The sequence below is a fragment of the Patescibacteria group bacterium genome, from assembly GCA_026415775.1.
GTDB lineage: Bacteria > Patescibacteriota > Minisyncoccia > UBA6257 > JAAZHW01 > SKW32.
In genome coordinates, this window is the sequence record JAOAGL010000001.1 from 230,687 (window position 1) to 461,372 (window position 230,686).

General features: G+C 32.8%; 225 protein-coding genes, 13 tRNA genes, 2 rRNA genes and 1 riboswitch (2 of these 241 cut by a window edge). Of the genes, 174 read left to right on the plus strand and 66 right to left on the minus strand.

All coding sequences use genetic code 11. The features are described 5' to 3' along the window. Positions 1–533, minus strand: the 5' portion of a protein-coding gene (locus N2692_01280) for a magnesium transporter CorA family protein (protein ID MCX8015919.1). Its footprint begins 373 nt before the window's first position; only the first 533 of its 906 coding nucleotides appear in the window; the start codon lies at positions 531–533; its stop codon lies off the left edge, out of view. Positions 534–623: 90 nt separating this feature from the next. Here N2692_01280 and rpsL point away from each other — a divergent pair, with 90 nt between their 5' ends. The 15 genes from rpsL (at position 624) to N2692_01355 (ending at position 21,421) form a co-directional block, all read left to right on the plus strand. After that, positions 624–1,034 (plus strand): 30S ribosomal protein S12, encoded by a 411-nt coding sequence (gene rpsL / locus N2692_01285; protein ID MCX8015920.1) that lies wholly within the window; start codon positions 624–626, stop codon positions 1,032–1,034. Positions 1,035–1,040: 6 nt separating this feature from the next. After that, on the plus strand, positions 1,041–1,508 hold the full coding sequence (gene rpsG, locus N2692_01290; GenBank protein MCX8015921.1) for a 30S ribosomal protein S7: 468 nt from the start codon (positions 1,041–1,043) through the stop codon (positions 1,506–1,508). A 69-nt stretch (positions 1,509–1,577) separates the two neighbouring features. Then, on the plus strand, positions 1,578–3,683 hold the full coding sequence (gene fusA, locus N2692_01295; protein ID MCX8015922.1) for an elongation factor G: 2,106 nt from the start codon (positions 1,578–1,580) through the stop codon (positions 3,681–3,683). Positions 3,684–3,797: 114 nt separating this feature from the next. Beyond that, the gene (gene ileS / locus N2692_01300) at positions 3,798–6,668 is read left to right on the plus strand and encodes an isoleucine--tRNA ligase (GenBank protein ID MCX8015923.1); all 2,871 of its coding nucleotides are present in this window, start codon (positions 3,798–3,800) and stop codon (positions 6,666–6,668) included. Next, a complete protein-coding gene (truB, locus tag N2692_01305; protein MCX8015924.1) occupies positions 6,668–7,324 on the plus strand; it encodes a tRNA pseudouridine(55) synthase TruB in 657 nt (218 codons plus the stop codon). Before ileS ends, truB begins: the two co-directional genes overlap by 1 nt. A 45-nt stretch (positions 7,325–7,369) precedes the next feature. Continuing rightward, positions 7,370–8,782 carry a cysteine--tRNA ligase gene (gene cysS, locus N2692_01310; GenBank protein ID MCX8015925.1) on the plus strand — a complete coding sequence of 471 codons (1,413 nt, stop codon included), beginning with the start codon at positions 7,370–7,372 and terminating at the stop codon, positions 8,780–8,782. Between the two features lie 269 nt (positions 8,783–9,051). After that, on the plus strand, positions 9,052–10,749 hold the full coding sequence (locus tag N2692_01315) for an ATP-binding cassette domain-containing protein (GenBank protein ID MCX8015926.1): 1,698 nt from the start codon (positions 9,052–9,054) through the stop codon (positions 10,747–10,749). Positions 10,750–10,789: 40 nt separating this feature from the next. Continuing rightward, positions 10,790–12,040, plus strand: coding sequence for a radical SAM protein (locus tag N2692_01320; protein MCX8015927.1), 1,251 nt, complete (start codon positions 10,790–10,792; stop codon positions 12,038–12,040). Between the two features lie 389 nt (positions 12,041–12,429). After that, complete coding sequence (locus N2692_01325) at positions 12,430–12,987, plus strand: class I SAM-dependent methyltransferase (protein ID MCX8015928.1); 558 nt, start codon at positions 12,430–12,432, stop codon at positions 12,985–12,987. A 160-nt stretch (positions 12,988–13,147) separates the two neighbouring features. Then, positions 13,148–14,089, plus strand: coding sequence for a hypothetical protein (locus tag N2692_01330; GenBank protein MCX8015929.1), 942 nt, complete (start codon positions 13,148–13,150; stop codon positions 14,087–14,089). Positions 14,090–14,208: 119 nt separating this feature from the next. Next, positions 14,209–17,727 (plus strand): hypothetical protein, encoded by a 3,519-nt coding sequence (locus tag N2692_01335; GenBank protein MCX8015930.1) that lies wholly within the window; start codon positions 14,209–14,211, stop codon positions 17,725–17,727. Between the two features lie 15 nt (positions 17,728–17,742). Then, a complete protein-coding gene (locus N2692_01340) occupies positions 17,743–18,990 on the plus strand; it encodes a hypothetical protein (protein ID MCX8015931.1) in 1,248 nt (415 codons plus the stop codon). Then, the gene (locus tag N2692_01345) at positions 18,987–19,244 is read left to right on the plus strand and encodes a hypothetical protein (protein MCX8015932.1); all 258 of its coding nucleotides are present in this window, start codon (positions 18,987–18,989) and stop codon (positions 19,242–19,244) included. Before N2692_01340 ends, N2692_01345 begins: the two co-directional genes overlap by 4 nt. Before the next feature lie 48 nt (positions 19,245–19,292). Then, entirely contained in the window at positions 19,293–19,949 is a 657-nt protein-coding gene (locus N2692_01350) for a 50S ribosomal protein L25 (GenBank protein MCX8015933.1), read from the plus strand. 5 nt (positions 19,950–19,954) lie between these two features. Next, positions 19,955–21,421 carry a lytic murein transglycosylase gene (locus N2692_01355; protein MCX8015934.1) on the plus strand — a complete coding sequence of 489 codons (1,467 nt, stop codon included), beginning with the start codon at positions 19,955–19,957 and terminating at the stop codon, positions 21,419–21,421. A gap of 21 nt (positions 21,422–21,442) precedes the next feature. Here N2692_01355 and N2692_01360 read toward each other — a convergent pair whose 3' ends face one another. Together N2692_01360 and rpmE are read right to left on the minus strand one after the other, a co-directional pair. Then, positions 21,443–22,177: a PCRF domain-containing protein gene (locus tag N2692_01360; protein MCX8015935.1), complete on the minus strand. Its 735-nt coding sequence runs from the start codon at positions 22,175–22,177 to the stop codon at positions 21,443–21,445. 6 nt (positions 22,178–22,183) lie between these two features. After that, positions 22,184–22,471, minus strand: coding sequence for a 50S ribosomal protein L31 (gene rpmE / locus N2692_01365; protein ID MCX8015936.1), 288 nt, complete (start codon positions 22,469–22,471; stop codon positions 22,184–22,186). 94 nt (positions 22,472–22,565) lie between these two features. On the opposite strand from rpmE, the gene rpsB reads away from it, so the two are divergent. From rpsB to N2692_01440, 15 genes are all read left to right on the plus strand, one after another. Further along, the gene (gene rpsB / locus N2692_01370) at positions 22,566–23,270 is read left to right on the plus strand and encodes a 30S ribosomal protein S2 (GenBank protein MCX8015937.1); all 705 of its coding nucleotides are present in this window, start codon (positions 22,566–22,568) and stop codon (positions 23,268–23,270) included. Positions 23,271–23,327: 57 nt separating this feature from the next. Further along, positions 23,328–23,909, plus strand: a complete 582-nt coding sequence (locus N2692_01375; GenBank protein ID MCX8015938.1) for an elongation factor Ts — start codon at positions 23,328–23,330, stop codon at positions 23,907–23,909. Between the two features lie 3 nt (positions 23,910–23,912). Further along, the gene (locus N2692_01380; GenBank protein ID MCX8015939.1) at positions 23,913–24,449 is read left to right on the plus strand and encodes a hypothetical protein; all 537 of its coding nucleotides are present in this window, start codon (positions 23,913–23,915) and stop codon (positions 24,447–24,449) included. Between the two features lie 25 nt (positions 24,450–24,474). Next, positions 24,475–24,546: transfer RNA gene (locus tag N2692_01385), tRNA-Thr, on the plus strand. A gap of 14 nt (positions 24,547–24,560) precedes the next feature. Next, positions 24,561–24,644: transfer RNA gene (locus tag N2692_01390), tRNA-Tyr, on the plus strand. 51 nt (positions 24,645–24,695) lie between these two features. Then, positions 24,696–24,767, plus strand: a tRNA-Thr gene (locus tag N2692_01395). A 32-nt stretch (positions 24,768–24,799) separates the two neighbouring features. Further along, positions 24,800–24,958 (plus strand): 50S ribosomal protein L33, encoded by a 159-nt coding sequence (rpmG, locus tag N2692_01400; GenBank protein MCX8015940.1) that lies wholly within the window; start codon positions 24,800–24,802, stop codon positions 24,956–24,958. A 22-nt stretch (positions 24,959–24,980) separates the two neighbouring features. Continuing rightward, a tRNA-Trp gene (locus N2692_01405) sits at positions 24,981–25,052 on the plus strand. Positions 25,053–25,072: 20 nt separating this feature from the next. Further along, complete coding sequence (locus N2692_01410) at positions 25,073–25,669, plus strand: GtrA family protein (protein MCX8015941.1); 597 nt, start codon at positions 25,073–25,075, stop codon at positions 25,667–25,669. A 40-nt stretch (positions 25,670–25,709) separates the two neighbouring features. Then, a complete protein-coding gene (locus N2692_01415) occupies positions 25,710–26,063 on the plus strand; it encodes a phage holin family protein (GenBank protein ID MCX8015942.1) in 354 nt (117 codons plus the stop codon). After that, positions 26,063–26,287: a preprotein translocase subunit SecG gene (gene secG / locus N2692_01420; protein MCX8015943.1), complete on the plus strand. Its 225-nt coding sequence runs from the start codon at positions 26,063–26,065 to the stop codon at positions 26,285–26,287. Before N2692_01415 ends, secG begins: the two co-directional genes overlap by 1 nt. A gap of 3 nt (positions 26,288–26,290) precedes the next feature. Then, entirely contained in the window at positions 26,291–28,018 is a 1,728-nt protein-coding gene (locus N2692_01425) for an ABC transporter substrate-binding protein (GenBank protein MCX8015944.1), read from the plus strand. Between the two features lie 2 nt (positions 28,019–28,020). After that, positions 28,021–28,653: a hypothetical protein gene (locus tag N2692_01430; GenBank protein MCX8015945.1), complete on the plus strand. Its 633-nt coding sequence runs from the start codon at positions 28,021–28,023 to the stop codon at positions 28,651–28,653. A 5-nt stretch (positions 28,654–28,658) separates the two neighbouring features. Next, a tRNA-Leu gene (locus tag N2692_01435) sits at positions 28,659–28,744 on the plus strand. Between the two features lie 86 nt (positions 28,745–28,830). Continuing rightward, entirely contained in the window at positions 28,831–30,543 is a 1,713-nt protein-coding gene (locus N2692_01440) for a ribonuclease J (protein ID MCX8015946.1), read from the plus strand. Here N2692_01440 and N2692_01445 read toward each other — a convergent pair. Then, positions 30,527–31,264, minus strand: coding sequence for a class I SAM-dependent methyltransferase (locus N2692_01445; GenBank protein ID MCX8015947.1), 738 nt, complete (start codon positions 31,262–31,264; stop codon positions 30,527–30,529). The genes N2692_01440 and N2692_01445 overlap by 17 nt on opposite strands. On the opposite strand from N2692_01445, the gene N2692_01450 reads away from it, so the two are divergent. Together N2692_01450 and N2692_01455 are read left to right on the plus strand one after the other, a co-directional pair. Then, a complete protein-coding gene (locus N2692_01450) occupies positions 31,263–32,849 on the plus strand; it encodes a tRNA uridine(34) 5-carboxymethylaminomethyl modification radical SAM/GNAT enzyme Elp3 (protein ID MCX8015948.1) in 1,587 nt (528 codons plus the stop codon). The genes N2692_01445 and N2692_01450 overlap by 2 nt on opposite strands. Positions 32,850–32,907: 58 nt before the next feature. Beyond that, positions 32,908–33,306: a cupin domain-containing protein gene (locus N2692_01455; protein MCX8015949.1), complete on the plus strand. Its 399-nt coding sequence runs from the start codon at positions 32,908–32,910 to the stop codon at positions 33,304–33,306. Positions 33,307–33,322: 16 nt separating this feature from the next. On the opposite strand, the gene N2692_01460 is transcribed toward N2692_01455, so the two are convergent. The 3 genes from N2692_01460 to uvrB are packed head-to-tail and all read right to left on the minus strand — an operon-like array spanning position 33,323 to position 38,821. Beyond that, positions 33,323–34,486 carry a GIY-YIG nuclease family protein gene (locus tag N2692_01460; GenBank protein ID MCX8015950.1) on the minus strand — a complete coding sequence of 388 codons (1,164 nt, stop codon included), beginning with the start codon at positions 34,484–34,486 and terminating at the stop codon, positions 33,323–33,325. A gap of 5 nt (positions 34,487–34,491) precedes the next feature. After that, positions 34,492–36,990 (minus strand): excinuclease ABC subunit UvrA, encoded by a 2,499-nt coding sequence (gene uvrA, locus N2692_01465; GenBank protein ID MCX8015951.1) that lies wholly within the window; start codon positions 36,988–36,990, stop codon positions 34,492–34,494. A gap of 1 nt (position 36,991) precedes the next feature. Next, positions 36,992–38,821, minus strand: a complete 1,830-nt coding sequence (gene uvrB, locus N2692_01470) for an excinuclease ABC subunit UvrB (protein ID MCX8015952.1) — start codon at positions 38,819–38,821, stop codon at positions 36,992–36,994. Positions 38,822–38,988: 167 nt separating this feature from the next. Here uvrB and N2692_01475 point away from each other — a divergent pair, with 167 nt between their 5' ends. Further along, complete coding sequence (locus tag N2692_01475; GenBank protein ID MCX8015953.1) at positions 38,989–39,171, plus strand: hypothetical protein; 183 nt, start codon at positions 38,989–38,991, stop codon at positions 39,169–39,171. 11 nt (positions 39,172–39,182) lie between these two features. Here the strand turns inward: N2692_01475 and N2692_01480 are convergent, their stop codons facing one another. Further along, positions 39,183–39,746, minus strand: coding sequence for a L,D-transpeptidase (locus N2692_01480; GenBank protein ID MCX8015954.1), 564 nt, complete (start codon positions 39,744–39,746; stop codon positions 39,183–39,185). Positions 39,747–39,861: 115 nt separating this feature from the next. Between N2692_01480 and trpS the strand changes: the two genes are divergently transcribed. From trpS to N2692_01560, 16 genes are all read left to right on the plus strand, one after another. Further along, positions 39,862–40,920, plus strand: coding sequence for a tryptophan--tRNA ligase (trpS, locus tag N2692_01485; protein ID MCX8015955.1), 1,059 nt, complete (start codon positions 39,862–39,864; stop codon positions 40,918–40,920). An 83-nt stretch (positions 40,921–41,003) separates the two neighbouring features. After that, positions 41,004–41,234 carry a 50S ribosomal protein L32 gene (gene rpmF / locus N2692_01490; protein MCX8015956.1) on the plus strand — a complete coding sequence of 77 codons (231 nt, stop codon included), beginning with the start codon at positions 41,004–41,006 and terminating at the stop codon, positions 41,232–41,234. Between the two features lie 14 nt (positions 41,235–41,248). After that, entirely contained in the window at positions 41,249–41,737 is a 489-nt protein-coding gene (gene nusB / locus N2692_01495) for a transcription antitermination factor NusB (GenBank protein MCX8015957.1), read from the plus strand. A gap of 19 nt (positions 41,738–41,756) precedes the next feature. Then, the gene (gene rnc / locus N2692_01500) at positions 41,757–42,485 is read left to right on the plus strand and encodes a ribonuclease III (protein ID MCX8015958.1); all 729 of its coding nucleotides are present in this window, start codon (positions 41,757–41,759) and stop codon (positions 42,483–42,485) included. 4 nt (positions 42,486–42,489) lie between these two features. Beyond that, the gene (locus N2692_01505; GenBank protein MCX8015959.1) at positions 42,490–44,748 is read left to right on the plus strand and encodes an AAA family ATPase; all 2,259 of its coding nucleotides are present in this window, start codon (positions 42,490–42,492) and stop codon (positions 44,746–44,748) included. A gap of 203 nt (positions 44,749–44,951) precedes the next feature. Continuing rightward, positions 44,952–45,533: a helix-turn-helix transcriptional regulator gene (locus tag N2692_01510; GenBank protein MCX8015960.1), complete on the plus strand. Its 582-nt coding sequence runs from the start codon at positions 44,952–44,954 to the stop codon at positions 45,531–45,533. Positions 45,534–45,759: 226 nt separating this feature from the next. Beyond that, positions 45,760–46,107, plus strand: coding sequence for a 30S ribosomal protein S16 (rpsP, locus tag N2692_01515; protein ID MCX8015961.1), 348 nt, complete (start codon positions 45,760–45,762; stop codon positions 46,105–46,107). Between the two features lie 28 nt (positions 46,108–46,135). Continuing rightward, on the plus strand, positions 46,136–46,666 hold the full coding sequence (locus N2692_01520; protein ID MCX8015962.1) for a DJ-1/PfpI family protein: 531 nt from the start codon (positions 46,136–46,138) through the stop codon (positions 46,664–46,666). 204 nt (positions 46,667–46,870) lie between these two features. Beyond that, positions 46,871–52,882 (plus strand): prepilin-type N-terminal cleavage/methylation domain-containing protein, encoded by a 6,012-nt coding sequence (locus N2692_01525; GenBank protein ID MCX8015963.1) that lies wholly within the window; start codon positions 46,871–46,873, stop codon positions 52,880–52,882. An 89-nt stretch (positions 52,883–52,971) separates the two neighbouring features. After that, a complete protein-coding gene (locus N2692_01530; protein ID MCX8015964.1) occupies positions 52,972–53,499 on the plus strand; it encodes a hypothetical protein in 528 nt (175 codons plus the stop codon). Positions 53,500–53,582: 83 nt separating this feature from the next. Next, positions 53,583–54,002 (plus strand): hypothetical protein, encoded by a 420-nt coding sequence (locus N2692_01535; protein MCX8015965.1) that lies wholly within the window; start codon positions 53,583–53,585, stop codon positions 54,000–54,002. Between the two features lie 74 nt (positions 54,003–54,076). Continuing rightward, entirely contained in the window at positions 54,077–54,661 is a 585-nt protein-coding gene (locus N2692_01540; protein MCX8015966.1) for a GGDEF domain-containing protein, read from the plus strand. A gap of 27 nt (positions 54,662–54,688) precedes the next feature. Then, positions 54,689–56,140, plus strand: coding sequence for a hypothetical protein (locus N2692_01545; protein ID MCX8015967.1), 1,452 nt, complete (start codon positions 54,689–54,691; stop codon positions 56,138–56,140). 46 nt (positions 56,141–56,186) lie between these two features. Next, complete coding sequence (locus N2692_01550) at positions 56,187–57,866, plus strand: GspE/PulE family protein (GenBank protein MCX8015968.1); 1,680 nt, start codon at positions 56,187–56,189, stop codon at positions 57,864–57,866. A gap of 482 nt (positions 57,867–58,348) precedes the next feature. Then, a complete protein-coding gene (ruvB, locus tag N2692_01555; protein MCX8015969.1) occupies positions 58,349–59,362 on the plus strand; it encodes a Holliday junction branch migration DNA helicase RuvB in 1,014 nt (337 codons plus the stop codon). Positions 59,363–59,376: 14 nt separating this feature from the next. Next, positions 59,377–60,705: a lamin tail domain-containing protein gene (locus tag N2692_01560; GenBank protein ID MCX8015970.1), complete on the plus strand. Its 1,329-nt coding sequence runs from the start codon at positions 59,377–59,379 to the stop codon at positions 60,703–60,705. Between the two features lies 1 nt (position 60,706). On the opposite strand, the gene polA is transcribed toward N2692_01560, so the two are convergent. Continuing rightward, on the minus strand, positions 60,707–63,289 hold the full coding sequence (gene polA / locus N2692_01565; protein MCX8015971.1) for a DNA polymerase I: 2,583 nt from the start codon (positions 63,287–63,289) through the stop codon (positions 60,707–60,709). Between the two features lie 9 nt (positions 63,290–63,298). Then, entirely contained in the window at positions 63,299–63,754 is a 456-nt protein-coding gene (gene tsaE / locus N2692_01570) for a tRNA (adenosine(37)-N6)-threonylcarbamoyltransferase complex ATPase subunit type 1 TsaE (GenBank protein MCX8015972.1), read from the minus strand. A gap of 68 nt (positions 63,755–63,822) precedes the next feature. Between tsaE and murA the strand changes: the two genes are divergently transcribed. The 14 genes from murA to N2692_01640 are packed head-to-tail and all read left to right on the plus strand — an operon-like array spanning position 63,823 to position 78,212. After that, positions 63,823–65,100, plus strand: coding sequence for a UDP-N-acetylglucosamine 1-carboxyvinyltransferase (gene murA, locus N2692_01575; GenBank protein ID MCX8015973.1), 1,278 nt, complete (start codon positions 63,823–63,825; stop codon positions 65,098–65,100). 11 nt (positions 65,101–65,111) lie between these two features. Next, the gene (locus N2692_01580; GenBank protein ID MCX8015974.1) at positions 65,112–66,119 is read left to right on the plus strand and encodes a rod shape-determining protein; all 1,008 of its coding nucleotides are present in this window, start codon (positions 65,112–65,114) and stop codon (positions 66,117–66,119) included. Between the two features lies 1 nt (position 66,120). Then, positions 66,121–66,879 (plus strand): hypothetical protein, encoded by a 759-nt coding sequence (locus N2692_01585; protein ID MCX8015975.1) that lies wholly within the window; start codon positions 66,121–66,123, stop codon positions 66,877–66,879. A 57-nt stretch (positions 66,880–66,936) separates the two neighbouring features. Beyond that, on the plus strand, positions 66,937–67,500 hold the full coding sequence (frr, locus tag N2692_01590; GenBank protein ID MCX8015976.1) for a ribosome recycling factor: 564 nt from the start codon (positions 66,937–66,939) through the stop codon (positions 67,498–67,500). A gap of 16 nt (positions 67,501–67,516) precedes the next feature. Then, complete coding sequence (gene rseP / locus N2692_01595) at positions 67,517–68,596, plus strand: RIP metalloprotease RseP (GenBank protein ID MCX8015977.1); 1,080 nt, start codon at positions 67,517–67,519, stop codon at positions 68,594–68,596. Positions 68,597–68,643: 47 nt separating this feature from the next. Further along, positions 68,644–69,915 carry a His/Gly/Thr/Pro-type tRNA ligase C-terminal domain-containing protein gene (locus N2692_01600; protein ID MCX8015978.1) on the plus strand — a complete coding sequence of 424 codons (1,272 nt, stop codon included), beginning with the start codon at positions 68,644–68,646 and terminating at the stop codon, positions 69,913–69,915. Position 69,916: 1 nt separating this feature from the next. After that, the gene (locus N2692_01605) at positions 69,917–70,969 is read left to right on the plus strand and encodes a rod shape-determining protein (protein MCX8015979.1); all 1,053 of its coding nucleotides are present in this window, start codon (positions 69,917–69,919) and stop codon (positions 70,967–70,969) included. Continuing rightward, a complete protein-coding gene (mreC, locus tag N2692_01610; GenBank protein ID MCX8015980.1) occupies positions 70,947–71,726 on the plus strand; it encodes a rod shape-determining protein MreC in 780 nt (259 codons plus the stop codon). The genes N2692_01605 and mreC overlap by 23 nt, the downstream gene beginning before the upstream one ends. 4 nt (positions 71,727–71,730) lie before the next feature. Next, positions 71,731–72,249 (plus strand): hypothetical protein, encoded by a 519-nt coding sequence (locus tag N2692_01615; protein ID MCX8015981.1) that lies wholly within the window; start codon positions 71,731–71,733, stop codon positions 72,247–72,249. Position 72,250: 1 nt separating this feature from the next. Continuing rightward, positions 72,251–74,179 carry a penicillin-binding protein 2 gene (gene mrdA / locus N2692_01620; protein ID MCX8015982.1) on the plus strand — a complete coding sequence of 643 codons (1,929 nt, stop codon included), beginning with the start codon at positions 72,251–72,253 and terminating at the stop codon, positions 74,177–74,179. Positions 74,180–74,225: 46 nt separating this feature from the next. Next, positions 74,226–74,693, plus strand: coding sequence for a transcription elongation factor GreA (gene greA / locus N2692_01625; protein MCX8015983.1), 468 nt, complete (start codon positions 74,226–74,228; stop codon positions 74,691–74,693). Between the two features lie 2 nt (positions 74,694–74,695). Next, positions 74,696–76,174 (plus strand): lysine--tRNA ligase, encoded by a 1,479-nt coding sequence (gene lysS, locus N2692_01630; protein MCX8015984.1) that lies wholly within the window; start codon positions 74,696–74,698, stop codon positions 76,172–76,174. Between the two features lies 1 nt (position 76,175). Continuing rightward, on the plus strand, positions 76,176–77,414 hold the full coding sequence (gene serS / locus N2692_01635; GenBank protein ID MCX8015985.1) for a serine--tRNA ligase: 1,239 nt from the start codon (positions 76,176–76,178) through the stop codon (positions 77,412–77,414). Positions 77,415–77,429: 15 nt separating this feature from the next. Next, the gene (locus tag N2692_01640; GenBank protein ID MCX8015986.1) at positions 77,430–78,212 is read left to right on the plus strand and encodes a hypothetical protein; all 783 of its coding nucleotides are present in this window, start codon (positions 77,430–77,432) and stop codon (positions 78,210–78,212) included. 3 nt (positions 78,213–78,215) lie between these two features. Here N2692_01640 and N2692_01645 read toward each other — a convergent pair whose 3' ends face one another. Next, the gene (locus N2692_01645; protein MCX8015987.1) at positions 78,216–78,944 is read right to left on the minus strand and encodes a ComF family protein; all 729 of its coding nucleotides are present in this window, start codon (positions 78,942–78,944) and stop codon (positions 78,216–78,218) included. 69 nt (positions 78,945–79,013) lie between these two features. Here N2692_01645 and pilM point away from each other — a divergent pair, with 69 nt between their 5' ends. The 57 genes from pilM to rrf all read left to right on the plus strand — a co-directional run bounded on the left by pilM (position 79,014) and on the right by rrf (position 120,022). Further along, a complete protein-coding gene (gene pilM, locus N2692_01650; GenBank protein ID MCX8015988.1) occupies positions 79,014–80,054 on the plus strand; it encodes a type IV pilus assembly protein PilM in 1,041 nt (346 codons plus the stop codon). Positions 80,055–80,082: 28 nt separating this feature from the next. Continuing rightward, a complete protein-coding gene (locus N2692_01655; GenBank protein MCX8015989.1) occupies positions 80,083–80,616 on the plus strand; it encodes a hypothetical protein in 534 nt (177 codons plus the stop codon). Positions 80,617–80,623: 7 nt separating this feature from the next. Next, the gene (locus N2692_01660; GenBank protein ID MCX8015990.1) at positions 80,624–81,226 is read left to right on the plus strand and encodes a hypothetical protein; all 603 of its coding nucleotides are present in this window, start codon (positions 80,624–80,626) and stop codon (positions 81,224–81,226) included. Between the two features lies 1 nt (position 81,227). Next, positions 81,228–81,590 (plus strand): hypothetical protein, encoded by a 363-nt coding sequence (locus N2692_01665; protein MCX8015991.1) that lies wholly within the window; start codon positions 81,228–81,230, stop codon positions 81,588–81,590. Between the two features lie 7 nt (positions 81,591–81,597). Beyond that, entirely contained in the window at positions 81,598–83,358 is a 1,761-nt protein-coding gene (locus N2692_01670; GenBank protein ID MCX8015992.1) for a GspE/PulE family protein, read from the plus strand. A 36-nt stretch (positions 83,359–83,394) separates the two neighbouring features. Next, positions 83,395–84,468: a type IV pilus twitching motility protein PilT gene (locus tag N2692_01675; GenBank protein MCX8015993.1), complete on the plus strand. Its 1,074-nt coding sequence runs from the start codon at positions 83,395–83,397 to the stop codon at positions 84,466–84,468. A 3-nt stretch (positions 84,469–84,471) separates the two neighbouring features. Then, positions 84,472–85,683, plus strand: coding sequence for a type II secretion system F family protein (locus N2692_01680; protein MCX8015994.1), 1,212 nt, complete (start codon positions 84,472–84,474; stop codon positions 85,681–85,683). A 58-nt stretch (positions 85,684–85,741) separates the two neighbouring features. Then, positions 85,742–86,203 carry a type II secretion system GspH family protein gene (locus N2692_01685; protein ID MCX8015995.1) on the plus strand — a complete coding sequence of 154 codons (462 nt, stop codon included), beginning with the start codon at positions 85,742–85,744 and terminating at the stop codon, positions 86,201–86,203. Positions 86,204–86,208: 5 nt separating this feature from the next. Then, positions 86,209–87,120 (plus strand): prepilin peptidase, encoded by a 912-nt coding sequence (locus tag N2692_01690; GenBank protein ID MCX8015996.1) that lies wholly within the window; start codon positions 86,209–86,211, stop codon positions 87,118–87,120. Positions 87,121–87,125: 5 nt separating this feature from the next. Then, positions 87,126–87,593 carry a hypothetical protein gene (locus N2692_01695; protein ID MCX8015997.1) on the plus strand — a complete coding sequence of 156 codons (468 nt, stop codon included), beginning with the start codon at positions 87,126–87,128 and terminating at the stop codon, positions 87,591–87,593. A gap of 5 nt (positions 87,594–87,598) precedes the next feature. Then, positions 87,599–88,420, plus strand: coding sequence for a bifunctional 5,10-methylenetetrahydrofolate dehydrogenase/5,10-methenyltetrahydrofolate cyclohydrolase (locus N2692_01700; protein ID MCX8015998.1), 822 nt, complete (start codon positions 87,599–87,601; stop codon positions 88,418–88,420). A 45-nt stretch (positions 88,421–88,465) separates the two neighbouring features. After that, on the plus strand, positions 88,466–90,067 hold the full coding sequence (gene murJ / locus N2692_01705) for a murein biosynthesis integral membrane protein MurJ (GenBank protein ID MCX8015999.1): 1,602 nt from the start codon (positions 88,466–88,468) through the stop codon (positions 90,065–90,067). Further along, positions 90,051–91,871, plus strand: coding sequence for a translation elongation factor 4 (gene lepA / locus N2692_01710; GenBank protein ID MCX8016000.1), 1,821 nt, complete (start codon positions 90,051–90,053; stop codon positions 91,869–91,871). The genes murJ and lepA overlap by 17 nt, the downstream gene beginning before the upstream one ends. A gap of 39 nt (positions 91,872–91,910) precedes the next feature. After that, positions 91,911–92,291, plus strand: a complete 381-nt coding sequence (locus N2692_01715; GenBank protein ID MCX8016001.1) for a septum formation initiator family protein — start codon at positions 91,911–91,913, stop codon at positions 92,289–92,291. A 1-nt stretch (position 92,292) separates the two neighbouring features. After that, positions 92,293–92,364: transfer RNA gene (locus tag N2692_01720), tRNA-Gly, on the plus strand. Positions 92,365–92,393: 29 nt separating this feature from the next. Beyond that, a tRNA-Thr gene (locus N2692_01725) sits at positions 92,394–92,465 on the plus strand. Positions 92,466–92,503: 38 nt separating this feature from the next. Further along, complete coding sequence (prfB, locus tag N2692_01730) at positions 92,504–93,622, plus strand: peptide chain release factor 2 (protein MCX8016002.1); 1,119 nt, start codon at positions 92,504–92,506, stop codon at positions 93,620–93,622. A 52-nt stretch (positions 93,623–93,674) separates the two neighbouring features. Continuing rightward, complete coding sequence (gene ftsE / locus N2692_01735) at positions 93,675–94,355, plus strand: cell division ATP-binding protein FtsE (GenBank protein MCX8016003.1); 681 nt, start codon at positions 93,675–93,677, stop codon at positions 94,353–94,355. A gap of 5 nt (positions 94,356–94,360) precedes the next feature. Next, positions 94,361–95,269 carry an ABC transporter permease gene (locus tag N2692_01740; GenBank protein MCX8016004.1) on the plus strand — a complete coding sequence of 303 codons (909 nt, stop codon included), beginning with the start codon at positions 94,361–94,363 and terminating at the stop codon, positions 95,267–95,269. A gap of 39 nt (positions 95,270–95,308) precedes the next feature. Beyond that, positions 95,309–95,379, plus strand: a tRNA-Gln gene (locus N2692_01745). Between the two features lie 104 nt (positions 95,380–95,483). Then, a complete protein-coding gene (locus N2692_01750) occupies positions 95,484–96,191 on the plus strand; it encodes a hypothetical protein (protein MCX8016005.1) in 708 nt (235 codons plus the stop codon). Positions 96,192–96,254: 63 nt separating this feature from the next. Continuing rightward, on the plus strand, positions 96,255–96,494 hold the full coding sequence (locus N2692_01755; GenBank protein ID MCX8016006.1) for a hypothetical protein: 240 nt from the start codon (positions 96,255–96,257) through the stop codon (positions 96,492–96,494). Positions 96,495–96,548: 54 nt separating this feature from the next. Beyond that, complete coding sequence (locus tag N2692_01760; protein MCX8016007.1) at positions 96,549–97,112, plus strand: DedA family protein; 564 nt, start codon at positions 96,549–96,551, stop codon at positions 97,110–97,112. A 60-nt stretch (positions 97,113–97,172) separates the two neighbouring features. Beyond that, positions 97,173–97,934 (plus strand): hypothetical protein, encoded by a 762-nt coding sequence (locus N2692_01765; protein MCX8016008.1) that lies wholly within the window; start codon positions 97,173–97,175, stop codon positions 97,932–97,934. Positions 97,935–98,037: 103 nt separating this feature from the next. Continuing rightward, on the plus strand, positions 98,038–99,237 hold the full coding sequence (tuf, locus tag N2692_01770; protein ID MCX8016009.1) for an elongation factor Tu: 1,200 nt from the start codon (positions 98,038–98,040) through the stop codon (positions 99,235–99,237). 28 nt (positions 99,238–99,265) lie between these two features. After that, complete coding sequence (gene rpsJ, locus N2692_01775) at positions 99,266–99,589, plus strand: 30S ribosomal protein S10 (protein ID MCX8016010.1); 324 nt, start codon at positions 99,266–99,268, stop codon at positions 99,587–99,589. Between the two features lie 119 nt (positions 99,590–99,708). Next, positions 99,709–100,317 carry a 50S ribosomal protein L3 gene (rplC, locus tag N2692_01780; GenBank protein ID MCX8016011.1) on the plus strand — a complete coding sequence of 203 codons (609 nt, stop codon included), beginning with the start codon at positions 99,709–99,711 and terminating at the stop codon, positions 100,315–100,317. Between the two features lie 4 nt (positions 100,318–100,321). Beyond that, positions 100,322–100,954 carry a 50S ribosomal protein L4 gene (gene rplD, locus N2692_01785; GenBank protein MCX8016012.1) on the plus strand — a complete coding sequence of 211 codons (633 nt, stop codon included), beginning with the start codon at positions 100,322–100,324 and terminating at the stop codon, positions 100,952–100,954. A 111-nt stretch (positions 100,955–101,065) separates the two neighbouring features. Next, the gene (gene rplW / locus N2692_01790; protein ID MCX8016013.1) at positions 101,066–101,335 is read left to right on the plus strand and encodes a 50S ribosomal protein L23; all 270 of its coding nucleotides are present in this window, start codon (positions 101,066–101,068) and stop codon (positions 101,333–101,335) included. A 9-nt stretch (positions 101,336–101,344) separates the two neighbouring features. Continuing rightward, entirely contained in the window at positions 101,345–102,169 is an 825-nt protein-coding gene (rplB, locus tag N2692_01795) for a 50S ribosomal protein L2 (protein MCX8016014.1), read from the plus strand. 3 nt (positions 102,170–102,172) lie between these two features. Then, the gene (gene rpsS / locus N2692_01800; GenBank protein ID MCX8016015.1) at positions 102,173–102,475 is read left to right on the plus strand and encodes a 30S ribosomal protein S19; all 303 of its coding nucleotides are present in this window, start codon (positions 102,173–102,175) and stop codon (positions 102,473–102,475) included. Positions 102,476–102,483: 8 nt separating this feature from the next. Next, positions 102,484–103,002, plus strand: coding sequence for a 50S ribosomal protein L22 (rplV, locus tag N2692_01805; protein ID MCX8016016.1), 519 nt, complete (start codon positions 102,484–102,486; stop codon positions 103,000–103,002). A gap of 1 nt (position 103,003) precedes the next feature. Further along, complete coding sequence (gene rpsC, locus N2692_01810; protein MCX8016017.1) at positions 103,004–103,723, plus strand: 30S ribosomal protein S3; 720 nt, start codon at positions 103,004–103,006, stop codon at positions 103,721–103,723. 5 nt (positions 103,724–103,728) lie between these two features. After that, entirely contained in the window at positions 103,729–104,142 is a 414-nt protein-coding gene (gene rplP, locus N2692_01815) for a 50S ribosomal protein L16 (GenBank protein ID MCX8016018.1), read from the plus strand. Between the two features lie 15 nt (positions 104,143–104,157). Further along, positions 104,158–104,358, plus strand: coding sequence for a 50S ribosomal protein L29 (rpmC, locus tag N2692_01820; protein MCX8016019.1), 201 nt, complete (start codon positions 104,158–104,160; stop codon positions 104,356–104,358). Further along, positions 104,342–104,683 carry a 30S ribosomal protein S17 gene (rpsQ, locus tag N2692_01825; GenBank protein ID MCX8016020.1) on the plus strand — a complete coding sequence of 114 codons (342 nt, stop codon included), beginning with the start codon at positions 104,342–104,344 and terminating at the stop codon, positions 104,681–104,683. The genes rpmC and rpsQ overlap by 17 nt, the downstream gene beginning before the upstream one ends. Positions 104,684–104,688: 5 nt before the next feature. Then, the gene (gene rplN / locus N2692_01830; protein MCX8016021.1) at positions 104,689–105,057 is read left to right on the plus strand and encodes a 50S ribosomal protein L14; all 369 of its coding nucleotides are present in this window, start codon (positions 104,689–104,691) and stop codon (positions 105,055–105,057) included. Between the two features lies 1 nt (position 105,058). Further along, entirely contained in the window at positions 105,059–105,391 is a 333-nt protein-coding gene (rplX, locus tag N2692_01835; protein MCX8016022.1) for a 50S ribosomal protein L24, read from the plus strand. Further along, on the plus strand, positions 105,373–105,936 hold the full coding sequence (rplE, locus tag N2692_01840; GenBank protein ID MCX8016023.1) for a 50S ribosomal protein L5: 564 nt from the start codon (positions 105,373–105,375) through the stop codon (positions 105,934–105,936). Before rplX ends, rplE begins: the two co-directional genes overlap by 19 nt. A 1-nt stretch (position 105,937) precedes the next feature. Further along, the gene (locus N2692_01845) at positions 105,938–106,123 is read left to right on the plus strand and encodes a type Z 30S ribosomal protein S14 (protein ID MCX8016024.1); all 186 of its coding nucleotides are present in this window, start codon (positions 105,938–105,940) and stop codon (positions 106,121–106,123) included. A gap of 12 nt (positions 106,124–106,135) precedes the next feature. Further along, positions 106,136–106,525, plus strand: a complete 390-nt coding sequence (rpsH, locus tag N2692_01850; GenBank protein ID MCX8016025.1) for a 30S ribosomal protein S8 — start codon at positions 106,136–106,138, stop codon at positions 106,523–106,525. Positions 106,526–106,534: 9 nt separating this feature from the next. Continuing rightward, positions 106,535–107,083: a 50S ribosomal protein L6 gene (gene rplF, locus N2692_01855; protein ID MCX8016026.1), complete on the plus strand. Its 549-nt coding sequence runs from the start codon at positions 106,535–106,537 to the stop codon at positions 107,081–107,083. An 11-nt stretch (positions 107,084–107,094) separates the two neighbouring features. Beyond that, a complete protein-coding gene (gene rplR / locus N2692_01860) occupies positions 107,095–107,454 on the plus strand; it encodes a 50S ribosomal protein L18 (GenBank protein ID MCX8016027.1) in 360 nt (119 codons plus the stop codon). Between the two features lie 2 nt (positions 107,455–107,456). Beyond that, complete coding sequence (gene rpsE / locus N2692_01865) at positions 107,457–108,014, plus strand: 30S ribosomal protein S5 (protein ID MCX8016028.1); 558 nt, start codon at positions 107,457–107,459, stop codon at positions 108,012–108,014. A gap of 2 nt (positions 108,015–108,016) precedes the next feature. Next, entirely contained in the window at positions 108,017–108,436 is a 420-nt protein-coding gene (locus N2692_01870) for an uL15 family ribosomal protein (protein ID MCX8016029.1), read from the plus strand. 2 nt (positions 108,437–108,438) lie between these two features. Beyond that, positions 108,439–109,722: a preprotein translocase subunit SecY gene (secY, locus tag N2692_01875; protein MCX8016030.1), complete on the plus strand. Its 1,284-nt coding sequence runs from the start codon at positions 108,439–108,441 to the stop codon at positions 109,720–109,722. A gap of 8 nt (positions 109,723–109,730) precedes the next feature. After that, complete coding sequence (locus N2692_01880) at positions 109,731–110,429, plus strand: nucleoside monophosphate kinase (GenBank protein MCX8016031.1); 699 nt, start codon at positions 109,731–109,733, stop codon at positions 110,427–110,429. Further along, positions 110,422–111,180, plus strand: coding sequence for a type I methionyl aminopeptidase (map, locus tag N2692_01885; GenBank protein ID MCX8016032.1), 759 nt, complete (start codon positions 110,422–110,424; stop codon positions 111,178–111,180). The genes N2692_01880 and map overlap by 8 nt, the downstream gene beginning before the upstream one ends. Before the next feature lie 3 nt (positions 111,181–111,183). Next, a complete protein-coding gene (gene ruvX / locus N2692_01890) occupies positions 111,184–111,618 on the plus strand; it encodes a Holliday junction resolvase RuvX (GenBank protein ID MCX8016033.1) in 435 nt (144 codons plus the stop codon). Between the two features lie 47 nt (positions 111,619–111,665). After that, the gene (locus N2692_01895) at positions 111,666–112,118 is read left to right on the plus strand and encodes a hypothetical protein (GenBank protein ID MCX8016034.1); all 453 of its coding nucleotides are present in this window, start codon (positions 111,666–111,668) and stop codon (positions 112,116–112,118) included. A gap of 107 nt (positions 112,119–112,225) precedes the next feature. Then, entirely contained in the window at positions 112,226–112,957 is a 732-nt protein-coding gene (locus tag N2692_01900) for a glycosyltransferase family 2 protein (protein ID MCX8016035.1), read from the plus strand. Positions 112,958–112,960: 3 nt separating this feature from the next. After that, on the plus strand, positions 112,961–113,989 hold the full coding sequence (locus N2692_01905; GenBank protein MCX8016036.1) for a DUF4921 family protein: 1,029 nt from the start codon (positions 112,961–112,963) through the stop codon (positions 113,987–113,989). Positions 113,990–113,991: 2 nt separating this feature from the next. After that, on the plus strand, positions 113,992–114,639 hold the full coding sequence (locus tag N2692_01910) for a DedA family protein (protein ID MCX8016037.1): 648 nt from the start codon (positions 113,992–113,994) through the stop codon (positions 114,637–114,639). Beyond that, complete coding sequence (locus tag N2692_01915) at positions 114,636–115,604, plus strand: D-glycerate dehydrogenase (GenBank protein ID MCX8016038.1); 969 nt, start codon at positions 114,636–114,638, stop codon at positions 115,602–115,604. Before N2692_01910 ends, N2692_01915 begins: the two co-directional genes overlap by 4 nt. A 98-nt stretch (positions 115,605–115,702) precedes the next feature. Beyond that, on the plus strand, positions 115,703–116,386 hold the full coding sequence (locus tag N2692_01920; GenBank protein MCX8016039.1) for a hypothetical protein: 684 nt from the start codon (positions 115,703–115,705) through the stop codon (positions 116,384–116,386). 340 nt (positions 116,387–116,726) lie between these two features. Then, positions 116,727–119,867: ribosomal RNA gene (locus N2692_01925) — 23S ribosomal RNA — on the plus strand. 40 nt (positions 119,868–119,907) lie between these two features. Continuing rightward, a 5S ribosomal RNA gene (gene rrf / locus N2692_01930) occupies positions 119,908–120,022 on the plus strand. A 30-nt stretch (positions 120,023–120,052) separates the two neighbouring features. Here the strand turns inward: rrf and N2692_01935 are convergent. The 3 genes from N2692_01935 to N2692_01945 all read right to left on the minus strand — a co-directional run bounded on the left by N2692_01935 (position 120,053) and on the right by N2692_01945 (position 121,878). Next, positions 120,053–120,703 (minus strand): Fic family protein, encoded by a 651-nt coding sequence (locus N2692_01935; protein MCX8016040.1) that lies wholly within the window; start codon positions 120,701–120,703, stop codon positions 120,053–120,055. Between the two features lie 76 nt (positions 120,704–120,779). Then, positions 120,780–121,760 carry a hypothetical protein gene (locus N2692_01940; protein MCX8016041.1) on the minus strand — a complete coding sequence of 327 codons (981 nt, stop codon included), beginning with the start codon at positions 121,758–121,760 and terminating at the stop codon, positions 120,780–120,782. A 31-nt stretch (positions 121,761–121,791) separates the two neighbouring features. After that, positions 121,792–121,878, minus strand: a tRNA-Ser gene (locus N2692_01945). 81 nt (positions 121,879–121,959) lie between these two features. Between N2692_01945 and recO the strand changes: the two genes are divergently transcribed. From recO to ftsZ, 14 genes are all read left to right on the plus strand, one after another. Further along, on the plus strand, positions 121,960–122,595 hold the full coding sequence (gene recO / locus N2692_01950) for a DNA repair protein RecO (GenBank protein MCX8016042.1): 636 nt from the start codon (positions 121,960–121,962) through the stop codon (positions 122,593–122,595). Between the two features lies 1 nt (position 122,596). Next, a complete protein-coding gene (locus N2692_01955; GenBank protein MCX8016043.1) occupies positions 122,597–124,507 on the plus strand; it encodes a hypothetical protein in 1,911 nt (636 codons plus the stop codon). Positions 124,508–124,524: 17 nt separating this feature from the next. Further along, complete coding sequence (locus N2692_01960) at positions 124,525–125,754, plus strand: prepilin-type N-terminal cleavage/methylation domain-containing protein (GenBank protein ID MCX8016044.1); 1,230 nt, start codon at positions 124,525–124,527, stop codon at positions 125,752–125,754. 42 nt (positions 125,755–125,796) lie between these two features. Continuing rightward, positions 125,797–127,149, plus strand: a complete 1,353-nt coding sequence (locus N2692_01965; protein ID MCX8016045.1) for a glycine--tRNA ligase — start codon at positions 125,797–125,799, stop codon at positions 127,147–127,149. Positions 127,150–127,177: 28 nt separating this feature from the next. Continuing rightward, on the plus strand, positions 127,178–127,384 hold the full coding sequence (locus N2692_01970) for a dodecin family protein (protein MCX8016046.1): 207 nt from the start codon (positions 127,178–127,180) through the stop codon (positions 127,382–127,384). Then, on the plus strand, positions 127,369–128,670 hold the full coding sequence (locus tag N2692_01975) for an insulinase family protein (GenBank protein ID MCX8016047.1): 1,302 nt from the start codon (positions 127,369–127,371) through the stop codon (positions 128,668–128,670). The genes N2692_01970 and N2692_01975 overlap by 16 nt, the downstream gene beginning before the upstream one ends. A 17-nt stretch (positions 128,671–128,687) precedes the next feature. Then, the gene (gene pcm / locus N2692_01980; GenBank protein ID MCX8016048.1) at positions 128,688–129,326 is read left to right on the plus strand and encodes a protein-L-isoaspartate O-methyltransferase; all 639 of its coding nucleotides are present in this window, start codon (positions 128,688–128,690) and stop codon (positions 129,324–129,326) included. 130 nt (positions 129,327–129,456) lie between these two features. After that, a complete protein-coding gene (locus N2692_01985) occupies positions 129,457–132,297 on the plus strand; it encodes a hypothetical protein (GenBank protein MCX8016049.1) in 2,841 nt (946 codons plus the stop codon). 95 nt (positions 132,298–132,392) lie between these two features. Beyond that, on the plus strand, positions 132,393–132,944 hold the full coding sequence (lepB, locus tag N2692_01990; protein ID MCX8016050.1) for a signal peptidase I: 552 nt from the start codon (positions 132,393–132,395) through the stop codon (positions 132,942–132,944). Positions 132,945–132,951: 7 nt separating this feature from the next. Then, the gene (gene hisS / locus N2692_01995; GenBank protein ID MCX8016051.1) at positions 132,952–134,283 is read left to right on the plus strand and encodes a histidine--tRNA ligase; all 1,332 of its coding nucleotides are present in this window, start codon (positions 132,952–132,954) and stop codon (positions 134,281–134,283) included. Positions 134,284–134,288: 5 nt separating this feature from the next. Continuing rightward, positions 134,289–134,636, plus strand: a complete 348-nt coding sequence (locus N2692_02000) for a histidine triad nucleotide-binding protein (GenBank protein ID MCX8016052.1) — start codon at positions 134,289–134,291, stop codon at positions 134,634–134,636. 11 nt (positions 134,637–134,647) lie between these two features. Next, complete coding sequence (rpsU, locus tag N2692_02005; protein ID MCX8016053.1) at positions 134,648–134,938, plus strand: 30S ribosomal protein S21; 291 nt, start codon at positions 134,648–134,650, stop codon at positions 134,936–134,938. Continuing rightward, a complete protein-coding gene (gene ftsA, locus N2692_02010) occupies positions 134,938–136,188 on the plus strand; it encodes a cell division protein FtsA (GenBank protein ID MCX8016054.1) in 1,251 nt (416 codons plus the stop codon). Before rpsU ends, ftsA begins: the two co-directional genes overlap by 1 nt. A 6-nt stretch (positions 136,189–136,194) precedes the next feature. Continuing rightward, the gene (gene ftsZ, locus N2692_02015) at positions 136,195–137,505 is read left to right on the plus strand and encodes a cell division protein FtsZ (GenBank protein MCX8016055.1); all 1,311 of its coding nucleotides are present in this window, start codon (positions 136,195–136,197) and stop codon (positions 137,503–137,505) included. 5 nt (positions 137,506–137,510) lie between these two features. Here the strand turns inward: ftsZ and topA are convergent, their stop codons facing one another. Both topA and dprA read right to left on the minus strand, forming a co-directional pair. Next, positions 137,511–139,541: a type I DNA topoisomerase gene (gene topA, locus N2692_02020; GenBank protein MCX8016056.1), complete on the minus strand. Its 2,031-nt coding sequence runs from the start codon at positions 139,539–139,541 to the stop codon at positions 137,511–137,513. A gap of 9 nt (positions 139,542–139,550) precedes the next feature. Further along, complete coding sequence (gene dprA / locus N2692_02025) at positions 139,551–140,669, minus strand: DNA-processing protein DprA (protein ID MCX8016057.1); 1,119 nt, start codon at positions 140,667–140,669, stop codon at positions 139,551–139,553. Positions 140,670–140,752: 83 nt separating this feature from the next. Between dprA and N2692_02030 the strand changes: the two genes are divergently transcribed. The 25 genes from N2692_02030 (at position 140,753) to rpmA (ending at position 164,116) form a co-directional block, all read left to right on the plus strand. Further along, positions 140,753–141,346: a hypothetical protein gene (locus N2692_02030; GenBank protein ID MCX8016058.1), complete on the plus strand. Its 594-nt coding sequence runs from the start codon at positions 140,753–140,755 to the stop codon at positions 141,344–141,346. 6 nt (positions 141,347–141,352) lie between these two features. Beyond that, the gene (locus N2692_02035; GenBank protein MCX8016059.1) at positions 141,353–141,829 is read left to right on the plus strand and encodes a hypothetical protein; all 477 of its coding nucleotides are present in this window, start codon (positions 141,353–141,355) and stop codon (positions 141,827–141,829) included. A gap of 3 nt (positions 141,830–141,832) precedes the next feature. Continuing rightward, positions 141,833–141,907 (plus strand) — tRNA-Ile (locus N2692_02040). Between the two features lie 190 nt (positions 141,908–142,097). Further along, positions 142,098–142,481 (plus strand): hypothetical protein, encoded by a 384-nt coding sequence (locus N2692_02045; GenBank protein MCX8016060.1) that lies wholly within the window; start codon positions 142,098–142,100, stop codon positions 142,479–142,481. Between the two features lie 141 nt (positions 142,482–142,622). Continuing rightward, entirely contained in the window at positions 142,623–143,576 is a 954-nt protein-coding gene (gene murB / locus N2692_02050; protein ID MCX8016061.1) for a UDP-N-acetylmuramate dehydrogenase, read from the plus strand. 29 nt (positions 143,577–143,605) lie between these two features. Continuing rightward, entirely contained in the window at positions 143,606–143,983 is a 378-nt protein-coding gene (gene raiA, locus N2692_02055; protein MCX8016062.1) for a ribosome-associated translation inhibitor RaiA, read from the plus strand. Between the two features lie 86 nt (positions 143,984–144,069). Then, positions 144,070–144,357, plus strand: coding sequence for a co-chaperone GroES (locus N2692_02060; GenBank protein MCX8016063.1), 288 nt, complete (start codon positions 144,070–144,072; stop codon positions 144,355–144,357). A gap of 54 nt (positions 144,358–144,411) precedes the next feature. Continuing rightward, positions 144,412–146,061: a chaperonin GroEL gene (gene groL, locus N2692_02065; protein ID MCX8016064.1), complete on the plus strand. Its 1,650-nt coding sequence runs from the start codon at positions 144,412–144,414 to the stop codon at positions 146,059–146,061. 60 nt (positions 146,062–146,121) lie between these two features. Continuing rightward, positions 146,122–146,610 carry a TrmH family RNA methyltransferase gene (locus tag N2692_02070; GenBank protein ID MCX8016065.1) on the plus strand — a complete coding sequence of 163 codons (489 nt, stop codon included), beginning with the start codon at positions 146,122–146,124 and terminating at the stop codon, positions 146,608–146,610. Positions 146,611–146,664: 54 nt separating this feature from the next. Then, on the plus strand, positions 146,665–147,705 hold the full coding sequence (locus N2692_02075) for a type I glyceraldehyde-3-phosphate dehydrogenase (GenBank protein ID MCX8016066.1): 1,041 nt from the start codon (positions 146,665–146,667) through the stop codon (positions 147,703–147,705). Positions 147,706–147,707: 2 nt separating this feature from the next. Further along, positions 147,708–149,351, plus strand: coding sequence for a hypothetical protein (locus N2692_02080; GenBank protein ID MCX8016067.1), 1,644 nt, complete (start codon positions 147,708–147,710; stop codon positions 149,349–149,351). 16 nt (positions 149,352–149,367) lie between these two features. Beyond that, positions 149,368–149,823 carry an RpiB/LacA/LacB family sugar-phosphate isomerase gene (locus N2692_02085; protein MCX8016068.1) on the plus strand — a complete coding sequence of 152 codons (456 nt, stop codon included), beginning with the start codon at positions 149,368–149,370 and terminating at the stop codon, positions 149,821–149,823. Continuing rightward, positions 149,786–150,439, plus strand: coding sequence for a hypothetical protein (locus N2692_02090; GenBank protein MCX8016069.1), 654 nt, complete (start codon positions 149,786–149,788; stop codon positions 150,437–150,439). Before N2692_02085 ends, N2692_02090 begins: the two co-directional genes overlap by 38 nt. A gap of 1 nt (position 150,440) precedes the next feature. Beyond that, on the plus strand, positions 150,441–151,301 hold the full coding sequence (locus tag N2692_02095; GenBank protein ID MCX8016070.1) for a transketolase: 861 nt from the start codon (positions 150,441–150,443) through the stop codon (positions 151,299–151,301). Positions 151,302–151,304: 3 nt separating this feature from the next. Next, the gene (locus N2692_02100) at positions 151,305–152,294 is read left to right on the plus strand and encodes a transketolase family protein (GenBank protein ID MCX8016071.1); all 990 of its coding nucleotides are present in this window, start codon (positions 151,305–151,307) and stop codon (positions 152,292–152,294) included. Further along, positions 152,295–153,569: a prepilin-type N-terminal cleavage/methylation domain-containing protein gene (locus N2692_02105; GenBank protein MCX8016072.1), complete on the plus strand. Its 1,275-nt coding sequence runs from the start codon at positions 152,295–152,297 to the stop codon at positions 153,567–153,569. Between the two features lie 30 nt (positions 153,570–153,599). Continuing rightward, positions 153,600–154,634 (plus strand): carbohydrate kinase family protein, encoded by a 1,035-nt coding sequence (locus N2692_02110; protein ID MCX8016073.1) that lies wholly within the window; start codon positions 153,600–153,602, stop codon positions 154,632–154,634. Positions 154,635–155,044: 410 nt separating this feature from the next. Continuing rightward, the gene (locus N2692_02115; protein ID MCX8016074.1) at positions 155,045–156,622 is read left to right on the plus strand and encodes an amidohydrolase family protein; all 1,578 of its coding nucleotides are present in this window, start codon (positions 155,045–155,047) and stop codon (positions 156,620–156,622) included. A gap of 15 nt (positions 156,623–156,637) precedes the next feature. Beyond that, positions 156,638–157,774, plus strand: coding sequence for an FtsW/RodA/SpoVE family cell cycle protein (locus N2692_02120; GenBank protein ID MCX8016075.1), 1,137 nt, complete (start codon positions 156,638–156,640; stop codon positions 157,772–157,774). Positions 157,775–157,787: 13 nt separating this feature from the next. Further along, on the plus strand, positions 157,788–158,966 hold the full coding sequence (locus N2692_02125) for a UDP-N-acetylglucosamine--N-acetylmuramyl-(pentapeptide) pyrophosphoryl-undecaprenol N-acetylglucosamine transferase (GenBank protein MCX8016076.1): 1,179 nt from the start codon (positions 157,788–157,790) through the stop codon (positions 158,964–158,966). 2 nt (positions 158,967–158,968) lie between these two features. After that, positions 158,969–160,465 carry a glutamate--tRNA ligase gene (gltX, locus tag N2692_02130; GenBank protein MCX8016077.1) on the plus strand — a complete coding sequence of 499 codons (1,497 nt, stop codon included), beginning with the start codon at positions 158,969–158,971 and terminating at the stop codon, positions 160,463–160,465. Continuing rightward, positions 160,466–161,737 carry a peptidoglycan DD-metalloendopeptidase family protein gene (locus N2692_02135; protein ID MCX8016078.1) on the plus strand — a complete coding sequence of 424 codons (1,272 nt, stop codon included), beginning with the start codon at positions 160,466–160,468 and terminating at the stop codon, positions 161,735–161,737. It abuts the gene before it with no gap. Between the two features lie 34 nt (positions 161,738–161,771). Next, entirely contained in the window at positions 161,772–162,221 is a 450-nt protein-coding gene (locus N2692_02140) for a hypothetical protein (GenBank protein MCX8016079.1), read from the plus strand. 207 nt (positions 162,222–162,428) lie between these two features. Beyond that, positions 162,429–163,604 carry a PD-(D/E)XK nuclease family protein gene (locus tag N2692_02145; GenBank protein ID MCX8016080.1) on the plus strand — a complete coding sequence of 392 codons (1,176 nt, stop codon included), beginning with the start codon at positions 162,429–162,431 and terminating at the stop codon, positions 163,602–163,604. A gap of 239 nt (positions 163,605–163,843) precedes the next feature. Then, positions 163,844–164,116 carry a 50S ribosomal protein L27 gene (gene rpmA, locus N2692_02150; protein ID MCX8016081.1) on the plus strand — a complete coding sequence of 91 codons (273 nt, stop codon included), beginning with the start codon at positions 163,844–163,846 and terminating at the stop codon, positions 164,114–164,116. On the opposite strand, the gene rplI is transcribed toward rpmA, so the two are convergent. The 3 genes from rplI to thpR are packed head-to-tail and all read right to left on the minus strand — an operon-like array spanning position 164,113 to position 166,420. Then, positions 164,113–164,559, minus strand: a complete 447-nt coding sequence (gene rplI, locus N2692_02155) for a 50S ribosomal protein L9 (protein MCX8016082.1) — start codon at positions 164,557–164,559, stop codon at positions 164,113–164,115. The genes rpmA and rplI overlap by 4 nt on opposite strands. Position 164,560: 1 nt before the next feature. Further along, complete coding sequence (locus N2692_02160) at positions 164,561–165,838, minus strand: S41 family peptidase (GenBank protein ID MCX8016083.1); 1,278 nt, start codon at positions 165,836–165,838, stop codon at positions 164,561–164,563. A gap of 39 nt (positions 165,839–165,877) precedes the next feature. Continuing rightward, positions 165,878–166,420 (minus strand): RNA 2',3'-cyclic phosphodiesterase, encoded by a 543-nt coding sequence (gene thpR, locus N2692_02165; GenBank protein MCX8016084.1) that lies wholly within the window; start codon positions 166,418–166,420, stop codon positions 165,878–165,880. A 60-nt stretch (positions 166,421–166,480) separates the two neighbouring features. Between thpR and priA the strand changes: the two genes are divergently transcribed. From priA to fmt, 3 genes are read left to right on the plus strand one after another with little or no spacing between them, the layout of a single operon-like run. Next, entirely contained in the window at positions 166,481–168,385 is a 1,905-nt protein-coding gene (gene priA, locus N2692_02170) for a primosomal protein N' (protein MCX8016085.1), read from the plus strand. A 20-nt stretch (positions 168,386–168,405) separates the two neighbouring features. Continuing rightward, positions 168,406–168,888, plus strand: a complete 483-nt coding sequence (gene def, locus N2692_02175) for a peptide deformylase (GenBank protein ID MCX8016086.1) — start codon at positions 168,406–168,408, stop codon at positions 168,886–168,888. Continuing rightward, on the plus strand, positions 168,875–169,819 hold the full coding sequence (fmt, locus tag N2692_02180; protein MCX8016087.1) for a methionyl-tRNA formyltransferase: 945 nt from the start codon (positions 168,875–168,877) through the stop codon (positions 169,817–169,819). Before def ends, fmt begins: the two co-directional genes overlap by 14 nt. Positions 169,820–169,865: 46 nt before the next feature. On the opposite strand, the gene N2692_02185 is transcribed toward fmt, so the two are convergent. From N2692_02185 to N2692_02210, 6 genes are all read right to left on the minus strand, one after another. Then, complete coding sequence (locus N2692_02185) at positions 169,866–170,078, minus strand: hypothetical protein (protein ID MCX8016088.1); 213 nt, start codon at positions 170,076–170,078, stop codon at positions 169,866–169,868. Continuing rightward, positions 170,059–170,286 (minus strand): hypothetical protein, encoded by a 228-nt coding sequence (locus N2692_02190; GenBank protein ID MCX8016089.1) that lies wholly within the window; start codon positions 170,284–170,286, stop codon positions 170,059–170,061. Before N2692_02190 ends, N2692_02185 begins: the two co-directional genes overlap by 20 nt. 87 nt (positions 170,287–170,373) lie before the next feature. Beyond that, entirely contained in the window at positions 170,374–171,426 is a 1,053-nt protein-coding gene (gene mraY, locus N2692_02195) for a phospho-N-acetylmuramoyl-pentapeptide-transferase (GenBank protein ID MCX8016090.1), read from the minus strand. A 1-nt stretch (position 171,427) separates the two neighbouring features. Next, positions 171,428–172,393 (minus strand): serine hydrolase, encoded by a 966-nt coding sequence (locus N2692_02200; protein ID MCX8016091.1) that lies wholly within the window; start codon positions 172,391–172,393, stop codon positions 171,428–171,430. After that, positions 172,390–172,902 carry an SMC-Scp complex subunit ScpB gene (gene scpB / locus N2692_02205; protein ID MCX8016092.1) on the minus strand — a complete coding sequence of 171 codons (513 nt, stop codon included), beginning with the start codon at positions 172,900–172,902 and terminating at the stop codon, positions 172,390–172,392. The genes N2692_02200 and scpB overlap by 4 nt, the downstream gene beginning before the upstream one ends. Next, positions 172,899–173,642, minus strand: coding sequence for a segregation/condensation protein A (locus N2692_02210; protein ID MCX8016093.1), 744 nt, complete (start codon positions 173,640–173,642; stop codon positions 172,899–172,901). The genes scpB and N2692_02210 overlap by 4 nt, the downstream gene beginning before the upstream one ends. 101 nt (positions 173,643–173,743) lie before the next feature. On the opposite strand from N2692_02210, the gene N2692_02215 reads away from it, so the two are divergent. Then, entirely contained in the window at positions 173,744–173,965 is a 222-nt protein-coding gene (locus N2692_02215) for a hypothetical protein (protein ID MCX8016094.1), read from the plus strand. Between the two features lie 48 nt (positions 173,966–174,013). On the opposite strand, the gene N2692_02220 is transcribed toward N2692_02215, so the two are convergent. Both N2692_02220 and secA read right to left on the minus strand, forming a co-directional pair. Continuing rightward, complete coding sequence (locus N2692_02220) at positions 174,014–174,208, minus strand: hypothetical protein (GenBank protein ID MCX8016095.1); 195 nt, start codon at positions 174,206–174,208, stop codon at positions 174,014–174,016. Next, complete coding sequence (gene secA, locus N2692_02225; protein ID MCX8016096.1) at positions 174,205–176,775, minus strand: preprotein translocase subunit SecA; 2,571 nt, start codon at positions 176,773–176,775, stop codon at positions 174,205–174,207. Before secA ends, N2692_02220 begins: the two co-directional genes overlap by 4 nt. Before the next feature lie 67 nt (positions 176,776–176,842). Between secA and N2692_02230 the strand changes: the two genes are divergently transcribed. Further along, on the plus strand, positions 176,843–177,424 hold the full coding sequence (locus tag N2692_02230; protein MCX8016097.1) for a phosphoglycerate mutase family protein: 582 nt from the start codon (positions 176,843–176,845) through the stop codon (positions 177,422–177,424). On the opposite strand, the gene N2692_02235 is transcribed toward N2692_02230, so the two are convergent. Further along, complete coding sequence (locus N2692_02235; GenBank protein ID MCX8016098.1) at positions 177,414–177,773, minus strand: hypothetical protein; 360 nt, start codon at positions 177,771–177,773, stop codon at positions 177,414–177,416. The two genes, N2692_02230 and N2692_02235, sit on opposite strands and share 11 nt — an antisense overlap. 7 nt (positions 177,774–177,780) lie before the next feature. Next, positions 177,781–177,852 (minus strand) — tRNA-Glu (locus tag N2692_02240). Positions 177,853–177,961: 109 nt separating this feature from the next. Here N2692_02240 and N2692_02245 point away from each other — a divergent pair. Next, positions 177,962–178,552 (plus strand): hypothetical protein, encoded by a 591-nt coding sequence (locus tag N2692_02245; protein MCX8016099.1) that lies wholly within the window; start codon positions 177,962–177,964, stop codon positions 178,550–178,552. A 65-nt stretch (positions 178,553–178,617) separates the two neighbouring features. Here the strand turns inward: N2692_02245 and N2692_02250 are convergent, their stop codons facing one another. From N2692_02250 to N2692_02280, 7 genes are all read right to left on the minus strand, one after another. Continuing rightward, entirely contained in the window at positions 178,618–179,865 is a 1,248-nt protein-coding gene (locus N2692_02250; protein ID MCX8016100.1) for a UDP-N-acetylmuramoyl-tripeptide--D-alanyl-D-alanine ligase, read from the minus strand. Then, entirely contained in the window at positions 179,843–181,549 is a 1,707-nt protein-coding gene (locus N2692_02255; protein ID MCX8016101.1) for a penicillin-binding protein 2, read from the minus strand. The genes N2692_02250 and N2692_02255 overlap by 23 nt, the downstream gene beginning before the upstream one ends. A gap of 14 nt (positions 181,550–181,563) precedes the next feature. Then, the gene (locus N2692_02260; protein MCX8016102.1) at positions 181,564–181,959 is read right to left on the minus strand and encodes a hypothetical protein; all 396 of its coding nucleotides are present in this window, start codon (positions 181,957–181,959) and stop codon (positions 181,564–181,566) included. A gap of 13 nt (positions 181,960–181,972) precedes the next feature. Continuing rightward, positions 181,973–182,845, minus strand: a complete 873-nt coding sequence (gene rsmH / locus N2692_02265; protein MCX8016103.1) for a 16S rRNA (cytosine(1402)-N(4))-methyltransferase RsmH — start codon at positions 182,843–182,845, stop codon at positions 181,973–181,975. A 3-nt stretch (positions 182,846–182,848) separates the two neighbouring features. After that, positions 182,849–183,280 (minus strand): division/cell wall cluster transcriptional repressor MraZ, encoded by a 432-nt coding sequence (gene mraZ, locus N2692_02270; protein MCX8016104.1) that lies wholly within the window; start codon positions 183,278–183,280, stop codon positions 182,849–182,851. Between the two features lie 237 nt (positions 183,281–183,517). Then, positions 183,518–183,895 (minus strand): hypothetical protein, encoded by a 378-nt coding sequence (locus tag N2692_02275; protein ID MCX8016105.1) that lies wholly within the window; start codon positions 183,893–183,895, stop codon positions 183,518–183,520. 2 nt (positions 183,896–183,897) lie between these two features. Then, positions 183,898–185,055 (minus strand): DUF763 domain-containing protein, encoded by a 1,158-nt coding sequence (locus tag N2692_02280; GenBank protein MCX8016106.1) that lies wholly within the window; start codon positions 185,053–185,055, stop codon positions 183,898–183,900. Between the two features lie 71 nt (positions 185,056–185,126). Here N2692_02280 and N2692_02285 point away from each other — a divergent pair. Then, positions 185,127–185,200, plus strand: a tRNA-Val gene (locus N2692_02285). Positions 185,201–185,256: 56 nt separating this feature from the next. Here N2692_02285 and rplL read toward each other — a convergent pair. Together rplL and rplJ are read right to left on the minus strand one after the other, a co-directional pair. Further along, positions 185,257–185,652 (minus strand): 50S ribosomal protein L7/L12, encoded by a 396-nt coding sequence (gene rplL, locus N2692_02290; protein ID MCX8016107.1) that lies wholly within the window; start codon positions 185,650–185,652, stop codon positions 185,257–185,259. Positions 185,653–185,655: 3 nt separating this feature from the next. Continuing rightward, positions 185,656–186,180, minus strand: coding sequence for a 50S ribosomal protein L10 (gene rplJ, locus N2692_02295; GenBank protein MCX8016108.1), 525 nt, complete (start codon positions 186,178–186,180; stop codon positions 185,656–185,658). A 189-nt stretch (positions 186,181–186,369) separates the two neighbouring features. Here rplJ and N2692_02300 point away from each other — a divergent pair, with 189 nt between their 5' ends. Further along, positions 186,370–186,837 (plus strand): C40 family peptidase, encoded by a 468-nt coding sequence (locus tag N2692_02300; protein MCX8016109.1) that lies wholly within the window; start codon positions 186,370–186,372, stop codon positions 186,835–186,837. Between the two features lie 90 nt (positions 186,838–186,927). On the opposite strand, the gene N2692_02305 is transcribed toward N2692_02300, so the two are convergent. From N2692_02305 to N2692_02340, 8 genes are all read right to left on the minus strand, one after another. Then, positions 186,928–188,115, minus strand: a complete 1,188-nt coding sequence (locus tag N2692_02305; protein ID MCX8016110.1) for a sigma-70 family RNA polymerase sigma factor — start codon at positions 188,113–188,115, stop codon at positions 186,928–186,930. A gap of 2 nt (positions 188,116–188,117) precedes the next feature. After that, a complete protein-coding gene (gene dnaG / locus N2692_02310; GenBank protein ID MCX8016111.1) occupies positions 188,118–189,854 on the minus strand; it encodes a DNA primase in 1,737 nt (578 codons plus the stop codon). Between the two features lie 110 nt (positions 189,855–189,964). Next, a complete protein-coding gene (locus N2692_02315) occupies positions 189,965–191,479 on the minus strand; it encodes a hypothetical protein (GenBank protein ID MCX8016112.1) in 1,515 nt (504 codons plus the stop codon). A gap of 128 nt (positions 191,480–191,607) precedes the next feature. Next, positions 191,608–192,606 carry an ATP-grasp domain-containing protein gene (locus tag N2692_02320; protein MCX8016113.1) on the minus strand — a complete coding sequence of 333 codons (999 nt, stop codon included), beginning with the start codon at positions 192,604–192,606 and terminating at the stop codon, positions 191,608–191,610. A 4-nt stretch (positions 192,607–192,610) separates the two neighbouring features. Next, positions 192,611–193,237 carry an endonuclease gene (locus N2692_02325; protein MCX8016114.1) on the minus strand — a complete coding sequence of 209 codons (627 nt, stop codon included), beginning with the start codon at positions 193,235–193,237 and terminating at the stop codon, positions 192,611–192,613. 142 nt (positions 193,238–193,379) lie between these two features. After that, positions 193,380–194,198 (minus strand): GerMN domain-containing protein, encoded by an 819-nt coding sequence (locus tag N2692_02330; GenBank protein ID MCX8016115.1) that lies wholly within the window; start codon positions 194,196–194,198, stop codon positions 193,380–193,382. Positions 194,199–194,213: 15 nt separating this feature from the next. Continuing rightward, positions 194,214–195,374 (minus strand): alanine racemase, encoded by a 1,161-nt coding sequence (gene alr / locus N2692_02335; protein MCX8016116.1) that lies wholly within the window; start codon positions 195,372–195,374, stop codon positions 194,214–194,216. Between the two features lie 79 nt (positions 195,375–195,453). Then, a complete protein-coding gene (locus N2692_02340; GenBank protein MCX8016117.1) occupies positions 195,454–196,440 on the minus strand; it encodes a hypothetical protein in 987 nt (328 codons plus the stop codon). Positions 196,441–196,553: 113 nt separating this feature from the next. On the opposite strand from N2692_02340, the gene N2692_02345 reads away from it, so the two are divergent. Next, positions 196,554–197,573, plus strand: a complete 1,020-nt coding sequence (locus tag N2692_02345) for a CAP domain-containing protein (protein ID MCX8016118.1) — start codon at positions 196,554–196,556, stop codon at positions 197,571–197,573. Here N2692_02345 and N2692_02350 read toward each other — a convergent pair. The 9 genes from N2692_02350 to N2692_02390 all read right to left on the minus strand — a co-directional run bounded on the left by N2692_02350 (position 197,570) and on the right by N2692_02390 (position 208,904). Then, the gene (locus N2692_02350) at positions 197,570–200,308 is read right to left on the minus strand and encodes an HAD-IC family P-type ATPase (protein ID MCX8016119.1); all 2,739 of its coding nucleotides are present in this window, start codon (positions 200,306–200,308) and stop codon (positions 197,570–197,572) included. The two genes, N2692_02345 and N2692_02350, sit on opposite strands and share 4 nt — an antisense overlap. A 247-nt stretch (positions 200,309–200,555) precedes the next feature. Beyond that, entirely contained in the window at positions 200,556–201,329 is a 774-nt protein-coding gene (locus N2692_02355) for a hypothetical protein (protein MCX8016120.1), read from the minus strand. Positions 201,330–201,380: 51 nt separating this feature from the next. After that, positions 201,381–201,465, minus strand: a riboswitch (cyclic di-GMP riboswitch). A gap of 50 nt (positions 201,466–201,515) precedes the next feature. Further along, a complete protein-coding gene (locus N2692_02360; GenBank protein ID MCX8016121.1) occupies positions 201,516–204,083 on the minus strand; it encodes a cation-transporting P-type ATPase in 2,568 nt (855 codons plus the stop codon). Between the two features lie 5 nt (positions 204,084–204,088). After that, positions 204,089–204,637 carry a YbhB/YbcL family Raf kinase inhibitor-like protein gene (locus tag N2692_02365; protein MCX8016122.1) on the minus strand — a complete coding sequence of 183 codons (549 nt, stop codon included), beginning with the start codon at positions 204,635–204,637 and terminating at the stop codon, positions 204,089–204,091. A 17-nt stretch (positions 204,638–204,654) separates the two neighbouring features. Further along, positions 204,655–204,942: an ATP cone domain-containing protein gene (locus N2692_02370; GenBank protein MCX8016123.1), complete on the minus strand. Its 288-nt coding sequence runs from the start codon at positions 204,940–204,942 to the stop codon at positions 204,655–204,657. Between the two features lie 161 nt (positions 204,943–205,103). Then, entirely contained in the window at positions 205,104–205,550 is a 447-nt protein-coding gene (locus tag N2692_02375) for a hypothetical protein (protein MCX8016124.1), read from the minus strand. A 402-nt stretch (positions 205,551–205,952) separates the two neighbouring features. After that, a complete protein-coding gene (locus N2692_02380; GenBank protein ID MCX8016125.1) occupies positions 205,953–208,310 on the minus strand; it encodes a hypothetical protein in 2,358 nt (785 codons plus the stop codon). 3 nt (positions 208,311–208,313) lie between these two features. Beyond that, positions 208,314–208,538 (minus strand): hypothetical protein, encoded by a 225-nt coding sequence (locus N2692_02385; GenBank protein ID MCX8016126.1) that lies wholly within the window; start codon positions 208,536–208,538, stop codon positions 208,314–208,316. 294 nt (positions 208,539–208,832) lie between these two features. Then, a tRNA-Asn gene (locus tag N2692_02390) sits at positions 208,833–208,904 on the minus strand. 90 nt (positions 208,905–208,994) lie between these two features. Here N2692_02390 and N2692_02395 point away from each other — a divergent pair. The 6 genes from N2692_02395 (at position 208,995) to miaA (ending at position 218,776) form a co-directional block, all read left to right on the plus strand. Then, on the plus strand, positions 208,995–210,545 hold the full coding sequence (locus N2692_02395; protein MCX8016127.1) for an efflux RND transporter periplasmic adaptor subunit: 1,551 nt from the start codon (positions 208,995–208,997) through the stop codon (positions 210,543–210,545). Positions 210,546–210,548: 3 nt separating this feature from the next. Next, on the plus strand, positions 210,549–211,262 hold the full coding sequence (locus N2692_02400; GenBank protein ID MCX8016128.1) for an ABC transporter ATP-binding protein: 714 nt from the start codon (positions 210,549–210,551) through the stop codon (positions 211,260–211,262). Positions 211,263–211,267: 5 nt separating this feature from the next. Continuing rightward, on the plus strand, positions 211,268–212,506 hold the full coding sequence (locus tag N2692_02405) for an ABC transporter permease (protein MCX8016129.1): 1,239 nt from the start codon (positions 211,268–211,270) through the stop codon (positions 212,504–212,506). Between the two features lie 393 nt (positions 212,507–212,899). Then, positions 212,900–216,058 carry a DNA polymerase III subunit alpha gene (locus N2692_02410; GenBank protein MCX8016130.1) on the plus strand — a complete coding sequence of 1,053 codons (3,159 nt, stop codon included), beginning with the start codon at positions 212,900–212,902 and terminating at the stop codon, positions 216,056–216,058. A gap of 4 nt (positions 216,059–216,062) precedes the next feature. Then, positions 216,063–217,823: a threonine--tRNA ligase gene (gene thrS, locus N2692_02415; GenBank protein MCX8016131.1), complete on the plus strand. Its 1,761-nt coding sequence runs from the start codon at positions 216,063–216,065 to the stop codon at positions 217,821–217,823. Between the two features lie 8 nt (positions 217,824–217,831). Beyond that, positions 217,832–218,776, plus strand: coding sequence for a tRNA (adenosine(37)-N6)-dimethylallyltransferase MiaA (miaA, locus tag N2692_02420; GenBank protein ID MCX8016132.1), 945 nt, complete (start codon positions 217,832–217,834; stop codon positions 218,774–218,776). 7 nt (positions 218,777–218,783) lie between these two features. Here miaA and N2692_02425 read toward each other — a convergent pair whose 3' ends face one another. The 11 genes from N2692_02425 to N2692_02475 form a co-directional block, all read right to left on the minus strand. Next, the gene (locus tag N2692_02425) at positions 218,784–219,155 is read right to left on the minus strand and encodes a hypothetical protein (protein ID MCX8016133.1); all 372 of its coding nucleotides are present in this window, start codon (positions 219,153–219,155) and stop codon (positions 218,784–218,786) included. 19 nt (positions 219,156–219,174) lie between these two features. After that, positions 219,175–220,668 carry an Asp-tRNA(Asn)/Glu-tRNA(Gln) amidotransferase subunit GatB gene (gene gatB, locus N2692_02430; protein MCX8016134.1) on the minus strand — a complete coding sequence of 498 codons (1,494 nt, stop codon included), beginning with the start codon at positions 220,666–220,668 and terminating at the stop codon, positions 219,175–219,177. Between the two features lie 14 nt (positions 220,669–220,682). Beyond that, entirely contained in the window at positions 220,683–221,180 is a 498-nt protein-coding gene (locus N2692_02435; protein MCX8016135.1) for a hypothetical protein, read from the minus strand. 63 nt (positions 221,181–221,243) lie between these two features. Beyond that, positions 221,244–221,663, minus strand: a complete 420-nt coding sequence (locus tag N2692_02440) for an NUDIX hydrolase (protein MCX8016136.1) — start codon at positions 221,661–221,663, stop codon at positions 221,244–221,246. After that, entirely contained in the window at positions 221,650–222,501 is an 852-nt protein-coding gene (locus N2692_02445) for a hypothetical protein (protein ID MCX8016137.1), read from the minus strand. The genes N2692_02440 and N2692_02445 overlap by 14 nt, the downstream gene beginning before the upstream one ends. Positions 222,502–222,574: 73 nt before the next feature. Beyond that, the gene (locus tag N2692_02450) at positions 222,575–224,638 is read right to left on the minus strand and encodes a cohesin domain-containing protein (protein ID MCX8016138.1); all 2,064 of its coding nucleotides are present in this window, start codon (positions 224,636–224,638) and stop codon (positions 222,575–222,577) included. Between the two features lie 10 nt (positions 224,639–224,648). Continuing rightward, on the minus strand, positions 224,649–225,536 hold the full coding sequence (locus N2692_02455; protein ID MCX8016139.1) for a cohesin domain-containing protein: 888 nt from the start codon (positions 225,534–225,536) through the stop codon (positions 224,649–224,651). A gap of 1 nt (position 225,537) precedes the next feature. Next, the gene (locus N2692_02460; protein ID MCX8016140.1) at positions 225,538–225,993 is read right to left on the minus strand and encodes a hypothetical protein; all 456 of its coding nucleotides are present in this window, start codon (positions 225,991–225,993) and stop codon (positions 225,538–225,540) included. 97 nt (positions 225,994–226,090) lie between these two features. Further along, positions 226,091–227,023 (minus strand): hypothetical protein, encoded by a 933-nt coding sequence (locus N2692_02465; protein ID MCX8016141.1) that lies wholly within the window; start codon positions 227,021–227,023, stop codon positions 226,091–226,093. Positions 227,024–227,056: 33 nt separating this feature from the next. Continuing rightward, complete coding sequence (locus tag N2692_02470; GenBank protein MCX8016142.1) at positions 227,057–227,668, minus strand: hypothetical protein; 612 nt, start codon at positions 227,666–227,668, stop codon at positions 227,057–227,059. A gap of 212 nt (positions 227,669–227,880) precedes the next feature. Then, on the minus strand, positions 227,881–230,686 hold the 3' portion of the coding sequence (locus N2692_02475; protein MCX8016143.1) for a hypothetical protein. It continues 1,796 nt past the right edge of the window; the window shows 2,806 of its 4,602 coding nt (coding positions 1,797–4,602); its start codon lies beyond the right edge, outside the window; it ends in the stop codon at positions 227,881–227,883.

The following is a 230,686-nucleotide window of genomic DNA, read 5'->3' on the forward strand; positions in this document are numbered from 1 at the left end:
TGGAGACGAGCGATAATCCGTTGATCCAAAATATCTCTTTTTACAATGGCAATTTTTTCAATTAATGACTTATGTTCTCCTCTAAACAATTCGCATTCTATTTGTTTAATCTTTTCCTGAATATGTGTTAATTGGCGAAGAGAAAAAATTAAACCATTTTCTAAAATATAATAAAGCAAGTGAGCGGGGGTTTGATTAAGATATTGATTTGATAACTCCTTTTTTAATTCGGCGAAGATTTCATCGATCGGTTCGTAGTTCTTATAGCGTACTGTTATTAAATAGTCGCGGGTTATTAGAAAATCAACTTCAACAGCTTCTGAGGTTTTTTCGTTTTCGTTGTAATTTGAAAAATAATAAACGATAAACATTAAATTATCATAAATTTCAATTTTAGAACGCGTGGAGGGTTGTTTTAATTCTTCAAGCAAAATAGGATGAAGTTTAAATTTATCTTTTAAAAATTTTAGATCTTCTTGTGATGGAGACAGAATATCAATCCAATTGATTTTAGAATTAATTTCTTGTTTCATAGTTTTATATTTTTATTATATAAAAAACAAAAAACACAAGCAAATTGCTTGACATCAAGCTTTTTATTTGTTAAAGTATTTTACATATTTATGCCAACAATCAATCAATTAATTAAAAAAGGACGAAAAAGAATTGTTTATAAAAGTAAAGCACCAGCATTAATCTGGGGTTTTAATTATAAAAAGAATAGGCCTGTGAAATATCCCTCGCCATTCAAACGCGGGGTTTGTTTGAAGGTTTTTACAACCACTCCCAAAAAACCAAATTCCGCCTTGCGTAAAGTAGCGCGTGTTAGATTAACTAATGGTATTGAAGTAACGGCTTATATTCCAGGTATTGGTCATAATTTACAAGAGCATTCGGTTGTATTGGTGCGAGGCGGCCGCGTCAAAGATTTACCAGGCGTTCGTTATCATATTGTTCGTGGTGTTTTGGATGCTACGGGAGTAGAAGGTCGTCGTCAGCAACGTTCTAAATACGGCGCAAAGAAGCCACAATAATAAATTATGCGTAAGAAAAATCCAAAAAAGAGAACATATGAACCAGATTTAGTTTTTAATCGAGTTGAGTGCACCCGATTTATTAATTATTTGATGCAGCGCGGGCAGAAAGCAACGGCTGAAAAAAATTTTTATAAAGCAATGGAATTAATAAAACAGAAGACAGGCAAGGATCCATTGGAAGTTTTTGATCTTGCTTTAAAAAACGCTTCGCCTTTAGTAGAGGTAAAATCCAAACGAATTGGTGGTGCTAATTATCAAGTACCCCAACTGGTTAAACCGGAGCGACAATTTACTTTAGCGTGTCGCTGGATAATTCAGGCAGTGCGTTCACGGCGTGGTAAATCTGCTTATGAAAAATTAGCCGAAGAAATTATTGCTGCCAGCAATAATGAGGGGGCAGCTGTAAAGAAAAAAATGGATACTCATCGTATTGCCGAAGCCAATCGCGCCTTTGCTCATTTTTCATGGTAAATTTCTTATTATAAAATCAATGAGTCGGATTTTTTAATCCATTTAAATTAAAGACACTTTTGATAATATATGCGAGAATATTCATTAGAAAAAACTAGAGATATCGGAATTATTGCTCATATTGACGCTGGGAAAACAACGGTTTCCGAGCGTATTTTATATTACACTGGTATTTCTCATAAAATTGGCGAAGTTCATGAAGGAGAAGCGATTATGGATTGGATGGAGCAAGAAAGAGAGAGGGGTATTACTATTACCGCTGCGGCAACAACTTGTTTTTGGACTCAGACTTATAAAACTCCAGAAGAGCGAGCAAAGAAAGAATTTCGCATTAATCTTATTGATACGCCTGGTCACATTGATTTTACAGTTGAAGTTCAGCGATCTCTTCGCGTTTTGGATGGGGCGGTTGTTGTTTTTGATGGAGTAGCTGGTGTCGAACCGCAATCAGAAACCGTTTGGCATCAAGCAGATAAATTTCACGTGCCTCGCATTTGTTTTGTTAATAAATTAGATAGAATGGGTGCTAGTTTTACGCGTTCTCTCCAATCTATTCGTGAACGATTGAATCCTAATGCAATGCCAGTTCAATTAAATATTGGATTGGAATCTGAATTTGAAGGAATTATTGATCTTTTAACAATGAAAGCTTTTAATTTCACCGGTGAAAAAGGCGAATTTATTAATGAGATGGAAATCCCCAAAAATTTAATAGATGAAGCTAAAAAATTAAGGGAAGAATTAGTGGAAAAAATTGTTGAAACCGATGAAGAATTGATGAATCGTTATTTAGAAGGCAAAGAAATTTCAATTGAAGAATTAAGAAAGGCGTTAAGAAAAGCGACAATTGAAAGTAAAATTGTGCCAGTTTTTTGTGGTTCGGCTTTGAGAAATAAAGGCGTTCAATTTTTACTTGATGGCGTTGTTGATTATTTGCCGTCACCTTTGGATTTGCCGCCGACGAAAGGCTTTGATCCAAAAAGCGGACAAGAAATTATTAGACAGGTTAGCGATAACGAACCTTTTACTGCTTTAGCTTTTAAAATCGCTACTGATCCATTTGTGGGAAATTTAACTTATTTTCGTGTTTATTCAGGAACTCTTAAGAGGGGCAGTTATATTTTAAATGCTACCAAAGGGCAAAAAGAACGAGCGGGAAGAATTGTTAGAATGCACGCCAATCATCGCGAGGAGGTAGAAGAAGTTTTTGCTGGAGATATTGCCGCACTCGTTGGTTTAAAATCAACCACAACTGGTGATACTTTATGCGACGAAGAACATCCTATTATATTAGAAAAAATTGAATTTCCAGAACCAGTTATTTCAATGCGTATTGAACCAAAAACTAAAGCTGATCAGGAAAAAATGAGTATTGCTTTAAGAAAATTAGCCGAAGAAGATCCTACTTTTCAGGTGGCGAGCGATCAAGAAACAGGCGAGACAATTATCAAAGGAATGGGCGAATTACACTTGGATGTTTTGGTTGATCGCATGCGTCGAGAATTTAAAGTTGAAGCTAATACCGGTCGGCCGCAAGTTGCTTATAAAGAAACTATAAAAGCGATGTCTGAGGCGGAAGGAAAATATATTCGTCAGAGTGGTGGTCGTGGTCAATATGGTCATGTTTGGTTGAGAGTGGAACCTTTAGAACGCGGAAAGAACTTTGAATTTGTAGATGAAATTAAAAGTGGTGCTATTCCGCAAGAATTTATTCCTGCTGTTGAGAAGGGCGTGAAAGAAGCAGCTCAGAAGGGTGTTTTGGCGGGTTATCCATTACAAGACATTCGTGTAACTTTATACGATGGTTCATTCCATGAGGTTGATTCTTCGGAGTTTGCCTTCAAAATTGCCGCTTCCATTGCTTTACAAGATGCTGTAAAAAAAGCAAATCCTGTTTTATTGGAGCCAATCATGAAAATTCAAGTGATTGTTCCTGCTAAATTCTTAGGTGAGGTAACAGGCGATTTGAATTCTCGTCGGGCGCGCATTGAACAAATTTCGGATCGTTTGGATAGTAAGGTAATTGACGCAAAGGTGCCTTTGGCTGAAATGTTTGGTTATGTAACAAACTTGCGTTCTTTAACTGAAGGCCGAGGATTTATTACAATGGAATTTGACCATTACGAAGAAGTGCCGAAAAACATTGCTGAACAAATTATTGCGGGCCGCAAGTAGTTCTCTCCAAGAAGGAGATGAAATTTGGGCCGCTTGGAGAGAACTCCAAGCGGCCCTTTTAAAAATTTATTTACAAAATCAGTCGAAAAAATTATAATAAGAATATTAAAAATTATGCAGTTATTTCCCGAAATAGAAAAACAAATTATTAAATTTTGGAAAGAAAATAAAATTTTTGAAAAATCTGTTGCTAAAGATGCGCCAAAAGGCGATTATATTTTTTATGATGGACCGCCTTTTGCCACAGGAACACCTCATTACGGACATTTAGTAGCTAGTTTAATGAAAGATATAGTGCCACGTTACTTTACTATGAAAGGATATCGTGTTGAAAGACGTTGGGGTTGGGATTGTCATGGCATGCCAATTGAGAATATTGTTGAAGAAGCTTTAGATTTAAAAACTAAAAAAGATATTGAAAAAATAGGTATTGATAAATTTAATGAAACGTGTCGTCAAAGCGTTTTAACATATGCCGAAGAATGGAAGAAGGTAATTGAAAGATTTGGACGCTGGGTTGATATGGAAAATCCGTATAGAACGATGGACCTTGATTATATGGAAAGTATTTGGTGGGTTTTTAAGGAATTGTGGGATAAGGGATTAATTTACGAAGATTACAAAGCAATGCATATTTGTCCTCGGTGCGAGACCACTTTATCTCAATATGAAGTTTCAGAAGGATATCTTGATGTTGAGGATTTAGCAGTAACAGTAAAATTTGAATTAAAAAACGAACCAAAAACTTATATTTTGGCATGGACGACAACGCCATGGACTTTGATTGGTAATGTAGCTTTGGCTATTGGTGAAAATATTGAATATGTTAAATTTGAGATTAAAAACCACCCTTCTTTAAATGGTATTTATATTGCCTCCAGAAACTTTTTTGAAAAATTAAAAAATAAATTTGAACAGGAAAATTCAACAATTGATTTGGAATTTATTGAAGTAGTTCCTTCTGAAAAATTAATTAATCAAAATTATATCCCCTTATTTGATTACTATCTTAATAAGCCATTAAATAATAAAGAACGTCTTTATACGATTCAATCGGCCAATTTTGTTACAGTAGAAGATGGTACTGGGGTTGTCCACATTGCGCCAGCTTTTGGTGAAGAAGATATGATGTTAGGGAAAGAAAAGCAACTGCCTTTTATTCAGCATGTTGGTTTGGATGGAAGATTTAAAGAGGAGGTAGTTGATTTTAAAGGGTTGCCAGTTAAACCAAAGGAAGCGCCAACTTCTACTGATCAGAAAGTAATTGAATTTTTACAAAAGAAAAATTTAGTTTTTGAAGTAGAAAAATACACTCATAGTTATCCTCATTGTTGGCGTTGTGATTCGCCGTTGTTGAATTATGCAACCACTTCTTTATTTGTGAAGGTAACAGAAATAAAACCACAACTTTTAAAAAATGCTGAAATTATCAATTGGGTGCCAGCACATTTGAAAGAAGGCAGGTTTGGTAAATGGTTGGAAGGCGCTAGAGATTGGGCAATTTCTCGACAAAGATATTGGGGGTCGGTCATTCCTTTGTGGGTATGTCAAAATTGCGGTGAGAAAAAAGTTGTTGGTTCAATTAAAGAATTAGAAGAGCTTTCTGGTGAAAAAGTAGAAGATCTTCATAAGCATTTCATTGATAAAATTACTTTAAAATGCGAAAAGTGTGGCGGTATTATGAAGCGCATACCTGATGTTTTAGATTGTTGGTTTGAATCTGGTTCAATGCCTTATGCTCAAATGCATTATCCATTTGAGAATAAGGAAAAATTGGAGAAGAACTTTCCTGCTGAGTTTATTGCTGAAGGCGTCGATCAAACACGCGCCTGGTTTTATTATCTTCATGTTATAGCCACCGCCTTAAAGAATAGTGCTGCTTTTAAAAACGTAATTGCTAATGGCATTGTTTTGGCTGAAGACGGAAGAAAAATGTCTAAACATCTTAAAAATTATACTGATCCTTTAGAGGTTTTAGAAAAATACAGCGCTGATGCTGTTCGGTATTATTTAACTACTTCGCAAGTAATGAAAGCTGAGGATTTATGTTTTTCAGAGAAAGAAGTTGATGAGGTTTATAAAAAGGTAATTTTGATTTTGTTGAATGTTTTGAGTTTTTATAAGCTTTATGCTGGCAAAGAAATAAATAAATTAATTCTGCCACTTGAGAATGTGTTGGATATTTGGATTGTAACGCGATTAGAGTTGCTAAAGAAAGAAATGACTGAAGCATATGATACTTATGATTTGCCAAAAGCTAATCGACCAATTGCGGAGTTTATTGATGATTTGTCAACATGGTATGTAAGGCGTTCTCGCGAGCGCTTTAAAAATGGCGATGAAAAAGCTATTGCTACCTTGCGTTATGTATTGATGGAATTGTCAAAATTAATTGCTCCAGTTATGCCATTTTTGGCCGAGCATCTTTATCAAGAATTAAAAGGTGAAAAAGAATCGGTGCATTTGGAGGATTGGCCAATAGTAAACGAACAGCTTATTGATAAAGAAGTGATTGAACGAATGAAAAAGACACGTGAGGCAGTTGAAATAGGATTAGCTTTAAGGTCTGAAGCTCAAATTAAAATTCGCCAACCATTAAAACAAATTCAGTTTGCTGATGAGGAGTTGTTTAATCAATTATACGAAGATTTAGTTAAAGATGAGCTGAATGTAAAGGAAATTGCGTTGGGTCCCAAAAATTGGTTAGACACAGAAATTCCAGCCGACTTAGAAGAAGAAGGTATATTGCGAGAGTTAATACGTCGCATTAATCAATTAAGAAAAGAAAAAGGTTTAAGTGTTGATGATAAAGATGTGGTTTTGGAGTTTAAAATAGACAATGAAAAATTGAGGAGCGTTGTTGAAAAATTTAGCGAGGAAATTAAGAAAAAATGTTTGAGTTCAGAGATAAAATTCGGCGAAGCATTAGATGGCAAGGAATTTGAAATTAATGACGAAAAAATCAAAATTGCTTTATTGAAATAATGTTTGAAGATTTAAAAGGAAAAATTTTTGCGGTATATAAACCAAAAGGCATTACTTCCGCAGCTGTTGTTGAAATTATTAAAAGAAAAACAAAAGAGAAGGTAGGACATGCTGGCACTTTAGATCCTTTAGCAAAAGGCGTTTTAGTTGTTGGAGTTGGTCGTTCTGCTACTAAAAATTTAAATGAAGAATTAAAAAAAGAAAAAGAGTATTTGGCTTTAATTAAATTAGGCGAATTTAGTTCAACTGATGATGATGAGGGTGAAAAAATTAAAATAGAGATTAGTAAAAAACCGAGCAAAGGAGAAATTTTAGATATACTTAAAAAATTTACTGGTAAATTTTGGCAAAAACCCCCTCTTTTTAGTGCTATTAAAGTTAAAGGCAAAGAAGCTTATAAATATGCACGAATGGGTAAAAAAATTTCTTTACCAGAGCGATTGGTTGAGGTAAAAAAAATTGATTTAATTTATTACCGCTGGCCTTATTTGAAAATTAAAATTGTTTGCGGGCCTGGTTTTTATGTGCGTTCTTTGGCGCGAGATATTGGAGAAACACTTAGAACTGGCGCTTATCTTAAAGATTTGGAACGTATTCGGGTAGGTGATTTTAAGAAAGAAAATTGTTTAACTTTAGGATTTTTCTTCCAGAAATAAATTTGGAAAGAATGTATTTTTTTGATAAAATAACAGTAATATTTTATGCTGAAATTTTTTAATAATCTGACGCACAAACTGCAAATATTTAAACCTTTAAAAGATAAAAAGGTTGGTTTGTATACTTGCGGTCCAACAGTTTATTCTTATGCCCATATTGGTAATTTACGCACTTATATTTTCGAGGATGTATTAAAACGCGTTTTGAGATATAACAATTATAAAGTTAAACACGTGATGAATATTACTGATGTTGGACATTTAACTTCGCAGGCTGATAGCGGCGAGGATAAAATCGAATTAGCAGCAAAAAAAGAAGGACAAAATGCTTGGCAGATAGCCAAATTTTATACCGAAGCTTTTAAAAAAGATATTCAAGCGCTTAACATTTTAGAACCAGATATTTGGGTGAAAGCAACTGATACCATCAAAGATCAAATAAAATTAATTCAGATTTTGGAGAAGAAAGGTTATATTTATCGCATTACCGATGGAATTTATTTTGATACTTCAAAACTAAAAAATTATGGCCGTTTATGGCCGAAAAAACTAAAAAAGAAAATCAAAGAAATTGATTTAGAAAAATATGCACGCATTGAAAAAATTGAAGGAAAGAAAAATTTAACTGATTTTGCTTTATGGAAATTTACGCCACTTGGCGTTAAAAGACAAATGGAGTGGGATTCGCCATGGGGCAGGGGTTTTCCTGGTTGGCATACGGAGTGTGTGGTGATGGCTTCGAAATTTTTGGGCATTCCTTTTGATATTCATTGCGGCGGGATAGACCATATTCTAATTCATCATACAAATGAAATTGCTCAAGCCGAGGCGGCTTATGGTAAAATTTTGGCTAATTATTGGCTGCATGGCGAGTTTTTAATTTTAGATAAAGGAAAAATGTCAAAATCCGAAGGCAATTTTATTACTTTGAATGATTTAATAGCTAAAAATTTTAATCCTTTGGCTTATCGATATTTTTGTTTTACAACTCATTATCGGCAAAAATTAACTTTTTCATGGGAAGGATTAGCTGCTGCCCAAGCTGCTCTTAATCGGTTGTATGAAAAAGTTAAAGAGTTTAAAAAACAAGTGTCAAAGACTCAATTAAATTTGGGACAAAAAGCTAAAAAGTATCAGAAAAAATTTAATTATTTTATTAGTGAGGATTTAAAAATTCCTCAAGCATTGGCTTTGATGTGGCAGATGATAAAAGATAAAAATATCAGTGCTTCTGAAAAATATTATTTACTTTTGGATTTTGATAAAGTTTTGGGTTTAAAATTAGCAGAATTAAAAGAAGAAAAAATTCCTTCTAAAATTTTGAAATTGGTTAATGAACGAGAGATGTACCGCCAGCAAAAAAATTATCAAAAAGCTGATGAATTAAGAGAAAAAATTAAAAACCTCGGCTATTTAATTGAGGATACCCCTTCGGGCCCGGTGGTGCGGAAAAGATAGGAGTTGTTGACAAAATAGAAATTTTAATTTATTTTAAATTTAGTCGATTAATTTTTTGCAAACATGCAAAAAGTTATACTACCGAAAGTAATTACTAAAAATAAAAGCAAAATTATTAGAGAAAGTGGTTGTTGTTTTCGAAGTTGTGGTGGGGTACCTTGTGTTTCAATTTATAATAATTCGGAAAATTTTAAAAAGTTAAAATTAACAAAAAGAATAAAGAAAATTAAATAAAGGTTCTTTAAAAAATAAAAAAATGGAGGTGAAATATGCATATCAATATAAAAGATATTTGGAAAAGTTACGGGAATAAAAATGTTCTTAGGGGTATATCTTTTTCTCTAGCGCCCGGCGAAAAGGTAGCGTTAGTCGGGCATAATGGCGTTGGCAAAAGCACGCTTCTTAAAATTATTGCCGGTTTAGAGGCATTTGATAAAGGAGAGGTGTTTTTGCCGCGTAATGCGTGTATTGGATATTTGCCGCAGGAATTTGTTTTTCGAGAAGATGAAACTGTGAAGAATTGTTTTTGGCGTATAGTCGGAATTGCCGAATTAAAATTTCATATGGAAGAATTATTAAATAATCTAGATGACGAGGAAAAAATAAAAACGTTTACTGAGCTTCAAGAAAAATATCAAAAGTTGGGGGGAGAAAATTTTGATTATAAGATTAAAATTATTCTGGCTGGATTGGGATTGGCAAAAATAGAATTACATCAAAAATTAAAAGAATTGAGCGCTGGTGAAAAAACAAAAATTATTTTGGGAGCTATTTTGCTTAAAGGAGCAGATCTTTTATTATTGGATGAGCCAACTAATAATTTAGATATTCCAGCTTTAATTTGGTTAGAAGAATTTTTAAAAGCGACATCAGCTACTTGTTTGGTAGTTTCTCATGATAAAAAATTTTTAGATAATATTACTTCGCGAGTTTTAGAAATTGATTGGGAAACTAGAAAAGTAAACATATTTCGAGGGAAATATTCTGAATATTTGGATTTTAAGATAAAACAACTAAATCGATTAAAAGAAGAGTTCCGCCGTCAACAAGAAAAAATCAATAGTTTAAAAAAAGTTGCTGAAAAAAATAAAGATTGGGCTCGAAAAGGTAATTATCAATTGCCACCGGACAATGATAAATATTGTCGAGGAATGCGAAGAGATAGATCTGCTAAATTAGGAAGAAAAGCTGCGGTAATACAAAAGAAATTAGAAAGAATAAAAAAAATTGATTTACCAATTGAACGAGAACCACTAACTATTGATTTAAATGCGCAGTTAATTGCTTCAAAACCAAAAATTATTTTAAAAGAGGTAATGGTTGGCTACAAAGATAGTTTTCAATTGAGACCGATTAATTTAGAAATTGCATATGGAGATAGGATAGGAATTCTTGGTTTAAATGGGGTAGGTAAATCCACTTTATTAAAAGTGCTTAGTGGAAGAATGTTGCCTTTAAAAGGAGAAATAAAAATAGGGGAATCATTGATTATTGGAGATTTAATTCAAGAGGAAAATAATTTACCGCTTGATAAGACCTGTTTGGATTTTATTGAAGAAAAGACTGGTTGGCAAAAAGAAAAGGCTATCAATTTAATTCATAAATTTAATTTTTCTTTTGATGAAGCAACCCAAACGATTAAAACTTTAAGTTCTGGTCAGCGTACTCGCTTATTGTTGGCATATTTTTCTGCAATCTCTGCGAACGTATTAATTTTGGACGAACCAACTAATCATTTAGACCTTGAAGCTATAGAAGCATTAAAAGAAGTTTTAAAAACGTACAAAGGAACACTCATTGTAGTTTCGCATGATAGGGATTTTATAGAACAAATTAAATTGACAAACTTCTATGTTATAGAAGACGGAAAGTTAAAACAATTGTCGAGTTACAGCGATTATCTTGCTAAAAGTGTTTTAATTGCTAAAAGAATTATTCGCCAATTAAATTTAGAGCGTCGTTATTAAAAAGAAAAAACGACGCTCTATTTTTAATTGTAGTTTTATTATGAAACAGAAAATACAACAATTAGTAAAAATTAGAAGAGAAAAGCGCTATTTTCTTGCTTATTTTATAGAATATAGAAAAATTTTATTGGTTAATGAAATTGGAGCAAGGATATTGGAATTATTTTTTAATGAAAATAAATCTATTTTAGAAATTGCTGAATTTTTTATGAGGGGAGGAAAAAAATATAAAAAATCAGATATAAAAAATAATATTAGAAAATTTTTAAAAAAAGTTGCAAAAGAATTAGATAAAAGAGATTCGGGTGAATGGCCAATAATAGAAGGAGATTTTTTAGAAACCCCCATAGGAGTAGAACTTCAAATAAATACAACTTGTAATTTAAGATGTAAACATTGTTTTCAAAGTAATTATAGTCGCATAATGCCATTTTCTCGCATAAAAAATATTCTATCGCTTTTATATAAAAATAATATATTTGAAATTAATTTAGTAGGCGGCGAACCATTTTTACATCCTAATATTTTCGAGATAATAGAAATGTGTTGTAAAAAATACAATTTTGCTGTAAATGTGATCACCAATGGTACATTATTAACAAGCAAAATTATTAATTTACTTTCTAAACATAGAGACAAAATAGCATTATTAATAAGCCTCGAAGGAGTGAAGGATACAAACGATTTAATTAGAGGAAGAGGAACATTTAAAAAAGTTGAGAGGACAATAAAAAAATTAAAGAAAAAAAGGATATATTTTGAATTCTCTTTTACTTTGAACGCATTGAATATTAAATACTGGAAACAATTTTTGTTATACGCTCATAAATTAAAAGCCCCTTGCAATTTTAATTTATTCAAACCATTTTCCAATAAGCAGAAATATTTAGTTATTCACCCATTTGATTATTTCGAATTTATTAATGAGTTATTTATTTTTAAAAAAATAAAAAAAATAGAAACCGGTATTACAGATGCTGCTATATGGTCGTATGTGAATAAATTAATGCCACGCAATCAATGCAAAGCAACTTTAACAGGTTTAAATATTAATGCAAAAGGAGAAATGGTTCCTTGTGCTTTTTTTGATGAAGTTGGTTATTATAAAAACTTGCCAACGATAGATAAAAATTTTTTAAAAAATTGGAAATATAATTATTGGTTTAAGGATTTCAGAAAATATAATTTAAGAGAATGTCAATTTTGTTCTTATATTTTTAATAAATCTCGCGCTGCTTTTAATCCGTATGGTTTAAGCGCTTTTAAAAAATGGCAAAGAATTCGTCAATAAAAAAGAAATTTTTTTGATATTTAGCCATTTTAATTTAATAGATAAATATTACAAATTTTTACTTTGTTTTCACTATAATTTTTATCGATTGATTTTTTGTTTCTTAATGTAAACAGTGTACATTGGAAAAATTGCCGAACTAGATATTTAATAAATAAAATGACGCACATTATTAATTCATGATTTTTTGAAAAATGCTCCACTGATTCATAAATGCTTTCCAAATTATTAATTAAGCGGTGCATTAATTGAAAATCAGAAACTTTTTGCATTAAATAATCGTATGACACTCGGTTTTCAATAATGGTTTCATTAATAATGTTTGCAGTTGAAAAAGGGTTTTGAGGAATGCGGGTCGGTAGTTTATATTTTTTAGCGCTTTCTTATATATGTTTTTTATTATTTTATTAATTATTATCTTTATTTTGTTCACGCATATTTATGCGGGTATTATTGCTGCTCCATTTGTATCCACACCTAAAAATTATATAAGAAAAGCATTAGAAATATGCCAACTTAAAGAGGGAGAAAAGATTTATGATTTGGGTTCAGGTGATGGTCGTGTTTTAATTATAGCAGCCAAGGAATTTAATGCCGAGGCTTTGGGTTTTGAGCTTTCTTATTTTTTATATCTTATTTCAAAAATTAATATTTTTTTGCGTGGTCTTTCAAAAAAAGCCAAGGTGAAATGGTCTAATTTTTATGAAGAAGATTTAAGTCTGGCAGATGTGATATTTTGCTGGTTAACACCAAAAGCTTTCCCCAAATTGGTCAATAAATTTAATCAAGAATTAAAGATTGGAACCCGCGTTATTACTTATTCTTCGCCTCTTGGTTTTTGGCAGCCAGAAAGAGAGGTTGAACTTCAGAGCGAAGGAATAAAATTTTTTGGAAAAACTTTAATCAAGCCAGCCAAAGTCAAAATATTTTTTTATTGTAAAAAATAGACAGCATTTTATTTAAAAAATCTACATTTTTACAGATTTACTTCTTCAAAATTCAAAGAACCTTTATTTTTGAGAATTTTTTAATTAAAAACTCATTTATTAGGAAATCTTGACACAATTCAAAAAATATCCTAAATTAAAATCAGAACTTTAAAAATATATGTCTTGGATTCTGCGGGAAATCCGCGGAAAATCTCAACCAAGACAGAAAAAGGGGAGGTGTGAGGTGAAAAAGATTTTATTTTTTATTTTTGTTTTAATTTTTCTGGTAATGGTGGTTGTTCCCACTGAAGCCCAGCAGCAGAAAAAAAGGGATAGGTGGGAGTTAGAACTGAGCTACGGGCAGTTTTGGGTAGTGAAACACGATCTGCCATCTAATCTTATATTTGTGAGAGAAAAAAATCCAGATTTTCAGCTGGCCCTGAGGTTGAGGATTTGGCGAGGGTGGTATGTAGGGATACTTGCGGGAATGAAAAAAGAAACTCAAAATGAATACTTTACAGATGAGATTTATACCAACTATTGGTGGCTAGAAGATAGGTTCGGAAACTTTCTGGCTAAGAATTATATAGAAAGAGACATCAGTGTTTTTAAAACAGCTCCTTATATTGGGGCAGAAACAAAATTAAATCTACTCACAATTAAATTTTCAAAATCCATAGGGTTAACTCCCTATGGGAGGGCAGGGATAAAGAGGTGGTTTGCACAAACTGAAGGATTTTTTCACACAAAGGACTACATTCTTTACGATCTAGATAAAAGTACAAGTACTCCTTACATGATTTATAATTATACTGCTACTCCTGTAGGAGTAGGAAGATACCATGGAAAGGTAACAATTTGGTTGGCCAACCCCGACGGTACGAAAGGCCCTGTAGTATATGAGGATGAGTGGCAGAATTATATGTCAAATATGAGGGCGGGTGGTATCTTTTTTTATGGTGGAGGAATGTCTTTGCGGATAGGAAAAGTTGGGTTAAATGCAGAATGGATTTTTGAAAGGCGGAAGGATAATATTTTTGATGGAGAGAATAAAAAGTTTATTGGAAGTAGAAAATTCCAACACGCCATGTGGCGGGTTGGGCTGGGATATAGATTTTAAAATATATATAGAGAGGCTTTTATGCCTCTCTTTTTTATCCACAAAAAAGGTTGATTGTATTTAAATTTGGAGTGAGTTATAATTATAGTGAAAGGGGCGTTTATTTAAAATAAACTTTTATGAATCACATATTATCAAAATACAAGCTTTTCTTATTAATCGGTCTATCTATTTTTCTTCAATTATTAGTCACCTATAACTTTACAAACATTAGCCAAGCAGCAATATCAAGGGGTTGCGCAACCTATGATGAATGTACGACAAGGCAGGATTGTGAAGCAATCGGTGGAGTGTGGATTGTTACTGGGCCAGGTGGTATGGTTCAACCTGGTGTAATTATTGAAGAAGAGGGTTATTGTGTGCCACCAGGCGGAACTTCTCCCACACCAACATCAACAAAAACTCCAACACCAACAGCAACTCCTACTTCCACTTTAACGCCAACCCCAACTTCAACTACAACTCAGACTCCGACGCCAACTTCCACTCCCACCCCCACTCCAACTCCAACAGGATGCGGAAGTTATACGACCATGGGGGATTGTGAGGCGGATGAAAATTGCGAATGGGTATTTTTATATGCAGATCCAAACGGATTAGAAGGTTATTGTAAAGATGCGGAACCGCCTCCGCCGGGATGTCTGCCAAGTTCTTTAACTTATTCTAATTATAATGCCAATTTTACTTATCGCAGTGAATGTTACAATGTTATTAATCAAATTGGGAGCTCCAATATAATTAAAAGTTTTACTACCTCTCCAGAGTTTTTGAATTTTTATTCTTCTGGCTTGCCTGCTTTTAAAACAGGTGATTGTCCAGGTTCAAGCTTAAAAACTCAAGTTTGTTTTTATCCTGACCCAGATAATTCTGCTTTTCGGCCAGCTTGGTTTTTTAAAAAAGCTTCTTCTTATACTTTTCAGAATAGTTGTGTGAATTGTACGATGGGAGGTGTAATGTCTGATAAAAATATAAGCGTGTATAATACTTCTTTATACAATGTACCTTGTGGCCCTTCTTATTCTACAGCCCCAGCCATTTCTTTAACTGCGACTGAAAATACTGCTTCGGCACAATACAGACATTCGGTAAGCATCAATAAAGGCAAATGGGAAGGATATTCTATTAATGATGCGAAAAAGACTTTGATTTATGATTTTTCAATAGATAAAACCAAAATTTCTCTTGGCGATTCAGTGACTTTACATTGGAAAATAATAAATGGACCGGGTTATAGTTCAACTGGTGGTGGTTCAACTGGTGGAGGTGGATCCTTTCCTCCTGGCGAACCTCGTACACGACAAGAAGACCCTAATGCGCCGCCACCGGGTTGGGATGGAGGCGGAGGATTCCTTTATCCATTGAAACAATTCAGTTTGGAGACGGTTAAAAATACTATTGCTCAATTATTTGGTATTTCTAAAAAAGCCGAAGCTTTAGAAAATTATCCTACCGAAGCAGAATGTTTGGCTCATGGTTGTGATTGGGTTTATGGCGCTTATAATCCGTGGGATCCTAATGCCCCAGCAGGTTGTATTTGTCCTTTAAATACTCAAATTGTGGTTCCGTCGCCTTCTACTCCTCCTTTGATTGCTTTGTTTATCGGCAATGCCACTTGTCAAAAAACTCCCCAGGAATCAGTTAATTGTCCTTTTCAGCCAAATCAAATTTATCCCTTAGTTACTTCTGTAAGCAATATTGAACCGACTAATTCTTTTTCGGTTAAAAATATCTTTCAAAAACTTTTTGGTTTAATTTCTCCAACTCAAGCGCAAACTGTTAGCGTCTTTGAAAAAACTTATGAAGGAACCCTAACTCTTTATCCTCAATCGCCAACCAATTTTTATTTGATTACTTATGGAATTATTGGGGAGGGTCCGGGATATATTTTATCCGAGCCAGTTCAAGTTGATATTGCCACTTATAATCCTTGGGTTGATTTGAAAGTTCAGAAATCACCAGGTCATGAATTTGTTGATGGTCCGGTCTGGATTAATAGTGGCGATGATGTTGTTCTCAAATGGAGTTCTAACGATGTTGATAGTTGTACAGCCAGCGCTAGCCCAACCAACAATCAATGGAAAGGAAACGTTTTATTACAAAACGAGGGATTGACTATCTCTGATATTGTTACCTCAACTACCTTTATGATTTCATGCCATGGTTTGAATGGTTCAACAGTAAATGATTCAATAACGGTGACAATTGGGAAAACCGCATGGGTTAATTTAAGCGCTGATATAAATGGTTCTTTGAATGATGGACCCGTGACTATTACTCAAGGGAAAAATTTAACTTTAACTTGGACTTCTGCTAACGTCACGAGTTGTTCTGCGAGCAGCGCACCTTTAAATTCTAGTTGGAATGGAAATGTGGCTACATCTGGTACTAAATTAATTACAAATCTTCAAGAATCAACAGATTTTATAATCACTTGCGACAAAGGAGCTTCGGACCATGTGATGGTCAATGTGGTTCCACAGACAGCAACGGTTAACATAGTGGTGAGATTAAATGGAGAGGCGCTTAATAATGCTGCTGTAAATTATGTATTAACCGGTCCAACAACCATTCAAGGAAGTAAATCAGGAGCTTTCAACATTGCTATTTCTTCTGCTTTGGGCGATTCCTATACCTTAACTTATCTTTCTGGTGGTCCAGAAGGTGCTAGTTTTGTTGGTTCAGAATCTCAATCTAGAATCATAAAACCGGGCGATGAGGTAACGTTCTATTTTGATTTTTCAACGCAAGATTTGTGTCATATTGATGTTTCGGCCTTGTATAACGGACAGCCATGGAGTGGTAAATTATCCTACCTCTTAATAGGCCCGACTATTTTGACAGGTAATACAGTGCCTTATACATTCCCTGCTGTACCGCCGGGTGTTTACTATATCTCTTATATTAGTGGTGGACCCGATAATTTTTTGGGTGTGGAATTAAAAAATGCTTTAACTTGCCCAGCGAAAGGTTCAATTACTTTTGGTTTGAAATTCGGAACTTCGCCGACGCCAACGCCGATTATACCGCCAGCTGAAATAGGCGATAACCCACCAACGGCCAAAATCGGCTGCGTGGCTGATGATATGATTAATTGTAGCGGTACCATTGATGGTGATTCTAATACTCCAACTATTACTTTGTACAATGCTTCCATTGATCCAGACGGAGATATAAAAACTTGTCAATGGGCAGTAGCAGAAAATCCGTCCTTAAACAAAACCAGTTGTTCGCCGTTAATAATTGGTGATACGATTGGCAATTATAGTGTAACGTTGACGGTTATTGATTCCAAAGGACATTCTAGTCAGACATCAATTGTTGCCAAAGTGAAAGATGTGACGGAGTTAACGCCAAAATTTGTTTGGGATCCTTATGTTCCGATTGTTAACAAGGAAACAAGATTTTTTGACAGGTCATTAACGCCGAAGGGCACATCATTGAAGACATGGAATTGGAGTTTTGAAGGGGCAAATATTGCTACTTCAACAGAGCCCAATCCAACCGTTATCTTTACAAGCATTGGTCCGAAAAAGGTTACTTTAACTGTTAAAAATTCAGCTAACGAAACAAAAACAATTACTCAAACAATCGATGTCCGAGCGGCAGCGCCAGAGTGGAAAGAGGTAATTCCTAGATAAAAAATTCATTAAATTATGTCTAATTATCAGGAAGAAATTGCTAAAATTCTTCGTTGTTCTCCTAATGTCATTTTTGATTTGGAGGGTAGAATGAATGATTGTGCAGGTAAAAGTGGTATTTTGGAAGAGCTATGGAGAGAAAATAATCAAATAATAGAGAATAGGATTAAACGATTAGGCATCAATAATTTAAGCGCGGAAAAGATTTTTACATCGTTGATTAACAAAATTTCTAAAGCTGATAAAATTTTTGTTCAGCGATTGGGAAATATATCATTAACACAGGTTGCTGATTGTCAGCGAGTTTTAGATTTTCTTTATACGCATCTCCCGCCGCTGAAGGGATTTTTTATTAAAAAAGAAAAAGCGAAGGAGTTACTAATAAAAGAACCACCCCAAAAAATTTTATCCTATTTGGGCTATAACGATGTTAAAGAGATGATAGACAAAGAGGATTTAGATGAAATTTTTGCTGCATTGCGTTTTGTTGAGGACAACCAGTGGCTTAATCAAGTGTTTTTTAAACAATATGAGGATTTAAAATCCGAGGATTTTGAGAGTAGAGAAGTAAAATTAAAAGCTTTGTCTATTAAATGGAAGGGAGCGGCAGAAAAATTTGTAATTAAAAAATATCATAATATCAGTCATCTTAAAGAATTTGGTGTAGTTTTTGTTATCCCAGTGGTCTTGAATATTCCAGGCGAAGTTTTGCGAATGATTTCTTTGATTTTACACTATTATTACGAAGTAAAATTTTATTCTGATATTTTTCGTCAATATAGTAAAGATAATGATTTTGCGCAAAAGTTAATAACAATTTTGAAGGGGGATTTGGGCGGGCAACTGGATAGAAGGGCAAAATGTCAGTGGTTAATTATTCAGCAATATTTGGCAAAAGACAATGAAAATGACCCACGACTTTTTGTTCCGCATGTTAATCCTGAAGCCGTTCATTGGTATAAAGCCGAAAATGATATGGCAAAATTTGGACAATGGCTTGAGGGCATTGAGGAGGATTTTAGTTTTTGGGAAGGGATTAGTTGGGTTGGGAAATATTTTTTAAATCAGGAAGGAAAAGAAGAATTGGTAAGTTTTGATTTGATTGATAACACCATGTCGTTAGTTAAAGAAAAAGAAAGAATAAAGTATTTGTATCATCAGCAGGAGGCATTGTGGAACGAAATTTTTGCCCGTTATTTTAGTCACGAAGAATTAGAGAAAAAAATTAAAGAAAATTTAATTAAAGGCACCATTGATTTATGAATAATATTTTTAAAAATTTTTATCAGCCGATGACGTGCAAACAAGCACTAAAAACATTTTTGGCTTATATTGCGCTTTTATTAGCCCAGTTTTTGATTGAATATTGTTTTATGATTTTGGCTATTTTTTATTCGCCGAGGTTAAGTTATTGGTTTGCGAGTAAATTTAATCTAAAAATATTTTTATTTTTTAGCGGCATAATTAGTTTGCTATTAGTTTTTGAAGCATTAAAAGAGGGAAGAAGAGAAAGATAAAATTATTTTATTGACGAAAACGATTTTTTTTGTTAAAATGCTACCACTATGCAATTAAAAGCAATACTTCGAAACGTCAAAAAAAGCCCAAAATATTATTTAAAAAACGGTTTTGTGCCGGCTGTTTTATATGGTAAGGGAATTGAAAATGTTCACTTGGCCGTTCCCAAGGGAGAATTTGAAGATGTATTTAATGAAGCTGGGGAAACAGATATTGTTGATTTAATTATTGAAGATGACAAGAAAAAGCATCCAGTCTTAATTTATGATGTTCAATATCATTATATTAATCATCAGCCCATTCATATAGATTTTTATCAGATTCGTCGCGATCAAAAAATTAAGACGCATATCCCAGTTGAATATATTGGTGAGTCGCCAGCCGTAAAGAATTTTGGCGGTATTTTGGTTAAAAATGTAAATGAAATTGAAGTAGAGGCATTGCCCCAAGATTTACCGCATAATATTCCAGTGGATGTTTCTAAGTTAGAAACTATTGATTCCAAAATTTTAATAAAAGACTTGATGGTTTCGGAAAAGGTAAAAATATTAGCTGCGCCAGATACAGTAGTGGCGGCAGTGGTGGCGCCAAAAGAAGAAGAAGTTGTGGCCGCGCCTTCAATAACAGAAATTAAGATTGAAACCGAAGAGAAAAAAGCAGAACGTGTTCAAGCAGAAAAGCAATCTGATGAAAAATCAGAATAAATTTAATGAGTAAAAACCTAGACAAACCAAAAATCGTAGTCGATGTTTTGACCAAGGGGAAAAATTCTGTTTTTGATAAATTACCTGATCCCTTAGGAAGATCATTTTCTCGGCTTTACCGTTTACCCAAAATTATTCGGCATTTTTTTATTGCTGGATTAATTATTTTAGTTTTTTCCATTAATACCATTCCAACTCTAATAGCTCCAATCGCTTTATCTTACGAGGATATTAGTGAAAGACAAGCATTAGAAAAACAACTTCAGGAGCTTGAAGCGCAAATTGATGAATATCAAGGAAACATTGCTGTTCTTCAAAAACAAGCAAATAGTTTAAGTCAAACAATTAAACTATTGGACGCTCAAATTAATAAATTAAACCTTCAAATTAAAGCCACTAATTTGCAGTTGCAAAAATTAGATAGTGAAATCGGCACCATCAAAGTTAATGTTACAAAAACACAGAAAGATATTGATGAGACTCAAGATATGCTCGTATATGCTTTAAAAAGAATTTATGAAGAAGGCCAGAAAACTTTATTGGTAGTTTTTTTGAGTGAAAACACTTTATCCGATGCCTTCACGGCTGTCAATGATTTAACCAGTTTACAAACTCAGATTAAAAACAATCTGGAACAACTGGTAAATTTAAAAACGGCGCTAGTGGAACAAAAAGAGAATTTAACTAATGAAAGAGAGGAGGTTTTAAGATTAAAATCATTACAAGAAGTGCAAAAAAGACAATTAGAAGCAACTAAAAAAGAGAAAGATGATTTGATGAGGATAACCAAAGGCCAAGAAAGCAGATATCAGGAATTGTTGAAAAAAACTCAACAAACCGCTTCACAAATCAGAAGCAGGATTTTTAGTTTGTTAGGCGGAGGTGAATTAAGTTTTGAAGATGCTTATAAATTAGCAAAATTTGCTGGCGATCAAACGAGGGTGCGACCAGCTCTGCTTTTAGCCGTTTTGGATAGAGAATCAGCTTTTGGTAGAAATGTTGGACGTTGCAATTGGAAAACAGCAATGCACCCAACAAGAGATCAACCAATTTTTCTTCAAATTGTTCAGGAATTGGGCATTAGTCCTGATAGTGTTTATGTTTCGTGCGCTAATTCTGATGGTGCTTATGGAGGAGCAATGGGACCAGCGCAATTCATTCCTTCCACTTGGTGGCAATACAAAAATAGAATAGCAGCGATAACAGGAAATAATCCACCGTCTCCATGGAGAAATGTAGACGCATTTGTGGCGATGGCCTTGCTTCTTAAAGATTTAGGAGCAGACAAACAAACTTATGCTGCGGAACGAGAAGCCGCTGCTCGTTATTATGCTGGTAGTCGTTGGAGAAGTTTTCTTTACAGTTATGGTCAATGGGTAGTGGAAAAAGCCCAAAAATATGAGGCAGATATTCGTAATTCTAATTTGGGAATTTTTAAACTAGATAAAGAATTAGCAATGATAAGAAATTAAAAAAGCTCGTTGAAGAGCTTTTTAATTATTTTTTTCCTGATAAATTTTGAAAATATTATCTAATTCACCATCCATAATTTTTTCCAAATTATGGAAATTTTTCTTATAGCGATGATCTGTCAAACGATCTTGCGGGAAATTATAAGTTTTGATTTTTTCAGAACGATCAGCACGGCCAATTTGTTGGCGTCTTTCTTCGGAAAGTTTTCCTTGGTCAGCCGTCCATTTAGCCTCATATAATTTTGTTTTCAACATCTCAATAGCTTTTTCTCTATTTTTGAATTGAGACCTTTCGCTTTGACAGGAAACAATTACTCCGCTTGGTTTATGTAGAATACGGACAGCGGTTTCAACTTTATTAACATTTTGTCCGCCTGGCCCTGATGATCGGAAAAAACTAATTTCTAAATCTTCTGGTTTAATATCAACTTTTACATCTTTTGGTTTATATAAAACTGCTACAGAGGCGGTAGAAGTATGAACGCGGCCGGATTTTTCTGTTTCGGGAATGCGTTGAACGCGATGAACACCAGCTTCGTTTTTAAATATTTCCACTCCTTCACCAGTAATTTCCAAAACCGCCTCCTTAATTCCTTTTAACGAACTATAACTGATATCCAAAAGAGTTGTTTGCCAGTTTTTTTTCTGGGCATATTTTTGATACATTCTTAATAATTCAGCAGCAAAAAGAGCGGCTTCTTCGCCGCCAACACCAGCTCTTATTTCTAAAATTATAGAATTAACCTCTTGAGACATAAAAAATTATTTTTCGGATTTTTCTTTTCGTTTGCTCTCTTTTTTTACTCTTTTGGTTTTTTTAACGCCTTTCCCTTCTTTTTCTAATATGGTTTTCTTTTCCAAGCGTTTCTTAAATTTATCAACGCGGCCGGCTGTATCAATAATTTTTTCTTTGCCAGTGTAAAAGGGGTGGCATTTTGAACAGATTTCTACTTCGATTTCTGGAACTGTGGCGCCGATTTCAAATGTATTTCCGCAAACACATTTGACTTTAGCATTAGGATAATATTTTGGATGAATTTCTTTTTTCATATATAGCTATTTTATAAGAAAAAAACAAAAAAGCAAGTGTTTTAATAATTCTAAAACTTGCATTTTCTAAAAATTTCAATAGAATGTTATTATTATGATTACGACCGTTCAAAATCATTTAAACCAACAAGATTTGGAAAAAGAAAGAATTTTGAAAGAAATGGCTGAGGCAAAAGTTTGTTTTGGGCACAGCGCTTCGCGTTTGCATCCGCGAATGAAACCATTTGTTGCGGGTGTAAAGAATACCCAAACAATTATTAATTTAGAAAAGACTTACGACTATTTGATTAAAGCCAGAGAACTTTTCAGTTCTTTAAAAAAAGAAGGAAAAACAATTTTATTTGTTAATACCAACCCAGCTACTAATGATATCACTGAGGCAGCGGCCACAAAGACTAGCAACCCGTTTATTACTAATCGTTGGATAGGAGGATTTTTAACAAATTTTCCTGTTATTTCCAAACGCATCGCTTATTTCAATGAATTGAAAAAAAAGAAAGAATCGGGAGAGTTGGAAAAGTACACTAAAAAGGAGCAGTTGAAATTTGAGGAAGAACTGGAAGAACTAGAAGAATTATTTGCGGGTGTAAAAAATTGTCAGAAATTGCCAGATGCGATTTTTGTTATTGACGCCAAAATTCATCAATACGCTGTTAAAGAGGCTCAACGCATTGGAATTCCAATTATTGCTTTGGTGAATACCGATAATGACCCAACGGGAATCGTTTGTCCGATTCCAGCTAGTGACCTTCATCGAAGCAGTGTGGAATATATCACAAATTTCATTATTAACGATTAAAATTTTATTGTTTATAATATAGAATAAAGTCGTTTTTTTGATAATAAAATTTCAATTATGGATTTAAAACAAGTAAAAGAATTACGTGATTTAACTGGCGCATCCATTATGGATTGTCGCAATGCTTTAGAAGAGGCGAAGGGGGATTTTAATAAAGCGCAGGAGATTTTAAAGAAAAAAGGTTTAGCTATTGCGGCAAAAAAAGAAAGTCGCGAAACAAAAGCCGGTTTAATTGAAGCCTACATCCACGCTAATGGTAAAATTGGTGTTTTAATTGATTTGCGTTGTGAAACTGATTTTGTGGCTAAAAATCCTTTATTTAAGGAATTAGCTCATGATTTAGCTTTACAAATTGCTGCTATGTCTCCGTTGTACGTTAGCGAGAGTGATATTCCGGAGGAATTATTAAACAAAGAGAAAGAATCCTATTTAGCAGAATTTAAAAACAGCAACAAACCAGAGAAAGTTATTAATCAAATTATTGAGGGAAAATTACAAAAGTGGTATCAGGAAATTTGTTTAATTCACCAGCCATTCATTAAAAATCAGGATCAAAAAGTAGAAGATGTGGTGAAGGAATATATCGCTAAAATAGGGGAAAACATTAAGATACATCGATTTGTCAGATTTGAAATCTAATATATGTTTGCCATTCTTTCACAATTATTATTTTTTTTAGGATTAGCAATAATCATTTTTTTGGTGGCGAGAAAAATACCAAAAATTACAGCGGGTTTGGATTCCGAAGAGGAGCAGCCATTAGAAGTCCAAATCGAAAATCATATTGGCAAAAGTTTTTTTAGAATTCCTTGGGATAAATTAGATGCTACTTTTGAGAAGCTGGTGGAAAAATTAATGAGACGCATTCATATTTTAATTTTGAAACTAGAAACATTGTTGCAGAAAAAATTAGAATCATTTAAAAATAAAAAGAAAGAAAAATCCTCGTTCATTCAACAAGTAAATGGGGAGGACTTAAAAAAAGAAGAATCGGAAGTTATTGATTTAAGCAATGTTGATTTAGACAATTTAGAAAATTTAACTAATAGCGAGAATAACGTTGTAAATTATAATGAATCGGAAAGCTTTGAAGTAGAGGAAGCAATAAATGAAGAAAAGATAGTTGAAGAAAATAATAAAAAAGTGTTAAATAGTAAAAGACGCAAAAAACAAAATTAGTTTTTTAAAAAACAAATCGAGTTGCGCCGATGTAGCTCAGCGGTAGAGCAACTGTTTTGTAAACAGTAGGTCGTCGGTTCGAATCCGACCATCGGCTCCGACGATCTAGATGGGCGGGTGGCAGAGTGGTCAATTGCAACGGTCTGTAAAACCGTCGCCCTAGTGGCTACGCAGGTTCGAATCCTGCCCCGCCCACTTAAAATACTTGCTCTTTGAATTGTTTCAATTAAAATAAGAGAAATTATTGCCAGAGTAGTTCAGTGGTAGAACGCATTCTTGGTAAGAATGAGGTCGAGGGTTCGATTCCCTCCTCTGGCTCTGGAAATTAAAAGTCGTCTAATATCTAGAATATGCCACAGGAAAATTTAATTAAACTTCAATGCTCGGTGTGTAAAAGGATTAATTATTACACCCGAAAAAATAAAAAAACTATTCAGAAAAAATTAGAAATAAAAAAATATTGTCCTTTTTGCGATAAAAGAACAGTACATAAAGAAGTGAAAAGATAAAAGACCTTGAAAAAGGTTTTTTGGGTCCGTCGGTTAATTGGCAAACCACTGGTCTCCAAAACCAGCACTGCAGGTTCGAGTCCTGCCGGACCCGCGGCGCTAAGAAAAAAACATATGCGTAAAAAAGATTTAATTTTGGGATTTTTGATAGGATTAATTATTTCTTTTTTAATTTGGCCAGTTTGGTTAAATTTACATATCTTGTTGAATTTCTGGTCTTATCGGTGGTTATTGATTATTATCTTGCCGATTTTAACTTTGGCAGTTGTTGTAGTCGCACATCTACTTAAAAAAATCACCAATCTTTTTTGGCAATTGGCGAAATATGGGTTGGTTGGCATTCTTAATACTTTGATTGACTTTGGCATTCTTAATTTTTTGAGTTATTTAACAAAAATTTATCAGGGCGGCTGGTTGGTGGTATTTAATTTCTTTGCTTTTTTTACTGCTAATATTAATAGTTATTTCTGGAATAAATATTGGACATTTGAATCTTCTGAAAAAGCAAAAACTCAAGAGTTTATCAAATTTTTCACTGTTAGTGTTGTCGGTTTTTTGCTTAATTCAGCCGTGCTTTTCGGGATAACTTCTATTCATCCACAGTTTAATTTAAGCGCAAGTCAGTGGGAAAATGTAGCTAAAGTTATCGGCACTTTTATTTATTTAGTTTGGAATTTTGTTGGTTATAAATTCTTTGTTTTTAAGAAATAATTTGATTTTTTGCTATTTTTGTTTAATATTGTAAATAATTATGAAATTTCTCTCGCGTTTAAGTTTGCAGATTTTATTGAATCTTTTAGGGTTGTGGCTGATTATCAAGATTGTGCCAGAAGTTTCATATACAGCGGATTTTAAAATTTTATTTTTAACCGCTATTGTTTTGGGGATTTTGAATTTTGTGTTAAGACCCATTTTAAAATTAATTCTTGCGCCGATTATTGCGTTAACTCTAGGACTTTTTACTTTGGTAATTAATGCCTTTCTTTTGTGGCTTGCCACTCAGTTGGTTGAGGGATTGGTTATACCAATTGGCTGGCCATTAATTTGGGGAACTATTATAATGTCGATAATTAATACAATTTTTCATCTTTTTGCTAAAAAATAATGAGTACAACTATTATAACCATTGCTCAAATTATTGTTTCCATTTTATTAATTGGCATCATTATTATCCAACAGCGTGGCACGGGATTGGGTGGTATTTTTGGTGGCGGTAGCACAGAATTTTATCAGCAACGCCGAGGGTTGGAAAAGAAAATTTTTTATTTTACTATTTTTTTGGCAGCGCTTTTCTTTGTGTTAAATTTGATGGCTTTGTTACGAGCTTAATTTATGAAATTTAAATATTTCTTCAAAAAAGAATTTTGGCAAAATTTTTGGCATTTGCTTTCAAAGACCGAACGCTTAATTTTTTGGGCAGCAGTATCAATAATCGGAATTTCTATTATTAGTTATAGCGTTTATTGGTATTTTACTTCAACCACGATTATTCCTAAAGAAGGAGGCACTTTAAGAGAAGGTTATGTTGGTCAGCCGACGAGTTTAAATCCGATTTTTGCCGCCAACGAAATTGATCAAAGTTTATGTGCATTGGTTTATAGTGGTTTGCTAAAAAGCGATGGAAAGGGTGGGGTAATGCCTGATTTGGCTGATTCATATGAAAAAAGCGAAGATGGTCGTCATTGGGTAGTGAGATTGCGCAAAGATATTTTTTGGCATGATGGCGTGCCATTTACGGCTGATGATGTTGTTTTTACAATTTCGGCTATTCAAAATTCAGAAACTAATAGCCCTTATCGTCTAGCTTGGCAAGGAGTGACCGTTACTAAAATCAGCGACTATACCTTAACTTTTGACTTAAAAAATTCTTATGCTTTTTTTGAAGAGAATTTGAAGCAAAAGATTATACCTAAACATATTTTTGGAGACATCCCATTGGCTAATATTAAAAGTTTATCCCAATACAATTTTGAACCCATTGGCACCGGTCCTTTTGTGTACCAAAAATTTGATGCTGATAAAAAGGGTTATATTAATTATTATGTTTTTGTTGCCAACTCGCGATATTATAATGGACGGCCTTATATCAATAACTATATCGTTAAATTCTATAAAAGTGAAAGCGAATTATTAAAAGCTTTTGAATATCATCAAATTGATTTAGTCAATAATATTTCCCCTAATAATTTAAGAAATATCAATCGTTCATACACTCTTTATACTTATACCCTTCCTCAATATTTTGCAGTTTTTTTTAATGGCAATATATCAAAAGTTTTAGCTGATAAAAATGTTCGTTATGCCCTAAATTATGCCACCAATCGTTCTGAAATTATCGAAAAAGTTTTTAATCAATTAGCTGATTCAACAGAAGGACCGCTTTTGGGATGGATGAAGGGGTATGAAGCTAATTTAAACTACGATTATTCAATAGACAGAGCCAAAGAAATTCTAATGTCTGGTGGTTGGAGTGATAATGATGGCGATGGTGTTTTGGAAAAAACTTTAAATAAAGGTGAAAACCCGACACCATTAAAATTTATTTTGACAGTTCCCTCGGCAAATTTTTTGATAGAAACAGCATCGTTGCTTAAAAAACAATGGCAACAAATTGGCGTTGAAGTTGAAATCCAAATTATTGATTCAAAAGAATTACAAGAGAATTATTTAATGACTCGTTTGTATGATGCGTTAATTTATGGAAATATCATTAATCAAGATCCCGATTTATTTCCATTTTGGCATTCATCTCAGAAGTTTTATCCAGGTTTGAACCTTGCTCTGTACGAAAATCAGGCGGTTGATAAAATTTTGGAAGAAATTAGAATGGGCAATAACCAAGAAGTTAAAAGTAAAAATTTAGCCAAAGTATACTCATTGATTTTGTCTGATGCTCCAGCGGTGTTTCTTTATAACCCAAAAATTTTATTAGTTACAACTCCCGCATTAAAAATAGAAAATTTAAAACGAGTTAATATTTCGGCTGAGCGCTATTTTAATGTTTATCAGTGGCATTTAAAAACGAAAAGAGTTTTAATCAAATCCCTTAATCAAAATTAAATATGAATCATAAAACAACCCAAGATTTAAAAGAAGTTTTATTTAGAAAGGATTTAAAAAGCAAAAAACAGATAGTTTATAGAGTAATAAGAAATAAAAAAAGAAAAGGTAATTTGCGGTATGATATAACCATTCTTTATCCAACAATGCTGGGTGAAGAATTTCCGAAAACCTATGGTCATTACCATAAATTTAATGAGCCTGAATTATACGAGATTTTAAACGGAGAAGCCATTTTTCTTTTTCAAAAACCCGAGGGGAATTCTTTAAAAATTAAAGAGGTCTATGCGGTTTTAGCTCAAAAGGGAGATAAGGTAGTTGCTCTACCTGGTTTTGGAATGGTAATGATTAATCCTTTGAATAAAAAACTGGAAGTGGGGAATTGGATAAAAGACGGAGTGGAAAATATTTATGATGATTACCGAAAAGCAAGGGGTGCGGTTTATTATTGTTTAAAAGGTGAAAAAAATTGTTTGCGTTTTATTCCTAACAAAAATTATAAAAAAGCACCAATATTAGAATTTTTATTGCCAAAAACATTGCCTCAAAAGCTGAAAAATTTAAAATTTCTCACTGATTATAAAAAATATAAAAAAGACCTAACGGTTAAAAATCTATATTTAAAAATTGAATAAAAATCGCCGCGGTGGCGGAATTTGGCAGACGCGCACGGTTCAGGGCCGTGTCCCATTTTGTGGGGTGTGGGTTCAAATCCCACCCGCGGCACCCGGTCGTTCTTAAATAAATTAACCTTTTTTATTAAATTTTTAGTCGATTTAAATTTTTATCGTTTTTAAATAAAACGAAAAAATATGATGCAGCATAGAAAAGCAAAAAAAGAAATAAAGGATTCTCATGAAAAGATAAAAATTTGTATTTTGGGTGGCGTTGGTGAAGTCGGACGCAACCTTTCATTTATTGAATACAAAAATCAAATATTGGTTTTTGATTGCGGATTGAGATTTCCAGAAGAGGATATGCCGGGCGTTGATTTTATTATTCCCAATGTCGATTATTTAGAGAAAAATCGTAAAAAAATATTAGGAATTTTTATTACACACGCTCATTATGATCACATTGGCGCTATTCCTTATATCGCTGAAAAATTGGGTTCTCCAACTATTTATACAGCTCCTTTAACCAAGGCGATTATTCTTAAAAGACAAGCAGACTTTCCGTATCAAAAAGAACTGGATGTTGAGGCGATTGATATTGAAAAATTAGAGCCAATCTCTCTGGGTGTTTTTAAAATTCATCCTTATCTTGTTAATCACAATGTACCTGATACGTTAGGATTTGCCACAGAAACTCCCTTAGGAACAATTTTTTATATGCCAGATTTTAAAATTGATTTTAGTCCAATTATTGATAAGCCGATTGATTTGGGTCGAATTAGTCGTTTAGCCTCAAAAACACCGCTGGTTTTAATGGCGGATTCAACTGGTGCCGAAGAACCTGGTCATTCAATTTCCGAAAAAGCAATTTATGATGATTTAGAAAGAATTTTTGAAAAGGCATCTGGAAGAATTATTGCTGCAACTTTTGCCTCTCTTATTAGTCGTTTACAACAATTGATTTGGTTGTCAGAAAAATTTAATCGTCGTGTAGTAATTGATGGTTATAGTATGAAAAGCAATGTAGAAATTGCACGAATGATGGGTTATTTAAAAATTAATAAAAATACTTTAATTTCTCCTCAGGAGGCGCAGGGATTGCTTTCGCGACAATTGACAATTTTATGCACGGGTTCTCAAGGCGAGGACAAGGCGGTTTTAATGAGAATTGCCAACCGCGAACATAAATTTTTCAAAGTGGAAAAAGGAGATACAGTCATTTTTTCTTCATCGGTTGTTCCTGGCAATGAAAGAACAGTTCAAAATCTAAAAGATAGTTTTTATCGTCAAGGCGCTAGAGTGTTTCATTATAAAATGATGGATATTCATGCTGGTGGTCATGCCCAGCAAGAGGAACTAAAACTGATGATTAATCTAATTCGTCCGAAATTTTTAATTCCAATTCATGGTCAGTATTCAATGCTTCAGGCTCATGCTGATTTGGCTGAGCAATTAGGGATGCCAAAACAAAATATTGTAATTGCTAATAATGGTCAGATTATTGAAGTTGGTAAAGAACAGATTATGCCAACCCAATATGAAGTGCCGGCTAATTATGTGATGGTTGATGGATTGGGCGTTGGAGATGTTGGAGAGATTGTTTTAAGAGATCGCAATCAATTAGCTCAAGATGGAATGCTGGTTATTGTGGCAGTTATTGATGGTGAAAAGGGAGAATTAAGAGGCGAACCGGAAATTTCTTCTCGTGGATTTGTTTATCTTAAAAATTCTCAAGAATTAATGGAAAAAACGAAGTATATTATTAAAGATGTTATCGAAAAAACAATTTCAAAAGACCATACAACTAATTGGGCTTATGTAAAAGATAATTTGCGTGATAAAGTAGGCGAGTTTCTTTTTAAAGAAACGCAGCGCCGCCCGATGGTTTTACCGTTTATTGTTGAAGTTTAATTTTTTCGGCTACTATATACAAATCTTTTTCCTTTGTATCAGAACGCAAGATATTGCCCGCTTCAATAATTTTAAAACCATTTTGGAAAAATAATTTTTTTAATTCTCTGAGAGAAAAGCGATGAATAAAACGATTACATAGATTAGACCACGGAATAAAAACATCCCCGCGTTCTAACGGTAAATTTTTGAACCATCGTTGAAACGCTGATTTAAAAATATATTTAATTCTTTCGAATTTACCCGAAAAAAGAAGGTGTATCAGATTAAGATTCCACACGGTTAAAATAATTATGCCGTTTTCTTTTAAGGTTCGGTGAGCTTCTTTGATAAATTTTTGGTGGTAATTTTTTGAGGGAATGTGATGCAGTGTATCTAAACAAACAATATAATCAAAAAAATTATTTTCAAAGGGGAGAGATAAAAAAGATTGATTGGCAATAAACTTCGCGTGCGGATACTTATTTTTAGCAATTTTGATTAATTCTTCAGAGATATCAATGCCATAATAATCAGATTGTTCGAATAGAGAATAATAACGGCCATGACCGCATCCCCAGTCTAAAATTTTTGTTTGTGGTTGAAGATGGCAATATTTCAAAATCAAATTTTTCACTACGGCAGGAGGGGTAAAAGAGCGTTTATTTGCAAAATCAGAAGCGATTAAGTTATAATTTTCTTTGGTCTTTTGGAGTAAAAAATTAGCAAAATCTTCATTCATGGAAATAGCAAAACAAATTATTATTGAGGCGACAAAAAATAAAATAAAAACAAAAAAAGAGTTAGAAGATTTAAAAAGATTAATGGCGGAAAAATTTAAAAAACCGCTGATTTCTCAAGTTGAGCTATTAAAAGATTATCATAAATTATTAAAAAATAAAAGAATAAAAAAACAGCCAGCATTAGAAAAAATTTTAATGACTCGGCCGATGCGTTCTTTGTCTGGTATTGTTAATATTACTGTTTTAACGAAACCATTTGGTTGTCCAGGGCAATGTATTTTTTGTCCTTTTGAAAAAGGATTTCCAAAGAGTTATTTAAAGGGCGAACCAGCCGCTGACCGCGCTTATGACTTAAAATTTGACCCTTATTGGCAGGTGACTAAAAGGTTAGAAATGCTTACAGAACAAGGACATCCTGTTGATAAAATTGAATTGCGAATTGTAGGCGGTAGCTGGTCTTTTTATCCTAAATATTATCAGCAATGGTTTATTAAAAGATGTTTTGAGGCGGCTAATAATTTTAATACAAAGCAAAAAAGAAAAAATTTAAAACTAGAGGAGATATTTAAAATTAATGAAAAATCAAAAGCGCGAATAGTTGGAGTTTCAATTGAGACGCGTCCAGATTTGATTAATGAAAAAGAAATTCAGCGATTAAGAAAATTGGGTATAACAATGGTAGAATTGGGCGTACAAACTGTTTTTGATGATATTCATAAATTAAATAAAACCGGGCTTGATGTAAAAATTATTGAAAAAGCAACCTTTTTATTAAAAGAAGGTGGATTTAAAGTGCTTTATCATTTAATGCCAAATTTATATGGCTCTGATTTTCAGAAAGATTTAAAAATGTTTGAAACTGTTTTTAATGATGAACGTTTTAAGCCGGATTGGTTAAAAATTTATCCGACAGTTGTTTTAGAAAATACACATCTTTATAATTTGTGGCGTCAAAATAAATATCAGCCATATTCTGATAAAAAATTAAAAGATTTATTAATCAAAGCTAAAACAGAAATGCCCTATTGGGTAAGAATTGCTCGAATTATTCGAGATATTCCAGCGCAGAAAATTGTTGCAGGAACAAAATTGTCAAATTTAAGAGAGATTATTCAAAAAGAAATGAAGATGAAAGGTTTAGAATGCCATTGTATTCGTTGTCGGGAGGTCAAAGAAAATTATGACCCAAAGGAAAGAATTTATTTATTCAGAGAAGATTATGATGCATCGGGAGGCAAAGAGGTTTTTTTGAGCTTCGAAAACAAATCAAGAACTAAAATTTTTAGTTTATTACGTTTAAGAAAACCAGTTTTTTCAACTCCCCCTATTTTTCCTGCGCTAAAAGATGCAGCTTTGTTACGTGAAATAAAAACCTATGGAGAATTGGTGCCGCTTTCTGAAAAGAAATTGGCTCCACAGCATCGGGGGTTGGGGAAAAAACTTATACAGGAGGCAGAGTGCATTGTTAAAAAAGAATTTAAATTAAAAAAATTAGCCGTTATTGCAGGCGTTGGAGTTCGTGGATATTTTAAAAAATTAGGATATCGCTTAGAAGACACTTACATGGTAAAAAAATTAAATTAGGAGACAATTTAAAAATAAGCTATAATTGTTAAAGGTCGATTAAGTGTATTAAATATTTATGAAGGGATTTTACATAAATATAGAGAAAGAAACTTTGGAAAATAATAATTTTCGTAAAGTTCTTTATACAGGAAGAAATAGTCAGTTGGTTTTGATGAGTTTAAAGCCAAAAGAAGAAATTGGAATGGAAATTCATACAGACAATGATCAATTTTTCCGTTTTGAAAAAGGAGAAGGGAGGGTAATTATTGATGGTAATGAGTATTTAGTAAAAGATGGTGATGCTATTGTTGTTCCAGCAGGTGCTGAGCATAATGTCATTAATATTTCAGAAACAGAAGAACTGAAGCTTTATACAATTTATTCACCACCTCATCATAAAGATGGAATTGTGAGAATTACTAAAGAAGAAGCTGAGGCTAATGAAGCGCCATTTGATGGGAAAACAACTGAGTAAAATCAAAAAGCCACCATTAGGTGGCTTTTTTGATTTTCATTAAAGCTTTGCGATATTGATTAGCAAAACGATGGGCTTCATCGCGGATTTGTTTTAAGATATCAAATGATAATTGTAGCAATTCTTTTATAGATTTTTTTATATTTTTTCCAAATATTAATTTATCATTTTGAAATTTGGCAATGCCGATAACGGGTATTTTTAACTCTCTTTTTTCTAAAATTTTTTCGATTGTGTTAATTTGAGTTTTTCCACCATCAACCAAGATTAAATCAGGATATGGCCATTCAGAATGATTAAATCGTCGTTCAATCAATTCTTTTAATGCAGATAAGTCATCATGAGGGAGGGCAGTTCGAATTTTAAATTTGCGATACGCTTTTTTGTTAAATTCACCATTTTCAAAAACCACCAAACTACCAACGGTATTTTTTCCGCTAAAATGAGAAATATCGTAACCTTCAATTTTCTGAGTAATTTTTATATCGTTAACTTCTTTTTTAATTAATATTGAATCATCAATTTGAGAAATTAAATTTAACTTTTGAGGATAATATTTTTGAAGAAATTTTTTAGCTTTGGAAATTTGACCGCTTAAAAAATCAATCAATGATTCAATAATTTTTTGGTAATCGTTTTCGGTAATAACGCCAATGCATTTGCCAGCACATAATCCAATTTGATAATGGAAACAAGGACGTGCTTGATTAATTCGACAGGTGCTATAAGGAAAAACTTTTCTTAATAACAATAATAAATTTTTAGCTAATGAGTAGCTTTGGAGAGGGCCAAAAATAAAAGCATTAGAAAGTAAATATTTTTGTAATTCTCGGCCACGCACAATACGTGGATAACTCCATTTAATTTTTGGTATAACAATATAAACAAAAGATCGATTGTCTTTTTCTTTGATATTATAAAATGGTTGATGCTTTTTTATGAGATTTGCTTCAAGAATAATTGCTTCAAGAAGATTGGAGGTTTTTTTGATTGTTAAATTATCTGCCTCTTTTATCATTTCTTGAGTTTTTAAATCGTTTGGTCGCAGATAATTACTTAAGCGGTTTTTTAAATTAACAGCGCGGCCAACATAGATAATTTCTCCCTTTTTATTTTTAAAAATATACACACCAGGCTGACGGGGCGCTTTTTTGATTTTTTGAGCAATTTTATTGGTCATATTATTTATTTAATACTTTGTTGTAATTTTTTAAGATAAAAACCAGTATAAGAATTTTTATTTTTGGCTACTTCTTCGGGGGTGCCAGTTGCGATAATTCTTCCTCCTTTTTCGCCGCCTTCAGGTCCTAAATCAATAATATAATCGCAGGCATTGATAAAATAGAGATTATGTTCCACAACAATAATTGTGTTTCCTCTTTCAACAAGCTTTTGTAAAATTTTTAGAAGCAATTCAATATCATAATAATGAAGACCAACGGTTGGTTCGTCTAAAAGATAAATAGTTTTAGTGGCATTTTGAGATAGCTCTTTTGCTAATTTAATTCTTTGTGCTTCGCCACCTGATAATGTTGTAGCGTTTTGTCCTAATTTAATATAACCCAACCCCATTTCTTTTAAAATTTTTAATTTAGAAGCAATATCATAGATGTCAGCGAAAAATTCCAACGCTTCATCAACAGTTAAATCTAATACATCTGCAATACTTTTTCCTTGATATTTAACTTCCAACGTTTCGCGATTAAAACGGCGCCCTTTGCAAATTTCGCATTGAACTAAAATAGGCGGTAGAAAATGCATTTCAACTAATTTATACCCAGCACCTTCGCAAGCTTCACAGCGCCCGCCTTTTACATTAAATGAAAAACGACTTTTAGTATAACCACGCGCTCGCGCATCTTCTAATGAAGCAAAGAAGTCGCGAATAGGAGTAAAGACGCCGGTGTAAGTAGCAGGATTTGAGCGGGGTGTTCGTCCAATTGGACTTTGGTCAATACGAACTATTCTTCTAATATATTCGGTGCCGAATATTTTTGATGCGTATTCCATTGGCTCGGTAAAACGTCCCAGTTGGTGATTAATGCTTTTGTAAATAACTTCCATTAATGACGATTTACCACTGCCTGAGACTCCAGTAATAGCAATCTGTTTTCTTAATGGAATTTCAACATTAATATTTTTTAAATTATTTAGTTTGGCGCCGATTATTTTAATTGTTTCAGTTAATTTGGTGCGACGCGGTGGCACGGGAATTTTTCTTTCTCGTCGTAAATATTCCAATGTTAAAGAGTGGATTTTTTTATCATTGAGTAGTTTTTTTGTTTCACCTGCAGCCACTATTTTTCCACCATTAACACCAGCGCCAGGTCCTAAATCAACTAGATAATCTGATTCAGCAATTGTTTTTTCATCATGTTCCACAACAATAATAGTATTATTTAAAGCTTTAATTTTTTTGAGTGTGTTTAATAATTTATCTGTATCGCGTTCATGTAAACCTATAGTGGGTTCATCCAAGACATATAAAGTGTTAGACAATTTAGAACCTAATTGTGAGGCTAAGCGAATACGTTGAGCCTCACCACCAGATAGCGTTTCTGCTTCACGATGTAAAGTAATATAATCCAAACCAACTTCTAACAAAAATCCTAATCGGTTTAAAATTTCGTTTATTAGTCCTTCGGCGATGATTTTTTGTTTTTGGGAAAGTTTATCAATTAAATTGATAAAAAATTCATAGCAATCTTCAATGGTTAGACTAACTATATCCCAAATATTTTTTCCATTAATTTTTACTGCTAATGCCTCAGGTTTTAATCTTTTGCCATGGCAATCAGGACAAATAGTTTCAAGAAAAACATCTTCTTTGCCTAATCCATGACAAGTGGGGCAAGCACCATAAGGACTATTAAAAGAAAAAAGACGAGGTTCTATTTCGGGGAATGAAAATCCATCATTGGGACAACTAAAACGCGAAGAATACAAAATTGTTTGTTCGGGTTGAGAGGGGAAGAGAATATCTATAAGTCCATTGCTGTATTCCAAAGCTAATTCAATGGCTTCAAATAATCTGGAGGAATCATTAATAGGCACTCGGTCAATAACAATTTCAATAGTGTGGATTTTATAACGAGATAAAACAATTTGGTCATGAAGTGAATGAAGTTTTCCATCAATGATAGCTTCGGAAAACCCTTTATTTAAGAAATCATAAAGCAATTGATAATATTCTCCTTTGCGACCATAAACAACGGGTGATAAAACGGTTACATAATTGATTTTTAACTCCTTAGCTTTACTAATAATTAAATCAAAAATTTCTTCGGTGGATAATTTTTCAATTGGTGTGCCGCAAATAGGGCAGTGGGGTTTTCCAATGCGAGCAAAAAGAACGCGCAAGTAATCATAAATTTCAGTAAGAGTGCCAACAATAGAACGTGGATTGTGAGAAAGAGCTTTTTGATTTATGGCGATTGCTGGTGAAAGTCCTTCAATATCATCAACATCAGGTTTTTCCATTTGGCCCAAAAATTGTCTTGCATATGGGGAGAGTGATTCAATATATCTTCTTTGGCCTTCAGCAAAAAGCGTATCGAAAGCTAGTGAAGACTTTCCAGAGCCAGAGAGGCCAGTAAAAACAATTATTTTATTTTTAGGCAATTCCAGATTAATATTTTTTAAATTGTGAGTGCGAGCATCTTTAATTTTTATTTTTTCTTCCATACTATTTCAAATCTTCTTTATCAATTAATTCGACAATAGCTTTTTGAATGCTTTGGGGAGTAATATGATGTTTTTTGTTATATTCAAGCTGAATTTTTCTTCGACGTATAGCTTCGGTAAGTGCTTTTTTAATAGAACCAGTAATTGTGTCGGCATAAAGTATAATTTTCCCTTTAACATTTCTAGCAGCTCGCCCCATTAATTGAATTAAAGAAACCTCGCTTCGCAAAAATCCTTCACGATCAGCATCTAAAATTGCTACAATTTCTACTTCGGGCAAATCCAATCCTTCGCGCAAAAGATTAACCCCGATTAAAACATCAAAATCACCGCGTCTAAATGCTGTCAAAATCTCTGCTCGTTCAATGGTTTTTGTGTCAGAATGCATATAATTTGCTTTTATGTTCAAATTGTTTAAATAATCCGTTAATTCTTCCGCTGTTTTTTTAGTTAATGTGTTAATAAGAATTCTTCCGCCAGTCTGAACTACTTTTTTAATTTCAGTAATAATATCGTCAATCTGACTTAGATTTTTCTTTTTGTCAAAAACTGGACGAATTTCAATAGGCGGATCGACAAGAAAAGTTGGACGAATAATTTGTTCAACAATTTGTTGCGAATTTTTTATTTCAAATGGACCAGGTGTTGCTGAAGTGAAAATGATATGATTAGTGCGCTCAAGAAATTCTTTAAATTTTAATGGGCGATTATCTAAGGCCGAAGGCAGACGAAAGCCATATTCCACAAGTGTTTCTTTGCGCGAACGGTCACCTTCATACATTCCGCGAAGTTGTGGTACAGCAATATGTGATTCATCAATAATTGTCAAAAAGTCAGGTTGGCCATTTTTATAAGGAAAATAAGACAAAAGAGTTTCTGGTGGTTCGCCAGGTAATTTATTAAGTAAATGACGGGAATAATTTTCAATTCCGTGACAATAACCTAAATTTTTTATCATCATCAAATCATTAAGTGTTCGTCTTTCTAGTCGTTCAGCTTCTAAAAATTTTTTTTGTTTTTTAAAGAAATTTACTCGTTCTTTTAATTCTTCTTTTATATTTTGGATAGCTTGTTCACGTTGGGGAAGAGTAGAGATGAAATGTTTAATGGGGAAAATAATCAGCTCATTTAATTCTTGTTGAATTTTTCTGGTTATGGGGTCAATAATAGATAATTGAGAAATTTTTTGGTTTTTTAATTCAATGCGTTGAATTACTTCGCCAGAGGCTGGTATTAATTCAAAAACATCACCCCGCACCCGAAAAACACCACGTTTTAAATCTCCATTTGTTCTCTCAAAATGAATTTTTATTAATTGTTTGATTAAGTCGTTGCGGGTTATCGGTTGATTGAGTTCCAAATGAATAGCCGCACTGAAATAATTGGATGGGAGACCAAGATTATAGATGCACGAGACAGAAGCGACAATAATAACATCTTTTCTTTTTAATAAAGCCGATGTGGCCTTGTGACGCAGACGATCAATTTCTTCATTAATTACTGCTTCTTTGGCAATATAAGTGTCAGTTAGGGGAATATAAGCTTCTGGTTGATAATAATCGTAGTAAGAAACAAAATAACAAACTTCATTTTCAGGAAAGAAATTTTTGTATTCACGATAAAGTTGGGCAGCCAGGGTTTTATTGGGAGCAATAACTAAGACAGGTTTGTTAAATTCGCGGATAACATTAGCTATCGTAAAAGTTTTGCCACTTCCTGTAACGCCTAAAAGTGTTTGAAAGGGATAATTTTTCTTTAAGCCATTAATAAGTTGTTTGATGGCTTTTGGTTGGTCGCCTGCTGGTTTGTATGGTGATTTAAGTTTAAACATAATAGGGAATTGACCCACCTTCGATTTCTCTAGGGGGTACGGTATCAGTATAATTATTTTTCTAAAATAAACAAGAAAAACTTGATTTTTGCAGAAAAATTATTAAAAATAATTTTAATACTTTTTTGTTTCTAATTTTGACAAAGGTCGTTTGAAAGATAATGACTATGGCCAAAATAGGGAAACAAAGAAGAAAATTACAGATTCGCTTAAGGCAAAAGCGACGCGAGACAATTAAAAAATTAAAGGAAGCTTATAAAAAGGCAGCTACTAAAGAGGAAAAAGAAAAAATTATTGAAAAATTTAGAAGAAAACTTCCACATTTAAACCCAGCTGATTATTTAAAATAAAAAAATTCCGGTTATTCGACCGGAATTTTTTCATAAAAAATAAAAACTTTCGTTCTTTTGTTTATAATTTTTTGAGCTAATTTTTCCACATCTTTGTTGTACATTCTAATACAACCGCTGCTGGCATATGTTCCGATTGATTTTGGGTCATTGGTGCCGTGAATTCGATAAATCGATTCTTGACCGTCGAAGGCCAGATAAATTGCTGCTACCCCTAAAGCATTTTGAGGATGACCTGGTGGAACAACATCAGGGAGAATGATATTATATTTTCTCTGGTAGTTTAATTTGATATTCTCCGTGGGTCGCCACGTGGGATGAAAGACAACTCGAGAAACTTCGCCAATTCTGGGCAATGGTCTCAAGTAATTAATAGAAGCAGGGCCTGCAATGGGATAAATTTCAATAATTTCATAAGTATTGGGGTTTTTTAAAATCAGCTTTAATGTTTTTAAATCAACCAGAATGTAGTAATCATAATAGGAACGAGCGGAAAGAGATTGATGAGCGCAAATAAAAGTAATGATCAGGAAAAGTATTAAAAACAGCCATTTTAAAATTTTTAAAAAACGCATTTTAACCTCCTTAAAGTTCTAGAATTATATTATTGATTTAATTATTTTTCGCAAGAGATAATTTTATTCTGCTTTTTATTGCGAATTTAATAAAATTTATTTAAAATTAGATTATATGAGAATTATTAGCGGTATACGACCAACAGGTGTTATTCATTTAGGCAATTATTTAGGAGCCATTCGTAATTGGTTGAATTTGCAAAATAAAAAAACCAATCAGTGTCTGTTTTTTGTTGCCGATTACCATAGTTTTACGGATCCACCCGTTTCTCAAAAGGAAAAAACAGAAATGATTGAAAATATGATGATTGATTTTTTGGCCTTAGGGTTTAACCCCCAAAAATCTATTTTGTTTATTCAATCACAGGTAGAGGAGATTTTGGATATTGCCTGGTTAATTAGTTGTTTAACGCCTATTGGTGAATTGGAGCGAATGACGCAATTTAAGGATAAAAGTCAAAAACAAGCTGGCAATGTTAATGCTGGTCTTTTTACTTATCCTTGTTTAATGGCAGCTGATATTTTAACTTTCAAAGCTGAAGCTGTTCCTGTTGGCGAGGATCAATTGCAGCATTTGGAATTTACTCGCGAAAGCGCCCGTCGATTTAATCGTTGTTTTGTTAAAACATTTCCTGAACCTAAAGCGCTTTTGACGGATGTGCCGCGTTTGATGAGTTTAAAGAATCCTTTGGAAAAAATGTCAAAATCAGACCCAGATTCCTACATCTATGTTTTAGACGACCCCAAAATTATTAATCAACGAATTCGTTCGGCCACTTCTGCGACAAATGAATTTTTTGAAGGAATTCATTTATCCGCGAATGATTTTGTATTTGAGGTGAGGGCAAGTTACACTAATCATCCCGAAATTGAAAAGATGCAAGCCGCGATTAGAAATTTATTATTAATGTATAAAGAATTTTGTCCAAAAGAATTTAAGAAGTTATTTAAAAATGAAAATGAAATCAATATTGAAAATTTGCGCTATGCGGAAATCAAAAACAATTTAGCTGAAGCCATTGTTGATTATTTTAGCTCGGCGCGCGCAAAAAAATCAGAATATCTTAAAAATAAAAAGAAGGTGATAAAAATTTTTGAAGAAGGGAGCAAGAAAGCGCGAGAAATAGCTCGGAAAACACTCAAAGAAGTCAAGCAGAAAATAGGTGTAATTTAATTAATCTTGAAAAAAAACTTTGTTTCAGTAAGATAAAGCATAAGTTTAATAAGTAAAAAAGTCGTTTCGAAATCTAAATTATTATGGGAGGCGTACCTACAAAACACACTACTCACGGCAAAGTTAGAAGAAGAAGATCTCATTTAAAACTTCAAGCTACTTCTTTAAAAGCATGCCCTAAATGCGGCGCTGCAATGATGCCGCATCGTTATTGTCCGAACTGCGGTTATTATAACAAAAAAGAAGTGGTTGATGTTTTAGCTAAGCTTTCGAAAAAAGAGAAAAGAAGTCGTGAAAAAGAGATAAAAAAATAATTTTTTAAATTATTATGGCCACGCGCCATTTCTGCCGCTCAATTCTTTTTCAGTCGCTTTACGAATGGGATTTTTATCGTACTAAAGAAAAAAAAGAAGTTGATTTAATGAAAATAATTGAGCGGAATATGCAGGATGCTTTGCCATTAATTGATGAGCCAGATTTTGTTTATCGTTTAGCCAAAAATTTAATAGATCACTTTGATGAGATTGATGATATGATTAGAAAGACAGCGCCAGCGTGGCCATTGGAACAGATTAATTTGACTGATAGAAATATCTTACGATTAGGAATTTCTGAATTAGTCTTTGGGCCAAAAGATGAAGTGCCGCCGAAGGTGGCTATTAATGAAGCAATTGAATTGGCTAAAACTTTTGGCAGTGAATCATCCAGCAAATTTATTAACGGAGTATTGGGCACTATTTATCGTCAGATGATAGATGAAGGATTAATTAAAGAGCAAAAAACTGACAAACAGGTATCCCAAGAAGAACAAAAATAAAAAATAAATTAAATTCAAAATGGCTAAGGATAAATTTGAACAATTAGCAAAAACACTAAAGTTTAATTTCAAAAAAATTGATTTATTAAAACAGGCCTTCACCCATCGTTCTTATTTGAATGAAAATCATGAATGGCGTTTGGGTCATAATGAACGTTTGGAATTTTTGGGCGATGCGGTTTTGGAATTAGTAGTGAGTGAATATTTATTTAAAAAATATCCAAATGAAAATGAAGGTTTTTTAACAAGTTTGAGAGCAAGTTTGGTTAATGCGGAAACTTTGGCGAGCGTGGCTGACAAATTAAATTTCGGACATTATGTTTTAGTTTCGCGAGGAGAGGCAAAAGATAATGGCGTTGGCCGTCGTTATATTTTAGCCAATACATTTGAAGCCTTAATTGGTGCTATTTATTTGGACGGCGGATATAAAAAATGTCAGCAATTTATAGAGAAGTTTTTGATTAAAGATAATTTGGAGAGAATTATTAAAGAAGGAAGTTATAAAGACCCAAAAAGTTTGCTACAAGAGAAGGCGCAGGCAGAGTTAGGAGTTACGCCTGCCTACAAAACTTTAGATGAGTGGGGTCCTGATCATGCCAAACATTTTCGTGTCGGTGTATTTTTTTATGATAAATTAGTTGATGAAGGAGAAGGACCTTCAAAACGCATAGCCGAACAAGAGGCTGCAAAAAAAGCTTTAAGTCGACAAGCATGGCAAGAATTTCAAGACAAAAAGAGGGGAAAGTAAGAATATGAAGCTTAAATCTTTGGAAATTTTAGGTTTTAAATCCTTCGCAAATAAAACAACCTTTTCTTTTCCCGCTAACTTTACAGCAATTGTTGGTCCAAATGGCAGCGGCAAATCCAACATTGTTGACGCTATTCGCTGGGTTTTGGGCGAAAGAGATTTAAAAAAAGTTAGAGTTGCGCATTCCGAAGAGGTAATTTTTAATGGCACGCCAAGCAAAGCCAAAATGTCATTGGCTCAAGTTTCTATTGTTTTGGATAACAGCAATAATGAATTGCCTTTAGATTTTAAAGAAGTAGTTGTAACGCGTCGTTTGGAACGCGGTGGTGAGAACCAATATTTTATTAATGATTCACCAGTGCGGTTAAAAGATGTGGTAGAACTTTTAGCAAAAGCAAAGATAGGAAGCGAGGGTCTAACTATTATTAATCAAGGATTAACCGATGCTTTATTGCGCGCCTCACCGAAAGAGCGGAGAATTATGATTGAAGAAAATTTGGGATTGCGCGAACTTCAGTTAAAAAAGGAAGATGCAAAAAGGAAATTAGAAAATAGTCAGATTAATTTGGATAAAACACAAGCATTATTAGAAGAACTTAAGCCTCACCTAAGATCTTTAAGGCGTCAGATTAATCGTTGGCAAAAAAGAGAAGAAATTTTAAAAATTTTATCTTTGTTGGAAAATGCTTATTATTCGGCTAGTTTCAAGGAGATATACTCATTAAAAAATTTATTGCAAGAAGAAAGAAAAAAAATAGAAGATGAAAAAATAAGCGAAGAAACAAAACTGCGAGAATTAGAAAAAAATTTTGAAGAATTGGAGAAAAAGCGACCGGATTTTTCCCAACAATTTCAAAATCTAAGAAAACAAATTGATGAATTAGAACAGCAAAAAGGAATGTTATTAAAAAACCTTGGTCATTTAGAGGGTCAAATTGAAGGATTAAAACGATTTACTCCAGAAGTTAAAAACCAACCCAGCTTAAATCAATTAATTGATACTATTAAAAATATTAGAGAGGAATTAATAAATGTCCTAAATTTAGATGTGGAAAAAACAAAAATAATTATAAAAAAGATTATTGAACGCATCGATGAGATTTTCAAAGAGCCTCAATTAAATTCTAATAATGAAGAAATTCAAAAATTAGAAAATGAGAAAAATAAAATTAATCAGCAAATAGAAAATTTTAATCAAAAAATTTTAGAATATAATCAACAACTTGATGAGCTGCGTAAAAAAGATGAAGAGGTTGGTAAAGACTCCCACGGCGTTTTATTAGAAATTCAAAAACAGCGTTCATTAGTTCATCAATTGGAGCAGAAAATCAATGAAATATTTTTGAAAGAAGAGAAAAACAAACTAAAAGAAGCGGATTTGCTGATGAAACTTAAGGAAGCGGGGTTGAATAGCGAAGATTTTCAATGGGAGAAAATAAAAGATTTTGATGTTGAAAGAATTTTCAAAGATAACAATATCTCTAATCTTGAAGATTTGGAAATGCGGATTATAAGAATGAGACGGGATTTAGCAACAATAGGCGAGATTGATGAGTTAACTTTGAAGGAAGCAAAAGAAACAGAAGAGCGTTATCAATTTTTATCGCAGCAATCTGAAGATTTAATCAAAGCCATTGCTGATTTAAAAACTATTATTGAGGAATTAACCGAGCGCATTGATAAACAATTTTCTGAATCACTAAAAATTATTAACGAGGAATTCAATAAGTATTTTCGTATGATGTTTGGTGGCGGCAGAGCAAAATTGGCCGTTACCAAAATTATTAAGAGACAGAGAAAAGAAAAAAACGACAATAATAATGGTGCAAATGAAGAACAACAGAAGGAAATTGCGGGAGAAGCCGTGGCCGTGACGGATGGCGAGAATAAAGAAGTTGAAGAAAAAGAGCCTGAATTTGAAATTGGTTTAGAAATTTTTGTTGATTTGCCAAAAAAGAAAATAAAAAGTTTGGAAATGTTGTCTGGCGGAGAACGCAGTTTAGTTTCAATTAGTGTTTTGTTTGCTATCGTTTCGGCGATGCAGCCGCCATTTGTTGTTTTGGATGAGGTTGATGCGGCTTTGGACGAAATGAATGCGAGGCGCTTTGCTAAAATTTTAGGAGATTTAGTTGATACAACGCAATTTATTGTTGTTACTCATAATCGCGCCACAATGGAAATGGCACAAATCCTTTATGGTATTTCAATGGCTGAAGAAGGAATTTCCAAGGCTGTTTCTCTTAAATTGGAAGAAGCGGAATAACCATTTTTATTTTTTTATTTATCAACTTTTACCAATACCAATTTAAAAAGATTATTACTTAACAATCTTGACGATCGTCAAGATTGTTAAGTAAAATATAAATTATAAATTAATAGTACAAATAAGCGTTTTAATAAATTAGAGCAATTTAAAATTAGAAAATAAAACGAGCGAAATAAAAATGAAATACAAAACAAAAGACAATGCCAAGAGAAACAATTACTTTTAAAATTTTTGAAATTTTATCAGACGGAGCTAAAACGATGGATAATTTAATGTTTATCTTTTTTAACGGTTATCGCCGTTCTTATAAACAAGCTCTAAAACAACGATGGCAGAAATATATAGAGTCAAAAAAGAAAGAGGATTTAAAAAAGATAAAGAACAATTTTTACGTATTATTAAATAGATTAGAAAAACAAGGTTTTATTATAAAAAAGAAAGATAAAACGCAGAAAAAGAATTTATGGTTGCTTACCCCTGCTGGTAGAAAAAAGGCAAAAATGTTAATTGCTCAAACCAATTTTTTATTTGATTATCCTCATGAAAATGATGGAAAATTAAGGATTATTATTTTTGATATTCCAGAAAAAGAACGGTTTAAGCGCAATTGGTTAAGAGCAATACTTACTTATTTAGATTTTAAAATGCTTCAAAAAAGCGTGTGGATTGGTACTAATAAGATTCCTGAACGTTTTATTTATGATTTGAAAAAATTTAACGTTTTGCCTTATGTTCATATTTTTGAAGTGAGCCAGAGCGGTACAATTGAAACAAAAAAATAAATAAAATATTAAATTTACTTTTTGATTTTGCTTAACTTTCTTGACGATCGTCAGAAAAGTTAAGTGAGGTGAGATAGGGGAGAAATTAATATAATAAAATATAATAAAGGAGGAGTAAAAAAGGTAAATAAAAAAACAATAAATAATGTTTTGACTTTTGAGATTATTTGTTTATAATTAATTTTATTGAATTAACGATTGCGTCGCTTAATCTATTAGCCTTTTTATGTTAGTTATAAGATTAAAACCGGTTGGAAAAAAACATCAAATTTCTTTCCGTATTGTTGTAGCTGAAAGACGTTCTAAATTAAATGGGCGTTATAAAGAAGACCTCGGTTTTTATAATCCTTCAACTGATAAATTTTCAGTAAATAAAGAGCGCGCTAAGTATTGGTTATCAATTGGCGCTCAGCCATCAGAAACTGTTTATAATATTTTTGTAGCAGCGGGAGTTATCGAAGGACCCAAGAAGACAATTAAAATAAAAGAAGCAAAGAAAGAAGAGGGAGGTGCTGCAGTTGAAAACAAAACCAATAATGAAAATAATTCAACCAACGAAAGTAGTGCTCAATAATTCAAATTGTCGTTAAAAATTTATTCTAATGGAAAACAAAAAAATTTTATTCGTTGTTGCCTTCAAAGATTTTCGTGATGAGGAATTTTTTGAGCCGAAAGAAATTTTAGAGAAGGCGGGTTTTCAAATTGAAGTAGCGAGTACTGATAGAGGTGTGGCGCAGGGTGTTAATGGTGGTGAAGCAAAAGTGGATTTTTTAGACAACGAAGTTAATGTTGATGATTATGAAGCGGTGGTTTTTGTTGGCGGAGCGGGTGCGACGCGCAATATTGAGAATTCACGTTTTCATAAAATTGCGCGGGAGGCTTTTGAAAAAAATAAAATTGTGGCGGCAATTTGTATTGCGCCTTTAATTTTAGCGCGCGCTGGGATTTTGGAAAATAAAAAAGTAACCGTTTGGACGAGTGCTTTAGATAGAAGGCCGATTCAGGCGTTAAAAGATGGGGGAGCGAGTTATGAAAATAAATCAGTTGTAGTTGATGGGAATGTTATTACGGCAAATGGTCCGCAATCGGCTAAAGAATTCGGCAAGGCTATTTTGAAACAGTTAAAGAAATAAAAAAAGAAAAAGAAATTTTGAGGGCGGCGGCTGCTTTTTAGCAGCCGCCGCCTTTTTACCCTTACAACCCAAAATAAATACTTTAATTTCTAACTCATTTTCAGTTTATTTATCCACAACCCCTCCATTCTTGACAATTTTTGTGTTATAATATTTTTGAATGGGATTAAAACGCTTATTTTAAGCAATTATTTTAAAAATTTTATGTCATTTTTTGATAAAAAAATTAGTTCCAAAGCATTCACCTTAATTGAAATTTTAATCTACACAGCAATTTTTGGCGTTGTGGCTGCTGGTATTATCGGTGTTGCGTGGAACATCACGCGTCTTCACACAACCCAAATTGCTTCTAATGAAATTGATGAAAATTTGCGTTATGTAATGAATTTAGTAAATTCTAAAGTTCGTGAGGCTTCACTGATTGTACAGGCAAGTGGAACGACTTTAATTTTGCGGATGCCCGATTCACTAAAAAGTCCTACAACATTTTCTTTAAACAATGGCACTTTATACATTCAAGAAGGAAGCGCTGATCCTGTAGCAATTACTTCCAATCGTGTTGAGGTTACTTCTTTGAATTTTGAATATATAAGCGTTGCTGGTAGTAAGGGTGGCGTGCGAGTTAATATTGCGATGGCATACAAAGAGCAGCCAGGTATTGCTTCGCGTGAATACATCACAACAGTTACTAAGGTTAATGCCATCGTTTTTGATTCAGACATTATACCAGATGTAACTAATTCAAGAAGTGTTGGTATTAATACGGCGCAATGGAAGGATGGTTATTTTTCTAGAAATGTAATAGTTGGCGGCGATGTTTCATCAACCGGTTTTATTATCGGTGGAGCTGGTCTTTGTATGGGAACTGATTGTCGTACTTCTTGGGGTCAGGTTACAGGCGTTACTGGTTCCGGCACACAAAATTATATTGCTAAATGGACCTCTTCTGGCTCTATTGGTAATTCGCAAATTTTTGATAATGGGACTAATGTGGGTATTGGGACGACAAGTCCCAATGTAAAATTACATATTTCGAATACTACGGCAGGAATAAACGAACTATTGCGTTTAGCTTATAACAATTCAGTGGGTTCAGGAGCGAGATTATCATGGTGGGCAGGAGATACCGTGTCAGAAACGGGGCGGATAGAAAACTTTGTAGATGCAGGAAATCAAGTGAGTTTAAGATTTTATACTTATAATTCTGGACTCGGTGAAAGAATGCGCATTACAGCTGCTGGTAATGTTGGTATCGGCACAGCATCTCCTCCTTCTCTTCTTTCCGTCGGCGCATCATCGCAATTTCAAGTTAATTCTTCTGGTGATATAGTTAAAATCAAAAACCTTACTTATTCCTGGCCATCCTCTCATGCTGTCGGATTTCTTAAAAACGACGGCTCGGGTAATTTAACTTGGGATACTTCTGGCGCAGTTGGCGGCACAGGTTCAGCTGGCCAAGTGGCTTTTTGGTCCTCAACAACAACGATAACAGGCGATAGCGGTTTTTATTGGGATAATACTAACAAAAGATTAGGTTTAGGCACAACTGCACCTGGTCAACGTTTATCTGTTGTTGGCGATATTGGTTTATCTGGTGGCGATCGTTTTATTGGCACAACCGACGCCTATGGTTTAAGCATCAGAACAAACAATACCAATAGAATTTTCATTTCCGCTGATGGTAATGTCGGTATTGGTACTACTTCGCCAAGCAGAACATTAGATGTTCATGGTATTGCGCAATTACGCGGCGCTGCCGGCGGCACTGGTTTATTTGTTGATTCTGGTGGTAATGTGGGTATTGGGACGACAAGTCCAGCATTTAAACTTGATGTTAGTGGATCAGCTCGAGTTACCAATGTATTTAAAGAAGGCAATTGGCGTCACGTACTTTCTTCTTATGTTACTGCTACCCCTACTAATGGTGTTTTGTTAACTACCGCCATTCCTTATGATGGTGTTACAAATAGAGGAATGCATGGTATTCGGGTGATGGGATATGCCTTTGGAGAGTCTAGACCTATAGATTTTGAAGTGGTATTTTATCTTTATACTTCTGGTTTTAATAGCTACGGCTGGACAAATTATGGAGCTCATGACCCAGGAACAATTAAACTTTCTTATGAAGGTAATGTTGTTAAATTATGGTGGTCTTCTAAAGTTTATTATGCTAGTTATGAAATATTTACAAAAAGTCATGGAGCACTTGGCCAAAACGATTCATGGTTTGAGGGGTGGACCATCACTGATGCAGTAGCTCCTACTTCAAATGTTGTAGATGTTCCATATCGAAATGCAATGCCTTATGGACTTGCAATGCGCGGCAATATTAATTTAAATGGAAATTGGCTTTCTGGAGACGGAGATAATGAGGGTGTTTATATAAATGCTTCAGGTAATGTTGGTATTGGAGCAACAAGTCCATCATATCGATTAGATGTAGCTGGTGATATTAATACATCAGGTTATTTTAGAGGTAATGGTTCCCAAATAACTAATTTAAATGCTTCTAATTTAACAAGTGGTATTGTGCCTGCAGCACGACTTTCATCTACGCAAGCTTATTATACTTTAGATCCGATTTTTCCAAAAACAAATCAGCAACATACAACTTTAGGAGGAGCGACAATTGGTGAAATTGCTTTGTCGTCTGCTTATGTTCAAAATAAATTGCAATTTGTTTTACCTTATAGTATTGAATATACAACCAATGGAACAACCTGGAATACTTATCCTGATCCAGTTGATAGTGATACAGTTAAAAAAATGTTTTTGGGTTATAACGCCGGGGGTAAAATTTATCTCCGTGGTCCCAATAATGGAAATTGGCTTGGTTTGCGCATAACATGGCAGGCACCTTCGTATTATTTCTTGAATTATTTCTATACTTACATGAGTACTTCAGGACATCAATGTGCAATTACAATAGAAAAGACATATGGAGATGATTTGAATACATGGATTACTGTTGCTACAACGACTAATTTTTCTAGTTGGCCTGGGCATACTCTTGTTCCTCATTCGAATATTGCGTGGAATCCGACACCTACTCCAGGTACTCATTCTAAATATGTACGAGTGACTTTTACTCCCACATGGAATGGATCTTATCCTAATAATAATATTGATATTTATGCAATAGATTGGTTTGGAGAATATCCAGCTAATATCAAACCCATGCAATTATTTACTTGGGATTTTGATAAAAATGTTACATTTGATAATGGATTAAGAATGCCTGGTAGTATTGGTATTGGGACAACAAATCCTATTCAAAAATTACACGTCGAAGGAAATGCTTATATTTCAGGAAGTGTCGGCATTGGCACGACAAATCCAAATACTTTACTCGATGTAAGGGGAAGAATTAACACGCCAGAAATAGCTTTTCGTAATAGTGACGGAGGTGATGATAGTGACCCTTATCGTTTAAGAAAATATCAATTTGGTTCAAGCTCTAATGAACTTCAGCTTCAGTTAAATGATGATAGTGATGAAAGATTTGCTATTTATGGTAATTCTTGTAGTGGTTATAGTTGTGGTGAATATAGTGGTAATCTTTATCATTTCTTTAAAGCAGATGGAACGGCTTATCATGCTGGCAACGTCGGTATCGGCACAACAAGTCCCTCATATAAATTAGACGTCTCAGGAGATATTCGTGCTACAGGAACTATTTATGGAACATTCTCTGGTACAATCAATGCTGCTAATGTTTCAGCCGGTTCATTTGGTGCTAACACTGGTGGTGGCAATTATTCCTTCCCAGCGAATCTGACTGTTAGTGGAGCTGTTGGTATTGGGACGACGAATCCGGGGGTGAAATTAGATGTAGTAGGGGGATATATTAGAACTTGGGGTGGAGAGTTTATATCATATAAAGAGAATCCTGGAGGAATTTTGGGGGCTTTAGCTTTGGAAGGAAAAAATGCTTCCTCAACCAATCCTTATATGAAAAGATGGACTTTGTTTAATATGCAAGATTATTCTGGTGTGAATGGTTTTGTCATCTATGAATATTATGATGCAAATAATGATGGTAGTTATTGTAATGATGGCGGAGCATGTAATATGAGATTTATTATTGCAAGTGGGGGTAATGTTGGTATCGGAACTGCCACTCCTGCTTATCCATTAGATGTAGTAGGTGATGTTAGATTCTCAGGCACTCTTCAAGGTGGTTCAGTGCCATGGGCTCGTTTAACTTCTTTCCCATCAGCTTGTTCTGCTGGCAATGCAGTAACTGGATTAGGCTCAACTCTTACTTGTTCGCCATTTATGACTAATCCAATGACTACATTGGGTGATATCATCTACGGCGGTTCCAGTGGCACACCAACCCGTTTAGCTGGCTCAGCTGGTTTTCTTAAATCAACTGGCGCTGCTGCGCCTTCTTGGAGCGCTGTTAATCTTGCTTCCTCTGATGTAACAGGCACTTTAGCAGTAACTAGTGGCGGTACAGGTTTATCTTCTATTGCGGCTGGCTCTATTCTTTATGCTACTTCTTCTAATACTTTAATTGCCATTGCTCCAACTGCCGCTAATCAGGTTTTAAGGTCAACCGCTGCTAATGCCTTGCAATTTGGCGCATTAGTTGCTGCTGATATTCCTAATTTAGACGCTAGTAAAATTACTTCAGGAACTTTTGGTATTGCTCGTGGCGGTACTAACTCAACTGCTACTCCCACTGCTGGCGCTGTAGCTTATGGTACTGGTTCAGCTTATGCTTTTACTGCTGCTGGTACAGCTAACCAAGTTTTAATTTCAGGCGGCACCAGCACTCCCACCTGGTCTAACATCGCTTCATTACTCACTCAAGGCACTAACATCACTATTTCTGGCACCACCAATGCCACTATTGCCACGGTTAACAACCCAACTTTCTCTACTTCTGTTTCAACACCATTATTAACCAGCTCAGGCGCTATTGCTATTAAACCCGGTTCTAATTCAACCACCGCTATTCAATTACAAAATACCGGTGGTACAGCCATTGTTAATGTTGATACAACGAATAGTAGAGTAGGTATTAATAATGCAAGTCCCAGCTATGCTTTAGATATTACAGGCGATATCCGCGTTACTGGTGCCATCATTGGTACAGTTTCAACAACAATTTCGGCAACCAATGTTTCAGCCGGCGCTTTTGGTTCTAACACTGGTGGCGGCAATTATTCTTTCCCAGCCAGAGTAGGAATAGGCACAACGTCACCAAGTACAGATTTGCATATAAAAGTTTCAAGCGGTGATGTGAAAATACAACTGGGTACTCAAGCAAGTGTTGTGCCAACTACTGGAGGACCAAATAATCCTTCGGCAGCGGTCGATGATTCAAGCAATGGAGGTTCGGCTGTTTGGAGTAATCCAACCAATGTTTATACCTCTAATGACGTTTATGCGTCAGTTACAATACCAGCAGGTGTGGATCCAGATTATTATTGGAGCGATTATTTGAAAGCGACGGGTTTTGGATTTTCTCTTCCTAGCACCGCTAATATTCTTGGGATTAAGGTAGAAATAGAGGCAAAGGCGAGCGTTGCTTCGACATTAACAATAAATGAAGTATTATTAGTTAAATCAGGTTCAATTGTTGGTAGCAGCAAAAGCGGAGGACTTCTAACTGCATCAGATGCGTACTACTCATTTGGTGATACAACTGATTTGTGGGGAACAACTTGGTCTTACTCAGATATTAACAATTCCAATTTTGGCGTGGTTGTGAGTGTATTTAATCCTACAACATCAGCAAGAACGGCTTATATAGACCACATTAGAATAACCGTTTATTATACCAGCAGTGGAGATGCAGATTGGCAGATGGCAGTATCTTCAACAAGCGGCGCTTTCATTATAAATCCTTTATTTAGTGGTGGAAGAGTGGGCATTGGAACTACAACGCCATCGGCAACTTTAGATATAAATGGGACTCTTAATGTAAATGGAATTATTCAAGGAAAGTTTTATGATAAATATACTGGCAGCATTTCCCGCACTTATTCTAGTGGAAATGGAACTTCAAGCTTGAGCACGGGCAAATATTATCCTGATTGGTTCTGTGCCCTATCTAAAGTTGATGCTACAGAGTTAGATACTGCTACCGAACATGCTTATTGCACGGTTACTCTCGACGGTAATAATCAGTGGCTTTTAAATGCTGTAATTAGCGGCGTCTCGGATCAAACGGTTTCTTGTAGTATTTATTGCATACGATTATAAAATAAATAAAAAATAATCAATAAATAAAAAATAATCAATAAATAAAAAATAACAAAGGTCTAATTTAATAAAATCGGAACATTTCAAATATGAAAAAAAATACTTTAATAATTATTACAGGACTCATCCTAATAGTAATTATTGGTCTTATCATACTTATTAAGCCCGCAAGTAAAAATCCGAATCCCACTCCTACATTAAGCGGAGAAAATACTCCGACTAAAGGGGAAATACCCAAAGATGTTAAAGTTTATAATGCTGGTGAGTCGGCGCCAGAAGGAACAGCCGTGCCAGACAGCGTTTCCGATTATGGGTTGACAAAACTCCGCTCTTTTACGATGAAAATCGAAGATGGCGTTTTTACCCCGCAAACCTTTATCTGTTATGAAGGCGAGATGATGAAAATTTGGATTACAGCAATTGATAAAGATTATGATGTTGTTCAGCCAGATAATGGTTTAAAGTTGATAATTAAAAAAGGCGAAACGAAATTTATTGAATCGCAAATGAATGATATCGGAAAATTTACTTTTTATTGTGAATCTTGCGGGGGGTTAAATTCAAAAGCAGTGGGTTATATGATAGTTGTTCCTAAGCCAGTCAAAAAATCACAATAAACCTCTTTCCTTTTTTAAATCCAGGCGTTATAATTAAAATAATTTAAGGTCGATTTATATAGGTCGTTTTTAATTAAAAAATTATGGAAAAAGTCAAAAAAACAATTCTCATTCTTATTTTAGTAATTATTTTAATTATTATTATTGTGGGAATTGCAGCTTTGATTATTAAAGGAGGCAGCGTAAAAAATCTTTTTAGTAATCAAGCGAGTGGAAAATATCATTTAGTATATGTTCAGACAGGAAATGGAAGCGCTAGTTATTATGGGCAGATTATTAAAGAGGGAGAAAATTATGTTTTATTGAAGGACCCCGGATACATCAATATTCAAGCCGCTCAGAAAGAAGGAGAGCAGCCGCAAGTAAGTTTTGCTTTAATGAAAGACGAATTTTTCAAGCCAATTTCAGAGATGAAAATTTATAAGAGCAATATTGTTTTTATTCAGCAGTTGGCTGATGATTCTCCAATAGTAAACTTTTACAAAAATCAGTTAAGTAAATAGGGCAAATTGAAAAATCCCCCAAATGCAGACTTAAACTAATTGTTAGTTTGTATTTGGGGGATTGTTTATAAATTATGTCACCATCAACAAAATCAGAAATTGAAAAATTGAGAAAAGAAATTATAGCCTTGAAAAGAATAGCCATTAAAGATCCTTTAACAGGGTTATATAATAGACGGGGATTATTGGAGCAGGGAGAGAAATTTTTGAAAATGATGGAGCGTTTAAGAGAAAATAAATTTCCAGAAAGTGGCAATTCTTTTAATTTAGGTGTTATTTTAATTGATTTAGATGATTTTAAGAAAATCAATGATGTTTATGGACATAAAACTGGTGATGAAGTGCTAAAAAAAATTGCGGAATTGCTGGAAGAATCTTTGCGTAAATCAGATATTATTAGTCGGTGGGGAGGCGATGAATTTGCAATATTAATTTTTGATATAAACAAACCTATTTTAACAAAAATTGCCGGACGAATTCAGGAGAAAATTTGCAACCACACTTTTTTGGTTAAAAAGCGAAAAATCAATCTCACTATTAGCTTGGGCGCAACTCTTTTTTCCAATGTTAATCTGGATTTAGAGAAAGAAATAGAAAAAGCCGATAAAGCGATGTATCGCGCTAAAAAGCGAGGGAAAAATAATTTTGTTATTATATAGTAAAGGGGGTCTTAATGAAGTTAATTTATGCAAAAGAAAATTAAGCGTTTAATGTTTGTTATCGCGATTCTGCTTTTTTTGTTTATGGCGGTAATGTTTATTGTTTATTCTTGGGGATATCGCTGGAATCAAAAAGAGTGGAAATTTGTTAAAACAGGAGGACTATACTTGCGAGTTTATAATAGCAAACCAGAAATTTATTTGAATAATCAATATCTTAAAAAAGCTACGCCGGGACTTTTAAGCAACGGCATTTTTTTATCTAATTTAATTCCTGATAATTACTTATTAAAAATTAGCAAACCAAATTATTTTTCTTGGGAGAAAGAAGTTGTAATTGAACCACAAATGGTGACGACCTTTTCTTCTATTGTTTTATTACCAAAAAATCCTTTATCAAAAAGTATCTATTCTTCTAATGAAACATCTTCTGTTGAAATTTTAGATATTTTACCCTTGAAAAATGGTAAAGAACTAATTATTCAAGCGATTGAAGAAGGAACTTCAACTAGCGCCGTGCTTTTTATTTATAATTTTAATAATCAAAACCAATTGGAAATTTATAGAAAGAAAATTAATAAAGGAGAAAATTTCAATTTAATTTCTAATTTAATAATAGCTGATAATGACGCTAATCAAATTATTTTTCCGGTTGTTGTTAACAAAACAACTAATTTTTATTTGTGGGAGAGAATAAATCCGGAAAATATAAAGAATATCTCGCAAACAATTATTTCACAATTCAAATTTAAAAACCCTATTAAAAAAATTGATTTTTATCCCAATACCGAAAATAAATATATTATTTTAACCGGCACGGATTTAATGCTTGTTGATTTGAACAAAAACGAAATGAAAAAAATATTTTTAGACGTAAAAGATTTTGCGAGAAAGGATTACAATATGTTGGTTATAAATAATCAAGGCGCGGCATTTAGTTATAATTTGATTTTAGATACTAGCTCGCCATTGGGGATTTTAGAACTAGAAAAAGAAAATAGCATCAAGAAAATTCAAATATCGCCAAAGAATAATTATTATAGCGTACAATTAAATAACGGAGATTTATATCTTTTAAAAAGCGGCGAAGAAATAACGCTTCTTAAATCAATATCTTTATTTGCTTTTTCAAATGATGACAAAAAATTGGCTTATATAAATAAAGATAACGAATTACATGTCAAATATTTAACGGATTTCACTGGTGATTTTTTACAAAAAAAGGGAGAAGATGTTTTAATAAAAAAATTAACTGAGCCCATAAATAATTTAATCTGTCATTCTGATTTAAATCATTTAATTTATCAAAGCGAGAATAAAATTTATTTTGCGGAAATTGATGTGCGCGATGCGGTGAATATTTTTGAATTAAATTTTAACGGAAATAATTTTTATTTAGAAGGAGGGAAAAATGGAACTATTTTTACTTGGAATGAAAAGACAATCAAAAGAATAGATTTGCTTTATGAACAGCTATAATCCAAATTGATTTTTGGAAATAAATCTGCTACATTAAAGAGAGATTATGCAACAAAATGATAAAAATGCACAATTAGCTGAGATGATTAAAAAGGCGCAACTGGCTGCTGAAGAAAGAGAGGCAGAGCGATTAGCTAATTCTTTGGGTTTGAAATATGGAGATTTAACAAAAATATCTGCTCAAACAGACGCGCTGGAATTGATTAATGAAGAAGAAGCCAAGGTCGCTCTTTGCGCTCCTTTTTTGCTGAAACAAAAAACTATTTTATTAGCTTGTAAAAACCCTGCTTTGGAGGCAACTAAAAATGTAATAGAAGGTTTGAGAAGTAAAGGTTATGATTTGGATATTTATGTTGTTTCTTTAAGGTCGTTAGAGAATCTTTGGCAAGGTTATCGCTTTATTGTGGGTAGAAAAAAAGAAATTACTGGCGGTATAGAAGTAGACAAAGACCATTTGGCAAGCATAATGAATGAAGTTAAAACGACCTCATCTTTAAAAGAAAAAATACAAAATTTTGATAGTCCTTATATTTCTCAAATTTTTGAAATTATTATTGCTGGAGCAATAGCGATGGATGCTTCGGATATTCATATTGAACCAGAAGAAAGCGGCATTCGTTTGAGATATCGTTTGGATGGCGTTTTGCAAGATATTTCAGCATTAAATCAGCATCATTATCGCTCGATTATTTCAAGAATTAAATTATTGGGCGGTATGAAAATCAATGTTCATACAGCGCCGCAAGATGGAAGGTTCACAATTAAAACTTATGATGTTGATATCGAGGTGCGTGTTTCTATTATTCCGAGCGCTTATGGTGAAACGGTTGTAATGCGTTTGCTTAATCCCAAAAACATTCAATTGGATTTAAAAAATTTAGGTTTTCGTGAAGATGATTTGGCCATTATGGAGGAGCAAATTGGGCGCCCCAATGGTATTATTTTGAATACTGGTCCAACAGGGTCAGGTAAAACAACGACCTTATACGCTTTTTTAAGACGTATTTATAATCCAGAAATTAAGATTATTACTGTTGAAGACCCCATTGAATACCACTTGGAAGGAATAACCCAGACGCAAGTAAATCCAACGCGTAACTATACCTTTGCTTCTGGTTTGCGGTCAATTTTGCGTCAAGACCCCGATGTAATTTTAGTGGGTGAGATTCGCGATAATGAAACAGCAGAGATTGCTATGCATGCTGCTTTAACGGGCCATCTCGTTTTTTCTACTTTGCATACTAATGATGCTTGTGGTACAATTCCTCGGTTATTGGATATGAATATCCAGCCAGCAATTCTGGCGCCAGCATTAAATCTGGCTATTGCTCAGCGTTTGGTTAGAAAATTATGCCAACACTGTAAAGAAGCTGTGGAATTAACGCCAGAACAAGCTGACAAAATTAGAAAGATGGTTGAAAAAATGCCCGAAAGAGTTAAGAAGCCACAATTGGGGGATAAGATTGTTATTTATAAATCTAAAGGTTGCGAGCATTGCAATGGAACAGGTTATAAAGGAAGAGTGGCGGTAGCAGAATTGCTGGTGGTTGATAGAGATATTCAAAATTTAATTACGCGCTCAGAGAAAATGCCGACGGCGGCGGAAATTAAAGATATGGCTATTCAAAAAGGAATGACAACAATGGAGGATGATGCGATTTTAAAAATTTTGGATGGTATTACAAGTTTATCTGAGGCGGAAAATGTTTTGGGTAAACTTCTATAGTTTTTGAAAATTAAATCCGCCTCAATAATGAGGCGGATTTAATTTAGATAAAATTATAAAAAAATAGCCTTTTTAACCCGGAGGCAATTTAATCTCGCAAAACAGGGCTGCGAGCTCAAGAATTTTTTAAGGCAATCCGCACAGGGCGGACGAATAACCCAGTCGGAACCAGGTTACCCTTAAAAAAATTCCCTATAGGCTATAAATTGGGTTAAAGTATAACGCCAATTGCCCCCAGGTTAAAAAGGCCATTTATCGAGGTATTTTAAAGAGCAATCTAATTATAGCAAAAAACATTTATTTTGTCAATAATTGACTAAAACCAGATAAGATAGTAAAGTATTTTAAATTGAAACGGTAAAAACTATTTTATCAAAAATAGAATACCAAGTCAAGGGAGTTGTGGATAACTTTTATAATCAAAAAATATCAATAGCAAATTGAAAAATACAGATGTTTTGTTATAATTTTAATAATGAGCTATGTCAAAAAATATTTTTAAAGCTGATCCGATTTTGGACAATGCTCTACGTCCTAAAAAATGGAATGATTTTGTTGGCCAAGAAAAGGCAAAAGAAAATTTACGAATAATGATTGAAGCGGCGCGAAAAAGAGCCGAAGCAATAGATCATTTGCTTTTTTATGGTTGCGCTGGTTTAGGGAAAACAACGCTTGCATATTTAATCGCTCAGGAATTAGAAGCTAATTTGAAAATCACTTCAGGGCCAGCAATTGAAAAAGCAGCAGACCTCGCTTCGCTCTTAGCTAATTTAGACGAAGGAGATGTTTTGTTTATTGATGAAATACATCGTTTGAATAAAATGATTGAAGAAGTTTTATATTCTGCGATGGAATCAAGGGTTTTAAATTTAGTTTTAGGAAAAAAATCTTCAACGCGCGCAGTTCAAATTGATTTGCCGCCGTTTACTTTAATTGGAGCAACTACACGTATAGGATTATTATCTAGTCCTTTGCGTTCACGTTTTGGAGCAATTTTTAAATTGGATTTTTATGAAGTTGAAGATATAAAGAAAATTTTGTCTAACAATGCGCGATTGCTAAATATTGGAATTACTGACAAAGCCAAAGAAATTTTAGCAAAAGCTAGCAGAGCTACGCCGCGAGTGGCAAATCGTTTATTAAAGCGTAGCCGAGATTTTGCTACGGTGGAAGGAAAAAACGTCATTGATGAAGAAATTGCTCAAAAAACTTTGAAATTATTTGATATTGATGAATGGGGATTAGAATCAACTGACCGCCGTATTTTAGAAGTAATTATTGACCGTTTTAATGGCGGGCCAGTTGGTATAAAAGCTTTAGCGGCGGCCACAAACGAGGAAGAAGATACTATTGAGGAAATTTATGAGCCTTATTTAATGCGACTTGGATTATTAGAAAGAACCACACGCGGTCGTATTGTAAGCGAAGCGGGTTATAAACATTTAAATCTTTATCATTTAGCTCAAAAATCAGAGCAAAAGAAATTAATTGAATAAAAAAGAATTTTAGTATGAGGAATTTTAATTCTTTTACTAAGATTTCTTTTTTGATAATCATTTTTACTTTAATTTTTATTTCAAAGGCCCGTGCGACAGGACCAATAATTATTAATGAAATAATGTATGATTTGGAGGGGGCGGATAGTGGTTTGGAATGGGTAGAGTTGAAAAATATTTCCAGCGAGCCAGTTGATTTAACTGGTTGGAAATTTAATGACGGGAGCAATCATCTATTAAATATTCCTCCAAAAAATGGTGGACAAGGAGGGATGGTAATTTCGCCTCAAGGCTTTGCTATTTTAGCTGATAAAGCGGATTTATTTTTACAAAATCATCCGAATTTTTTAGGAACAGTGATAGACACAGCAATGAGTTTAAATAATACTGCTGCTACTCTTAGATTAATTGATAATAACGGCAATATTGTTGAAGAAGCTTCTTATATTAAAACGCAAGGAGGGAATGGTAATGGTTTTTCTTTGGAAAGAGTTAGTGATAATGTTTCTGAATTTTGTGAATCTAATATTTTAGGCGGTACGCCTGGCCAGGAAAATAATTTTAATTGCAATAAAGTGAAAGAAATCAAATCTTCGCCAACACTTTCACCAACTAATGGCAATAATGAATTATTGACTTCTTCGCCAAGTTTTATAATCCAAGACGAAGACAATCAATCAAGCGACCAAAGTATAATACCAACACCCACTGCTACCCCTATAAGAGTGCGATTAATTATAAATGAATTTTTACCTAATCCGATTGGTAATGACCAAGAAGGGGAATGGATTGAAATTTTTAATGATAGCGAGATAGACATTCCATTAAGAGGGTGGCGACTAGAGGATGCAAGCGGACAAAAATATTATTTTAAGGACGAAATTATTCAGCCAAAAAACTTTTTAGTTTTAACGTATAAAACTACCAAAATTACTTTAAATAATAATGGAGAAACATTAAGTTTATATTCGCCAAATAATGAATTAGCCTTTCAAATCAGTTATTCGGGCAATGCCGAAGAAGGATTTTCTTATGCACGAGCTGCGGCGAATAATTGGAAATGGACTTCAATTGTAACACCAGGCAAAGTTAATCAGTTTGATAAAGAAGAGGTTGCTGATAAAAATATTCAACAAAAATTTGATATTGAAGCTATTGTTGAGAATAATTCAGAAAATAATCAAAGAAGCGTAACTCTATCAACATCGCAGAGCAACCCTCCCGCTATTAATCAAAAAAATCAAAGTAGTAATTTCTCGGAAAAAATTATTTTGTTAATAATTGGCGTTGGCGTAGTTTTTAGTATTGCCTCAGCAATTTTTATTAAAAAAGTTTTACCCTAAATTATTTTAAATCAGCTAATGTTTTTCCGATGGAGGACTGGACTTGAAGAGGAACTGAGAGCCAATTGTTTTGTTCCATTATTTTTTGAATCTCATTTTTTATTGTTTCAATTTTTTCTTCCCTTACTTCAAAAATTAATTCATCATGAATTTGTAATAGAAGACGCACATCATTTTCTAAATTATTTTTTAATATAAATTGATGGATTTGAATCATCGCATTTTTAATAATGTCAGCGGCTAATCCTTGAATGGGAAAATTGATGGCAGCGCGCTCAGCCAAGCTACGATATTTTTGATTTCCGGAAATTAAATCATATACCCAGCGGATGCGTCCAGTTAAAGTTTTGACACAACCAGTTTGTTGGGCTTCGGCTAGGATATTAATTTGCCACTGACGAATATTAGCGAAATCATGATAATATTCGTCAATAAATTTTTTAGCTTCTTCTTTGGAAATGCCAGCTGTTTCACTAAAAGCCTTTGCACCCATTCCATAAAGAACCCCAAAGTTTAATGTTTTTGCTTGACGTCTCATTTCTGCTGTAACTTTATCAGGTGAGGTATTATTAATTTCTGCTGCGGTAATTGTATGGATATCGCCATTTTCCCAAAAAACTTTTTTCATTTTAGGATCGTCTGATAGGGAAGCAGCGATTCGTAATTCAATTTGGGAATAATCGAAACCGAGAAAGAGATGGCCTTTCTCGGCAACAAATCCTTTTCGAATTTTTTTCGCCCACTCGCTTTCAATGGGTATGTTTTGAAGATTTGGATTTTCCGAAGAAAGTCGGCCAGTGGCCGTTCCTGTTTGATTATAAGTGGTGTGAAGCCGCGAATTTTTATCAACCATTAATGGTAGGGGTTCCAAATAAGTTGTTTTTAATTTCATTAATTCTCGATGTTGAAGAATAAGGGAGATAATAGGATGGACATCTTTGAGTTTTATAAGTTCTTCTTCGCGCGTTGAAAGGAGGCCAGTTGAGGTTTTGCTCAATTTTTTGTTAGTAATTTTTAAGTGATTAAAAAGAATGTCCGAAAGCTGTTTTGGAGAATTAAGATTGAATTCTTTTTGGGTAATGGCAAAAATTTGTTGAGTAATTTTTTGAATTTCATTTTCGACTTCATTATTTAATTTTTTAAAATGGTCAACATCAATTTTTATACCGTAATTTTCCATTTGGGCCAAAACAGGAATTAACGGCATTTCAATTTCTGAAAAAACCTTTTTAAGACCTAATTCGTTTATTTTTTCTCGTTGCTTTTCGTATATTTTTTGAACAACCTCTAAATTGTTAATAGGGGGGAGGGGTTGTTTGAAAAGGTTATGCCAGATTTTTTGGAGAGAATAATCTTTTATTTCGGAGTTAATCAACCATTGAGCAACTTTTATATCATAAAGACCAACTTGATTAAAAAGACCCAAAGTTTTTATAAGATTTTTTAAATCGTACCCGATAATAACTTTTTCTTTTAAATATCGGGACAAGTCAAAATCTAAAACATCGATTGAGCCTTTAAAAAAACTAGTGCCATCAAAAATTTCTAATTCGTTATTTTCAAAAAAAATAAAAATTTCATTTGGAGAGGAAGAAAGAATTTTTTTAAGAGGAAGCCAATTAATTGTAGAGGTGGTAGAAAATTCTATACTATTCGCTAATTTTTCTTTGGATTGTTCACCGCTATTTTTCAGTTGATTAATTAAACTTTCAAATTTCCATTCATGAAAAAGAGGCATGACTTTTTCTTTGTCAATATCATTGAATTTTAATTCTTCAAGATTTTGAATTTCGATCGGCGCTTCACAATTGAGCGTGGCCAGATATTTGCTAAAAAAAGCACCCTCTTTTTGTTCTAAAAGAAGACTTAAAATTTTTGGTTTAATAATTTTAGCTTTTTCGGATTGTGTAAAATCTTCTTTTTCTATTTCTTGATATAAATTTTCCAGAGAAGAGAAATTTTTTATTAATTCAATAGCGGTTTTTTCGCCGATACCTTTAACTCCTAAAATGTTGTCAGAAGGGTCACCCTTAAGAGCTTTGAAATCAACTAATTGAGCGGGGACTAATCCTTCATATCGTTGTTTAACCAAATCCTCGTTATAAATAATAGTATCTTGAATGCCTTTTTTCATTGTATAAACTACTACCTTGTCATTTTGAACTAATTGCAAAGTATCTAAATCACCAGTTAAAATAATGATTTTTAAATCTTTTTCAGCGGAGAACTTTTTTACTAAAGTGCCGATTAAATCATCAGCCTCATAACCGGGCAATTCAAAGTATTTAATTTTTGCCTTTTCAAAGAATTCTTTAATTTTTTGAAATTGAGAAATTAATGCTTCGTCGGTTTTGGGACGTTTTGCCTTATATTCTTTGTATTCTTTGTGGCGAAAGGTGGGTTCGGCCAAGTCAAAACAAGCCGCTAAGTAATCCGGTTTTAATTCTTTAATAATTTTGAATAAAATCCGAATAGTGCCATAAACCGCACCTATTGGTTCGTTTTTTGGCGTGGTTAAATTAGGCAAGGCATGATAGCAGCGATGAATTAAAGCGTGAGAATCAATTAAAACGAGGGTCTTCATAGCTTATTATTAAAAATTAAAAGTTATTTCACGGATGTTTTTGTTAATAATTTTAAATTTTATCCATACAGTTTCTCGAGGGATTATTTTTTTTATTTTTTCTGGCCATTCAATAAAGATAAGATTTGTTGGATTGGAAAAAACATCGTTAATTCCCAAGTTTTTAATTTCTGAAATTTTTTCTAAACGATAGCAATCAATGTGGTAAAGTTTTTTAAAAAAACATCTTTTGTTAATTTTAAAATCTTTGATAATAACAAAAGTGGGACTTAAAATTGGTTGTTTAATTTTTAATGCTTTGGCAACGCCTTGGACAAAATTTGTTTTACCGACGCCTAAATTTCCTGAAAGAGCGAAGATGTGAGGGGGTGCAAATTTTTTCTGAGCGAGAAAAGTTTTTACTAAAACGTTGGCAATTTTTTTAGTTTCTTGCGGAGAATAACTTTTTAGAACAACTTTTTTCATAATAAGTTTATTATAACACAAAAATTTTTAACTTGTATTTTCCGAATATTTTTGTTTAAATATAAACGATGACTGAATTTTTTGAGATTGAAGGTGGAAAAAAATTAAGAGGGGAATTAACAGTGGCTGGCAGTAAAAATGCAGCCTTAGCCATTTTGCCGGCGTGCCTTTTAACGGATGAGCCATGCATTATTAAAAATGTTCCGCTTTTGACGGATGTATTAGTAATGATAGATTTAATTAAAAGTTTGGGCGCAGAAGTAGAATGGTTAGATGATAAAGTGGTAAAAATTCAAGCGAAAAATTTAAATTCCAACGCCGATACAGTTTTGGTTAGAAAAATTCGCGCTTCAATTTTAATTGCGGGACCGATTTTGGCACGGTTGGGCGAGTTAAAAATTGCTAAACCCGGCGGCTGTCACATTGGCGTGCGCGGATTAGATGCTCATTTTGAAGGATTTAAAGATTTGGGAATTGAATTAATTGAAGAAAGAAGTGAAAAAGAAAAATATTATTTAAAAACGCCAGCGCAATTAAAACCAGCTAATATTTATTTAAATGAATTTAGTGTGACTGCTACGGAAAATTTGTTGATGCTTTTGTCTTCTATTGATGGAAGAAGCGAGATTCATTTAGCGGCGGCCGAGCCCCATGTTCAGGAATTGGGTGAGGTATTAATAAAAATGGGTGCAGAAATTGAAGGTTTAGGCACGCATACCATTAAAATAAAAGGCGCGCAAAAATTAAAGGGAATTGAACATACAATTGGAGCTGATTATATTGAAGCAGGCACTTTTTTCAGTTTGGCGGCCACAACAAGAAGCAATTTGAAAATTTTAAATGTTCCCGTGGGGTATTTAGAAATGGTTTTTAGAAATTTGAAAAAAATAGGCGTTTCGTATAAAATAGAAGGCGACGCAGTATTCATCGAAGGAGAGCGAAGCTCTTTGAAAGCAGCGAAAATCCAAACTTTACCTTATCCTGGTTTCCCAACAGATTTACAGGCGCCTTTTGCCGCCTTAATGACGCAAGCAGAAGGAGAAAGTTTGATTTTTGATACTTTATTTGAGGGGCGATTTAAATATGTTGAGGAATTAACTCAAATGGGCGCTAAAATTTTTGTTTGCGACCCCCATCGAATTATTGTTTCCGGCCCAACTCCTTTATATGGAACAAAAATCAAAAGTTTTGATTTAAGAGCGGGCGCTACATTAATTATCGCGGCCTTGGCAGCCTCAGGAAAAAGTGAGGTTTATGGAATTGAACAAGTTGATCGCGGTTATGAAAAAATAGAAGAGCGATTGCAATCTATCGGCGCACATATTAAAAGAGTCGTTCAGGAGTAATAAAAAATTTTATGTTTATTAAAAAAATAGGAATTGATTTAGGAACAACAAATACCCTAGTGTTTGTACCTAAAAAGGGCGTTATTATTTTTGAACCGACAATTGTTGCTTATGATTTGCACGATAATAAAATTTTAGCCGTTGGAAAAGAAGCGAAGGAAATGCTTGGTAGAACGCCAGAAGACATTGGCGCTTATCGACCGTTGAAAGAGGGAGTGATTGCTGATTATAAAACGACTAAGGCGATGTTAAAATACTTTATTTCTAAAGCTTTAGGCGGTTTTAATTTTTTTAAACCAACTTTAATCGTTTCTGGTCCGGCGGGTATTACTTCAACTGAAAGACGGGCGGTGATAAATGCGGCTTTAGAAGCGGGCGCAAGAGAGGTCTATGTGGTAAGAGAACCGATTTTAGCAGCATTGGGCGCTGGCATTCCTATTAATTCTGCTTCGGGTCATATGATTGTAAATATAGGCGGTGGTACAACAGAGGTGGCGGTAATTTCTTTAGGCGGAATTGTTTCTTGGGCGTCTTTGCGAGTTGCGGGCAATAAATTTGATGAGGCGATTGTTAATTATGTGAGAAAAAAATACAATTTAGCAATTGGCGAGCAAACAGCGGAAAAAATTAAAATTGAGGCTGGAGCTGCTGTGCCGTTAAAAAATAAAATCGAAACCGAAGCAAAAGGAAGAGATTTAACAACTGGATTGCCTCGCTCAATAGTCATTAATTCAAATGAAATTGCTGAAGCAATTAATCCTTATTTAGAAGAGATTGGGGAAGCAATTCGTAATGTTTTTTTGAATACCCCACCCGAATTAGCGGCTGATATTATCGAAAAAGGTATTGTTATTTCAGGTGGAAGCGGTTTATTAAGAAATCTCGACGAATTTATTTCAAAAATTACCGGCGTCAATGCCTATATTGCTGATGAAGCGCTTTATTGTGTAGCAAAAGGAACGGGTATTATTTTGGAGCACATCGATATTTATAAACGCGCTTTATTAAGCAAAAAATAAAATGAATTTTGACAAATATTTTAATAAAATAATAGAAAACAATAAAATTGATGGAGGTTGGTTGTTTTTGTGTATTGATATTGAAAAAAGCTTTAAAAAAGCACTTGAATTAGCTCGGCTAATTACTAATCCCTATTTAATTTATATAATTGCTGATAGCGATTCATTACAAGAAATAAAAGAAAATTATCAAATATTTGAGCCTGGCATTAAAAGCATTATAGACATTCAAAAACTTTTATATTTATCTACTGAAGAAAAAAAAGTTTTAATTATAAAATCGGTTGAATCTTTGTCGCTTGAGGCTCAAAATGCGCTTTTAAAAATTACCGAAGAGCCGCCGCCTCGAACTTCATTTTTCTTTATTAGCAATGATGAGAATAGTATTTTGCCAACTCTTTTGTCGCGTTTAAGAATAATTAGAATTCCACTTTTGCCGAAAGATGGATTTTATCGCAAAAGAATCAGCAATGATTTAAAAAAAGGCATTGAACAAAAAAATTTACTGCCAATTTATCTAAAAGAATTTTTAGGAGAAAATGAAATTGATTTTATGGAAAATTTAATTGTTTTGTTTCGCGACCAAATGCTTAATAAATTTAATATTGTAAATTATAAATACACTGATGCCAAAGGCGAAGTTAGCGGAGATATAATTAAAATGGCCATTAAAGCGCTTGAGGGTATGAAATATGCTAATTTAAATCCTCGCCTGCAAATAGAAAATATACTGTTAAATATATTTAAGAAGGATTTTTAACTTTAAAAAATGGGTTATAATTAAAAAGGATTTGCGGTCGAATCTAATTTTTAAAAAATGATAATAAATCAATTAATAGAAAAATTTAAAAAGGAAGGACAAAGTGTTTTGGATAATTTTAAAATTGAACTTGCTGGCATTAGATCAAATAGACCCCAACCAGCCCTGATTGAAAATTTAAAAGTTGAATGCCCTTCATATGGTTCTATTTTGCCATTAAAACATATCGCTTCTATTCAAGTAAGTTTACCAAATAGTTTAATTGTGCAGGTTTGGGATAAAAGCAATGTTAATGCCTGTGAAAAAGCTATTCAAGCGGCTAATTTAGGGGTCACAACCGCAATCGAAGGTTCGCAAATCAGAGTGATTTTGCCGCCATTGTCCCAAGAACGTCGCGAACAAATTTTTCAATTAGTAAAGAAGAAAGCCGAAGAAGCCAAAATTCATTTAAGAGGAAAAAGAGAAGATATATTAAAAGAAATGAAAGAATTGTTTGAAAATAAAAAAATTACCGAAGACGACAAATATCGAGGCAAAGATGAATTGCAGAAGGTAATTGATATTTTTAATGAAGAAATTGAAAAAATTGTAGAAAACAAAAAGAAAGAATTATACGAATAAGCATTAATTAATTTTTATGATGTTCGCTCTTATTTTTATTATTTCTTTAAATATTTTAATTTTTATCCACGAACTGGGGCATTTTTTAGTTGCTAAGAAAAAAGGGTTAAAAGTGGAAGAGTTTGGCTTGGGGATACCGCCGAGAATTTTTGGCATAAAAAAAGGAGAAACGATTTATTCAATTAATGCCTTGCCAATAGGAGGTTTTGTTAAAATTTATGGGGAAGATGGCTCTAATGCTGACAAAAAAGAGAGTTTTGCTAATCGATCGGCTGGAACGCGTATTAAAATTTTAGCTGCTGGAGTATTTATGAATTTAATTTTTGGGATTGTTCTTTTTATTGCTGGATTTAATATTGGTATTCCAGCCGTGGTAGAGAGCCAGAGCCTTGCGTTTATGAAGGATATTAAAACTTCTATTTTGGAGGTTCAGAAAAATTCTCCAGCCGAAGCGGCAGGCTTGAGAATGGGTGATAGAATTTTATTACTTCAAAAAGGAGAAGAAATTATTGAAAATCCAACAGTTGAAGAATTGCAGCAATTTACTAAAAAATACGCGGGCCAAACAATTGTTTTAAATATTGAACGCGGAAAGGAAAATTTGATTATTGAGGTGACCCCGCGGGAGAAAATTAGTGAAAATGAAGGTCCTCTGGGAGTTGTTGTTGGAGAAACAGGTTTTCTTAAATACCCTTTCTGGAGAAGTGTTTGGGAAGGGTTTAAGGCGGGTATTTCTTTATTTGCAAATGTATTTGTAATGCTTTTTATTTTTCTGAAATCTTTGATTTTTCAAGGAAAAATGATTGGGGAAGTGGCTGGGCCGGTGGGTATTACAGTTTTAGGAACGCAAGTTTTGAAATTGGGTCTCGCATATTTTATTCAATTTTTAGCAACACTCTCAATATATCTAGCGGCTATTAATTTAGTGCCATTTCCTGCATTAGATGGCAGTCGCATCTTTTTTATTTTATTAGAAAAAATTCGAGGCAAGGCGGTAGCAACTAAAACTGAAAATTTAATTCATACAATAGGTTTCGCAATTTTATTGCTGATTTTTTTCGTGATTACTTATCGCGACATTGTTAAACTATTTTAAGGTCAAATTGAAAAAAATATAAAAAGTTATAAAATAAAAATAACACTATGTTGCAGTCACAATTATTTTCTAAAGTTAGCAGAGATTTTCCAAAAGACGAGGTTTCAGTAAATGCGAAGTTATTAATTCGAGGAGGATTTGTTGACAAAGTGATGTCTGGCGTTTTTGTTTATTTACCATTAGGTTGGCGAGTTTATAAAAAAATAGAACAAATTATTAGAGAAGAAATGGTAGCTATAGGAGGTCAGGAAGTCTTCCTTTCAGTTTTAATGCCTAAGGAGTTGTGGCAAAAGACTGGTCGTTGGGATTCGTTTGGTGATGCTTTAATGAAGGTTAAAGACCGTTCTGATAAGGAATATGTTTTGGGTCCGACACATGAAGAAATGATTGCCGAATTAGTAAGAAAAAATATTCATACTTATCGTGATTTACCAAAAGCTATTTTCCAAATTCAAGATAAGTTTCGCGATGAACCAAGAGCAAAATCTGGTTTGTTGCGCGGCAAGGAATTTATGATGAAAGACTTGTATAGTTTTCATGCCACGCAGCAAGATTTGGATAATTATTATGAAGAGGCAAAGAAAGCTTATTTTAGAATTTTTTCGCGTTGCGGTTTAAAATCTTTTGCCGTTGAAGCTTCGGGCGGAGGATTTACCAAAGAAAGGGTGCACGAGTTTATGGTTAAAACCCCAGCGGGCGAAGATATTACCGTTTTATGCGAATTGTGCGGCTTTGCCCAAAATAAACAATTAGGTGAATATAAAGCTAAAAAAACTTGTCCTCAATGTGGCGGTCTTCTTAAAGAAGAAAAAACGGTTGAGGTGGGAAATATCTTTAAATTAGGTACCAAATTCAGCGAGGACATCGGCGCGTATTTTATTGATCGTGATGGCAAGAAAAAGGCAGTGATTATGGGATGTTATGGAATAGGAGTCGGTCGTTTAATGGGAACGGTTGTTGAAGTTTATCATGACGACAAAGGTATTGTTTGGCCGTTAAGTGTCGCTCCCTTTGCGGTTCATTTGATAAAAATTAATAATCCCGATGAGAAAATTGATAGAAAAATAAAGAAAGAAGCAGAAAAGGCTTATAATATCTTATTAAAGAATCAAATTGAAGTTTTATATGATGATCGTATGGATTTTTCTGCTGGCGAAAAATTAATAGAAGCTGATTTAATTGGCATTCCTTATCGAGCAATAATTAGCGAAAAAACCCTTCAAAAGCAATCAATTGAAATTAAAAGTCGAAATAGTGATAAGATAGAATTTATTAAATTATCACAACTGGGAAATTATTTTAAAAAAATCTTAAAATAATATGTTTAAAAAAATATTAGCCAAATTATCGCCGGGTTTAGGAATTGATTTGGGAACAGCCAATTCACTTGTTTATTTAGAAAAAGAAGGGATAGTCATAAATGAACCATCTGTAGTGGCTTACAATCAAAAAACAGGTGAGATTTTAGCGATTGGTAAAGAGGCGCAGGCAATGATAGGGCGGACGCCGCCGCATATTGCGGCTGTTCAACCATTAACAAATGGGGTTATTTCCGATTTTGAATTAACAGAAGAAATGCTCAAATATTTTTATAAGAAATTTCGCAAATCAAAAATGGGAATTTTACCTTATCGTCCGAGGGTTGTTATTGGAGTTCCTTGCGGTATTACTGAAGTTGAAAGAAAAGCGGTTGCTGATGCGGCTTTGAATGCTGGAGCGGGGGAAATATATTTAATTGAAGAGGCGTTGGCTGCGGCCATCGGCAGTCATATACCCATTTTTGAACCATCAGGAAATATTTTGGTTGATATTGGCGGCGGGACAACTGATATTGTCGTTGTTTCATTGGGTGGTATTGTACGGTATAAAAATTTAAAAATCGCCGGGCAGAAATTCAACGAAGATATTATTAGATATGTAAAAGATGAATATCGATTATTAATTGGAGAAATGACCGCAGAGCAAATTAAATTAGAAATAGGAGCGGCAAAAATTAATGGCATGGAGAAAAGGGAAGCTATTGCGCGAGGGCGGGATTTGGCTACTGGTTTGCCGAAAGAAATTGTTTTAACAACTGATGAAATTGCTAAAGCATTAGACAAATCGTTGAAAGTTTTAATAGAGGCCATTCGTTTAACTATTGAAGAAACACCCCCAGAATTAGTTGCTGATATTTCGACAAAAAGTATTTGGTTGTCTGGCGGTGGTAGTTTGTTGCGAAACCTGGATCGTTTAATTGAAAATTATTGTGGGATGCCGGTTAAATTAGTCGATGATCCATTAACTGCTACTGTTAGAGGTTTGGGTATGGTTGTTGAGGATTTAGAAAAGTACAAGAATATTGTGAGTTATGAATCACAAACAAAAGAATAATCTAATAATTTTGATTATTATTTATTGGATTTTTTTGAATCTCCAATTTGTTTCAGCAGCAACAGAATCCAAAACTTTCTTTGAAAATTGGAGAACATTTTTTTTAAACGTGGTCAAAAACATAGATTATTGGATTAACGGCGTAATTAAATACAAAGATATTCAAGAAGAAAATAATTTTTTAATTTTTCAAAATCGGGCATTAAAATCGCTTTTAATTGAATATCAGGATTTAAAATATGAAAACGAACTTTTGAAGGATGCCCTGCAATTAAAAAAATCAAAAAATCTTAATTTCGTTTTGGCGAATATTGTCGGGCGTTCACCATTAAATTTTTCGCAAACATTTATTATTGATAAGGGGGAAGAGGATGGTATCAAAGTCGGACAGATAATCGTGTGGGCTGGAAAAACTTTGGTGGGAGAAGTTATAGATGTTTCGAAGAGTTTTAGCACCGCAAGGGCAATTACCGATTCAGATTTTAAAGCCGCAGTTTTTGTAGGTGAAAAGAAAAGCGAAGGACTTTTTAAGGGGAATGGTTTTTTGGAGCCTCGCATTGACCTCATACCTGTTAAGGAAGAAATTAATGCCGGTGATGTTGTATATACTTCCGGTTTGGATAATAAATTTATAAAAAATTTATATATTGGAGAAGTAGAAGAAGCGGTGAAGCCCGCTGGTAAAGTTTTTCAAGAAATAAAGGTAAAACCAGCTGTTGATTGGACAAAATTATACCAAGTACTAGTTATTCTTTAAGACAATGAAAAAAAATATAAGAGATTTTTTTAAAATAATTATTTTCGGTTTTTTTATTGGTTTTTTAGCGTTATTGCAAATAACTTTTATTAATTGGTTTGATATTTTTGGCGTTAAAATAAATCTTGTTCTTATGGGGCTTTTGGCTAATATTTTTAATCCCAGCTGGATGTTAGTTCTTTTCGGTGTTTTTATTGGAGGTTTTATCTATGATTTTACAAGCCTTTTTAATTTTAGTTATTTAATTAGCTTCTTGGTTCTCGTATTGCTATTTAGATTTTTTGGGAGAAAATATTTAGTAGAAAAACACTTATTTTTAAATTTTTTTATTGGTTTTTTGGGGACCATTGTTTTTAATTTTTTCTACGTATTAATCAATTACATTTTTTTTCAAAATAACTTTTTTAATTATTTTTTAAGTTGGCGGCATCTTTTAGAAATCGGGATAAATTCACTACTAGTTTTTATTTTAGGATTAATGGGGGAATTTTTTAAATTAATTGTAAAGATGATTAAAAAATAAAATGAAGTTACATCTTAAAAAAAATAAAAAAATAAAAAGAGAAAGTGATTTTTTAGAGGCGGAGGAGATTTTATTTAATAAAGAAGCCCTTTCTAAATTAAGCGACTTGGAAGAAACGCAGAGATTAGAATTAGATATTGGTCGATGGGGGTTAGATTTATTGTTGGTCATTTTTCTTTTTTTTATTATTTTCTCTTTTGGGTGGGTGGTTGTTTTAAATTTTTCAAAAGGAAAAGAACTAACATTGGCCGCACAGCAGAATGCCATAACTTCTATCCCGATTATTGCCAATAGGGGTTTAATTTTTGATCGATTTAATAAAGAGCTGGTTTATAATCAAGAGGTTTTTGATTTAATTCTTTTCCCCGCTTATTTGCCCACGGACAAAAAGGAAAGAGAGGAATTTTTAAAGAAAATTAAAGAAGATGAAGAAATTGCCGTTTCTTTATCAGAGGAAAAATTAGAAGAAAATAAAAATCTTGAACCGATTGTTTTAAAGAGTAATTTGTCGCGAGAAGAAGCAATAAAATATGAAAGTTATTTTGCTGATGCGGCCGCTATTCAAGTGATGAAACAAAATTTAAGACAATACCAAAACAGCTTTGCTTTTAGTCACATTCTAGGCTATACGGGTCGTGTTTCCAAAGAGGATCTAGAGAAAAACCCTTATTATCAGAGATTTATTAAAATCGGAAAAAATGGACTAGAAGCTTTTTATGAGGATTATTTAAAAGGCGAGAATGGAGAAATTAAAATCTTACGCAATGCGGCAATGGAAATTCTTAATGAAGGAGTGGTAAAAGAACCAATCGATGGTAATAATTTATATTTAACAATAGACGCTGAGCTTCAGCAGTATAGTTATAACCGTTTGGCTCAACAGATAAAAAATTTAGGAATTAAACCGAGGGGAGGTGTGGTAATTATAACCAATCCAAATTCTGGTGAAATTTTATCACTTGTGAGTTATCCCGGTTACGATATCAACCTTTTTTCTAAGGGCATTAGCGTCGAAGAGTTTCAAAAGCTAACCAATGATAATAGTAAGCCATTATTTAATAGGGCGATTTTGGGATTATACAACCCCGGTTCAACTATCAAGCCGATTATGGCAATGGCTGCTTTGTTAGAAAACATCATTGATCCTTACAAAAAAATTGAAACTCATGGTTATATCACTATTCCCAATCCATATTTCCCTGATAAACCTTCAATTTTTGTTGATTGGCGCAATAATGGTTATGTTAATATGATTGATGCAATCGCACGATCCAGCAACGTTTATTTTTATATTATCGGCGGCGGCTATGAAAATTATCAAGGATTGGGGATTGCGAAAATCAAAAAATATTTAGAGGAATTTCAATTTAATTTTATTACAGGAATTGATTTGCCAGCGGAAAAAATTGGTTATATTCCCGATGAAAAAACCAAAGAATCTTGGCGTGTAGGCGACACCTACAATGTTTCTATTGGCCAGGGCGATTTAACAACAACTCCAATTCGTTTAATTACGAGTTTAAATTCCTTGATTAATAATGGTCGTTTATTAAGGCCGTATCTTGTGAAATATATCAACACCAACAACAATCAAATTATTTTACAAAACAACCCCCAAGTTATTAAAGAAAATTTTCTTAATCCAAACTACTTAAAAATTGTAAAAGAGGGTATGGGGCAAACAGTAAAAAGCGCTATGGGAACAGCGCATATTTTGGCTGATTTGCCATTCAGCGTTGGAGGAAAAAGCGGAAGCGCTCAAACTGCTGGTAATACAAAAATAAATGCTTTATTTTATGGTTTTGCTCCTTTTGAAAATCCGCAAATTTCCATTCTTGTTTTAATTGAAGATGTTCCAGAGGGATCATTGAATGCCATTCCGGTGGTAAAAGATATTTTGTTGTGGTATTATAAAAACAGAGGATTTTAGGTCGGTTACTGTCAGGGTCTTTAAGAGATCGTTTTTTTATTTTATTATGAGCGAGAAAATATATTTATCTAAAGAAAAATACGAAGAACTACAAAAAGAATTGGAAGAAAGAAAAACAAAAATTCGCAATAAAATTGCCAATGATTTAAAACACGCTAAAGAACTTGGTGATTTATCAGAAAATGCGGCTTATGCCGAAGCAAAAGAAGCAAAACAAAAAAATGACCAGCGAATCGCCGAATTGGAAAATATATTGCATAATTGCGTTGTTATTGAAAAACAAGAAAAAAATGATAAAGTAAATATAGGTTCAAAAGTAAAATTAGAAGATGAATCAGGAAATATTTTAGAGTACACCATAGTTGGTTCGTTAGAAAGCGATCCCGCTAATAAGTGCATTTCTTTTAAATCGCCATTGGGGGAATCATTATTGAATAAAAAAGCGGGAGAAGAAATAAAATTTTGTGGTCCAAATAATAATTGCAAAAAATACAAAATTTTAGAGATTAACTAATTATGTCTACCGCTGATCAAATTAAAAAATTGAGATTGAAAAAAATAGCGGAATTGACCAAAAACGGTGAGTTAATTTATCCTAGTCAATCGAGAAAAAATTCTTCCATTGGGGAGGTTTTGCTGCATTTTGAAAAATGGAGCAAAAAAAGAAAAAAGGTTTGTTTGGCGGGGAGAATTATGAGCTTGCGATTCCACGGAGGAATAATTTTTATTGATTTAAGAGACGGTAGTGGAAATATACAATTAGTTTTTAAGAAAGGCGAAACAAAAAATTTTGAAAACGTTGAAAATTATTTTGATGTTAGCGATTTTATTGAGGTTGATGGATATCCTTTTCAAACACAGCGCGGAGAAAAAAGTTTGATGGTTTTGGGTTGGGGATTATTAGCTAAGAGCTTAAAACCTCTACCATCAGAATGGTATGGTTTAAAAGATGTTGAAGAAAGATTTCGCAAACGTTATCTTGATATAGCTCTAAATAAAGAGATAAAAAATAGATTTAATTTGCGAGCAAAAATTATTCAGGCGCTTAGAGAATTTTTAGAGAAAAACGAATTCATAGAAGTTGAAACACCAATATTACAAACTCTTCATGGCGGAGCTTTGGCGCGTCCTTTTAAAACCAAACTCAATGCTCTAAATATGCCCCTTTATTTAAGAATTGCGCCCGAGCTCTATTTAAAAAGATTACTCGTGGGCGGGTTTGAGAAAATTTATGAAATTGGTAAGTGTTTTCGAAATGAAGGCATTGATAAAACACATAATCCTGAATTTACAATGATGGAGCTGTATTGGGCATATCAAAATTATGAAGGGTTGATGAATTTTATTGAAGAATTGATTATGTTTATTTTAAAAAAGACTTTTTCTGATAGTAGCAACCCTCTGCTTTTAGTTTACGACAACAAAACAATTAATTTTGAACCGCCATGGCCAAGAATTAATTTTCTAGATTTAATTAAGAAAAAAACTAATCTAGATCCAAACATTCATAATGAAAAAGAAATTTTAGCGTTTTTGCAGAGTCGGGGAGTGGAAATAAAAGAAGAGATGAAGAATCAAAATAAATGGGAACTTCTTGATGAAGTTTATAAAAAAATATGTATGGAAGAGATTATCCAACCTACATTTATCATTCATCATCCTGTGGCATTATCTCCATTGGCAAAAATTCGACAAGAAAACAGAGATGAAACAGAGCGATTTCAATTAGTTGTGGCTGGTATCGAATTTGTTAATGGCTACTCAGAATTAAATGATCCCGTTGATCAGGCTAAAAGATTTAAAAATCAAGAACAAAGAAGAAGAGCCGGAAATGAAGAAGCGTCGCCGTTTGATAAGGATTTTATTGAGGCGCTTGAATATGGTATGCCACCAACCGCTGGTGTGGGTATTGGTATCGATCGTTTGGTGATGCTTTTAACTAATGCGCCTTCAATTAAAGAGGTCATTTTCTTTCCTTTTATGAAAAATAAATAATATGCTCACGTATCTTTTAAAACAAATTAGGGAAAATCCTTCAATATTTGAAGATGGTTTGAATAAAAAGAATAGAGATTCGGGGATTATTAAAAAAATTGTTGAGTTGGACAAGGATTACAGGAGTATTTTATCAGAAATAGAATTTCTAAGGGCTGAATTAAATATTTTATCAAAAGAAGCTTCAAAGAATTTCAGTCAAGACCAACTAGAAAAAGCAAAAGCAACTAAACAACGCATTAAAGAATTAGAAAAAAATTTAGAGCCTCTGGAAAAACAATTAAATGAATTGCTTTATCGAATACCTAATATTCCATTGACAGATGTGCCTGTGGGTAAAGATGAAACAGAAAATGTTGTTTTGCGTGAAGTAGGTAAAAAACCTAATTTTAAATTTGAAGCAAAAGATTATTTGACTTTGGTTGAAGATAATTGGATTGATGTCAAAAGGGCGGCGAAAGTTTCAGGCACACGTTTTGGTTATTTAAAAAATGAAGCGGTAATGATTGAATATGCTTTGGTTCGTTGGGTTATGCATTTTTTAAGAGAAAAAGGATTTATTCCTGTTGTCCCGCCTGCTCTAATTTTTTCTAAATCAATGAAAGCAATGGGTTATATTGATGAGGAAAAAGATTTAGCAGAGCGTTATTATTTCCCTCAAGATGATTTATTTTTGATTGGGACAGCAGAGCAGGCGATAGGACCAATGCACATGGACGAAGTCTTTGAAGAAAAACAATTACCCCTTCGCTATATTGCTTTCTCTCCTTGTTTTCGGAGAGAGGCTGGCTCTTATGGAAAGGACACAAAAGGTATTTGGCGTGTTCATTATTTTGAAAAATTAGAAATGTTTATTTTTTGTACTCCTGAACAATCAGAAAAAGAGCATCAATTAATTTTATCTATTGAAGAAGAACTGATGCAGGCGTTGAAAATTCCTTATCGTGTTATTCAATTGTGCAGTGGAGATTTGGCAAATCCTTCAGCAAAAAGTTTTGATATTGAGGCGTGGTTGCCTTCTCAAAATCGTTATGCGGAAACCCATTCGTGTAGTAATTGTACAGATTTTCAATCCCAACGTTTAAATATTCGTTATAAGAGTAAAAATGGTTTGCGTTTTGTTCATACTTTAAATGGTACTGCTTTTGCTATTGGTAGAATTTTAGTTGCCATCATAGAGAATTATCAAAAAGAAGATGGTTCAATTGAAATTCCAGAGGTGCTCAAAAAGTATTTATAATTTATAATATATTTGATGCATGCGCGCTCCATTAATACTTATCGTCTAAGACAAATTCAAAAACGACGTCAAAAAAAACGGCGGCTATTAATGACCTTTTTGATTTTAATAGTTTTTTTTGGAATATTCATTTCCATTCTTTATTCCAAAATTTTTCTTTTTCAGCGATTGATTATTGCCGGTAATAATTTAGTTTCAATTTCGGATGTTTATAGAAAAATCCAAGAGATAAATAATAATCGAAAACTATTTTACCTTTTTGATTTAAGTGGAAACATTCTTTTTTGGAGTGATGATTTGTGTAATAAAATCAAAGAAACATCGCCCACTATAGAGAGCGTGAACTGTCAAAAAGATTTTGTGAGTAAAACACTTAAAATCTCATTAAAAGAAAGAACCCCCCTTTTTTTATTTTATGACGAAATTTCAAACCAGTATTTTTATGCAGATAAAGACGGCATTCTCTTTTATCAAATAAATCGCAACGATAAAGAGAATTTAATTTTAATTTATAATAAGGGGAATAACATTTATCATTTAGGCGATAAATTAGCAATTGATTTGAAGCAAATTTTTGATTTAACTCAAATTATCAATAAAAAATTTAATTTCAAAAACTTCGAACTTACTAATCAGGACATTATTGTAGTCTGCGACGGCGGCTTTAAAATTTTAATCAATCTTAATAAATTGTCGGAAACAACAAAATTCGTACCTAAATTATTAGAAAGCAATTTTGATTTCGGCAACTTAGAATATTTGGATTTAAGATTTTTGCCCAAAATTTATTATAAATAATTTTTAACGCGCAATAGTAAGACCTATAATTTTTTTAGCTCCATTATTTTTTAAAATTTTTGCTGCTTCTTGGAGGGTGGCTCCTGATGTAAAAACATCATCAATAAGAATAATATTTTGTCCGTTTATTAATCCCGGGCTTCTTACTTCAAATATATTTTTAATATTTTTATAACGCTGCTCGTAATTTTCTATTTTGGCTTGCGGCGGGTTATCAACTTTGCGGATTAAAATATTGTCTAGTATTTTAAAATTAAATTGGTGGGCAAAAATTTTGGCAATTTCTTCGCTTTGATTAAAACCTCTTTCGCACAGTCTTTTTTTATGTAAAGGTATTGGTATAACAATATAACCTCCCCAATCCTCCTCAATTGTTTTAGTCGTTTTGGTCCAAAAAACATTTAAAAAATTTGCCAATGTGAAAGCGATTTCTTTAATATATTGGTATTTAAATTGATGAATTAAATTTTTAATTACGGGGTGGTCATAGAATAATGCGGAGCCCAAAAAGTCGAGGTGTGATTTTTTGTTAGAATGCAGACATTTTTTAAAATCAACCACTCTTCTGAAGCAAATGGGGCAAATAAAACCTGAGTTAATGACAATGCTATCCAAACAATTATCGCATAAATAAAGTTGTTTTGCGGCAGGAATAAAAGATTGGCAATTAACGCAATAAATAGGAAAAAGACAATCAAAAATAAAATTTTTGACAATTTTTATTTTCATCATTGTGGATAATTTTATTTAATATTTTATAATTGTTTTTTATAATAAAAAAGAGATAAAAAATTTTCAATTATGCGTGTTTTGGGTATTGATATCGGGACAACAAATATTAAGGCGGTAGAATTATCTGGCACAGTTGACCAGCCAATTTTAGAAAACTATGGCATTTTAGAAACTTACGGATATCTTGAACGCAATAACGCCACAATTCAAAGCAATTATTTTAAATTGGTGGAAGATGTAACAATTGATTTAGTAAAAAAACTCTTTTTGGTTTTAAAACCCAAAACCAAAAGGGCTGTTTTCTCTTTGCCGGTTTTTTCCAGTTTCATAACCCAATTTGACTTACCCTTTACAGACAAAAAAGAAATTGCTACGGCTGTAACTTTCGAGGCAAAAAAATATATACCCGTGCCATTAGAAGAGTTGGAAATTAGTTGGATGTTGGTTGGTCAAACTACAGAAGGAACAAAAGAGAAAAGTAATATTGTATTGGTAGCCACACCAAGAGAATTGGTTGAAAAATATAGGAGAATAGGACAGGCAGTAGGTCTGAATGTGTTGGGCTGGGAAGTCGAAGGCATTTCGTTAATTCGTTCACTAATCAAGGGTGATAAAAGAAATACTTTGATTATTGATATGGGAACACAGATTACCAATTTTTTTATTGTTGAAAATGGTTTTTTAGTAAGTTATGAAACTTTAAATATTGGAGGCGCAGAAATCACTCATGTTATTAGTCGAAGTCTAGGCGTTAATAAAGAAAGAGCGGAGGAATTTAAAAAGATAAAAGGTTTTAAGGTGGATCCTCAAGAAATGGGTGTCGTTAATATTTTAATGCCGATTGTGGATAACTTTGGCAATGAAATTTTAAGAATGATGGATATTTATCAGCAAAAGAATAATAAAAAAATCGAACGCATTATTATTACTGGCGGAGGAGCTAATATGCCTGGTTTGGTGGAGTATTTTGAGGATTTTTTGAATACTTCCGTTGAAAAGGGTTGGCCGTTTCAGGATATAAAGTATGTTGATTTCTTAGAGCCTCTTTTGCGCGATGTGGCACCTTTTCTTTCTATTTCCACAGGGGCGGCGCTTAAGGGCTTGGAATAGTCTGTAAAAAATATTATAATTTAAATATATGGCTGAGTTTCAAAATATAGATTTATACGCTAAAAAAAGATCTGGTGGATGGTTGGGTAGATTATTAACCCTTTCAATAATTTTACTAATTATTTCTTTGGGGTTGTATTTTATTGCCGTATTTTATCAAAACTATCTAAATAAAAACATTAGTGATTTAAACAATAAAATAAAATCTTTAAGCAATGAGATTTCCGAAACCGATAGAAGGGAAGTTCTAGGCTTTTATTCGCAATTAATAAATTTAAAAGCGCTGCTTAGTAATCATTTATATTCTTCCAAAATTTTTGAACGATTAGAATTGATTACTCATCCAAAAGTTGCCTTTTCCGCATTTTCTTATGATTATAAAAATAAAACTTTAAAAATAGATGGTTATTCAAATAATTTGGAGTTTTTGGCTCAACAAATGTTGGCATTTCAAAAAGTTTCCGAATTTAATAAGGTGAATTTATCCAACGTAAGAATAGCTGGTGATAAGGTCACTTTCGCTTTTGAAATTACTTTTAATCCCAATTTCGTTTTAAAATAATCAAACTATGAAAGAAACAACAAAAAGAAATTTTAGTTTAATACTGACAATCATATTCTTTTTAATATCCGTGATAACCTTCTTTAATTATACGTGGCCAAATTTACTTAAAGTTCTTGATTTAAATGATAGTTTGAAGCTTGTTAAAGAAGAATATGCTCGTCAGAGCAAATCTTTACAGCTGGCGAAAGACATAATTAATCAGTATAAAAATTTATCAAACGTTAATCAAATGATTTCATTAACGCTCCCCAAAACCGACGAGCTTTTTAACGTTTTAGCACAATTGGATAAAATTTCTTCTGAAAGCGGAATATTAATCCAAAATATCACCATTAAACCTCCTCTTCAAAGTGCAACATCCACGGCAACTGGTGTTGATGGTGGTAGTGCAAAAGCATCTTTAATTAACGCGGTTCAATCTGTTAATGTTGATTTGTCTATGGTTGGCACATACGAATCTTTTAAAACTTGGTTAAATGCTATAGAAACTAATATAAGATTAATGGATGTTACCTCCATTAATTTTACTGGCGTGGTTGCTTCGGAAAAAACAACAACTAATATTTTTAATTTCCGCGTCAATCTAAATTTTTATTATCAACCATAATATGGAAACAGTAGAGCAAAAACCAAAAACAAATATTTTCATCTACGTTATCATAGTTATTCTTATTGCTGCTATTGCTATAGTTTATTTTGTATTTTTTGCACCTGAAAAAATTGCAAAAAAACAGACAACTGTTACAACTGTTAATGTCGCAACCCAAGAGACTGGAGCGATTACATCACAAACAACAACCGCAATAAAAACTACTGGTACAACAACAGCGGATATAACTGGTGGATTAAGCAGTTTAAAATTAACACCAGAAGAGATTTTAAACAATCCAATTTTTCAATCTTTGCATTCCTATGCTGAACCGGTAGAATTGCCCAGCCTGGGTCGTCCTAATCCATTTATTCCATACTAATTTTACAATGATTCCAAATAAAAACTTTCTTGATTTATTGGTTAAAAATAACAAGATAAACCAATCATTGGCTGATCGTTTATTAAAAGAAAGCCAAAATTTAAATCGCAATGTTGAAGATTTAATTTATGAACGCAATCTTATTTCTGATGAGGAAATAGCCAAAATTAAAAGCGAGTACTATAAAATTCCTTTAAAGACATTTACAAAAGAAGAAATAGTACCTAATGAAGTTTTGAATATTATCCCCGAGGAGGTTTCTCGAACCCACAAGATTGTTGCTTTTAAAAAAGAAAAGGATACTTTGTATGTCGGTATGCTTTATCCTGATGATACTAAGGCACAGGATATCTTGAAATTTATTGCTAAACAGAAAAAATTGAATATCGCCATTTATCTTGTTGCAAAGAGCGATTTAGAAAATTTGTGGAAAAATTATCGGTCATTTGCTACTCGCTTAAAAGAAATTCAAGATAGTGTAGAAATATTTAAACGCCAAGCAAAAGCAACCCACCAATTATATCAACAAAGAATTATTAGAATTGATGAAGCTAGTGGGGTGATTGCTGAAGAGGCGCCTGTGATTAAAATTGTTTCAACTGTTTTGGAAGAAGCGGTTAATGCCGATGCTTCTGATATACATATCGAACCGATGCGAAACAGATTAAGAGTGCGTTTCAGATTGGATGGCGACTTAAAAGAAATTATGAGCTTGCCCTTGGAATTGCAACCCGCCATTGTCGCTCGCATTAAAATTTTGTCTGATTTAAAAATTGACGAAACACGCGTGCCTCAAGATGGACGATTCCGAACATTGCTAGACAATAAAGAAATTGATTTTCGTGTTTCAACTTTGCCAACTGCGTTGGGTGAAAAAGTGGCCATTCGTATTTTAAATCCTTATATCGGATTAAAAACAATTGAAGGGCTGGGTGTAAAAGACTACCATCAAAAGCTGATTCTAGAGGGAATTGAAAAGCCTTTTGGTATGATTCTTGTTACTGGTCCAACGGGTTCTGGTAAGACAACAACGTTATACGCTGTTCTCCAAAAATTAAATCAAGAAGACATCAATATTGTTAGTTTAGAAGATCCGGTAGAGTACTTTATTGAAGGATTAAATCAGTCTCAAGTTAAACCAGAAATTGGTTATAATTTTGCTTCGGGGTTAAGACAGATTGTGCGTCAAGACCCTGATGTAATAATGGTTGGTGAGATTCGCGATAATGAAACGGCTGAATTAGCTGTGCACGCTGCCCTTACTGGTCATCTAGTGCTTTCGACGTTGCATACTAATAATGCTATTGGAGTTATTCCGCGATTAATTGATATGAAAATTGAGCCTTATTTGTTGCCAGCATCGCTTATTTTAATGGTTGCTCAGCGATTGGTTGGGAAGTTGTGTGATAATTGTAAACAAAAAGTTGAAGCCACAGGAATTTTAAAAGAAGAAATTGAAAAAACAATTGATTCACTGCCTTCGGAATTGAAAAAGAAATACAAAAAAGAAAAATACGAAATTTACTTACCACAGGGTTGTAAAGAATGTAATTTTAAGGGAGTGAAAGGCCGTATTCCCATTTTTGAAATTTTAAAAATGACACCGTCTTTAGAGCAGGTGATTTTAACTAATCCATCAGAAGCTAATCTCAAAGCCGAGGCGGAAAGGCAGGGAATGGTTACTTTGCGACAAGATGGCATTATCAAAGCTTTAGAAGGCATTGTTTCGGTTGATGAGGTTCTTAAAGAAACAGTGAAATTGGAATAAAATTGGTTTATAATATAAAATAAAATAGAAAAACATATGGATTTATTTTATAAAGACAAATTAGAACAACTTTTAATGCTTACAGCGCAAGAAAGCGCTTCTGATTTGCATTTTTCGGTTGGCCGCAAACCAACTTTAAGAATTGATGGACGATTAGTTCCTATTGTTAAAGAGGAAGTTTACACAAAGGATATTGTGGCTGGTTTAGTTGATGCTCTTCTTCCAGCAGAAAAAAAAGAAGAATTTCTTAAAAATAGAGAAGTTGATTTTTCTTATACTTTATCCGATAAAGCGCGTTTTCGTGTTAATGTTTATTTTCAAAGAGGCAATATGGCCGCCTCATTAAGATTTATTCCTTATAAAATTAGAACCATTGAAGAATTAAATTTGCCGCCAGTATTGCATGATTTTACTAAATATACTCAGGGATTTGTATTGGTGGTTGGTCCAGCAGGGCATGGCAAATCAACAACTCTTGCTGCCTTAATTGATGAAATTAATCATAAAAGAACCACGCATATTATTACAATTGAAGATCCAATAGAATATGTTTTTATTCAGGATAGATCAATTATTGACCAAAGAGAAGTTTTTAGCGACACTCTGAGTTTTCATCGCGCTTTGCGTTCAGTTTTGCGACAAGATCCGGATGTAATTATGGTCGGTGAAATGCGCGACCCAGAAACAATTCAAACTGCTATTACAGCCGCTGAAACTGGGCATTTGGTTTTTTCAACTCTTCATACTAATTCTGCTTCCCAGACAATTGATCGTATTATTGATAGTTTTCCAGCTTCACAACAAGCCCAAATCAGAACCCAGCTAGCTTCAACGTTAGTAGGTATTGTTTCTCAAAGATTAGTGCCGCGGTTAAATGGTGGTCGCGTGCCTGCTTGCGAGGTTATGATAACAAATTCTGCCATTCGCAATTTAATTAGAGATGATAAAGTTTATCAAATTGATTTAGTTATTGAAACTAGCATCCAAGAAAAAATGATTTCTTTAAATCGTTCGTTGGCAAATCTTGTAAAACAAAGCGAAATTTCTTTAGAAACAGCCCAATCGTATTCATTAAATCCGGCCGAATTAGCAAATCTTTTGGCTCGATAAAATATGGCTAAATTTAGATATACGGGTAGAAATGAATTAGGAGAAATTCAAAGCGGCGTTGTTGAAGCTGGCAATCGTGATTTGGCAATTCGAGTTTTGCAAGATAATAAAATTTACGTTCTGTCTCTTGAATCTTTGGAGAAAAAAGGATTTTTTGAAAATTTACTTAGAAGTTTTCAAAAAGTAAAAATCAAAAATCTGATGATTTTTACAAGGCAATTAAGCACTTTGCTTTCAGCTAAAGTTCAATTAATTGATGCTCTAAAAACTTTATACAATCAAATAAATGACCCAATTTTAAGGGACGCTGTTTTTGATGTTTTTACTGATGTTGAAGGGGGGTTATATCTTTCCCAAGCCCTATCAAAACACCCCAGAGTTTTTTCTGATTTTTATATTAATATGATTAAATCCGCAGAATTATCAGGTCGATTGGAAGAAACATTAAATTATCTGGCTGATTATCTAGAAAAAGAGAATAAATTAACCAGCAGATTTAGAAATGCTTTAATATACCCAATATTTATTTTAGTGGTTTTTTTGGCTGTTTTAATTTTGGTGGTTACCGTTGTGATTCCGCAATTAAAAAGCGTTTTTGTTGAAGCAGATGTAAAATTACCATTTCTCACGAGGTTTTTATTAAACATCGGTGATTTTATTTTAAATTGGGGTGTGGGGTTGATTATCTTTTTTGGCGCAGTTATTATCTTGCTTGTTAGATATATTAGAACAGAAGAGGGAAGGAGGTTTTGGCAGCAAACCACCCTTTCTATTCCTATTTTAGGAGGCATTGTTAAAAAAGTTGCCTTGAGTCGCTTCTCTTCATCTTGTAGCGCTTTGATTAAAGGCGGTTTGCCAATTGCTAATTCTTTAGAAATTGCTGGTAAAATTACAACAAACATTGTTTATGAAAAAATTCTTGCAAATACCGCTGAGGCCATTCGAACAGGTTCTTCCATTTCTCAATATCTTGCTCAATATCCCGATTATTTTCCGCCAATGGTGATTCAAATGATTTCGGTTGGTGAATCCTCGGGGCGAGTAGAAGATTTATTAATGCGAGTGGCGGATTTTTATAGCAATGAAGTAGATCAGACAGTAAGCAATATAGCGGAAATTATTCAACCTATTCTAATTATTGCCTTGGGCGTTTTTATGGGCTTATTTATTGCCGCTGTGCTTTTGCCAATATATAATTTAGCCCAGGTCTTTTAAATTTGATTTTAATATTTTAAAATATATAAAAGGTCGATTTATCAAAAAATAAATAAAAATGCGTAATAAAAACAAAGGTTTTACTTTAATTGAAATGCTCGTCGTTATTGCGGTAATTGGTTTGTTGGCCGCGTTAATTTTGGTTGGTTTGTCCAGTTTTAGAACCCGCGGTCGAGATACTAGAAGAATTGCTGATTTAAAAGAGGTGCAGAATGGTTTGGAAGTATATTATATGAAAAATGGTAATTATCCAAATGTTAATACTTGGAGCGCATTAGAAACGGCGTTAGTTGGTGCTGGTATCGGAATCACAAGCATTCCTAAAGATCCAACAGCCACTTATAATTATGTGTATGGTGTTGATGCAACTCAGCAACACTATGTAATTGGCGCAACAATTGAAGATGCAGCAGGTAACCAATCTTTATTGGCTAATGATATAGATGGTAACCCTGTTAATTTGGCGGGTGTTACTATTAATGTTAATTGTGAGGATCCTGTTTATTGTGTAGGAATGTAAGATTTATGGTTGGTGGTTTGTGTTTGATTGTGATTTTAATCGGGTTGGGAGTGGGGAGTTTTATTAATGTAATAACAACTCGCTTCCAGCCCGATTCTTATATTAAATTTTCTCAATTAGTCAGCGGTCGATCCCGCTGTCCTTTTTGTTTGCATCAATTAAGGTGGTATGATTTAATACCAATTTTTAGTTTTGTTTTTTTAAAAGGCCGATGTCGCTATTGTAAAAATAGAATTTCTTGGCAGTATCCTCTTGTTGAAATTATAACGGCTTTAATTTTTTTGGGTTTGTTTTTGAAAATTTATAATTTAACACCAGTGCGATTAGCTTTGGCGCAACACATTTATTTTTGGCCGATTGTTTTGTTTTTTTTCTTTGCTATTTATTTAGCAATTCTGATTATTTTATCAATAATCGATTTTAAATATTATCTTTTGCCTGATAATTATATTATTTTTGGTGTAGCGCTTGCTGTTTTAATGATTATTTCCTTTTATTTTATCAGTCAAAATCCAAATAACTATTTCTTTAATTGTGGCATTAATTTCTTAGGTTCTTACATTGATTATTTTAATTGTCGGATTCCTTTTTTGTTGTCGCCGATTTTAGGGGCAATTTTAATAAGTGGCTTTTTGTTTTTAATTTATTTCTTTAGTCGCGGCAAGGGGATGGGTTTTGGTGATGTAAAATTAGGTATTTTTATTGGATTAATCTTGGGTTTTACTAATAGCATTATAGCCCTAGCTTTAGCCTTTATTTTCGGTTCAATTGCTGGTATAATACTTCTAGTAGCCAAAAAAAGGACTTTAAAATCAATGGTGCCATTTGGTCCTTTTTTGGCGCTTGGTGTTTTAATAACTATTTTTTGGGGTTCAAATTTAGTAGATTTATATTTGTCTCTTTTTAATATTTTTTAAAAAATATGCGAGATATACCTATTTCAAATTCTTTATATTGGGGAGCAATTTCTTTTATGGCTGTTATTTTTGTGGCAACCGTTATTTTAAATAGCTACCTCTTTATGCTTGATAATCAATTAACCCAACAGGTTTATCTTTCACGAATTGAAGCGAATAAGGCGCGATTAATTCTACAGTATGACAGTAGAAATAAAAGAATTTTTGAGGGAGATGTGGTAATGGGACGACTAAGTTTATATGATGCTCTTGTTTTATCATCGCGGGCGGGCAATTTGCAAATTGAATTTTCTAAATTACCAGATGGGAGAATCCATCTTTCTAAAATCGAAAACTTCGCCAACAACGAAAGGCATTATTGGGAAATGAAAATACCAAATTTCAACTGGTCAAAACCGCTGAATGAGCCTGATATTGATTTAGCCAAAATTTTTATTAATGGCGGTACGACAGTCTATCTTATTTATAGATAAAAATTGTGGAAATTATCAATGGAAAAAATTTAGCTCAAGAAGTTTTAGATGAGTTAAAAAATTTTTTTCTACATTGCAAAATAGCTGTGGCGGTTATTTCTATTGGTAATAAAGAAGAAAATACGAGTTTTATTAAACAAAAACAAAAAGCCGCCGCTTATTTGGGAATAGAATTTTTTCATTTCCATTTTGATAAAAATCTTTCCAATAAAACTATTAGAAAAAAAATCAATGAAATTAGTAGAAAGAATTTTATAAAAGGGATTATTTTGCAGTTGCCATTGTCGGAAAAATTTAATACCAATGCTTTGGCCAATATAATTCCGATTAATAAAGACCCCGATGTCTTAAACGAACGCCATTTTGGTCAATTTTGTTTGGGAAGGAGTAAAATTCTGCCGCCAGCAGTTGAAAGTTTAAAATTTATTTTCGAAAAATATAAAGTTGATTTTCAAAAGAAAAAAATTGGTGTTGTTGGCTTGGGACGATTAATTGGCTTTCCAATTGCTATTTGGTTATTAAGACAAAAATGCACGGTTTTTTGTGTTGATATTAATACGGAAAATCCACAAGAAATTATTAAAAATTGCGATATTGTTATTAGCGGTGTTGGTAAAGCCAATCTAATTGATGAGAGATGGATTAAGAATGAAGCGATAGTGATTGACTTTGGTTTTGAGAAACAACAAGATACAATAAGTGGTGATGTTAATTTTGATTCAATAAAAAACAGAGTTTCTTTGATAACTCCGACACCGGGTGGAATGGGTCCGATTTTGGTGACAATGATTTACAAAAATTTAAAGACATTAATAATGGATAAATAAGGCTTGTTTTTTTCGTGGAAGAAATTAAAATTAGGTTGATTAAGTATGAAAAGATTGATTGAGAAAATTTTGAATTTTGAATCAAAAACAATTAGTGGCGGTGCAATTATAATTGCATTTTTTTATTTATTGAATGGTGTAATTGCGTTGTTAAGAAATGGGATTTTGGCTTCGCATTTTGGGGCAAGCAGAATTTTAGATATTTACTGGGCGTCTTTTCGCGTGCCAGATTTGATTTATGTCATTTTTATTAGTGGTGCTTTATCTGCTGGATTTATTCCTTTTTTTGCCGAAAAATTAAATAAATCAAAAGAGGAGGCATGGCAATTAGCAAATAATATTTTAAGTACAATTATTTTGGTTTTATTTATGATGGCGATTTTAGTTTTAATTGTGGCGCCATTTATTGTTCGTTTGATTGTGCCGGGTTTTGATTTGTCTTCCCAAAAAGAAGTAGCAAAATTTTTAAGAATTATGATGTTCCAACCGATTTTTTTGGGCGTTTCCGCGATTTTTGGAGGAATGCTGCAAACTTTTCGTCGTTTTTTTGTGACTTCGCTTTCGCCAATTTTTTATAACCTAGGCATTATTATTGGCGCTATTTTTTTAACAAAAATTTTTGGGCCGATTGGTTTAGCTCTAGGTGTTTTATTGGGGGCCTTTCTTCATTTAGCAATTTTAATTCCCTCACTTAAAAATATTGATTTTCAATTTAAATTTTTACCATCTTTCAAATCGGAGAATTTAAGAAATTTAATTAGTATTGCTGGTCCGCGGACATTAAGTTTGATTTCCACGCAAATTAATTTTTTGGTTATTACTATTATCGCTTCACATTTAGAAAAGGGGAGTTTGGCGATTTTTAATTTTGCTAATGATTTGCATTCTTTGCCTCAAAATATTTTTGCCATTTCTTTTGCAATTTCTGCCTTTCCTATTTTGGCTGCTGCGGCATTTGAGAAAGAGCAATTTATCAATTTTTTTGTTAAAACATTAAAAAATATTCTATTTTTTATTTTGCCCGTTTCGGCTTTTTATTTTCTTTTTCGGCAACAAATCGTTTTTTTAACCTTAAAATATGGAAACTTTGATTTAATGGCGCAAAATGAAACAACTTTAATTTTAGGCATTTTTTCTTTAAATATTATTTTTTCTGGACTGCTCCCATTATTAATAAGAGTATTTTTTGCTCAGAAAGATGCGTGGCGGCCATTCTTTGCGGGTTTAGGTGCTAATATTTTAAATATTGGATTAAGCTTGATTTTGGCGTCGCGAATGGGAATTAAAGGCGTTGCTATATCATTTATTGTTAGTAATTTTTTAAATTTTCTCTTGTTAATTATTTTTATGAACAAGAGAAAAGTTTTTGAAAGAAGAAGCGCCGCTTTTCTAAATTTTAAAAAATTTATTATAAAAAATTTTATAGCAACTACCATCACCTTTATTTTATTCTTTATCATCTCTTTTTTTCTTCCTTCCCCTCAAAACAAAATAGACGCTCTTGTTTATTTAATTGGCGGAGGCGTGGTGTTTATCTCGATTTATTTATTTTTTAGTTATATCTTAATAAAAGAAGAACTTCTAAAATTATTAAGTGAGTATCCTCTAATTAAAAATATTTTTGGACATCATGAAAAATATTCGTAATTTTGCTATTATTGCCCACATTGATCATGGAAAATCGACTTTGGCCGATCGTTTTTTGGAAATAACTTCAACGGTGGATAAAAGAAAGATGAAAGAGCAGTTTTTAGATCAAATGGATTTAGAAAGAGAAAGGGGAATTACAATTAAAATGCAACCTGTTAGAATGACTTACTATTATAAAGGAGAAAAATACATCTTGAATTTAATTGATACTCCTGGTCATGTTGATTTTACCTATGAGGTTTCAAGAAGTTTGGCGGCGGTTGAAGGCGCAATTTTATTGGTTGATGCTACTCAAGGTATTCAAGCTCAAACGATGGGCAATTATCAATTAGCTAAAAAACAAAATTTAACAATTATTCCAGCGATTAATAAAATCGATTTGCCCAATGCCCAAATTGAAGAGGTTAAGAAAGAGCTGTTAGCATTGATGGGGGTAGGAGAGGAAGAAATTTTTTTAGTATCTGCTAAAACCGGCGAAGGCGTTGCTGATTTACTTAATGCGGTAATTGAAAAAATTCCCGCTCCAATCACGAATATTACAAATAAAACAAGGGCTTTGGTTTTTGATTCGCTTTACGATGATCATAAAGGTGTTATTTCCTATGTCAGAATTGTTGATGGCGTAATTAAGGCGGGCGAATACGGATTTTTAATGGCATCAAAAACGCCATTCAAAATTAATGAGGTTGGAATTTTTAGACCTAATTTGGAAGCAGCCGATTGTTTAAGAGAGGGTGAAATTGGGTATATTGTAACTGGTTTAAAAGAACCTCAAAAAGTTAGGGTGGGCGATACAATTACTCTGATTTCTCCTTCAAAAATTAAACTAAAAAATTTTGATTTTGTTTTTGAGGAGGTTAAGCCATTAACAGGTTATCAAGAGCCCGAGCCAATGGTTTTTGCGAGTGTTTACCCAATTTCCAATGACGATATAAATCTTTTAAAGAACGCTATTTTAAAGTTAAAGCTCAATGATCCAAGTTTAGTTTACAAAACCGAATTTTTTTCTATTTTGGGACAGGGTTTTTGTTTGGGTTTCTTGGGTTTGCTTCATTTAGAAATAATAAAAGAGAGATTGGAAAGAGAATATAAAATTGATGTTATTTTTACAACACCATCTGTTAATTATAAAGTAATTCTTAAAGATAAAAGCGAGATTAATGTTTATCGAGCTTCGGATATGCCCGATTGCGACCGCATCTTAAAAATTTTAGAACCATGGGTGCGTTTAGAAATTATTACGCCACAGAAATATTTAGGGGCTATAATGGAATTAAAAGATAGGCATCGGCTAGATTATCTTACGACTCAATATTTAGGTAATCTGCTTATTTTAATTTTTGAAGCGCCGTTAAGTGAGATTATTGTTAATTTTTACGATAAATTAAAAAGCGCAACCGAAGGTTATGCTTCTATGAACTATGAATTTTTAGAATATAGAGAAAGCGATTTGGTAAAGTTGGAAATTTTGTTAGCTGGCGAAAAAGAGGAAAGCTTGGCGCGAATCGTTCATCGTCAATTTGCGGAAGAAGAAGGCAGAAAGATAGTTGCGAAATTAAAAAATGTTTTACCAAGACAAAATTTTGTTGTGGCAATTCAAGCAATGATTGAAAATAAAATTATTGCCAGAGAGAACTTACCAGCATTAAAAAAAGATGTTACGGGTTATCTATATGGCGGCGATCGAACGCGAAAAATGAAGTTGTGGAAAAAACAAAAAGAAGGGAAAAAGCGCTTAAAAGAGAGGGGACGTGTCCATCTTTCTACCAAAACATATCTCGATCTTTTAAAATTGGATTAACTTGAGATTTTATGATTTTCTGTGTAAAATAATAGAACAATGCGGAGAATTTTACATTCCAAATTTTTACTGATTTTTCTCTTAATTTTAGCCATCATCGTTATTTTTTACTTTTCTCGCCAAATTCTTAGCGAACGAAAATTAAAAATGGAATATGAGGCAATTTTAAATAAGATAGAAGCTTTAAAAAAAGAGAACGAGACTTTGGAAAACGAAATAGAACGATTAAAAAATCAAGAAGAATTAGAACGTTTAGCGCGGGAGCTTTATGTTTTAAAAAAATCGGGGGAAAAAGTAATGGTGGTGCCTCAAGAAATAATGCAACAGTTAGAAGAACAAAGTTCGACTGTTCAAGTGCCAAAGTCATTTTGGGAGGAAATAATAGATAATATCAAAGGATTTTTTAAAGATTTATTTTGATGCGGGTGTGGTGTAGCGGCAACACGTCTGCTTCCCAAGCAGAAGATCGGCGGTTCAAATCCGCTCACCCGCTCAGATTAGCTCTTTGATATTCAAATTTTTGCCGAGGTAGCTCAATGGCAGAGCAATCGCTTCGTAAGCGATGGGTTGGAGGTTCGAATCCTCTCCTCGGCTCATTCGATTTTGGTTAATAGTTAATAATAGAAAAATCAATGAAGCAAATCCAGACTCAAATAGAAAATTTAAAAGAAAAAATTGAAAATATAAAAGAGAAAATTTCTTTTTCGGAAAAAATAAAAAAAGCAAAGGAATTAGAAGAAGAAAGCAAACGTCCAGATTTTTGGGGATTTCCTGATAAAGCCGCTCAAATCATGAAGCAATTAAATGAATTAACGGAAGAAATAAATTTTTGGTTGAATGCCGAGAAAGAAACAAATGATTTAGCAGAATTATTGAAAAAAGCCGATAATGATGATGAATTAATTTTAGAAGTCCAAAATCAATTGAATAATATTGAACATAAAATAAAAGAGAAAGAATTAACCATTTTTTTATCAGGGCCTTATGACAGAAATGAGGCGATTATGATTATTACGGCTGGTCAAGGAGGAAGAGATGCTGAAGATTTTTGTCGGATGCTTTTAAAAATGTATTGTCGTTATTTTGAAAAGAAGAATTGGCCTTATCAAATTATTCATCAACACTTTTCTGAAGAGGGTGGTGGCTCAAAAGAAGCGGGCGGTGAAATTGGATTAAAAAATGTTTCTATAGAAATTAACACCCCTTATGCCTATGGATTTTTAAAAAACGAAAGCGGCGTGCACCGTCTTGTTAGAGTTTCACCTTTTGATGCCAAGAAGTTAAGGCACACCTCATTTGCCCTAGTTGAAGTTTTGCCTCAAATTGAAGATTTTGATTTAAAAGATGTTGAAATTAATGAAGCAGATTTAAAATTCGATTTTTTCCGTTCTTCAGGTCCCGGCGGCCAGAATGTGAACAAAAGAGAAACGGCTGTGAGGGTGGTGCATTTACCTACAGGCCTGTCTGCTTCATGTCAAACCGAACGCTTTCAGGCTCAAAACCGTGAAAAAGCGCTTCATTTATTAAAAATCAAACTATTTAATCTTTTACAGCAACAAAAAAATAAAGAAAGAAATGTTTTAAAACAAAAAGTTGAACCTTCATGGGGTAATCAAATTAGAAATTATGTTCTCCACCCTTACAAATTAGTCAAAGATTTGCGCACAGACATTGAAACTAATCAAATTTATGAAGTTTTGGATGGGGATTTGGATTCTTTTATTCAAGCAGAGATTCTGCTAAATAGATAATTGTTTGCAAAAACAAATCATTGATGTTAAAATAATTAATATGAATGAGGAATTGATATATTTTCAAAATGTTTCAAAAGTTTACAATAGCCATACGGTTGCGTTGGATAATATTAATTTAAAAATAATGAAAGGCGAATTTGTTGCTATTGTGGGCAAGTCTGGTGCTGGGAAATCAACTCTGCTTAAATTATTAATAGGCGAAGAAAAACCTACCAAAGGAAGAATATTTTTTGAAAAAATTGATATTACCAAATTAAAATATAAAGAATTCCCAAAGATTAGAAGGCAAATCGGAATGATTTTTCAAGACTTTAAATTATTGCCCGACAAAACTGCTTTTGAAAATGTAGCTTTTGCTTTGGAGGCAGCTGGTTTTTCGCCGCACGATATAAAGAAAACCGTTCCGCAAATGTTGGAACTCGTTGGATTAAGAGATAAAGTTTTTAATTTTCCTCATGAATTGTCAGGCGGAGAAAAACAGCGAGTTGCAATTGCCAGAGCAATGATTAACAAACCAGATTTATTAATAGCCGACGAACCAACAGGTAATTTAGATCCGATTAATACTGCTGAGATTATTAAACTTTTATTAAGAATTAATGAATTGGGTACAACTGTAATGCTTGCTACCCACAATAAAAATGTGGTAGATATGCTTAATACACGAGTTGTTTCTTTAGATAATGGGCGAATTATCCGCGATGAAGAAGAAGGTCAATTTATAATTTAAAAATTATGTTTATTTTTCTCGCAAGAATTATAAAATACGGTTTTCAAAATTTTACGCGAAATGGATTACTTTCAAGCGCTACAATTGCAGTAATGACTTTAACATTACTTCTTTGTGCGGGTTTAATTATTTTTGGCAATGCTGGGAAAACCGTTTTAAATAATTTACAAAGTAAAATTGATATTAGTATTTATTTCAAGACCAATGTAAGCGAAAATCAAATTTTAGCAATTAAGAAAAATATAGAATTATTAGATGAAGTGGCTTCGGTAGATTATATTTCTCAGGACGATGCTTTAAATGCTTTTAGAGAGAGACACAAAAATGATGAGGTTATTTTACAGTCATTGGAAGAGTTGGGATATAATCCACTTTCAGCTTCATTAAATATTAAAGCGAAAAATCCTAGAAATTACGCTGGCATTGCTAATTATTTAGAAAAAGAGATTCCTTCGGAATTTATTGACAAAATTAATTATAGCCAGAATCAGGTTATTATTGATCGCTTAACGAGAATAATTGATACTTTGAGAACTGCTGGTATTATTTTGGCTATTGTTTTGGGTTTTGTAGCAGCATTGGTTACTTTCAATACTATTCGTTTGGCTATTTATTCCAATCGCGAATCAATTGGCATTATGCGTTTGGTAGGAGCAGCAAGTTCTTTAATAAGAGGCCCTTATATTTTCCAGGGTCTTATCATTAGTTTAGCTTCAACAATTTTATCAATGCTTGTTTTAATTCCAGTTTGTTATGTACTAGCACCATATCTTCAAAATTTTATTCCAGAATTTAACATTATTCATTTTTATTGGGGTAATTGGTTTAATCTTTTTGGCACATTATTCTTAATAGGTTTAATTCTTGGTATTCTTTCAAGTATTATTGCCATTCGTAAATATTTAAGAGTATAATTGAATTTATTAATAAATTAAGTAAAATAAAAAGCGTTTTGCGGGGTCGTCTAATGGTAGGACGTCGCGCTCTGGACGCGATAATCTTGGTTCGAATCCAAGCCCCGCAGCTATTTTTTTATTTATTTCTTATTTCAGATTTTTTATTTCAGACAAACTTTATTAAATATAAAAGACTACATTTATTTTTCAAAAAAGATATAATATATCCATCATGCATAATGCATCTATCATCCTCCTTTTTTTAATTACAAAAATTTTCCAATGGGTTAATAGTTTTGTATTGGCTTATCTTTTTAGTGTTGATAAAAGCTCAGTTATATTATTGTCTATAGTTGCAGTTATTTTTCTAATGTTTGTTATTATTTTTTTGGTAAAGAAATTTTTCTCAAAAAATTTAAAGAAAGCATGGATGATAATAATTGCTTTTATGGTAATAGGTGGATTAATTAACAAGTGGGTAGCGATTGTGGGTTTGCTTAGTATTTGGCTTTATGCTCTTATAGGATTAGAGGCAGAAGTATTTCATTCGTTATCTAATTATAAAAACATTCCTCGATCAATATCTTTTCTATTTTCTTTGGTTCCAATAGCGCTTTTTTATTTATTGCCGCAACAATTTCGTTTATTGCCAGAGGAAAAAAATTTAGCGCCCCAGCTTTTTTATATTATTACTACTGTTCTTGCTTTAATTTATTCTTATTTTAAAAAATTTATTGTTAAACAAAATGATACATCTCAACAGAAAGCTCCTTTTATTTGGTTTGGTTTATTCTTTTTATTTGCCTCATGTCTTTTATATTATGTTGGATTTTATAAAACAGATGGAGACTCTTTGGTGCTTAGTTTTGTTATTCTTTTTTATATAGGCGGAGCAACGATGACGTATGCGGGTATTAACAGATACTTACGGAATAATTGACAAACCGCATAAATACAATTATATTAAAAACAGCTTTTAAAATTCAAATAAAGGAGGAGAATAATGAATTTTAAAAGAGTAAAAAAATATTTTTTAGAGATTATTTTTAGAATCTTTATGGTTTGTTTACCCATTGTTATTTTGGGGTTTATTCGATTGGGTGTCCCGTGTTTTTTTTACCAAAATAAAAAATGGTTGATGGCAGCGGCAATAATTATTCAATTCTTCTGGTTGATTGCTTATTCAGCTGTTGTGATGGCTTCGCTTGCCGAACAAAGAGAACAAAAATTAAAAGAAAAATAATTTTTATAGAATAGGGCTTTCAAAAAGCCCTATTTTTGTTATAATAAAACTTATATGTGGTTAACGCTTTTAATTTTATTTGTTCTGGCAATTTTTTTAGGAGAAGAGTTGATGCTTTTTGTTGGGGCGATGATACATATCGGGCTTTTGCCTTTGTGGCAAACTTTTTTTGTGATGATGTTGGCGGTTTATTTTGGCGACTTTTTGTTTTTTTATTTGGGATATCATTACGGCGATGGGTTAATTGAAAAACTAATTAATAAAAAATTAATTAAACAAGCAAAAGCGGAAAGAATAAGAGGAATTTTTCATCGGGGTGGTACTTGGATTTTGTTTGTTTCAAAATTTGCTTATGGTCTAAATCATTTAACACAGTTAGTAGCGGGAGCAATGAAATTTGATGTTAAAAAATATATAAAAAATCAACTTGTTGTTTCTTTAGGCTGGGTAATTTTCTATTTATTTATTGGTTATACATTTTCCGCTGTTTTATCAGATATTTTCTTTGATATTCGAGCGTTAAGTATAGCCTTATTATTAATTTTTGCTTTGATTTTTGCCTTGGGTTGGATTATTGATTTTATTATTACCCGCATTTTTCCTAGAGAAAATCAATAATTGCTTACCTTTATTTTTTTATTTATACTAATTAATAGTCGGCTAAAATTAAATTTTTTTATGAAGGATTATTTGCAAAAAATTACAACCAATGGCAAGGCGATTTATTTGGCTTATGATCATGGTTTTGAGCATGGGCCAGAAGATTTGCCGGGACAATCTTTGGATCCGCAATATATTTTGGATATTGCTGTTGAGGGCGGTTATAATGCTATTATTTTTCAAAAAGGATTAGCGGAAAAATATTATAGCGGAACAATTTACGAAAAGAAAATTCCTTTAATTTTAAAAATTAATGGTAAAGCAAATATTTGGAAAGGAGGCGATATTTATTCTTATCAAAATTGTTCAGTTAAATATGCCAAAGAATTAGGAGCGAGTGCTGTTGGTTATACCATTTATTTAGGGTCAGAACACGATGGAAAAATGTTTGCCGATTTTGGCAGAATTGTTGAAGAAGCTCATCAATTAAAAATGGCAGCTATCGCTTGGGTATATCCTCGTGGTGAATTTGTCAAAGATGATTCATCAAAAGAAATAACTGCTTATGCTGCGCGAATTGGTTTAGAATTGGGGGCAGATATGGTCAAAATAAAATACTCGGGTTCTAAAGAAAATTTTGAATGGGCGGTCAGGGCGGCAGGTAAAACGAAAGTAGTTTTATCTGGAGGCCCCAAGGTAGATGAAGAAGAATTTTTGAAGATTTTGAAAGATGTAATGGCAGCTGGGGCGGCTGGTGTGGCAGTTGGAAGAAATGTTTGGTTGTCAGCCGAGCCCCTACGGATAACCGAAAAGATTAAACAAATCGTATTCGGCGCTTAATTATTCACATTTTAAAACTTGACTTTATTAAAAATTAGAATAAAATTTTTATAAATCTTTAAAGGTCATTTTTATTCAAGTCGATTAAATTTTAATTAAAAAAATGGCAGAGAAAAAGAAATTTGAACGTAAAAAGCCACATGTTAATGTGGGTACAATCGGTCACATTGATCACGGTAAAACCACTTTAACTGCTGCAATAATGCACGTTTTAAATTTTAAGGGTTTAGTAGAAAAAGTGGAAGGCGTTGATCAAATTGATAATGCTCCCGAGGAAAAAGCAAGAGGTATTACTATTGCTTTGCATCATTCGGAATATGAGTCGGAAAAAAGACACTATGCTCATATTGATGCACCGGGACATGCTGATTACATTAAAAACATGATTACTGGTGCCGCTCAGATGGATGGTGCCGTGCTTGTTGTTTCGGCGGCTGATGGTCCAATGCCTCAAACTCGTGAGCATATACTTTTGGCGCGCCAAGTCGGTGTTCCAGCAATAATTGTTTTCTTAAATAAAGTTGATCAGGTAAGCGATCCAGAATTGATTGATTTGGTTGAAAATGAAGTTCGTGAATTATTATCTAAATATCAATTTCCTGGTAATGAAGTTCCAGTAATTCGCGGTTCCGCTTTGGCCGCATTAAATGCTAAATCAATCGATGATCCAGCTTGCAAACCAATTTTAGATTTGGTTGAAGCAATGGATAGTTATATTCCTGATCCTGTTCGTGAAGTTGATAAACCATTTTTGATGCCAATCGAAGATGTTTTCTCAATCGAAGGACGAGGAACTGTTGTTACTGGTCGTGCTGAAAGAGGGGTTTTGAAATTAAATGAAGAAGTTGAGGTTGTTGGTTTAAGACCAACTCAAAAAACAGTTGTCACCGGTATTGAGATGTTTAATAAAACATTAGATGAAGCTCAAGCGGGTGATAATGTTGGTATTTTGTTGCGTGGTCTAAAGAAGGAGGACGTAGAAAGAGGTCAGGTTGTTGCCAAACCAGGCAGCGTTACTCCTCATACTGAATTTGAGGCAGAGGTTTATATTTTAACTAAGGAGGAAGGAGGAAGACATACTCCATTCTTCAATGGTTATAAACCTCAGTTTTATATTCGAACCACCGATGTTACTGGTGAAGTTACTCTTCCTCAAGGCATTGAAATGGTGATGCCTGGCGATAATGTTAATTTGACTATTAAATTAATTGCGCCGGTTGCCTTGGAAGAGAAACAAAGATTTGCTATTCGTGAAGGTGGTAAAACTGTCGGCGCGGGTGTGGTAACAAAAATTCTCAAATAAAATTTTTAATTAGCTCTTTCCAACAACAATGACTAAAAAAGATGAATTGCAACAAAAAATAAGAATAAAACTGAAAGCCTACGATCATAAAGTGTTAGATAATTCTTGTAAACAAATCGTTGAAACTGCTAGCCGTTATGTAAAAGAAATTATTGGTCCGATGCCATTACCCACTGAAATCCGACGTTATACCATTAATCGTTCAACTTTCATTGATAAAAATTCACGAGAACAGTTTGAAATCCGCATTCACAAAAGAATCCTTGACATACTTAATCCGAATCAAAAACTAATTGATGCTCTGATGAACCTAAATTTGCCGGCAGGAGTAGACATTGAGATTAAGATGTAGAGAGTAAAAAATAAATGCCGGGCGGCCTCTTCTCGAAATTATCTTGAGAAGAAAAACCCGGCATTTATTTATCCAAAATATTGATAAAAATTTTAAAATATATAAAATAACGAAAAAATATGGCTAAATTCATTCTCGCTCAAAAAATAGGAATGACCGAAATTTTTCAGAATGACAAGATGATTCCAGTAACTGTTTTAGAAGCAGGTCCTGTTGTGGTTACGCAAATAAAGACCAAAGAGCGAGATGGTTATTATGCCGTTCAGGTTGGTTTTGGCGCGAAGAAAAAAATTTCCAAAGCTTTAAAAGGCCATTTAAAAAACCTGGGCAATTTTAGATGGATAAAAGAGTTTAAAGTATCTGAGTCAGAAATAAATAATTATAAAGTTGGTGATAAAATAGATGTTTCAATTTTTCAAGAGGGCGAGAAAATTAAGATTTCGGGCACTAGTAAAAGCAAGGGTTTTCAAGGCGTGGTAAAAAGACATGGTTTCCATGGCGGTCCTAAAACCCATGGACAAAAAAATCGATTGCGCGCTCCCGGTTCAATTGGTGCTACACATCCCCAACATGTTGCTAAAGGAAGGAAGATGGCTGGGCGAATGGGTGGCGAAAGAATAACTTTAAAAAATGTAAAAATTGCAAAAATAATCAATGATAAAAATTTGATTTGTATAAAAGGGGCGGTGCCGGGAAAAAAAGGAGAATTAGTCGAGATTTTAGCTTAATTTTATGAAAGTGGATTTATATAATCAAAAAGGAGAAGTGATTGACCAGATTAATGTATCTGATAGAATTTTTGGTTATAAATGGAATTCCGTTTTAGTGCATCAAGTTCTTGTAGCTTTACAAAGCAATAAAAGAAAACCTATTGCGCATGCAAAAGATAGAGGAGAAGTTTCTGGCGGCGGAAGGAAACCTTGGCGTCAAAAAGGAACAGGCCGCGCTCGTCATGGTTCTATTCGTTCTCCTTTGTGGATTGGTGGCGGTGTCACTTTTGGTCCGACCAAGGAGAAAAAATATGATAAAAAAATCAATAAAAAAACCAAACTGAATGCTTTACTATCAGTTTTGTCTAAAAAATTTTCTGATCAAGAAATTAAAATTATTGATAAAATAGAACTTGAACAGCCAAAAACCAAAGAAATGGCAAAAATTTTAAAAAATTTTTTAAATGATAAAAAAAGAAACCAGGGATTATTGATTTTGCCAACAAACGATAGAAATCTTATAAAAAGCACTCGTAATTTATCATTTGCCCAAGCAACTACTATAGAAAATCTTGATTTAATTAATCTTTTAACTTTTAAAAACCTGATTTTTATAAAAGAAGCTGTCGAAAAATTAGAAGAGAAAATAAAATAATATATGTCTTTATTTTCAAAGAAAAAAACTGATAAGGAGGAGAAGAAAGATGTTGAAATTAAAAAACAGGAAGAAGTTAAAAAGCCTGATTCATTTAATAAAAATGTTTTAATAATAAAACAACCACGAGTGACGGAAAAAAGTCAATTGATGAAACAAGTTAGGCAATATGTTTTTGATGTGGATAAAAAAGCAAATAAAGCGGAAGTAAAAAAGGCTGTGGAATATATTTATAATGTTAAGGTTGAAAAAGTACGAATAATAAATATTTCCGCAAAAAAAAGACGCCTAGGAGCTACACAAGGAAAAAAGTCGGGTCATAAAAAAGCTATTGTTACTTTAAAAGAAGGATACCAAATTGAAATCATTCCTCAAAAATAAGAGAAAAATATGAAAAAACTTAAACCAACAACTCCATCACGGCGGCAAATGACAATTCTTGAATATAAGAAAATTTTGACAACTAATGAACCGAAAAAACAATTAACCAAACCTCTTAAGAAAAAAGCGGGTAGAAATTCTAGTGGCAGAATTACTGTTCGTCATCAGGGCGGAGGAAACAAAAGACTGTATCGTTTAGTTGACTTTAAACAAGATAAATTTAATATTATTGGAACAATCAAAACGATTGAATATGATCCCAATCGAAATACTTTTATTGGTCTGGTTTCTTATGCTGATGGTGAATATCGTTATGTTTTATTGCCGGAAGGAGTAGAAGTTGGTCAGCAAATTATTAGTTCCGAAAATGCTCCAATTAAAGTCGGTAATCGCTTGCCTTTAAAAAATATTCCAGTTGGCACTAGCGTTTTTAATATTGAAATAATGCCAGGCACCGGTGGTAAATTGGTTCGTAGTGCTGGTTCAGTCGCTGAAGTGATGGGTCTCGAGGACAAATACTGTATTTTAAAAATGCCTTCTGGAGAAATTAGAAAAGTTTTATCAAATTGTTATGCAACAATAGGCGTTCCATCAAATACAGAATACCGCACTTTAAATATTGGGAAAGCTGGAAGAACTCGTTGGTTGGGAATTAGGCCAACAGTTCGTGGTTCTGCAATGAATCCCTGTGACCATCCTTATGGTGGAGGCGAGGGGCGTCAACCTCGTGGTACGCGCAGGCCAAAAACAGCATGGGGTAAAGTTACTGGCGGTCACAAGACACGAAAGAAAAGAAAATGGTCGAATGTACTAATTCTTAAACGCAGAAAATAAATTATGAGCAGAAGTCTTAAAAAAGGTCCATACATTGACCCAAAGCTATTAAAGAAAATCGCTAAAATTAAACCTGATTCTGGTCAGGTTATTAAAACTTGGTCAAGAGCTTCGGTAATTTCGCCAGAAATGATCGGATATACTTTTGCGGTTCATAACGGTAAGGATTTTATTGAGGTTAAAATTACCGAAGAAATGGTCGGTCATCGTTTAGGTGAATTTGCGCCCACTCGTAAATTTATTAAACATGGTGGTAAGATGCAAAGAGAATTAGAAAAGAAGGCGGCGACCGCATCTAATCAATAAAAAAATTTATGAACGAAAAGAAAACAGCAATAGCAAAATTAAAATATTTACATATGGCACCACGCAAAGTGAGATTTATTGCTGATTTAATTAAAGGAAAACATATTGTTGAGGCAGAAGCACAATTGCTTTATTGTCGTCGTCGCGCCGCTAAACCGATTTTAAAATTATTACATTCAGCAATCAATAATGCTCTTAACAAGAAATTAAATAAAGACACTCTTTATATTAGTTCTATTACAGTAGATCAAGGTCCTATGTTAAAAAGGTGGTTGCCAAGAGCGATGGGGAGGGCTACTCCCATTCAAAAAAAGATGTCGCATATCACTATGGTTTTATCTGAAGGAAAGCAATTTAATCGTTTTGTTGTGCCTAAAGCAAAAATTACTAAATCTGAAAAATCAATAAAGAAGGAAAAGGTTGAAACTAAAAAAGCAGAGTATAAACAAAAAGAACAAAAGGTCGTTGAGAAAAAACCTAAAGAAGGAGCAGTTAAAAAATTCTTTAGAAGAAAAGAAATAGCTTAATATGGGACACAAAATTCATCCAAAATCTTTTAGATTGGGAATTATCAAAGATTGGAGTGCAAAATGGTTAGTTTCAAAGAAGGAACTCCCAATTATTTTGGAAGAAGATATTAAAATTCGCGAATATTTAAATAAAAAATTAAGAAATACTTATATTGCCGAAATTGTCATTGAACGATTGGAAAATAATATCAACATCACTATTAAAACAGCTCGTCCGGGTTTAATAATCGGACGCGGTGGTAAGGGCGTTGAAGATTTAAAGAAAGAATTAGAAAAAATTATCAATAAACATCGTAAAGAAAAGAAATACAATCTTAACTACAACCTTTCTATAAATATCGAGGAGATAAAAAATCCGACTGCTAATGCGGCGATTGTCGCTCAAGGCATTGCAAGTGCCATTGAGAAGAGAATGCCTTACCGTCGAGTAATGAAAAAGGCAATTGAAGAAGCTAAACAAAACAAAGAAGTAAAAGGAATTAAAATTAAAGTCTCTGGTCGATTAAATGGAGCAGAAATTGCTCGAACCGAATGGCTTGATTGGGGGTGTATGCCGCTTCAAACATTGCGCGCTGATATTGATTACGCTGAAGCCACCGCTTTTTGTACTTACGGGACAATAGGTATTAAAGTTTGGATATATAAAGGCGAGGTGTTTTTAAAAGATAAAAAGAAAGGAAAAACAAATGAAGTCGAAATTAAATCTGAAAACAAATAAGGAATATGTTGATGCCTAAAAAAATGAAACATCGAAAAGCGCAGAAGGGCAGATCTCGCACTAGAAAAATTGATACGCGGGGTACTTTTTTAGTGTTCGGTTCTTATGGTCTGCAGGCTTTAGAAAATATTTGGTTAACCGCTAGACAAATTGAGGCAGGAAGAAAGGCAATCGCAGGATATCTAAAAAAAGGAGGTAAAATTTGGTTAAGAGTTTTCCCTGATAAGCCAATTACTAAAAGACCGCCAGAGGTAACAATGGGTGGTGGAAAAGGAGATTTAGATCATTTCGCTTTTCCTTTAAAATCAGGTCGAATTATTTATGAGATTGATGGTGTCAGCGAAGAAATAGCAATTGAGGCTTTAAGAAGGGCCGCTTCGAAAATGCCGGTTAAAACCAAGATAGTTAAAAAGGATTAATAAAAATAAAAGCCTATGATAAAATTTGAAGAATTAAAAAAATTACCAAAAGCAGAATTGCAAAAACTTCTAGCAGAAAACCAAAATCGACTAAAAGACTTGCGTTTTAATTTGTCTTTCGGTAAAGTAAAAGATATAAGCGCAATTAAAAAAACAAAAAAATTAATTGCCCAAATTTTAACTATTTTAAATCAAAATCATGATAAAGAAAAATAAAACTATTAAAAGAAAATTAGAAGGAGTGGTTGTTTCTGATAAGATGAATAAAACGATTGTGGTAAAAGTCGAAAGTTTCAAAAGACATCCTCTTTATCATAAAATAATGAGGGTTTCTAAGCGTTTTAAGGCGCATGATGAAAAGAATGAATGTAAAGTAGGTGATGTTGTTGTAATTGAACAAACTAGGCCTTTGTCAAAAGAAAAAAGATGGAAGGTGGCGCAAATTATTAAAAGAGCTGATATAAATAATGAAATTGATAATGTTGTTGAAGAGAGCGAAGAAGAAAAAAAGTCGATGTCAAATATTGAAGAACAAGAATAAAAATTATGATTCAGCCCAGAAGCATGTTAAAAGTAGCAGATAATAGTGGCGCAAAAATTGTGCAGTGTTTTAAAGTTTTAGGTGGCTCCAAAAGAAGATATGCGCAAATAGGTGATATTATAATTGCTTCAGTCAAAGTTGCTCAACCGAGAAAAAGTGTAGCCAAAAAAGATGTTGTGCGTTGTCTAATTATTAGACAGAGAAAGCCTTATCGTCGAGAAGACGGTTCTTATATTCGTTTTGATGATAACGCTGTAGTTTTATTGGATAATAAGAATCAACCTCGAGGTACAAGAATTTTTGGTCCGATTCCACGCGAAATAAAACAAAAAGAATTTGAGGAGGTCGCTTCATTAGCTATTGAAATTTTATAATATGGCACAGAAGAATCAGGAGAAAAAATTAAAATTTAAAAAAGGAGATGAAGTAATTATGTTAATTGGAAAAGATAGAGGTAAAAAAGGGAAAATTATCAAAGTTTTACCTCACGCTAATAAGGTGGTGGTTGAAGGATTAAATTTGATTAAAAAACATCTGCGTCCAAAAAGACAAGGAGAAAAGGGTGAAATTGTTTCTTTGCCGCGTCCTGTTAATGCTTCAAATGTGGCTTTATGGTGTTCAAGCTGCGGCAAGGGCGTTAGGGTCGGTTATCGTTTTGAAGGCGATAAAAAAATAAGAATTTGTAAAAAATGCCAACAATTAATTTAAAAGAAAAATATAAAAAAGAAATTATTCCATCTCTTCAGAAAGAATTTAATTTGAAAAATATTTTTATGGCACCTTCAATTAAAAAGGTAGTTATTAATGCTGGGATAGGAAGATTAATTACAAATGCCGGTGGCAGTAAAAATGCAGAGGAATTAATTAAAGCTATTAAACAAGATATTAGTTTAATTACCGGTCAGTGGCCCACCGAAACTAAAGCAAAAAAATCAATTTCTTCTTTTAAAGTAAGAGAAGGTCAAACTGTCGGTCTTAAAGTAACATTAAGAGGTCAAAAAATGTATGATTTTATAAGTCGATTAGTTAATATAGCTTTGCCGCGTATCAGAGATTTTAAGGGAATTCCTGAAAAAAATCTAGATCAATATGGCAATTTAAATATTGGTATTCCTGAGGCAACGATTTTCCCTGAGGTCACTAATAGTGTTTTAAAACATCCTTTTGGATTAGAAATAACTGTAGTTACTAATGATAAACATCGCGAAAGAGTCGTAAAATTATTAAAATTATTAGGATTTCCTCTAAAGTAATATGGCTAAAACATCTGTTGTTGCTCGAGCAAAAAAGAAACCCAAATTTTCAACGCGAATTGTAAGGCGTTGTTTCAGATGTGGTCGCAAAAGAGGTTATATGAGAGATTTTGGATTGTGTCGTATCTGTTTCAGAGAATTAGCGCGAAAGGGCGAAATCCCCGGTATTAGAAAAGCGTCGTGGTAATATAGAAATTTTATGGATGTAATATCTGATTTTCTTATTCAAATTAAAAATGCAATAGCGGTTAAAAAGCCGTTTATTTCGACATCTTTTTCAAAAATGAAATATGAAATTGCCCAAATTTTATTGAAAGAGAAATATGTTAATGATGTTAAAATTGTTGGTAAAATTCCTAAAAAGATGATAAAAATAGAATTGAAATATGATGACAATGGCGTCCCGGCAATTCAGGAGATAAAAAGGATTAGCAAGCCCGGTTGCCGACGTTATATCAAGGCTAGCCAACTAAAGCCAGTGAAAGCCGGTTATGGTCGATATATTATTTCAACCCCCCGCGGTTTAATGACAAATGTGGAAGCTAAAAAGCAAAAATTAGGAGGGGAGTTGATTTGTGAAATTTTTTAATTTCGATCTATGTCTAAAATAGGCAAAAAATTAATTGAAATACCAGAAAAAGTTCAGATTGAAATAAAAGATTCCGAGGTTATTGTTAAGGGTCCCAAGGGAGAATTAAAAATTCCTGTTTTCCAAGGATTTAAATTACAATTAGAAGAGGGTTTCTTAAAAGTTATTCCTCCGGAAGACAACAAAAAGCGGACACCGGCCTTTTGGGGAACGTTGCGTGCTTTAATAGCCAACGCAGTTAAAGGTGTAATTGAGGGATATGAGAAAAAATTAGAAATTGAAGGCATTGGTTATCGTGCTAATGTCGAAGGAAAGTTTTTAGTTTTAAATCTCGGTTTTTCTCATCCGATTCGTTATGAAATTCCCGAAGGCATTCAGATTACAACCGAAAAGAATATTATTACGGTTTCGGGCACTGATAAACAATTAGTTGGCCAAGTTGCGGCTAAAATCAGATCCTTTAGAAAGCCCGAGCCATATAAAGGTAAGGGTATTCATTATCTCGGTGAATATATTCGTCGAAAAGCCGGTAAAAAAGCTACCGGAACTGCAGCTTAAATAAATAATTTATGAGGCAAAAGATTAATAAAAAAGAAATCAGGATAAGAAGACATAAAAAAATTCGAGCCAAAATTTTTGGTACTGCTACTAAACCGCGCGTATGCGTTTTTATTTCTAATCGACATTTATATGTTCAAGCAATCGATGATAATAAGGGAAAAACATTGGCAAGTGTTTCTGATTTTGAATTGAAAAAAGAGAAAAAAGAAAATAAAATTACTATATCTAAAAAATTAGGGTTGCTATTAGCAGAAAAGATTAAAAAATTAAAAATTCATAAAATCATTTTTGATAGGGGAGGATTTAAATACCATGGTCGAGTAAAAAACATCGCTGATGGTTTGAGAGAAGGCGGAATTAAATTTTAATTATGATAAAAGAAAAACCATATATAAACAATAAAAAAGAAATCAAATCAGAACGTCCCGAGAATCAATATGAAGAAAAACTTCTTGATTTAAGACGTGTTACTCGTGTTGTTGCTGGTGGTAAAAGATTCAGTTTCCGCGCCACATTAGTAGTGGGTGATAGAGCGGGGAAGGTTGGTATTGGAATTGCGAAGGGAAAAGATGTTAGTGAGGCAATTGCAAAGGCAAAAACCCAAGCCATTAAAAAAATAATTCGTGTGCCAATTATTAATGATACAATTCCCCATGAAGTAAAAGCAAAATATTGTGCAGCCCAAGTTGTTTTAAAACCAGCTCAAAGAGGTCATGGTATTGTGGCCGGAGGAGCAGTGCGGGCGGTATGTGAATTGGCTGGTATTAAAGATTTGAGCGCTAAAATTTTGAGCCGAACACCAAATAAATTAAGTAATGCTATGGCAACTCTAGCTGCTTTAAAAAAAATCAAACCAACTATTTTAAAAGAGTTATTAACCAAACAACAAAAAAATGAGTCGGCATTAACGACTGAAGAAAATAAATAACTATGCAACTTCACGAATTAAGAAAAGAGTATAAAACGAAAAAAGAGAAAAGAGTAGGTCGTGGAGGTAAGCGGGGAACTTATTCGGGCCGCGGTTTAAAAGGCCAGAAAGCTCGCGCTGGCGCAAAGATTAGACCAGCGATTTACGATTTAATTATTAAAATTCCCAAAAAACGTGGAGTTAAAAATAAACCGCTTAACGAAAAACCAATAGCAATTAATCTAGATATTCTAAATAAATATTTTAAAGAAGGAGATGTTGTTTCGCCGCAAACATTATTCGAAAAGGGTTTGATTGAAAAGAAAAAAGGCAAGTTACCAAAAATTAAGATTTTGGGGAGAGGGGAATTAAAACATAAATTGATTTTTAAAAAATGTTATTTTTCTCAAGAGGCGTTTAAAAAAGTTAAGATTAAGAAATAAATATGGGAATTGTTAGCAAAGCAATCCAATTATTTAAAATCAAAGATTTAAGAAAAAAAATCTTGATGGTGGTTTTAATTTTGGTTATTTTTCGCTTATTTGCTAGTTTGCCAATTCCTGGAATTGACCTTGAAAGATTAAGAGCAATTTTTGCTTCTAATCAACTGTTGGGTATTTTGAATATCTTTTCCGGCGGTACTTTAAGTAAGCTTTCTATTATGATGTTAGGTGTTGGTCCTTATATCACTGCCACTATTATAATGCAACTTTTAACAATGATTATCCCGCGATTAAAGGAGATTTATTACGAAGAGGGTGAAGCTGGAAGAAAAAAATTCAACCAATGGTCTCGTTATTTAACAGTGCCATTATGTATTCTCCAATCCTACGCCTTTTTAAATTTGTTAATTTCCCAGAATGTTATTTTACCGCTTTCGCCGTTGGAAATGGTCAGAAATATTTTGGTTATTACAGGGGGCTCAGTTTTTTTGATGTGGTTGGGTGAATTAATTACCGAGTATAAAATTGGTAATGGAATTTCATTAATTATTTTCGCTGGTATTATTAGTGGTTGGCCAGCTAATTTCCGCTCAGCAATTTTGTCATATACACCATCAAACCTCCCAACTTATTTGATGTTTATTGTCGTAGCTTTAATTGTTGTCGCTGGGGTGGTTTATATTAATGAAGCTGAGCGTAAAGTGCCCGTGGCTTATGCTAAAAGGGTGCGAGGAAACAAAATGTATGGCGGCGTAACGAGTTATTTGCCTCTAAAAGTTAATCAAGCCGGTGTTATCCCAATTATTTTTGCTATTTCTATTTTGCTATTCCCGCAATTTATAGGACAAATTATCACAACAATTAAAACCCCTTGGGCTTTAAGTATTGGTAAATTTTTAATGGGATTATTAAATAACCATCTAATTTATTCGGCTTTATATTTTGTTTTAGTGGTGCTTTTTACTTATTTTTATACGATGGTCACTTTTGATCCCAAAGAAATTTCTAACAATTTACAGAGAAATGGTGGTTTTATTCCGGGAATTAGACCTGGACAATCAACTGCCTCTTATATAAATTTTGTTCTAAATCGAATTACTTTTGTAGGAGCTTTATTTTTGGGTTTAATCGCTATTTTGCCCAACATTTTACAAAGCGTTACTGGTACTCAATTTTTGACTATTGGAGGCACTTCTATTTTAATCGTTGTATCTGTGGCAATTGAGACTATAAAACAAATTGAGGCGCAATTAGTAATGCGCGAATACGAGGGCTTTTTGAGTTAATAGCCAATATGAAAAACCCTAAAATTTTAATTTTTTATGGTCCGCCCGGTGCTGGAAAAGATACTCAAGCAAAAAGAGTGGCTTTTAAATCTGGTGCGCATATTGTTAGCTCCTCAAAACTAATAGAAGAGAAAATTTTTGATCCCAACCTACAGAACGATCCTATTATTCAGCGTGAAAGAAAAAATTATGAAAGTGGAGCATTATGTACCCCTGAATGGGTTACTGAAATAATTAATAATAAAGTTAAGGAACTATATCAAAAAAATATTTCTTTGATTTTCACTGGCTCTCCACGTACTTTATATGAGGCTGAAAACGAAATTCCGTTTTGGGAATCAATTTATAATAAAGAAAATATTTTTGTTATTGTAATTAATTTAACCGATGAATCCTCTATTTTCCGCAATAGCCATCGTCGTATTTGTGAGAAATGTGGTTATCCGGTAATTTATTCTTTCGAGACAGAGATGTGGCAGTTTTGTCCAATGTGCGGAGGAAAAATTGTTGATCGTGGCATTCTTGATAATCCAGAAACAATTAAAGTGAGATTGGTGGAATATCGCGAACGAACCAAACCGGTAATTGATTATTTCATTAATCGCGGTTATTCAATTATTGAAATTGATGGAGAACCATTGCCTGATGTTGTTACTCAAAATATTTTTGAACAATTAAATAAAGTTAATTTTTTCAATAATGATTAAATTAAAATCTAAAGAAGAAATTAAGATTTTAAGAGAGGGAGGACGTATTTTAGCACAAATTCTTTTTGAGGTGGCAAAAAAAGCGAAGCCGGGCGTAGCCACGAGGGAATTAGATTGGTTGGCGGAAAACTCCATTTTAAAATTTGGCGGCGAACCGGCTTTTAAAAATTATCAACCAGCTTTTAATCTTCGTCCCTTCCCCGCTTCTTTATGTGTTTCGGTAAACAATACCATTGTTCATGGCATCCCCGGTGATTATGTGTTGGTTAACGGCGATGTTGTCAAATTAGATTTGGGAATGAAATATGAGGGTTTGTATACTGATATGGCTATTACTATTGGAGTAGGCAATATTTCTTCTCTGGCAAAAAAACTTATAAGAGTAACTAAAAAAGCTTTGAGTTTGGCAATAAAGACAGCTCAATCCGGAGCGACGTTGGGAGATATTGGCTTTGCCATTCAGAATTATATTCGTTCCCAGGGTTTTTATGAGATTCAAACGCTAACAGGCCATGGCGTTGGTTATGCGCCACATGAGGAACCAGATGTGTTTAATTATGGTATACCAGGCAAAGGGATTAAATTAAAAGAAGGTATGGTAATTGCAATTGAGCCAATGGTAGCGGTTGATTCCTCGGATGTTATTGAATTGCCTGACGGGAGTTTTGTGACAAAAACGGGTTGTTTGTCGGCTCATTTTGAGCATACTATTGCCATTACCGAACGCGGTCCGTTGATTTTAACTAAATAAATTATGGCAAATATTTTGGGAATTGATTACGGAACTAAGAGAATAGGTTTGGCAATTGCAGACGAAAGTTTAAAATTACCCCTACTTTTAAAACCGATTGAATATTCCGAGAATGAAGTCGAGGGTGTTTTTAAAAAAATTAAAAAAATTTGTGATGAAAATAAAATTTCTCTTATTATTTTAGGGTTGCCCCTATCATTTAATTTTAAAGAAACACCAATTTGTGAAAAAATAAAAAAATTTGGAGAATTGTTAGAAAAATATACCCAAAGAAAAGTGTTATATCAAAATGAAATTTTAACAACTGATGAGGCAATTAAAATTCAGGAAAGTTTTGACATAAAAAGAAAAAGAAAATATCGCAGTGGATCTAATTTAGACAGTCAATCAGCCGCTTTAATTTTAGAAAGTTATTTTATTTCCAGGGGGAAGCAATAAATAGTTGCACTTGCAACTTTTTATTTTTTATGATATAATTAAATTATATGAAGAAAACAACCATTTTTTTAATTATTTTGATAATTATTCTATTGGCTCTTTTGATCCTTATTTTGTATACGTATTATTCAGATTACAAGCGAGCAAAGGAGAGTGTTTCAGATAAAATTTTAACTGCTCATCTTGAAGGATTTAAACCCGGTGTTACTATTGAGCGCAATATGAAGGGAGAAGAAAAAACGGTTTTTAAAAAGGGCGAGTGGTTAGGAATCGCTGGAACTATTCAAGCAAATCAGGATTCAGAATTAACTTTTAAAATTTTTGATTTAAATGAAAATTTAATTGCTTCTAACAATCAATGGAAAACAGATATTAAAAAAGGGCAGGGAGAATTTGGTATGTGTTGTGTAGAAATTCCAAGTGAAATAGGCCAATATAAAGTTAATTTATATTTAGATAATAATTTAATGGAAACCCTGAATTTTTCCGTTACCGAATAAATCTTTTTTATTGACTCAAAAAACCGCATAGAATTAACTATGCGGTTTTTTGATTTTTGTGTTATAATAATAAAGCAGGCAAATAGGTCAATTTTAAATATAAATTTATGGCTAAACCATTTCTTTCAGTGATTATACCCGCTTATAATGAGGCGGAAAGAATACCAAAAACTCTTTTGGATATGGATAAATATCTTTCTCAGGCGGGTTTTTCTTATGAAATTATCGTTGTTAACGATGGATCAAAAGACAAAACGGCAGAAGTAGTCGAAAAAATGCGCCCACTAATTAAAAATTTAAAGTTGATTGATAACAAGTTTAATCAAGGAAAGGGAGGTGTTGTTGCTCAAGGCATGCTCGAAGCTAAAGGATTAATTCGTTTATTTGCTGATGCTGATAATTCAACACCGATTGAGCAAATAGAAAAATTTTTTCCTTATTTTAAAGAAGGGTACGATGTTGTTATTGGTTCGCGGGCAATGAAAGATTCGCAATTAGCAGTGAAACAACCTTTTTATCGTCAGATTTTAGGAAGGTTGGGGAATTTAGTGATTAGATTGTTAGCCGTGCCAGCAATAAAAGATACTCAGTGCGGTTTTAAAGCATTTACTGAACAAGCAGCTGAAAAGATTTTTTCTCAATTAACAATTAAACGATGGGGGTTTGATGTAGAAGTTTTAGTAATTGCGAGGTTGTTGGGTTATCGCATTAAAGAAGTTGGTATTCGTTGGATAAATGACCCGCATTCTAAAGTTAAAGCCTCGGCTTTTTTGGAGGTTTTGACCGAGGTATTAAAAATTCGATTAAATATTTGGCGTAAAAAATATAAATTAAATTAATTTATGAAAAAGAATAAGAATAATAATCATCTAGAATATATTTCTCAATTAAGGCAAAATCCCATTTCAAAAGATTGGATTACAATTGCCTCAGTTCGCGCCAAAAGGCCAGAGCAATTAATTATTAAAAAACCAAAAAGAATTATTACGCCGAAAAGCAAGTGTCCTTTTGAAAATCCCCAAAAATCGGGACATAAACCGCCGGAATTAATTAAATTCTTGCCTAATAAAAAAGAATGGTTTTTACAAATTTTTGAAAATAAATACCCAGCGTTTCAACCAACAGATGTATCAGTTTCTGAACAGAAAATCGGTCCATATAAGTTTATCAATGGTTATGGTTATCATGAATTATTAGTTTTAAAAGACCACTACAAACCCTTGGCGGATTATAACACAAAAGAAATTTTTATTATTTTAAAAGCTTTGCAAGAGCGATATTGTGAAATTGCACAAGATAGGAAAATAAAATATATATCTATTTTTCACAATTGGGGTCCAACGGCTGGCGCTTCGGTATATCATCCGCACCTTCAAATTATTGCTATACCAGTTATACCTCCCCACATTCAACATTCATTGAGCGGAAGCCATCGTTATTGGATTAAGAATCGCCATTGTGCGCATTGTGAAATTAATAAATTTGAGATTCAGAATAAAACACGCATGCTTGTTCAAAATAAACACGCAATTAGTTTTAGTCCTTTTGTTTCGCTGGAACCATTTGCTTTAAGAATTATTCCCGTAAAACATTTGCCATATTTTGAAGAGACGTCCAATAAGATTTTGATGGGCATAGCGGAAATTTTGCGGAAAAGCCTCCAAATACTAAAAAATAAATTAAACGATCCGGATTATAATTTATTTATTCATACTGCACCCACAATCGAAAAAAGAAAATATCATTGTTATCACTGGCATATTGAAATTATTCCAAAAATTAATATTTCAGCCGGCTTTGAATTATCAACTGGAATTGAAATCACCACTGTTGATCCAGATGAAGGTGTGAGATATTTAAAAGAAAAATAATTATGTTTAGTGAAATTTTATCAGCGGCAGCAGCATTTGTTTTAAGCGTTATCAAAAAAGGAGGATATGTTGGAGTTTTTGTTTTGATGGCTTTAGAGAGTTGCAATATTCCTATTCCTTCAGAAATAATTATGCCTTTTTCAGGATTTTTAGCGACTCAGAAAATTTTTAATTTATTAATATTGGCTATTATTGGCGGCTTGGGCAATTTATTTGGTTCGCTTATTTCCTATGCGATAGCCTTTAAGTTAAAAGATAATCTTAAGAAATTTTTTGTTAAATCAAGATTTTTTTATCATGATTATCTTTCAGCAGAAAGATTTTTTCTAAAACATGGGATAAAATCAATTTTTTGGGCTCGATTATTGCCTATTGTCAGAACTTTTATTTCCTTTCCAGCTGGAATTTTTAAAGTCCAAATTAAAAAATTTATTATTTATACTTTTATTGGCGCCTTCTTCTGGTCTTATTTTTTGGCTTATTTAGGTTATTATTTGGGCGAGCGCTGGGATGTTTTAGGACAATATTTTCATAAATTTGATTATTTAATTGTCGCTCTTTTTATTTTGGGTGTAATTTATTATATAATTAAGAAGATTAAAGAAATAAAAAAATATACAAAGTCGTCTAAAAATAATACACAGTTATGAAATATAAAGTTGTTGTAACGCGAAAAATTCCTGATGTGGGAATTTCGCTTTTAAAAAAGGCCGGTTTTGAAGTAGTAGTTAATCCGTATGATCGAGTTTTAAAACGCGAGGAATTAAAACGAATGTTAAAAGGAGCACATGGAATTCTTTCTCTTTTAACTGATAAAATTGATGGTGAAATTTTAGATGCTGCTGGCCCACAATTAAAAATTGTAGCTAATTATGCGGTTGGTTATGACAATTTTAATTTAGATGATTTTAAAGCGCGAAAAATTTATGCTACAAATACCCCCGGTGTTTTAACCGAAACTGTTGCCGAACATGCTATTGGCTTGCTTTTTGCTATTGCCCAGCGAATTGTTGAGGCAGATGAATTTGTTCGTCAGGGGAAATTTAAGGGCTGGGGGCCGATGTTATTTTTAGGAACGGATATTAGAAATAAAACATTAGGTATTGTTGGTTTGGGGCGGATTGGCGCAGAGGTTGCAAAAAGAATGCGCGATGGTTTCGGATTAACGATTATTTATTATGACGCAAAAAGAAATTTAGACTTGGAAAAAGAATTAAAAATAAAATATGTTCCATTTAAACAATTATTAAAGAAATCGGATTTTATTAGTATCCATGTTCCTCTTTTGCCAACAACACGACATATGTTTACTTTGAAAGAATTTAAGTTGATGAAGCCGACAGCTTATATTATTAATACAGCTCGCGGTGCTGTGATTAATGAAAAAGATTTAGTGATAGCTTTAAAGAAAAAAATGATTGCAGGAGCAGCATTAGATGTTTATGAATTTGAACCTAAAGTTACTCCAGAATTAATTAAATTACCAAATACTGTACTTTTGCCTCATATTGCTTCTGCAAGTATTGAAACAAGATCAAAAATGGCAGAGATGGCAGCAAAAAATATTATTGCAGTTTTGAAGGGCAAAAAACCGCTAAATCCTATTCTTAAGTAATTTATGTTATCCACAGAAAGTTTTTAAAAACAAAAGATTTTGATTATAATAAAAATAAGCCTATAAAAGGTCGAGTAAAACAATAAATATTTAAAAATATGGTCGTTCAATCTTGGGCAGATATTTTAGTCGGTTCGTTCCAAACCTGGTGGAATGTTTTTGTTAACTTTTTGCCAAATTTTTTGGGTGCTTTAATTGTTTTTCTTATTGGTTTAATTATTGCCGCCGGTTTGGCTGCGTTAGTAGCTAAAATTATTGCCGCTATTAAATTAGATAAACTTCTTGAGAAGTTGGGTGTGGGCAAATTCTGCGAACGCGCTGGATGGACTTTGAATTCAGCGAAATTTTTAGGAGAAGTCATTCGCTGGTTCTTTATTTTGGTTTTCTTGTTGGCAGCAACTGATATCCTTAAGTTGCAAGCCATCAGCAGTTTCTTGAAAGAAGTTTTACTTTACTTGCCAAATATTATTATTGCCATTGTCATTATTTTGGCGGCAATTGTTGTTGGTGATTTCTTGGCTGGTTTAGTAAAAGGAACTGTAAAGGGTGCCAACTTATATGCTTCCAAATTCTTATCTTCTTTGACTCGTTGGGTAATTTTGATTTTCGGTTTTTTGACTGCTTTGATTCAGCTTGGAGTAGGTGTAGCAATTATTAATACCGTTATTACTGGTATTATTGCAATGCTTGCTATTGCTGGTGGTATTGCTTTTGGTTTGGGTGGAAAAGAATATGCTCAGCATATAATTAATGAATTCCGAAATAAGGTAGAAGAAAAGTAAAATATTTAAAGAAAGCCCCGCCCTTAGATTTAAGGGCGGGGCTTTCTAATCAATATACATCTTGACTTCAAAAAAATTATTTGTTAAAATATCCTCACAAATAAACAATGCGTACTATTCTTACACTATTTTTAAATATTCAAGGAAGCTAAATTGAAAAGGGGAAATTTTGTGCTAAAAAATCCGCTTCCTTGAATAGAGCGGATTTTTTAAAATAAAAAATAAATTATTGTTAACAATCGAGAGATAGACAAAAAATAAAAATTTGTTTAATCTCGGTTGTTAACAAAAACAACCGCGCACATTGAAAATTAAAAGGGTATAATGAAGCATTTTTTATCGGGACGAAATAAGGGCGTATGGTGGATGCCTCGACTAGAAAGGGCGATGAAGGACGTGGCGTAGCTGCGATAAGCCTCGGGGAGGTGCGTAGCAACCTTTGATCCGTGGATTTCCGAATGGGGGAACCCAATCGCGTAAAACGCGATTACCCGTCCAATTAAAGATTGGATGGGAGCGTACCCGCTGAAGTGAAACATCTCAGTAAGCGGAGGAAAAGAGACAAAGTCCTACTAAAATAGGACAGCATTTCCTGAGTAGCGGCGAGCGAAAAGGAAGGAGCCCAAACCTTTTGCCTTGTGCAAGAGGGGTTGTAAGACAAATACGTTCCTCTTTCAATTTTTTTAAATTCGACTCGAGTATTTAAAAATAGAAAGAGGAGGAGAGTTACAAAATTTTTGGTTAGCCGAATGAGCTGGAAAGCTCAACCAAAGAAGGTGATAGTCCTGTAGGCGAAAACCAAAAATCTCTCTAGTGTTTGTTCTTGAGTACTCCGAGAAAAGGAAACCTCGGAGGAATCTGCCAGAACTAAACTGGCAAGGCTAAATACCTTTCTAGATCGATAGTGGACAAGTACCGTGAGGGAAAGGTGAAAAGCAGGCCGGTGAGGCCGATGAAATAGAACCTGAAACCATACGCTTACAAGGACTCGAAGCTCTTAGTTCTTTCTTCGGAAAGAACGGGGTGACGGGGTGCCTATTGAAGAATGAGCCAACGAGTGTATGGGTGTTGCTTTGGTTAAGTCGCCTCAGGCGACGCAGCCATAGGGAAACCGAGCTTTAACTAGAGCGGTTACTATTCCTTCTCAATCGAGCTTTATAGCTCGTTGAGAAGTGATAGTAAGGTAGCACTCATACGACCCGAAGCCAAGCGAGCTTACCATGGCCAGGGTGAACTTCGTCGAAAGACGGAGGGAGGCCCGAACCGGTTGGTTGTGCAAAACCTTCGGATGAGCTGTGGTAAGAAGTGAAAAGCTAATCGAGCTTGGTAATAGCTGGTTCTCTCCGAAATAGCTTTAGGGCTAGCGGTCATCTATTCACCTGTTGGGGGTAGAGCTACTGGTTTAATCGTAAAGGGCGAAAGCTCGGCGATTAAGTCAAACTCCGAATACCAACAGCGAGGATGGCCAGTAAGACTACGGGGGCTAAGCTTCGTGGTCAAGAGGGAATGAACCCTGATCGCCGTCTAAGGTCTCTAAGTCTTGGTTAAGTGTCAAAGGAAGTAATCAGCCGAAGACAGATAGGATGTTGGCTTAGAGGTAGCCATCATTTAAAGAGTGTGTAACAACTCACTATCATATTCCGACTTCGGTCGGAATTGGCTGATTGCGCCGAAAATTTAGCGAGGCTTAAACCAAGCACCGAAGACGCGATTCTATCTCTTTTGGGATAGAAGGTAGGAGAGCATTCCTTCCGCGGCGAAGTCGTACTCGAGAGAGGCGATGAAGTGGAAGGAAGAGAGAATGTTGGCATGAGTAACCGCATCTCCGATGAGAAATCGGAGCGCCGAAAATCCAAGGTTTCCGTGGCAATGGCAATCATCCACGGGTTAGGCGAGCCTAAGGCAATGGCGAAAGCCGTAGCTGATGGATAGCTGGTTAATATTCCAGCCCTTCCTATGGAATTTCCGATGGAGTGACGGAGGATAAAAGTTTGAGCGCCTTATTGGTTTGGCGTCCTTGATTTCAAGAAATGCTTACCAGGTAAATCCGGTAAGCTGCCTTCAATGGCAAATTTCGCAAATCGAGGAAATTCTGCTTCGGCAGAAAATTCGAACGAAGAGCCTTCCGAGAAAAACTTCTAAGGTTAATCCATAGGAACTCGTACCGGAAACCGACACTGGTGGATTGGTGTAAGAGCACCAAGGCGAACGGGTGAGTCCTCGTTAAGGAACTCGGCAAAAAAGCGGCCGTAAGTTCGCGATAAGGCCTGGTCCGATTTATCGGACCCGCAGCTAAAGAACCTCTGGCGACTGTTTAATAAAAACACAGGTCCCTGCTAACTCGTAAGAGGATGTATAGGGGCTGACGCCTGACCGATGCGAGAAGGTCAACGCTGTCGGTTGCCGTTTGTTTTCAACAGACGGTAGCTGAACGGCCGAAGCCCTCGTCAATGTCGGCGGTAACTATAACCGTCCAAAGGTAGCGCAATTCCTTGTCGGGTAAGTTCCGACGCGCATGAATGGCGTAACGACTGGAGGACTGTCTCAACGAGGAGCCCGGTGAAAATGCGATTCCAGCGAAGACGCTGGGTACCCGCGGCAAGACGAAAAGACCCCGGGAGCTTTACTGTAGCTTGATATTGGGTTTAAACTGTTGCTGCGTAGCATAGGTGGGAGACTATGAAGTCCTGCTTCCGGGCAGGATGGAGTCGCCAGTGAAATACCACTCTGTAACAGTTTAAATTCTAACTTCGGTGGCAAAAACATCGGAGGACAGTGTCTGGCGGGCAGTTTTTCTGGGGCGGAATCCTCCTAAAAGGTAACGGAGGAGTTTACTAAGGTCGGCTAGGTGCGGATGGAAATCGCACTGGTCGTGTAAAGGCATAAGCCGGCTTAACTGTGAGGCTGACAAGCCGAACTCGAGTTTCATAAACTCGACGGTCCGCAATTTTTTAATTTGCGGATTGAGATGCGAAAGCAGAACTTAGTGACCCGACGGCCCTTATTAGAAAGGCCGGAGACATCGGACAAAAGCTACCCCGGGGATAACAGGCTGGTCAGACCCGAGAGTCCCCATCGACGGTCTGGTTCGGCACCTCGATGTCGGCTCATCCTAGCGCGGGGCTGGAGAAGGTCCCAAGCGTTTGGCTGTTCGCCAATTAAAAGGATACGTGAGCTGGGTTTAAACCGTCGTGAGACAGGTTGGTCTCTACCTGCCGTGGGCGTTTGACACTTGAGGGAGGTCGACCCTAGTACGAGAGGACCGGGTTGAACGAACCTCTGGTGTACCGGCTTTTCCACCAGGAGAAGTGCCGGGTAGCTATGTTCGGTCGGGATAAGCGCTGAAAGCATCTAAGCGCGAAGCCCATCCCAAGATTAGGTGTCATCATCCCCTAGGAGACGACTAGGTTGATAGGCTCCAGGTGTAAGATCCGTGAGGATTTTAGCCGAGGAGTACTAATCGGATGGTTTTCGTCCCGATAAAAAATGCTTCATTAAAAATTCATTCTCAGCAAAGACTTCTCGGTGATTTAGCCCATTGTGTACCACCTCTTCCCATTCCGAACAGAGAAGTGAAAGCAATGGGCGCCGATGGTACTCACCCGAACACGGTGGGAAGAGTAGGCTTCGCCGAGAAATCTTTGTTGAGAATAAAAAAGAGCCTGCTTAATCAGGCTCTTTTTGTTCATTAATTTTTTTGAGAAAGAATTCGTATAATAATTGTGGATCTTTACTAATAAAAGCTCCGAAATAATCTGCCTTTTCTGTATGACTAACAAAAAAAGGTTGAATCTGAAAATAATTGATAAGGTAAAAAAGTAATGCTCGATTTACACGGCAATTGCAATTATAAAAAGGATTAATAAGACCAAAATGATAATGAAAACTACTGATAAACTCGATTTTAGTATCCAACGAAGAAATTTTTTTATTTTTACAACGAAACAATATCTGATGTTTATTTAAAACCTTAATTAATTCGTCCATTTTTTTGGGAATAATTTCTGGAGAAACTCCACCCAATTCACCAATTAACACTTTCCCTTGACGATAATTACCAGCCCAACCCTCGTTTGTTTTGTTTAGCCAAATCTCGGATTCTTTAAAGATTAATTCATGTGTTTTTTTAATATCAAATTCAGTAAGTGGAATGTCTTTCTCATTGGTGCGTTTTTCAAGATAAAGAATCGCTCCTACATGCCCGTCTTTTTTATTTTGTTCAATTTCTGATTTGATCGTGTTATAACTGCAACATCGATTATCAAGCAATTCAGATTCATAAATAAATTTTGCTAAAAAATCAACTCTATTTTTCAATAAAACCTCCTTATTAAAAAATTAAAAAACCATTATTATTATAACGCAAATAAAATTCAAATAAAATATTTTTAATTTATACTTGTTTAATAATTTCAAAAACAATATAGATAATGTAAATCATTAAAAGAAAGATGGCTTCTTTTTTTGAAATTTTTCTTTCGCTTTGGACAAAAACAAAGAAAAAGATGGCAGCGCAAATCATAAAGAATCGCGCTAAAATCAAGGAACTAAAATCTATTATATCAATCGGGCGTATCAGAGCGATAATTCCTAAAACTAAGGTGGCGGGGAAAATAACCGAACCCATTAAATTTCCCAATATCATCCAATTTTCTTCTTTTTTGGCAGTATTTATGGCAAAATAAATTTCCGGCAAGGCATTAGTTAAACCAGTAATAATTAGACCAAAGAATATTAAAGAAATTCCCAATTTTAAGGTTATTTTTTGAGCCGAGAAAACAATTAATTGAGCAATAATAAAAATAGCGACAATTAAACCAATAATTTTTACGACATTTTTTATAAAAGCAGAAAACTGCTTTAGTGATTCGTCAATGCCAAAAGAATTCGCCTGTTTTAAATCATAGGTTTTTTGGAATCTTTCTTTTTTAGAAAAAAGCCAAACGAGATACAAAATGAAAGCCAAAATTAAAATCAATCCATCAATACGAGAAATTTGATAATCAGATGCTAATAAAATTGGTAGAAGAGCGGCAACTAAAACAAAAAAAGTTGTTGATTGAACGGTTTTGCTATTAGTGCAAATTTCCCGGTTTTTAGAAAAAAGAATCCCCAATGCCACTGCTAATGTTAAAGCAATTAAATTATTGCCTATGATATCTCCCAGAGAAAGCTCTGGGATGCCATTAATTGCTGAAGAAATGCCTAAAAATAAATTAGGTAAAGCCGAAGCAAAAGCTAATATAAAAAAAGCAACGACAAATTCTTTTACTGCCAAAAAAGCCGAAATTTTTATTAAATTTTTTACTAATAACTCACAAGAAAGATATAAAGCAATTGCTGAAAATAAAAATAAAAAAACAAAACCAATCATTAGAAATAGTATAACAATAATTTAATTGAAGCGGAAGGGGTGGGATTCGAACCCACGAGGCGCCTCATCAGCGCCAGAGTTTAGCAAACTCTTGCCTTAACCACTCGGCCACCCTTCCTTAATTAATTTTTAACTTTTTTATTATAGCAAAAACTTACTTTTTTGCAAACAAAACATTTTTTATTATATAATAAAATCAATGCTTGAATATCATACTTTAGCGATTGTTGTCAAAAAAGAACTAATCAATGAAACCGACGCTAATGTTGTTTTGTATACAAAAGAACTGGGTAAATTGGAAATCATAGCCAAAGGCGTTAAAAAACTTCTTTCTAAATTTGGTGGACACCTCGAACCGCTTAATTTAATTGAGGCAACGATTATCGCGGTTAATCATAAACATCTAACGAGCGTTTTAACACACAATAATTTTTTTCATATTCGAAAAAATTACACCAGATTAGAAAATGCTCTAAGAATGATGGCGATATTTAATGAGGCAATTGTTTCTTCAGAAAAAGACAATTTTCTTTGGGAAAACATTCTTAATTATTTAAACAAACTTAATCAAGCAGCCGTTTTTTCAGAAGAAAAAGAAAGCGCTTTTATTCAATTGTTAAATCTTGAATTTTTAATTAAATTGGGCAGGGGTTTAGGTTTATTGCCTGATAATCAAGAATTAAAGGAGCACTTTGATAATTCAACAGCTTCAATAATTGTTTTTTTAACTCAAAATCCCCCTGAAAAAATTATTAATCAATATGACATATCAAAATTGCAAAAAATCGATTATAATAAAATAGAGAAGTCAATTAAACAAAAAATTATTATTTGATATGGCTCTAAAAGATATCGAGGAAAAACTTTATAAAATGAAAGAGGGGAGTCCGCTTGAAGAGGAAGAAACCCCATCTTTTAAAAAAGAAAAAATAGAAACAACAGAAATAATTTCCGAAAAACCCTCTTTCAAAATAGAAGTAAAACCCAAACGACCGCCTATTAATTTTTATCAAAAATCTGGTAAAAAAAACGCAATTTTTTATGTTGTGATTGGAATTCTTTTTGCGGCGTTATTGTTTGAAGGATATCTTTTGGCTCAAAAACTTTCTTCTCAAAAAACCGGAATTCAAATTAATATTAATAGCACCGATAATGTTTTATTAGGGCAGGTTTTTCCATTAGACGTTGTTTATAAAAATGATTCAGCAAATTTATTGCAGAATACTTCTCTCATTGTTGAACTGCCCAATAATATAAAAATTTTAGGATCAGAAAATAATGGGCAAATTTTTAGAAAAGAATTAGGTGATTTGGGGACTGGAAGCAATAATGTTGAGCGTCTATATTTAGTGGCGATGGGAACGCCTAATCGCATTGATACTATTAAGGCTACATTGCAGTATAATATAGTTGGTTTTAGCGGTAGATTTGAAAAATCGAAAATCCAAACAATTACAATAGGAGGCCCTATTATAGATTACAATTTATCCGTGCCGGAAAAAATTGTAAGCGGTGAAGAATTCACTATAAAAGTTAATTTTAAAAATAATTCTAATCAAACAATCCCGGAATTGCGACTCCAACTTTATTATCCCCTAGGTTTTAATTTTACTAATTCTGATATTGCTTCAGCGGAAGGAAATAATTTATGGATTTGGGGTAATTTGCAACCTTATCAAAGCGGAGAAATTAATATTAGGGGAATAATTATCGGCGAGGTGGGAAGCTATTATGAGATAGGAATGGATGCCAGTTTGATTTCCCAAAATCAACCAGTTGTTTTTGATAAAAAAACTACTTCTTTAAGTATTTTAGAGGCGCCGTTGAATGTTGCAATTTATGTTAATAATAGCAGGGATTATATTGCGCGAAATGGCGAGTCTTTGGAATATCGCATTGATTACCAGAATAATACTGAAATTGCTTTAAGTGAAGTAATTATAAAAGCAGAGTTGGAGGGCGCTATGTTTAATTATCAGAGCATTGCGACTAATGGTTATTTTGATTCATTGAAAAAACAAATTATTTGGAATGCTGGTAATACACCGGGTTTGAAATTATTAGACAGAGGAAAAGGAGGATCAGTAACTTTTAAAGTTTTTACTACCTCAGATTATCCCGCCAGAAGTTTCAAGGATAAAGAACAAACACTTAAAGTAAAAGTTACAGTGGAGTCCCCATCTGTTCCGCCAAAAAGCAATTTAACTAGTACGACTGCTGTAGCACAAATAATAACTAAGATTTTGGGTCGAGTTGATTTTCAGTATTACGCTTTATTTAGAGATGCTGCCTCAGGAATTGTTAATAAAGGAAGTTTGCCGTTAAAAGTTGGTAAAACTACCAATTTTACTATTCACTGGAAAATTATTAATTATAATAATGATTTAAGTGAGGTAACTATCAAAACAATTCTACCGCAAGGTATAGCTTGGACAAATGTTATTGCTGGTAATTATGGCGATTTAAAACCTGAATATAATGAAAGAACGGGCGAATTAGTTTGGCGCATAAAAGAAATTCCAGCTTTTTCAGGAGTTTTAATGCCGCCTTATGAATTAATTTTCCAAATTGCTGCTACACCATCTCTTAACCAAGTAGGTAGTTATATGGAATTGATTAAAGAAACAACTTTTACTGCCACGGATAAATTTACGGGTCAGTCAATAAATTTAAAAACTAATATTCTTACTTCCGAACTGCGTTCTGATCCTACGGTGAAATATGGAGAGGGCCAGGTACAATATTAAAAGCTAATGTTTTGTTTATGTCTTTTATTAAGTTATCTGGTAAAATTTCTCCCTCTTTTACTCTTATTGAATTATTAATTGTTATCGCTATTCTCGCTGTTTTAATGTCTGTTATTGTTATAACGATTAATCCTACCGAGATGCTAAAACGCACTCGTGATGTTAGACGTCTTTCTGATTTAAAAACTCTTAATTCAGCTTTATCTGTTTACTCAGCCTCTAATCCCGATGGTTTTTTCGGGAATCTCAACACTGTCTATATCTCTATTCCAGATTCTTCACCAACTTGTGCTAATTTAGGTTTACCAGCTTTACCAACTGGTTGGTCTTATGCTTGTTCAAATTCTACTAATTATCGTAAGACAGATGGTGCTGGCTGGATACCCATTAACCTTAAAAACCTGGATATTGGTTCACCAATTTCAGCCCTTCCAATCGATCCTATTAACTCAACAACTTCTGGTCAATATTATACTTATGTGGTGGGAGGAAGTTGGGAGTTAAATGCTATTTTGGAATCAGATAAATATCGTAATGATAAAACACTTACTAAACAAAATTTTCCTGGTGTTCTTTCTTTTGGTTCCAATATCAACCTTTCACCTATATTTAACAATTCAGGTTTAGTAGGATATTGGTCTTTTGATGAAGGAAGTGACACTATTGCTTATGATTATTCGGGCAATAATAATCATGGAACTTTATATAATGGTCCTCAATGGGTTAATGGTAAAATCGGCAAAGCCTTAAGTTTTGATGGGATGGATGATTATGTGGATTGTGGCACTAGTACAGTTTTTGATATGAACACAAATGATTTTACTATTGCAGTTTGGGCAAGGGCTATTAGTGGTATTTCACGTAGAGGTATTATTAATAAAGGAGGGTGGTCTGGGTCTGTAAAGGGGTATGCTATCCAACAGGCCTATACCCCCGCTAATAAATATTATTTTGTGGTTATGGATGATACAGGCTATAAAGGCGTTCCTACTTCTCTTTTGGAGACTTGGGATTGGAGTTTTATAGTTGGTAAGAAAACAACTAATCATATTGAAGTTTGGACAAACGGCATGAATTCTAGTGCTTATGATACTACTATTAATTCTTTAAGTAATCCTATTAAACCATTCGAAATTGGAAAAAGTGCAACAACTGAGTTTTTCAATGGTTTAATTGACGAAGTTCGAATTTACAATCGCGCTCTTTCTGAAGCTGAAATTAAGGCTTTATATAATGCTACAAAGTAAAAGTTAATTGTTTTTTTATTTAATTTTTTTATAATAAATTTAATGTCCAAAAAAGAAGAACAACAAAATAATTTAATGGATAAAATCATTAGTTTAGCGAAACGCCGCGGCTTTATTTTTCCATCCTCAGAAATTTATGGAGGATTTTCCAGTTCCTATGATTATGGGGCGATTGGTGTGGAATTAAAAAATAATATTAAAAGAGCATGGTGGAAAGAAATGCTTCAAAAACAGAACAACATTTTTGGATTAGACAGTGCTATTTTAATGTCTCCAAAAATTTGGCAAGCCTCAGGTCATTTATCAGCGGGCTTTGCTGATTCTTTGGTTGAGTGTACAAAATGTCATCATCGTTTTCGTGAGGATAATGTAGAAAATAATAAGTGTCCTGATTGTGGGGGAGAATTGATGCCGCCAAGAAAATTTAATTTGATGATGAAAACTTTTGTTGGGCCCGTAGAAGATGAGGCAGCAATTACTTATTTACGAGCGGAAACCTGTCAGGGAATTTATATGAATTATGAAAATGTTTTAAATTCAATGCGAGCAAAAATTCCTTTTGGTATTGCGCAAATTGGCAAAGCTTTTCGTAATGAAATTAACCCTGGTAATTTTACTTATCGAATGCGCGAATTTGAACAAATGGAAATGCAATTTTTTGTTCATCCTTCCGAAGCTGATAAATGGTTTGAATATTGGGTGGAACAGCGATTAAATTGGTATATTTCATTAGGTATTAAAAAAGAAAATCTGCGTTTGCACCAACAAACAAAAGAAGAACTAGCTCATTATGCGAAAGCAGCGGTTGATATTGAATATAAGTTTCCATTTGGTTGGAAAGAAATAGAGGGAATTCATAATCGTGGCGATTGGGATTTGTCCAACCATTCTAAATATTCCGGACATGAATTAATTTATTTTGACGAAAAAACAAAAGAGCGTTTTATTCCTTATATTATTGAAACTTCAGCTGGTGCTGATAGAAGTGCGTTGGTTTTTTTAATTGATGCTTATGAAGAAGTGGTTGGTGGAAGGACTCAAACAACTGAAGCAACAAAAGAAATAGAGGTTGTTTTAAAATTTCATCCATTTATTGCGCCAGTTAAGGTTGCTGTTTTTCCTTTGTTGAAAAACAAAGAAAATCTGGTGAGTTTAGCTAAAGAAATTTATAATAATTTAAAATTGCATTTTATAACTTTATATGATGAGGTTGATTCAATAGGCCGTCGTTATCGTCGTCAAGATGAAATCGGAACTCCATACTGTGTAACAGTTGATTTTGAAAGTTTGGAAGATAAAACTGTTACGGTGAGAAATCGCGATACATTGCAACAAGAGAGAGTAAAGATTGATGATTTAATTAACTATCTTAAATCAAAAATTGAGACCTTTTAATTAAAGGTCGATATAAATAAAATAAAATATGGCAATTATTAAGATTAGAAGAATTATTGGAACTTCACCCAAAAGTTTTGATGACGCATTAAAAAATATTATTGAATTTGTTGGGAAGGATAAATATAATTTGACTGGTGTTAAAATCATCGATCAATCAGTTTCATTAGATAAAGGCAAAATTGTAGAATACAAGATTGTGGCGGATGTCGCTTATAAATGGGAAGAAAAATAAAAATGAAAAAGAATAATCAGCCTACTATCCTTAAAAAAGAAGGATTAAATTTTTTGCTTATACCGCTTAAAGAAGCAACTAGCGTGACTTTTTTGATTTTGGTAAAAACTGGTTCTGAATATGAAAAACCAAATGAAGCGGGAATTTCGCATTTTTTGGAGCACATGTGTTTTAAGGGCACCAAAAACAGACCTAGTCCAAAAATTATTTCCACCGAACTTGATTCAATTGGTGCGGTTTATAATGCTTTTACTTCTCGGGAATATACTGGTTATTATGCTAAGGCAGCTGCGGAACATACTGATAAAATTTTAGATATTGTTACTGATATTTATCTTAATTCTTTGTTTGATTCTAATGAAATAGAAAAGGAAAAAGGGGTAATTTTAGAAGAAAAGAATTATTATGAGGACACGCCAAGTGTCAAAATTGAAGAGTTGATTTTTGAATTATTATATCCCAAACAAGCAGCAGGACGGCCGATTATTGGAGATGAAAAGGTAATTAAAAATTTGAAAAGAGAAAATTTTTTAGATTACCACAAAAAACATTATACCAATGAAAAAACTCTTATTGTCTTAGCTGGTAATTTTGAGAAGGAGAAGATTATTAAAAAAATTGTAAATTTAATGAAAGATATTCTTCGGGGAAAAGGTGGTGAAAAATTTAAGACAATTATTAAAAAACAAGTGGAACCACAAGTTTTAATCCATAATAAAAAAACCGACCAAACACATTTAATTTTGGCTGCAAGAACTTTTAATTGTTTTGATGAGAGACGGTATGCATTATCAGTTTTATCAACTATTTTAGGAAGCGGTATGAGCTCCCGACTTTTTCAAGTTATTAGAGAGGAATTAGGAGCAGCTTATTATGTTTATTCATTTAATGATTTAAGTTTGGACCATGGTTTTTTGGGTATTGCGGCTGGTTTGGCTTTGGATAAAACTGAAAAATCTTTGATGGCAATTAAAAAAGAATTGGACAAATTAAGCAATGAATTAGTTGGTGACGAAGAATTAAAAAAAGCCAAAAGCTTTATTAAAGGAAAGTTGGCCCTTTCTTTAGAAACGACCAATGATTATGCATTTTATTATGGTTCCCAACACCTTTTTTACGGACAAACATTCTCTTTGAGGGAGATATTTAATAAAATTGATGCTGTGGATAAATTAACAATTAATAAGTTAGCAAGGGTTATTTTCCAGCCAAAATCATTGAATTTAGCCTTAATAGGACCATATGACCAAAAAGACAAAATGCGCTTTAAAAAAATGCTAATTTGATTTAAAATAATAAAGAAATGGAAATAAACAAAAACAAATTAATAGATGATTTAATTAAAGACGGATTTTTGAAAAGTCCGAGGCTTATTGATGCATTTAGAAAAGTTGATAGAATGAGTTTTGTAATTGATTATGTAAAAAATGAGGCTTATCGGAATACGCCATTGGCCATTGGTTTTGGACAAACCATTTCTCAACCATTAACAGTAGCATTTATGTTGGAATTATTAGACGTTAAAGAAGGTAATAGGGTTTTGGATGTTGGTTCTGGTTCGGGTTGGACAACGGCTTTGTTGGCGGAATTAGTGGGAGAAAATGGAAAAGTTTATGGAATTGAAATTATCCCGGAACTTTATGAATTTGGTAAAGCCAACGTGATGCGTTATAGTTATATTACAAAAGGAATTGCCGAGATGTATTTAGGTAATGGCTTATATGGTTTGCCAGACAAAGCGCCCTTTGATAGAATTTTGTGTTCAGCCGAAGCAAGGGAAATCCCCGAAGCCTTTAAAGAACAGTTAAAAATCGGCGGTAAAATGGTTTTGCCAATGAATAACAGCTTATGGCTTATTGAGAAAAAAACTGAAACCGATTTTGAATCAGAAGAATTTCCAGGTTTTGTTTTTGTGCCTCTTATTGAAAAACTAAATAATTAGTAATGTTTAGGATAACGATTGTTAAAAAAATCTTGCATTTGCAAGAATTTTTTTCTTTTTTATAATGGAGATGGGAGAAAATCCCATTCAATAGATCTTTTAAAAATAAAAAAAGAAGGAGGTGAAAATAATGAAAGCAAAACCTGGTTTTAATGAAAAGGATTTTAGGAAAAAATTTAAATTGTGGGAGAATGGCGAGGTCGGATTGAAACATTTTACTTCCGATGAAAGAGCAGAATTGTTGGAAACTGGTTACATCACTCAAGAACAATTTATTGAGTTGATGCCGGAAAAACTTCAAGAATACTGGCGGGCAATTAGTGAATTGCTTAGCAAAAAAAGGGTTTTTCGGAATACTGACGCAGCCACTGCCTTGCCGCTTGGTTTAAAAGGCAGGTACCAACGCTTGAATATGTCTCGCGGTATTTTAATGAAGTTCAAAGAGTGGGGGATGCTGGAGACAATTCGTATTGGTGCTCATAATGTTTACTTTTCAACTGCTCCTGGCTTCTATACTCAAGATGAAATTTTAAAGCTGATTCCAAAAGAATATCAGAAAAACGTTTTGCAATTATTTGCTGATGATTGGACATCGATTCAAGAGGTAGCTAATTTGTTGAATTTATCCTCGCGATTTCTGGAAGAAATTTTGGATGCTTTTGTAAAAAGGGGGTTGTTGGTTAAAGGGAAAGGCGGCTATCGTCGTTCGCAAGCGTTGAAAGAGGCGGGTGTTAGTGTTGAATCCCTTGAGGCTTTAGATTTAGTTCAGGCGCATAATTTACTGATGCAGGAAAAAGAACGCAAAGCAGCTACCCAAAAGATTACCAGTTTGAAAGAAATAAAAGAAGTGGTTGAAAGAGATATTCGCCATAAGAGTGTTAAAATGCTTCAAGAAGAAATCAATGAAGAATCGGCGCGTTTAAGCTTTATTGGTGAAGTGCGCTTCGGCAATCAATTTGTAGATGTAGAACTGGTAGAATGGGCAATAAATATACTGAAAGAATATTTTAAACCTCATGTTATTATTGCTTCTGACTTTGTTCAGGGCGATTTCCGCGGAATTCAAGTTGAAAGACTGCGCTCTTTGACAAGGACGGGTCTTCAGCGGATAGAGCAGCAATATTCTGCAGCCAATTTGTTGTTAAAAGAACTAGAAAAAATTGCCAAAAACAAGGTTGTCTATCTTTTGTCTGATGATGATTGGCAGGTTTCTTTGTCCCGAGTGATTATTGCCCTAGAACAATTCCGAGGCATTAGAGGATTGGGTATTGGTAGTCGTTGGCCAGAAGAAATAAAACGTCTTTCTGGTGCAGACTACTATCGTTTAATGAAAATCCAGTGGGAAACAGTTCAGCCTTATATGTATCGAATCGGTCGCTCCCTTCTTAATGCCGATGAAGTAAAAAAGGTTATTGGTGATCATATTACTGAACTCTTGGTGATTATTTTTATTTTGCTGTTCGAAGAGTTTAATAAGCCGATCCCTGAAAAGTATAAAAAGTTGGTTGATGTTGAAGCTCTTCATAGCGATAAACCGGGTTCTAAAAGAATCATTAGTCCTGATCCCATCAATCTCTATCTGAAAAATATCCAAAAAAGAATTCTTGCTCAGCATAATATTGCCTTCTCAGACATTACGCAGTACGTGGATAGCGGATTGATTCCAGAATGGATTTTGCGCAATCTTCAAGCTCGCGGTCGAGAAACGCCTTACATTTGGGTTGATTTCCACCAAGAAAGATTTTGGGGTACTAAGTTGTACAATACTTTCATTTTTAATTTACCCGGCTGTCAGAATCCTTTACCAGCTGCTGAAGGAAAAATCAAAACTTTTCACACAAAAATTCTTTCAGATAAAGCCCATCGACAAATCTATTTCCGAAAAGAACCACCAACGCCTGGTGTTGTAAACTTTGAAATTTTCAAAGATGGTCGGCTGCGCATCCATGTTCTTAACAACAAAATCAAAGATGTTATTGAGAAAGAAAAGGATGAACCAGAGAAAAAAGATTTACTTGCCTACACTTCAGATTGGCAGTTTGGTTCTTTAACTATGAGACCCGAATGGGTGATAAAATTCCTGGACTATGCTCTTTTTAGTAGACGAGCGACTAATTTGGCGCTCAATGGTGACCTCATTCAGGGTTTTCATTATCCGAGGTTCGTTTCTGAAAACAGACCAAAAAGACTAGTGTCCGTAAGCAGCCAGAAGGCATTTACTACCACGTTGCTCAAACCATTTTTCCCAGCGCCTAATCTTGAAACTATTGATGTTTTGTTGGGGAATCATGAATGGGAAATTTGGGGAGCAGACATTACTGGACAGAATAATCTCGAATTCATCTTCTTTGTTCTTAAAGAAATATACGAAAACCAAAAGTTATTTAAAGCTGATCTCAAAGTACCTGATATTAAAATTTGGAATAGAGTTAGAATTGTTAAAACTGCTGGGAGACATGGTTCAACAATCAACCATCCATATGGTAGCAGAGTGCTCAAGTCAAACTACAAGATTGCTATTCAACATCAGTGGTATCCGCGTGGCGGCGGAAGAACACCAATGCATTCTCAAATAACTTGGTTAAGAAACATTGCTCAAGCTGCTTCTGATTTACATGTTCTTTTTGGTGGGCACAAACATACTTTTTGGATTGCGATGATTGCTGAAATTTTGATGTTGCAACTTCCTGGTCTGAATGACCAATCAGCTTTTGAATTTGCCCGTGGCCTGATGCCTCAGTCAATGGGTTGTCTGGTAGAATTTTCCAACAAAAGCGGCGTTACCATTGAATTAATCCCTGTTGAATTTCTAGAAGAATATAAATGCATCTCTCCGTTCTACAAAGAAATAGATGAGAAAGGACTTCTTGATCGTCCAAAACCAGGAAGTGTTGAATACAGATATGGCCTAGATTCTCCATTCATTCACCAATTAGAAGAACAAATTGACGCCGAATATCCAGAAGTGTAAACAGAATTTCAAATTTAACAACAATATAGAGGGTCCTTGTGACCCTCTATTTTTATTTGATTTTTTAAAGAATTTTATTATAATTATGTAAAATTATGAGAAAATTTTTAGCGGCAATTTGGGATACAATTGAAGTAGCAATAGTAGCGTTAGTGATAGTTTTAATCATTCGCACTTTTTTGTTTCAGCCGTTTTTTGTTGAAGGAGCCAGCATGTACCCCAATTTTAAAAACGGAGACTATTTAATTGTTGATGAATTAACCTATCGATTGCGCGAACCTCAAAGAGGAGAAATTATAGTTTTTCATCCGCCTCAAGCAGCGAAAGAATACTATATTAAAAGAATTATTGCTTTACCCGGTGAAAAAATTGAAATTAAAGATGGACAAATAAAAATTTATAATCAAAACCATCCCGAAGGATTTGTTTTAAAAGAAAATTATCTATTAGACAGCAAGACACCAGGCGAAATAAGTTTAACGTTGGAATCAAATGAATATTTTGTTTTGGGCGATAATAGATATGCTAGTTATGACTCGCGAGCGTGGGGGACTGTAACAAAAGATAAAATTATTGGTATAGTTCGTTTGAGAGTTTGGCCATTTAATAATGTAAAAGCTTTTTCAACGGTCCAATATCAAAATTAATTAAAATATGGGAAGAAGACCAAAAGATTTTTTCAAAAATAAAATAAAAAGGCCAAAAATGAAAACAATTCTTCAGGCGCCTAAGGGTATGCCTGATATTTTACCTGAGGAGAATTTAATTAGACGTAAAATTTTAAAAGTGGTAGAGGAGTTAGCGGATTTTTATGGTTTTGGCCAAATCGAGACGCCTATTTTGGAAGAAACAAAACTATTTCTACATGGTACTGGCCCAACAAGTGATGTTGTTCAAAAACAGATGTTTAATTTAAAGACACCCGGGAAAGACTTGTTATCTTTACGTCCCGAATTTACGCCCAATATTGTCCGCGCATATTTAGAAAACGGGATGTTCAATTGGTCTAAGCCAGTTAAATTATTTGCCTGGGGTCCCGTCTTTCGTTATGAACAACCGCAAAGAGGAAGATATCGCCAATTTTGGCAATGTAATTTTGAAATTTTAGGATCATCAGATTCTATTTATGACGTTTTAATTATTCAATTATTTTTTAATTTATTTACTGAATTGAAAATTAAAGATTTAATTGTTGAAGTTAATACCATTGGTTGCGATAATTGTCGACCAATCTGGCACAAAGAATTAAAAAATTATTTTAAATCCAAAAGAAAATTTTTATGCGTTGATTGTAAAAATCGTTTAAAATTAAATCCTTTGAGAATTTTGGATTGTAAAAATGAAAGTTGTCAAAATTTAAAAAATGATGCCCCTAAAATGATGGATTATTTATGCACTGAATGCCGCCATCATTTTAAACAAATATTAGAATACTTGGAATCTTTAGGGTTGCCATATACAATTAATCCATATTTAGTGCGCGGATTAGATTATTATACTAAAACCGTTTTTGAAATTAGGAAAAATGATGATAATTTAGCATTGTGCGGTGGTGGAAGATATGATTATTTAGTTGAAATGTTGGGCGGCAAGTCAACACCTGCTGTTGGTGGAGCGGCTGGAGTCGAACGTTTAGTAGAAATTGTTAAAAAAACTTTGAAATTAGATAACAATCACAAAGCAAAAGTATTTTTAGTAGCGATCGGGGATTTGGCCAAACAGAAAGCATTACAATATATAGAAGTATTCCGTAAGGCCAAGATTGATGTGATTGAATCTTTTGCTCACGAATCATTAAAAGCTCAAATGAGGCAAGCGGATAAAGTTGGAGTCCATTATGTTATTATTATAGGCCAGAAAGAAGCTATTGATGGTACGGTAATTTTAAGGGATATGACAGCCAGCATTCAAGAAGTTATTGATGGTAATAAAATCGTTGATGAATTGAAAAAAAGATTTAAAAATGATATTATAAAAACATTATAAATCATATGAATGAGTGTATTTTTTGCCAAATTATTAATAAAAAAATTCCCTCAGAAATCGTTTTAGAAAACGATAAAGTTATTGTTTTTAAAGATATAAATCCCAAAGCCGAAATCCATCTTTTGATTGTTCCCAAAAAACATATAGCAAATATAAACGAAATTAATGAAGAAGATAGGGAATTGTTGGGAGAACTTTTTTTAACTGCTAAAAAAATAGCACAACAATTATCATTAATTGAAAAAGGTTATAAATTGGTAATGAATGTTGGTCGAGGCGCCGGTCAATTAATCGACCACATTCATTTACATCTTTTAAGTGGTTCATTTAATAGGTCGCTTAAAGAAATATAAATAAAGAGTTTATGGCTATTGAAGTGAATAAAAAACCGAACGAGCCAATTAATAATTTTCTTTTACGATTTAATCGCGCTTTAAAACAAGCTGCTGTTTTAGATGAGGCACGAAAAAAACGTTTTTTTGAACCAGAAATAAATCGTAATCGCAAAAAACAATCAGCGGTATATCGCGCACAAATAAAAGAAAAAATAATGGCTCTCAAAAAAAGAGGGATTCTTACTGGGAAAGAAGATCTTAAGCTAATCAAAAAACTCTTAAGAAATCCCAAATGGTCTTTTACTAATTTGCCTAAATAATGAAACCTTTTCTTGTTTTAGATTTAGGTAATCAAAATATCAGGGGGTTGGTAGTTCAACCAACAAAAGATTATTCCAAAATAAAAATTTATACGGTTTTTGAGCGACTCTCTGATGGTATGAATAAAGGCGCCATTAATGATTATGGTGCCTTTTGTAATGTTTTGTTTGAAACTTTTGAGGATATAAATAAGTTAGGGTTTAATCCGAAACAGGTGGTAGTTAATATTGCTTCGCCCCATTCAAATTTTAAAATAACTAAAACAACAGGGGGAGTAACAAGGGGAGATTCTCAGATTACCAGGAATGATCTTGTACAACTTGAAGAAAAAATTTATGAAACCCACAGTGAAACAAGTAATAAAATTATTGAACATATTATTCCTCGAGATTACACCGTTGATGGTTTGACTAATATTAAAGATCCAATTGGGATGCACGGATATCGTTTAGAAATGGAAGCGGCTGTAATTGAGGTATTAAATACTCATTTCCAAAATCTTTCCAAGGTTTTTAAAGAATTAAACAAAAATTTGTTGATCTCGCCAGTTTTTAGTCCTTTGGCAGCTTCTTTTGGTTGTCTGACTAAAAAACAACAAAATGTTGGTACTATTTTAGTTGATATTGGCGCTCAAAATACCAGTTATATTATTTACGAAGATGACAAATTAATTGATACAAAAATTTTACATTTAGGAGCTGATAGTATTACGCATGATATTGCTATTTGTTTGAAAGTACCTCTAGAAACAGCAGAAAAAATTAAATTAACTTGCGGTTATGCTTTAGCGGCCGAAGTTAGTCGTAAAGAAAATATCGATGTTTCTAAAATCAGTAAGGAAATTGATTATGCAATCAATAAACGATATTTAGCGGAAATTATTGAAGCTCGATTAGAAGAACTTTTTGGATTTATTAATAACGAAATTAAGAAAAATAATGTCTATAATAAATTAGCGGGTGGCGTGGTTTTGGTTGGCGGTGGCGCCAAGTTGCCCGGTATGGTTGATTTTATTAAAAAATATTTAAAATTGCCCGCTAAAATAGGATATCCCAATTTAGAACAAATTGAAGCAAGCGAAAAACATTTGGATTTGATTGATGATCCATCATTTGTTGAAGTTGTAGGATTGGCATTGTTTATGTTGGCTTATTCTTTTAGTGGTAAGTCTATTGAGTTTGTAAAAACAATGCCCCCTAGTGATATATTGAATAAAATTAAAAAATTCTTTAAAATCTTTTTACCTTAAAAAATTATGACTACAAAAAAGAAAAATAAAAAAATTAAAAAACAACAGAAAAAATTGATAAAAACTCAGAAAAAAACAAAAAGAATTAAGGCAAGAAAAAAAGCCGATTTAAAAAAGAAGAGGGCAACAAAACAAACTTTAGAAACATCGGTAATATTGCCAAAAATTGCAGTTAAAAACTTGAGAAAAAATAAAGCAAAATCCTCTAAAGAAAATCATCTAATAGAATTGGGGAATTTTCCCGTGATTAAGGTTATCGGCATTGGCGGTGCAGGCGGAAATATTTTATCAAGAATGAAGCAGGCAAAAATTCAGGGAGTAGAATTTATCGCTGTTAATACCGATTTACAGGATTTATACAAATGCGGCATTCGGCGTCGAATTCATATAGGGAAAAATATTTCTAAAGGAATGGGAACAGGAATGAATCCAGAAATTGGTCGCCAAGCCGCAGAAGAATCCCGCCCTCAAATAGAAGAGGCCCTAAAAGGCGCCGATCTCGTTTTTCTAACCTGCGGATTAGGCGGTGGAACTGGTTCTGGCGCTACGCCTGTAATTGCCGATGTTTGTCAACAGCTCGGGGTTTTAACGGTTGCTGTAATGACAAAACCTTTTTCTTTTGAAGGTAGTAAGCGTTCGCAAATCGCCGAGGAAGCGCTTTTGAAAATTAAAGATAAAGTAGATTCTTATATAGTTATTCCCAATGACAGAATTTTTAATATCATTGATAATTCAACTCCTCTTTATAAAGCTTTTGAGTTAATCGATGATATTTTAAGACAATCAGTAAAGGGTATTAGTGATTTAATCAATATGCCCGGTATTATTAATGTTGATTTTTCTGATATAAAGACCATATTAAGTAATGCCGGGATGACGTTAATAGGATTAGGAAAGGCCAGTGGGGCAGAGCGCGCTGTAAATGCAGCGAAGAATGCTCTTAATTCTCCATTATTTGAATATTCTCCTCATATGGCTAAAGGTGTCTTGTTTAATATTATGGGAGATAGTAGTCTGACGATGACGGAAATTAATGAGGCAGCACGTTTAATCACAGAAATTGTTGATCCTTCTGCCAAAATTATTTTTGGCGCCATGGAAGATCCAAAAATTAAAAAAGGGGAAATAAAAATTATGATTATTGCGGCAGGATTTGATAATTCTTCAAAATACCAATCCTACACGGCAAATCAACAAAGAACTATTTCTAAATCTAATATAGAAACTATTACTACAGAAATTAAAGAAGAAAAAGAATTAATACCTACAGATTCTCTAGAAGAAATTCCAGCTTTTTTGCGAAAAAAGAAAAAATAATTCATTTATTCTTTATTTTTTTCTAATTGGGATTCTGGTTTTGTCCAGGAAGCATAGTTACATTCGGGATAGCGAGAACACCCATAAAAAATCCTTCCTTTCTTTGTTTTTCGTATTACAATATAACCATCATTACACTTCGGACATTTTAGTTCAGTGAGGTGATTATTATTATTCATTAAACTTTTGGTATTTTTGCACTTGGGAAAATTAGAGCAAGCCAGAAATTTACCATAACGGCCGTATTTAATTACCATTTCAGCACCGCACAATTCGCATTTTTCATTTGTTTTTTCTTCAATAGTATTTTTAGCTACTTCAATATATTTTTTGTCGAGGTTTTCTTTAAAAGGAAGGTAAAATTCGCGTATAACATCTTGCCAGTTAATTTTTCCATCGGCAATTTTATCCAAATCTTCTTCAATTTTTGCAGTAAAACCAATATCAATAATTTGGGGAAAATGCTGAGTAAGTATATCATCAACTAATATGCCGATTTCTGTTGGTATAAATTTTTTATTTTCATCTAACTCAACGTATCGTCTTTCTTTTAGGATGGAGATGATTGTGGCATAAGTTGAAGGGCGGCCAATACCATAATCTTCTAGTGTTTTAATCAAACTAGCTTCGGAATAGCGAGGAGGGGGTTCGGTGAAATGTTGAAGAGGAACAACTTTTTTAACTAATAATTTTTGATTTTCTTGAAGTGGGGGCAATTCATTTTCTTCAAATTTTATCGGATAAACTTTTAAAAAACCATCAAAAATTAATTGACTGCCGATAGTTTTAAGGAAAAAAACATCATCATCGTTTTTCGCTTTTATATCAATCAATAATTTTTTAATTTGAGCCGGCGCCATTTGAGAAGCAATAAATCGTTGCCAAATTAAAGTGTAAAGTTTATAAAGTTTATTATCAACCCTACCTTTAATTTTTTCTGGTAAAATATTGGGGTCGGTGGGGCGAATAGCTTCGTGAGCTTCTTGAGCGAGGCGAGATTTATTAATAAATTGACGACGATTGTAATATTTTTCCGAGAATTGATTTATTATTACTTCTTTGGCTTTATTTAATGACTCCTCTGATAAATTAACGGAGTCAGTCCTCATATAAGTAATTAAACCTGTTGGTCCTTTACCAAAATCAATTCCTTCGTAAAGCTTTTGAGCTAAAAGCATTGTTTGTTTGGCTGAGAAATGAAGTTTTTTCCAGGCCTCTTGTTGGAGGGTGCTAGTAATGAAAGGTGGTAGAGGATTTTTTTGGGTTAATTTTTCTTCAATTTTATTTATAATAAAATCTGCCTTTTTCAGTTTATCAACAATTTCTTCAGCATCTTTTTGTTTTTTTATATCGAATTTACCCAAAACCTTTTCATTAATTTTATAAAGATGGGCACAAAAGCATTTTTTGCTGCCGGTTAGAAAATCAGCTGAAATTGTCCAATATTCTTCTGGTTGAAATTTTTTGCGTTCATTTTCTCGCTCAACAATTAAATGCAAGGCTGCTGATTGAACTCGTCCAGCAGATAAACCATGAAAAATTTTTTTCCAAAGAAAAGGGGAGAGAAGGTAACCGACTAAACGATCTAAAATTCTTCTGGCTTGTTGAGAAAAAACTAGATTCATATTGATATCACGAGGATTAAGCAAGGCATTTTTAATAGCTGATTCAGTAATTTCGTGAAAAGCGATACGTTTAATATTTTTATCAGATAAATTATTGTTTAATAAAGTTTCTTTTAAATGCCAGGCAATGGCTTCTCCTTCACGGTCTTCATCGGTAGCCAGAATAATTTCAGAGCTTTTTTCAGCTATTTTTTTTAATTTCGTTAATTGTTTTTGATTTTTTCGAATAATGATATATTGTGGCTTAAAATCATTTTCTATATCAATGCCTAATTTTGATTTTGGCAAATCCCTTACATGGCCATAAGACGCCTCAACAAAATAATCAACCGTTAAAAAGCGGCTAATAGTTTTTGCTTTGGTCGGAGACTCTACAATGACTAAATTTTTCTTTTTATTTTTAACAGGCATATTTAAAATTTAAAACTTCACTTGATATCCGCCCATATCCCACTTAATTAAATTTTTTAATTCCAACAGTGTAATAATTTGATTAACGACGCCAGTATCAAATTCGGAAATTTTTATAATATCATCAATAGAAAGGGGGGATTCTGATTTCTTTATAATATCCAATATTTTCTTTTCTTCAACAGTTAAATTATTAAATAATGTTTTTGTTTTTTCAAAATCAATGTTTAGGGTTAAATTCTTTGCAATATTCAATTCATCTAAAATATCTCCGATGTTATGAACTAATTTGGCGCCCGATTTAATTAATTGATGATTGCCTTCATAATTCTGGGAAAAAATTGATCCGGGGACGGCGAAAACTTCTCGATTTTGTTCTAGGGCAAAACGAGCCGTAATGAGAGAGCCAGATTTTAATGGAGCTTCAATCACAATAGTTCCAAGAGCTAAACCGCTAATAATTCTATTGCGAGCTGGGAAATGATGTTTAAGCGGCGGAGTTGAAAGAGGATATTCCGAAATTAAAGCTCCACTTTTAACAATTCTTTCGGATAATTTTCTATTTGCAGAAGGAAAAATGATGTCCAATCCCGATCCTAATACGGCAATAGTTTGTCCTTTGTTTTCTAATGTAGTTTGATGACAAATAGTATCAATTCCATAAGCTAATCCGCTAACAGTAATAAATCCACATTCTACTAATTCTTTTGTAATTTTTTCCGCAACCATTTTTCCATAATTAGTAGCTTTGCGCGTTCCCACAATTGCTATTATTGGTTTATTATTAAAATCAAATTCGCCAAAAATATAAATTCCTAAAGGTGGTTCGGCGATTTCTTTTAATAAAGAGGGGTATTCTTTTTCTTCTAATAAAATCAATTTATACTCCCCATCTTCTAATTTTTCCCATTCTTTTTGAGGATTAATTTTTTGTTTGTTTTGGTAAAAATTCTGGATAGTTTCTAAAGAAAATTTTGGGTAATAATTTAGAAAATCATTATAATCATCAACAAACCAGATTTTTTCAAAAGATTTATAAAAATTCTTTAGTTTGCTCAGTAGATTATAATTGCAGGCGCTGGCTAGATTTAAGGCATTGAAATAAATTTTTTCCTTCAAATTTTGCATATTTTTTGTTAAAATAATAAAGCCTTGTTTTATCAGTGATTTTATCTTATAATATATAAAATTTTTGAATGCTTGTAAAATCTATGCCCAATAATCAAAATAATCAAGGTAGGAAATCTTTTTTTGCCAATATCGACAAGAGAATAATAAAGTCGCTTACGATTTATGGCATTATAATCGCAATTTTTATTCTAGCTTTGATATTATCATTTTCAATTATTAAAAAACAGGGATCTGCAATAAAAAACACAAGAATTGAATATTCGACCTTATTACAACAATCAGAAATTTATAGTAATTTACAAAAAAATGCAAAATTATTATTGCCTTATACAAAAAATATTCAAAATTTAATTCCTGATAAAAATCACTTGATTGATTTTAGTGAATATTTAAATCAATTAGCAAATAAGCATAATTTAGAATTGGGTTTGGTTTTTAAAGAAGTGGGTGCTGACGATGAGAAAAAAATTGTTTTTCAAAATATTGACCAGGCGACTTTTTCAATAAATATTCGAGGAACATCAGATGATTTTTTGGCCTTCATCAAAGATTTAAAAACATTTCCGTATTTTATCGACTTTTATAATTTCAATATTACAAGCACCGGAGTCAATGCTGATAAAAAAGAAGTTTTTTCTTATAATATAGAAGGGAAGGTCTTTATCCAAAAATAAAATAATATGTCTCTTTTTTCAACAAAACAAAAAAATCATAATACTTTTAACCCCAAAGAATTAAATCGCAAACAACTCCAACAGCAAAACTTGATTTTTATAATTTCTGCGATTATTATAATAATAGGATTAATTGTGGTGGTGGTGTATACTATCAATTTTTTAGTTGGACAGATGGATGAAATTTTTGAAACAGTAAAAAATACAGACGTTAATTTAGAGGGATTTGATATTAAAGGATTTAACGAGATAAAAGAAAAATTGCAATTAGGAGGAAGTGAAATAGAGAAATTTTTGGAAGAAATAGAAGAAACAATAAATCAAACTGCTACTACGACACCAAAAGAAGGTTTTATGGAAGGAGTTACTAGTACTTTAGAAAACGTCACTACTACCGTCACTATTACTTCTTCGCCTCCTTCAACTATTTCTGCCACCCCAACAACTACTTTAACAATTACGCCTTCGCCAGAAGGATTCTAAAATGCGTGTGTAGTTCAGTGGTAGAACGCTGTCCTGATAAGACAGAGGTCGGAGGTTCGATCCCTCCCACACGCACCATTGACAAATAATATGTTTTGATTATAATAGAAAGTGAAGTGAGTGCTTTTCCTGAACGTTTATTCGTTTAGGAAATCCAATTACCGTGGAAAGCCGCCCGTAAGGGCGGTTTTCTTCATTATTTCTTGATTTTGATTATTTTTTTGATATACTTGGGACAGTATTTAAATCTTTAAAAAGGAGGTGCAAAGTGATTTTAAAATATTCCGATTTAAATAAGGAAGAGCAAGATATTTTGATTAGAGCAAAAGAAGCTAGAAAATTATTCGTTCTTTTTTCAACAGCAGAAGCGGGAGTTACTTTGAAAATAAGCGATGGAAGAATCATGACCCATGGTAATCTTGATCCAACGGCTCTATATCCCAGTCTCAATGCTATTCTGGTGCTAATAAAAAATATAAGAAAGAATGACAAAATAGAAAAAATTGCTATTGTAAGTAATGAAAGTAAAGAAGTTTGGGAAACGGCGATATATGTATTAAAAAGATTCCTAAAAGAGCGGTGTGAAAATGCAGAAATTTTTATTTCAAATCCAACACTTGAAATAATAAATAAATACAAATTAACCATTTAAAAGCGCCCTCTGGCGCTTTTCTATTTTTAATTGCTCTTTTATAGAAATTGATTATAATATTAAATAGATTCGGTTCTATTCTGGCCCGAAGGTTGAGCACTCACTTAAATGGTAATTGGAGTCAACCTCCTTCGGGCCAGAATGGAACGGAAGCAAATAAAAATGGAATTACAAAAAAATATTTTATTAAAACAATTTACCACTTTTCAAATTGGCGGACCAGCTGAATATTTCGTTGAAATTTCCGATTTAGAAGGATTAAAAAATTCTATTCAAAAAGCATATCAACAAGACAAACCATTTTTTGTTTTGGGAGGAGGTTCCAACTTGTTGGTTAGTGATAGCGGATTTAAGGGTCTTGTCATAAAAATTAAAAATGTGGGAATGGAGTTTCTAGAAAATAATAATCAGATAAAAATAATTGTTTTAGCCGGTACGCCCTTAGCGTTACTTCTTCAAAAAACTCTTGAAATGGGTTTGACAGGATTAGAATGGGCAGCAGGTATTCCGGGAACAGTGGGAGGAGCGATTTTTGGAAATAGCGGAGCTTATGGGCAAAGCATGGGTGAATGCATTAACAAAGTTTTAGCTTTAAACCCTCAAACATTTGAAATTTATGAATTTTCTCAAAAAGAATGTGAATTTTCTTACAGAGATAGTATTTTTAAAAGAAATAACTTTATTATTTTATCTGCTGAAATAATACTTTTGAGAGGGGATAAGGATTTAATTAAGAAAAAAGTAGTAGAATATATAAAAGAAAGGAGAATGAAAACACCACCATATCCCTCAGCTGGTTGTATTTTTAAAAATATTTCTATTGATAAATTAACACAAGAACAATTAAGGCAAATTCCGCCCGAAAAAATTAAGGGTGGCAAAGTGCCAGTTGGATATTTAATAGATCAATGTGGTTTAAGAGGAAAAAGAATAGGAGATGCTCAAATTTCAGAAATGCACGCTAATTTCATTATTAATTTAGAAAATGCCAAGGCTGCTGAAGTTTATCAGTTAATAAACCTTTGCAAAGAAGCAGTTTTGAATAAATTCGGAATTAATTTAGAAGAAGAAATTCGTTATTTAGGGAATTTTTAATAAATAGTCGTTTAAAAAATATAATTTTTATGAATATTAATTATAAAACTAAAAATCTTGTTCTCGATGAAGAAATAAAAAATTATCTAGAAGATAAAATTAGTAGTCTTATCGAAAAATATCTTTTAAAGCTTGATGAAAAAGAAAATATTCAGGTTGATTGTGAGATTTCTCGAGAAACCCATCATCAAAAGGGAAATGTTTATTATGTAGAAGTTAATATGGAATTGCCAGGGCGTATTTTAAGAGCAGCAAAATATCATTCCGATATTCAGAGCGGAATTGATGAAGTAGAGGGGGATTTAAAAAGACAAATTAAAAAATATCGAGAAATTAATAAAGCTAAAACACGAAAAGATTGGTTAAAATTAAAAAATTTTATCAGAGGAATTTTTAATAAAGAGTAATTCTTGACAAATTTCAAACTAAAAATAAAATTGATTATAATTAGCACTCAAAGGTCGAGAATGCTAATTTAAAAAATTATAAAAATATGCTCAAACCTTTATCTGATCATATTATTTTAGAACCTATCAAAGAAGAAATGGTTACTGAAGCCGGTATTATTTTGCCGGAAACAGCAGAAAAAGAAAAACCTCAAAAAGGCAAAGTTATTGCTGTTGGACCAGGTCGTATTAAAGAAGATGGGACAAGAATACCATTAGAGGTAAAAGTAGGAGATGTTGTTCTTTTTCATCAATATGGACCTTCTGAAATAAAAATTGATAAAAAAGAATATTTGGTCGCCAAAGAAGATGATATTATTGCGATAATAGAATAAAAAATCTATTCCGAACCCGCTATAAAAAAGCGGGGAGGGATAGATTTAAAAAATATGGCTAAACAAATTCTATTCAGTAGTCAAGCGAGGATGCAATTAAAAAAGGGCGTTGATAAATTAGCAAATGCTGTAAAAATTACTTTAGGCCCGAAAGGTCGCGCGGTCGTTTTGGAGAAAGGTTATGGTTCTCCAGTTGTTACTTTGGATGGAGTAACGATTGCCAAAGAAATCGAATTGCCAGATAAAATTGAAAATGTTGGCGCTGAATTAGTTAAAGAAGTAGCATCAAAAACTAATGATGTGGCTGGTGATGGAACAACCACTGCTACTTTATTAGCACAATCATTAATTAATGAAGCTTTAAAAAATGTAGAAGCGGGTGTTGATCCCATTGGAATGAAAAAAGGAATGGAAAAAGCAACGGAAGAAGTAATAAAAACTTTAAAAGAAATGTCCAAAACTATTTCCACCAAAGAAGAAATTGCTCAAGTAGCAACTATTTCTGCTCGTGATAGTGAGATTGGTAATTTAATTGCCGAGGTTATTGATCAAGCAGGTAAAGATGGTGTGATTACCGTTGAAGAATCTCAGACTTTAGGATTAACCAAAGAAGTGGTTGAGGGATTACAATTTGATCGCGGATACGTTTCTGCTTACATGGTGACTAATCCTGAAAAAATGGAAGCAGTTTTGGATGATCCTTATATTTTAATTACTGATAAGAAAATTTCTGCCGTAACAGATATTCTCTCTTTATTAGAAAAAATTGTTCAAACAGGCAAAAAGAATTTATTAATTATTGCAGATGATGTAGAAGGTGAGGCTTTAGCAACTCTTATTGTAAATAAATTAAGAGGTATTTTCACTGCTGTAGCTGTTAAAGCCCCTGGTTTTGGTGATAGAAGAAAAGAATTGTTACAGGATATTGCGGTTATTTGTGGTGCTGAGGTGGTTTCTGAAGAATTGGGTCGAAAACTAGAAAATGCTGATATTTCTGTTTTAGGTAGTGCCCGTCGGGTTATTGTCGATAAAGAAAAAACCACAATTGTTGATGGTCGTGGGTCAAAAACTGAAATTGAGAAAAGAATAAAACAAGTTAAAATGCTTTTGGAGAAAGCCGAATCAGAATTTGATAAAGAAAAATTACAAGAGCGATTAGCTAAATTGAGTGGGGGTGTTGCAGTTATTAAAGTTGGTGCTGCTACTGAAGTAGAACAAAAAGAAAAACAACATCGCATTGAAGATGCAATTGCTGCTACAAAAGCCGCCATTGAAGAAGGAATTGTGCCAGGCGGTGGCATTGCCTTATTACGCGCTTCCGAAAAATGCAAATCATTGCTGGAAGAATTAAGAAAAAATCCTGAGGATTTTGCTAAATTTGTTGGCGCTTCAATTATATTGGAAGCAATTAAAACTCCAGTAAAACAAATCGCTGAAAATGCAGGAGAAAATGGAGAAGTGATAGTTAATGAAATTTTAAAAAATAATGATTTGAATTTTGGTTTTAATGCTGCTACGGGAAAATATGAAGATTTAGTTAAAGCAGGTATTGTTGATCCTACTAAAGTAACGCGTTCGGCTTTGCAAAATGCTGTCTCTTGTGCTTCCATGCTTTTAATTACTGAGGCAGTAGTAGCGGATTTACCAGAAAAAAAGGAAAATGAACACAGTCACGGACCTGCTGATTTAGCGGGAGAGTACTAATAAAGCTTAACAAAAAGCCCGAGTGTTGTCACTCGGGCTTTTTGTTTTTAAAATAATATCATGAGTAAAAATTATATTTTTGTCGCTATTTTAGATAATATTCGTAGTCTTCTAAATGTTGGTTCTATTTTTAGAACAGCAGAAGCTTTAGGTTTTGAAAAAATTTATTTAGGAGGAATTACACCATCTCCCAATTCCGAACATCATAAAAAAATAATACACAAAACTGCTTTGGGTGCAGAAAATTTCTTGCCATGGGAAAAAAATTATAAAACCCTTTCACTTATTAAAAAATTAAAAAAAGAGGGTTTTTATATTATTGCTTTAGAGACAATAGCTAAAAGCAAACCCTTAAATAAATTTTTAAATTTACCTAAAAAAAGTCAAAAAATAGCTTTAATAGTGGGAAATGAAGTGAAAGGAATAAATAAAAAATATTTAAAATATTGTGATAGAATTTTAAATATTCCAATGACGGGCAGAAAAGAATCTTTAAATGTTTCTGTAGCTTTTGGCATAGGAGCTTTTTGGTTAAAAAATTTAAAATAACTAAAAAATTTGGTATAATAAATTTAATTAGTCGCTATAAAAAACATAAAAAACATGAAAAAATTAAGAGTTGCTATAAATGGTTTTGGTCGTATCGGACGCGTCTTTTTTAGACAGGCATTTGATAATAAAAATTTAGATATTGTAGCAATTAATGATTTAGCAGATATTGAAACATTAACTTATCTTTTAAAATACGATTCTGTGTATGGAGTTTATTCCAAAAAATTAGAAATTAATAAATCAGAAGAACACCAAAAATTAGTTATTGACAATAAAGAAATTTTGTTTTTGCAACAGAAAGACCCTGCTCAATTGCCTTGGAAAGATTTAAATATCGATGTAGTAATAGAAGCTACTGGTGTTTTTGAAAGTTTTGAAAAATCAAGCTTTCATTTAACCGCGGGTGCAAAACGGGTAGTTATAACTGCTCCAGCCAAAGATGATGATGGTAGTTTAAGTAAAGGAGCCACAATAATTTGTGGTATTAATGATCATTTAATTGAAAAAGTTAAAATAACATCTAACGGATCTTGTACTACTAATGCTATTGCACCAGCTTTGGCAATACTAATTAATTCAATTGGTATAAAAAAGGCGATTTTAAATACCACTCATGCCTACACTGCTACACAAAAAATTGTTGACGGTCCAGATGCTAAAGATTTGAGACGAGGCCGTGCTGGTGCAATTAATCTCGTTCCTTCTACTACTGGCGCGGCGATTGCCGTTGGAAAAGTTCTGAAAGAACTGGACGGTATTTTTGATGGCATTTCTATTCGAACTCCAGTACCAACCGTTTCTTTAGCTGATATTACGTTTTTAGCAAATAGAAAAACTTCAGCAGAAGAAATAAATCAAATATTTATAAATGCTTCAAAAGATTCTCATTGGCAGGGTATTTTTACAGTTGTTTCTGATCCAGTGGTTTCAACTGATTTAATTGGAAGTTCTTTTGCAAGCATTGCTGATTTATCATTTACTAAAGTAATTGATGGGGATTTAGTTAAAGTTTTGATTTGGTATGACAATGAATGGGGTTATGCAACCTCTTTATTAAACCATTTATTAAAAATTGCAGAAATTAAAGAATAGTTATGATGAAAATATTGTTGCGATTTATAAAAGAAAAGTGGGAATTGATTTTTCTCGTTATTTTTTTTGGATTATTGTTTTTTTATCTTTTATCCTCCCACATTCTTTACCCAGCTAATAATAATTTATATTCGTCTGGTTCAACTTGGGGCGATTTAGCATTTCACCTAACTTTAATTAATAGTTTTAAAGAAAGAGGTTTTGTTGCAACATTAAAAAACTTTCCAATTTATCTTGGAGAAAAAACACGCTATCCTTTTATTTCTGATTATATTTCAGTACTACTTTTAAAACTGGGAATAAATCTGCGCTGGTCTATTATTATTCCTTCATTATTGTTTCTAATTGGTTTTATTGTTTGTATTTATTACTTAGCTTTGAAAATTAGTAAAAAACGTTTGGTGGCATTTTTCACTCCCTTTTTATTTGTTTTTAATGGTTCGATTTTTGGGCTTTATTATTTTTGGCAAGATTTTAAAAAAAGTGGCCAAACCTTTATAGATTTTCTAAATCGGATGCCACTACAATATACCCATTTATCTGAACAAGGTATTGAATTTTCAAATATTATTGCTGATTTTCTTTTACCTCAGCGCGCTATTATTCTGGGATTGGTTTTTTCTTGTTTAGCATTGATTTTTCTTTGGAATTATTGGGAAACAAATAAAAAAAGGGAGTTGTTTAAATCAGCTATTATAATTGGTTTATTGCCTTTAATTCATACTCATTTATTTTTGTCTTTGATTTTATTCTGTCTTTTTCTTTTTTTAATTCAATGGCTTTATTTTAGAAAGTTATCTCTTAAAGATTGGTTGGGGTGGGGGATAATTATCTTTATTTTAGCTATAGGTCCTGTTTTGTGGCTTTTCCCATTTGGCAATAAAAGTTTTTTTCGAATTCAGTTAGGTTGGATGGCTAATGGAGAATTTTTCTGGTTTTTTTGGTTAAAAAATCTTGGCTTATACTTAATTTTTCTAATTGCTAGTTTTTCTATTATTAAAAAATACCCTCACGGAAATAAAATTATTACTTTTTATCTACCTGCTCTTTTTATTTGGGTGATTTGTAATATTTTTATTTTTCAGCCCTGGGAATTTGATAATATGAAAATTTTTATTTTTTGGTTTTTGCTTTCAGTAATTATAATTGCTTTTTATTTTAATTATCTTATCGAGAAAAATACAATTTTTTTCAAAATTTTATCAATAATTTTACTTTTAGTAACTATACTACCTGGATTATTAACAGGTTATCGAGAATTAACATTGAGATTTGTTTTATATACAAAAGCTGATTTAGAATTAGCCGATTTTGTTAAACAAAATACGAAAATCAATGAAGTTTTTCTTACTACCGATCAACACAATAATCCGATTTCCTCTTTGGCTGGTCGCCAAATTTTAATGGGATATAGAGGTTGGCTTTGGTCTCATGGTATAGATTATAAAGAACGTTTTAATGATTTACTTAATATTTACAATGGATCAGATAATGCTTATCAATTAATAAGCAAGTATAGCCCAAACTATATTTTGGTAGAAAAAAAGCCAGATTCTCCTTGGATAATTAATCAAAATTATTTTAGAAGTTATTTCCGACCAATTTTTGAAAACTCTTCATATGTGTTATATAAAATCGAAAATTGAGTTATAATATAATCGTATGCTTTATTTAGGAGCCGACCATGGCGGTTATAAATTTAAAGAAAAAATAAAAGATTTTTTACGAAAATCAGAAATTGAATTTGAAGATCTCGGTAATTTGGAATTTGACCCTCAAGATGATTTTCCAATTTTTGCTTTTCGGGTAGCTGAAAAAGTTTCTCAAAACAAAGGCAAAGGCATTTTAATTTGTACTAATGGAATAGGCATGTCTATTGCAGCAAATAAAATTAAAGGAATAAGAGCAGCATTAGTGACCACAAAAAAATCAGCCCAACAATCCCGAGAACATTTAGATGCTAATATTTTATGTTTGGGCGCGCACACCATTTCCTTTTTGACTGCTAAAAAAATTATTCGCACGTGGTTAGCAACAGAATTTTCTCAAAAAGAAAAATATATTCGTCGCTTAAAACAAATTGAAGAAAAAGAAAATGCATCTGATTCCAACAATTAATGAACAATCATTTGAAGCAATAAAAGAGAAAGTAAAAATAGTAGAAAATCTAGTTGATATGATTCAGCTTGATATTGCGGATGGAAAATTTACTTCTTATAAAACTTGGGATAATCCTGAAGATTTGCTTACTTTAAATGGTTTTGTTCAATTTGAAATTCACTTGATGGTAGAAAAACCAGTTGAAATTTTTGAAAGATGGTTAAAAATTCCCACGGTTAAACGTATTATTATTCATGTCGAAACAATTACAGAAAAAGATTTTGCCAAAATTTATACCATCACTAATCAATATCAAAAAGAATTAGGTTTAGCTATTGAAAGTAAAACACCATGGGAAGCATTAGAACCATATTTAGCTAGCATAAAATTTGTTCAAATTTTAGCTGTTTCGGCTGGACCAGCTGGTCAAACATTTGAATTTCACAATTTAGAAAAAATAAAGAGTCTTAAAAATAAATATCCTAATTTAATTATTGAGGTTGATGGGGGAGTAAATAATGATACAGCTCCTTTGATAAAAGCGGCAGGAGCAGATATTATTTGTTCTTCATCATACCTCTTTTCGGATATTAATAAGGTCGAAGAAAAAATAAAATTTTTAGAAAATATTTAATATGCTTTTAACTGATGAAAAATTAAAAGAATTAAATCAGATTGCTGCTCAATTACGCTGCGATGTAATTGAAATGCTTTTAGAGGCAAAATCCGGCCATTCAGCTGGTACATTAGGAATGGCTGATGTTTTTGCTGCCTTATATTTCAGCGGCATTCTTAATGTAGATCCAAAAAATCCAAATTGGGAGGATAGGGATAGAGTTATCTTATCTAACGGTCATATTTGCCCAGTTCATTATGCGGCTTTGGCGCGAGCCGGATTTTTTCCTGTTGAGGAATTAAAAACCCTAAGAAAATTCGGTTCGCGATTACAAGGACATCCCCATGTTGGCACAACCCCCGGTGTCGATAATAGTTCTGGTCCTTTAGCTCAAGGAGCTTCTATTGCTGTAGGCTTAGCTTATGCAGCAAAAATGGATAAGAAAAAATGGCAAGTTTATTGTATTGCTGGCGATGGTGAACAACAAGAAGGACAAACATGGGAAGCCGTAATGTTTGCCGGAAAGCATAAATTAGATAATCTTACCTTTTTAATGGATCGCAACAATATTCAAATTGACGGCTTTACTGAAGATGTTATGCCACTTGAACCATTAAAAACAAAGTACGAGGCTTTTAATTGGCATGTTTTAGAAGTAGATGGACATAATATTAGAGAAATTGTTGATGCTTTATGTCATGCTAAATCAATTTATGAAAAACCGGTAATGATAATTTGTCATACTATTCCAGGAAAAGGTGTTGATTTTATGGAGTGGAAACCTGAGTGGCATGGAAAAGCACCAAATCCTGAAGAAGCAGCTCAGGCTTTAAAACAACTGCGTACTTTACAAGGTCGAATTACAAGCGAAGCAGAATAAAATATGATTAACCCAAACGCAAAACTTAATCCAAAATTATTTGATGCTGATGTTGAACAAAAACCAACTCGTGATGGTTATGGCGAAGGAATGGTAATTGCTGGTAAAGAAAATCCTAATGTGGTTGTTCTATGTGCAGATTTATCTGATTCAACTCGAGCAGCTATGTTTCAAAAAGTTTTTCCAGAACGTTTTATTGAAACGGGCATTGCTGAACAAAATATGATGGGATTAGCAGCGGGGTTAGCATTAGCTGGTAAAATTCCGTTTGTTTCAACATATGCTGTTTTTTGTCCTGGTCGGAATTGGGATCAATTACGCGTCAGTGTTTGTTATTCTAATGCCAATGTTAAAGTTACGGGCGCTCATGCTGGAGTATCAGTTGGTCCTGATGGCGCAACACATCAAGGATTAGAAGATATTGCTATTACTCGTTGTATTCCTAATTTAGTTGTTATTGCGCCATGTGATGTAATTGAAACTCGAAAAGCCACTGTTGCTGCTGCTCGCTACGTTGGACCTGTTTATCTTCGTTTTGCTAGAGAAAAAACACCAATTATTACAACTGAAGAAACACCTTTTGAAATTGGCAAAGCTACTATTTTCCGCGATGGAAAGGATGTGGCAATTATTGGATGCGGACCATTGCTTTATAATGCTATGCTTGCCGCTGAAGAATTAGCAAAAGAAGGGATTGATGTAATGGTTATAAATAACCATACTATAAAACCAATTGATAAAGAGACAATTATTGCAGCTGCACAAAAATGCGGAGCAATAGTAACAGTAGAAGATCATCAAATTATGGGAGGAATGGGTTCGGCAGTGGCAGAAGTTTTAGCTCAATATTATCCCGTGCCTATAGAATTTATTGGAATGAGAGATAGATTTGGCGAATCAGGTGATCCTAATGAATTGATTGAAGCTTTTGGAATGGGTAAAAATGCTATAAAAGAAGCAGTAAAAAAAGTATTACAAAGAAAACAAAAATAAATGAAGTATATTGCATCAAACAACAAACATCCTAAAAAAAATCAAAGAGGATTTACTCTTTTTGAGTTATTAATTGCTGTTTCTGTGGTAGCGATAGTAATGACTATTACTGTGGTTACTTTGAATCCGGCCGAATATTTAAGAAAAGCCCGCGATACTAAAAGAATTAGTGATTTAACAAATTTACAGTTAGCATTACAACTCGTATCGACTGATAGAAACATTTCAATGGGTGTTTGCGATGGAACAAAAATTTATGCTTCAGTTCCTTCGGAAACTCCTTTATCTAATGATAATCTACCCGCGGGCGTATCGTGGGTGCAAGTTTCACAAAGCAATTTAATGAAAAACGATGGAACAGGTTGGATTCCAATTGATTTTAGAAGTTTTTCTTCAAAAGGAATTCAATTGCCAGCGCTGCCAATAGACCCAAAAAATTCAGCAAATGAGTATTTATTTTATACTTATACCTGCAATAGTAATCGTCAATTTGTTTTAACTGCCTGGTTTGAATCACAAGCTTTTGGTCCAAAAGGACAAGATCCAAAAAGCAAAAAAGATAATGGCCCAGACCCTTATTTGTATGAAGTAGGAAGTAATTTATTTATTCATCCTTTAAAACCAGTGGGTTATTGGCCATTAGATGAAGGAGTGGGATCAACAACTGCTGATTTATCTGGTAATAATGTTAACATGCAGGTAAAAAATTTGGTTAATTGGGTGGATGGTGTTTCTGGTAAGGCAATTCAAATGGACCCTTCTGTTTCAACTTCTTGTGTAAATCAAGATGCAGGAGTATACACGGGTACTTTACCCGATAATATCAAAAATCTGCCCAGTTATAAATTTACTTATGAGTGGTTAAATTTAACAACTCAATCGGGACAAACACGTGTTCATTTGCCTACTGTTATAATAAGTGGTTGTGGGAATTGTAGTATATGGACGCGATATGCCGATGTTTGGATTGCTAATAGTGCCCAACAAAATACTTCAATTATTTTTTCACCTCCTTCTCACAATAGCTGGCATCATTTTGTACTTACTTTTGATAAAATTAATCTTAATAGTAAACTTTTTATAGATAACTCTTTAGCAGGACAAAGTAATTTAATTAGTGGAAGCGATTATGGAACTGTTCAATGGTTATCATTTGGTGTTTACCTTCCTATTTGTGTCGATTCTATACCAGGTGAAAAAATAGACGAAGTTTTACTATATAATCGCACATTATCACCAGCTGAAATCAATCGTCATTATCAATTAATAAAATAGGTCACATAAAAAAATAAATATTTAAAGATTATGTACGATATAATTTCAATTGGATCAGCAACAAGGGATGGATTTTTTGAAGGAATTCCTTTTGTTGTTGTAAAGGATAAAAGATTTAGAGTCGGAAAGGGGATAGCCCTACCTTATGGAGGAAAAGTAAAAGTGCCTAAAATAACTTTTACAACGGGCGGAGGAGGAACTAATACGGCTGTTACTTTTGCCCGACAAGGATTAAAAACAGCATGTATTTTTCGTGTGGGAAAAGATGTAAGCGGGGAAGAAATAATTAGAAATCTTCAAAGAGAAAAAGTTGATACTTTATATGTACAAATCGACAAAAACACCCCAACAGCCTATTCTGTAATTTTTTTAACTGAAACAGGCGAAAGAACAATTTTAAGCTACAAAGGCGCTGGTGAAAATATATCTGAAAAAGAAATTCCGTGGAACAAACTAAAAACAAGATGGTTATATTTAAATTCACTTGGTGGAAATTTAAATTTGTTAAAAAAATCTCTTTGGTTTGCCCAAAAAAATAATATTTTTGTAGCGGCTAATCCCGGTGGTGGAGAACTAGAAAATTTAAAAAAACACAAAGAATTATTGAAATATTTTGATATTTTCATTGTAAACCAAGAAGAAGCTTCTTATTTAACAGATATCCCTTATCAAAAAGAAAATCTTGTTTTTCAAAAATTAGATGAGCTAATACAAGGATTGGTAGTAATGACTAAAGGACCAGATGGCGTTTCTGTTTCCAATGGTAAAACATTATGGCAAGCTGGTACTTATCCTGAAAAAAGAATAGTTGATCGCACTGGCGCTGGCGATGCTTTTGCTTCAGGTTTTGTTTCTGTTTTTGCTAAAGAAAAAATTAAAAAAGCAGGATTTCGTAGTATTTTCCAAGATGAGAAAATTAAAGAGGCAATTAAGGTTGGAAGTGCGAATGGCACTTCTGTTGTGGAATATGTGGGTGCCAAAACGGGAATTCTCTATAAAAAAGATTTAGGTAATAAAAGATGGAAAAAATTGCCATTGAAAATATTTTCTTTGACAAATAATTAATTTTCAGTTAAAATAAGAGTGTTTTAAAACAAGGTCGGAAAAATCGTTTTATCTAATTTAGTTATTTTCATAATAAAATAACGGAAGATCAATAAAACGGAAATAAGTGTACCAGGGAAATAATCAAGGAGAAAGACAGATGTTTCACCCCAAAGAAGAAGAGAAATGGATTTGCGCTGAATGTGGTGCTGAAATTACTGAATTACCATTTGATCCCCGCCGGGATGAAGGTGGTAATGTCAGCGGTAATCTCTACTGCCGTGAGTGCCACAGAAAGAGACAATCCCAATTTCGAAATCGACGTGGTGGACGAAGATTCTAACTCCTGTCACTTCACAACAAAACCCCGTTAAAAACGGGGTTTTGTTATCTTTAATAATGACCTTTTTTGCGTTATAATAAAAATAACTATGACCATTTTAATTAAAAATGGCACCATAATAAATGGAAGCGGCAAAGAACCTTTTAAGGGGGATATTTTAATAAAAGACAAAAAAATAATTGATATTTCGTTTAATAAATCAATTAACAAAAAGGCTGAAAAAATCATTGATGCGTCTAATTTAATTATTACACCTGGTTTTATTGATATAAACAATGAATCCGATCACTGGTTAACGCTTTTAACTCAGAAGGAATTAGAAAGTTTAATCGCTCAAGGAATTACAAGTATTATTGTTGGTAATAACGGTTCATCTTTGGCGCCGGTTTTTAAAAACAGCTTAAAAAGTATCAGAAAATGGTCTAGTTTAAATGTTAATTTAAATTGGACATCAGTAGAAGAATTTTTGAAAACTTTAGAAAAACAAAAAATTAGTTTGAATATTGGCACTCTCGTTGGTCACGCAACTATCAAACGAGGGATTTTAGAAGAGGAATTTAGGGATTTAATTGATTCCGAAATTAAACAAATGCTTTATTTAATTGAAAAAAGTTTAGATGAAGGTGCGCTGGGTGTTTCAATGGGATTGCGTTTCAATCATTCTCGTTTGACTTCTTTTTCTGAAATTTTTTCAATTAGTGAAATAGTTAGAAAACATGATGCCATTCTTAATATCCAACCGCGATGGGAAAAACATGATATTTTATCTTTTATTAATGAAATTCATAATTTAGTAAAAACAATCACAAATGCGGAACAATTAAAAATTTTAATTTCATACCTCCGCCCATATAAAGAAAATATAGATGAATTAAAATTATCTTTGGGATTATTAGAAAAAATACGCGGTCAATACTGTCCAAATATTCATTTGGATGTTAACCCCTACACACTTGTCTCTAATCAAATGTATCTTTATTTGCCTGAGTGGCTTTTGTTTGGCAATTTTGAAATGATGGTTAGGGTATTATCTGAAAAAAATAATTATCAAAGAATTTTATCAGAATTAAAAGAGAAAAATTATGATTATGGCAAAATGATAATATCTTCTGCTCAGAATAATATTTTTTACTTTAATGGAAAAAGTATTAAATTTTTAGCCAAAGAAAGAGGGGTAACACCAGAAGAAATGTTTTTGGAAATTTTTAAAATTAGCAATGGAAGAGCGATGATTCTTTATGATGAAATTCTTTGGCCAGAACTTTTAGGATTAATGGAATTACCTTATACAATCATCACATCTCAAAATGCCGGTTTAAATTTTTCAAATTTTTCCTTCTTGCCGCATATTGCGTCCATTAATACTTTTCCAAGATTTATTGGTTTAGTAAAAAGTGGTGTTATTAATATAAGTCTAAGCGAAGCCATCAAAAAAATTACTTTCGAACCAGCTTTGAAAATCGGCATAAAAAATAGGGGATTAATAACTAAAGATTATTTTGCGGATTTGGTTATAATAGATTTAAAAGAAATTGATTATGCGGTTGATTATAAAAACCCCACCCAAAAACCAAGGGGGATTAAAACGGTGTTAATAAATGGTCAGATAGTTTTTGAAAATGATCAATTTACAAATAATACGGCGGGTCAAATTTTAACTCGATAATTTCTAAATTTTAAAATGCAATCACGCTCAACTATTACCATTACGTTTATTATTACTGTTGTCATAATAGTTCTTTCGGGACTGTTTATTCTAACCAGTGCCTCAATGATTTTGGGTCGAACTAATTTTAATGACCCTTATTATTATTTAAAACAGCAGGTTTTAAAAGGGATTTCTTTGGGAATTATTGGTTTTGTTCTCGCATATAAAATCCCTTACACTAAATATAAAAAATTTATTCCCTTGCTTTTTGTTGTTTCTATTATCGCCACCATCTTAGTTTTTACTCCGTTAGGTTTGGAATTCAACAATGCGAGACGTTGGTTAAAAATCGGCTCTTTTTCTTTTCAGCCTGCTGAATTATTAAAAATAAGTTTTATTTTATATTTGAGTTTGTGGCTTTCTAATAAAAATCAGAAAGAGAAAAATTCAATAAGTACAATTATAGCTTTTGTTTCGATGATAGGTGTTATTGGAGTAATATTAATTTCCCAACCAGCAACCAGCTCCTTTTTAATATTATTAGCTGCCAGCGCCATAATATTTTTTATCAGCGGAATTAAATTACGAAATATCATTTTACTAACAATGATCGGAATTTTATTGTTGGTTCTTGGTTTTATAATTCTGAAAAAAATCAATCCCAATGATTATAGAATTCAAAGAATCAATCATTATTTATTAATGTTTCAATCTGAAGATGATTTAAACGATAAGGATTTAGATAATAAAAATTATCAACTAAATCAATCACTTATGGCTATTGGTTCAGGAGGGTTGTGGGGTGTTGGCTTTGGAAATGCGGTAAGTAAATATAATAATTATTTACCAGAACCGATTGGCGATTCAATTTTTGCAATTTTTGCACAAGAATTTGGTTTAATAGGAAGTTTCATTCTTATTTTATTTTATTTAACACTCTTTTTACTTGGTTTAAAGATTAGTTTAAATATCTCGGATGAATTCGCAAAATTAGCTTCGTTTGGAATTATATCTTTAATAATAATCCAAGCGTTTGTCCATATTGGATCCATTTCCGGCCTTTTTGTTTTAACAGGACAACCACTTCCGTTAATAAGTTATGGTGGAACAAATCTAGCGATTATTTTGACATCTTTGGGAATAGTTGCTAATATATCTAAAAATGGGTGAAAAACACAAAAATATGCCAAAGGAAATCAATTTGCGAGAATTAAAATTAAAAATTGCTTTAGCTGGCGGCGGAACCGGAGGTCATACCTATCCTTTAATTGCTGTTTATCGCCAATTAAAAAAATTTTGCGAAAGCCATTTAATTATTTTGGATGCTTTTTATATTGGCCCCAATTCTTTTAATGAAGAAGTTTTTACAAAAGAAGGAATAAGGATTGTAAAAATTACCAGTGGCAAATGGCGAAATTATTTTTCACCATTAAATTTTATTGATGTTTTTAAATTAGTGTTTGGAACTTTTCAGGCCTTTTTTAAATTATGGAAACGAATGCCGGATATAATTTTTAGTAAAGGAGGATATGGTGCTCTTCCGACTGTTATTGCTGGTTATTTACTAGGAATTCCCATAGTTATTCATGAATCAGATGCCGCGCCTGGCAAAAGCAATAAAATAGCAGCTATTTTTGCAAAGAAAATAGCTTTGGCGTTTGAAACAACAAAGAGATATTTCTTACCCGAAAAAACCGTTGTGGTTGGCAATCCAATTCGAGATTCAATACTTCATAATAACATTTCTCAGGAAGACGGAAAAAAATATTTTGGTTTTTTGCCAGACAAACCTTTAGTTGTTTTTCTTGGCGGATCACAAGGCAGCCAAAGGATTAACGATTTAGTTTTAGACTGCATTGAAAATTTATTAAAAAATGATATTCAAATTCTTCATCAGGCTGGCCCGAAAAACTATAAAGAGATATTTCTTGAATCAAAATTAATCCTGGATTTTTTACCGGATCCTTATCCTAAATTTTATCAAGTTCGAGATTTTCTTAATGAAAAAGATTACTTATATGCTTTAGCGGGTGCTGATTTAATAGTTTCTCGAGCTGGTAGTGGAGCGGTTTTTGAAATTGCCGCTGCCAAAAAACCTTCAATTCTAATCCCACTACCAGAAGCAGCGCACAATCATCAATATCTTAATGCTATTGAATACGCTCGTTATAACGCAACAATAATGTTAGAAGAAAAAAATGCAACCCCTAATTTATTAATAAAACACATTCTAGATATTCTAAAGAATAATCCGAATCAAAAAGCATTAATGATAAATGGCGCCAAACTTTTTATTAAAAAAGATGCCACCGAAGAAATTACTAAAATCATTTTTGAAACATTACAAATATATTTTGAATAAATATGGTTCCAGCAAAACAAAAGATAATTAAAAATCCTCGTGTTCGTATTGCTCCTTCGCCAACTGGCTATTTTCATATCGGGACTGCCCGCACAGCTTTATTCAATTTTCTTTTTGCCAAAAAATATGAAGGAAAGTTTATTTTAAGAATTGAGGATACCGATGTAGAACGTTCGAAACCAGAATTTGAAAGGGATATTATCGAAGGCATGAAATGGTTAGGATTGTTATGGGATGAAGGGGTTGAAATAGGTGGGGAGTATGGTCCTTATCGCCAAAGTGAAAAAAAAGAAATATATGAGAAATATCTAAAAGAATTAATTGATAAAGGCGCAGCATATTATTGTTTTTGTTCAGCCGAAGAGTTGGAAGTTAAACGCCAAGAAATGATGAGTAGGGGAGTTGCGCCTATCTATGATGGGACCTGCCGTAATTTATCAAAAAAAGAGATTGAAGAGAAACTAAAAAACAAAACCCCTTTTGTTATTCGTTTGAAAATACCCGAAAAAGAAATAATATTTAATGACTTAATTCGTGGCAAAGTTAAATTTGATACAAAATTAATAGGGGACTTTATTATTGCCAAAAACTTTCAAAACCCTCTTTATAATTTCAGCGTAGTAGTTGATGATTATGAAATGAAAATTTCTCATGTTATTCGAGGCGAAGAACATTTATCAAATACACCAAAACAACTGGCTATTTATGAAGCCCTGGGTTGGTCAGTCCCGGAATTTGCCCATCTCCCCCTCATTTTAAATCCCGACAGAAGCAAAATGTCCAAAAGATTTGGCGATGTTGCCTTAAAAGATTTTCGTAAAAAAGGATATCTACCCCAGGCTATTCTTAACTTTTTACTTTATCTAGGTTGGCACCCTAAAGAAGAAGTTGGAAAGCCAATCAATGAAATTCTTGATTTAGAAGAAATGATAGAACAATTTGATTTTTTCCGCATTCAAAAAGCTGGCGCTATTTTTAATATCGAAAAATTAAATTGGATTAATACCGAACATATTAAAAAACTATCGCTTGATGAACTAACACTTCAAGTTATGCCGTTTTTAAAAGAGAAATTTGGCGAATCTCTTCTAACAAATATGGAATTGATTAAAAAAGTAGTGGATTTACATCGTCAAAGAATAAAAACATTAAATGAATTACCTGAAATTGCATCATATTTTTTTGTTTTGCCTGATTATAATGCCGATTTACTTTATTGGCAAAATATGGAAAAAAGCCAATTAATGGATAATCTTGACTATTTATATAATTTATTTTCTAATTTAGAACCTAAACTTTTTACAAAACAACAATTAGAAACCTTGATTATGCCAGAAGCGGAAAAAAGAGGTAGGGGAACAATTTTATGGCCTTTAAGAGTGGCACTTAGCGGACTCAAAAATTCTGCGGGTCCTTTTGAAATTGCCGAAATTTTAGGAAAAACTGAAACATTAAGACGTTTAAATCTTGCTCGAGAAAAAGTAAAAAATCAAAATTAAATGCGTACATTCGCTAAGAATATCTTTAAAATATTTTTAATTTTTTGTCTTGTTTTGGTTTTGGGTTTAAATAATATTTCGGCTGTTACTTATCAAGAACTCCAAAAACAAATCGATGCTAAAAAGGCGGAGATTAATCAGTTAATTCAACAGGCTGAAATTTATAATGCCGAACTTGAAAAAACACAAGCTACTTCTAAAACACTCAGCAACGAACTTAAAAGAATTCAAAATAATTTAAATAATATTAATTACAAAATCAAAATAAACGAAGTTCAAATTGAAAAACTAACGCTTGAACTAGAACAATTAGAAATGGATATCGGCAATACAAGCGAGGAAATCAACATCAAAAAGGTTATTCTTGCAAAAACACTGCAAAATCTCTACGAAAAAAATAAAGAATTGGACCCCCTTATTATTGTTTTAAAAAATATGAAAATTTCTGATGCGCTTTCTGAAATTAACAATATTCAAAATATAAGCATTAATTTGCAAATAACATTAGATGAATTGGAGGGTTTAAAAGAAAATTTAACAAATAAACAGACGGATACAGCTCGCAAAAAACAAGAATTAGAACAAACAAGAATCAATTTGAATAATCAAAAAAGAATAGTTTTGGCTTTGCAAGATGAAAAAACTACCTTATTAAATAAAACTAAAAATCAAGAAAAAAACTATCAAACCCTCTTGGAAAATATTGAAAAACAAAGATCGGAAATTGAGTTAGAAATATCTCGCTTAGAAGAAGCATTAAAAGCCCAGATTGATCCATCATTGCTACCATCAGCACGCGCTGGTTTGCTTTTGTGGCCGGTTAGCAATCCTGTTATTACTCAAGGCTTTGGGGTTACAAGCGCTTCCAAATATTTCTATAATATAGGACGATACAAAACACCCACTCATAATGGAATTGATTTAAAAGCCAGCCTTGGCACGCCAATTTATGCAGCAGAAGATGGGGAAGTAATAGCGGTTGGTAATCAAGATTTATATTGCTACAAAGGAGCATATGGTAAGTATGTGGTTATAAGACATTATAATAATTTGACGACCTTATATGCCCATTTATCGTTGCAAACAGTTAAAAAAGGCGATATAGTTAAAAGAGGAGATATCATAGGATACAGCGGGAGTTCCGGCTTTGCCACCGGCCCACACTTACATTTTACTGTTTATTTTTCTCCAACATTTCAAATGACCGGAAGTGCTTCGTGTGGTCCAATGCCCATTGGCGCTCCGGTTAATCCGCTTCCGTATCTCCAGTAATTAAAAATTGTGCGACATATATTAAATTTAAATTATGCTCGGCAATCATAAATCTCCAATTCTCATTTATTTCATTGTCTTTGTAATTTTTTTCTTAATTGCCAACAATGAAGCGCATTCGCAAAACGCTACAAACATCCAGACAACCATAAGGAATTCCTGGTATAATTTATTACCGAATTTTATAAAAAATTTTATTCATAATATAACTAATTTCACTGAAGAAAAATTAAATCCATCCATACAAAATGAAGTTGGAGACATAGTAAATAATCCCACCAATCAATCTGCTCAACAAACATTTTTTAATAAAATAAAAAACCGATTATCAAGCTTATCCAAGGAAATTAATAATTTTTTTAAAGTAGATATTGGTAGCGCTTTTAAAAAAATAATGAATTTATTTATTTATGGATTTAATAAAGGAGTGGAGTTTATAAGAAATCTATTTTCTTGCCAATATTTCTTCAACTATAATTGTTAGTTAAGTAGTAAATAGTAAAGAAAAAGTCATAAATAATGAGAGGGATTTCTTTAAAAATCCTTAAACACGTCGCAAAATCTACCTTGTGCGACGTGTTTGATTTTTCTAAAAAACAATAAAAATCCCGCCATATATCTTTCCTACCGATCTCCTAGGCTATTATTTTTATCTTTATAATTTTATTTTTCTTTTTATAATTAATTAAATATGCGTACTTCCTATTCTAATTTAGAAATATTTGAAAATTGTCCAAAACGTTATGAATTTCAAGTAATTGAAAAAATTAAAACCCCTCAAAGCAAGGAGCAATTTTTAGGTACCATTTTACATAAATGCCTAGCTTTTCTTTACAAAAGGGCCCCTCTATTTCCCCACCTCGATGAATTGCTTGATTATTTTAAAACGCAATGGAAGGAGGCAGAAAAATTTAAATGGCGTGATAACTATGAAAAAGAGGCCTACTTTAAAGAAGGTTTAAGAGTTTTAGAAAATTTTTACAAAAAAAATATCCCCTCTTTTGCTATTCCAATGGACTTGGAAAGTTATTTTGAAACCGAAATTGAAGATGAAGCAAATAATACCATCCACATTTTAACGGGTCGTATTGATCGCATCGATAAAAAAGAAGATGAAACATTTGAGATTATTGATTATAAAACAAATAAAAAAATGCCAGCCGAAGCAAATTTAAAAAATAATTTACAGCTAGCAGTTTATATTTTGGGTTTTTTAAAAAAATGGCCAAATTTAACCTCAATCGACAAAATTAACCTCACCCTCTATTATTTAAAACACGGCGAAAAACTTACAGGCAAAAAAAATGAAGAAGATATTTTACTAACCAAAAAGCGCGTTCTCAAAAATATTCATGAAATTGAAAAAAACTACTTCCCCCCTATTCCTTCTAAATTATGTCATTCCTGTCCCTATCGAAAGATTTGTCCGATGTGGTCACATTTATATCAAAAAGAAAAGACACCCGAAGAGACAGAAATAAAAAAATTAATTACTGAATATTTTAAATTAAAAGAAGAGGTTGATAATAATAAAGCTAAGTTAGAAGAAATTAAAAAACAGATTAATCATTATGCTCAAGAAAAAAATTTAGAAAGAATTTTCGGCGATGAAGGCTTCTTTTCTTATCAAATACAACAAATTAAAGAATATGATAACGAACAATTAAAAAACCTTTTGATTAAAACAGGTTTATGGACAGAAGTTTCTATGCTAGACAAGAAAAAGTTGGAGAAATTGCTAAAAAAAATAGATTCTTCCCTACTTCAACAAATTGAACAATTACAAAAAATAAAAAATCGCAAAATTTTGAAAGCTATTAAGAAAGACATTGAAATAATAAAAAGCACGCTTAATGAAGAAGAATAAAATTTATTCTGAGCACTTTTCAATAATAATCGGAGTTTTTTGAACAAAATTTATTGCAAATAAATAGCCCAGAGCAAAACTAATTGTGACGATTAGAAAAATGAAAATCGCTATAATAAACACTCTTTTATTATTTGAAAAAAATTCTCTAAGTTGCATTTTTTTAAAAAATATGTAAAATATTCTTTTGAAATTGAAAGTCGGTTATGTTATTTTAATTTTTATTATATCAAAAATTTATGGCCCATACAAAATCCGGTGGCTCAACAAGATTAGGAAGAGATTCCGAGGCAAAACGCTTAGGGGTTAAATTATTTGATGGTCAAAAAGCAAAAAAAGGTGCTATTATTGTTCGTCAAAGAGGAGAAACTATTAAAGCAGGTAAAAACGTTGCCGTTGGCAAAGATTACACTCTTTATGCATTAAAAGATGGAGTTGTTAAATTTTCTGAGAAGCAAAAAAGCAATTTTGATGGCTCAAAAAAACGCATCAAAATTGTTTCAGTTATTTAGTTTACTCCCATTATTTTAATTTTTAATTCAGTCTCGATTTTGGGACTGAATTTTATTTTTATTAAATAATCCCCCACTTCTTTTAAGGGTTTATCTAGAATAATTTGTTTTTCTTCTATTTCAATTCCCCGTTTTTTTAATTCTTCAATAATTTTATCTTTATGTAAAGAGCCAAACAGTTTGCCGTTTTTATCCGCTTTTATTTGAAATTGTAATTGCTCATCTCTTATTGTTTTTGCTAATTCTTTAAATTTCTGTTCCTGTTGTTGTTTAAATAAATCCTCCTGTTTTTTTAAAATTTCTATTTCTTTAATTTTTTCTGGCGTGGCAATTACGGCTAAATTTTTTGGTATCAAAAAATTTCGCGCGTAACCATCAGCTACTTCCTTAATTTCATTTTTTTTGCCCAACTTAGGGACATCAACCAATAAAACAACTTTCATATTATTTATTTATAAGTTGTTTTATAATTTCCGTTGCTTTTTCTAATTGTGAATCTTTTGCATTTGTCTGCAAATCGCCTTCATTAACTTTTACCTCATAATCTGGCTCTAACCCCTTTTCGTTAATTTGATGACCATCGGGCGTCAACCATTCAGCAATGGTAACTTTTATCATTGAATTATCCATCAAAGGCAGAAGTGTTTGAACAGAACCCTTGCCAAAAGTTTTTGCTCCTATTAATTTAATACCTCGTAAATCTCTTAATGCGCCAGCTAAAATTTCCGAAGCAGACGCAGATCCTTCATTTACTAACACCGCAACAGGCATATAAAGAAACATCTGGTTTCCGTTAGCTTTAAAAACTTGCTCTCTGCCATCTTTTTCTCTTTCGCGAACCACAACCTCTCCCCTTTTCACAAACCACCCAGCTATTTCCACTGATTTTTCCAAATAACCACCGGGGTTGTTCCTTAAATCTAGAATGATGCCGGGCGAATTTTTCATAATCATTTGCATTGCAGCTCGATAAAATTCATAAGAAATGTTTTCATTAAAACTTAATAATTTCACATGAGCAATATTATTTTCCAAAAAATCGATTTTTACGGCTGGTACATTTATAATATCCCTGATAATGGTAAAATCTTTTGGCTGATCAAATCCGTCGCGCATAATTTTTAATTTTACCGGTGTTCCTTTTTCACCACGAATTTTCTTCACTGCTTCATCAACACTCAAACTATCCGTTGGCTCATCATTAATTGCTAAAATTTTATCCCCTGCTTTTAATCCAGATTTCCAAGCCGGCGTATCTTCCAGTGGCGAAATAACCATTAAGAAATTATCTCTCTTTCCAATTTCAATTCCAATACCACTGAAGCTACCACTGACATCTTCGGTGAATTTTTTAGCATCATCGGGTTTAAAAAATGTGGTATATGGATCGCCCAATGAATCCACCATTCCTTTAATCGCTCCATACACCATTTCCTGGTAATTTAAATCATTTTGTTTAAGAAAATATTCTTGAATATAATGCCAAGCATCCCAAAACAAAGAAAAATCAACATTTTCTGGTTTATTTAAATCAACATTTTTTAAACCTTCAATGGGCGTAAATAAAACTTGATTTTTTTGACCAATGCGTAAACCAGCAATAAAAGCACCACAAATTAAAATACTAATGACGGCGGCCAAGAAGGCTTTTTTTAATGATTTTTTATTTTTTTCTTTTTGTTGTTGATAGAATTTTTTTATTGTATCAATAATTTTTAGCATGATTTTTTTATTATAAAATTTTTCTACAATTTTTCAAATTTATTTAAGCAAAAATCTTTTTAAAGGAACATAAACAGCGTGTGGTTTTTGTAAACGACTTTCCATTAGAAATATTTCATTAGTTTTAAAATGCAAAGGAAATTTAACATTTTTGAATTCTAAATGAGTTGGTTCAAATCGTGCTAAAGTAATATGTGGCTTCATTTCCCTATTTTCTTTTTGAAAATTAATCCCTGAATTACTTAATAATCTTTCAAGTTTTTGTTTAACATTTTCTAATATTTCATTTTTTTCAAAATTTAACCAAATCATTCTGGCATAATTATTATTTGGCGCAACAGAAATATGGGTAGCATATAAATCAAGAGGAGGTGTTTGATTAAAAATTTCATCACCAATTTTTAGAATTTGCGGCACATCTTCCATTAAAATATTACCTAAAAACAAAACGGTTAAATGAAGATTATCTTTAGGGGTGTACTTTACGTTAATGGGCAATGCAATTTCTTTTAATTTTCTTTCTATTTTATCTTTTAATGAATCAGGCAAATTAATAGCAAAAAATAATCTCAGAGTTTCCATATTATACTATTTTAATTTTATTTTTCTTTTTTGTCCATTTTTCATTATAATAAATTATGTATGTTTTTGGTGTCTGTAATTCCCATTACTTATCTTCCCCGCTCTCAAAATAAGCCTCTTTCTTATTTTTCTTTAAAAAAACTCGCTCCCCTCAGTCTCGTGTTTGTCTCTTTTGGAAATCGTAAAACAGAGGCACTTGTTATAAAGTGTGAGGAAATTAAATCAAAAATTGCAATAAAAAAAGCCGAGTTTCAAATTAAACCCATTGAAAAAATTATAAATCCTAATCCGATTATTACTCCTCAACAGTGGGAGTTATTAAAAATGGCTTCCATTTGGTACTATAACCCCCTTTCTTCTTTGCTAAAAAATATTATTTCACCTATTCAATTGTTTGAAAATTTATCAATCAAAACACAAGAAATAAAAATAAATAATGAAGTTTCTTCAAAGCCAAAAATTATTCTAACCGATGATTTTGATTATCTTAAAAATCGCGTAAAAGAAACTTTAAATAAATCGCAGCAAGTCCTTTTTTTATTTCCTAATCAAATAAAACTCGAATTTTATTATCAAAATTTTAGTGAATTTCATGATCAAATTTTTATTTTTGAGAAAAAAGGGTCAAAAAAATTTTTTAAAAATTATCAGAAAATTAATACTAATGAAATAAAAATAATCTTTGGAAAACAATCAGCTTTATTTGCTCCTTTTAATAATTTGGGCCTTATTATTATTGTTGATGAAGATAATGATGGATTCGAAACTTTTGAAACCAAAATTCATTATAATGTCAAAAAATTAGCATTATTTTTATCGGAAAAATATAATATTGAAATAATTTTAATAACTTCTATTTTAAGCCTCGAAGCTTTTTTAAATATTCAAAATAAAAAATATATAACCCCTCCCTCTTTTAAATTGCTAAATGACAAAATAAATCTGTCACATATTCAATTTCAGGATTTCCACGCTAAAAAAGATGGTGTAATTCATTCAGAAACAAAAAATACTATTGAAAGAATATTAAAAAATAATGGAAAAATTTTAATTTACAATAATCGACGCGGCCACTCCCCTGCTTTGGTTTGTGAAGAGTGCGGTTTTATATTCCAATGTCCAAATTGTGATGCTGCAATGGTTTACCATCAAAACGAACAACCCGCCTTAATCTGTCATCATTGTGGTTTTCAAAAAGAGGCACCAGATATATGTCCTCAATGTCAAAGTCATCTAATTCAATTTATTGGCTTTGGCAATCAAAAAATTTATGATTATTTTAAAAAATTTTTTCCTAACTATAAAACAGCAGTTTTTGATTCTGATCACCTAAAAAACCTTCGACAAGAAAAAGATTTATTTCAAAAATTTATTAATGGCGAAGTTTCAGTTTTAATCGTTACCGAATTATTTTCTAAATTTTTTGACTTAATGGAAAAAAGGGTCGATTTAATTGTTATTCCCTCTCTTGAACAATTATTAGTGGTTCCATCATTTAAAACAGAAGAAAGAATTAGAAAAAATTTGCTTCTTTTTTCTCAAAAAACTCAACAATTAATTGTGCAAACTTTCGATAGAAATAAATCATGGCTTAAAGATTTTTTTAATGAAAAATTTTATGAAAAACAATTAGAAATTAGAAAAATGACTCTCTATCCACCCTATGCTCAATTAATAAAAATACAAATTAGCAATAAAAATCCCCAAAAAACAATAAAAATAGCTGACTATTGTTATAACTTATTACACAAAAATTCCCAAAAATTATTTACCGAGAAAGATTATGTTTTATCTAAACCAATCTCTCCTTTAATTAGTCGTGTTAATAATTTATATTTTAAAGAGATATATTGGCGATTAAAAATTGAAGAAAATATTAATCTTTTAATTCAAAAAAGAAATAAAATTTTGAGTTTGTTGCCTGACGAAATTACTATAGAAATTGACCCCGTTGATATTTTCTAAATTATAATTAAATTATTGTTATGCATAAAATCTTTACTATTTTAAATAAAAAAGAAGAAAAATTTCTAAGAACACCAACAAAAGAAGTTGTTAGTGTTTTAGACGAAAAAATACAAAAATTAATCGAAGAAATGAAAGTCATTATGAAAAAAGAAGGAGGTGTTGGTTTGGCTGCTAATCAAATTGGTGAGAATCTTCAAATTGCAATTATTGAATATCAAAATAAATCTCTTGTTTTAATCAACCCAAAATTAATAAAACACTCCAAAAAAATTTCTTTGGGCGAGGAAGGTTGTTTGAGTGTACCAAAATATATTGGAATAGTCCCCCGCTATGAAAAAATTGTAGTTGAAGGTTTGGATAAAGATGGAAAAAAAATAAAAGTTAAAGCCAAAAATATGCTAGCGCGCATTATTCAACACGAAATGGACCATCTAAATGGTATTCTATTTATTGATAAAGCAGAAAAAATCTACTATCTTAAAAATAATGGAAAATTCTAATAAAAAGGCAAAAATCGTTTTTTGGGGAACTCCTCATTTTGGAGCTTCTATTTTAGAGGGTTTGATTAACGCTGATTTTTGCCCTATTTTAGTGGTTACGGCCCCGGATAGCATAAAAGGCCGAGGTCTTATTAAAACCCCCTCAGAAGTCAAAAAAATCGCTAAAAAATGGGGTCTAGAAGTAGCAGAACCGGAAAAATTACGTCAAAATACGGCTTTTTTGGAAAAATTAAAAGAGCTAGAGCCTGATTTATTTATTGTGGCTAGCTATGGCAAAATCATCCCTAAGGAATATTTGGAAGTACCAACAAAAGGAGCTTTAAATATCCACCCATCGCTTCTTCCGAAATGGCGTGGTCCAGCTCCTATTCAAGCCACAATATTAGCCGGTGATAAAGAAACGGGAGTAACCATCATATTAATGGATGAAGAAATGGATCATGGCGATATTATTGCGGTCGCAAAATTAGAAATTATAAACGAACCTACCTATTCTGAACTAGAAGAGAAACTTATAGAATTATCTGAAAAATTAATTATTGAAACACTGCCAAGGTGGTTGAATAATGAAATTAGACCTATACCCCAAAACCACAACGAAGCTACTTATTGCAAAATGATAAAAAAAGAAGATGGATTTACAGATTTTAATGAACCAGCCGAAATTATTGAACGAAAAATACGAGCTTTTGAAATTTGGCCTAATGTTTATTTTGAAAGAAACAATAAACAATTTAAAATTTTAAAGGCAAAAACAATTGATAATAAAATTTTAGAAAATAAATCCATTGGCGAATTTTTCTGTTTAGATAAAAATTTGTTAGTTAAATGTCTAAGAGGTGGCTTGATAATTGAAAAAATTCAACCAGAAAATAAAAAAGCTTTAGAAGGTTATGCTTTTTGGTGTGGCTATCAGCGGTATTTAAAATAAAAGAAAAACGGGGATGCAAATCCCCGTTAAAAAGTTCTATAATTTATTACAATTTATTAAAAACAATTGCTGCTCGCCGGTACAGCTGATTCTTTATCTCCGCAGGAATATCGATTTTTTCATTTTCCTGAATTAAACTACCCTCCTTTACAATATATTTCAACTTAGGTTTTTTCTTGCCATTTTTTGTTGGAATGGCAACAAAATAAATCCAATACTTCTCCCACTCGAACCTCAGTTCAGTAATCTGTGGTCTCATCTTTATCCTCCTCTTTTTGTATTTTTTCTCCAAAATAAATCAAAAAGTAACAGCGTTTGCAAAGCTGCCCCACTCCCTCTTCATAATATTTTCTCATTAAAATGTGATCGGATTTTTTGTATGGCGTCTCTTGTCCGCAAATAACACAATATTCTTCCTCCGGATCCCTCAATCTTTTTAAAAATTCATTTTGATCAATTTTTTTCATTGTTTTAAACCTCCCCTTTTTAAATTTTAAAAAACCCTCTGTTTTAGAGATTAAACTTTTTTATAATTCCGTCAAGTCAATAAAAATTTATAAAATTTTATCAATAAAGAAAATAATTAATCCCAAAACCGAAAAAATAGCGGATAAAATCCAAAAACGCATAGTGATTTTGGCCTCTGGCCAACCAATAGCTTCAAAATGATGGTGTATAGGAGAGGAAAGAAAAATTTTTTTCTTTCTAATTTTTTTACTAATCATTTGAACAATAACAGAAAAAGTTTCAAGAAGAGGTATAAAAGCAAAGAATGGCAAAAGTAAAGCAGTATTGGTATACATTGCTAAAAGACCTAAGGTAATTCCTAAAGCCATCGAGCCTGTATCACCCATAAAAAATCGGGCTGGATAAATATTAAACCACAAAAAAGCCAGCAAAGCACCAAGAATAACACCAATAAAAGTTGCCAAATCAAAACGTTGTTGAACAAAAGCAACTACTGTTAAGGATAAGTAAGCAAAAAGCATTGCTCCTCCTGCCAAACCATCTAATCCATCAGTTAAATTAGTAGCATGAGCGGTTCCGACAACGATAAAAATGAAAAATAAAGGATAAAGTATTCCTAAAGAAACTTCTCCTAAAAATGGAATATGAATTGAACTCCAACCTAATTTAAAATAAAACCAATAAGCACCAATTGAAGCAATAATTAAATAAAGCAAAAGTTTTTGTTTGATGCTTAGTCCCCCACCCTTCGGTCCAATTTTCAAAACACCCAGAATGTCATCAGCTAATCCAACTAAAGCAGCAAAAATCAAAGAAAATAAAGGCAGATATGTTTGGGCCCTACTAACAAAATTAAAATAATCAAAAACTTGATCAAATATTTTGCTTAAAATTAAGAAAACGAGAGCAATAGCCGCAGTCGTAAACCATATTAAGATACCCCCCATTGTTGGAGTACCTTCTTTTTTTTGGTGTAAAGTAGCAAAAATTGGCGCACCTTCGCTTCTAATTTGTTTGCCAACTTTATATTTATAAAGTAATTTAACTAAAATTGGCGTTAAAAGCAAAGCCATTCCAAATGAAAGAGCGGCTAAAATAAATAAACGAGAAAGCTGAAAAATCATTAATTCAAAAGACATATTAAAAAATATAAGCTTTAATTAACCATCGCAATAAAACCTCTATATCATTATAGCGATTTGGAGTTTTTAAAACAACTACTAAAATTCGTCGTGCCATACCATCCGATCTTTGAGACGGCACAAGAAAAACCCCCGCAAAAGTTTGCCACGCCTCATCAGTAAAACCAGTTTTCCCGCCCAAAAAAATTATCCCCAAATCATCTAAATAATTGGGTTTTTGGGTTAATTGATTTATATTTTTTAAATCATGAATTACGTTTGGATTTCGCCCATAAATTTTATCTTCGAAATTTTTAGAAATTAGAAGAAAATTTGGATGGTTGGCGATAATATATTTTATTAATTTTTTTAAATCATTAGGGCTTGATTGATTGAGAAAATTCAATCCTGTTGGTTCAACAAAAGTTGTTTGGGTCATACTCAATTCTTTTGCTTTTTGATTCATTAAAGCAACAAAATTATTTTCTCCATAAAAATCGGAAATGGAAATTGCTGCTTTATTTGAAGAAATCATTAAAAGAGATTTGATTAAATCATTTATTGTTACTTTTTCATTTAAATAAAAAATGGCCGGATCACCATCTGTATTTAAAGCCTTTTGAGTAATTGGTATTAATTCCTGATTATTAATATTTTCTCCAGCAATTACAGCGGTCATTAATTTAGTAATAGAAGCAATTGGTCGACGCACATTTGCTTCGCGCTGATAAAAAATATAGTCATTATCAATATCCATCAATAAAACTCCCTGTGCAGCAATTTGTGGTTCTTCTTTTATCGCCCAATTTCGAAAAGGATAAGTAATAGTTGAAATATCGGACCGCGCTGAAAAATACTGTTCATTATTTTTTATATTTACACTATTATTTGATCTAAAATAATTAAAATAAAACCACGCCCCGCCGAATCCAATTATCAATCCCATTAGTAATATTAATAAAATTTTTATTATTCTTTTTATCATAGATTACGAAACTTCTGATACTCTGGCATGTCTTCAATTTTCTCCAAACCCATTTTTCTTAAAAAATCAAAACTAATCTTATAAATAAAAGCGTTGGCTCGATGGGGATCTACATCCCTTTCAATCAAACCCCTAATTAATAAATTTCTAATAATATAAGAAGAATTTACACCTCGAATATTATCTATTTCTGCTCGTGTCATTGGCCCCTTATAAGCGATAATTGCCAAGGTTTCCAGTGCGGCTGGCGTTAAATCTTCTTTTAAAGTTTTTTGAAGAAATTTTTCAATAATAGTAGAGGTGTCCTTTGACGTTGTCAATTGAACTTTATTATCAAAAATTAGAAGTGTTAACCCCCGATTATTCAAAATATAATCGTTTTTTAAATTATTAATTATTTCTGTTAATTGATTCGGATCTACCTCAATAATCTCGGCGATTTTAGAAAATTCGAGCGGCTCGCCAGAAATAAAGAGTAACGCCTCTAATTGTTTTTCTATTTCATTCATAAATTTTTAATTTGATTTTTAGAAATTAGACTAATTTTTATTTCTCCAAAATCCCCATCTTGTTCCAAAATAATCAATTGTTCTTTAAACATCTGCAAAAGAGCCAAAAAAGTAACAATGATTTCTATTTTTTCCCTTTTGCTGATTAATTTATTAAAAGTTGATTGTGTATTTTGATTAAGAATTTTTAAAAGATGATTTATTTTTTCCTCAATTTTAATGACTTTTTTAACTTTTTCAACAACCGATTCTCCCAAACTGCTAAATTCTGTCCAAATTTTTTCAAAGCTTTTTACCAACCATTCAATTTGAAAATTTTCCGGCGGATAAAAAATGGGGGTTTGATTTAATAAAAATTCTCGACCAATTAAAGGATTTTGAGTATATAAAGATTTAATATATTGAGACGCTTGTTTAAATAAGCGGTAAATTTCTAATCGTTGAGTTAAATCTTTAATTTCTGCCTCTTCTTCGCTTGAAAGCTCTAGAGTTGGCAACAAACTCTTTGATTTAATTAAAATGAGTTTTGCGGCCACCACTAAAAAATCAGCTAAAATTTCTGGCGCCACTTGTTTTAAATCACCAACATATTTTAAAAAAGCATCTGTTACATTCGCCAAACTCACCTCGGTAATTTCCATTTTTCTTTCCTCGATTAAATTTAAAAGCACATCCAATGGTCCAGAAAATTTTTCTTGTTTTATTTCTAAATTTTGTAAATGAATCATTTTGTTTTCCATCAATAATATTTTACCTAATTTTTTGTTTTTTGCTATATTTATTTTTTATCTTTTATGATCTATAATATTAATAGATTTTTAAATTTACAAAGGAGGTATTTATGAAAGAAAAACCAAGAAAAGGAATCTATTATGGAAAAGTTGTTTGGATTAATCCTCTGCTTGAGGCAATGCGAAAAAAAGAATGTTTATGTTTAAATTGTAAAAATTTTAACCCAAAACGGTCCAGTAATTGTATTGTTGCAACGAAGTTGTATGAAATTTGCATTGAAAACAATCTAGCTTTAGCTGTCAGTCGTTGCCCTCTTTGGCAAAAAAATTAATAGTTTAAAAATAGCCATCATTTCGATGGCTATTTTATTCTGCAAAAATTATTTGAACGGTTTAAAATTTTGCCACCAAGCACATTTTCCCTCTGGCATAGGCGTAGATGGAACTCCATGTTTTACCCACTGACCATTTTTACAAATCCACGCATCTTCTTCCATGCTTATTATACGCATTATCATAAAAATAACCGGTAAAATAAAAATAATAATGATGATAACTTTTAATCTTTTATTCATGCTCCATGACACTTTTTAAATTTTTTCCCCGAACCACAAGGACAAGGATCATTCCGTCCAACATTTTTAAATTTTTCAGCAGAAACATTAGCAGGCAATGGATTTTGATTAATGGCTAATTGTGGTTTTTTTAACTGGAAAATAATTTCAAAAAGCATCCCCTCAAATTGAACGAAGAAATCCTTAAATAGTCGGTGAGCATTCATTTTATATTCAACCAATGGATCATGTTGACCATAAGCACGCAATCTGACAACATCTCTTAAATATTCTAGATTTTCCAAATGCTGCGTCCATAAATTATCTAAAACACTCAGTATTACAGATTTTAATATTTCATTTAATAAATCGCCTTCTATTTGTTCTTTTAATTTCCAAAATTTGTTTTGGGTCTTTTCAAGTAAAAAATTGTATAAATTATTTTGAGGAATTTCTTTTAGATCTTGCTGGTCCTCTATAATTTGTAATTTCTTAAGGAATGTTTCGAGATTTTCAATTGGTATACCAAGAAACGTTTGAATATTTTTTTCGATTATTTTTTCAACCTCATCCAATAATTTTTTGTCCTGAACTAATTTCAATATTTTATCGCGATATTCATAAAAAGTTTTACGTTGTTTATTTAATACATCATCAAATTCTAAAGTATACTTTCGCGCATCAAAATTTAACCCCTCAATTCTGGTTTGAGCTGATTCAATTGCTCTATTTACAATGCCGGCTTGAATAGGTATGCCATAAGGATAATTTAAAGTATTCATCAATGATTTTATCCGTTCGCCTCCAAAAATTCTCATTAAATCATCTTCTAGAGAAACGAAAAATTGAGAAGAACCTGGGTCGCCCTGTCTGCCAGCTCTACCGCGTAATTGATTATCGATTCTTCTTGCTTCGTGTCGCTCCGTTCCAATCACATGCAATCCCCCTAATTCTTTAATTTTCTGTGCTTCTATTGGATCAGACGGATTGCCACCTAAAATAATATCTACTCCCCTACCCGCCATATTTGTCGCCACTGTAACAGCGCCTAATTTGCCAGCTTGAGCAATAATTTCACCTTCTCGTTCGTGATTTTTTGCATTTAAAACATTATGGGGAATCCCTTCGCGTGATAGCATGGCTGACAATTTTTCATTATTTTCAATTGAAACTGTTCCAATTAATAATGGTTGGCCTATTTGATGCCTTTTTTTTATTTCTGCAACAATTGCGTTCCATTTTTCTTCTTGGGTTTTAAAAACTAAATCGGGTAAATCAACACGAATCATTGGTTTATTAGTTGGTATTGGTTGAACGATTAATCCATAAACTTTATCAAACTCCTCAGCAGACGTAAGCGCTGTGCCTGTCATTCCCGCCAACTTCTCATACATTCTAAAATAATTTTGAAAGGTTATACTTGCTAAAATTCGATTCTCTTGTTTTACTTCAACGCCTTCTTTCGCTTCTATTGCCTGATGTAAACCTCCAGAATATCTTCGACCAAAAAGCAATCGACCAGTAAATTCGTCAACAATAATCACCTCCCCATCTTTTACAATATAATCTTTGTCGCGCTTAAACAAAGCATAAGCCTTTAAAGATTCTTCAAGATAATGAACATAACGAAAATTTTCTGGGGAATATAAATTTTCAACTTTTAATATTTTTTCTACTTTGGCCACACCGCTATCCAAAATCAAAGCAGATTTTAATTTTTCATCCACTTGATAATCCTCCCCAGGAATTAACTGTGGAACAATTCGTGCAAATAATTTATAAAAATCACTGGCTTCATAATCAGGAATAGTAATAATTAATGGAGTCCGCGCTTCATCAATTAAAATACTATCAACCTCATCAATAATAGCATAATAATGGCCACGTTGAACTTTTTGATTTAAATCTAAAACTAAATTGTCTCTTAAATAATCAAATCCGAATTCATGATTAGTGCCATACGTAATATCAGCATCATAAGCTTCCTTTCGAGAAACTGGCCTTAAAAATTCATAAAAAACCTTAAATCCACCAGTAGCATCTCTTTTTTGATCCAATTGCTTTTGATTTCCTTCAGTTTCGCTTGCTTTATAATCTGGATCATAAATATAAGCTTGTTCGTGAACAATACAACCAACAGATAAGCCTAAAGCATAATAAATTTGCCCCATCCAAACAGTATCACGTTTAGCCAAATAATCATTAACAGTCACTATATGAACGCCTTTTTTCAATAATGCATTTAAATATGCTGGTAATGTCGCGGCTAATGTTTTTCCTTCGCCAGTTTTCATTTCAGCAATTTTACCTTGATGTAAAGCCAACCCACCCAAAAGTTGAACATCATAATGTCTTTGTTTAAGGGTTCTTTTTGCTGCTTCTCTTGCTAGGGCAAAAGCTGGAACCAAAATTTCATCTAAATCTTCTTTAGATTTAACTTGTTTTTGTAATTCCAAAGATTTTTCCCGCAAAGTAAAATCTGATAATTTTTCAAATTCCGGCTCCAACCTGTTTATTGCTTCAATAATTTTCAAATTTTTTTTATAAAAACTTTGGGCTAAGTCTTTTTTGAAGAGATTAAATAACATACTATTTTGGATTATTTATTTTACCATATTTAAAAAATAAATTAAATATGTATAATAAAGCGTCATGATGATGAAATTAAATAACACTTATTATCTAATGCGCCATGGTGAGGCATATTCAAATAAAAAGCCTCGGTGGTTATCTTCTTTGCCAGAAATTAAAATTTCCCATTTAACACCTACTGGCAAGAAAAAAATTTCTCAAAATGCAAAAAAATTTAAAAAAATTGACATTGATTTAATTTTTTACTCTCCGTTGGAACGGACTAAAGAAACAGCCAAAATTATTAATCGCATTATTAAAAAACCACTTTTTATTGTACCAAATCTAAAAGAAATTGATTTTGGAATTTTTAATGGATTGCACCCCGATGTTTATTGGGCTTATTTTGAAAATCCCCTTCAACGTTTTACTAAAAAAATTCCCGAAGGAGAAAATTTAAATCAATGCCTTAAAAGAATTAGCAAGTTTTTTAAAAAAATTAATAAAAAATATAAAAATAAGAAGATTCTTATCATCAGCCACGCTGATATTTTATGGCTGCTTGAAGGAATAATTAGGAAACAAAACAAAAAACAAATGGTTAAAAATTACCGCTTTAGATTAAAACCCGGGGAATTTCGCTGTTTTGAAAAAACTAACGATTAATTATAACTAGTGAATTAATAGCTAAAAAGATAAAAAAGTTTAATAAAGCTACACTCGCAATTAAGAGAAAGCTAATTTTTTTATTTCGAAACCAAATGATAAAAGCTAAAAATAAATGTAAAACAAAGAAAAAGAAAGCAATAAACCAAAAAAGATAAAAATTCCAAAAATAACCGAGAATTTTAATACCCTCAAGTGATGTGTAGTAAATAATATATGACCTATTTGGGATTGGCTTTATATTAATCAAAATTACAATTAAAGTGATTAATAAGATAAAAAGATTAATTGTAATCCCAATTTTTATCCATTTATTCTTTAGAAAAATTTTTAACCCTTCTTTGCTCATATTGAAGCGCCCCCGACGGGAATCGAACCCATGTTTCCACCTTGAGAGAGTGGCGTCCTAGCCGCTAGACGACAGGGGCTTATTGTTTTATTTTAAAGAATTTTTAGAAAAAATAAAGATTTGACAAAAACGACGCAAAAGTTTAAGCTTTAAATAGCTACTTTAAAAATTAATTAAGGAGGTTTTAAATGATTAGAAAAATAAAATTTTATGAAGTAAAAATTGATAATGATATTTTTAAAAATTCGAAAATTGATGGAATAGTTGTAATGGGTATGGGATTAAACAGGGCTCGCACCGCCCCTTGCGAACAAAGCAAGGCACTAACCAATGTTGGAGTCCATTTGGCACTACAAAAAAATACTCCTCTTATTATTGTTGGGATGGAAGAACAACCGAATGACGTTTTTTTTAGAAATGAAAGTAGATTGTTGGTGGACTATATAAAAGAAATTTTTAAAAAAGAATATGACAAAATCTCTATTTCAACATTCACAAAATGGAGTTTGTTGGCTAGATGCTCTGAGATAATAAAAAAAATGCAGGAGAAAAATTGGCATAAAATAGCCATTATTCTCCATGCAGATCAGGTTGGTCGCGTAAAAAAGATGCTTAAAATTTCCTCTTATTTATTAGAAAATGGTGATGAACTAGAATTTTTCCTTATTCCTCTCAATATCCCCTATAATGGAGATAATTATCATTTTTGGAAAAGAGAAAAATTTTTAAACGTTCTTTATGAAACTTACTGCCTCCTAACACATGACCTTCAACCTTAATTTTTTATAAAAAGGCCGCCATAAAATGTCGGCCTTTTTCTTTTTTATTATAATAGTAAGAAAATTTAAAATCCTTCCGATTTTAATTCTTCAACAACTTCGTCTAATTTGATAGCGCGAGAAGCCTTCACTAAAATTAAATCCCCTGCTTTAATTTCTTTTCTAATCATTTTTCGAGCAGCTTCGCTGGTGTTAAAAATTACTATATTATTTTTATCAAAACCATGTTTAATAGCTGATTCGGCAATTAATTTTGCTGCAGTGCCAACACAAATCAAAGCATCAGCAATTCCAACAACTTCTTTCCCTATTTTTTCGTGTGCTTCAATAGTATAATCCCCTAATTCCAACATATCACCCAAAATTGCCACCTTTCTTTTTGCTGGAATTTCTTTCAAGGTTTCAAGTGCCGATTTCATTGACAAAGGAGAAGCATTATAGCAATCATCAAGAATAATTGTATTTTTTATTCCCCTGATGATATTCATTCGATGAATAATTGGTCGATATTTCTCAATGGACTCACTGATTTTTACTAAATTAATGCCCATAGCAATACCAACCGCTGCTGCAGCAGCCACGGCATAAATCTGCGGCTTTCCAATGGTATCATATAATCTAAAAGGTACTAAAATATTGCCATATTGAATTTTAAAACTCATCCCCTCAGGCATACCTTCCTCGTCTAATTTATATTCTAAGCCAAGTATTTGAATATCAGCCTCTTCATTAAAACCAAAACTAAGAATTTGGGCGCGGGTTTTATTTTTTAATCCCCAAACAATCGCATCATCACGATTTAAAATAGCAAAACCACTCGCTGATAAATTTTCAGTTAATTTGCTTTTTTCTTTCGCAACAGCTTGCGGTCCAGAATAATTTTCCACATGAACGGGCACTTCGCCGATGGCGGTTATTATACCAATTTTTGGCTTAACAATATTTATTAAATATTGAATATCTCCTGGTTTATCTGCTGCTAATTCCAAAATTAAAATTTCTGGATAATTTTTATTAATAAAAATTAATTGTTTTAATGCAAAGAGTAAGACCTTTGGCCAAAATAATATTCCAGTGATTTTTTCATAATCCTTAATAACAGTTAATGGCACTCCAATTTCATTATTAAAATTTCCTCGCGAACGACGTACATTCTTTTCTTGAGAAAGAACAGTAAAAATAGCTTCTTTTGTTGAAGTTTTACCTGCACTACCTGTAATGCCAATTACAAACGGTTTATATTTTTTTAAAGTCAAAATCGCCAAATATCGAAGAATTCTTTTTAAAAGATTAAAAAGCGGGCGGGATTTCATAATAATTTAAAATATATTGCGCCAACTCTCTAAACATTGGCACGACCGTTTGCCCAGCCAAAGGTGCTTTTGGTTTATCAAGTTTTACAAAAGCAATAAATTTAGGATCTTCGGCTGGCGCATAACCAATAAATGATTGGATGGTTTCGGTTGAGGAATAACCACCTCCTTTTATTGGTATCTGCGCTGTTCCTGTTTTTCCAGCGATTTGATAACCTTTAATAGCGGCAATTTGATTTTTGTCAACAGAATAGGTCATAATAATACGCAATTGCTGGGCAGTTTCTGATTTAATAATCTCTTTATTTACTGTTGGTTTATTAATAATTTTTTCTTCTCCTTCTGAACTTATAATTTTTTCAACAATAAAAGGTTTCATCATCATTCCTTTATTCGCGATAGCTGAAAAAGCATTAATCATTTCAATGGGAGTGACTGATATCGCCTGACCAAAAGAAGCTGTAGCAAAATAAATATCAGTGAAGCTTTTTAAATTAGTAATGTTTCCGCTTACTTCATTAGGCAAATCAATTCCTGTTTTTTCATCAAAACCAAATTTTAACACATATTGATGAAAAATATCATGACCAATTAATTTTTCCAAAAATGCTGCTCCTGTATTTAAGCTATACGCAATAATATCATAAACATTAACTAATCCGTGAGCCTTTAAATCCCAGTTTTTTATAGTTTTACCCGAAACAACAACTTCTCCATTATCGTAATACTCGGTTTTCGGAGTAATTCGCCCTGAATCCAATCCTGCCGCAACTGTAATAATTTTAAAAACCGACCCTGGCTCATATATATGTTGAACAACAGGATTATCAAATATTGAGATTTCGTAATCAGAATAAGAATTTGGGTCAAAATTAGGATAATTTGCTAATGCTAAAATTTTACCGTTTTGAGGATCCATCACAATAATATTTCCTCCTTCCGCCTCCCATTTTTTAACATAATCTGTTAGTAATTCTTCTGCTTTTTTCTGAATATTAAAATCGATGGAAGCCACAATATCATAATTATTTCTTTTGTAAATTAAGCTATCCAAAGAAAGGAAGTCAAGAATATTATTGGAAAAACTTTGATTTGATAAATATTTATCATAGTATTTCTCTAAACCATATTGACCATGAAAATCTTTCACGTCGTTTTTAACATAGCCGAGCAATTGCGATGCAAATTTTTGATATGGATAATAACGTCCAATATATTCTTTCAAATAAATGCCTTTGAAATTTTCTTTTTGAATTATTCTGTAATCATCTATATCTATTTTTTTAATAATTGGCTCATACAAACTATTGGTCTTAGAAAGCTTTACCATTAGATCTTCGTAAGATAAATTGTATTTTTGACTGAAGAATTTCGCCACAGCTACTTTATTATCTATTTCTTTGGGCACAGCGAAAACTTCATAAAATGTTTTATTTACAGCTACCGGGATTAAATTGCCATTCTTATCTTGAAAAAAAATACTTCCTCGCACATATTGGAGGTTATTTTTTATTTGTTCCGATGTTTTAATTTGAGCGGCTGCTTTTTGAGAAAATTCGGTGTAATGTAAAATTTGCAAGGAATACAATCGACAAAAAATAAACGAAACTACCAATAAAAATAAAATTGCTACGGTATAAAATCTCCAATGCTTGCCAATTTTTTTTAATTTCTTCGGCCTCATTATAAATTATTATACTATAAACTCTGGAGTTTGTTTACACCAACTTCTGTGGATTTTTTTGTTGTTGAAAAATAATTCGGATTGTTAACAACGGAAAGGTTACTTTTTTCAAATAAAGTTGGAAGTTTTTCAAAATCTTTTATCTGATTTATTTGATTTTTTAATTCGGCATTTTTATGTTCCAAAGATGTTAATTGGGCTGATAATTCTTTTAAGTCTAAACGATAGTTATTCATTTGGATTTTTGAAAAAAGACTGAAAATAATTGAAAAAACAACAACTCCCATTAATAAAAGGTTAATAAACAACAAAAAATGGGCTTTTTTACTATTAATTTTGGCCCGCTTTTCCCAAACTGTTTTATGGGCTACTAGGTTATATCGGTTATGTTTTAAGCTTATTACTGTCATAAAAATTAAATTATTAGATTTTTTGAGCGACCCGCAATTTTGCTGATCTGCTCCGACAATTATTTAAAATCTCGACTTTTGTTGGTGTTACTGGTTTTTTAGTAATAATTTTTAAAATCCCCTCTTGATTTTTTTTCTTAAAAAAATTTTTAACAATTTTATCTTCTAAAGAATGGTAGCTAACAACAGCAATGCGACCATTTGAATTTAAAAGTTTTAATGATTTCTCCAACGCAATTGCCAAATTATTTAATTCGTCATTTACATAAATTCTTAGAGCTTGGAAGGTTTTTGTGGCTGGATGAATTTTTCCTCTTCGTTTATTTATTCTTACAATAATTTCTACCAATTCGGACGTTTTCGTAATTTTTTTCTTTTGACGCTCTTCCACAATTGCCTTGGCAATTTTATAAGCATTCCTTTCTTCTCCATATTCGCGAAAAATTTTTGTTAAATTTTCTAAACTTTCCTTATTAACTACATCTTCTGCTGTTAGAACATTGTCTTTCGAAAAAGTCATTTTCAATGGTTCGTCTCGTAAAAAAGAAAATCCTCGACCCGATTCCTCAATTTGAAAACTTCCTAATCCTAAATCAAAAACTATTCCATCAATTGAATTAAATTTAGTTTCCTGAACAATTTCATCAACATCTCTAAAATTTCCTTGTTTTAAAATTACTCTATCCTTAAAGGCCTTTAATCTTTCTTGGGCAATCTTTAATGAATCCTCGTCTAAATCGATTCCCAAAATTTTACCCCTCGGACCTGTATGTTGTAATAAACAGAGCGAATAACCACCCTCTCCTACCGTTGCATCAATAAAATTCTCGTTTGGTTGGGGATTAGTAAACTTTATAACTTCTTGTAAAAGAACTGGGATGTGCATATTCTAAATGCCAAATTCAATCAATTTTTCTGCAATATCATTGACTTCTTTTTCTGTTTTAATACGGTAATCATTCCAAGAGTTTTCATCCCAAATCTCTAAGCGATTATTAATACCGGCAATAATGACCTTTTTATTCAACTTAGCAAATTGACGTAAGTATTCAGGAATTAGTATTCTTCCTTGTTGATCAATCTCAGCTTCTACTGCACCAGCTAACATAAAACGTGAAAAAGCGCGGGAATTTGCTTGAGTTAAAGGTAAATTATTTAAACGTTGTAACAATAAATCCCACTCTTTTTTGGGATAAATAAATAAACAGGTATCCAAACCGCGAGTTACGATTACGCTTCCTCCTAATTCATTTCGCAATTTAGCTGGTATAGCCAATCTACCTTTATTATCTAAATTGTAGTGATACTCGCCTATTAACATATGTTTTTATTAGCTATCCACAGTTTTTCTTATTTATCCCCACATTTATCCACAATTCCCCACTACATTAAAATAATACACCACTTTTAATTAAAGTGCAAAATATTTACCTCATTACTCAAATTAATCTAGAAACTAAATCAAAAATAAAAAAATCCGCATAAAATGAGGATTTTTTAAAATTAAGAAAAAAGCTTTAATTTCTAATTGTTCACAATTTATCCACAATTAAAATTTTCATTCTAATAAAACACCACTTTTTAGAATTTCCCACTCTTCAGGTGGAAGATTTGGCAACTGTCTAATTGGCGTAATCCCAGGGTAACGCCATACGCTTATAATTCTAATTTTATCTTTTGAAATTTTATTTTTGTTTTTTTGATTTTTTTTGCTTTTAATCTTTTGGAACATCACCCAAATTTCTTTTGGATGTTTTTTCGTGCCAACACTTTGCATAACAGCAATTGTTTCTGGAGCAATTCCTTCTTCAATTCTATGTGGTGTATGTAAAACTCTTCGAATACGCGATTCAGATAATCGATATTGGAGCATTTTTTCAATAGAATGTTTTGTCCAAATTATTGTTTCTGTATCCTGAGGAATTTTAAAACGCATGTTTATTTTACAATTTTTAATTTATAAAAAATTTTATTTTTATCATTTATTGACAATTTGCTCTTATTTACTACTTCGGCAAAAAATCGAATTGATTGATCATAAACCAAACGGTCGACTGGATACGGTGTGGCATCTTTTCCACCGTGGGCAAAAGAATAACGAGCTGGATCGCGATATGAAGGTTTTGCACCATAAATTATTTCTGAAACTAAAGCCAGCGCCCGAATTGTTTTTGGTCCTACGCCTTGAATAGATAATAATTTTTCATAATTCTCTGGTTTTGTTTGATAAACCAAATACAAAATTTTTTTAAGATATCGGTTTTTCAAAAAATTTTCTTTCACGACTGGATGCCAGATAAATTCCTTATTTTCTAAATTCAAAAAAATACTTTGTTGTTTGCTCTCTTTAATTTTTAACATTTGGGAGTAATCTGAAAAATGCTTATCCAAAATTTGAATATCTCTTATTAATTCATAATAATTGCCTCGCACTAATTGAGTGCTTATTTCTCTCGTTTTTTCACTTTCTAAGGCAGTCAGGTTTAATGTTGGTTGATTTAATAATTGGCTTGCAATGCCAGAATGAGGCTCTTTGACTAAATCAGAAATTTTTTTTGAATACCAATGATAACGACGAGCGCTTTGATTTAAAGTGTTCATCCCCTGCTGAACAATTGTCCAACTGCCATTTTTAGAAAAAAATAAAGTATGGTGGTAAATTTGGAAACCATCTTGAATAAGAGCGCTATCCACTTTAGCAGTCATTCGAGAATTATAAATCAATGAATTTACATAACCATCGGGCAAACTTAAAATTTCCCCCCATCTTTCAATTTCTTCTGGGGTTTTACGAGAAGTTTTCCCCTTGCCACCACAAATAAAAATTCCTAATTCTCTTTCCCGACCTCTAATTGCTTCTTTAAGGGCGGCCGTTAAAACAGTAGTTAAACCAGATGCGTTCCAATCAAAGGCCAACACTGTGCCCAATGATTGAAACCAAACAGGATCGGCAATACGCTTAATAAATTCATCTGGTCCAAACTCTTCAATAATAACTTTTATAATTTCCCGACTAAGTTTTGTCATCCGTTCAAAAAGCCAACGAGGACATTTTCCATCATCTAAACCAAATGTAGCTATGCCACGGTAAATCATATTTAAATTGTATCATTTCTGCAATAAAAAATAAATTGATTTTTAAAGAAAAAGGTGTAAAATAACATTGAGGGCGGTTAGCTCAGTTGGTTAGAGCGTACGGTTCACATCCGTAAGGTCAGAGGTTCGAATCCTCTACCGCCCACCCAAACAAAAAAGCACCGCTTATTTAAGCGGTGCTTTTTTGTTTGAAGTAACTTTCTACTTAATTTCAACAATTGCACCGGCTTCTTCGAGTTGTTTTTTAATTTGTTCAGCCTCTTCTTTCTTTACTCCTTGTTTTACTGGTTTTGGAGCGCCATCAACTAAATCTTTTGCCTCTTTTAATCCTAAACCAGTGATATCTTTTACAACTTTTATCACTTGTACTTTGGCATCGCCGGCGTTTGTCAAAACAACATCAAAAGTAGTTTTTTCTTCGCCAGCAGCACCAGCAGCGCCAGATCCAGCATTACCGCCAGCAACTGCCATAATTTGCGGTGCGGCTGAAACACCAAATTTTTCTTCTAATGCTTTTACTAATTGAGACAATTCTAAAACATTTAATTTTTCAATTTCCTCAATAATATCTTGTAGTTTTTTATCCACTTCGCTCATATATTATTTTTGTTTTTTAGCAATTGCGTCTAAGGCAATTGCTAATTTTTGAATATTACCATTAAGAACTCCGACCAAAGTTCTTGGTAAAGAATTTAAAGTATAGACTAATTGTGAAAGAAGGATTTCCTTCGAAGGTAATTTGGCTAATTCAACAATTCTTTCAGTGCTAAAAAAGTTTTTATTAATAAATCCTCCTAAAATTTTTAATTTGGGTTCTTTCTTGCCACTACTAAATTTGTAAGTTATTTTTGAAGCTTCAAGTCCCTCTTCTGGACTAAAAATTAAACCAACCGATCCCGGAAACGAAAAAACATTAAAATTAATATCCGAATGTGATAACATTTTTTGAACTAATGTCTTTTTAGTAATTTTTAATTCAATCCCCTGCTTCCTTAATTCATTTCTTAAATTTTCCAAATCCGCCACCTTAAGACCAGTAAAATCAACCATTAATACCGCTGGGTTTTTCTCGATTTTTTCTTTTAGCTCTTCAATGATTTTGGCTTTTTGTTGTTTTGTTAGCATAATTAAAAATAAAAAACGACTTTTATCGAAAAGCCGCAGAAAATAAAATCTTTCTCCTTTTTGCCTCAGCAGGACTTACGCTTCTTTTTGCTCGCTGCCTACTTTCTGCGGCTAATTCTAGTTTACTGATTTAAACTTTTATGTCAAGATTTGATAATGATAAATTTTTTGTTTAAAATAACAAACAATATGCATTTGCAAAAATTAACAAAAGAACAAAAACAAAAAAGATTAGTTTATTTTGCTTTCAAACAATTAGGCAAGCCTTATAAGTATGCCGCCAAAAAATATGAAATCGGAAAGTTTTTTGATTGCTCTAGTTTAACTCAATACCTTTATAAACGCATTGGCATCAATATTCCTCGTTCTACCATCCTCCAAGCCGAAATCGGCAAAATTATTCCCCACAGAGAAAAACCTCCTTTTTTTAAACCCCAGGATTTACAAATTGGCGATCTTCTATTCTTTAAAGGCACAAAGGGTCATTACAATAAAAAATTTCCTAATGGTATTGGACATGTAACGATGTATCTGGGAAATAAAAAATTTATCCATGCGAGTGGGCATGGTTCAACAAAAAATCAAAAAGTAAAATTAGAAAAATTCGAAAAAATCGTTAATCGAAGGGATTTTCAAGTAGCCAAAAGAATTATTTAAAAAAACAGTGGCGCGCTCCACAACACCAGCGACAAAATAAACAAAATGATTAAAATAATTTGAATAATTTTTTTCCTCCTCATAATCATATTATAGTTCTTCCTGAAGGCGCTTAATTAATTGATGATTTTTTAATTTTTCTAATGCTTTGGCTTCAATTTGACGAATACGTTCACGTGTCACATTAAATTCCTTTCCTACTTCCTCCAAGGTATGGACAACCCCATCTTCTAAACCGAAACGCATGGAAAGAATTTTTTGTTCGCGTGGTGTTAAATCAACTAAAATTTCCTTTAGTTGATCTTTGATTAAACGATGTGTTGCGGATTGATCAGGAGATAAAGTTTTTTCATCTGCAATAAATTCCCCAAGCAGAGATTCTTCATCAGAATCACCAATTGGCGTTTCTAATGAAACGGTATCTTGAGCAATTTTTATAAGGTGATGAATTTTATCAACATCGACACCCATTTCTGCAGCAATCTCCTCTGGTAACGGATCACGTCCCAAATCTTGAGCCAAACGTCGACGAGCTTGGGAATATTTTGACAACGTTTCAATCATATGAACTGGGATTCTAATAATGCGCGTCTGATCAGCCAAAGCTCTTGTAATTGCCTGCCTAATCCACCACGTTGCATAAGTTGAAAATTTAAAACCTTTACGATAATCAAATTTTTCAACAGCTCTAGCCAAACCTATATTACCCTCCTGAATTAAATCCAATAGGGTTAGATTGTGGCTTCGATTAATATATTTTTTAGCAATTGCCACAACTAAACGTAAGTTGCTTTGAATTAATTGTTTTTTTGCTTCTTTGTCGCCATCCATTGCTCTTTTTGCTAATTCTCTTTCTTGAGCAGGCGTTAATAACGGAACCTTTCCTATCTCCCTTAAATAATTCTGAACAGCATCAGACATTTCAAACTCGAATGAATCATCTTTTAATGAACGCTTTAAATCATGAACTGTCACCTTCTCTTCCGGCAATTCAATCATATCTTTTGCTTCAATTACTTCAATGTTGGATTTTTCACAAGCATCATAAATTTCTTCCAGCAACGAAATGTCCTCTTCTATTTGAGGAAACACGGCTAAAATCTCTGTTTCAGTAATAAATCCGCGCGTTTTTCCTTTTTGAATAAGAGCCTTTAATTTTTCATCTTTTATAGAATCTCTTTTGAGAATTTTCTCTTTAGTTTTTCTCTCTTTCTTCTCTTTTTTGCTTTTCTTGATTTTTTTGTTGTTTTTCTTGGTTTTTTTATTTTTTGGAGACATATTTAAAAATTAACTTCTTTTAATAATTGATTGAGCTCTTGCAAATAACGACTAATTTCTTCAATATTATTATTTAACTCGGCAGTTTTCAATTGTCTAGTCTTCTCTTCGATTAGTTGCTTATGGTGTTCTTTTTTTAATTCTAAAACTATTTTTTCAAATTCCAAATTCCAATCAATTTCCTCATCGGAAAATTCATAATCGGCTAATAATTGGAGGTATCCGATTTTTTCCCATGATTCATTCTCAACCTCTTTTTTATTATTTAAATAATCTATTATTAAACTTGCTAATTTCTGTTGTTCTTCATTTAAAAAATCGCTTATTTCTTTTAATCTTTCCTGGATAATTTGAACTTTTAAAGCAAGCGCTAAAACTCTTTCGCTTAATAATTCTTTGCGTGTTTTTAAAAAATCTGCACCAGTAAGCAATATTTTTTCTTCTCTTCTTTCAACTGTTTTCATATCTAAATTTTTTTTAATTTTTTCCAATAATTCCTGCAAAAATTCTTCTTTAATTTGAAAATCTTCGGCAATTCTCCTTAACCACTCCGCCCGCTCAACCGGATTATCAATATAAGCTAATTTTGACAACAAAAATTCAATTGCCTGCTTTTTTTCTAATAAATTATTCGGGTTGTATTTTGAAAGGGCTTTTTGATAATAATATTCGCCAGCATCACTAGCTTTATGGATTACTTCTTCTAATTTTTCAGGATAGTTTGAGGCGTATTCGGCAATGTCTTTGGCTTCGGGCAAAGAAACAATTTTAACTTGAAAATCAAAAAATTTTGCTAAATCAATTGCTCTTTCTGCCGCCAATCTTCCTGCCTCATCCATATCATAACCAATAACCAAATTTTTCGTTATCCTTTTCAAAATCCTTAATTGGTCTTCGGTCAAGGCTGTTCCTGAAGTGGCAACAACATTTTTAATGCCACTCTGCCAAGCCATTAGAAAATCCATTTGACCCTCAACTAATAAAACCCAATTTTTTTCTCTGATATCTTTTTTGGTTTTAGAAAATCCGTATAAAATTTGGCTTTTATTAAAAATGGGACTTTCGGGAGAATTCAAATATTTTGGTTCATTAATCGATTCACCAAAGATTCTGCCGGTAAAAGCAACGATGCGATCCTGATGATTAAAAATTGGAAAGATAATTCGATTGCGAAAACGATCAAAATAGCTATCATTTTGCTTTTGTGATTTTATAACTAAACCCGAATCAACAATATCTTCAATTTTAAATTTATTACTCAATAAGAACCTCAGAAGAGCGTCTCTCTGATTTGGAGCAAATCCCAATTGCCAATAAGAAATCGTTTCTTTTTTAAGCCCCCTTTTCAATAAATAATCCTGAACGGCTTTATTTTTTTTCAACTCTTCCTCAAAAAATTCTGTAGCTTTTTCATAAATATCGTATAATTTTGAAATCTGATTAGCAATCAAAGGGTCTTCTTTTTTTAATTCGATTCCCGCCTTCTTCGCTAAAATTTTTAAAGCATCTGCAAAATCAAGGTTTTCGTACTGCATTACAAATTTAAAAATGTCACCCCCTCTATGGCAACCAAAACAATGCCAAATTTGTCTTTCCGGCGAAACCATAAAAGAAGGAGTTTTTTCTTTATGAAATGGGCAAAGAGCTTTAAAATTAGAACCAGCTTTTGTTAATTTTATATATTCTCCTATCAATTCAACAATATCTAATTTTTCTTTAATTTGATCAATAATTCCCATAAATTTAAGAAATTATTATAACGCTAATCGAATTTTTTTTCAAATAATTAATAGTGCCGCCTTTAATAAAGGCGGCACTATACTATATTTATATTATTTTAGCCTAAAATTTAGAATTCGGTTGATAGTTTTTCTTTCAATTGTTTTAGTATTTGTTCATCATCTTCTTTTATCTCTTTTGATGCATCAGTAATTATAGAATTATCTTTGTTTGTTGAAATATCCTGATAATTAATAGTTGCTGGCGGTAAATTGATAATTGTTGGGTTGCTTTGATTATTTGCTGGTATGTTTGTATTTGCCATTCCTTCAGTTTGTGCAGTTGTTCGGTACTTCTCTAATAATTTTTTACCAATATAAACCCAGAACAACCATAATAGTAAGAGTAGATTAAATAACAATGATAGGAAGTACCAGGAAAAATTAAAATGTCTAATTTTATCCCATAAAGCGGCTAAAGCAAAAAATTTGGTTAAATCTTTCTGCGCATCACCGCATATTGAATCATACCAGGAAATAAATGTCGGGGTTGGTTTAGCAACAGTTATTGCTCCTAGAACCTGTTTTACAGGAAGACCCATGATACCAAAATATCCAAAATCACTAGTGAAAATAGAAAGATTGTTGTTATTAGTATAACGAATGGTATTTCTTAAATTCCAATTGGTTGGCAAATATTTTGCTTGGACAATAGTTAAAGAGTTTTCGTTAATGCCAGAGATTTTACTATCAAAATAATTTATTTGTAAAACAGCTAAATTTTCTAATTCAACTGATTTACAATCTTCATTTTCAACGGCAATATGAATTATTTTGTCACCAATAAATTGATAGCTACCAATTTTTAAATTAGGATTAATTATTTTTTGCCAATCGAAAATCGCTATATTTACTCGAATATCTTCATAATAAGAGCCGGAAATAACGGATAATCTTACATTAAAACCGTCGCTGGTTGAAACCATACACAATCCGCCAGTTTTACCATTAATCCAGCAAGTTTTTTCAATAAGAGCGGTTGGAAAATGAGTAAATTGACAAGTTGAAGTGCCTAACACCGTTGGTGTAGGCGTTAACCATTCCCAATAACCTGGGCCACCACCCGAAGAACCTGTTGAAGTTGGTGTAGGAGTGGGAGTGGGAGTTGAAGTTGGAGTAGGAGTTGGGGTTGGGGTTACGCCGCCTGAAACAACTTCTAAATTAGCTTCACCATAAGCTACTTTTATCCAATCATCGCCACAGATAGTTAAATCTTTAATATATACTTCAACTTTAATATTTTTAGTCCCAGTGCGTGTAAATGTTGTTGTCCATTCGCCTCTTAATTTATTACTATTAATAGAACTCACATCTCCTGACCAACGCCATTCACAAGATGCAGTGGAAGAATTACATTCAGGAATGGCATCAGTTTTAATAGTAACTGTTTGATTAACTAAGGCTGGATTGGGAGAGATATAGACATTGGTGATATGTAGTAAAGGATAAGGATTAACACATGCCAAAAAATAGCGCGTTTTTAAAGCACTTTGCAAATTCTCCTTAGAAATCGTTAAAACAATCAGAATAAGCGTTAAACCAGCTATAATAAAAAGAATTTTTGAGATATTTGCAATGTTTTTCATAGTATTTATCTGGATTTAAATTGCCTCTAAATTATATCTATTTTAATTTTTTTGTCAAGAACGCCTTAAAAATTCCCCACCCAACAAAAAAAGAGGATGTAAACAAAATATATCCCTAATGGTTTTTATTAATTTTCCTTTTTTATCGCCAAATCCAAAATTTTAAGAATTAATTGTTCATAATCTATTCCGGCAATTTTGGCCTCTCGCGCCAATCCCCCATCTTCTGAAATATCTGGGTTAGGATTAACTTCCAATACATATATTTTATTCTCTTTTTCATCATAGCGGATATCTAATCGCGCATAACCACTACAACCAAAAATTTTATAGCATTTTTTGGCAATTTCTTCTAACTGATTTTTTAATTCATCGTTTATTTGAGCAGGACAAATAACTGGTGTCTTTTTAAAAGCGATACTTTGTTTAACCCATTTGGCTTTATAGCTAACTACTCGTGGGATATTTGTTGGCAATTCACTAAAATCTATCTCGGCAATTGGCAAAACAGTCAATTTTTTATTACCAATAATTCCTACATTAAATTCCCGCCCGTCAATGAATTCTTCAACCAGCGCCTCTTGTTGGTAAACATCTAAAATATGTTCCACTTGTTCTTTTAACTCTTCTTCATTTTTAACTACTGAACGCTCTTTAATTCCAACACTTCCATCTTCTCTAATTGGTTTAACAATCAAAGGAAATTTTAGGTTGGGATTTAATTTGCGATTACTACTTGAAAACACTTGCCATTTGGGAGTTAAAATACCATGGTAAGTTAAAATTTCTTTGGTTCTAGCTTTATTTTGACATAAAGCCAATGTGAAATAATTATTACCAGTATATGGAATTTTCAGAATATCAAAAATCGCCGCAACATGGGGTTCTAATCGCGGATCATCATAAAAACCGTCATCGGCCAAATTAAAAATTACATCTGGTTTTTCGCTTTTTAATTTTTCAAATAAATCAACATCAACTTCTAATACTCTAACTTCGTGGCTATTCTGTAATAAAACTTTTTTGATGGCAAACGCGTCTGACAAATTGGCACGCCCATAAATATCAACCTGATTTTCATTATCATTAAAATTTTTAACATTTCTTGCAACAATAACAATTTTCATAAGCTTATTTCAAACTTTTATAATACATTACTATTATAGCATGAATTTTTTGATACAATGTAAATTTTTTTGGCAATAAATTCATAAAAAAGTTCTGAATGTTAGCATAAGAATTTTTTTTGATTGGTAATTTAAACTCCTTCACCCATCTTTTTGTATAAGCATCAACAACAAAAATCGGCTTATGGAAAGCATATAATAAAATTGAATCCGCCGTCTCTGGTCCAACGCCTTTAATTTTTAATAATGCCTTGCGTAAATCTTTTAATTTTTTCTTTTCTAAATTTTTAATACCGCCGTTTTTAATAAAAAATTTACAAATGTTTTTAAGGTATCTGGTTTTGGTTTTATAAAATCCTGCTGGTCTAATAAGTTTTTCTATTTGATTTGAGGGTGTAAAATAAATCGCTCTTAAATTGTCTTTATTGACCTCTTCCAAATTAGCCATTGCCTTTTCTACATTATTCCAATTTGTCTGCTGAGTTAAAATTGCCTCGATAATTACTTTTTCTCTTTCTTTTATAGATTTGTTCTTTTTGCACCAAAAAGCCCATTGGGAATTAACAATAGGATATTTTTTAGAAAATTTTTTATAAAAAACTAATATTTGTTTTTGCCAATCAATAAACATGAGAAATTACTTTCTCTTGTTTCGTAAGTTCGATTTGTGTACTTCGCTTTTTAAACGAGATGGTCTTAGTACAGGTAAATTCTTTTTGATAATTTTTTCCTTTGCAACTTTTAAATAATTTTTGCTTTTTTTACTCATATATTTATGGTTGTAAAATGTCTTCTGTTCGACCATTAATAGAAATAATAACATTCTTAATGCTTTCGAATTGCTTTAACGTTTCCGATATTTGCGCTCTTATGGCCGCTACCCGACAAGAACCGCCAACTTGAAATTCTAATTGTTCGTTAAAATCAACAAAGGCCGTACCATCTTTTATATTTATCGATTGAATTTTTATATCCTTATTTAAACTAGTAAAAAATCCTTGCTTCTTTTCTGTTTCGGTCGGCCCTTTTAATAATTCTTCTAACGCCGCTTTTGCTACCGCCTGGGTTTTTATAATTCTTCTTTCAACTGGAAAAACCTTATTACAAGAAAATTCAGGGTCTAAATTGCTATTATTAAAATAGATTCTAACTATCATTGTCTCCGGAATTTTAAAATTTAAAGGAATTAAATGATATACATCCTTTTCTGGTAAGCCCGAGGGGTTGTCATTTTTTAAAAGCAAATATCCCCTTTCCGTTTCAGGAATAAAATTTATCTCTACTTCTTTATAAAATGGAACGAATTCTTCTGTCATCCAATCTCCTTTGGCTTCGATAAAACCAGAAGTCAAAGTGGCAAAATTTGAAGATAAAATATAAAATGGCGCTGTCGCTTCAAAAAACCATTTACCTCTCGCCTCCCCCTCAATAATTAATTTATCTGCGATAAAATCATTGGCCTGAGGACGAAAGACATGAATTAAATCATCGGTTTTTGATTTTTCTTCATCATTTTTTTTCCAGCCTAAAAAATACAACCCCACCAATAATATAATTGCTATTACTAAAATAAAAATTATTTTTTTATTCATATAATTACATTATAGCTATTTTTTAATAATTCTTCTAATTTGGGGGCTCAATCTAATTAATATCTCATAAGGAATAGTTTCTCCCATTTTGGCTATCTGATAACATGAATTTGCTTTATTCTGCTCTGGGGAAATTACTTCAACCTCATCTTCTATTTTTAAGCCATCAATCTCTGACACATCAACTATTGTTAAATTCATGCTTACTCGTCCTATAATTTTTAAAGGGGTATTATTAAAATAAAAATAGCCTCGATTACTCAAAAATCTTGGCACGCCTTCATAATAACCACAAGCTACCACAGCAATGCGAGTATCTTTATCAGCAATCCAAGTAAATCCATATCCAACACCTTCTCCCTTTTTAATGACTTTTATGTTCACTATCTTTGCATAAAATGACAGAATTGGTTTAATTTTTAAATTTTGTTCCGCCGAATTATCAATGCCATAAATACCTCCCCCAATCCGCGCTGAATTATTTTCTATATTTGGGAAATTATTTATTGTTGGAGTGGCTAAAAGATGGAAAAAGTGATTTTGATAATTTAAAATTTTCTTTTTATAAATTCCGATGGCCTTATTCCAATTTTCAAAATGCTGTTTGTTAAGATGTTGATTCTCGCTAGGCAAGGCCAAATGCGACATTATTCCTTCAATTTTTAAATGACGATTTCTTTGTAAAACTTCTATGGTTTTCTCTAAATCTTCAATAAAAATTCCATGGCGATGCAAACCAGTATCAACTTTAATATGAATAGTTAAAGGAAAATTAATCTGATTTTTTAAATCATTTGCTTGATCTAACGAATTAACCACCAGAATAGCATTTAATTTTTTTAAATCCTTTAAGATTAATCGCGGCACATAACCAACAATAATAACTGGTTTTTTAATATTATTATTTCTTAAAATTTTTGTCTCCATTATACTATCTACCACAAAATGGGAAATATTTTTATTCCCATCCAAAAAACCGCCTATTTCTTTAAGGCCGTGTCCATACGCATTACTTTTTAAAACTGCGGCTAAATAAGGTATTTTGAAATGGTTTTTGAAAAAAATTATATTTTCTTCTAATTGCTTACCATCAATTTCTATTCTCAGCAAATTTCTTTGCGAATCATATTTTTTAAATGAATCCCTTATTTCTCGCAATAAATTTATTAAGCGCATATTTCAATTTAATTATAAAAAATAATGAATAAAATAAAAGCCGACTTCTCGTCGGCTTTTATTTTATCTTTACCTTCTATTAAAATAACTGCATTTTCATCTGTTCTTTCAACTCTTTAATTCTATCCTGCAAATTTTTTATTTGATTCTTAATTTCCTCTCTTAAACTATTATCTTTTTGTTGATTTTGTATTTTTAATTCTTTTTTGAAAAATGGCCTGCCATCATTTCCAACCAAAATTTGCTCTGCAGTTAATTGATTAGCGACTTTATCATACTCGCCTCTTACAATAACTTTATCGCCATTTTTTAAATCAGCAAATGTGATTGTAGTTGAGGTGCTCATCGGACAATTAATTGGCGGGTAGATTTGGATGCAAGCCACGCCTTCAGTTTTGATAATCCGTGTATCATTGGTTACTGCAACATTGATAAGTTCATTTTGTTCGGTTAATAAAGAAAAACTGAAATTTCCAAGATTTTGAATTAGGCCTTTAAAAATAGTCAAATGTTTTTGCAAGGATAGGTTCCGCACTGTTTGAGCATAGATGATAAGTGGGGCCTCTTCGGTAATAAAACCGTAAACATTTACAATATCACCCACCACAAAATCATCCACGTCGCCGCTAATCCATTGGGATTTTAATATTTTTGCCTTGCTTAAATTAACCTTGTATTCGATTCCAAAAATTTTAATGGAAATTTCATTCGAACCTACAGCTGTTACTTGCGCGGCCTTAATCAAAACCTCCACTTCTCCTTTGTTTTCCACATTAGGACAACCTCCTACTAATCTACAAATAATTCTTCCTTTAATTTCGTTAATGGACAACGATTGTTTAAGATCCTTCTCGGAAATATTTTTTATATTAGGTATAATAGAAGGAGTAGGTGTGATGGTGGAGGTAGTAGTTGGTGTTGGCGTAGGAGTTAATGTTGGAGTGGGACTAGGGGTAACAGAGGGTGTGGCGGTTGGAGTTGGAGTTGACTCTTGCGCAAAAACAACATTAAAAACTAAAATAGATAGAATTGTTACGGATAGGAAAATACTTGTTTTTTTAGTCATATAATATCATTTTATTTCGCCCTTTTATATTATTCTATTATAATTATTTATTTATTATTTACAAATATTTTTAGATATTGCCAAAAAACTTAAAATGTGATATAATTAAATATATGGGTAATAAACTCCAAAAACAAATATCAAATTACCTCATTCCACAAGTGGATAATGAATTTCAACCTCATTCTTTAAGAACAAAGTCGGTGTTTTGGATTTTTATTGCCATTCTACTTTTAGAAAATTTCTTCTTTTTATTAGCTTATTATTTAATTCCTTCTTCTGATTTTCTCGCCTCGCTTATTTCTACCAGCATTGTTCAATATACCAATCAATATCGCCTAACTTCAAATGCACCCCAGTTAGTTATTAATCCTTTGCTTAACGAAGCAGCACGTCTTAAAGCCGAAGATATGGCCCAACGAGGATATTTTAGCCATAATAGTCCGGATAATATTACGCCTTGGGAATGGTTAAAAAAAGTTGGATATGATTACCTTTATGCCGGCGAGAATTTAGCTCTTAATTTTACCGATTCCCAAGAAGTAGTTGAGGCTTGGCTTAATTCAGAATCACATCGTCAAAATTTATTAAATCCTAATTTTAAAGAGATTGGCATAGGCATTGCAAAAGGCACTTATAAAAATCAACCAGCAATTTTCATTGTTCAATTTTTTGGCACACCAAAATTATTAGCACAACAAACACCAGCAACTCCATCTAATTCTAATAATTTAGTTTCATCTCCCACCCCAGCAATAAAAATTCAACCCTCACCAAAATTAACCCCTTCACCAATTGTTACTCCAACACCAGAACAAAAATTTATTACAACAACCCCTCAAGTTTTGGCTATTTCCCCCATCGCAACAACATCTGCGATGCCTAGTATTAACCCCACATCCTTCTGGGCATTAATCCTTCAAAAAGTAGTTGCCAATCCAAAAAGTTCTCTTAATTCCTTATTGGAATTCTTCGCTATCTTTATTATCATTGCTCTTTGTCTAAAAATATTTATTAAAATTGATATTCAATATCCGACACTCATTATTAATGGTGTCTTAATCTTAATCGTTATTATTTTCGCCTGTTGGTTAAATAATTATATCTTTAATCTCTGGCCGCAAATAATTTAATTGATTAGTTTTTGTTTTATAAAATAGTATTTTGACACTTCAATCATTGTTAAATTAAGAACGCCAAACATTATCAAAATTATCCATTCAATATAATTTAACGGCGTTGTTTTAAGCAACCAATTGAAAAATGGTAAATATACAGCCGAAACTAAAACCAAAAAACAACTTAATACTGTTATTATTAAATATTTGTTATTAAAAATGCTGTATTGCCAAATATTTTTGCGTAAATTTTTACAACTAAAGATAAAAAAGAAGGAATCAATAGCTAAACCCACAAACATTATAGTTCTAATTCTTTCCAGTGGATAATCAATTTTCAATAAATAATAAAATAAAAAGAAAAGAACTAAATTCGTCAACATTCCTACTATAAAAATTATAAACTTCATCTCTTTGTTCAACAATGGCAAAACAGGACTTTCTGGTTTTCTTCTCATAATGTTTTCTTCTTTTGGTTCAAAAGTCAAAGATAAAGATGGAGGAGTTGATTCAATTAAATTTTTCCAAAGAATTTGAGCTGATAAAACTGGTAGCGGCAAACCAAAAATTACTGATAAACCAATTAAAACCAACTCGGTAAAGCCACCCGTCAATAGATAAGTTAGAGTTTTTCTAATATTATCAATTATATGCCGCCCTTCTTCTACGGCTAAAATAATAATGGAAAAGCTATCATCTAGTAAAATTAAATCAGCTGATTCTTTAGCAATAGCAGTTCCCGAACCCAAAGCAACTCCAATATTTGCTTTTTTTAAAGCCAAGGCATCATTAACTCCATCACCTGTCATTGCCACAATCTCTCCTTTTTGTTGAAGAGCTTCAATAATTTTTAATTTTTGTTGCGGTTCAACGCGAGCATATAAATTAATACTTCCCACTTTCTTTAAAAAATCTTCTTCTTCCATTGTTGCCAATTCCTTGCCTTCGATGATTGCTGAATCTTTAATTTCTAATCCTATTTCTTTGGCTACTGACAAAGCTGTATTTTTATGATCACCAGTAACCAAAATTACTCTCATACCTGCCTCTTTACATTTTTTAATTGCCTCAACCACATCTTCTCTAATAGGGTCTTTAAGTGCTATGAAACCCAGAAAAATTCCTGATTTTAATAGTTGTTCTTTAAAATACGATTCGGAATTTTCTGTTTTTTGTTTTTGAAAATTTTCTAAATATTTATTTTTGTTTATTTTACAAAAAGCAACACCAACCAATCTTAAACCCTCCATCATTAAATCTTCTATTAATTTATTAATTTTTTTACGCTCACTTTCGTTTATTTTTTTAATCTGTCCATCATAAAATAAATTTTGTGAAAATTCTAATAAACGTTCTGGAGCTCCTAAATAACTAATGGCAATTTCATTTTTATCTATTTCATTAATTGCTGCTGAATATTTATATTGGGGACTAAAAGCTAATTCATCTATTCGTGGATATTTCTTCTCTAATTCATGCTTTTTTATCCCCATTTGATATCCCAACTCTACAACTGCTCTTTCTGTAGGACGACCCCTGCTTATCCATTGATGAATAGGATCATCAGGATTTTCTATAAAAGCGTCACAAGCAAGAATGGCAGTTTTTAAAATAATTAATTCAGAAGCTTCTCCATCAATATTTAAAAATTTATGCTTTTTTAGTGTATCTCCTATTAAACTCCTAGTTGGTGTGTAAATGCCCGAAACTTGCATAGTTGCTTTTGTTAAAGTTCCAGTTTTGTCTGTACAAATTACAGAGGTAGAACCCAAAACTTCAGCAGCAACAATTTTCTTAACCAATCCTCTCTTTTTAAAAATTTCCCGCATTCCAAAAGTAAAAATAACAGTCACCACCAAAGGCAAACCCTCTGGAATAGCTGCTACTGCTGTTGCAACAGAAACCGTCAACATTTCAATAAATGGTCGATTATTTATAATGCCTAAAATAAAGATGCTTAAAACAAAAATAGAAATTATTAATCCTAAAAATTTACTAAAATATTCTACTTTTCGCTGAAAAGGTGTTTTATCTTTTTCAATATCTTGAAGAATAAAACCTAAATTTCCAAATTCTGTATCTTTTCCTATAGTAGTAACAACCATTACCCCTCTGCCTTCTTCTACCAATGTTCCCATATAAGCCATATTATCTCTGTCCGCTAATGGTGTATCTTCTGGCAAACTTTCTGTAGTGCACGATTTTGCCAGCCATTCTCCAGTTAAAATAGATTCATTAATTTTCAAATTATTTGCTTCAATAATTCTACCATCAGCAGGAACGCGCTGTCCCATTTCTAAAATCACAATATCTCCTGGTACCACTTCTTCTGCTGTAATTTCTTTAATTAATCCTTCTCGTTTAACTTTAGCACTATTTTTTAAATATTTTTGCAATTGTTGAAAAATCTGATTTGTTTTTTTCTCTTGAAAAAATCCAATAAAAGAGTTGATGATTATTGTTCCAAAAATAACAATGCTATCTGTAAAATCTTTTAAAAATATAGTAATAATCCCACCAATTAATAATATATAAATTAAAGGGCTTTTAAATTGTTTCAAAAAAAGTCTTAATAAATTAGTTTTTCTATATTCTTCCAATTTATTCAAACCATAAACATCCTGTCTTTTAGCTGCTTCTTTGTCATTTAATCCCGAATTTCTTGTTTGCAAAATAGAAAAAATTTTTTCACTTTCTAGAGCATGCCAATTTATAGTTTTATTTTTGTTTTTTGTATTATTTAATAACATATTTTTATAAAATTTATTATCGCCATCATCCTCTCTTGAAAAACACTATTAAAAGACGACTGAAGAAATAAATGAAAATTTGTATTAATTCAGCATAACATTTGTTTTTCATTTCTTATTATAATTATAACAAAATAATTTCTAATTAACGAAAAACCAAAAAAATCACCCAAAAGCCACAAATTTTTCATTTGCGTTTGTATTCTAAGAGATTTTATCAAAATTTATCTAAACAATAAAAAATTGATTAGTTAATATTTTTACAAAATTTAATTTGAGAAGTAATAAACAAAAAACCAACGATTAAAAGAATTGAATTGATTAATTCCCAAATATAACTTATAGAATAACCAGCTACCGGCAAAAACCAAAATGCTGGTGGCACGCTTAACATTACAGAATAATTAAAATAATTTAAAAGCGCTCCTAATAAATTATTTACAATTAATATTATCGGGCCTATTTTTTGTATTTTTAATAAGTTTGTTTGTTTGTCGAATAAAAGACGCAGGGCAACTAATAAAATAAAAATTCTTGCTGGAAAAATGAAAATATAATACAATGTCTTCACTGGTATATAATCAGAAAATAATCCTTTGTAGGCAACAAAATAATAAAACATCACAATAAAAGCAACTACTGCCCAAGCATGCAAAAAAATAAACACACGTTTTTGACAGAGTTCGGAACATAAAGTTCTTAATACCAAAATAATAAGTATTAAAGCAATAAGATATAATGGTAAAGCAACAGCAAAAACCCAATATATTCGTTCCACAACAAATGTGAATCCCAGCAAATTAAGAGCGAAAGGCAATCGTGTCCAATAAACAAAAAACAAAACTAAAGATATGTATAAAAAAATCCTTTGTTGTTTTTGACTTTTAAGATATTTTATAAAAAAATAAACAGAAAAAGTTAAATCTAAAACAAAAGCAAGCAAAGAAAAAACAGCTAAAATTGGTTTTGCTTGTAATCCTAATAGCTGAATATTTTTTATAGCAGAAAATATTTTATACATTTTTATTATAACAGACCAATTAAAAATAAAAAATAGACCTAGGAGGTCGCTATTTGCTTAGGCCGGTTACGCCACTAGCTCCACATGGCCCAGGCGTCCATATTACAGGCCATGTTTCATCGCCTCCTTATTTAATTATATATTTTTCTAAACAAATTTCAAAGAGTTATCCACAGCCCTAATTTTCTACTTCTGATGATTTAAATCCAATTGATGTTTTTTATAGTATTTTAATTTAACACCCTCGCTAATAATAAAGTATATTGTAACCAACAAAATTACAATGATTACAAATTGAATGGGAACTTTTTGAAAATGTAAGATATCAATTCCAAAACTTGTAAAAGGTAAGAAAATAGTAACCAATGTAGCTATCAATCCTAAAAAGATTAATGGATATGATGGCTTGATTGTCTGATAAAATTTTTGCGTTGTTCGAACAGCAAAGATTAATACCAATTCCGTTAAAATGCTTTCAATAAACCATAAAGTTTGAAGGTTTTTTTCTCCCATACGATAAAAAATAGCAAAAAAAATGAAATCAAAAATGGTGCTCACAATAGCCAATCTAATAATTAAAGGTAGCGTTTTTTGCATTTGATAGCTTTTGGGTCTTTTTAATTCCTTTGTTTCTACATTATCAGTAGCAATAGCAATCATTGGAAAATCGGATAATAAATTAACTACTAAAATTTGAACGGGAAGCATCGGCAAAAAAGGAATAAATAAAGAAATAAGGGCAATGGAATAAAAATTGCCGAAATTAGAAGCTAATGTTGTTTTGATGTATTTATCTAAATTATTAAAAATTTTCCGACCATAAGAAATTCCCTCAATAATTACATTAAGATCGTTTTCCAAAAGAATAATATCAGCTATTTCACGAGAAATATCAGCAGCAGTGTTAACGGCAATAGCCACATTGGCAAGTTTTAAAGCAGGCGCATCATTAATTCCCTCCCCCAAAAATCCAACTTCATACTTTTTCTGAAGCGATTCAATAATCTTATATTTCATTTCTGGCGAAATACGAGCAAAAACATCAATCTCTTCGCAAGTTTTATCAAATTCTTCCGGAGATAATTGTTCCAATTCTTTACCAGTTCTAACCTCATTCTTATTAGAGATTAATCCAATTTGATATCCTATATATCCAGCCACCTCTCGACTATCGCCAGTAATCAGCTTAACTCTAACTCCTAATTTTTCTGCTTTAGTAATTGTTTCTTTAGCTGTCTTTTTTAACGGATCAGCAAAAATTAATAGTCCAAGTAGATTAAAATTATCCTCTGCTTCATTTATGTTTTTAAAAAATTCCCCTTCTTTTATTTCCCGATAGGCAACCGCCAAAACACGCCTTCCCTCTTCACCAGCCTCCTTAATCTTTCTTTCAAAAATTGTAAAATCAAATTTACCTTCTACAATTTTAGCGGCCTCTATTTTTACTGTTTTTTCAAAAATCTTTTCTGGAGCACCTTTTGCAATAAGAAATCGTCTGCCATCACTACTCTCAACCACAATACTGTTAATCAATCTTTTTAAATCAAAGGGGTTTTCGGCAATTAACTTAAATTCTTTCAATTGCGAAGTAAAATTGCTTGCGTGTTTTTCAACAATGGCTTTATCAAAAGCATTTTCAATATTTTTTTGTTTTTTTAATAACTCTGTAGAAAGCAATGAAAAAAGAATTGTTTTTTCTATATTATTAGCAAAAATTTCATCTAGAGTCATTTTGTTCTCCGTTAATGTCCCTGTTTTATCAGAACATAAAATTTTAATATTGCCTAAATCTTCAATGGCATTCAATCTTTTGACTACTACCTTTCGTTTTGCTAATTTTAATGCTCCCTGAGACAACGAAAAAACTACCACCGTCGGTAATGCTTCGGGGAGAATGCTAACAATTAAAGCAATACAAAAAATGAGATAATCAAATATATTTTCACAGTTAATAAAAAGACGCAAGATAAAAACAGCTGTAATAAAAAAAACGACCATTTTAATGATTAATCTTGAAAATCCTAATAATTCTTTTTCATAGAAACTTTTTTTACCAATCTCTTCCACAAGCTTAGAAATTTTTCCTACTGCTGATTCTCTAATATTATTTATAACAACCCCCTTTGCTTCCCCATTTATTATTGAAGTACCAGAGAATATAATATTTTTTGCCTCAAAAATTTCTTTTGTAGCAGAAGTCAGTGGTTTTTCGTCTTTTTCAACAGCTTTGGATTCACCTGTTAAAATACTTTCATCAATAATTAAATTTTTAGCTTCAATAATTCTTAAATCAGCCGGCGCAATATCGCCAGCAGATAAAACCACAATATCACCAGGCACCAAATATTTTTTATTAACAATCACCCTTTCCCCCTCTCTAATTACTTTAACATCATTAGGCAAAAAACTTTTTAAAACTTCTATTACTTTCTCAGCGCGATATTCTTGAACAAAACCCAAAACGACATTAATCACAACAAAAAGAAAAATAAATAAAGAATCTATTATTTCGCCAATAATTAACGAGATAGCGCCAGCAATGAATAAAAGATAAGTGAATGGCGATTTAAATTGAGAAAATAAAATATGAAACCATCTTCTTTTTTTGAAAGGAAGCTCATTAAAACCAAATTTTAATAAACGTTCGGTTACTTGTTTTTCTGTTAATCCATTAACCGAGCTCTCCAATAATCTCAAGGATTCTTCTATATTTTTATCGGTAAAATCAACAAAATTTAAATTTTTTTTCTCCATGTTGCTTACTGTCTTCTATACAGACCAACTAAATAACTTTCAGCTAAAATATGATTTCTTATTGCTGCCAAAACCTCTTCGCGCGACACGCCTTCTGGTAAATCTAAAGTTGTATCAAGCGCAAAAAGTCTAAAATAATAACGGTGAATACCATAAGGTGGACATGGACCACCATAACTTAATTTTCCAAAATCATTTTTGCCTAATTTTGCGTCAACAGGCACTGAATTTTCCTCAATTAATTTTGTTTCAGCAGGAATATTAAAAACCAACCAATGAAGAAAATTTCCCATTGGCGCATCTGGATCATCAACAATTAAAACCAAACTTTTTGTCTCTGGAGGAATTTCTTCAAAATAAAGCGGTGGATTAATATTTTCTCCATCACAAGTGTATCGCGATGGTATCGTTTCATTATTTTGAAAAGCTGGACTAAAAATTTTCATATTGGTTTGATTAACAACTTTTTGATTATTATTTTTGAAATTATAAAAAATTATCAAAATAATTCCCACCAATAAAATAATTGGCACTACAAACCAAATTTTTTTCATATTTATTTAAAAATTTTTTATCCTTTCTGATTTTCCTTTGCTTCATCAAATTTTCGCCAAGCTTCAGCTACCGCTGGTTCAACTACATCTAACTCTGCCAAAATTCTTTCTTTAATTTCAAAACTATTAACTTCATTTCTATCTACAACCGAATCAATAACAATTTTTGCTACCCTACCCACAATTTCATCAATTCTTTCTGGCGTTAAACCCGCATCAATAGCAGCTGCTCGAATAGAATTTTCAATTTTCATCGGATCAAACGGCTCTCTCTCACCTGATTTTTTAATAACAAAATTGGTCATATTTCCTTATATAAATCGACCTTTATTTTTATTATAAATCTAATAAATTGAAAATTAAAATAACATGGTTTAACGTTTTTAAACTCAAAAAATAAGCCCTCTGCGATTTTTGATTGGGGCTTTTAAATATTTTTCTTCGCCACATTCACCATCAAAAAATTTTATTTTTCAAGTCTTTTTCTTAATTGATTTATAACGGCTTTCTCCCAATATTTAAACAAAAATCTTCCAATTAATGGTTTTGCAATAATCCGAAGCCAAAATTTATGAATAAAAATTTGGTAATTATAATTAATCAAAGTTCCTTCTGGATGTTCAGAAAGCAAAAACTCTTCATGACCAGAAGTTCCAAATTTAAAACTTTCATTATCTGAAATAAATCCTCTTCCTGGCAAAATTTGAATTTTCATTTTTATTGGAAATTCTCGGCCGAGGGATTTAACTATTGCGTTAATCTCCAAATTATTTCCTTCTCGTTTTATAATTCTTACAGACGCTGCTACTTTCGGAAAATACTCTGGCCATTTTTCAAAATCGGTTATTAAATTAAAAACTTCTTCTATTGGAGCTTTAATCAGCCAGGCGGAGTGAAGGGTGAGGGTTTTCATATATGAAAATTATAATAAAAAAGTTAAACATTCACAATTTAAATTAAGATAATTCGATTTATTAACCTATTTTATTATTAGCTTAAGATCTATAAACATAATATTACATCAATAAGTGAACCCTTAAAATTAGTTGATTAAATAAACAAAAATTTTTATGAGTTTTCATTTAAGCAAATGGAATACAAAAAACGGCCATAGGGGCCGTTTTTGATTGATGCTCCGTATATTGAACGAAATCCGAACTTATTTTAAAGAAAATCCCGACGTCGAATTCTGAATGCCAGTCCGCCGAGGGCGGGCTGGCGAACCAAATCCGTCGGCTCGCGGGCAAAAAATTTCCTTCCCTAAAATCCCTCCATTTTTGCTCACTCGCCGGAAGAAAAGAAATTTAGTTATATATTAATCAAGCTCTAAATCTCCTAAAGAAGCGATCATTGGGAGCAAAATCGGCGAAATTGCTCTGCTGACAGAAAATATCTCGTCATAAACTGATAATCCATTTTTTTGTATTTCAGTCTCATTCTCTGTCTTTTTTTCGAAATGTTCGAGCAACGATATTCCTAATAATACCATCCCATATTTGAATCTTGCTTCTAATAATCGTGGGTTAATTTTAGTATTTCCTTTTATTTCTGTTCGTAAAAATACATTATCCATATTTATATAAAAATCATAACTTTTCTCCCCCGTGTCTTTAACTGCCAAAGCGTCTTCATCTTCTTTAAAGTGTCTTGACCAGTTTTCATCTTTTTTTGTTAATTCAATTATATTAGGTAAGGATAACCCAGAAGGTAGTTTTCTTGTTTCTTCCGCCTCTTCTTCTCCAGGGGGTAATCTTCTTTTCCCCTGTCCTCCGGCAGAAGGTTTTTCGGGCCCAGCTACTTTTACATAAAATTCGTTATAAAAAGGTTCAACTCTTGAATTATCTGTTGTCTCTGTTTTGAAATGCAAAATATTACCGATTTCAACATTTTCTGGAAGCGCAACTGTTAAAGTTGCTAATCCATTCCACAAATTTAAAGAAAAATCTCTTATTGTATGGTGATTAAATGAGATTGAAAATTGTCCTGGTTCTCTGTCTCGGTTAAAATATTCATTTTCTGCATCGGTTTCAAATTGAACTCTAAATCGCCTATTTATAGGAGCATTTTTTGGTTTATCCTCGGAATATTCCTTAGAAAGCTTAAAATAAGTTGGAAATCTTTTTCCCTTGAATTCTTTTTTGATTTTAGCATCTGTTAAATTAAAAGGATTACGAATCCTTACGCCTTCTAGGAACAACTTAGAAAGGGAGGGAGATTTTTTTATAATATCTTCCAGAATTTCGGCTAATGGTTTTGAATCTTTTAATTTATCCTCTATTTCTTCTCTTCTTCTTTGCTCCCTCAATGCTCTTAGACCATCATGATTTCTTATTAAATCTTCTAATTGGTTTTCTATTTCATATCTAATTGGTGTATCCCGTAACCTATCCCTGCTATTCATAAAAAGATCTTCTTGTATTCTTCTTTCAAATTTAGAGCAATCAACAATTACTAAAATACTATCAGCGAGATAGGACATACCCACAGATTTCCTATCAAAAAATGTTTGAGACAAAAAAGCATGAGCTTGACCATTTACTATAAAAACAACGCCTTCATTTCTTGTGTATTTTTCTCTTTTATCTTTTTTAAAAGCATAAACAAGTACTTTCATTTCCTGACCCTTTATTTTCATTTCGCTAGAACTAGGGAAATTCGGTTCTAGATTCTCACTTTTATCTTCATCAAGCCTCACGCCTAAACCGGACATAACAATATGGTATGAATCTGCCCGATAACCTTTTCTCCTTTCGTACATTATTATCGGTAAAGCTATATTAGGCAGCAATAAAGAGAGTCTGTAATATAAATCAAATTTAACTATAGTTTTCAATCCACCATGAAGTTGATATTCGTACAATTTAATAAAAGTGCCGTAATCAAATCTCTCGGCGTATGGTTCAGGATATTCTCCGGGTAAAAGTGGTAAATATTCGCTATCAAACATAAGAATTTCTCCATTAGGTGCTAAATATCTAAAACTCGAGCTTCTCATACCTTCTCTTGGGTCTTCTCTCCTAACAATCGTAAATCCCCATTTATTTTTTGTTTCGTCATTTTCATTTTTGGCTATTTCTGGGTCTCGTTTTGAAATGATTAATTGTAAATTATATTTTCGACTGCAAAACTGAAGCGCACCTGTCCCGCCCATATTAAATTTTCCTTGGACGAATGGTACATTGAGTTTATTCTTTTTATTCAAAGATAAAAATGTATCCGGCATTCGTTTAGGAGTTTGACCTTCTCCAAAGTCAATAATTGAATAACAGGGATTTGATTTTTCTCCCGTAGCAACCAATAGTATATTCTTTGCGAGTTCAGCTCTTTGACTTGCATCAATATTAGATAACTTTCCATCATAGATACCAAAATATTCTTTTAATGCTTCTTGAATACTTTTAGGCGCTTCAGAGCTATCCGGCTTAATACCTCGCCGTTGACACTCTCTCATTAAGACTGCGTCTACTGAATTGATTATTTTCTCTACTAATGCGGCGTCTGGACTACTTTGTTGATTTCCTATTGTAGAAAAATTATTAGGGTTTCGGTCATAATCTACCCATACATTTGGATCATTCCAAAAACCAGCTTTTTTCAGAATATTAACAACGGCTTCCTCACTTTCGGCCATTGCAAGATCAATACAAAGTTCCTTTATTTTTTGATTGGTCATATTTTATAATTTAAATTCCTTATTTTTGTTAGGAAAATGGAATTTAGCTTTTATTTCTCGTACTTTTCTCTCAATCTCTAAAAAAATTTTATTAACTTCTTCTTCCGTATAATCATAAGCACTACGATTAGCACAATTACCTAATATTTTAAGCCGTTTCAAAACCTCATTTGTTCTATAAACAGCTAATTTTTTAAATCGCTCTCTTTTTTCGGTTGGTGATGCCATATTTTTCCTAATATTTTTTACTATTATTTAATTTATTATTTCTATAATAAGGATAGCAAATCCTTATCTTATTGTCAATACCCTTATCTGTGTATAACTAAATTTCTTTTCTTCCGGCGAGTGAGCAAAAATGGAGGGATTTTAGGGAAGGAATTTTTTTGCTCGCGAGCCGAACGGGTTTTCCTGCCCGCCGCCTGTGGCGGCGGGCAAATTATCGGCTCAGACTTCGTTTCTTAGATTTGTGGATTAAATTTGGTAAATAATATAAAAAATTTAAGCAGGTGTTAATTAGTGCTCCGGTGGTAGGATTCGAACCTACAACCGTCTCCTTAACAGGGAGCCGCTCTACCGTTGAGCTACACCGGAATGCTAATTTATTTTAAAAAATAAAAACTAAAAAATCAAGAATGCGCTGACTTTCTTTTTTTGTTAAAAAGGTTTATAATGGAATTTAATATGTTCCGCTCATTATTGCAAAAAATCAAAAAACCAAAAATTTTTATTCCCCTAATCATTATCTTGATTTTTCTTGCGCTAATCGTCTATCAAATAGCGATTTCTAAAAATAAAAACAATTTTCAATTTGCCTCAGTTGAAAAAGGAAGTCTTAAAGAAATTGTTAGCACCACTGGTCGCGTGGTTTCTTCACAAAACGTTGATTTGTCATTTAAAAAATCTGGGCGAGTTGTTTATTTGAATGCGGATGTTGGAAAAAAAGTAAAAGCCTACTCCACTCTGGCCAAAATTGATTGTGCTGATTTAGAGCAAAATCTCAGGAATGCTGAAATACTTTTAGCTACCGCCCAAAATAATTTAGAAAAATTAAAATCACAATATCAACAATTACTTCGTGAAGACGCTCTTAATAAAAGCTATGAGGATGCTTTGATTATTTTAGCCAGTTTTTATCAACAAGCGCCAACAATTTTAGAAAATATCCGCGCTATTTATTTTGAAAATGATTTATCAGACGGAAGCAAAAATAATATTACATATTACTCAGATTATAATTCCAGTTTTATTTTAACGCCGGCAAAAGCTGAAACTCTTTATAATGAAATTAAAAATTTACTTACCCAAGCTATTGATAAATATCAAATCGCTCAACGTGGCAGCGGTGAAGAACGCTTCAACGCTATTGAAATCGGCTATTCGCTTTTAGTTAAAATAGCTGATTTAATTAAAACCGGACGCGATCCTATTATTTATCTTAATAATTTTCTCATTCAGAATAATTTAACACATAACAAAACTTCAACAATTACCAATCATCTCCAACAACTCACTACTTATTCTCAAACCATTGATTCTTATCTTCAAAATCTTTTAATTATTCGCAATCAAATCAACACCCAAAAAGATTTGCTTAATAATTATCCTTTTGATATCAAAAGCCAAGAATTAACTGTTAAACAATATCAAAATAATTTAGAAGATGCCCGCAATAAAGTGGCGGATTGTTATTTAACTGCTCCGTTTGATGGTGTTATTACTAAATTTGATTTGCAAATTGGTCAAATGGTTACTGCCAATATTCCTGTTGCTTCTTTAATTGCTGATAATCAATACGAGATTGAAACGCTTATTTCTGAAATTGATATTGCTAAAATTAAAGTTGGGAATAAAGCCAAAATAACTCTTGATGCTTATGGTCCCAATAAAATTTTTGAAGCGCAAGTTATTCATCTTGACCCTGCAGCAACATTAGTAGAAGGCGTGCCGACTTACAAAGCAAAATTACAATTTATTAATGTAAACAATGATGAAATAAAAGCAGGCATGTCGGCTAATATTGATATTATTACCCAAGAAAAAGAAAATGTTTTAATGATTCCCCGAAGAGCGGTAATTAGTTCAAATGGCACAAAAATGGTTCGTGTTTGGTATAAAGATGCAAAAACCATTGAAGAAAGAAAAGTAGAAACGGGTATTACCGGTGAGAATGCGATGGTTGAAATTTTAAACGGCCTCAATGAAGGCGAAATGATTATTGTTTCTGGTAAATAAATTATGATTTTAATAAAAGTTAATAATTTAGAGAAAAAATACTGTGATGATGGCACGGAAACAATTGCTTTAAAAAACATTTCTTTGGAAATAAAAAATGGTGAATTTGTCGCTATAACAGGTCCCTCTGGTTCGGGTAAATCTACCCTACTCCATATTTTAGGGTTTTTAGATAAGCCAACCGCTGGAGAATATTTGTTTGAGAATCGCTCCATTTATGATTATTCCGAAGAAGAAATGGCAAAAATTCGCAACAAAAAAATGGGGTTTGTTTTTCAGCAATTTAATCTTTTGGCTAAAACCAGCGTACTGGAAAATGTAAAATTACCTCTCGTTTACTCTGATATTCCTGAAAAAGAATGGAATAAATTGGCTTATGAGGCTTTGAGTAAGGTTGGATTAACACATCGCATTAATCATTTACCAAATCAATTATCCGGCGGCGAACAGCAAAGAGTGGCTATTGCTCGCGCCTTGGTTACCAATCCATTAGTTATTTTCGCTGATGAACCAACAGGCAATTTAGATAGTAAAGCAGGTCAACAGATTATGGCTACACTTCAACAATTAAATAATGAAGGTCATACAATTATTTTAATCACTCACGAAACCTATACCGCCAAATGCGCTGAACGAATTATTAAATTATTTGATGGAGAAATTCAATCAGACACAATTAATAACGAACGCTTTGACGCGCTTCAATTTATTAAATAAACATTATGAAATTAAAAACCCTTTCGAAAATTGCTCTTGGTGGATTAAAAACGAATCGTTCTCGTTCTCTTTTAACTATTTTAGGAATTGTTATTGGCATTACCGCCATTATGATGGTGATGTCTATTGGTCAAGGAGCGCAAAATTTAATTTTAGCTCAGATGCAGGGATTGGGTGCTAAAGTAATTGCTGTTTTGCCCGGCCGCCAACCAAAAGGCTTTATGGATATTCTTTCTATTTTTTCTGATTCATTGAAAATCAAAGATGTTGAAGCATTAAAAAATAAGAACAATGTTCCTCATTTAAATCGCATTATGCCTATTGTTTTTGGTAATGAATTGGTTTCTTTTGGTAGTCAAACCTATCGCGCTACTATTTTGGGAGTTTCTGAATATTTTAATGAAATTTATAATATCACTCTTGAAAAAGGCGAACCATTCACCGAAGATGATGTTAAAGCTTATGCGAATGTAGCAGTTATTGGTCACAAAGTTAAAGAACAATTATTTGGCGAAGATGAAACAATTGGCCAGAAGATTAAAATTAAAAATCAAGTGTTTAAAGTAGTGGGAGTAATTGGACAAAAAGGTCAGGGTACTTTCGTTAATTTTGATGATTTAATTATTATCCCCTACACCGCTGCTCAACAAAATCTTTTTGGAATTAAATATTACCATCGTATTGCTATTGAAGTAGACAAAGAAGAAAACGTTGATATTACCGTTGAAGACATAAAACAAACATTGAGAGAATCACATAATATTCTTGATCCAGAGAAAGATGATTTTTATATTCAAACCCAAAAAGAAGCCATCAAACAAACGCAAACAGTTACCAATACTTTAAAATACTTTCTAGCGGCAGTGGCAGCTATTTCTTTAATTGTCGGCGGCGTTGGTATTATGAATATAATGCTCGTTTCGGTAACGGAAAGGACCAGAGAAATTGGATTAAGAAAAGCTCTGGGTGCCACACCAAAAGAAATTCTTCTTCAATTTTTATTGGAAGCAGTATTTTTAACAATGGCTGGCGGAATTATCGGGATTATTTTTGGCGCAGCCAATTCTTTAATTTCATCTATAGTTTTAAGTAAATTACTAGCAGTTAATTGGCAATTCACTTTTCCGATTGGCGCAATGTTTTTGGGATTAATCACTTCGGCTTTGATAGGTTTAATTTTTGGTTTATATCCAGCACGAAAAGCAGCTAAAAAATCTCCGATTGAGGCCCTGCGCTACGAATAAAAATTCTTGACAAAATTATTATAAAAATTAATCTCCAATTTAGAGCCGTATGGCTTTAAAAATTTTTAATAAGGAGGTTTTTAATGAAAAAAACGAGAAAAAAAAGAATTTATTTGGAGACGGAAATGAAATGCCCAAATTGTTTAAATTTGTTACTGGAAATTGTTGATTTGCCCGTAGAAACCTGCAAAGAATCAGAAAATGACGAGCTGTTAATTGCAAAGAGAAGGGGTTATTACTGCCCCGAATGCGGATCAAAATTTAGCAAAAGCCTATTCCCCGAAGACTCCCTTTAAGGGAGTCTTTTTATTAAAAATTTTTAGAAAATTTTTCTTAAAAAAATTTTTCTTTCTAATTTTTTTGTGTTAAAATTGAATAAAGAAATTTTTTAGTATGAAAAAGTTTACTCATTTACATGTTCATAGTCATTATTCTTTGCTTGATGGCTTGGCAAAAATTGATGAACTGGTTTTGTATGCCAAAGAATTAGGATATGATGCTTTGGCTTTGACCGATCATGGTGCAATGTATGGCATTCCCGAGTTTTATAAAACCGCCACCGCAAATGGAATTAAACCAATTTTAGGTGTTGAGGTTTATGTTGCGTTGGAAAATCGTTTTCAAAAAAGAGCAAAAATTGACAGCAAAAGCTATCATCTAACACTTTTAGCCAAAAATTATCAGGGTTATAAAAATTTAATGAAATTAATTACCCGCGCGCATTTGGAAGGTTTTTATTACAAACCGCGCGTTGATAAAGAATTATTGGAAGAGTATAAAGAAGGTGTTATTGCTTTATCAGGCTGTTTGGCTGGCGAAATTCCAAGAAAAATCTTGGCTAATCGTTTAGATGAAGCTGAAGAAAAAATTAAAGAATATCAAAAAATTTTTGGTGAAGATTTTTATTTAGAAATTAATTATCATCCCAAAATCGAAGAATCAAGAATTATTAAAGAGCAACTCATTAAATTGAGCAAAAAATTTAATATCCCAGCGGTTGCTACTTATGACACTCATTATTTAAAACCTGAGGATGCCGAAGCACATGATATTTTGCTAGCGGTTCAAACAGGTAATAAAGTTTTTGAAGAAGACCGACTTACTTTAAGCGCTGATGATTTTTCATTGTGCTCTCAGCAAACAATTGGAGAATTATTTTATGATTTCCCAGAAGCAATTGAAAATACGCAATTAATTGTTGATAAATGCGATGTTCAATTGGAGTTTGGCAAAACGCTTCTCCCCTATTTTGAAGTGCCGCTTGGTGAAACGCCAGAATCTTATTTAAAAAAATTGTGCGAAGAAAATTTACCAAAAAGATATAAAAATATAACACCTGAAATTCTTCAGCGATTTAATTATGAATTGGAAATTATTCAAAAAACTGGTTTTGCTTCTTATTTCTTAATTGTTCAGGATTTTGTTAATTGGGCAAAATCGAATGGTATTGTTGTAGGCCCAGGTCGCGGTTCAGCTGCTGGCTCAATTGTTTCGTATTTGCTCAATATTACCGATATTGATCCAATAAAATATAACCTTCTTTTTGAGCGCTTTTTAAATCCCGAAAGAATTCAGATGCCTGATATTGATATGGATTTTGCTGATACGCGCCGCGATGAGGTTGTTCAATATTTAAGAAATAAATACGGCGAAAATCGCGTGGCGCAAATTATTACTTTTGGAACAATGGCAGCTAGAGCGGCTGTGCGCGATGCTGGAAGAGCGTTAGGATTAAGCTATAGCTTCTGCGACACTATTGCTAAACTCATTCCATTTAACGCAACTTTAGATGAAGCTTTAAACAATGTTATTGAACTAAAAAATTTATATGAACGCGACCAAGATGTAAAAAAATTAATTGACTCGGCTAAAAAATTGGAGGGTGTTGCTCGTCATGCTTCTATCCATGCTTGTGGCATTGTCATTACTCGCGAAGAAATCACTAATTACACTCCACTGCAACGCGCTCCGCAAGATGAAAATTCCATCATCACGCAGTATGACATGTACTCTTTGGAATCGTTAGGTCTTTTAAAAATGGATTTATTGGGTTTGCGTAATTTAACAATTATTGAAGACGCATTGAATTTAATCGAAAAAATTAATAATGTAAAGGTTGATTTTAATAACATTGACGAAAAAGATAAAAAAACTTTTGAGTTGCTTCAAAAAGGAGAAACAATTGGTGTTTTTCAATTAGAAAGTGCGGGCATGCGACGGTATCTTAAAGAATTAAAACCGAACGATATGGAAGATTTAATTGCTATGATTTCACTTTATCGTCCTGGTCCGATGGATCTTATTCCGCAATATATCGCTCGAAAATATGGCCGTGAAAAAATAACTTATTTACATCCCAAACTTGAACCAATTCTTAAACCAACCCATGGTATTGCTATTTACCAGGAGCAATTATTACAGATTGCCCGCGATTTAGCAGGATTTACATTGGGCGAAGCTGATATTTTAAGACGCGCTATTGGCAAAAAAATAAAATCTCTTTTGGATGCGCAGAAACAAAAATTAATTCAAGGAATGGTGGAACGCGGAATTTCACAAGAAATCGCCGAGAAAATTTGGAATTTTATTGAACCCTTTGCTGAATATGGATTTAATCGAAGTCATAGCGCTTCTTATGCTCAAATTGCTTTTCGCACCGCCTATTTAAAAACGCATTATCCTTTGGAATTTATGGCGGCTTTAATGAATAATGAAGCAGTAGAGACAGAACGCACTGCTGAATTAGTTAATGAATGCCGCAGGATGAAAATTGAAATTTTGCCGCCAGATATTAATGAAAGCTTTGAAAAATTTTCCGTTGTAAAAGAAAAAGGCGCTATTCGTTTTGGGTTATTAGCAATTAAAAATGTGGGCGCGGCAATTGTGGCAGATATTATTAGAGAAAGAAAAAATAATGGAACTTTTAAAGATATAAAAGATTTTTTGCAGCGCATCTGTCATAAAGATTTAAATAAAAAGTCATTGGAAAGTTTAATTAAAGCCGGTGTTTTTGATTCATTGGCTGAGCGAGGAGAATTGCTTGACAATTTAGATAATTTGCTTGAATATAACCAAGAAGTGAAAAAAATCTCTATTAGTCCGCAAGTTAATCTTTTTAGCAAAGAAATGTCATTTCCTGCCCTGCGCTTGAAAAAATCTGATTATATGTCATTAGAACAAAAATTAAAATACGAAAAGGAATTGATGGGTATTTATATTTCTGACCATCCTGTAAAAAAATATGAGGAAAAGTTTAGAAAAATTGGCATTTATCCTTTGTCTCAAATTTCTGAAAAATTAATAAATAAAAAGGTTAAAATTGGAGGTGTTATCACTGATATTAAAAAAATTTTAACCAAAAATGGCCGTTCAATGTTAACTGTTATAATAGAAGATACCAGCAGCAATGGAGAAATTACTGTTTTCCCTGATACACTCGAAAAAACCTTAACTTTCTGGAAAAAAGATAGTATAATCATCCTTGAAGGTCGGGTAAATAAAAATAACGATCATTTAAATATCGTTTGCGAAAAAATTTTAGCTTATAAATAATTTTATGAACAAAAATGAAAAAAATTTAGAAAAAATTCGACATTCTTTGAGTCATATAATGGCTGCGGCTGTTTCTCAACTTTATCCCAATGTTAAATTTGGAATAGGGCCGATTATTGAAAATGGTTTTTATTATGATTTTGATTTTGGTAAAGAAAAAATTGATGAATCGATTCTTTTAAAGTTAGAAAAAATGATAAGAGATTTATTAAATAACGACCTAAAATTCAAAAAGGAATTGGTTACTTATGCAAAGGCTAAAAAAATATTTCAAAATCAACCTTATAAATTAGAATTAATAGAAGAATTAAAAAAACAAAAGAAACCCATCTCTATTTATAGAACTCTTAATGGCAAACAAGAAATTTTTGTAGATTTATGCGCTGGCCCGCATGTTGCCTCAACAAAAGTTATTAAAAAAGACGCTTTTAAATTAGAACGATTAGCTGGCGCTTACTGGCGCGGAGACGAAAAAAATCCAATGCTTATTCGTATTTATGGATTGGCTTTTAACACTAAAACAGAATTAGAAAATTATTTAAAAACATTAGAAGAAGCCAAAAAACGCGACCATCGAATTTTAGGACAACAACTGGATTTATTTAGTTTTCATGAAGAATTCGGCCCAGGATTGGTCTATTGGCACCCTAAAGGAGGATTGATTCGAGTAATTATGGAGAACTTCTGGCGAGAAGCCCATTTAAAAAATGGGTATGATATTGTTTTTACTCCGCACGTTGGTAAATCAGATTTATGGAAAATCAGCGGGCACCTAAATTTTTATCGAGAAAATATGTACTCGCCAATGAAAATTGATGAGGATGAATATTTCATTAAACCAATGAATTGTCCTTTTCATATTCAAATATACAAAACGAAAATTCGCTCTTACAAAGATTTACCGTTGCGCTGGGCTGAATTAGGAACTGTTTATCGTTATGAAAAAGCTGGTGTTCTCCATGGATTATTACGCGTGCGTGGCTTTACGCAGGATGATGCACACTTGATTTGTACGCCGGAACAAATGCCAAGTGAAATTAAAAAAGTTTTGGATTTTTCTATTTATATATTGCGGAGTTTTGGTTTTAATGACTTCGCAATTTATCTTTCAACAAAACCAAAAGATGCTATCGGCAATAATAAAAAATGGGATGACGCAACCAAAGCATTAGAAAAAGCCATTAAAAGTTCGAAGTTGCCTTATAAAGTTGATAAAGGAGGTGGTGCTTTTTATGGCCCCAAAATTGACATTAAAGTCAAAGATGCATTGGGACGCGAATGGCAATGTTCAACAATTCAATTTGATTTTAATATGCCAGAAAAATTTGAAATGCGCTATATTGATAAAAACGGCAAACCTCAGCAACCTTATATGATTCATCGAGCACTAATGGGTTCTTTGGAAAGATTTTTTGGCGCTCTCCTCGAACATTACGCCGGTGCCCTACCCTTCTGGCTTGCGCCTATCCAAATTAAAATCTTACCCGTGAGCGATAAATTTAATCATTTCGCCTATCAATTAAAAGAAAAGTTTGAAGAAAATAATTTTCGTGTTGAAATTGATGACAGTAATGAAACCATTAGCAAACGCATCAGAAACGCCGAAATAGAAAAAATTCCTTATATTCTTGTTGTTGGTCAGAAAGAAATGGATTCTGGTCAGTTGCCAATCCGCGAACGCTCTAATCCAGAAATAAAATTGATGAATATTGAAAACTTTATTGAAATTTGTAAACAACAAATACCCAAACCAAAAAAACTTTAATCTCCCAAATGTCTAATCAACAAAAAATAAAAAATAAAAATGGTTTAAAAAAGAAACCAAAAATTGTAGTTATTTTAGGCCCTAATGCTTCAGGAAAATCGGATCTAGCTGTAGCTTTAGCAAAAAAATTTAACGGTGAAATTATATCGGCTGATTCGCGGCAAGTTTATAAGGAAATGGATATTGGAACTGGCAAAGTGCCATTACAGAAGAAAAAAGATGGTCTTTTTTATAAAGGTATAGAACATTATCTTATTGACGTTGTTTCCCCTAAAAAAATTTTTACTGTAACTGATTATCAAAAATTGGGAAAAGAAGCTATTAAAGAAATTTTAAATAAAAATAAATTACCAATTATTTGTGGAGGCACAGGTTTTTATATTGATGCTTTAATTTATGAATATCAATTTCCCAACGTCAAACCAAATCCTCAATTAAGAAAAAAGTTGGATAAATTAACAACCGAGAAATTATTTCAAAAACTCAAAAAATTAGACCCAAAATATGCTAAAAAAATGGATCCATTTAATCGTCGACGTCTTATTAGAGCTTTAGAAATTATTTTAACACTTAAAAAACCCATGCCGCCGCTTAAAAAATCATCGCCATATGAAGTTTTAAAAATTGGTGTTTATCGTTCAGCGCAAGAATTAAAAAAACGAATTGAAAAACGTTTAATTAAAAGATTAGAGGAAGGGATGATTGAAGAAATAAAAAAAATCCGTCAAAAAGGAGTTTCATGGAAAAGATTATATGATTTTGGATTAGAATACCGCTATATCAGTTTATATTTACAAAAGAAATTAACTTATTCAGAAATGTTTGAACAATTAAAAACCAAAATCTGGCAGTATGCTCGCCGCCAGATGATTTGGTTTAGGAAAGATAGTGAAATTAGATGGATATCAAATATCAAAACAGCAGAAAGGCTAATTAAAAAATTTCTAGAATAATATCCGCTTATAACCTTTTTAATTCTTCCAATCTTTGCTCTATTTCTTTTAATTCTTTTTCTCTTTCTTTAATTTTTTCAATTAATTCCTTAGCCTCCTCTGCCATTTTTTCTAATTCCACAGCCTTTCTCAATCTCTCTTCTTGTTCCTCCATTTCAGCTAAAACTTTTTGATGGCGCTCGTTTAATTCCCGCCATTCTCTATCGAACTCTTCTTGTAAGATTCTTTTTTTTATATCTGTATCCGGCTCAATTCTTTTTAATTGCCCTTCTTCTTCCTCAAATTCAACAAAATCAGCCGCAGTTCGTTGTTCCATTCTCTTTTTTTCCTCTTCTCTCTTTTTTAATTTTTCCAAAATATCTTTGCGAAATTCTTCCATATATTTATATTATACCAAATTATTCTTTAGTTGTCAATAACGATTTTAATCGCTCTTGGACAATATTAGGATTATATCGACCTTTGGTTTCTCGCATTACTTGACCAACTAGAAATTGTAAGGCATTAGCTTTTCCTTTTTGGAAATCCGCTACAGGATTAGGATTTTCAGCAATAATCTTTTTAACTATTTCATCAATTTCTGAAGTATCAGAAATTTGAAAAAGATTTTTTTCTTTAATTATCACTTCGGGATTGGCACCGCTCTCAAATATTTCTGCTAATACTGATTTAGCCGCAGCTGATGAAATTTTATTTTCATCAATAAAATTAATTAATAAAGCGAAGTGATTGGTTGGAATTTTTAAATCGCTAATTTTATAGTTATTTTGAAACATTAAAGCTCTTAAATCAGTAATAAGATAGTTATAGGCCAACTTTATTCTTTTTTCGCGTCGCTCTCCTTCTAAGGGTTTTAGAGCATCCAATTCCATTACAACTTTTTCAAAATAATCAGCTAATTCGAAATCATAAACCAATTCTTCTATTTCTTTTGGTTTAAATCCAAACTCTTTCATAAATCTTAAACGTTTTTCATTGGGTAATTCTGGCACTTCACGTTTAATTTCTTCTAAATCAAACTCTTCATTAACTTTTATAGGTTTTAAATCTGGCTCTGGGAAATAACGATAATCATGCGCTTCTTCTTTTTTTCGTTGCGATATTGTTTTTTGCGTTTTCTCATCCCAACCGCGCGTTTCCTGAATAATCTTCTCGCTTTTTTCTAATAAATCAATTTGTCTTTCCATTTCATACTTTATCGCCTCTTCTACTGCCTTAAATGAATTGAGATTTTTAATTTCTACTTTTGTCCCCAATCCTTCTTCATCTTCTTTTTTCACAGAAATATTAACCTCGCAACGCATCTCCCCTTTTTCCATGTCGGCATTAGCAATTTTTAAATATCTAATAATTAATTGTAATTCTTCGCAAAATTTTTTGGCCTCTTCCGCTGAATGAATGTCGGGCTCAGTTACCAATTCAGCCAAAGGTACACCTGCTCGATTAAAATCAACGTAAGTTTTATTATTTTCATGAATTAATCGTCCTGTGTCTTCTTCTAAATGAATACGGCGAATGCGAATTTTTTTAAATTCAAAAAGGTTGGTTTGCGGATTTATAAAAGGAATTTCTAAATAACCATTTTCACAAAATGGCATATCGTATTGCGAAATTTGATATCCCTTTGGTAAATCCGGATAAAAATAATTTTTTCTATCAAATTTTGAAATTTCTCGCAAATGACAATTTAAAGCGCTTCCTAATTTTAAAACACTTCTTATTGCTTCTTTGTTTGGTTTAGGTAAGGTGCCTGGATGCCCCAAACAAATCGGACAAACATTTAAATTAGGATGTTTTTCCTCTGAATCATTCAAACAATCACAAAACATCTTATTTTTTGTTTTTAACTCAATATGGATTTCTAAACCAATAGTTGCTAAATAATTGGACATATTTTTTATTATAACTATTTTTTAAAATCTTTGCAGATTTTTTCAAAAAATATTTGAGGCGTTGGTGCCACATCCCAAATTAAAAAAGAAACAAATGGTTCTTCGTATAAATCATCGGGATAATGACCCATCATCACTTTTTTTTCTAAAGCATAAATTTTTTTATCCAACACCGAAGCAGCAAATAATTCTCCACTGGTATTCACGCCGACATAGCCGTTTTTATTGAAAATAAAAACGATATCGGCAATTTTTACTCTTTGAAATAAATGATTTGAGGCGTCCCAAATTAATTGTTTGCGATATTCTTCTTTTTTTAATCTTTCCTTCTCAGACGCTTCTAAAAATTCTTTCGGCAGTTCATCAAAATCAGGTTCTAAAATCATAAATGGTTTTTGATTTTTTCGAACAAGTTCTCTAAATTCTTTAATAAATTCTAAAAGTTCTGGACGAAATCTTTGGCTTGAACAAAAAACAATTTTCTTGACCGGCTCTTTAAAAAACAGCATCATACTTTATTATTTTAGCAAAAATTTATTAATAAATCTATTATTAAAAATTAAAAAGGTCCTGTTTTATTTCAGGACCTTTATTATTTTAAAAATTTTTATCCACACTGGCTCCAATTTTTCACTCTCAGCTAACTTTTTAATTTCTTCTGGAGTAAACCACCTATACCTTTTAACTTCTTCCTTTCGCACCCTAACACTTCCCGTAAAACCTGCTTTAAAAACCCACCAGTAATGCGATTTAGAACCTCGGCGGCAATGATTTTTATAAAATTTTCTTTTCTTTATCAATAATTTTAACTTTCTAACTTTCAGGCCAACTTCTTCTCTCGCTTCTTTGATAGCAGCGTTTTTTGGTGTTTCTCTGCTCTCAATATGACCCGCTACCCCAGCCCAATAAAAAGGAAATCTTTTTCTATCAATCAACAAGAATTTTCCGCCTTTCTCTATAACAACTCCGACACTCTTTTTGCTACATTTTTTCATATTTTTTTCTTAACTCTTCTATATATTTCCACGACTCTTCGAACACGTCCTCAATCGGCGGTTCAGCATTGATAATAACAACTTTCATTTTTTGATTTCCTTTTTTCAACTTTCTCATTAATGGTTTATTCGGCTTGGGGGTTTTAAACCGAAAAGAAAACAACCACCGCGCGGCCTTTTCAATCTCTTCTAGAGTTTTCTTATTTTCATAAACATCTATAACTTTACCAGATTCTTTCAGACGCTCCAATGCGACTTCAACTGGCGCCCAGTAAAAAAGGAGGAGATTCGGTCCAATATAATTTTCCCTAAGAATCCGTAAATGACGGTATGATAGATACGGAAACGACAATCCTTTAGCCATTCCGTGAAGATAACAAGAAATATCATACCTGTCTTGAATAACAACTCCTCCCCGTTTGAGCGCTGGTAAAATATTTTCTTTGACATCGAGCAGCCGATCTGTCATAAACAAAAATTGCCTTTTAGCCTCTTCGTTGTTACGAATATAGCCGCTACCAAATTCTTCAATAATTGATTTGGCTATTTCTAATCGTGAATCATCGGGTGGAAAAATTTTTTTTAAAATATTCATTATCTGCTCTTTCGACAGGTTTGGCGCCTTTTTCTCAATAACCTGTCGAATAAACAATCCGAGGTCCGTCGATGTAGGTTCATGGTTATACTTCACCATTACTCCCTCTTCTGCCAAGCTTTCCTCAATCATTTTTGCCTGTGTAGTCTTACCAGAGCCATTCAGCCCCTCAATTAAAATGAATTTCCCTTTTAAATCATTAATCTTGACATAAGGGATGTGCTTCATAGATTTTCTAAACATTTAACACCTCCTTTAAAAATTTTAAATTTCTGCCTTTATTATGAATAAAATTCTATTTTTGTCAAATCTAAATTTATTCCTCTTTAATTTCAATATCTTTAACCTCTTTCCCAATTTTCTGTTTAACCCATTCCAAATCCTTTAAAAGTTTTAATTCTAATCCCTCTTCTTCTTCTTTTATTTCACCTTTAAGTTTAAGGCTTTCGATAAATTCTAGTTGTTTTTCAATATCGCGTTTCAACAGTAAAAATCCATAACGAACTGCCTCTTCAGCTTCTTTAATTTCTTTCATTACTAGGCGATGTTTCTTTCTCCCCTGATAAAAATGATAGGAGGTATAAATCAAAGCAATAATCAAAATAATAAACAAAACAAGAGAAACCACAAAATAAATTGCCTCATAACTTAACTGCGAAACTCCAAATTGAAAAGCAACGGGTTTCACGGTTAACTTAAACTGCGGCGACGGCGGACTTAATTCATTATTAACTCTCATCTGTGTCCAAATTAAATAATTACCGCTAATCAAAAACTTCGGATGCGAATAAAACCAATCGCCTTTGTTGTCAGATAAAGCAGCAAGAGAAGTGACCTCTCCAGTTTCTAAATTCTGAAGATAAATAATTACTTCGGCATTTGCCACTTGAGTTTTCCCACCAATATAAAATATTTCTCTGTTTGTAATATTCTCTGAAAATTCTAAAACAATCGGCGGTGATAACTTAGCAGTTTGAGCTTTAATAGTTGAAAGAGTCAACAAACAAGATAATCCCACAATCAAAATAATAACTGCGATTTTCCCATATTCTTTTCTTTTATTTTTTAATTCTTCGATGCGTTGTTTAATAACCGGATCTTTTTCAATGCCGCCTAACAAAATTTTATTCTTTTGATAATGCCATTTTCTGGCTTTGTAAGCGAAAAAACCAATTAAAGCAATTAGACAGATAAGTATTAACCATAGGCCAATCCATGGGATAGAAATAATTTCGCTGATTTTTAAGCCTTCCCCTTGAACAAATTGAAATATAGGTGTCACGATTTTAACTCGTTTTTTACTCTCAATAAAATTTCCGGCTCTATCGTAAGCCCTAACATATAAATCATAATCGCCTAAATCTAACTGAAGGATGTGCGGCAAATCTGCTTCTGTAAATAAAATTTGGGGTGTTTCTTGCTGAGCCTGAACTGATTTGTTTAATTTCAACGGAATGACTTTAATTTCATAATGGTCTATACCTGAAGTAGTGTCCGTAGTTAAAAATTCCAAAATAATTGTTTTTTGACTAGTATGCGTTGAAGGAGAAACTTTTATTGGAAATTGAGCTGGCGGACTTGTGTCAATTTTAACCGCATAATGACTTACACCACCCCAAAAACCACTTCTTTTAGCTTTTAAATGAAAATACCAGACACCATCAGCAAGATTATTATAATTTACATAGTTTTCTTTTTCATCAAGAATATCGTCTGGAATAGTTAAAGGATTATTATCTAAAACATAACTGTATCCTTCAATCCCTTTTCCCTCTTCAACCAGCCATTGAAAATTAACATTATCATTGTTGTACCATTTTGTGGAGTCTGGATGCGTTGAAGAAATAATCTCTGGGCCGGCAGGAGGAGGAAGTACTAATTCATAAACGCCACCCTTTGTTTGTCCTAAAACATCTGTTCCTTTTCCATCAGCTAAAAGAACTTTTGATTTTGCAGTATCGAATCTGAGTGACGCTGTGCCAATTTCTTTAGCGCGGAAAGTAACTGTCAGCAACAAACATGAATCAGTGTTAATGCCCGGCGCGCTAATCCCTCCAGATAATTCTAACCATCCTTCAGAATTAGAATATGTTGGTTGTTTCAACCAAATTTCCAAACATGATTTTCCTGTTGAAGGAGAAACAATTTGTAATTTTTCTGATGGAAATAAAATTTTTGTTTGAACGGCATTAATAAAATTGCCATTAGTATTAACATAAAAAGAAACTGTAAAAGTATTACCAATAGGAATTGTTCCTGAATTCGGAGAAACATATAAAACAGCCTCTTTAATTTCTGCCTTCAAAGGGTATATTAAAGGGGCGACAACGAACAAAACAATGATTAAATTAACAATTAGAAAATTCGGGAATTTTTTCATTTTATTTCCACTACCTTCTTTTATTATAAAATAATTTTACTAATAAACCAATTACTAAAATTGCTATAATAATTAAAATCAATTTTTCAAATAAAACTCTATAAAAATAAACTGTTCGTTGATTACTATTACCAAAATTATCCACAGCCAAAAATTGAATAGCCCAAATATTTTTAGAAAAACCAAAGGGATTAGTTATTTCATACCAATCACTCCATTGAAACCATTTTTTTACTCTAGCAAAATCTTTAACCATTCCAGAGTTATCTTTTGTTTCAAAAATTAAAAACTTCTCTTTGCTGTTGAAAGGATTATCAGCTATTCTAAACAATAAAATTTCTGGCTGAATTTTATCTTCCTTAACTATCACTGGTCCTTGTTTAACAACCAAACCAGAATTTTCTTGATTATCACCTTCTATCTTGATTTGTGAAATATACAAAGGGATATTTTTAATTTCTATTTCATCAGCCATTGTCCCTTTGCCATCAGCCAAATAAGCAGCTGCTTTTTTAAAAACAAAATTTTCTTGTCCAGCTTTTAGCGCTTCAAAAATTAACGCAATAATTTGTCCATTTTCACCAACAAATGGTTGAATGGAGCCTCCTTGTAAAATAATTTCATTTTGATTATTCACTTCGATTTTTTTCCAAATATTTATAATGGAATTATCTTTATCAAATTGCTTAAATTTTATTAATTCGGAAGGATATTGAACAATTAAATCATATGCATTAAGCGGTTTATCAGAATCAACGCGAACATAAACAATAAATTCCAAAGATTTATTATCGGGTTGAATTCCATCAAAATAAAAAACTGTTTTAGCGTCCACGCGCAAACTCAAGAAAAAAGAACAACAAATAAAGATTAAAAATAATATTCTGGTTTTTTTCATATTAGCCAGTCCAATAATAAAGAATTATTGATAAATCGACAATATCTAAAACACCATCGTCATTTAAATCTTGCCAATAAAAATCTTCATTTGGATTCCCCCAGTAATAAAGAAATATTGAAAGGTCGACAATATCAACTCTTCTATCTTTATTAAAATCTGGCGATTTTTTTCTTAAATAAATATCAGGTGGTAAAGTAGGACCAAAAGGTGGCGAAGGTAAAATAGGAGAAACAATAAAACCGCCACCGGGATGAGGCGTTAGCGTCGGTGTTGGAGTAAAGGTTATAGTTGGTGTCGGGGTTGGAGTCGGAGTGGGGGTTAAAGTTGGTGTGGGCGTTGGTGTTTCGGTTGGTGTTGGTGTAGGAGTAGGAGTGGTTGTGGGAGTTGGTGTTTCTCCGGGAATAACTACTTCAATTATTAAATTTTGACTAGCAGAAAAAATCTCTTTTGTCAAAAAAAAAGAAAAGAACAAAAAAACAATAACAAAACAAAAAAACCACTTGCGATAATCCAACATATTGGTGTTTTAAATGGATACTACTCTTTTCTTCTTATTCTTGATTTTCTTTTGGTTTTTCTTCTACCTTAACAATCTTGAATTTTTTCTTAAAAAGTTTAATTCCCCAGACAATCAAAAGAATAATTACAACAATAAGAATCGCCTCTTGGTAGGGAAATGCCCAAATTACTATCTTAGCCGGTTCAATAGCCGGGCCGTTAGGAATATAAGTATTAATAACGACATTTAAAGGGCCAAAGAAGTATTTGCGGTCCCATTTAACAGCAAAAGTGCGGTCAAAACCCGGAAAAACAACGCGTGAATCAATTGCTAATTCTTGTTTTTGGAAAAGACCAGAAATAACCACCTTGCCTTCGGGCGCAATATAGGTATTGCCTTCGTTTAAAATTTTAAAAGCAGTTGTTAACGGCCCATGATCAATAAATTTAGGCGCTTGAATGCTGCTGATTTTAGCTTGTTTTACCACATCGCCAGTGACTTCCACCAAAATTACTGTGCCAGTTCGTCCCGAAATACCAATACCACTCGCCTCTTCTGCTGGTTTGCCTTTAAACAAAACAGCGGCGTAATGTCCGCCGGGCGGCGCATTCTCCGGAATTTTAATTTTATAATGAAACTCTCGACTCTGTTTTGGTTGAAGCTCAAATTCTTCAACATCATAACTAATCCACTTTGCCAAACCATATTGATTAAGATCTTCGGAAGTTAAAGAAATACTTCCCTCAGCGCCACCCCTAATATTTTCCTTTTCCACAATTACCTTTAAAACAAAATCATTCGGATTAACAATTGTTGTCATTCCCTCCCATTCTTGTCCCGGACTTAAAACAATTTTATAAGAAAGCGGGTAAACGGTGATTCCGATATCCGCTTTCGCTTGATTAATAAGAAAAAGAAAAATTATTAAACAAAAAGCAAACAAAAATCCGTGAATTAAATTTTTTGTTGTTTTAGTTAACAACATATTTTTTCTTTCTGCTATAAAAATCTGCTCTAATTAAATCGCCAATGCTGTTAAGGTAATAGTACCGCTATAAACGCCGCTGGGTTGAGATATTGGTGCATCAATTCTAAACCCATAAACCACTGTTTGCTCGCTTGATTGATAAGTACTAATTGTAGCTATTTCTTGAGAACTAGCTGGAAAACCAGCCCATTTTGGCGAAGAATCATTTGTGCCCCAATAAGTAGAATTATATAAACCAGCTGGTGTCGTACCGGTTTGATAAACACGGAAGGATAAATTGGAACCGGGGGTATCTGTTGAATTGCTTCCATTCCAAGCTGTTTCATCGGGAAAATCAACTGTTTGATTGCTATCCAAATCTAAAGTAGAATTAGCATCATCTCTTTTTGCTGACAATTGCCAACCACTATTTGAGTTAGTCGTTACACTGCAAGAAGTAGTAGCGATAATTGGTGTCCCAGGAGTAAGAACTCCTAATGCTACAGTATTGGTGGCCAAGCTAAAAGTTAAAGTGGTCGTGACTGTCACTTGAATTGTCTGACTTTGATCACTGGCTTGAGCAATTTTGTAAAATTGATTAACTAAAGCCGAGCTTAAAACCACAAGACCGACCAAAATAAAAATTTTTACATCGTTTTTCATTTTTTATTTTATTAATTAAAAATCGACCTTATTTTGATTCTTTAATCTTATTATAAAATTTTTTAATTCAATCAACAAGTGAATTATCCACAACAAGTCTAGAAGCTAGAAAATAGAATCTAGAAGCTAGAATCTTGATTTTTAAGAACCTCTCCTTTCTTTCTTCTATTTTCTATTTTCTATTTTCTAGATTCTATTTTCTAGCTTCTAACTTACAAATTCCCCAACGCTGTAATCGTAATATCGCCGGTATAAACGCCGATAGGTTGAGAGATGGGCGCATCGGCTCGGTATAAAATCATATTAGTTGTCGTACCGTTTTGACAAGACGGACTAGAGCAGGTCATTATTGTTTGAGATGTTTCTGGCATACCGGCAAATTTTGCCGTGCCTTCATTATCATTTAATCCCCACCAAGTGGAATTATAGTTTGAATCGGTGCCGCTACTCATTAAACGGAAAGAAAAAGTTGAGCCAGGCGTGGTCGTGGCATTACCGTTGCCGCCGTTAGCTGTTGGGTCCCAAACCGGCGTATAATCGGGAAAGGTAATTGATGGATTACTTTGAAGCGCTAAAGTAGAAGTGCTACTTGCGCGTTTGATTGCTAAATAATAACCGTTGTCGTAACCGCTTACAACGACCGTTGCCGTTGTTGTTGCCGAAACCGGAATTTGAGGCGCTAAAATACCAAGATTAATATAATTACTTGAAAGATTAAGAGTTAAACTTTGTTGTAATGGAGCCGTAGTAATTTCAGGATAGACATTATAAAAAATTGTTTCGTAATCGGGATTGCTAATATTGGCTTTTACCACTTGGAAACAATAAGGAGTTAACGGAGACGCTCCGTTGTCCTGTAAAGAGAAATCCCACATTCCATCTTCTCCAATATTAACCATTGAAATAGCATTAATAAAATTGTTTGATTCAACATAAGTTTGACGTTTAATCGTATGGCCATTATGTGTCGGGTCATTATCATTAGCTATTAAAGCATCTCCGTCATTAACATTACTGTTATCATAAAAAGCAATGGTTGAAGTTGAAGTAACATCAGTGAAAGTTTCATCGTCTCCACAAACTGAACCGCTTTTAGGAGCGTATTGCAATTTTAGATATTTCCCATTTTGTAATAATTCATTGGTATCAATATGGAGCAGTAATCTTAAGCGGAATGGCTGATTGGTAACGTTTAAACTGGCCGGCGTATTAGTGTTTGCTAATGGATTGCCCACATTAGCAGAGTTTTGATTTTCAAAAAAGCGATAAGCTGATTGGGTGATTTTAACACCGCCTGTTTCATAATAACTTTGACGAATCAATTGTTCAATCCCATCCCAAGAACTAGTGACTATACCCCATTGCCAAAAAGTTAAAGAAACCGTCTGATTGGGAGCAACGTTATTCCATACAGAATCAAAGAAAATATTATCAGTTTCACCACTGGCATCGCTCTGTTGATCATCTACTCTCCATTCGGAAGTATAATTAACCCATTCCGCCCACGGAGAAGAGTTGGTTATGGCAGCGGAGGTTAAGAAATATCCGTAACGAGGGGGATTATTTTCATTAAAAATTACACCCATAGCTGCATAAACACCAACATCATAAGTAGTAAACCAATTTTCCGGCAGAGTAGAAGTACTCATTAAAATATGCGTCTCGGGAATAACATTAGAAGTATAACCGGCATAACGACCTCTATCGTTTACATTTCTATCTGTACCCAACCACTGTTCTCTTCCCCATACCATCGGGTAAATATGAGAAGTGCTATCATTATTTTTAAATTCATAGGTATTTTTTAAATATGGTTTATTAGCATAAAATTCTTGAGTTCGCGTAGCGGAAATATAATTATTTAATTGTTGTGCCCACCCAGTTGATGCTGTATCATCGGAAACAACTCGCCAAACAATTTTTGTATTATCTTCACTAACAATCCAATTAGTACATTGATTGGGTTTCCATTTAATATCAGCAGAATAATAGTTAGAAGTATCTGCTCTTATAGTATTATCAACATGCACCGCTACTCTTTCCATACAATCTAAATTAACATCATCATTGTTAACAAAATTACGCCCAGTTAACTCTATTTGTTCACCTTCTCCCTCATGTCCACAACCAAAAATAACAGTATTAATGTAATTATTACCAAAAAGTATACCATTCGAAAAAAGCCTTTCACCCATATTATATGTTTGCACTCTATCAACGCGCGTCATAAATAAATCAGTATCGGATCTAAAATTTAAATTAACTGTGTAATAGGTATTAGCAGCAACTGAAGCCTTTTGAATATACAATGTGTGTTTATTATTATCCCACCACCAACAATCTGTTGTTGAAGCGGGCGATCCTTGAGGGATAGAAGAACTGTTTATAGTTACAGAAATATTGCTAATATTTGCTGTTATTGGATGAAAAGGAATAGCAAATGCGACATTTGTTCTCGCGCTTGCACTACCGCCAATAGAAAAATCTTCGATTGAATAGTCCCAATAACTGCCGCTTGAATTCCAAGTAGGATTAAATTCTGTGCCGTAACCCATCTGAGTGGTACTAATTGCATTCCAACGACGCACAACATAAGTTGAAAAACTTCCGGCTGAAGCTGAATAATCAATAGAACTAAAATTGGAATCGTTATCTAATTGAACTGTAACATTATAGGTTCCGGTATTGGGATCAGCGCAACCATTACAATACCACGAACCAACATAAATAATACCTTCAAATTGACTAGTTGAAGAATTCCAAGTTAATTGAGTATAATAAGTTTCTGAAGCTGGTGTATCAACTTTTGCACGGGCATGGGGATAATTATTTGGTGACAAAGATCCATGAAGTTGCAAATAAACAGGAATAGCCCCATACCAACTATCAGAAGTTTTACCTAATGATCCGGTAATATAATCGGTAATAGCACTCATGGTAATTTGAGGAATAACTGAATAAGTATTAAGTAAACTACCATCGTTTTTAACAATTCGAAAACAATAAGTAGTTGAAGTG

Excerpts from the sequence above, each read along its gene's own strand:
- N2692_02140 (MCX8016079.1), top strand. The coding sequence starts at position 161,772 with ATGCTCGGCAATCATAAATCTCCAATTCTCATTTATTTCATTGTCTTT.
- map (MCX8016032.1), top strand. The coding sequence starts at position 110,422 with ATGATTAAATTAAAATCTAAAGAAGAAATTAAGATTTTAAGAGAGGGA.
- N2692_02185 (MCX8016088.1), bottom strand. The coding sequence starts at position 170,078 with ATGAGACCACAGATTACTGAACTGAGGTTCGAGTGGGAGAAGTATTGG.
- N2692_02030 (MCX8016058.1), top strand. The coding sequence starts at position 140,753 with ATGCCCAATAATCAAAATAATCAAGGTAGGAAATCTTTTTTTGCCAAT.
- N2692_02160 (MCX8016083.1), bottom strand. The coding sequence starts at position 165,838 with ATGCTAAAAATTATTGATACAATAAAAAAATTCTATCAACAACAAAAA.
- N2692_02325 (MCX8016114.1), bottom strand. The coding sequence starts at position 193,237 with ATGTTTATTGATTGGCAAAAACAAATATTAGTTTTTTATAAAAAATTT.
- N2692_01475 (MCX8015953.1), top strand. The coding sequence starts at position 38,989 with ATGGCCAAAATAGGGAAACAAAGAAGAAAATTACAGATTCGCTTAAGG.
- N2692_01360 (MCX8015935.1), bottom strand. The coding sequence starts at position 22,177 with ATGTCTCAAGAGGTTAATTCTATAATTTTAGAAATAAGAGCTGGTGTT.
- N2692_01920 (MCX8016039.1), top strand. The coding sequence starts at position 115,703 with ATGGTCGTTCAATCTTGGGCAGATATTTTAGTCGGTTCGTTCCAAACC.
- N2692_01335 (MCX8015930.1), top strand. The coding sequence starts at position 14,209 with ATGAATCACATATTATCAAAATACAAGCTTTTCTTATTAATCGGTCTA.
- hisS (MCX8016051.1), top strand. The coding sequence starts at position 132,952 with ATGGGAAGAAGACCAAAAGATTTTTTCAAAAATAAAATAAAAAGGCCA.
- N2692_02345 (MCX8016118.1), top strand. The coding sequence starts at position 196,554 with ATGGGTAATAAACTCCAAAAACAAATATCAAATTACCTCATTCCACAA.
- N2692_02035 (MCX8016059.1), top strand. The coding sequence starts at position 141,353 with ATGTCTCTTTTTTCAACAAAACAAAAAAATCATAATACTTTTAACCCC.
- N2692_01615 (MCX8015981.1), top strand. The coding sequence starts at position 71,731 with ATGAAAAAAAATATAAGAGATTTTTTTAAAATAATTATTTTCGGTTTT.
- rplN (MCX8016021.1), top strand. The coding sequence starts at position 104,689 with ATGATTCAGCCCAGAAGCATGTTAAAAGTAGCAGATAATAGTGGCGCA.
- N2692_02250 (MCX8016100.1), bottom strand. The coding sequence starts at position 179,865 with ATGAAATCCCGCCCGCTTTTTAATCTTTTAAAAAGAATTCTTCGATAT.
- lepB (MCX8016050.1), top strand. The coding sequence starts at position 132,393 with ATGAGAAAATTTTTAGCGGCAATTTGGGATACAATTGAAGTAGCAATA.
- N2692_02085 (MCX8016068.1), top strand. The coding sequence starts at position 149,368 with ATGCTTTATTTAGGAGCCGACCATGGCGGTTATAAATTTAAAGAAAAA.
- N2692_01540 (MCX8015966.1), top strand. The coding sequence starts at position 54,077 with ATGTCACCATCAACAAAATCAGAAATTGAAAAATTGAGAAAAGAAATT.
- N2692_02075 (MCX8016066.1), top strand. The coding sequence starts at position 146,665 with ATGAAAAAATTAAGAGTTGCTATAAATGGTTTTGGTCGTATCGGACGC.
- N2692_02230 (MCX8016097.1), top strand. The coding sequence starts at position 176,843 with ATGATGAAATTAAATAACACTTATTATCTAATGCGCCATGGTGAGGCA.
- rpsB (MCX8015937.1), top strand. The coding sequence starts at position 22,566 with ATGATTACGACCGTTCAAAATCATTTAAACCAACAAGATTTGGAAAAA.
- uvrA (MCX8015951.1), bottom strand. The coding sequence starts at position 36,990 with ATGGAAGAAAAAATAAAAATTAAAGATGCTCGCACTCACAATTTAAAA.
- tuf (MCX8016009.1), top strand. The coding sequence starts at position 98,038 with ATGGCAGAGAAAAAGAAATTTGAACGTAAAAAGCCACATGTTAATGTG.
- N2692_01670 (MCX8015992.1), top strand. The coding sequence starts at position 81,598 with ATGATTCCAAATAAAAACTTTCTTGATTTATTGGTTAAAAATAACAAG.
- ileS (MCX8015923.1), top strand. The coding sequence starts at position 3,798 with ATGCAGTTATTTCCCGAAATAGAAAAACAAATTATTAAATTTTGGAAA.
- N2692_01460 (MCX8015950.1), bottom strand. The coding sequence starts at position 34,486 with ATGACCAATAAAATTGCTCAAAAAATCAAAAAAGCGCCCCGTCAGCCT.
- N2692_02070 (MCX8016065.1), top strand. The coding sequence starts at position 146,122 with ATGAGTAAAAATTATATTTTTGTCGCTATTTTAGATAATATTCGTAGT.
- dnaG (MCX8016111.1), bottom strand. The coding sequence starts at position 189,854 with ATGGGAATTATTGATCAAATTAAAGAAAAATTAGATATTGTTGAATTG.
- N2692_01340 (MCX8015931.1), top strand. The coding sequence starts at position 17,743 with ATGTCTAATTATCAGGAAGAAATTGCTAAAATTCTTCGTTGTTCTCCT.
- rplE (MCX8016023.1), top strand. The coding sequence starts at position 105,373 with ATGCCAACAATTAATTTAAAAGAAAAATATAAAAAAGAAATTATTCCA.
- N2692_01940 (MCX8016041.1), bottom strand. The coding sequence starts at position 121,760 with ATGATTGGTTTTGTTTTTTTATTTTTATTTTCAGCAATTGCTTTATAT.
- N2692_01585 (MCX8015975.1), top strand. The coding sequence starts at position 66,121 with ATGAATTTTGACAAATATTTTAATAAAATAATAGAAAACAATAAAATT.
- miaA (MCX8016132.1), top strand. The coding sequence starts at position 217,832 with ATGTCTAATCAACAAAAAATAAAAAATAAAAATGGTTTAAAAAAGAAA.
- N2692_02440 (MCX8016136.1), bottom strand. The coding sequence starts at position 221,663 with ATGAAAAAATGTAGCAAAAAGAGTGTCGGAGTTGTTATAGAGAAAGGC.
- N2692_01660 (MCX8015990.1), top strand. The coding sequence starts at position 80,624 with ATGAAAGAAACAACAAAAAGAAATTTTAGTTTAATACTGACAATCATA.
- gatB (MCX8016134.1), bottom strand. The coding sequence starts at position 220,668 with ATGTCCAATTATTTAGCAACTATTGGTTTAGAAATCCATATTGAGTTA.
- N2692_02410 (MCX8016130.1), top strand. The coding sequence starts at position 212,900 with ATGAAAAAGTTTACTCATTTACATGTTCATAGTCATTATTCTTTGCTT.
- secG (MCX8015943.1), top strand. The coding sequence starts at position 26,063 with ATGAGTACAACTATTATAACCATTGCTCAAATTATTGTTTCCATTTTA.
- N2692_02450 (MCX8016138.1), bottom strand. The coding sequence starts at position 224,638 with ATGAAAAAATTCCCGAATTTTCTAATTGTTAATTTAATCATTGTTTTG.
- greA (MCX8015983.1), top strand. The coding sequence starts at position 74,226 with ATGAGCGAGAAAATATATTTATCTAAAGAAAAATACGAAGAACTACAA.
- N2692_01530 (MCX8015964.1), top strand. The coding sequence starts at position 52,972 with ATGAAAAAAAATACTTTAATAATTATTACAGGACTCATCCTAATAGTA.
- lepA (MCX8016000.1), top strand. The coding sequence starts at position 90,051 with ATGAAAAATATTCGTAATTTTGCTATTATTGCCCACATTGATCATGGA.
- N2692_02220 (MCX8016095.1), bottom strand. The coding sequence starts at position 174,208 with ATGAATAAAAGATTAAAAGTTATCATCATTATTATTTTTATTTTACCG.
- N2692_02305 (MCX8016110.1), bottom strand. The coding sequence starts at position 188,115 with ATGTCTCCAAAAAATAAAAAAACCAAGAAAAACAACAAAAAAATCAAG.
- rplP (MCX8016018.1), top strand. The coding sequence starts at position 103,729 with ATGTTGATGCCTAAAAAAATGAAACATCGAAAAGCGCAGAAGGGCAGA.
- N2692_02340 (MCX8016117.1), bottom strand. The coding sequence starts at position 196,440 with ATGACTAAAAAAACAAGTATTTTCCTATCCGTAACAATTCTATCTATT.
- ruvB (MCX8015969.1), top strand. The coding sequence starts at position 58,349 with ATGTCAAAAAATATTTTTAAAGCTGATCCGATTTTGGACAATGCTCTA.
- N2692_02275 (MCX8016105.1), bottom strand. The coding sequence starts at position 183,895 with ATGCGTTTTAAAATTCCTCAGGATACAGAAACAATAATTTGGACAAAA.
- N2692_01680 (MCX8015994.1), top strand. The coding sequence starts at position 84,472 with ATGGCTAAATTTAGATATACGGGTAGAAATGAATTAGGAGAAATTCAA.
- N2692_01645 (MCX8015987.1), bottom strand. The coding sequence starts at position 78,944 with ATGATGAAAATAAAAATTGTCAAAAATTTTATTTTTGATTGTCTTTTT.
- thrS (MCX8016131.1), top strand. The coding sequence starts at position 216,063 with ATGAACAAAAATGAAAAAAATTTAGAAAAAATTCGACATTCTTTGAGT.
- N2692_01845 (MCX8016024.1), top strand. The coding sequence starts at position 105,938 with ATGGCTAAAACATCTGTTGTTGCTCGAGCAAAAAAGAAACCCAAATTT.
- N2692_01320 (MCX8015927.1), top strand. The coding sequence starts at position 10,790 with ATGAAACAGAAAATACAACAATTAGTAAAAATTAGAAGAGAAAAGCGC.
- mrdA (MCX8015982.1), top strand. The coding sequence starts at position 72,251 with ATGAAGTTACATCTTAAAAAAAATAAAAAAATAAAAAGAGAAAGTGAT.
- N2692_02445 (MCX8016137.1), bottom strand. The coding sequence starts at position 222,501 with ATGTTTAGAAAATCTATGAAGCACATCCCTTATGTCAAGATTAATGAT.
- rpsU (MCX8016053.1), top strand. The coding sequence starts at position 134,648 with ATGGCTATTGAAGTGAATAAAAAACCGAACGAGCCAATTAATAATTTT.
- rpsL (MCX8015920.1), top strand. The coding sequence starts at position 624 with ATGCCAACAATCAATCAATTAATTAAAAAAGGACGAAAAAGAATTGTT.
- N2692_01760 (MCX8016007.1), top strand. The coding sequence starts at position 96,549 with ATGTGGTTAACGCTTTTAATTTTATTTGTTCTGGCAATTTTTTTAGGA.
- N2692_01960 (MCX8016044.1), top strand. The coding sequence starts at position 124,525 with ATGTCTTTTATTAAGTTATCTGGTAAAATTTCTCCCTCTTTTACTCTT.
- N2692_01985 (MCX8016049.1), top strand. The coding sequence starts at position 129,457 with ATGAAAGCAAAACCTGGTTTTAATGAAAAGGATTTTAGGAAAAAATTT.
- rpsC (MCX8016017.1), top strand. The coding sequence starts at position 103,004 with ATGGGACACAAAATTCATCCAAAATCTTTTAGATTGGGAATTATCAAA.
- N2692_02360 (MCX8016121.1), bottom strand. The coding sequence starts at position 204,083 with ATGGAGAAAAAAAATTTAAATTTTGTTGATTTTACCGATAAAAATATA.
- N2692_01970 (MCX8016046.1), top strand. The coding sequence starts at position 127,178 with ATGGCAATTATTAAGATTAGAAGAATTATTGGAACTTCACCCAAAAGT.
- murA (MCX8015973.1), top strand. The coding sequence starts at position 63,823 with ATGACTGAATTTTTTGAGATTGAAGGTGGAAAAAAATTAAGAGGGGAA.
- truB (MCX8015924.1), top strand. The coding sequence starts at position 6,668 with ATGTTTGAAGATTTAAAAGGAAAAATTTTTGCGGTATATAAACCAAAA.
- N2692_02080 (MCX8016067.1), top strand. The coding sequence starts at position 147,708 with ATGATGAAAATATTGTTGCGATTTATAAAAGAAAAGTGGGAATTGATT.
- N2692_02000 (MCX8016052.1), top strand. The coding sequence starts at position 134,289 with ATGAATGAGTGTATTTTTTGCCAAATTATTAATAAAAAAATTCCCTCA.
- N2692_02190 (MCX8016089.1), bottom strand. The coding sequence starts at position 170,286 with ATGAAAAAAATTGATCAAAATGAATTTTTAAAAAGATTGAGGGATCCG.
- N2692_01955 (MCX8016043.1), top strand. The coding sequence starts at position 122,597 with ATGGCTCTAAAAGATATCGAGGAAAAACTTTATAAAATGAAAGAGGGG.
- N2692_02095 (MCX8016070.1), top strand. The coding sequence starts at position 150,441 with ATGCTTTTAACTGATGAAAAATTAAAAGAATTAAATCAGATTGCTGCT.
- N2692_02300 (MCX8016109.1), top strand. The coding sequence starts at position 186,370 with ATGCATTTGCAAAAATTAACAAAAGAACAAAAACAAAAAAGATTAGTT.
- fmt (MCX8016087.1), top strand. The coding sequence starts at position 168,875 with ATGGAAAATTCTAATAAAAAGGCAAAAATCGTTTTTTGGGGAACTCCT.
- murB (MCX8016061.1), top strand. The coding sequence starts at position 142,623 with ATGGAACGGAAGCAAATAAAAATGGAATTACAAAAAAATATTTTATTA.
- rplV (MCX8016016.1), top strand. The coding sequence starts at position 102,484 with ATGAACGAAAAGAAAACAGCAATAGCAAAATTAAAATATTTACATATG.
- N2692_01330 (MCX8015929.1), top strand. The coding sequence starts at position 13,148 with ATGTCTTGGATTCTGCGGGAAATCCGCGGAAAATCTCAACCAAGACAG.
- priA (MCX8016085.1), top strand. The coding sequence starts at position 166,481 with ATGTTTTTGGTGTCTGTAATTCCCATTACTTATCTTCCCCGCTCTCAA.
- rpsG (MCX8015921.1), top strand. The coding sequence starts at position 1,041 with ATGCGTAAGAAAAATCCAAAAAAGAGAACATATGAACCAGATTTAGTT.
- N2692_01900 (MCX8016035.1), top strand. The coding sequence starts at position 112,226 with ATGGCTAAACCATTTCTTTCAGTGATTATACCCGCTTATAATGAGGCG.
- N2692_02215 (MCX8016094.1), top strand. The coding sequence starts at position 173,744 with ATGAAAGAAAAACCAAGAAAAGGAATCTATTATGGAAAAGTTGTTTGG.
- rplX (MCX8016022.1), top strand. The coding sequence starts at position 105,059 with ATGGCACAGAAGAATCAGGAGAAAAAATTAAAATTTAAAAAAGGAGAT.
- rplL (MCX8016107.1), bottom strand. The coding sequence starts at position 185,652 with ATGAGCGAAGTGGATAAAAAACTACAAGATATTATTGAGGAAATTGAA.
- groL (MCX8016064.1), top strand. The coding sequence starts at position 144,412 with ATGGCTAAACAAATTCTATTCAGTAGTCAAGCGAGGATGCAATTAAAA.
- nusB (MCX8015957.1), top strand. The coding sequence starts at position 41,249 with ATGGCCACGCGCCATTTCTGCCGCTCAATTCTTTTTCAGTCGCTTTAC.
- topA (MCX8016056.1), bottom strand. The coding sequence starts at position 139,541 with ATGCCTGTTAAAAATAAAAAGAAAAATTTAGTCATTGTAGAGTCTCCG.
- N2692_02355 (MCX8016120.1), bottom strand. The coding sequence starts at position 201,329 with ATGTATAAAATATTTTCTGCTATAAAAAATATTCAGCTATTAGGATTA.
- N2692_01600 (MCX8015978.1), top strand. The coding sequence starts at position 68,644 with ATGTTGCAGTCACAATTATTTTCTAAAGTTAGCAGAGATTTTCCAAAA.
- N2692_01905 (MCX8016036.1), top strand. The coding sequence starts at position 112,961 with ATGAAAAAGAATAAGAATAATAATCATCTAGAATATATTTCTCAATTA.
- N2692_01510 (MCX8015960.1), top strand. The coding sequence starts at position 44,952 with ATGCCAAGAGAAACAATTACTTTTAAAATTTTTGAAATTTTATCAGAC.
- N2692_01430 (MCX8015945.1), top strand. The coding sequence starts at position 28,021 with ATGAATCATAAAACAACCCAAGATTTAAAAGAAGTTTTATTTAGAAAG.
- N2692_01750 (MCX8016005.1), top strand. The coding sequence starts at position 95,484 with ATGCATAATGCATCTATCATCCTCCTTTTTTTAATTACAAAAATTTTC.
- N2692_01685 (MCX8015995.1), top strand. The coding sequence starts at position 85,742 with ATGCGTAATAAAAACAAAGGTTTTACTTTAATTGAAATGCTCGTCGTT.
- rpmE (MCX8015936.1), bottom strand. The coding sequence starts at position 22,471 with ATGAAAAAAGAAATTCATCCAAAATATTATCCTAATGCTAAAGTCAAA.
- N2692_02320 (MCX8016113.1), bottom strand. The coding sequence starts at position 192,606 with ATGAAAATTGTTATTGTTGCAAGAAATGTTAAAAATTTTAATGATAAT.
- N2692_02060 (MCX8016063.1), top strand. The coding sequence starts at position 144,070 with ATGCTCAAACCTTTATCTGATCATATTATTTTAGAACCTATCAAAGAA.
- rplC (MCX8016011.1), top strand. The coding sequence starts at position 99,709 with ATGGCTAAATTCATTCTCGCTCAAAAAATAGGAATGACCGAAATTTTT.
- rplR (MCX8016027.1), top strand. The coding sequence starts at position 107,095 with ATGAGGCAAAAGATTAATAAAAAAGAAATCAGGATAAGAAGACATAAA.
- N2692_01975 (MCX8016047.1), top strand. The coding sequence starts at position 127,369 with ATGGGAAGAAAAATAAAAATGAAAAAGAATAATCAGCCTACTATCCTT.
- rseP (MCX8015977.1), top strand. The coding sequence starts at position 67,517 with ATGATGTTCGCTCTTATTTTTATTATTTCTTTAAATATTTTAATTTTT.
- N2692_01350 (MCX8015933.1), top strand. The coding sequence starts at position 19,293 with ATGCAATTAAAAGCAATACTTCGAAACGTCAAAAAAAGCCCAAAATAT.
- N2692_01740 (MCX8016004.1), top strand. The coding sequence starts at position 94,361 with ATGTTTATTTTTCTCGCAAGAATTATAAAATACGGTTTTCAAAATTTT.
- rpsH (MCX8016025.1), top strand. The coding sequence starts at position 106,136 with ATGGATGTAATATCTGATTTTCTTATTCAAATTAAAAATGCAATAGCG.
- murJ (MCX8015999.1), top strand. The coding sequence starts at position 88,466 with ATGAAAAGATTGATTGAGAAAATTTTGAATTTTGAATCAAAAACAATT.
- N2692_02365 (MCX8016122.1), bottom strand. The coding sequence starts at position 204,637 with ATGAAAAAAATTTGGTTTGTAGTGCCAATTATTTTATTGGTGGGAATT.
- N2692_02350 (MCX8016119.1), bottom strand. The coding sequence starts at position 200,308 with ATGTTATTAAATAATACAAAAAACAAAAATAAAACTATAAATTGGCAT.
- N2692_02145 (MCX8016080.1), top strand. The coding sequence starts at position 162,429 with ATGCGTACTTCCTATTCTAATTTAGAAATATTTGAAAATTGTCCAAAA.
- N2692_02110 (MCX8016073.1), top strand. The coding sequence starts at position 153,600 with ATGTACGATATAATTTCAATTGGATCAGCAACAAGGGATGGATTTTTT.
- rplB (MCX8016014.1), top strand. The coding sequence starts at position 101,345 with ATGAAAAAACTTAAACCAACAACTCCATCACGGCGGCAAATGACAATT.
- N2692_02255 (MCX8016101.1), bottom strand. The coding sequence starts at position 181,549 with ATGAGGCCGAAGAAATTAAAAAAAATTGGCAAGCATTGGAGATTTTAT.
- secY (MCX8016030.1), top strand. The coding sequence starts at position 108,439 with ATGGGAATTGTTAGCAAAGCAATCCAATTATTTAAAATCAAAGATTTA.
- rplF (MCX8016026.1), top strand. The coding sequence starts at position 106,535 with ATGTCTAAAATAGGCAAAAAATTAATTGAAATACCAGAAAAAGTTCAG.
- N2692_01410 (MCX8015941.1), top strand. The coding sequence starts at position 25,073 with ATGCGTAAAAAAGATTTAATTTTGGGATTTTTGATAGGATTAATTATT.
- alr (MCX8016116.1), bottom strand. The coding sequence starts at position 195,374 with ATGCGCTTAATAAATTTATTGCGAGAAATAAGGGATTCATTTAAAAAA.
- secA (MCX8016096.1), bottom strand. The coding sequence starts at position 176,775 with ATGTTATTTAATCTCTTCAAAAAAGACTTAGCCCAAAGTTTTTATAAA.
- N2692_01545 (MCX8015967.1), top strand. The coding sequence starts at position 54,689 with ATGCAAAAGAAAATTAAGCGTTTAATGTTTGTTATCGCGATTCTGCTT.
- frr (MCX8015976.1), top strand. The coding sequence starts at position 66,937 with ATGATAATAAATCAATTAATAGAAAAATTTAAAAAGGAAGGACAAAGT.
- N2692_01640 (MCX8015986.1), top strand. The coding sequence starts at position 77,430 with ATGCATGCGCGCTCCATTAATACTTATCGTCTAAGACAAATTCAAAAA.
- N2692_01965 (MCX8016045.1), top strand. The coding sequence starts at position 125,797 with ATGTCCAAAAAAGAAGAACAACAAAATAATTTAATGGATAAAATCATT.
- N2692_01455 (MCX8015949.1), top strand. The coding sequence starts at position 32,908 with ATGAAGGGATTTTACATAAATATAGAGAAAGAAACTTTGGAAAATAAT.
- fusA (MCX8015922.1), top strand. The coding sequence starts at position 1,578 with ATGCGAGAATATTCATTAGAAAAAACTAGAGATATCGGAATTATTGCT.
- N2692_02120 (MCX8016075.1), top strand. The coding sequence starts at position 156,638 with ATGCAATCACGCTCAACTATTACCATTACGTTTATTATTACTGTTGTC.
- N2692_01355 (MCX8015934.1), top strand. The coding sequence starts at position 19,955 with ATGAGTAAAAACCTAGACAAACCAAAAATCGTAGTCGATGTTTTGACC.
- N2692_01415 (MCX8015942.1), top strand. The coding sequence starts at position 25,710 with ATGAAATTTCTCTCGCGTTTAAGTTTGCAGATTTTATTGAATCTTTTA.
- rpsS (MCX8016015.1), top strand. The coding sequence starts at position 102,173 with ATGAGCAGAAGTCTTAAAAAAGGTCCATACATTGACCCAAAGCTATTA.
- pcm (MCX8016048.1), top strand. The coding sequence starts at position 128,688 with ATGGAAATAAACAAAAACAAATTAATAGATGATTTAATTAAAGACGGA.
- N2692_01870 (MCX8016029.1), top strand. The coding sequence starts at position 108,017 with ATGCAACTTCACGAATTAAGAAAAGAGTATAAAACGAAAAAAGAGAAA.
- N2692_01695 (MCX8015997.1), top strand. The coding sequence starts at position 87,126 with ATGCGAGATATACCTATTTCAAATTCTTTATATTGGGGAGCAATTTCT.
- rplI (MCX8016082.1), bottom strand. The coding sequence starts at position 164,559 with ATGAAAGTTGTTTTATTGGTTGATGTCCCTAAGTTGGGCAAAAAAAAT.
- ftsZ (MCX8016055.1), top strand. The coding sequence starts at position 136,195 with ATGACTACAAAAAAGAAAAATAAAAAAATTAAAAAACAACAGAAAAAA.
- rnc (MCX8015958.1), top strand. The coding sequence starts at position 41,757 with ATGGCTAAGGATAAATTTGAACAATTAGCAAAAACACTAAAGTTTAAT.
- N2692_01520 (MCX8015962.1), top strand. The coding sequence starts at position 46,136 with ATGGAAAACAAAAAAATTTTATTCGTTGTTGCCTTCAAAGATTTTCGT.
- uvrB (MCX8015952.1), bottom strand. The coding sequence starts at position 38,821 with ATGTTTAAACTTAAATCACCATACAAACCAGCAGGCGACCAACCAAAA.
- N2692_02135 (MCX8016078.1), top strand. The coding sequence starts at position 160,466 with ATGCGTACATTCGCTAAGAATATCTTTAAAATATTTTTAATTTTTTGT.
- N2692_02260 (MCX8016102.1), bottom strand. The coding sequence starts at position 181,959 with ATGACAGTAATAAGCTTAAAACATAACCGATATAACCTAGTAGCCCAT.
- prfB (MCX8016002.1), top strand. The coding sequence starts at position 92,504 with ATGAAGCAAATCCAGACTCAAATAGAAAATTTAAAAGAAAAAATTGAA.
- rpsJ (MCX8016010.1), top strand. The coding sequence starts at position 99,266 with ATGACTAAAAAAGATGAATTGCAACAAAAAATAAGAATAAAACTGAAA.
- N2692_02455 (MCX8016139.1), bottom strand. The coding sequence starts at position 225,536 with ATGAAAAAAACCAGAATATTATTTTTAATCTTTATTTGTTGTTCTTTT.
- N2692_01440 (MCX8015946.1), top strand. The coding sequence starts at position 28,831 with ATGATGCAGCATAGAAAAGCAAAAAAAGAAATAAAGGATTCTCATGAA.
- ruvX (MCX8016033.1), top strand. The coding sequence starts at position 111,184 with ATGGCAAATATTTTGGGAATTGATTACGGAACTAAGAGAATAGGTTTG.
- N2692_01425 (MCX8015944.1), top strand. The coding sequence starts at position 26,291 with ATGAAATTTAAATATTTCTTCAAAAAAGAATTTTGGCAAAATTTTTGG.
- def (MCX8016086.1), top strand. The coding sequence starts at position 168,406 with ATGCATAAAATCTTTACTATTTTAAATAAAAAAGAAGAAAAATTTCTA.
- N2692_02370 (MCX8016123.1), bottom strand. The coding sequence starts at position 204,942 with ATGACCAATTTTGTTATTAAAAAATCAGGTGAGAGAGAGCCGTTTGAT.
- N2692_01315 (MCX8015926.1), top strand. The coding sequence starts at position 9,052 with ATGCATATCAATATAAAAGATATTTGGAAAAGTTACGGGAATAAAAAT.
- N2692_01345 (MCX8015932.1), top strand. The coding sequence starts at position 18,987 with ATGAATAATATTTTTAAAAATTTTTATCAGCCGATGACGTGCAAACAA.
- mraY (MCX8016090.1), bottom strand. The coding sequence starts at position 171,426 with ATGTCTTTTGAATTAATGATTTTTCAGCTTTCTCGTTTATTTATTTTA.
- thpR (MCX8016084.1), bottom strand. The coding sequence starts at position 166,420 with ATGGAAACTCTGAGATTATTTTTTGCTATTAATTTGCCTGATTCATTA.
- rplD (MCX8016012.1), top strand. The coding sequence starts at position 100,322 with ATGAAAGTGGATTTATATAATCAAAAAGGAGAAGTGATTGACCAGATT.
- raiA (MCX8016062.1), top strand. The coding sequence starts at position 143,606 with ATGAATATTAATTATAAAACTAAAAATCTTGTTCTCGATGAAGAAATA.
- N2692_01880 (MCX8016031.1), top strand. The coding sequence starts at position 109,731 with ATGAAAAACCCTAAAATTTTAATTTTTTATGGTCCGCCCGGTGCTGGA.
- N2692_01715 (MCX8016001.1), top strand. The coding sequence starts at position 91,911 with ATGCGGAGAATTTTACATTCCAAATTTTTACTGATTTTTCTCTTAATT.
- N2692_01580 (MCX8015974.1), top strand. The coding sequence starts at position 65,112 with ATGTTTATTAAAAAAATAGGAATTGATTTAGGAACAACAAATACCCTA.
- N2692_02465 (MCX8016141.1), bottom strand. The coding sequence starts at position 227,023 with ATGTTGTTAACTAAAACAACAAAAAATTTAATTCACGGATTTTTGTTT.
- N2692_02115 (MCX8016074.1), top strand. The coding sequence starts at position 155,045 with ATGACCATTTTAATTAAAAATGGCACCATAATAAATGGAAGCGGCAAA.
- N2692_01605 (MCX8015979.1), top strand. The coding sequence starts at position 69,917 with ATGTTTAAAAAAATATTAGCCAAATTATCGCCGGGTTTAGGAATTGAT.
- N2692_02395 (MCX8016127.1), top strand. The coding sequence starts at position 208,995 with ATGTTCCGCTCATTATTGCAAAAAATCAAAAAACCAAAAATTTTTATT.
- rpmC (MCX8016019.1), top strand. The coding sequence starts at position 104,158 with ATGATAAAATTTGAAGAATTAAAAAAATTACCAAAAGCAGAATTGCAA.
- N2692_02425 (MCX8016133.1), bottom strand. The coding sequence starts at position 219,155 with ATGGAAGAATTTCGCAAAGATATTTTGGAAAAATTAAAAAAGAGAGAA.
- N2692_02400 (MCX8016128.1), top strand. The coding sequence starts at position 210,549 with ATGATTTTAATAAAAGTTAATAATTTAGAGAAAAAATACTGTGATGAT.
- N2692_02330 (MCX8016115.1), bottom strand. The coding sequence starts at position 194,198 with ATGAATAAAAAAATAATTTTTATTTTAGTAATAGCAATTATATTATTG.
- rplJ (MCX8016108.1), bottom strand. The coding sequence starts at position 186,180 with ATGCTAACAAAACAACAAAAAGCCAAAATCATTGAAGAGCTAAAAGAA.
- N2692_01325 (MCX8015928.1), top strand. The coding sequence starts at position 12,430 with ATGTTTTTTATTATTTTATTAATTATTATCTTTATTTTGTTCACGCAT.
- N2692_01895 (MCX8016034.1), top strand. The coding sequence starts at position 111,666 with ATGAAGAAAACAACCATTTTTTTAATTATTTTGATAATTATTCTATTG.
- recO (MCX8016042.1), top strand. The coding sequence starts at position 121,960 with ATGCTTGAATATCATACTTTAGCGATTGTTGTCAAAAAAGAACTAATC.
- N2692_01755 (MCX8016006.1), top strand. The coding sequence starts at position 96,255 with ATGAATTTTAAAAGAGTAAAAAAATATTTTTTAGAGATTATTTTTAGA.
- N2692_02405 (MCX8016129.1), top strand. The coding sequence starts at position 211,268 with ATGAAATTAAAAACCCTTTCGAAAATTGCTCTTGGTGGATTAAAAACG.
- N2692_02210 (MCX8016093.1), bottom strand. The coding sequence starts at position 173,642 with ATGGAAAACAAAATGATTCATTTACAAAATTTAGAAATAAAACAAGAA.
- serS (MCX8015985.1), top strand. The coding sequence starts at position 76,176 with ATGCTCACGTATCTTTTAAAACAAATTAGGGAAAATCCTTCAATATTT.
- N2692_01535 (MCX8015965.1), top strand. The coding sequence starts at position 53,583 with ATGGAAAAAGTCAAAAAAACAATTCTCATTCTTATTTTAGTAATTATT.
- cysS (MCX8015925.1), top strand. The coding sequence starts at position 7,370 with ATGCTGAAATTTTTTAATAATCTGACGCACAAACTGCAAATATTTAAA.
- ftsA (MCX8016054.1), top strand. The coding sequence starts at position 134,938 with ATGAAACCTTTTCTTGTTTTAGATTTAGGTAATCAAAATATCAGGGGG.
- N2692_01665 (MCX8015991.1), top strand. The coding sequence starts at position 81,228 with ATGGAAACAGTAGAGCAAAAACCAAAAACAAATATTTTCATCTACGTT.
- rpmF (MCX8015956.1), top strand. The coding sequence starts at position 41,004 with ATGGGAGGCGTACCTACAAAACACACTACTCACGGCAAAGTTAGAAGA.
- N2692_01915 (MCX8016038.1), top strand. The coding sequence starts at position 114,636 with ATGAAATATAAAGTTGTTGTAACGCGAAAAATTCCTGATGTGGGAATT.
- gltX (MCX8016077.1), top strand. The coding sequence starts at position 158,969 with ATGGTTCCAGCAAAACAAAAGATAATTAAAAATCCTCGTGTTCGTATT.
- N2692_01690 (MCX8015996.1), top strand. The coding sequence starts at position 86,209 with ATGGTTGGTGGTTTGTGTTTGATTGTGATTTTAATCGGGTTGGGAGTG.
- N2692_01765 (MCX8016008.1), top strand. The coding sequence starts at position 97,173 with ATGAAGGATTATTTGCAAAAAATTACAACCAATGGCAAGGCGATTTAT.
- rpmA (MCX8016081.1), top strand. The coding sequence starts at position 163,844 with ATGGCCCATACAAAATCCGGTGGCTCAACAAGATTAGGAAGAGATTCC.
- rpsP (MCX8015961.1), top strand. The coding sequence starts at position 45,760 with ATGTTAGTTATAAGATTAAAACCGGTTGGAAAAAAACATCAAATTTCT.
- polA (MCX8015971.1), bottom strand. The coding sequence starts at position 63,289 with ATGAAGACCCTCGTTTTAATTGATTCTCACGCTTTAATTCATCGCTGC.
- N2692_02470 (MCX8016142.1), bottom strand. The coding sequence starts at position 227,668 with ATGAAAAACGATGTAAAAATTTTTATTTTGGTCGGTCTTGTGGTTTTA.
- mreC (MCX8015980.1), top strand. The coding sequence starts at position 70,947 with ATGAATCACAAACAAAAGAATAATCTAATAATTTTGATTATTATTTAT.
- N2692_02280 (MCX8016106.1), bottom strand. The coding sequence starts at position 185,055 with ATGATTTACCGTGGCATAGCTACATTTGGTTTAGATGATGGAAAATGT.
- N2692_01675 (MCX8015993.1), top strand. The coding sequence starts at position 83,395 with ATGGATTTATTTTATAAAGACAAATTAGAACAACTTTTAATGCTTACA.
- N2692_01550 (MCX8015968.1), top strand. The coding sequence starts at position 56,187 with ATGCAACAAAATGATAAAAATGCACAATTAGCTGAGATGATTAAAAAG.
- N2692_02200 (MCX8016091.1), bottom strand. The coding sequence starts at position 172,393 with ATGATAAAAAGAATAATAAAAATTTTATTAATATTACTAATGGGATTG.
- N2692_02315 (MCX8016112.1), bottom strand. The coding sequence starts at position 191,479 with ATGAAAAACATTGCAAATATCTCAAAAATTCTTTTTATTATAGCTGGT.
- rpsE (MCX8016028.1), top strand. The coding sequence starts at position 107,457 with ATGATAAAAGAAAAACCATATATAAACAATAAAAAAGAAATCAAATCA.
- N2692_02105 (MCX8016072.1), top strand. The coding sequence starts at position 152,295 with ATGAAGTATATTGCATCAAACAACAAACATCCTAAAAAAAATCAAAGA.
- lysS (MCX8015984.1), top strand. The coding sequence starts at position 74,696 with ATGTCTACCGCTGATCAAATTAAAAAATTGAGATTGAAAAAAATAGCG.
- pilM (MCX8015988.1), top strand. The coding sequence starts at position 79,014 with ATGCGTGTTTTGGGTATTGATATCGGGACAACAAATATTAAGGCGGTA.
- dprA (MCX8016057.1), bottom strand. The coding sequence starts at position 140,669 with ATGCAAAATTTGAAGGAAAAAATTTATTTCAATGCCTTAAATCTAGCC.
- N2692_02375 (MCX8016124.1), bottom strand. The coding sequence starts at position 205,550 with ATGAAAACCCTCACCCTTCACTCCGCCTGGCTGATTAAAGCTCCAATA.
- N2692_01480 (MCX8015954.1), bottom strand. The coding sequence starts at position 39,746 with ATGCGTTTTTTAAAAATTTTAAAATGGCTGTTTTTAATACTTTTCCTG.
- N2692_01450 (MCX8015948.1), top strand. The coding sequence starts at position 31,263 with ATGGAAATAGCAAAACAAATTATTATTGAGGCGACAAAAAATAAAATA.
- rpmG (MCX8015940.1), top strand. The coding sequence starts at position 24,800 with ATGCCACAGGAAAATTTAATTAAACTTCAATGCTCGGTGTGTAAAAGG.
- rpsQ (MCX8016020.1), top strand. The coding sequence starts at position 104,342 with ATGATAAAGAAAAATAAAACTATTAAAAGAAAATTAGAAGGAGTGGTT.
- N2692_01525 (MCX8015963.1), top strand. The coding sequence starts at position 46,871 with ATGTCATTTTTTGATAAAAAAATTAGTTCCAAAGCATTCACCTTAATT.
- scpB (MCX8016092.1), bottom strand. The coding sequence starts at position 172,902 with ATGAATGAAATAGAAAAACAATTAGAGGCGTTACTCTTTATTTCTGGC.
- N2692_02385 (MCX8016126.1), bottom strand. The coding sequence starts at position 208,538 with ATGGCATCACCAACCGAAAAAAGAGAGCGATTTAAAAAATTAGCTGTT.
- N2692_01560 (MCX8015970.1), top strand. The coding sequence starts at position 59,377 with ATGAGGAATTTTAATTCTTTTACTAAGATTTCTTTTTTGATAATCATT.
- N2692_02125 (MCX8016076.1), top strand. The coding sequence starts at position 157,788 with ATGCCAAAGGAAATCAATTTGCGAGAATTAAAATTAAAAATTGCTTTA.
- N2692_01445 (MCX8015947.1), bottom strand. The coding sequence starts at position 31,264 with ATGAATGAAGATTTTGCTAATTTTTTACTCCAAAAGACCAAAGAAAAT.
- N2692_02435 (MCX8016135.1), bottom strand. The coding sequence starts at position 221,180 with ATGATGCTGTTTTTTAAAGAGCCGGTCAAGAAAATTGTTTTTTGTTCA.
- trpS (MCX8015955.1), top strand. The coding sequence starts at position 39,862 with ATGAGAATTATTAGCGGTATACGACCAACAGGTGTTATTCATTTAGGC.
- N2692_01655 (MCX8015989.1), top strand. The coding sequence starts at position 80,083 with ATGGCTGAGTTTCAAAATATAGATTTATACGCTAAAAAAAGATCTGGT.
- N2692_01910 (MCX8016037.1), top strand. The coding sequence starts at position 113,992 with ATGTTTAGTGAAATTTTATCAGCGGCAGCAGCATTTGTTTTAAGCGTT.
- N2692_01375 (MCX8015938.1), top strand. The coding sequence starts at position 23,328 with ATGGATTTAAAACAAGTAAAAGAATTACGTGATTTAACTGGCGCATCC.
- rsmH (MCX8016103.1), bottom strand. The coding sequence starts at position 182,845 with ATGCACATCCCAGTTCTTTTACAAGAAGTTATAAAGTTTACTAATCCC.
- tsaE (MCX8015972.1), bottom strand. The coding sequence starts at position 63,754 with ATGAAAAAAGTTGTTCTAAAAAGTTATTCTCCGCAAGAAACTAAAAAA.
- N2692_02235 (MCX8016098.1), bottom strand. The coding sequence starts at position 177,773 with ATGAGCAAAGAAGGGTTAAAAATTTTTCTAAAGAATAAATGGATAAAA.
- N2692_02380 (MCX8016125.1), bottom strand. The coding sequence starts at position 208,310 with ATGACCAATCAAAAAATAAAGGAACTTTGTATTGATCTTGCAATGGCC.
- N2692_02100 (MCX8016071.1), top strand. The coding sequence starts at position 151,305 with ATGATTAACCCAAACGCAAAACTTAATCCAAAATTATTTGATGCTGAT.
- N2692_02245 (MCX8016099.1), top strand. The coding sequence starts at position 177,962 with ATGATTAGAAAAATAAAATTTTATGAAGTAAAAATTGATAATGATATT.
- N2692_01505 (MCX8015959.1), top strand. The coding sequence starts at position 42,490 with ATGAAGCTTAAATCTTTGGAAATTTTAGGTTTTAAATCCTTCGCAAAT.
- N2692_01380 (MCX8015939.1), top strand. The coding sequence starts at position 23,913 with ATGTTTGCCATTCTTTCACAATTATTATTTTTTTTAGGATTAGCAATA.
- mraZ (MCX8016104.1), bottom strand. The coding sequence starts at position 183,280 with ATGTTAATAGGCGAGTATCACTACAATTTAGATAATAAAGGTAGATTG.